This window comes from Methanolobus sediminis (genome assembly GCF_031312595.1).
GTDB classification, from domain to species: Archaea; Halobacteriota; Methanosarcinia; order Methanosarcinales; family Methanosarcinaceae; genus Methanolobus; species Methanolobus sediminis.
The window spans coordinates 2,191,517-2,422,202 of sequence record NZ_CP133592.1 but is presented as its reverse complement, the minus strand read 5'-3'; the positions used below and the strand labels follow the sequence as shown (position 1 = coordinate 2,422,202).

At 40.6% G+C, this 230,686-nt stretch carries 223 protein-coding genes, 7 tRNA genes, 3 rRNA genes and 1 pseudogene (2 of these 234 cut by a window edge); 97 read left to right on the top strand and 137 right to left on the bottom strand.

The annotated features are described in order from the left end of the window. Positions 1 to 881, bottom strand: partial view of a 60S ribosomal export protein NMD3 gene (locus RE474_RS12075; RefSeq protein WP_309310610.1) — the 5' portion only. 169 nt of this gene lie to the left of the window's left edge; only the first 881 of its 1,050 coding nucleotides appear in the window; it begins with the start codon at positions 879 to 881; the stop codon falls past the left edge of the window. A 100-nt stretch (positions 882 to 981) separates the two neighbouring features. Then, positions 982 to 2,043, bottom strand: coding sequence for a DUF362 domain-containing protein (locus tag RE474_RS12070; protein ID WP_309310609.1), 1,062 nt, complete (start codon positions 2,041 to 2,043; stop codon positions 982 to 984). A gap of 336 nt (positions 2,044 to 2,379) precedes the next feature. Here RE474_RS12070 and RE474_RS12065 point away from each other — a divergent pair, with 336 nt between their 5' ends. The 3 genes from RE474_RS12065 to RE474_RS12055 are packed head-to-tail and all read left to right on the top strand — an operon-like array spanning position 2,380 to position 2,937. Continuing rightward, a complete protein-coding gene (locus RE474_RS12065; protein WP_309310608.1) occupies positions 2,380 to 2,550 on the top strand; it encodes a hypothetical protein in 171 nt (56 codons plus the stop codon). Between the two features lie 49 nt (positions 2,551 to 2,599). Next, positions 2,600 to 2,767, top strand: coding sequence for a hypothetical protein (locus RE474_RS12060; RefSeq protein ID WP_309310607.1), 168 nt, complete (start codon positions 2,600 to 2,602; stop codon positions 2,765 to 2,767). After that, positions 2,758 to 2,937, top strand: coding sequence for a hypothetical protein (locus RE474_RS12055; RefSeq protein ID WP_309310606.1), 180 nt, complete (start codon positions 2,758 to 2,760; stop codon positions 2,935 to 2,937). Before RE474_RS12060 ends, RE474_RS12055 begins: the two co-directional genes overlap by 10 nt. A 41-nt stretch (positions 2,938 to 2,978) precedes the next feature. On the opposite strand, the gene RE474_RS12050 is transcribed toward RE474_RS12055, so the two are convergent. The 7 genes from RE474_RS12050 to cdhA form a co-directional block, all read right to left on the bottom strand. Further along, the gene (locus RE474_RS12050) at positions 2,979 to 3,326 is read right to left on the bottom strand and encodes a hypothetical protein (protein WP_309310605.1); all 348 of its coding nucleotides are present in this window, start codon (positions 3,324 to 3,326) and stop codon (positions 2,979 to 2,981) included. A 155-nt stretch (positions 3,327 to 3,481) separates the two neighbouring features. Further along, the gene (acsC, locus tag RE474_RS12045) at positions 3,482 to 4,891 is read right to left on the bottom strand and encodes an acetyl-CoA decarbonylase/synthase complex subunit gamma (RefSeq protein WP_309310604.1); all 1,410 of its coding nucleotides are present in this window, start codon (positions 4,889 to 4,891) and stop codon (positions 3,482 to 3,484) included. A 3-nt stretch (positions 4,892 to 4,894) separates the two neighbouring features. Then, positions 4,895 to 6,220 (bottom strand): CO dehydrogenase/acetyl-CoA synthase subunit delta, encoded by a 1,326-nt coding sequence (cdhD, locus tag RE474_RS12040; RefSeq protein ID WP_309310602.1) that lies wholly within the window; start codon positions 6,218 to 6,220, stop codon positions 4,895 to 4,897. A gap of 26 nt (positions 6,221 to 6,246) precedes the next feature. Beyond that, positions 6,247 to 6,999, bottom strand: coding sequence for an ATP-binding protein (locus tag RE474_RS12035; RefSeq protein ID WP_309310601.1), 753 nt, complete (start codon positions 6,997 to 6,999; stop codon positions 6,247 to 6,249). A gap of 12 nt (positions 7,000 to 7,011) precedes the next feature. After that, entirely contained in the window at positions 7,012 to 8,424 is a 1,413-nt protein-coding gene (cdhC, locus tag RE474_RS12030) for a CO dehydrogenase/CO-methylating acetyl-CoA synthase complex subunit beta (protein WP_309310600.1), read from the bottom strand. A gap of 28 nt (positions 8,425 to 8,452) precedes the next feature. Beyond that, positions 8,453 to 8,965 carry a CO dehydrogenase/acetyl-CoA synthase complex subunit epsilon gene (gene cdhB / locus RE474_RS12025; protein WP_309310599.1) on the bottom strand — a complete coding sequence of 171 codons (513 nt, stop codon included), beginning with the start codon at positions 8,963 to 8,965 and terminating at the stop codon, positions 8,453 to 8,455. Beyond that, positions 8,966 to 11,377, bottom strand: coding sequence for a CO dehydrogenase/acetyl-CoA synthase complex subunit alpha (gene cdhA / locus RE474_RS12020; RefSeq protein ID WP_309310598.1), 2,412 nt, complete (start codon positions 11,375 to 11,377; stop codon positions 8,966 to 8,968). 393 nt (positions 11,378 to 11,770) lie between these two features. On the opposite strand from cdhA, the gene RE474_RS12015 reads away from it, so the two are divergent. The 3 genes from RE474_RS12015 to RE474_RS12005 all read left to right on the top strand — a co-directional run bounded on the left by RE474_RS12015 (position 11,771) and on the right by RE474_RS12005 (position 13,904). After that, complete coding sequence (locus RE474_RS12015; RefSeq protein WP_309312253.1) at positions 11,771 to 12,655, top strand: rhomboid family intramembrane serine protease; 885 nt, start codon at positions 11,771 to 11,773, stop codon at positions 12,653 to 12,655. A 5-nt stretch (positions 12,656 to 12,660) separates the two neighbouring features. Then, positions 12,661 to 13,074 carry a hypothetical protein gene (locus RE474_RS12010; RefSeq protein WP_309310597.1) on the top strand — a complete coding sequence of 138 codons (414 nt, stop codon included), beginning with the start codon at positions 12,661 to 12,663 and terminating at the stop codon, positions 13,072 to 13,074. 230 nt (positions 13,075 to 13,304) lie between these two features. Beyond that, positions 13,305 to 13,904: a TIGR00288 family NYN domain-containing protein gene (locus tag RE474_RS12005; protein WP_309310596.1), complete on the top strand. Its 600-nt coding sequence runs from the start codon at positions 13,305 to 13,307 to the stop codon at positions 13,902 to 13,904. A 6-nt stretch (positions 13,905 to 13,910) separates the two neighbouring features. Here RE474_RS12005 and RE474_RS12000 read toward each other — a convergent pair whose 3' ends face one another. From RE474_RS12000 to RE474_RS11975, 6 genes are all read right to left on the bottom strand, one after another. After that, positions 13,911 to 15,083 (bottom strand): homocitrate synthase family protein, encoded by a 1,173-nt coding sequence (locus tag RE474_RS12000; RefSeq protein ID WP_309310595.1) that lies wholly within the window; start codon positions 15,081 to 15,083, stop codon positions 13,911 to 13,913. A 194-nt stretch (positions 15,084 to 15,277) separates the two neighbouring features. After that, the gene (locus RE474_RS11995) at positions 15,278 to 16,111 is read right to left on the bottom strand and encodes an NAD(+)/NADH kinase (protein WP_309310594.1); all 834 of its coding nucleotides are present in this window, start codon (positions 16,109 to 16,111) and stop codon (positions 15,278 to 15,280) included. After that, on the bottom strand, positions 16,098 to 16,925 hold the full coding sequence (locus RE474_RS11990; protein ID WP_309310593.1) for a bifunctional fructose-bisphosphatase/inositol-phosphate phosphatase: 828 nt from the start codon (positions 16,923 to 16,925) through the stop codon (positions 16,098 to 16,100). Before RE474_RS11990 ends, RE474_RS11995 begins: the two co-directional genes overlap by 14 nt. 34 nt (positions 16,926 to 16,959) lie before the next feature. Next, positions 16,960 to 17,967 carry a type II glyceraldehyde-3-phosphate dehydrogenase gene (locus RE474_RS11985; RefSeq protein ID WP_309310592.1) on the bottom strand — a complete coding sequence of 336 codons (1,008 nt, stop codon included), beginning with the start codon at positions 17,965 to 17,967 and terminating at the stop codon, positions 16,960 to 16,962. 112 nt (positions 17,968 to 18,079) lie between these two features. Next, entirely contained in the window at positions 18,080 to 18,265 is a 186-nt protein-coding gene (locus RE474_RS11980; RefSeq protein ID WP_091710831.1) for a CooT family nickel-binding protein, read from the bottom strand. 20 nt (positions 18,266 to 18,285) lie between these two features. Continuing rightward, positions 18,286 to 19,161, bottom strand: a complete 876-nt coding sequence (locus RE474_RS11975) for a damage-control phosphatase ARMT1 family protein (protein WP_309310591.1) — start codon at positions 19,159 to 19,161, stop codon at positions 18,286 to 18,288. A gap of 129 nt (positions 19,162 to 19,290) precedes the next feature. On the opposite strand from RE474_RS11975, the gene RE474_RS11970 reads away from it, so the two are divergent. The 10 genes from RE474_RS11970 (at position 19,291) to RE474_RS11925 (ending at position 27,335) form a co-directional block, all read left to right on the top strand. Continuing rightward, positions 19,291 to 19,848: a VIT1/CCC1 transporter family protein gene (locus RE474_RS11970; RefSeq protein WP_309310590.1), complete on the top strand. Its 558-nt coding sequence runs from the start codon at positions 19,291 to 19,293 to the stop codon at positions 19,846 to 19,848. Between the two features lie 118 nt (positions 19,849 to 19,966). Continuing rightward, positions 19,967 to 20,911: a calcium/sodium antiporter gene (locus tag RE474_RS11965; protein WP_309310589.1), complete on the top strand. Its 945-nt coding sequence runs from the start codon at positions 19,967 to 19,969 to the stop codon at positions 20,909 to 20,911. Positions 20,912 to 20,993: 82 nt separating this feature from the next. Further along, complete coding sequence (locus tag RE474_RS11960; RefSeq protein ID WP_309310588.1) at positions 20,994 to 21,455, top strand: hypothetical protein; 462 nt, start codon at positions 20,994 to 20,996, stop codon at positions 21,453 to 21,455. A 141-nt stretch (positions 21,456 to 21,596) separates the two neighbouring features. Beyond that, a complete protein-coding gene (locus tag RE474_RS11955; protein WP_309310587.1) occupies positions 21,597 to 22,154 on the top strand; it encodes a CBS domain-containing protein in 558 nt (185 codons plus the stop codon). A gap of 32 nt (positions 22,155 to 22,186) precedes the next feature. Further along, on the top strand, positions 22,187 to 22,903 hold the full coding sequence (locus RE474_RS11950) for a M50 family metallopeptidase (RefSeq protein ID WP_309310586.1): 717 nt from the start codon (positions 22,187 to 22,189) through the stop codon (positions 22,901 to 22,903). Between the two features lie 299 nt (positions 22,904 to 23,202). Continuing rightward, positions 23,203 to 23,742 carry a hypothetical protein gene (locus RE474_RS11945; RefSeq protein ID WP_309310585.1) on the top strand — a complete coding sequence of 180 codons (540 nt, stop codon included), beginning with the start codon at positions 23,203 to 23,205 and terminating at the stop codon, positions 23,740 to 23,742. Between the two features lie 272 nt (positions 23,743 to 24,014). After that, the gene (locus RE474_RS11940; RefSeq protein ID WP_309310584.1) at positions 24,015 to 25,163 is read left to right on the top strand and encodes a pyridoxal-phosphate-dependent aminotransferase family protein; all 1,149 of its coding nucleotides are present in this window, start codon (positions 24,015 to 24,017) and stop codon (positions 25,161 to 25,163) included. A gap of 30 nt (positions 25,164 to 25,193) precedes the next feature. Next, on the top strand, positions 25,194 to 25,658 hold the full coding sequence (gene ribC / locus RE474_RS11935; protein WP_309310583.1) for a riboflavin synthase: 465 nt from the start codon (positions 25,194 to 25,196) through the stop codon (positions 25,656 to 25,658). A 62-nt stretch (positions 25,659 to 25,720) separates the two neighbouring features. Then, positions 25,721 to 26,125 carry a 6,7-dimethyl-8-ribityllumazine synthase gene (ribH, locus tag RE474_RS11930; protein ID WP_309310582.1) on the top strand — a complete coding sequence of 135 codons (405 nt, stop codon included), beginning with the start codon at positions 25,721 to 25,723 and terminating at the stop codon, positions 26,123 to 26,125. A gap of 67 nt (positions 26,126 to 26,192) precedes the next feature. After that, positions 26,193 to 27,335: a pyridoxal phosphate-dependent aminotransferase gene (locus RE474_RS11925; protein ID WP_309310581.1), complete on the top strand. Its 1,143-nt coding sequence runs from the start codon at positions 26,193 to 26,195 to the stop codon at positions 27,333 to 27,335. Positions 27,336 to 27,381: 46 nt separating this feature from the next. Here RE474_RS11925 and RE474_RS11920 read toward each other — a convergent pair whose 3' ends face one another. The 5 genes from RE474_RS11920 to RE474_RS11900 form a co-directional block, all read right to left on the bottom strand. Next, the gene (locus RE474_RS11920; protein ID WP_309310580.1) at positions 27,382 to 27,837 is read right to left on the bottom strand and encodes an FAD synthase family protein; all 456 of its coding nucleotides are present in this window, start codon (positions 27,835 to 27,837) and stop codon (positions 27,382 to 27,384) included. A 60-nt stretch (positions 27,838 to 27,897) separates the two neighbouring features. Further along, positions 27,898 to 28,032: a hypothetical protein gene (locus RE474_RS11915; protein ID WP_309310579.1), complete on the bottom strand. Its 135-nt coding sequence runs from the start codon at positions 28,030 to 28,032 to the stop codon at positions 27,898 to 27,900. Between the two features lie 55 nt (positions 28,033 to 28,087). Next, positions 28,088 to 28,324: a cytochrome b5 domain-containing protein gene (locus tag RE474_RS11910; RefSeq protein WP_309310578.1), complete on the bottom strand. Its 237-nt coding sequence runs from the start codon at positions 28,322 to 28,324 to the stop codon at positions 28,088 to 28,090. Positions 28,325 to 28,411: 87 nt separating this feature from the next. Beyond that, complete coding sequence (gene msrA, locus RE474_RS11905) at positions 28,412 to 28,990, bottom strand: peptide-methionine (S)-S-oxide reductase MsrA (protein WP_309310577.1); 579 nt, start codon at positions 28,988 to 28,990, stop codon at positions 28,412 to 28,414. 48 nt (positions 28,991 to 29,038) lie between these two features. Further along, complete coding sequence (locus RE474_RS11900) at positions 29,039 to 29,842, bottom strand: DUF1638 domain-containing protein (protein WP_309310576.1); 804 nt, start codon at positions 29,840 to 29,842, stop codon at positions 29,039 to 29,041. 348 nt (positions 29,843 to 30,190) lie between these two features. Between RE474_RS11900 and RE474_RS11895 the strand changes: the two genes are divergently transcribed. Next, positions 30,191 to 30,688 carry a GNAT family N-acetyltransferase gene (locus RE474_RS11895; RefSeq protein WP_309310575.1) on the top strand — a complete coding sequence of 166 codons (498 nt, stop codon included), beginning with the start codon at positions 30,191 to 30,193 and terminating at the stop codon, positions 30,686 to 30,688. Positions 30,689 to 30,831: 143 nt separating this feature from the next. Here the strand turns inward: RE474_RS11895 and RE474_RS11890 are convergent, their stop codons facing one another. Next, a complete protein-coding gene (locus tag RE474_RS11890; protein ID WP_309310574.1) occupies positions 30,832 to 31,122 on the bottom strand; it encodes a hypothetical protein in 291 nt (96 codons plus the stop codon). 393 nt (positions 31,123 to 31,515) lie between these two features. Then, positions 31,516 to 32,058, bottom strand: a complete 543-nt coding sequence (locus RE474_RS11885; RefSeq protein WP_309310573.1) for a pyruvoyl-dependent arginine decarboxylase — start codon at positions 32,056 to 32,058, stop codon at positions 31,516 to 31,518. Positions 32,059 to 32,373: 315 nt separating this feature from the next. Here RE474_RS11885 and RE474_RS11880 point away from each other — a divergent pair, with 315 nt between their 5' ends. Beyond that, positions 32,374 to 35,178, top strand: a complete 2,805-nt coding sequence (locus tag RE474_RS11880) for a DEAD/DEAH box helicase (protein ID WP_309310572.1) — start codon at positions 32,374 to 32,376, stop codon at positions 35,176 to 35,178. A gap of 354 nt (positions 35,179 to 35,532) precedes the next feature. Here RE474_RS11880 and RE474_RS11875 read toward each other — a convergent pair whose 3' ends face one another. Beyond that, positions 35,533 to 35,958 carry an FKBP-type peptidyl-prolyl cis-trans isomerase gene (locus tag RE474_RS11875; protein ID WP_091710811.1) on the bottom strand — a complete coding sequence of 142 codons (426 nt, stop codon included), beginning with the start codon at positions 35,956 to 35,958 and terminating at the stop codon, positions 35,533 to 35,535. A gap of 175 nt (positions 35,959 to 36,133) precedes the next feature. Here RE474_RS11875 and RE474_RS11870 point away from each other — a divergent pair, with 175 nt between their 5' ends. From RE474_RS11870 to RE474_RS11835, 8 genes are all read left to right on the top strand, one after another. After that, a complete protein-coding gene (locus tag RE474_RS11870; RefSeq protein WP_309310571.1) occupies positions 36,134 to 36,790 on the top strand; it encodes a LysE family transporter in 657 nt (218 codons plus the stop codon). A gap of 41 nt (positions 36,791 to 36,831) precedes the next feature. Then, entirely contained in the window at positions 36,832 to 37,068 is a 237-nt protein-coding gene (locus RE474_RS11865) for a transposase (RefSeq protein WP_438861578.1), read from the top strand. Between the two features lie 104 nt (positions 37,069 to 37,172). Then, entirely contained in the window at positions 37,173 to 39,998 is a 2,826-nt protein-coding gene (locus tag RE474_RS11860) for a DUF3458 domain-containing protein (RefSeq protein WP_309310570.1), read from the top strand. A gap of 469 nt (positions 39,999 to 40,467) precedes the next feature. Continuing rightward, on the top strand, positions 40,468 to 42,114 hold the full coding sequence (locus tag RE474_RS11855) for an ABC transporter substrate-binding protein (RefSeq protein WP_309310569.1): 1,647 nt from the start codon (positions 40,468 to 40,470) through the stop codon (positions 42,112 to 42,114). Beyond that, complete coding sequence (locus RE474_RS11850; protein ID WP_309310568.1) at positions 42,092 to 42,946, top strand: class I SAM-dependent methyltransferase; 855 nt, start codon at positions 42,092 to 42,094, stop codon at positions 42,944 to 42,946. Before RE474_RS11855 ends, RE474_RS11850 begins: the two co-directional genes overlap by 23 nt. Before the next feature lie 14 nt (positions 42,947 to 42,960). Next, positions 42,961 to 43,944: an ABC transporter permease gene (locus RE474_RS11845; protein WP_309310567.1), complete on the top strand. Its 984-nt coding sequence runs from the start codon at positions 42,961 to 42,963 to the stop codon at positions 43,942 to 43,944. Next, complete coding sequence (locus tag RE474_RS11840; protein ID WP_309310566.1) at positions 43,941 to 44,870, top strand: ABC transporter permease; 930 nt, start codon at positions 43,941 to 43,943, stop codon at positions 44,868 to 44,870. Before RE474_RS11845 ends, RE474_RS11840 begins: the two co-directional genes overlap by 4 nt. Before the next feature lie 2 nt (positions 44,871 to 44,872). After that, on the top strand, positions 44,873 to 46,579 hold the full coding sequence (locus RE474_RS11835; RefSeq protein WP_309310565.1) for a dipeptide ABC transporter ATP-binding protein: 1,707 nt from the start codon (positions 44,873 to 44,875) through the stop codon (positions 46,577 to 46,579). 125 nt (positions 46,580 to 46,704) lie between these two features. Here RE474_RS11835 and RE474_RS11830 read toward each other — a convergent pair whose 3' ends face one another. From RE474_RS11830 to RE474_RS11800, 7 genes are all read right to left on the bottom strand, one after another. Further along, entirely contained in the window at positions 46,705 to 47,346 is a 642-nt protein-coding gene (locus RE474_RS11830) for an FmdE family protein (protein ID WP_309310564.1), read from the bottom strand. Positions 47,347 to 47,799: 453 nt separating this feature from the next. Next, positions 47,800 to 49,473, bottom strand: a complete 1,674-nt coding sequence (locus tag RE474_RS11825; RefSeq protein WP_309310563.1) for an acetate--CoA ligase — start codon at positions 49,471 to 49,473, stop codon at positions 47,800 to 47,802. A gap of 48 nt (positions 49,474 to 49,521) precedes the next feature. Further along, complete coding sequence (locus RE474_RS11820) at positions 49,522 to 50,235, bottom strand: acetate--CoA ligase family protein (protein ID WP_309310562.1); 714 nt, start codon at positions 50,233 to 50,235, stop codon at positions 49,522 to 49,524. Beyond that, entirely contained in the window at positions 50,226 to 51,629 is a 1,404-nt protein-coding gene (locus RE474_RS11815) for an acetate--CoA ligase family protein (RefSeq protein ID WP_309310561.1), read from the bottom strand. Before RE474_RS11815 ends, RE474_RS11820 begins: the two co-directional genes overlap by 10 nt. Beyond that, the gene (locus RE474_RS11810) at positions 51,595 to 52,512 is read right to left on the bottom strand and encodes a thiamine pyrophosphate-dependent enzyme (protein WP_309310560.1); all 918 of its coding nucleotides are present in this window, start codon (positions 52,510 to 52,512) and stop codon (positions 51,595 to 51,597) included. Before RE474_RS11810 ends, RE474_RS11815 begins: the two co-directional genes overlap by 35 nt. A 2-nt stretch (positions 52,513 to 52,514) precedes the next feature. After that, positions 52,515 to 53,732: a pyruvate ferredoxin oxidoreductase gene (porA, locus tag RE474_RS11805; protein ID WP_309310559.1), complete on the bottom strand. Its 1,218-nt coding sequence runs from the start codon at positions 53,730 to 53,732 to the stop codon at positions 52,515 to 52,517. Further along, complete coding sequence (locus tag RE474_RS11800) at positions 53,729 to 54,643, bottom strand: 2-oxoacid:acceptor oxidoreductase family protein (protein WP_309310558.1); 915 nt, start codon at positions 54,641 to 54,643, stop codon at positions 53,729 to 53,731. Before RE474_RS11800 ends, porA begins: the two co-directional genes overlap by 4 nt. A 180-nt stretch (positions 54,644 to 54,823) precedes the next feature. On the opposite strand from RE474_RS11800, the gene RE474_RS11795 reads away from it, so the two are divergent. Both RE474_RS11795 and RE474_RS11790 read left to right on the top strand, forming a co-directional pair. After that, positions 54,824 to 55,957 (top strand): Glu/Leu/Phe/Val family dehydrogenase, encoded by a 1,134-nt coding sequence (locus RE474_RS11795; protein ID WP_309310557.1) that lies wholly within the window; start codon positions 54,824 to 54,826, stop codon positions 55,955 to 55,957. Between the two features lie 205 nt (positions 55,958 to 56,162). Continuing rightward, positions 56,163 to 56,444 carry a DUF3303 domain-containing protein gene (locus tag RE474_RS11790; protein ID WP_309310556.1) on the top strand — a complete coding sequence of 94 codons (282 nt, stop codon included), beginning with the start codon at positions 56,163 to 56,165 and terminating at the stop codon, positions 56,442 to 56,444. A gap of 268 nt (positions 56,445 to 56,712) precedes the next feature. Here the strand turns inward: RE474_RS11790 and mtaA are convergent, their stop codons facing one another. From mtaA to RE474_RS11745, 9 genes are all read right to left on the bottom strand, one after another. After that, positions 56,713 to 57,759 (bottom strand): methylcobamide:CoM methyltransferase MtaA, encoded by a 1,047-nt coding sequence (gene mtaA / locus RE474_RS11785; RefSeq protein ID WP_309310555.1) that lies wholly within the window; start codon positions 57,757 to 57,759, stop codon positions 56,713 to 56,715. Positions 57,760 to 57,812: 53 nt separating this feature from the next. Next, positions 57,813 to 58,127, bottom strand: coding sequence for a DUF6951 family protein (locus RE474_RS11780; RefSeq protein WP_309310554.1), 315 nt, complete (start codon positions 58,125 to 58,127; stop codon positions 57,813 to 57,815). Then, the gene (locus RE474_RS11775) at positions 58,124 to 59,794 is read right to left on the bottom strand and encodes a methylamine methyltransferase corrinoid protein reductive activase (RefSeq protein ID WP_309310553.1); all 1,671 of its coding nucleotides are present in this window, start codon (positions 59,792 to 59,794) and stop codon (positions 58,124 to 58,126) included. The genes RE474_RS11780 and RE474_RS11775 overlap by 4 nt, the downstream gene beginning before the upstream one ends. 250 nt (positions 59,795 to 60,044) lie before the next feature. Continuing rightward, on the bottom strand, positions 60,045 to 61,157 hold the full coding sequence (locus tag RE474_RS11770; RefSeq protein WP_309310552.1) for a uroporphyrinogen decarboxylase family protein: 1,113 nt from the start codon (positions 61,155 to 61,157) through the stop codon (positions 60,045 to 60,047). Positions 61,158 to 61,169: 12 nt separating this feature from the next. Continuing rightward, positions 61,170 to 62,777 (bottom strand): TCP-1/cpn60 chaperonin family protein, encoded by a 1,608-nt coding sequence (locus RE474_RS11765; protein ID WP_309310551.1) that lies wholly within the window; start codon positions 62,775 to 62,777, stop codon positions 61,170 to 61,172. Beyond that, on the bottom strand, positions 62,774 to 64,708 hold the full coding sequence (locus RE474_RS11760; protein ID WP_309310550.1) for a hydantoinase/oxoprolinase family protein: 1,935 nt from the start codon (positions 64,706 to 64,708) through the stop codon (positions 62,774 to 62,776). Before RE474_RS11760 ends, RE474_RS11765 begins: the two co-directional genes overlap by 4 nt. A 180-nt stretch (positions 64,709 to 64,888) precedes the next feature. After that, a complete protein-coding gene (locus tag RE474_RS11755) occupies positions 64,889 to 66,793 on the bottom strand; it encodes a methyltransferase cognate corrinoid protein (RefSeq protein ID WP_309310549.1) in 1,905 nt (634 codons plus the stop codon). 346 nt (positions 66,794 to 67,139) lie between these two features. Then, positions 67,140 to 67,925 carry a helix-turn-helix transcriptional regulator gene (locus RE474_RS11750; RefSeq protein ID WP_309310548.1) on the bottom strand — a complete coding sequence of 262 codons (786 nt, stop codon included), beginning with the start codon at positions 67,923 to 67,925 and terminating at the stop codon, positions 67,140 to 67,142. After that, positions 67,922 to 70,474, bottom strand: a complete 2,553-nt coding sequence (locus RE474_RS11745) for a sensor histidine kinase (RefSeq protein ID WP_309310547.1) — start codon at positions 70,472 to 70,474, stop codon at positions 67,922 to 67,924. Before RE474_RS11745 ends, RE474_RS11750 begins: the two co-directional genes overlap by 4 nt. A 360-nt stretch (positions 70,475 to 70,834) precedes the next feature. Between RE474_RS11745 and RE474_RS11740 the strand changes: the two genes are divergently transcribed. Continuing rightward, positions 70,835 to 71,014, top strand: coding sequence for a hypothetical protein (locus RE474_RS11740; protein WP_309310546.1), 180 nt, complete (start codon positions 70,835 to 70,837; stop codon positions 71,012 to 71,014). 16 nt (positions 71,015 to 71,030) lie between these two features. Here the strand turns inward: RE474_RS11740 and RE474_RS11735 are convergent, their stop codons facing one another. From RE474_RS11735 to dph5, 20 genes and pseudogenes are all read right to left on the bottom strand, one after another. Next, complete coding sequence (locus RE474_RS11735) at positions 71,031 to 71,690, bottom strand: Med9 domain-containing protein (RefSeq protein ID WP_309310545.1); 660 nt, start codon at positions 71,688 to 71,690, stop codon at positions 71,031 to 71,033. 490 nt (positions 71,691 to 72,180) lie between these two features. Continuing rightward, positions 72,181 to 72,479, bottom strand: a pseudogene (locus tag RE474_RS11730) (winged helix-turn-helix transcriptional regulator). A 148-nt stretch (positions 72,480 to 72,627) separates the two neighbouring features. Next, positions 72,628 to 72,749: ribosomal RNA gene (gene rrf, locus RE474_RS11725) — 5S ribosomal RNA — on the bottom strand. Positions 72,750 to 72,776: 27 nt separating this feature from the next. Continuing rightward, positions 72,777 to 72,848: transfer RNA gene (locus tag RE474_RS11720), tRNA-Cys, on the bottom strand. 97 nt (positions 72,849 to 72,945) lie between these two features. After that, positions 72,946 to 75,871 (bottom strand): 23S ribosomal RNA (locus tag RE474_RS11715). Between the two features lie 121 nt (positions 75,872 to 75,992). After that, a tRNA-Ala gene (locus RE474_RS11710) sits at positions 75,993 to 76,065 on the bottom strand. Between the two features lie 101 nt (positions 76,066 to 76,166). Then, positions 76,167 to 77,640 (bottom strand): 16S ribosomal RNA (locus RE474_RS11705). The 16S, 23S and 5S rRNA genes sit together here with 2 tRNA genes alongside, the layout of an rRNA operon. A 722-nt stretch (positions 77,641 to 78,362) precedes the next feature. After that, positions 78,363 to 78,437: transfer RNA gene (locus RE474_RS11700), tRNA-Ile, on the bottom strand. A 20-nt stretch (positions 78,438 to 78,457) separates the two neighbouring features. Beyond that, a tRNA-Asn gene (locus RE474_RS11695) sits at positions 78,458 to 78,530 on the bottom strand. A gap of 293 nt (positions 78,531 to 78,823) precedes the next feature. Continuing rightward, positions 78,824 to 79,840 (bottom strand): AmmeMemoRadiSam system radical SAM enzyme, encoded by a 1,017-nt coding sequence (gene amrS, locus RE474_RS11690; RefSeq protein WP_309310544.1) that lies wholly within the window; start codon positions 79,838 to 79,840, stop codon positions 78,824 to 78,826. 134 nt (positions 79,841 to 79,974) lie between these two features. Beyond that, complete coding sequence (locus tag RE474_RS11685; protein WP_309310543.1) at positions 79,975 to 80,904, bottom strand: DUF7289 family protein; 930 nt, start codon at positions 80,902 to 80,904, stop codon at positions 79,975 to 79,977. Next, positions 80,897 to 82,309 carry a LamG-like jellyroll fold domain-containing protein gene (locus tag RE474_RS11680; protein ID WP_309310542.1) on the bottom strand — a complete coding sequence of 471 codons (1,413 nt, stop codon included), beginning with the start codon at positions 82,307 to 82,309 and terminating at the stop codon, positions 80,897 to 80,899. The genes RE474_RS11685 and RE474_RS11680 overlap by 8 nt, the downstream gene beginning before the upstream one ends. Positions 82,310 to 82,319: 10 nt before the next feature. Beyond that, entirely contained in the window at positions 82,320 to 84,266 is a 1,947-nt protein-coding gene (locus RE474_RS11675) for a type II secretion system F family protein (protein ID WP_309310541.1), read from the bottom strand. 11 nt (positions 84,267 to 84,277) lie between these two features. Continuing rightward, complete coding sequence (locus RE474_RS11670) at positions 84,278 to 85,969, bottom strand: type II/IV secretion system ATPase subunit (RefSeq protein ID WP_309310540.1); 1,692 nt, start codon at positions 85,967 to 85,969, stop codon at positions 84,278 to 84,280. Positions 85,970 to 86,054: 85 nt separating this feature from the next. After that, positions 86,055 to 86,867 (bottom strand): hypothetical protein, encoded by an 813-nt coding sequence (locus RE474_RS11665; protein ID WP_309310539.1) that lies wholly within the window; start codon positions 86,865 to 86,867, stop codon positions 86,055 to 86,057. Positions 86,868 to 86,988: 121 nt separating this feature from the next. Beyond that, positions 86,989 to 87,888, bottom strand: coding sequence for a carbohydrate kinase family protein (locus RE474_RS11660; protein ID WP_309310538.1), 900 nt, complete (start codon positions 87,886 to 87,888; stop codon positions 86,989 to 86,991). A 9-nt stretch (positions 87,889 to 87,897) separates the two neighbouring features. Continuing rightward, the gene (locus tag RE474_RS11655; protein WP_309310537.1) at positions 87,898 to 88,239 is read right to left on the bottom strand and encodes a DUF555 domain-containing protein; all 342 of its coding nucleotides are present in this window, start codon (positions 88,237 to 88,239) and stop codon (positions 87,898 to 87,900) included. Between the two features lie 43 nt (positions 88,240 to 88,282). Next, complete coding sequence (locus RE474_RS11650) at positions 88,283 to 88,564, bottom strand: DUF357 domain-containing protein (RefSeq protein WP_154809160.1); 282 nt, start codon at positions 88,562 to 88,564, stop codon at positions 88,283 to 88,285. Between the two features lie 34 nt (positions 88,565 to 88,598). Continuing rightward, positions 88,599 to 90,362 (bottom strand): ATP-binding protein, encoded by a 1,764-nt coding sequence (locus RE474_RS11645; protein ID WP_309310536.1) that lies wholly within the window; start codon positions 90,360 to 90,362, stop codon positions 88,599 to 88,601. A 62-nt stretch (positions 90,363 to 90,424) separates the two neighbouring features. Next, positions 90,425 to 91,228, bottom strand: a complete 804-nt coding sequence (gene dph5, locus RE474_RS11640) for a diphthine synthase (protein ID WP_309310535.1) — start codon at positions 91,226 to 91,228, stop codon at positions 90,425 to 90,427. A gap of 226 nt (positions 91,229 to 91,454) precedes the next feature. On the opposite strand from dph5, the gene thsA reads away from it, so the two are divergent. Beyond that, entirely contained in the window at positions 91,455 to 93,083 is a 1,629-nt protein-coding gene (thsA, locus tag RE474_RS11635; protein ID WP_309310534.1) for a thermosome subunit alpha, read from the top strand. Between the two features lie 857 nt (positions 93,084 to 93,940). On the opposite strand, the gene RE474_RS11630 is transcribed toward thsA, so the two are convergent. Beyond that, the gene (locus RE474_RS11630; RefSeq protein ID WP_309310533.1) at positions 93,941 to 94,537 is read right to left on the bottom strand and encodes a DUF2119 domain-containing protein; all 597 of its coding nucleotides are present in this window, start codon (positions 94,535 to 94,537) and stop codon (positions 93,941 to 93,943) included. 57 nt (positions 94,538 to 94,594) lie between these two features. Beyond that, a complete protein-coding gene (locus RE474_RS11625; protein ID WP_309310532.1) occupies positions 94,595 to 95,254 on the bottom strand; it encodes an SAM-dependent methyltransferase in 660 nt (219 codons plus the stop codon). 94 nt (positions 95,255 to 95,348) lie between these two features. Here RE474_RS11625 and RE474_RS11620 point away from each other — a divergent pair, with 94 nt between their 5' ends. Both RE474_RS11620 and RE474_RS11615 read left to right on the top strand, forming a co-directional pair. Beyond that, positions 95,349 to 96,269 carry a bile acid:sodium symporter family protein gene (locus RE474_RS11620; protein WP_309310531.1) on the top strand — a complete coding sequence of 307 codons (921 nt, stop codon included), beginning with the start codon at positions 95,349 to 95,351 and terminating at the stop codon, positions 96,267 to 96,269. A 36-nt stretch (positions 96,270 to 96,305) separates the two neighbouring features. After that, the gene (locus tag RE474_RS11615) at positions 96,306 to 96,977 is read left to right on the top strand and encodes an HAD family hydrolase (protein ID WP_309310530.1); all 672 of its coding nucleotides are present in this window, start codon (positions 96,306 to 96,308) and stop codon (positions 96,975 to 96,977) included. On the opposite strand, the gene RE474_RS11610 is transcribed toward RE474_RS11615, so the two are convergent. The 13 genes from RE474_RS11610 to RE474_RS11550 all read right to left on the bottom strand — a co-directional run bounded on the left by RE474_RS11610 (position 96,950) and on the right by RE474_RS11550 (position 106,420). Further along, positions 96,950 to 98,050: an NADH:flavin oxidoreductase gene (locus tag RE474_RS11610; protein WP_309310529.1), complete on the bottom strand. Its 1,101-nt coding sequence runs from the start codon at positions 98,048 to 98,050 to the stop codon at positions 96,950 to 96,952. The genes RE474_RS11615 and RE474_RS11610 overlap by 28 nt on opposite strands. Before the next feature lie 397 nt (positions 98,051 to 98,447). Continuing rightward, entirely contained in the window at positions 98,448 to 99,149 is a 702-nt protein-coding gene (locus RE474_RS11605) for a cytochrome c biogenesis protein (RefSeq protein ID WP_309310528.1), read from the bottom strand. Between the two features lie 95 nt (positions 99,150 to 99,244). Continuing rightward, on the bottom strand, positions 99,245 to 99,589 hold the full coding sequence (locus RE474_RS11600) for a hypothetical protein (RefSeq protein ID WP_309310527.1): 345 nt from the start codon (positions 99,587 to 99,589) through the stop codon (positions 99,245 to 99,247). A 21-nt stretch (positions 99,590 to 99,610) separates the two neighbouring features. Then, positions 99,611 to 99,799, bottom strand: a complete 189-nt coding sequence (locus RE474_RS11595; protein ID WP_309310526.1) for a hypothetical protein — start codon at positions 99,797 to 99,799, stop codon at positions 99,611 to 99,613. Positions 99,800 to 99,997: 198 nt separating this feature from the next. Beyond that, positions 99,998 to 100,423 carry a GNAT family N-acetyltransferase gene (locus RE474_RS11590; RefSeq protein WP_309310525.1) on the bottom strand — a complete coding sequence of 142 codons (426 nt, stop codon included), beginning with the start codon at positions 100,421 to 100,423 and terminating at the stop codon, positions 99,998 to 100,000. A 129-nt stretch (positions 100,424 to 100,552) separates the two neighbouring features. Further along, positions 100,553 to 101,227, bottom strand: a complete 675-nt coding sequence (locus RE474_RS11585; RefSeq protein WP_309310524.1) for a heme exporter protein CcmB — start codon at positions 101,225 to 101,227, stop codon at positions 100,553 to 100,555. Between the two features lie 18 nt (positions 101,228 to 101,245). After that, on the bottom strand, positions 101,246 to 102,001 hold the full coding sequence (locus RE474_RS11580; protein WP_309310523.1) for an ABC transporter ATP-binding protein: 756 nt from the start codon (positions 101,999 to 102,001) through the stop codon (positions 101,246 to 101,248). Positions 102,002 to 102,112: 111 nt separating this feature from the next. After that, a complete protein-coding gene (locus RE474_RS11575; protein WP_309310522.1) occupies positions 102,113 to 102,775 on the bottom strand; it encodes a molybdopterin-dependent oxidoreductase in 663 nt (220 codons plus the stop codon). Positions 102,776 to 102,789: 14 nt separating this feature from the next. Beyond that, positions 102,790 to 103,083, bottom strand: a complete 294-nt coding sequence (locus RE474_RS11570) for a hypothetical protein (RefSeq protein ID WP_309310521.1) — start codon at positions 103,081 to 103,083, stop codon at positions 102,790 to 102,792. A gap of 290 nt (positions 103,084 to 103,373) precedes the next feature. Beyond that, positions 103,374 to 103,763 (bottom strand): hypothetical protein, encoded by a 390-nt coding sequence (locus RE474_RS11565; protein WP_309310520.1) that lies wholly within the window; start codon positions 103,761 to 103,763, stop codon positions 103,374 to 103,376. Between the two features lie 85 nt (positions 103,764 to 103,848). Next, entirely contained in the window at positions 103,849 to 104,955 is a 1,107-nt protein-coding gene (locus tag RE474_RS11560) for a metal-dependent hydrolase (RefSeq protein ID WP_309310519.1), read from the bottom strand. A gap of 110 nt (positions 104,956 to 105,065) precedes the next feature. Further along, entirely contained in the window at positions 105,066 to 105,494 is a 429-nt protein-coding gene (locus RE474_RS11555) for a hypothetical protein (protein WP_309310518.1), read from the bottom strand. Between the two features lie 116 nt (positions 105,495 to 105,610). Further along, positions 105,611 to 106,420, bottom strand: coding sequence for an FTR1 family iron permease (locus RE474_RS11550; protein ID WP_309310517.1), 810 nt, complete (start codon positions 106,418 to 106,420; stop codon positions 105,611 to 105,613). A 180-nt stretch (positions 106,421 to 106,600) separates the two neighbouring features. On the opposite strand from RE474_RS11550, the gene RE474_RS11545 reads away from it, so the two are divergent. Further along, positions 106,601 to 107,200, top strand: coding sequence for a class I SAM-dependent methyltransferase (locus tag RE474_RS11545; RefSeq protein ID WP_309310516.1), 600 nt, complete (start codon positions 106,601 to 106,603; stop codon positions 107,198 to 107,200). Position 107,201: 1 nt separating this feature from the next. Here the strand turns inward: RE474_RS11545 and RE474_RS11540 are convergent, their stop codons facing one another. The 3 genes from RE474_RS11540 to RE474_RS11530 form a co-directional block, all read right to left on the bottom strand. Then, positions 107,202 to 107,495 (bottom strand): ArsR/SmtB family transcription factor, encoded by a 294-nt coding sequence (locus RE474_RS11540; RefSeq protein WP_309310515.1) that lies wholly within the window; start codon positions 107,493 to 107,495, stop codon positions 107,202 to 107,204. 55 nt (positions 107,496 to 107,550) lie between these two features. Continuing rightward, entirely contained in the window at positions 107,551 to 107,763 is a 213-nt protein-coding gene (locus RE474_RS11535; RefSeq protein ID WP_309310514.1) for a hypothetical protein, read from the bottom strand. A gap of 107 nt (positions 107,764 to 107,870) precedes the next feature. Then, positions 107,871 to 108,374 (bottom strand): PepSY domain-containing protein, encoded by a 504-nt coding sequence (locus RE474_RS11530; RefSeq protein WP_309310513.1) that lies wholly within the window; start codon positions 108,372 to 108,374, stop codon positions 107,871 to 107,873. A 382-nt stretch (positions 108,375 to 108,756) separates the two neighbouring features. On the opposite strand from RE474_RS11530, the gene RE474_RS11525 reads away from it, so the two are divergent. Continuing rightward, positions 108,757 to 109,905, top strand: a complete 1,149-nt coding sequence (locus RE474_RS11525) for a cytochrome-c peroxidase (protein WP_309310512.1) — start codon at positions 108,757 to 108,759, stop codon at positions 109,903 to 109,905. Positions 109,906 to 109,982: 77 nt separating this feature from the next. Here RE474_RS11525 and RE474_RS11520 read toward each other — a convergent pair whose 3' ends face one another. After that, positions 109,983 to 110,666, bottom strand: a complete 684-nt coding sequence (locus RE474_RS11520; RefSeq protein WP_309310511.1) for a hypothetical protein — start codon at positions 110,664 to 110,666, stop codon at positions 109,983 to 109,985. A gap of 128 nt (positions 110,667 to 110,794) precedes the next feature. On the opposite strand from RE474_RS11520, the gene RE474_RS11515 reads away from it, so the two are divergent. Beyond that, positions 110,795 to 111,112, top strand: a complete 318-nt coding sequence (locus tag RE474_RS11515) for a hypothetical protein (RefSeq protein ID WP_309310510.1) — start codon at positions 110,795 to 110,797, stop codon at positions 111,110 to 111,112. A gap of 49 nt (positions 111,113 to 111,161) precedes the next feature. Here the strand turns inward: RE474_RS11515 and ala are convergent, their stop codons facing one another. Next, positions 111,162 to 112,142, bottom strand: coding sequence for an alanine dehydrogenase (ala, locus tag RE474_RS11510; protein ID WP_309310509.1), 981 nt, complete (start codon positions 112,140 to 112,142; stop codon positions 111,162 to 111,164). Between the two features lie 158 nt (positions 112,143 to 112,300). On the opposite strand from ala, the gene RE474_RS11505 reads away from it, so the two are divergent. Continuing rightward, positions 112,301 to 113,518: a tyrosine-type recombinase/integrase gene (locus RE474_RS11505; RefSeq protein WP_309310508.1), complete on the top strand. Its 1,218-nt coding sequence runs from the start codon at positions 112,301 to 112,303 to the stop codon at positions 113,516 to 113,518. A gap of 99 nt (positions 113,519 to 113,617) precedes the next feature. On the opposite strand, the gene RE474_RS11500 is transcribed toward RE474_RS11505, so the two are convergent. The 3 genes from RE474_RS11500 to RE474_RS11490 all read right to left on the bottom strand — a co-directional run bounded on the left by RE474_RS11500 (position 113,618) and on the right by RE474_RS11490 (position 115,933). Next, positions 113,618 to 115,504, bottom strand: a complete 1,887-nt coding sequence (locus tag RE474_RS11500; RefSeq protein WP_309310507.1) for a DUF927 domain-containing protein — start codon at positions 115,502 to 115,504, stop codon at positions 113,618 to 113,620. Between the two features lie 124 nt (positions 115,505 to 115,628). After that, the gene (locus RE474_RS11495; RefSeq protein ID WP_309310506.1) at positions 115,629 to 115,790 is read right to left on the bottom strand and encodes a hypothetical protein; all 162 of its coding nucleotides are present in this window, start codon (positions 115,788 to 115,790) and stop codon (positions 115,629 to 115,631) included. Positions 115,791 to 115,792: 2 nt separating this feature from the next. Next, on the bottom strand, positions 115,793 to 115,933 hold the full coding sequence (locus RE474_RS11490) for a hypothetical protein (RefSeq protein WP_309310505.1): 141 nt from the start codon (positions 115,931 to 115,933) through the stop codon (positions 115,793 to 115,795). Positions 115,934 to 116,951: 1,018 nt separating this feature from the next. Here RE474_RS11490 and RE474_RS11485 point away from each other — a divergent pair. From RE474_RS11485 to RE474_RS11465, 5 genes are all read left to right on the top strand, one after another. Next, positions 116,952 to 117,761, top strand: coding sequence for a hypothetical protein (locus RE474_RS11485; RefSeq protein WP_309310504.1), 810 nt, complete (start codon positions 116,952 to 116,954; stop codon positions 117,759 to 117,761). 34 nt (positions 117,762 to 117,795) lie between these two features. Then, the gene (locus RE474_RS11480) at positions 117,796 to 118,482 is read left to right on the top strand and encodes a hypothetical protein (protein ID WP_309310503.1); all 687 of its coding nucleotides are present in this window, start codon (positions 117,796 to 117,798) and stop codon (positions 118,480 to 118,482) included. Between the two features lie 136 nt (positions 118,483 to 118,618). Continuing rightward, a complete protein-coding gene (locus RE474_RS11475) occupies positions 118,619 to 119,095 on the top strand; it encodes a hypothetical protein (RefSeq protein ID WP_309310502.1) in 477 nt (158 codons plus the stop codon). 161 nt (positions 119,096 to 119,256) lie between these two features. Then, complete coding sequence (locus tag RE474_RS11470) at positions 119,257 to 119,526, top strand: hypothetical protein (protein ID WP_309310501.1); 270 nt, start codon at positions 119,257 to 119,259, stop codon at positions 119,524 to 119,526. Between the two features lie 36 nt (positions 119,527 to 119,562). Then, entirely contained in the window at positions 119,563 to 120,078 is a 516-nt protein-coding gene (locus tag RE474_RS11465; protein WP_309310500.1) for a hypothetical protein, read from the top strand. Between the two features lie 190 nt (positions 120,079 to 120,268). Here RE474_RS11465 and RE474_RS11460 read toward each other — a convergent pair whose 3' ends face one another. Both RE474_RS11460 and RE474_RS11455 read right to left on the bottom strand, forming a co-directional pair. Further along, on the bottom strand, positions 120,269 to 120,556 hold the full coding sequence (locus RE474_RS11460; RefSeq protein ID WP_309310499.1) for a hypothetical protein: 288 nt from the start codon (positions 120,554 to 120,556) through the stop codon (positions 120,269 to 120,271). After that, complete coding sequence (locus RE474_RS11455) at positions 120,553 to 121,284, bottom strand: SPFH domain-containing protein (RefSeq protein ID WP_309310498.1); 732 nt, start codon at positions 121,282 to 121,284, stop codon at positions 120,553 to 120,555. Before RE474_RS11455 ends, RE474_RS11460 begins: the two co-directional genes overlap by 4 nt. Before the next feature lie 280 nt (positions 121,285 to 121,564). Here RE474_RS11455 and RE474_RS11450 point away from each other — a divergent pair, with 280 nt between their 5' ends. The 4 genes from RE474_RS11450 (at position 121,565) to RE474_RS11435 (ending at position 124,967) form a co-directional block, all read left to right on the top strand. Further along, positions 121,565 to 121,837 carry a hypothetical protein gene (locus RE474_RS11450; RefSeq protein ID WP_309310497.1) on the top strand — a complete coding sequence of 91 codons (273 nt, stop codon included), beginning with the start codon at positions 121,565 to 121,567 and terminating at the stop codon, positions 121,835 to 121,837. A 126-nt stretch (positions 121,838 to 121,963) separates the two neighbouring features. Further along, complete coding sequence (locus RE474_RS11445) at positions 121,964 to 122,245, top strand: hypothetical protein (RefSeq protein ID WP_309310496.1); 282 nt, start codon at positions 121,964 to 121,966, stop codon at positions 122,243 to 122,245. 566 nt (positions 122,246 to 122,811) lie between these two features. Beyond that, positions 122,812 to 123,249, top strand: a complete 438-nt coding sequence (locus RE474_RS11440) for a hypothetical protein (protein WP_309310495.1) — start codon at positions 122,812 to 122,814, stop codon at positions 123,247 to 123,249. A gap of 443 nt (positions 123,250 to 123,692) precedes the next feature. Further along, positions 123,693 to 124,967 carry a DNA adenine methylase gene (locus RE474_RS11435; RefSeq protein WP_309310494.1) on the top strand — a complete coding sequence of 425 codons (1,275 nt, stop codon included), beginning with the start codon at positions 123,693 to 123,695 and terminating at the stop codon, positions 124,965 to 124,967. A gap of 61 nt (positions 124,968 to 125,028) precedes the next feature. Here RE474_RS11435 and RE474_RS11430 read toward each other — a convergent pair whose 3' ends face one another. The 3 genes from RE474_RS11430 to RE474_RS11420 all read right to left on the bottom strand — a co-directional run bounded on the left by RE474_RS11430 (position 125,029) and on the right by RE474_RS11420 (position 127,711). Beyond that, positions 125,029 to 125,691: a BglII/BstYI family type II restriction endonuclease gene (locus RE474_RS11430; RefSeq protein ID WP_309310493.1), complete on the bottom strand. Its 663-nt coding sequence runs from the start codon at positions 125,689 to 125,691 to the stop codon at positions 125,029 to 125,031. A gap of 294 nt (positions 125,692 to 125,985) precedes the next feature. Continuing rightward, the gene (locus RE474_RS11425) at positions 125,986 to 126,777 is read right to left on the bottom strand and encodes a phosphoribosyltransferase-like protein (RefSeq protein WP_309310492.1); all 792 of its coding nucleotides are present in this window, start codon (positions 126,775 to 126,777) and stop codon (positions 125,986 to 125,988) included. 1 nt (position 126,778) lies between these two features. Continuing rightward, a complete protein-coding gene (locus RE474_RS11420) occupies positions 126,779 to 127,711 on the bottom strand; it encodes a ParB/RepB/Spo0J family partition protein (protein ID WP_309310491.1) in 933 nt (310 codons plus the stop codon). Positions 127,712 to 128,046: 335 nt separating this feature from the next. Here RE474_RS11420 and RE474_RS11415 point away from each other — a divergent pair, with 335 nt between their 5' ends. The 4 genes from RE474_RS11415 to RE474_RS11400 all read left to right on the top strand — a co-directional run bounded on the left by RE474_RS11415 (position 128,047) and on the right by RE474_RS11400 (position 131,100). Further along, the gene (locus RE474_RS11415) at positions 128,047 to 128,256 is read left to right on the top strand and encodes a hypothetical protein (protein ID WP_309310490.1); all 210 of its coding nucleotides are present in this window, start codon (positions 128,047 to 128,049) and stop codon (positions 128,254 to 128,256) included. A 1-nt stretch (position 128,257) separates the two neighbouring features. Then, positions 128,258 to 128,617, top strand: a complete 360-nt coding sequence (locus RE474_RS11410) for a hypothetical protein (protein WP_309310489.1) — start codon at positions 128,258 to 128,260, stop codon at positions 128,615 to 128,617. Between the two features lie 801 nt (positions 128,618 to 129,418). Further along, positions 129,419 to 130,327, top strand: a complete 909-nt coding sequence (locus tag RE474_RS11405; RefSeq protein WP_309310488.1) for a hypothetical protein — start codon at positions 129,419 to 129,421, stop codon at positions 130,325 to 130,327. Between the two features lie 296 nt (positions 130,328 to 130,623). After that, positions 130,624 to 131,100: a hypothetical protein gene (locus RE474_RS11400; protein ID WP_309310487.1), complete on the top strand. Its 477-nt coding sequence runs from the start codon at positions 130,624 to 130,626 to the stop codon at positions 131,098 to 131,100. A 99-nt stretch (positions 131,101 to 131,199) separates the two neighbouring features. Here the strand turns inward: RE474_RS11400 and RE474_RS11395 are convergent, their stop codons facing one another. Together RE474_RS11395 and RE474_RS11390 are read right to left on the bottom strand one after the other, a co-directional pair. Then, on the bottom strand, positions 131,200 to 134,100 hold the full coding sequence (locus tag RE474_RS11395; RefSeq protein ID WP_309310486.1) for a PAS domain S-box protein: 2,901 nt from the start codon (positions 134,098 to 134,100) through the stop codon (positions 131,200 to 131,202). Between the two features lie 33 nt (positions 134,101 to 134,133). Beyond that, positions 134,134 to 134,505, bottom strand: coding sequence for a response regulator (locus RE474_RS11390; protein ID WP_309310485.1), 372 nt, complete (start codon positions 134,503 to 134,505; stop codon positions 134,134 to 134,136). Positions 134,506 to 134,822: 317 nt separating this feature from the next. Between RE474_RS11390 and RE474_RS11385 the strand changes: the two genes are divergently transcribed. Then, positions 134,823 to 136,013: a nucleotidyl transferase family protein gene (locus RE474_RS11385; protein WP_309310484.1), complete on the top strand. Its 1,191-nt coding sequence runs from the start codon at positions 134,823 to 134,825 to the stop codon at positions 136,011 to 136,013. Here the strand turns inward: RE474_RS11385 and RE474_RS11380 are convergent. From RE474_RS11380 to RE474_RS11370, 3 genes are all read right to left on the bottom strand, one after another. Beyond that, a complete protein-coding gene (locus RE474_RS11380; protein ID WP_309310483.1) occupies positions 136,006 to 136,413 on the bottom strand; it encodes a hypothetical protein in 408 nt (135 codons plus the stop codon). The genes RE474_RS11385 and RE474_RS11380 overlap by 8 nt on opposite strands. A 127-nt stretch (positions 136,414 to 136,540) precedes the next feature. After that, entirely contained in the window at positions 136,541 to 136,849 is a 309-nt protein-coding gene (locus RE474_RS11375; protein WP_309310482.1) for a hypothetical protein, read from the bottom strand. A gap of 366 nt (positions 136,850 to 137,215) precedes the next feature. Beyond that, positions 137,216 to 137,743, bottom strand: coding sequence for a DUF6141 family protein (locus RE474_RS11370; protein WP_309310481.1), 528 nt, complete (start codon positions 137,741 to 137,743; stop codon positions 137,216 to 137,218). Between the two features lie 64 nt (positions 137,744 to 137,807). Between RE474_RS11370 and cutA the strand changes: the two genes are divergently transcribed. Beyond that, positions 137,808 to 138,119, top strand: coding sequence for a divalent-cation tolerance protein CutA (cutA, locus tag RE474_RS11365; RefSeq protein WP_309310480.1), 312 nt, complete (start codon positions 137,808 to 137,810; stop codon positions 138,117 to 138,119). Between the two features lie 76 nt (positions 138,120 to 138,195). Here the strand turns inward: cutA and RE474_RS11360 are convergent, their stop codons facing one another. Then, positions 138,196 to 139,287, bottom strand: coding sequence for a mechanosensitive ion channel family protein (locus tag RE474_RS11360; RefSeq protein ID WP_309310479.1), 1,092 nt, complete (start codon positions 139,285 to 139,287; stop codon positions 138,196 to 138,198). A gap of 111 nt (positions 139,288 to 139,398) precedes the next feature. Here RE474_RS11360 and RE474_RS11355 point away from each other — a divergent pair, with 111 nt between their 5' ends. Beyond that, positions 139,399 to 140,094 carry a tetratricopeptide repeat protein gene (locus tag RE474_RS11355; protein ID WP_309310478.1) on the top strand — a complete coding sequence of 232 codons (696 nt, stop codon included), beginning with the start codon at positions 139,399 to 139,401 and terminating at the stop codon, positions 140,092 to 140,094. Positions 140,095 to 140,150: 56 nt separating this feature from the next. Here the strand turns inward: RE474_RS11355 and RE474_RS11350 are convergent, their stop codons facing one another. The 4 genes from RE474_RS11350 to RE474_RS11335 form a co-directional block, all read right to left on the bottom strand. Further along, positions 140,151 to 141,260 carry a DNA topoisomerase IV subunit A gene (locus tag RE474_RS11350; RefSeq protein ID WP_309310477.1) on the bottom strand — a complete coding sequence of 370 codons (1,110 nt, stop codon included), beginning with the start codon at positions 141,258 to 141,260 and terminating at the stop codon, positions 140,151 to 140,153. 4 nt (positions 141,261 to 141,264) lie between these two features. After that, positions 141,265 to 143,127 carry a DNA topoisomerase VI subunit B gene (locus RE474_RS11345; RefSeq protein ID WP_309310476.1) on the bottom strand — a complete coding sequence of 621 codons (1,863 nt, stop codon included), beginning with the start codon at positions 143,125 to 143,127 and terminating at the stop codon, positions 141,265 to 141,267. A gap of 175 nt (positions 143,128 to 143,302) precedes the next feature. Next, positions 143,303 to 143,536, bottom strand: coding sequence for an Lrp/AsnC ligand binding domain-containing protein (locus RE474_RS11340; RefSeq protein WP_309310475.1), 234 nt, complete (start codon positions 143,534 to 143,536; stop codon positions 143,303 to 143,305). Between the two features lie 821 nt (positions 143,537 to 144,357). Then, positions 144,358 to 145,866: a replication factor C large subunit gene (locus RE474_RS11335; protein ID WP_309310474.1), complete on the bottom strand. Its 1,509-nt coding sequence runs from the start codon at positions 145,864 to 145,866 to the stop codon at positions 144,358 to 144,360. A gap of 87 nt (positions 145,867 to 145,953) precedes the next feature. Here RE474_RS11335 and mtxX point away from each other — a divergent pair, with 87 nt between their 5' ends. The 3 genes from mtxX to RE474_RS11320 all read left to right on the top strand — a co-directional run bounded on the left by mtxX (position 145,954) and on the right by RE474_RS11320 (position 149,479). Beyond that, positions 145,954 to 146,808 carry a methanogenesis marker protein Mmp4/MtxX gene (mtxX, locus tag RE474_RS11330; protein ID WP_309312252.1) on the top strand — a complete coding sequence of 285 codons (855 nt, stop codon included), beginning with the start codon at positions 145,954 to 145,956 and terminating at the stop codon, positions 146,806 to 146,808. A gap of 92 nt (positions 146,809 to 146,900) precedes the next feature. Further along, positions 146,901 to 147,674, top strand: coding sequence for a thymidylate synthase (locus RE474_RS11325; protein WP_309310473.1), 774 nt, complete (start codon positions 146,901 to 146,903; stop codon positions 147,672 to 147,674). A gap of 221 nt (positions 147,675 to 147,895) precedes the next feature. Next, positions 147,896 to 149,479 carry a hypothetical protein gene (locus tag RE474_RS11320; RefSeq protein ID WP_309310472.1) on the top strand — a complete coding sequence of 528 codons (1,584 nt, stop codon included), beginning with the start codon at positions 147,896 to 147,898 and terminating at the stop codon, positions 149,477 to 149,479. A gap of 25 nt (positions 149,480 to 149,504) precedes the next feature. Here RE474_RS11320 and RE474_RS11315 read toward each other — a convergent pair whose 3' ends face one another. Both RE474_RS11315 and ilvD read right to left on the bottom strand, forming a co-directional pair. Next, positions 149,505 to 149,681, bottom strand: coding sequence for a hypothetical protein (locus RE474_RS11315; protein WP_309310471.1), 177 nt, complete (start codon positions 149,679 to 149,681; stop codon positions 149,505 to 149,507). Between the two features lie 121 nt (positions 149,682 to 149,802). Next, positions 149,803 to 151,464, bottom strand: a complete 1,662-nt coding sequence (ilvD, locus tag RE474_RS11310; RefSeq protein WP_309310470.1) for a dihydroxy-acid dehydratase — start codon at positions 151,462 to 151,464, stop codon at positions 149,803 to 149,805. Positions 151,465 to 152,188: 724 nt separating this feature from the next. Here ilvD and RE474_RS11305 point away from each other — a divergent pair. Next, the gene (locus RE474_RS11305; protein WP_309310469.1) at positions 152,189 to 153,865 is read left to right on the top strand and encodes a radical SAM protein; all 1,677 of its coding nucleotides are present in this window, start codon (positions 152,189 to 152,191) and stop codon (positions 153,863 to 153,865) included. Positions 153,866 to 153,868: 3 nt separating this feature from the next. Here RE474_RS11305 and RE474_RS11300 read toward each other — a convergent pair whose 3' ends face one another. The 4 genes from RE474_RS11300 to RE474_RS11285 form a co-directional block, all read right to left on the bottom strand. Continuing rightward, positions 153,869 to 154,897 (bottom strand): lysylphosphatidylglycerol synthase transmembrane domain-containing protein, encoded by a 1,029-nt coding sequence (locus RE474_RS11300; RefSeq protein ID WP_309310468.1) that lies wholly within the window; start codon positions 154,895 to 154,897, stop codon positions 153,869 to 153,871. Positions 154,898 to 154,974: 77 nt separating this feature from the next. Beyond that, on the bottom strand, positions 154,975 to 156,126 hold the full coding sequence (locus RE474_RS11295) for a nucleotidyltransferase family protein (RefSeq protein WP_309310467.1): 1,152 nt from the start codon (positions 156,124 to 156,126) through the stop codon (positions 154,975 to 154,977). 69 nt (positions 156,127 to 156,195) lie between these two features. Then, a complete protein-coding gene (locus RE474_RS11290; protein WP_309310466.1) occupies positions 156,196 to 156,576 on the bottom strand; it encodes an OB-fold nucleic acid binding domain-containing protein in 381 nt (126 codons plus the stop codon). Between the two features lie 12 nt (positions 156,577 to 156,588). Next, the gene (locus tag RE474_RS11285) at positions 156,589 to 157,143 is read right to left on the bottom strand and encodes an FKBP-type peptidyl-prolyl cis-trans isomerase (RefSeq protein WP_309310465.1); all 555 of its coding nucleotides are present in this window, start codon (positions 157,141 to 157,143) and stop codon (positions 156,589 to 156,591) included. Positions 157,144 to 157,411: 268 nt separating this feature from the next. Here RE474_RS11285 and RE474_RS11280 point away from each other — a divergent pair, with 268 nt between their 5' ends. Next, entirely contained in the window at positions 157,412 to 158,239 is an 828-nt protein-coding gene (locus RE474_RS11280; protein ID WP_309310464.1) for a flagellin, read from the top strand. Positions 158,240 to 158,895: 656 nt separating this feature from the next. Here the strand turns inward: RE474_RS11280 and RE474_RS11275 are convergent. Then, a tRNA-Ala gene (locus RE474_RS11275) sits at positions 158,896 to 158,967 on the bottom strand. Between the two features lie 179 nt (positions 158,968 to 159,146). Between RE474_RS11275 and RE474_RS11270 the strand changes: the two genes are divergently transcribed. The 5 genes from RE474_RS11270 to RE474_RS11250 all read left to right on the top strand — a co-directional run bounded on the left by RE474_RS11270 (position 159,147) and on the right by RE474_RS11250 (position 162,439). Next, a tRNA-Ile gene (locus RE474_RS11270) sits at positions 159,147 to 159,223 on the top strand. 396 nt (positions 159,224 to 159,619) lie between these two features. Next, complete coding sequence (mreA, locus tag RE474_RS11265; RefSeq protein WP_309310463.1) at positions 159,620 to 159,994, top strand: MreA family transcriptional regulator; 375 nt, start codon at positions 159,620 to 159,622, stop codon at positions 159,992 to 159,994. Positions 159,995 to 160,158: 164 nt separating this feature from the next. Continuing rightward, positions 160,159 to 161,400, top strand: coding sequence for a 3-isopropylmalate dehydratase large subunit (locus RE474_RS11260; protein WP_309310462.1), 1,242 nt, complete (start codon positions 160,159 to 160,161; stop codon positions 161,398 to 161,400). A 39-nt stretch (positions 161,401 to 161,439) separates the two neighbouring features. Continuing rightward, positions 161,440 to 161,643 (top strand): DUF8180 domain-containing protein, encoded by a 204-nt coding sequence (locus RE474_RS11255; RefSeq protein ID WP_309310461.1) that lies wholly within the window; start codon positions 161,440 to 161,442, stop codon positions 161,641 to 161,643. 13 nt (positions 161,644 to 161,656) lie between these two features. After that, positions 161,657 to 162,439: a cohesin domain-containing protein gene (locus RE474_RS11250; RefSeq protein WP_309310460.1), complete on the top strand. Its 783-nt coding sequence runs from the start codon at positions 161,657 to 161,659 to the stop codon at positions 162,437 to 162,439. An 84-nt stretch (positions 162,440 to 162,523) separates the two neighbouring features. Here the strand turns inward: RE474_RS11250 and hmgA are convergent, their stop codons facing one another. Continuing rightward, positions 162,524 to 163,768 carry a hydroxymethylglutaryl-CoA reductase (NADPH) gene (hmgA, locus tag RE474_RS11245; RefSeq protein ID WP_309310459.1) on the bottom strand — a complete coding sequence of 415 codons (1,245 nt, stop codon included), beginning with the start codon at positions 163,766 to 163,768 and terminating at the stop codon, positions 162,524 to 162,526. A 306-nt stretch (positions 163,769 to 164,074) separates the two neighbouring features. Here hmgA and RE474_RS11240 point away from each other — a divergent pair, with 306 nt between their 5' ends. Beyond that, on the top strand, positions 164,075 to 164,803 hold the full coding sequence (locus RE474_RS11240) for an RAD55 family ATPase (protein WP_309310458.1): 729 nt from the start codon (positions 164,075 to 164,077) through the stop codon (positions 164,801 to 164,803). A 136-nt stretch (positions 164,804 to 164,939) separates the two neighbouring features. Here the strand turns inward: RE474_RS11240 and RE474_RS11235 are convergent, their stop codons facing one another. After that, the gene (locus RE474_RS11235) at positions 164,940 to 165,647 is read right to left on the bottom strand and encodes a DUF5591 domain-containing protein (RefSeq protein ID WP_309310457.1); all 708 of its coding nucleotides are present in this window, start codon (positions 165,645 to 165,647) and stop codon (positions 164,940 to 164,942) included. A 123-nt stretch (positions 165,648 to 165,770) separates the two neighbouring features. Between RE474_RS11235 and RE474_RS11230 the strand changes: the two genes are divergently transcribed. Together RE474_RS11230 and RE474_RS11225 are read left to right on the top strand one after the other, a co-directional pair. Further along, a complete protein-coding gene (locus RE474_RS11230; protein ID WP_091709730.1) occupies positions 165,771 to 166,142 on the top strand; it encodes a helix-turn-helix domain-containing protein in 372 nt (123 codons plus the stop codon). A gap of 168 nt (positions 166,143 to 166,310) precedes the next feature. Beyond that, on the top strand, positions 166,311 to 168,017 hold the full coding sequence (locus RE474_RS11225; protein WP_309310456.1) for a sensor histidine kinase: 1,707 nt from the start codon (positions 166,311 to 166,313) through the stop codon (positions 168,015 to 168,017). Here RE474_RS11225 and RE474_RS11220 read toward each other — a convergent pair. The 4 genes from RE474_RS11220 to RE474_RS11205 form a co-directional block, all read right to left on the bottom strand. Further along, complete coding sequence (locus RE474_RS11220; RefSeq protein WP_309310455.1) at positions 167,986 to 169,578, bottom strand: PAS domain-containing sensor histidine kinase; 1,593 nt, start codon at positions 169,576 to 169,578, stop codon at positions 167,986 to 167,988. The two genes, RE474_RS11225 and RE474_RS11220, sit on opposite strands and share 32 nt — an antisense overlap. 388 nt (positions 169,579 to 169,966) lie before the next feature. Then, positions 169,967 to 170,716 (bottom strand): ABC transporter permease, encoded by a 750-nt coding sequence (locus RE474_RS11215; RefSeq protein ID WP_309310454.1) that lies wholly within the window; start codon positions 170,714 to 170,716, stop codon positions 169,967 to 169,969. Between the two features lie 2 nt (positions 170,717 to 170,718). Beyond that, positions 170,719 to 171,705, bottom strand: a complete 987-nt coding sequence (locus RE474_RS11210; RefSeq protein ID WP_309310453.1) for an ATP-binding cassette domain-containing protein — start codon at positions 171,703 to 171,705, stop codon at positions 170,719 to 170,721. A gap of 3 nt (positions 171,706 to 171,708) precedes the next feature. Then, positions 171,709 to 172,320, bottom strand: a complete 612-nt coding sequence (locus tag RE474_RS11205) for a TetR/AcrR family transcriptional regulator (protein WP_309310452.1) — start codon at positions 172,318 to 172,320, stop codon at positions 171,709 to 171,711. Positions 172,321 to 172,444: 124 nt separating this feature from the next. Between RE474_RS11205 and RE474_RS11200 the strand changes: the two genes are divergently transcribed. Further along, entirely contained in the window at positions 172,445 to 172,744 is a 300-nt protein-coding gene (locus tag RE474_RS11200; RefSeq protein WP_309310451.1) for a carboxymuconolactone decarboxylase family protein, read from the top strand. A gap of 126 nt (positions 172,745 to 172,870) precedes the next feature. Here the strand turns inward: RE474_RS11200 and RE474_RS11195 are convergent, their stop codons facing one another. After that, the gene (locus RE474_RS11195) at positions 172,871 to 173,356 is read right to left on the bottom strand and encodes a TspO/MBR family protein (RefSeq protein ID WP_309310450.1); all 486 of its coding nucleotides are present in this window, start codon (positions 173,354 to 173,356) and stop codon (positions 172,871 to 172,873) included. Positions 173,357 to 173,494: 138 nt separating this feature from the next. Further along, entirely contained in the window at positions 173,495 to 174,325 is an 831-nt protein-coding gene (locus RE474_RS11190; protein WP_309310449.1) for a YihY/virulence factor BrkB family protein, read from the bottom strand. Between the two features lie 123 nt (positions 174,326 to 174,448). Here RE474_RS11190 and RE474_RS11185 point away from each other — a divergent pair, with 123 nt between their 5' ends. Together RE474_RS11185 and RE474_RS11180 are read left to right on the top strand one after the other, a co-directional pair. Beyond that, complete coding sequence (locus RE474_RS11185) at positions 174,449 to 175,489, top strand: AI-2E family transporter (RefSeq protein ID WP_309310448.1); 1,041 nt, start codon at positions 174,449 to 174,451, stop codon at positions 175,487 to 175,489. Between the two features lie 143 nt (positions 175,490 to 175,632). Continuing rightward, complete coding sequence (locus tag RE474_RS11180; protein ID WP_309310447.1) at positions 175,633 to 176,340, top strand: cobalamin B12-binding domain-containing protein; 708 nt, start codon at positions 175,633 to 175,635, stop codon at positions 176,338 to 176,340. 557 nt (positions 176,341 to 176,897) lie between these two features. Here the strand turns inward: RE474_RS11180 and RE474_RS11175 are convergent. Next, on the bottom strand, positions 176,898 to 177,731 hold the full coding sequence (locus tag RE474_RS11175; protein ID WP_309310446.1) for a TrmB family transcriptional regulator: 834 nt from the start codon (positions 177,729 to 177,731) through the stop codon (positions 176,898 to 176,900). 186 nt (positions 177,732 to 177,917) lie between these two features. Between RE474_RS11175 and RE474_RS11170 the strand changes: the two genes are divergently transcribed. Continuing rightward, positions 177,918 to 178,664 (top strand): class I SAM-dependent methyltransferase, encoded by a 747-nt coding sequence (locus tag RE474_RS11170; protein ID WP_309310445.1) that lies wholly within the window; start codon positions 177,918 to 177,920, stop codon positions 178,662 to 178,664. 138 nt (positions 178,665 to 178,802) lie between these two features. Here RE474_RS11170 and RE474_RS11165 read toward each other — a convergent pair whose 3' ends face one another. From RE474_RS11165 to RE474_RS11150, 4 genes are all read right to left on the bottom strand, one after another. Continuing rightward, positions 178,803 to 179,318 (bottom strand): GNAT family N-acetyltransferase, encoded by a 516-nt coding sequence (locus tag RE474_RS11165; protein ID WP_309310444.1) that lies wholly within the window; start codon positions 179,316 to 179,318, stop codon positions 178,803 to 178,805. A gap of 477 nt (positions 179,319 to 179,795) precedes the next feature. Further along, positions 179,796 to 180,971, bottom strand: coding sequence for an aminotransferase class I/II-fold pyridoxal phosphate-dependent enzyme (locus RE474_RS11160; protein WP_309310443.1), 1,176 nt, complete (start codon positions 180,969 to 180,971; stop codon positions 179,796 to 179,798). A gap of 36 nt (positions 180,972 to 181,007) precedes the next feature. Beyond that, positions 181,008 to 181,499, bottom strand: coding sequence for an Lrp/AsnC family transcriptional regulator (locus RE474_RS11155; protein ID WP_309312251.1), 492 nt, complete (start codon positions 181,497 to 181,499; stop codon positions 181,008 to 181,010). 61 nt (positions 181,500 to 181,560) lie between these two features. Beyond that, a complete protein-coding gene (locus RE474_RS11150; protein ID WP_309310442.1) occupies positions 181,561 to 181,935 on the bottom strand; it encodes a 30S ribosomal protein S8e in 375 nt (124 codons plus the stop codon). Positions 181,936 to 182,170: 235 nt separating this feature from the next. Between RE474_RS11150 and RE474_RS11145 the strand changes: the two genes are divergently transcribed. Further along, complete coding sequence (locus RE474_RS11145; RefSeq protein WP_309310441.1) at positions 182,171 to 183,091, top strand: ribonuclease Z; 921 nt, start codon at positions 182,171 to 182,173, stop codon at positions 183,089 to 183,091. 48 nt (positions 183,092 to 183,139) lie between these two features. Here the strand turns inward: RE474_RS11145 and RE474_RS11140 are convergent, their stop codons facing one another. Together RE474_RS11140 and RE474_RS11135 are read right to left on the bottom strand one after the other, a co-directional pair. After that, entirely contained in the window at positions 183,140 to 183,412 is a 273-nt protein-coding gene (locus tag RE474_RS11140) for a hypothetical protein (protein ID WP_309310440.1), read from the bottom strand. Positions 183,413 to 183,471: 59 nt separating this feature from the next. Next, positions 183,472 to 184,599: an AAA family ATPase gene (locus RE474_RS11135; protein ID WP_309310439.1), complete on the bottom strand. Its 1,128-nt coding sequence runs from the start codon at positions 184,597 to 184,599 to the stop codon at positions 183,472 to 183,474. Positions 184,600 to 184,822: 223 nt separating this feature from the next. Here RE474_RS11135 and RE474_RS11130 point away from each other — a divergent pair, with 223 nt between their 5' ends. The 3 genes from RE474_RS11130 to RE474_RS11120 all read left to right on the top strand — a co-directional run bounded on the left by RE474_RS11130 (position 184,823) and on the right by RE474_RS11120 (position 188,197). After that, positions 184,823 to 187,162: a sensor histidine kinase gene (locus RE474_RS11130; protein ID WP_309310438.1), complete on the top strand. Its 2,340-nt coding sequence runs from the start codon at positions 184,823 to 184,825 to the stop codon at positions 187,160 to 187,162. Positions 187,163 to 187,222: 60 nt separating this feature from the next. Next, entirely contained in the window at positions 187,223 to 188,002 is a 780-nt protein-coding gene (locus RE474_RS11125) for a sulfide-dependent adenosine diphosphate thiazole synthase (protein ID WP_309310437.1), read from the top strand. Positions 188,003 to 188,122: 120 nt separating this feature from the next. Next, positions 188,123 to 188,197, top strand: a tRNA-His gene (locus tag RE474_RS11120). 431 nt (positions 188,198 to 188,628) lie between these two features. Here the strand turns inward: RE474_RS11120 and purF are convergent. The 3 genes from purF to RE474_RS11105 form a co-directional block, all read right to left on the bottom strand. After that, a complete protein-coding gene (gene purF, locus RE474_RS11115; protein WP_309310436.1) occupies positions 188,629 to 190,044 on the bottom strand; it encodes an amidophosphoribosyltransferase in 1,416 nt (471 codons plus the stop codon). Positions 190,045 to 190,067: 23 nt separating this feature from the next. Continuing rightward, positions 190,068 to 190,238 carry a 50S ribosomal protein L37e gene (locus RE474_RS11110; RefSeq protein ID WP_309310435.1) on the bottom strand — a complete coding sequence of 57 codons (171 nt, stop codon included), beginning with the start codon at positions 190,236 to 190,238 and terminating at the stop codon, positions 190,068 to 190,070. Between the two features lie 118 nt (positions 190,239 to 190,356). Beyond that, positions 190,357 to 190,575 (bottom strand): LSm family protein, encoded by a 219-nt coding sequence (locus RE474_RS11105; protein WP_023844185.1) that lies wholly within the window; start codon positions 190,573 to 190,575, stop codon positions 190,357 to 190,359. Between the two features lie 281 nt (positions 190,576 to 190,856). Here RE474_RS11105 and thiD point away from each other — a divergent pair, with 281 nt between their 5' ends. From thiD to RE474_RS11055, 10 genes are all read left to right on the top strand, one after another. Further along, a complete protein-coding gene (gene thiD / locus RE474_RS11100) occupies positions 190,857 to 192,191 on the top strand; it encodes a bifunctional hydroxymethylpyrimidine kinase/phosphomethylpyrimidine kinase (RefSeq protein WP_309310434.1) in 1,335 nt (444 codons plus the stop codon). A 78-nt stretch (positions 192,192 to 192,269) separates the two neighbouring features. Then, positions 192,270 to 193,565: a DEAD/DEAH box helicase gene (locus RE474_RS11095; RefSeq protein WP_309310433.1), complete on the top strand. Its 1,296-nt coding sequence runs from the start codon at positions 192,270 to 192,272 to the stop codon at positions 193,563 to 193,565. Positions 193,566 to 193,616: 51 nt separating this feature from the next. Then, the gene (gene trmY / locus RE474_RS11090) at positions 193,617 to 194,213 is read left to right on the top strand and encodes a tRNA (pseudouridine(54)-N(1))-methyltransferase TrmY (RefSeq protein ID WP_309310432.1); all 597 of its coding nucleotides are present in this window, start codon (positions 193,617 to 193,619) and stop codon (positions 194,211 to 194,213) included. An 81-nt stretch (positions 194,214 to 194,294) separates the two neighbouring features. After that, positions 194,295 to 195,587, top strand: coding sequence for a tRNA pseudouridine(54/55) synthase Pus10 (locus RE474_RS11085; protein WP_309310431.1), 1,293 nt, complete (start codon positions 194,295 to 194,297; stop codon positions 195,585 to 195,587). 66 nt (positions 195,588 to 195,653) lie between these two features. After that, positions 195,654 to 195,947 carry a 50S ribosomal protein L21e gene (locus RE474_RS11080; protein WP_309310429.1) on the top strand — a complete coding sequence of 98 codons (294 nt, stop codon included), beginning with the start codon at positions 195,654 to 195,656 and terminating at the stop codon, positions 195,945 to 195,947. Between the two features lie 163 nt (positions 195,948 to 196,110). After that, complete coding sequence (locus tag RE474_RS11075; protein ID WP_309310428.1) at positions 196,111 to 196,464, top strand: RNA polymerase Rpb4 family protein; 354 nt, start codon at positions 196,111 to 196,113, stop codon at positions 196,462 to 196,464. Between the two features lie 83 nt (positions 196,465 to 196,547). Then, positions 196,548 to 197,144, top strand: a complete 597-nt coding sequence (locus RE474_RS11070) for a DUF655 domain-containing protein (protein ID WP_309310427.1) — start codon at positions 196,548 to 196,550, stop codon at positions 197,142 to 197,144. 14 nt (positions 197,145 to 197,158) lie between these two features. After that, entirely contained in the window at positions 197,159 to 197,968 is an 810-nt protein-coding gene (gene rsmA / locus RE474_RS11065; protein WP_309310426.1) for a 16S rRNA (adenine(1518)-N(6)/adenine(1519)-N(6))-dimethyltransferase RsmA, read from the top strand. A 9-nt stretch (positions 197,969 to 197,977) separates the two neighbouring features. Then, complete coding sequence (locus RE474_RS11060; protein ID WP_309310425.1) at positions 197,978 to 198,577, top strand: HemK2/MTQ2 family protein methyltransferase; 600 nt, start codon at positions 197,978 to 197,980, stop codon at positions 198,575 to 198,577. Positions 198,578 to 198,781: 204 nt separating this feature from the next. Beyond that, positions 198,782 to 201,355 carry a PAS domain S-box protein gene (locus RE474_RS11055; protein ID WP_309310424.1) on the top strand — a complete coding sequence of 858 codons (2,574 nt, stop codon included), beginning with the start codon at positions 198,782 to 198,784 and terminating at the stop codon, positions 201,353 to 201,355. 8 nt (positions 201,356 to 201,363) lie between these two features. Here the strand turns inward: RE474_RS11055 and RE474_RS11050 are convergent, their stop codons facing one another. Together RE474_RS11050 and RE474_RS11045 are read right to left on the bottom strand one after the other, a co-directional pair. Beyond that, positions 201,364 to 202,218, bottom strand: a complete 855-nt coding sequence (locus tag RE474_RS11050; protein WP_309310423.1) for a 2-oxoacid:ferredoxin oxidoreductase subunit beta — start codon at positions 202,216 to 202,218, stop codon at positions 201,364 to 201,366. Further along, positions 202,219 to 203,946 carry a 2-oxoacid:acceptor oxidoreductase subunit alpha gene (locus tag RE474_RS11045; protein ID WP_309310422.1) on the bottom strand — a complete coding sequence of 576 codons (1,728 nt, stop codon included), beginning with the start codon at positions 203,944 to 203,946 and terminating at the stop codon, positions 202,219 to 202,221. 371 nt (positions 203,947 to 204,317) lie between these two features. Between RE474_RS11045 and RE474_RS11040 the strand changes: the two genes are divergently transcribed. Further along, positions 204,318 to 205,115, top strand: a complete 798-nt coding sequence (locus RE474_RS11040) for an RAD55 family ATPase (protein ID WP_309310421.1) — start codon at positions 204,318 to 204,320, stop codon at positions 205,113 to 205,115. A gap of 205 nt (positions 205,116 to 205,320) precedes the next feature. Next, complete coding sequence (locus tag RE474_RS11035) at positions 205,321 to 206,133, top strand: methanogen output domain 1-containing protein (RefSeq protein ID WP_309310420.1); 813 nt, start codon at positions 205,321 to 205,323, stop codon at positions 206,131 to 206,133. On the opposite strand, the gene RE474_RS11030 is transcribed toward RE474_RS11035, so the two are convergent. From RE474_RS11030 to RE474_RS11015, 4 genes are all read right to left on the bottom strand, one after another. Next, the gene (locus RE474_RS11030; protein WP_309310419.1) at positions 206,130 to 206,516 is read right to left on the bottom strand and encodes a 5-(carboxyamino)imidazole ribonucleotide mutase; all 387 of its coding nucleotides are present in this window, start codon (positions 206,514 to 206,516) and stop codon (positions 206,130 to 206,132) included. The genes RE474_RS11035 and RE474_RS11030 overlap by 4 nt on opposite strands. A 9-nt stretch (positions 206,517 to 206,525) precedes the next feature. Next, the gene (locus RE474_RS11025; RefSeq protein WP_309310418.1) at positions 206,526 to 206,813 is read right to left on the bottom strand and encodes a chorismate mutase; all 288 of its coding nucleotides are present in this window, start codon (positions 206,811 to 206,813) and stop codon (positions 206,526 to 206,528) included. Between the two features lie 102 nt (positions 206,814 to 206,915). Then, complete coding sequence (locus RE474_RS11020; RefSeq protein ID WP_309310417.1) at positions 206,916 to 207,797, bottom strand: shikimate kinase; 882 nt, start codon at positions 207,795 to 207,797, stop codon at positions 206,916 to 206,918. Positions 207,798 to 207,942: 145 nt separating this feature from the next. Next, positions 207,943 to 208,518 carry a hypothetical protein gene (locus RE474_RS11015; protein WP_309310416.1) on the bottom strand — a complete coding sequence of 192 codons (576 nt, stop codon included), beginning with the start codon at positions 208,516 to 208,518 and terminating at the stop codon, positions 207,943 to 207,945. A 557-nt stretch (positions 208,519 to 209,075) separates the two neighbouring features. On the opposite strand from RE474_RS11015, the gene RE474_RS11010 reads away from it, so the two are divergent. From RE474_RS11010 to RE474_RS10965, 10 genes are all read left to right on the top strand, one after another. After that, on the top strand, positions 209,076 to 210,095 hold the full coding sequence (locus RE474_RS11010) for a 4Fe-4S binding protein (RefSeq protein WP_309310414.1): 1,020 nt from the start codon (positions 209,076 to 209,078) through the stop codon (positions 210,093 to 210,095). 2 nt (positions 210,096 to 210,097) lie between these two features. Further along, on the top strand, positions 210,098 to 211,852 hold the full coding sequence (locus RE474_RS11005; RefSeq protein ID WP_309310413.1) for a formylmethanofuran dehydrogenase subunit A: 1,755 nt from the start codon (positions 210,098 to 210,100) through the stop codon (positions 211,850 to 211,852). 5 nt (positions 211,853 to 211,857) lie between these two features. Beyond that, complete coding sequence (locus RE474_RS11000) at positions 211,858 to 212,667, top strand: formylmethanofuran dehydrogenase subunit C (protein ID WP_309310412.1); 810 nt, start codon at positions 211,858 to 211,860, stop codon at positions 212,665 to 212,667. An 11-nt stretch (positions 212,668 to 212,678) separates the two neighbouring features. Continuing rightward, the gene (locus RE474_RS10995) at positions 212,679 to 213,068 is read left to right on the top strand and encodes a molybdopterin dinucleotide binding domain-containing protein (RefSeq protein ID WP_309310411.1); all 390 of its coding nucleotides are present in this window, start codon (positions 212,679 to 212,681) and stop codon (positions 213,066 to 213,068) included. A gap of 1 nt (position 213,069) precedes the next feature. Then, the gene (locus tag RE474_RS10990) at positions 213,070 to 214,383 is read left to right on the top strand and encodes a formylmethanofuran dehydrogenase subunit B (protein WP_309310410.1); all 1,314 of its coding nucleotides are present in this window, start codon (positions 213,070 to 213,072) and stop codon (positions 214,381 to 214,383) included. After that, on the top strand, positions 214,380 to 215,204 hold the full coding sequence (fdhD, locus tag RE474_RS10985) for a formate dehydrogenase accessory sulfurtransferase FdhD (protein WP_309310409.1): 825 nt from the start codon (positions 214,380 to 214,382) through the stop codon (positions 215,202 to 215,204). Before RE474_RS10990 ends, fdhD begins: the two co-directional genes overlap by 4 nt. 131 nt (positions 215,205 to 215,335) lie before the next feature. Next, positions 215,336 to 215,731, top strand: coding sequence for a sirohydrochlorin nickelochelatase (gene cfbA, locus RE474_RS10980; RefSeq protein WP_309310408.1), 396 nt, complete (start codon positions 215,336 to 215,338; stop codon positions 215,729 to 215,731). 151 nt (positions 215,732 to 215,882) lie between these two features. Further along, the gene (locus RE474_RS10975; protein WP_309310407.1) at positions 215,883 to 216,581 is read left to right on the top strand and encodes a DUF169 domain-containing protein; all 699 of its coding nucleotides are present in this window, start codon (positions 215,883 to 215,885) and stop codon (positions 216,579 to 216,581) included. Positions 216,582 to 216,686: 105 nt separating this feature from the next. After that, positions 216,687 to 217,259, top strand: coding sequence for a DUF1847 domain-containing protein (locus tag RE474_RS10970; protein WP_309310406.1), 573 nt, complete (start codon positions 216,687 to 216,689; stop codon positions 217,257 to 217,259). Positions 217,260 to 217,268: 9 nt separating this feature from the next. Beyond that, the gene (locus RE474_RS10965) at positions 217,269 to 217,940 is read left to right on the top strand and encodes an MBL fold metallo-hydrolase (protein WP_309310405.1); all 672 of its coding nucleotides are present in this window, start codon (positions 217,269 to 217,271) and stop codon (positions 217,938 to 217,940) included. Between the two features lie 62 nt (positions 217,941 to 218,002). Here RE474_RS10965 and RE474_RS10960 read toward each other — a convergent pair whose 3' ends face one another. From RE474_RS10960 to RE474_RS10925, 8 genes are all read right to left on the bottom strand, one after another. After that, complete coding sequence (locus RE474_RS10960) at positions 218,003 to 218,698, bottom strand: DUF169 domain-containing protein (RefSeq protein ID WP_309310404.1); 696 nt, start codon at positions 218,696 to 218,698, stop codon at positions 218,003 to 218,005. Between the two features lie 174 nt (positions 218,699 to 218,872). Next, positions 218,873 to 220,021, bottom strand: coding sequence for an AI-2E family transporter (locus RE474_RS10955; RefSeq protein WP_309310403.1), 1,149 nt, complete (start codon positions 220,019 to 220,021; stop codon positions 218,873 to 218,875). 21 nt (positions 220,022 to 220,042) lie between these two features. Next, positions 220,043 to 221,368: a PGF-pre-PGF domain-containing protein gene (locus RE474_RS10950; RefSeq protein WP_309310402.1), complete on the bottom strand. Its 1,326-nt coding sequence runs from the start codon at positions 221,366 to 221,368 to the stop codon at positions 220,043 to 220,045. Between the two features lie 10 nt (positions 221,369 to 221,378). Further along, the gene (locus RE474_RS10945) at positions 221,379 to 222,176 is read right to left on the bottom strand and encodes a TrmB family transcriptional regulator (RefSeq protein ID WP_309310401.1); all 798 of its coding nucleotides are present in this window, start codon (positions 222,174 to 222,176) and stop codon (positions 221,379 to 221,381) included. Positions 222,177 to 222,210: 34 nt separating this feature from the next. Next, positions 222,211 to 223,314: a COG1361 S-layer family protein gene (locus RE474_RS10940; RefSeq protein WP_309310400.1), complete on the bottom strand. Its 1,104-nt coding sequence runs from the start codon at positions 223,312 to 223,314 to the stop codon at positions 222,211 to 222,213. Positions 223,315 to 223,325: 11 nt separating this feature from the next. Further along, on the bottom strand, positions 223,326 to 224,381 hold the full coding sequence (locus tag RE474_RS10935; RefSeq protein ID WP_309310399.1) for a COG1361 S-layer family protein: 1,056 nt from the start codon (positions 224,379 to 224,381) through the stop codon (positions 223,326 to 223,328). Positions 224,382 to 224,415: 34 nt separating this feature from the next. Then, on the bottom strand, positions 224,416 to 226,743 hold the full coding sequence (locus tag RE474_RS10930) for a hydrophobe/amphiphile efflux-3 (HAE3) family transporter (RefSeq protein WP_309312250.1): 2,328 nt from the start codon (positions 226,741 to 226,743) through the stop codon (positions 224,416 to 224,418). Positions 226,744 to 227,336: 593 nt separating this feature from the next. Then, a complete protein-coding gene (locus RE474_RS10925; RefSeq protein ID WP_309310398.1) occupies positions 227,337 to 227,537 on the bottom strand; it encodes a hypothetical protein in 201 nt (66 codons plus the stop codon). Positions 227,538 to 227,709: 172 nt separating this feature from the next. On the opposite strand from RE474_RS10925, the gene RE474_RS10920 reads away from it, so the two are divergent. Next, positions 227,710 to 228,561 (top strand): TrmB family transcriptional regulator, encoded by an 852-nt coding sequence (locus tag RE474_RS10920; protein WP_309310397.1) that lies wholly within the window; start codon positions 227,710 to 227,712, stop codon positions 228,559 to 228,561. Between the two features lie 206 nt (positions 228,562 to 228,767). Next, entirely contained in the window at positions 228,768 to 230,423 is a 1,656-nt protein-coding gene (locus RE474_RS10915) for a hypothetical protein (protein WP_309310396.1), read from the top strand. A 76-nt stretch (positions 230,424 to 230,499) separates the two neighbouring features. Here RE474_RS10915 and clpB read toward each other — a convergent pair whose 3' ends face one another. Beyond that, positions 230,500 to 230,686 carry the 3' end of an ATP-dependent chaperone ClpB gene (clpB, locus tag RE474_RS10910; RefSeq protein ID WP_309310395.1) on the bottom strand. It continues 2,429 nt past the right edge of the window, so the window shows 187 of its 2,616 coding nt (coding positions 2,430–2,616); its start codon lies off the right edge, out of view; it ends in the stop codon at positions 230,500 to 230,502.

Sequence of the window (230,686 nt, the reverse complement as noted above, 5' to 3'; positions counted from 1 at the left end):
GGAAGGTCCTTTCTCTTTGAAATTAGTGTTGCTCCCTGCAGCTCATCAGGAGTAGTTGTAAAACGAGCTCCGGTCTCAACATCCATTCCGGTCACATTTTTAGAGAACTTCCTTATCTCGATGATCTTTCCCTTGTATTCAATAATATCATGTGGCATAAATTCAGGAAGCCTCAGGGAGAAGGTTATACGATACACATCCTTTCCATCTTTTCTTCCCTGCAAAGAAGCAGACTCGGTGAAGCTGCCACCAAGACGGGAATTTATTTCCTTGCAGATATGCCTTGCAGCATTGGAAGAACCGACATAAAGATCAGTCCCTTCCTTGATCTCCAGTGAACTGGATATGAAAGCAAGCCTGTCGCCTTTATTTACAAGCCTTTCAAGAACAGTGTTAGCTATATTGATGCATTCCTGTTTCTCATCATCACCCGGAATACGATTGGTTGCACGAATCTGAATGATAGCCTCAAAGTATCCACCGGATATGCGGCTGCACATATCACAGGATTCGCGAAGAACACGAACCTCTGTTTCAAGTTCCTGATGGAAACTCTCATCAAGTAACAAGGCATCGACTTCAATATGCACCTTATACATGTAAGGCGTAAGTGCCCTTGGCTCAATATATATCTCTATGTCCTCTGCCATCTCATGCACAAAGAGAGCATCCTCTGCTGTATGAATGACTATCTCTTCAAGACTTCCCTGATCCACCCATTTGTTCTTTACGTTACGAGCACCGCAGGTAGGACATAGCTTTGCATGAAGCACAGGCGCTATTTCAGCAAGAGTGAAGTTCTCCAGAAAACACTCCTTGCATTTTCCCTGAAACAGTTTTGTCGTCGGTTTTCCGCATTTGGGACATACGGTATTGTTCATCGGCTCTGATACCATGCTTAATTAGATATTGTTTTCGCTTAGATATATTTCTGTTCTTGCAGATTTCCGGTGAAGCTCTGCTTCTATGGCCTGAGTTAATTCATTTGCGCACCAAGTAGTATTTCATGCTTCCTGCACCTATCTTCTCAGCATATTCCAGATGAATCATAGGGTCTATTCCCCATACGTTGTTGACACAGCTTCCTCCGTCATGCTTCATTCTTTCATTAACAAGATCAAGGCTGGCCTTATCAAGAGCAACCGGATCCTTAGATGCAGTAATTCCAACATCACCAGCAAACACTGGAGATGAGAAGTTAAAACAGTCACAACCCGGAGTGAGATCAAATATCCAGTTTATGTATCCTATCTTATCGGGAAGGAGCTTTACGGGGCCATAAGCCGCCTCACCAAGTCTTGCCTGCATCTTCACCGGGAAATCTGCTGGAGGGACTATTGCACCAAAGTTGCAACTTTCAAGGCATGAAAGTTCACCACGGCACTGGTCGTAATTAACACTGGCTTTGTCGTCATTTACAGAAACTGCATCCCATGGACATGCTTGTACACATTTTCCGCATCCTACACATTTACCAACATCAATAGCCGGACTGGCTACTTTATGCACCACGGTTTTCCCGGCTTTGTCCAGACATCCCATTCCAAGATTTTTTACTGCTGCACCAAAACCTGATGCAGGATGTCCTTTACAATGAGATATCACTATCATTGAATCTGCATTTGCTATCGCAGATGCAACTGTGATACTGTCAAGTACCTCCCCGCCGATGTCAACTGAAACAGAGTCATCTCCCCGAAGACCATCTGCACAGATAAAGGGAGCACCCATAGTACCCATAGTGAAGCCGTTGGTGGCTGCCGTATATAGAAGGTCTGCAGCATTGAATCTTTTACTGGTGTAAAGTACGGTAGAATCAGTGACAAAGGGGATACCACCTGCTTCTTTAACAAGGTCTACCACCGTTTTAACTATCACAGGACGAGTGTAGGTTGTGTTCCCCAGTTCTCCGGGATGTATTTTGATGGCAACGATATCGCCTTCGGAAACTGGCGATATTGACGGGAAAAGGTCAGTTATCTGATCGATCTGGGTATTCATCGGACCGATATCCTCTGCGGCTTTGAAAAAGACTTGACTCATGAATAATTCTCCAGTATAGGATTTGCGATCTCACTATTTATACATAATTCAATTCTGTAAAAAGACCAGTTCTTTTATATATAATAATAAATAATAATAAATATATTAAACAAGTGTTGGCGCAGGAATGAGAAATTGCCCCGTGACAGACGTAACACAAAGTGAAAATAATCCTTAAAAACGCAATTCATCGATCATAGAATATGTTTACAACAGAATATGCCCCAAACATATGAGCCTATATAGATATCACATATATACATAGATTATATGCATCTTGTATATATCAATGCATGGAGTATTATAGCTTGAGAAGAGAAAAAAGGAGAGAATATAATGAAAAATATTAAAAAGTGTACGGACATGTATGTAAGTAATGCAAATATCACAACTGGTGCATCTGAAACCAGTCTCAAGCTGATAAAAAACGGCCAGTTTAGAAACAATATGGATGAAGATGATATAGATTTTGCACGTTTCATGATAGGTGGAATGGGTGCGAAATAAAGGCAGACATATCGGCCTATAATTGCCAATTTTAAGCGTGGGAGAAACAATGAAACAAGAAGAGAACCTGTGTTGTGAATTTTGCAATACCGAACTTAAAAGACAGCTGATAGGATCGAATGTATTCTACTACTGTAAGGATTGCGGAAGGATTACTTCCGCAAAAGATCTTGTTACGATCAGAATAAACGATGACGGAGTGAAAGCATGTGTATGATAGAAGAACTTGGGTATTCTGAAGAAAACAAAAAAATCTACTGTACAAGCTGCATTATTTTCCAGAAAACAGGAAAATGTGAATTCCTGAATTATCTTGAATCTAAAATTACTGCAGATATTAACAAGGAATATTTCCAGGAAATATTGATCGACGATTGCGGTTTTTAATTGCAGTTTTTAATTCCAGATTAAACTGCAGTCAATTTATATTATTCTATAAACCAGTCTACGTAAGCAAGCAGCTCTTTTTTATCCCAGTTATCCAGCTTGTGAGGACTATCTTTGCGGGTTCCGCCAAAGACATCTGCTTTTTGGTTATCATCAAGAACATGAACTTTATATTGTCCTTCCTCACAATCACGTATAAAGTAACCAGAACTTATTGACTCTGATTTTTTCCACATGCTTATTTTAGAATAATCCCACAAACAGTTTGCCCATTCTGCCATCTTTTCAATGTGCTCATCTTTCACATCCTCAATGTCACCCATAATGACACAATGCATCCCGTTACGTGTAAGTTCAATGCTGTTGTGAGTTCTTACAATCAAGTCCATTTTATCCCAGATAAAACGACATACAAATAATATAATAATTTTTTGTTCAGAAACCATCATTTAAAATAAAATCAAAATAGCGAAATAATAAGCAAAAAAGTGAAGAAAAGATGCTATGCAAAAATTATAGCATCTTAATTTTTAGATATATAGTATTATTTCTTCTGTGGTGGCCAGTTCTTTTCCATCCAGCCAGGGATCCTACCGGAGTCTGCAGGACCTACCATCACATTAGCACCTGTTGCGTCTTCCACATCACCCTGCAGACGTGCTGCAAGTCCCGGGATGATGACAGTGTTGTGGCTTGTGTCCTTCTTAAGGTCAAAGCCTGAATCCTCGATTCCCTTCTTGATCTTCTCGGCGGTAAGCTGTCCACCGGCTACTGCGGCCTCTACACCGATACCATCGGTATCGATTGCCCAGAGGAAACAGTCGATCTTGTTGGATGCAATATCACTCTCTACTGTGTAGTAAGTAAGAGCGAAGTTGGTTGTGACCAGAACCGGTGAATCTGCAGTTGGCTCTCCTACCTTGTACATTCCAGGATCTACTGTAACCGGCTTTCTTGGGTCAGTGTAGATCGTGTCACGGATGTGCAGTTCAGGCAGCATTGCATATGGTTCTGTGCTGTGAAGGATCATTATGTCACCGTACTTGATGGTGAATACTGAAGCAACCACTGTTTCCCAGTAAGATGCACTTACAGGATCATCGTGTGCCATCCATGCTGTAAATGGAACTGCCATAATTGGGTAAGCGATCTCGCGGTCACCGTCAATTCCAGCTCTGCGTACCTTGAGGAAGTTTGTAAGGGTCTGTTTGAGCTGCTTGCCGGTTGGGAATGTTCCCGGATCGAGTACAAGTTTCTCGGTACCCATTTCTGCAAAGGTCTTTGCCAGTGTCTTGAGCATGTCAAGATCATTTGGTGCAAAGAGTGTTACAGGTACATCGTACTCAAGTGCAAGTTCCCCGACTTCTTTCCAGTTGTCCTTGTTTGCTGCGTAGAGCAGTGGGTTTCTTCCCTTGGATGCCTCAAGACCAGCCTTTAAGACTGCAGGGTCGAATGAACAGAGAATGATTGGCAGGTCTGTTGTCTCAACGACCTTCTTGACTGCTGCTGCAAACTTTGCAGGGTCCTTGGATGTGCAGCGTACTGCAACCATGTCGACGGTGAGGAAGTTTCCTACATAGAACTTCTTGAAGTCCTGGATGTACTTTACCCTCTCAACGAGGTCTTTCTCATCCATGCTATCGGTTACATCGTATGCGTATGCTGTCTGGTTGAAGAATGTAAGTTTGTGCCTGTAGAGAACATCATCTCCACCGATCTTTACGATCTTGTCACCGACACCGATCTCGACTTCCCTTATCTCAGGAGCAAGGAGTGCATCGAGCTCTTCATACTTCTTCTTGAATTTTGCTTCAAGGATTGGCTTACAGTCGGTCAGTTTGTGTGACCTGTCAATAAGGTGTGCTGCAAAGGCCATACATGTAGCTTCACCACATTCACCACAGTTGGTGGCTGGCAGGAATTTGTAAGCTTCGAGTGGACTGTTAATTTTCATTTATCACACCTCCGCTCCGATCCAGTTGGTGATGTCTATCTCTTCGGACTCGATGGAGCCGTAGAGTGTCTGTGTGATCTCTTTGAGCACCTGTACGGATGTTGGGTGCATCATCATGAACATATCGTTACCTGCAAGTGAAAGTGCAAGACCTGTGACAATCTCCCAGATAGGTCCACGGTATTCCCTTGGTCCCCAGTCAGAGTCCTGGTTGAGTGGTGATGAGACCATCCATGCCTCACGGGCACCCCATGCATTGGTGGTACCGGATGACATCGGGAATGTCAGTTCATCGTCGCCCATAAGACCTGCAAGCCTTATACGCTCCATGTTGGTGTAAGCGTAGTCAAGACCGTAACCAAGTGCTGCTGTGGTTGGGTCCATTACAATTCTGTCCCTTGGGACATTACACTGCTTCATAAGCTTCCTGTTAAGCTCTTTCTGAGCGTTGATCTCAAGCTGTGTCCAGGAAAGGACATTGTGTCCGTAGTCCATTGCTGCCTTTGCAATTCTCTCGTAGTCAAGGTTCAGACTTGCGGATGCAAGGAGTACTCTCTCTCCTTCTGCAACTTCTGCTGCCTTCTCGAGAACTTCAGGATCCTTCTCAGGGTTACCTGAACCACCGATAACGATTGGTACGTCAACTGCCTGGAGTACATCCTCGACAACCTTTGCTGCTTCCTTTGCAGGGGTGTCGTTGATGAGCGGGTCAGTTGAGATAAGGTGAATTGTTACCATATCAGCGTTAAAGTCACGCACGACCTTCTTTGCCCACTCGGCAGGGTCGTTGATAACATCCTCGTAATTGCCCTTGACTGCCTTTGCCATACCTATCGGCATGTCGAAAACGTCCATTGTGACGTAGTTCCTGTGTGGCATTTCGGCATCGAAGTAATATGGAAGTGCGTTCTCTCCACCAATGGTCACGGTGCTCTTTCTTGAACCACCGTCACCTGATGTTGCACCAAGTGTTACTTCCTGGATCGGGTTCTTCCAGTTGTCTACCTTTGAAACCTCGAATTTGGAGGCAAGGAGTTCCTGGATCTTTGGAGATGCTGGAAGTGCCTGTGGCTGTGGTGCTTCTGCCATTCCGAAAGCAGATGCGAACAACTGTTCAGCAGGGAATCCAAGTATTCTTCCAATGTTTGCCATATGAAGGGAGATCTGTGATATCTCACTTCCGATCGCATAGGCAAGTGCTGGATTGAGTCCGCCACCGCCTGTTATATTAAGCTCAATGTCACCTTCAATGGTCACACCTTCAAGTGATTCCACATTGAGGTCCTGCAACATATCACTGAGCTGTGATAATTTCATTTTCTTTGTCATGTGCATTCCACCTTATGATATATTTGTTACAAACCAAGTTTCTGAGCGATCTTCTCTATTTCCTGTACTGCAACAGAATCGTCAGGAAGATCAAATAAAGGTTCTCCCGCGAGATCTCTTTCCACTATCATCTCATCCACGGGAACCATTCCTATTAGTTCAAGACCGAGTTCTTCAGCAGTACTGGAGATCCTCTCACGGTTTGCATCTGTGACCTTGTTTGCAATAACATAGATGTTGGAAACATCTGTTTCCAGCTCGTCCACAAGTTCCCGGATACGCTCAGCGGTCCTGAGACCCCTGCGTGACCCGTCTGTGACGACGATAAGATCATCCACGTTCCTGAAGATCTTCCTGCTGAAATGTTCCAGACCGGCTTCGGCATCGATGATAAGAATATCGTAATTGCTTACGAGCTTGTTCATGATACCACGAAGCAGGTTGTTTACATAGCAGTAACATCCTGAACCTTCAGGCCTTCCCATGACCAGCAGGTCATATCCCGGCATCTCTTCAAGGACCTCATAGAGTTTTCCTTCTAAAATGGATTCCTTGTTGACATCAGGAGGAAGATTGTCACGTTCATCGTGCATGAATTCTTTTATGTCACCAATGGTCTTGCTGGGTTCACAACCCAGGGTTTCCGGAAGATTGGTATCAGGGTCCGCATCAACGGCAAGGACAATCTTGTCACCCTTAGTAAGGTAACGGATGAGAAGACTGGTCGTTGCCGTCTTCCCTGTTCCGCCTTTACCTGTCACTGCAATTATCTTAGCCACAGAAGACCTCTCTTAGTCCTGTTTCTTAATGATCACTTTTTCGATGCTTACCTTTGCATTCTTAAGGATGATCTTGACACCGCCGGATCCACCGCCGCTCATCATTGGCATGGATGGCATGAAGTTTGTTGGCATCTGCATCATTTGCGGTGCAAAGCCAGCCTGTGGAGCTGCTTCAGTTGCCTCTTCCTCTTCTGGTGCTTCCTCTTCTTCCTCTACCCATCTCTCAAGGATTGGGTGGTTCTTGTCCTTAAGGAAAGTTCTGAGACTCTCGACATCTGCTGCTTCCTCTTCGGTTGCGATCTTGTCACGGATAGCCTCTGGGATGTCGGCCATTACCTTGTCCTTAAGCATCTTTGGCATCCATACAACTCTGTCCCAGCCACCATCAGATTCGATGAACTTTGGTGAACGGAAATAGTTGACACCAATTCCAAGGAAACCTACTACCTGCTTACCTCCACCGGTCTGTCCTGCCATGGTTGAGAACTGAAGTCCGTTTGGAGCTGTGCCTGCGAAGTCCCTGTCTACCCATCCGATACCGTCTACTTCAGGGATGTAGAAACCTACTACCTCGAAACATCCACAGGATGTGTGTGGGTACTCAAAGAATGAGTGGAGCTTTATACGATCATATTCACCGCTTGAAAGCCTCTTTGCTGCTTCATTGACACCGGTGTATTCTCCGGATGCTGCATCAATTACATCGCCTTTTGGAATTGCGAACTGAGGACCTTCAGGGTCTACCTTTGCAGCTGCCCTGCCGTCGAACCAGTTGATCGCACCACAAAGTGAGATCCTGTCCGGTGTAACGACACAAACATTGGTTGGAGCGAATGATGCACAAAGGGTACATCCGTAGAATGTGTCAACATCCTCATCGTGAAGGTCACGGGTCCTTTCGTCCCTTGCCTTGTAGACCGCTCTTGCGTTGTCGATCTCCTTGTCGATCTCAGCTTCATCTGTGATGTAGATAGCCTCTACAGCCTCTATAAATGGAAGCTCGTTCTTAAAGAGCATCATTATAGCCTTTGCAACTGGCTCGAATGAGGTCATGCCCTTTGCAACAGCATCCTTGCTTACCCTCATCCAGACGTCGTCTCTCTGGTTAAGGTGCATGAAACCCTGTATGTAGTTCTGGAATTCGTGGTTCCTTCTTTCAACGATTGACTCGAGGTCAGCTTCTACAAGCTCTCCTGCGATCTTGTAGACCATTGCAAGAGGATACCTTGAACCTTCTTCCATGTCTGAAAGGTCTGGACCGATGAGAGTGAACTTGTTGTCCTCTACTTCGCTCATCTCTGCTGCCCTTACAAGTTCAAATCCTTTGGATTTTGGGCCACCGAGTTCCACATACATACCGTCTTTTCTAATCCTCTCTCCTTCAAACATAGGAGATATTTCAAAAGGGAATTCATCTGCCATGATTAGTTCTCCGTATTGTCACCAAAAATTAAATATTCTCAATTAATTCGTCAAGCGCCTCAAGGTGTACCTCTGGTTTCAGGTTTCCAAAGGACAATGTAGCGTTCTGCATGAAATGTCTCTCAATTGCAAGGTTCTTCAAGTCAGTGAAGTTCTTAAGACCTGCAAGCACCTGGTCAAGATAGTACTTCTTGTGTCCCAGGAAAATAACTGTGTCGTATGGACCCTGTCCGTCAAGACCGCCCCAGTTCTTATCTCCAAGGAAGTGACCAAGTGAGTGAACATTGATGTATTTTGCACCGATATCCTTGTCAATCAGTGCAGTGATGGAGTGTCCGGTAGCAGCTACCGGAATACCCTTCTTTGCAATTGCAACAACTTTCTCAATAAGCTGTCCATTGTCCACGATCTCAGATCCTACAACAAGGAGAGGTCTCTTTGCCTTGGCAATCATTTTACCTGCCACATTAGGATTGACAGGTTTTGCCATTTTTCGTCCCCAGGTTGCGTATATCTGGGTGTTTTTGGTTGTGTCTACCATTTAGCATTCCCCCTTGCAGAGTCTCTTGACATTTGTTGGCTGGGATGAAACATCTGATTTCATTGTTGGTCCTGAAAGAATCTTCTTGCGCTTCCAGTCAATCTCCCATCCGTGTTCTGCTTCAAGTATCTTAAGAAGCTCTTCACGCTTTGCAAGTGGGAGGTCGGTCTCTGTCCTTACGAACTTGTACCAGTCCTCTGGCATGTGACCGAGGTATTTCTGGCTGAGTTCCATGTAGTGAGTAAGTTTGATCATCCTACCCATATTGTTATCGGATGGACGGATACAGTTCTTTGCAAGCATCGGGAAGAGTTCTTCAATGGATTCTGCGGTTGTGAGCAGGAATTCCGGTGATGCGGGAATTGGCATTTCAGAGCCGTCCCTTGCATCATATACCTTCCATGACTCCTCATCATATGGCTTGCCGATGAGTGCTCTTCTGTATTTGGAACCATGTGGTCCTACCACTACAGGGATACCAAGCCTGTTACAACCGGAACCGATTGCGATTGCCTTCTGGGAGTATGCACCCCATGCTACACCAACAGCACCGATACGGTTTGTGATATAGTCAGCAATTTCCTCGTAGTTACCTGTAACATTCCTCTGAGCAAAGATCGCAGCTACTTTGATAGCTGTTCCTGTGATGTGTGAGTTTGAAACACATGAACCTACGTTGATAAGATTACCGGCAAGGAACTTTGCAGGATACTTCTCATAAAGTGTCTCACCATCTTCATTCTTGTACATACCAAGATCCATTGCGGAACATCCTGACATGACGACGATGTAATTTCTCTTGAGCATCTCGTCCGCGACCTTGTACAGGTCTTCTGTACCGTTAGGATAGTTGGAACATCCTACCATTGCAATAATACCGGGTGTTGTTCCCAGTACAAGGTTGACACCTTCTTCACGGATCTCAGGGTCGCTGATCTGTCCTCTTCCGGCCCGCATAAGACCTTTTTCTTCACTTATAAGCTTGCGAGATGCCTGCTCGATCATATTGAGGACAGGAATATCCTTCGGACATGCCTGATCACATCTGCCACAGCCGATACACAGGTCATGCAGGTACTCAAACTTGCTGAAGTCATTTTCTACTCCTGCTCTCATGGCTTCCATTATCGGAAGGTTTGCAGGGCAGTCCATTTCACATGCGCCACACTGAACACATTTTGCTGAGAGTTCCTGAAGCTCTTCATCACTTGGAAGTGCCTTGATACCAATTTCATCGCGTATCTTTGCCATCTTAATAGCAAGTTCCGGAGCTACTTCCCCGAGAGTATCAAAGTTAAGAATAAGTGCTCCAGGTTCCTTAAAGCTGGAAAGATCTTCTATGATATCCGCTGCACTATCATTTGATCTGTTGCGCAGGCCATACATGATCTTTTCGTTAGTAGTAATTACAGGAATTGAAAGCTTCTTAGCTTCATCAAGGACATCTGCCCTGACACACTGCTCATCAACAACGATAACATCCGGAACACCGGACCTGATCATCTTGAGTTCCTTTGCGAGAGTACCAACAACTTTTGCCTGAGGTTTCTGACCCTGATCGGTCTGATAACGTGTCATATCGATGGCAGTACAACAAAGACCTCCAAGCTCGATCTTGTCTTCAAGATCGTGGTCATGTATATAATCCATAATGTAGGTTACACCCGCTACATTATGACCAATTACAAGAAGCACAGGCTTGCTTGCATCTATGCATCCCATTCCAATCTCTACAAGAGGAGCCTCTGGATCTGACTTTGGCATCCCGAGACATGATACCTGAGCGAGGTCAGATACTTCCATACCTACGTGGTCAAGCATACCGCCGTGAAGGACTTTTGACTCAAAGTCAATTGCTGCTCCTTCCTGTCCTGCATGAATTGTAGCTAGAAGCTGGTTGATCTGTTCTTCAACATAATCCATTGCTTCTTCAAGATCACCAAGTGTTTCCGGCTTTATGCCTGTTACGAGCTGAATATTTGGTGCCACCAGGTTGGAAGGTCCAACATCTATTGGTTTGTCTTCACCGTAAAGCTCTATAAGGTGGTGAAGTATGTGACGTCCGTGCCCAGAGTGAGCTGCAGCACCGGTTATTACCCTCAGAAGAGTTTCACGTGCCTGATGGGCCTCCATATTGATACCACAGGCACCTTCCTTGTTACCTGTAAGATCACATTTACCAAAGGTACAGTAACAACACTGGTCACATACTGGTGTGTAAACTGGCTGGTAACGGGACAGAAGTGTGTAGTCCCAGTCTCTCAGACCGGAGATGCCAGGCTTTGGAGTTGGACCTACCTCAACTCCTTCTTCTTTTGCCTTTTTCTCAATGGCACCTACGATCTTGCCGATTGTGATCTGAACATTTTCCAAATCATCAATGGAAAAGTGCCCAGTTTCTAAGTCGCTCATGTTTGTTTTGTCCTCCTTTTGCAGATGTTGAAGTGCTACGAAAAAACACTAGATTATTATGCATTATTACTAATTTGCTAATTCGTAATATTTTTGAAACTGTAGTGTAGGATGTTCTAATAACACTATCCCCTATAAAAAAGTTTCCTGAATCTATCATGATTATTTGTGACCATTTATCCAATGTTTCACATCAGAAGCCTGGTCAAAAAGGTATATACGTACATATGAGTAATAAGTGACAACAATACACGATTTTAACATATAAGTGTTCCGATAACTGTCACGATTATTCTTGATATACGATACCATGTGATACCGTGTTTTTGAGGAAACGGTTTTATTTGATGTCGTTCTACCATAAAAGAGCATTTAAGAAGCATTAAAATCATGGTGAATTATTTGGACAAAAAATGCTGGATATGTGGCAAAGAAGAAGCTATTCCGTTTAAATGCCGTTTTTGTGGGAAAACGTTTTGTTCCAGACACAGGCTTCCGGAGCAGCATGCATGTGATGGCCTGGAGCAGATGAAAAAGGACGGCTACTTTAGTAGCGGAAATTCCGGATACGGAACAAATTCTACGGATGATATATTCAAAGACGCTTTAAAAGACACTGCAAAATATGCAGCCAAGAGTGCAGTCAAAGGTGTTGGAAACAACATAAAGTACTCCATGAAAAACAGCCCGGCAATGGCTATTATTTATTTATGCATATTCTCTTTTATACTTCAGATAATTCCTGGATATAAAGAATCAATGTGGTTAATTCCAAACCTACTATTTCAAGGGAAACATCTGTGGACTTTAGTAACTCATATGTTTGTTCATTCAGGTTTTACCCATCTTTTATTCAACATGCTTGTGTTATTCTTCTTCGGGCCTGAATTTGAAAGGAGAGCCGGCAAAAAAATATTCATATATGTTTATTTCACGGCGGGCTTAGTAGCTGCTATAGCATATTCAATAACAACATTCTCAAGCAATACACAATATGTGCCTGTTGTCGGAGCCAGTGGAGCAATTATGGGAATATTCGCAGCCCTTGCAATTATAGCACCGGATATCAGAGTATATGTATACTTCATCCCAATGCAGATCACACATGCATTGATACTGTTCATACTCTTAGATTTCTTCCTGCTCGGTTCAAATGATATGGTAGCCCATACAGCCCATCTAAGTGGAGCTCTTGTGGGAGTACTCATGGGAAGCAGGATAAAAAGAGCACAAATTCGATATAATTACGATAACATGAATTATAGATACAGAAGGTGAACGCTGTGGCTGCAGCCTCACACCTTGTCAAACTTTTCCCAAAGCCTGAAGAAGGCGAAGCAATACCAATTCAGTTTATTGACATACAGGAAAAACTGGCTGGATGGTCACCTGAACTTAAAAGGTCTGTCTATGTAGACGATTTTAAAGAAACTGATGGCTTAAAACGTGTGAGAGAAGTACACCTGCTGCGAGTTTACAACTGGCTTCTGGATGGTGAAAGTCTTATTGAACTTTCTGACATGGAAAAAGCCCGGTTTGAAGAAGTAATGGATATGTTTATAAAAGATGGCGGTGAAATTCTTTTCACAAGGAAAAGAATTGGTGGGAGGTTTGTAAACTACTTCATCCTTGGTGATGAAACCAGGTCACTATCAAGTATTAAAAAGCATTATCTTGCAGAGATTATGGATCATTGAATCCTTTTGCTGCAACAAAGCGGATAACATTTTAGTAAGCTATTAAATAGTGCCATTACAGAGGCATATCAGTAATTATTATATTCTATTAGATGTTATCCTAATTATTAACAGTTATAATATTTATCAATATTAGCCCAGTATATTATCAAAATTATCAAAAACTATCGGAAAACAACTTTCCGGTAATGATATATATTCATAATTATTCATAATTATAGTGAGGCATCATGGCCAATGTTAAAACAGGACTTAATTCAATAGTCAAATACCTTAGCACAAAAAAAGAAACAGGAAGGCGAAGTATTGGCCTTCTTGTCGACGGTCCTAACGTGCTGCGCAAGGAGTTCAACGTAAACCTGGAAGAGATCAGGGATGTACTGAAGGAATATGGCAATGTCAAGATAGGAAGAGTATTCCTGAACCAGTACGCATCTGATAAACTTGTAGAAGCCATCGAGAACAACGGATTCGAACCGATCATATGTTCAAGTGATGTGGATGTCAGACTTGCCGTGGAAGGAATGGAACTTGTCTATAATCCAACTATTGACACCATGGCACTGGTTACTAGGGACGCGGATTTCAAGCCGCTTCTGAACAAAGCCAATGAACATGGAAAAGAAACCATCATTTTTGGTGTCGAACCAGGATTTTCCACTGCCCTTAGAAACTCAGCTGACTATGTCATCTTACTGGAAAATGATGAAATGAACTATTACGACGATTCGCATTTTGAGGATGAAGATGACGACGATATTGAGTATCCTACCGACAATGATGTTGGCAAGAAAACTCACAGAAAAAAAGAAGCATTAATTGATTATTAATGCTTTTTACTGATTTTTAGTTTCATTTATCATAGCTTCCAGTCTGGAAGGAGAAATTCCGTGCTTGGTTTCTGTACAGTTCTTGATCCTGTCAAGAAGTACAGTAAGTTCCTCATTTGAAAGCGTATGACCCATCTCTTCCACAATACCTTTCAGGGCTTTCATACCTGTGTGTTTGCCTACGATAAGATGACGTTTTCCACCCACCATTTCAGGACTGAACAATTCATAGGTACGTGGTTCTTCAAGAATAGCACAGACATGAATACCAGATTCATGTGAAAATGCATGCTCACCTACGATTGCCTTGGTAACTGCAGGTTTAATACCAGAATATTCATTTACCATTTGTGATAGCTCGGTCAGTTTTGTAGTATCATACCTGTCAATTCCATACTGTACCCTGAGTGCAACCAGAACCTCTTCAAGTGAGGCGTTACCGGCACGCTCACCAATCGAATTTACAGTTGTATGAAGCTGTTTGGCACCTGCCTCTGCAGCAGCAAGAGTATTTGCTGTTGCCATTCCAAGATCATTGTGGCAGTGGATACAGATTGGAGTGTTTACAGTCTTTTTGATCTCACTTACAAGATAGTATGTGCTGCTTGGGTTCAGTATACCAATCGTATCTGCAATGCTCACATAGTCTACCTTGTATTCCTCGGCAGCCTTGAATGCCTTTTTAAGAACTTCAACGTCAGTTCTGGTACCGTCCTCTGCTGCAAATCTTACACCAACACCGTGGTCCTTTGCATACTGGACAGCCTCCATTGCAGCGGAGAACATCTCCTCACAACTTTTATGATATTTGTATTTCAGGTGCAGGTCTGACATTGCAATGAATATACTGACAAAATCAACATCACAGTCTACAGCAACTTCAACATCACTTACTCTTGACCTGGCAAGACAGCATGTTCTGGAATTAAGTCCCATATTAGCTATCTCTTTCACAACATCTTTTTCGGCAACAGATACCACAGGGAAACCTGCTTCGATAATATCAACGCCAACAGAGTCAAGCTTTGTAGCAAGGGCGATCTTTTCCTCCCTTGTAAAGACCACTCCCGGTGTCTGCTCACCGTCCCTGAGTGTCACATCACATATCTCAATATCAAGAGGTGGCAAATTCAAATAATCCATAAGCTTGTTTCTTGAGTAATCTTTATTTTCTGACATGCTTTTGACTCCATTGATTGATGGTCAATTTCCAGTTCCATTATATAACTGTTAGGTATTTTTAGATAATTTGAGGTTTTCCCACAAATGTTCAAGAGCAATGTTTATTTAGAAATTAGAAGGCAATTTTATGCTGATTTTATGTATTTTCAATTTCAAATCGGATCATATGAAAGGTTGCGCAAACTTGAACTTCATGATAACTTGCTCTGCACCTTTTCATAGAATCCGTGAATAGAGCTGCTCACAAACCTTGCAGGATTTTCAGCTCTTGTGACAGTAACAACATCATTCTCCACCATGTTGTAAGAATGCTGCCCATCAATTACAAGCGCAGCTTCCTTTTCAGGTATGGTCATTTCTACTTTGATGGTACTGTTGCCCGGCACTATCCATGGTCTTGCAGAAAGCTTGAAAGGAGCTATCGGTACAATGATCGAAGCATCCACACGCGGATCTACAATTGGTCCACCTGCACTCATTGCATATGCTGTTGAACCGGTAGGTGTTGCAACTACAATACCATCAGCCCTCATATCCTCTATTTCCGAATCATCAACTGCGATCCTGAAAGTGAGTATCTTTGCAGGTCTTGCAGTGATAAGAACAATCTCATTAGTAGCATCCTTTAATCGTTGACCATTCAAATGAACACTAAGGCGTGAACGTTCCGTGTAACTAAAACCTTTAAGAACATCAGCAATATCCTTTATGGCATCTTCAGGAGGGACATCCACCAGAAAACCAAGTGTGCCCATATTTATACCAAGGACCGGAATAGGATCATCCATCTTAGAAATATTGCGGAGCACTGTACCGTCCCCACCTACTGAAATGATGAGCTCTACACCAGCAGCCTGCATCTGGTCTACCGGAAGACAATTCTCTGTAATACCCAGATGTTGTCCGGTCTTCGGTGAAAAGAAGATTTCCACTTTTGAGTTGAACTCATCATATATCTTCCGGGCCATATCAAGAGCAGCCTGCTGATCGAATCTTGATACAATACCAATTTTACTTACCTTCATCTGTTATCCCTGTTGAAAGCTTTAAGATACTCTCATGTGCAAGTCCGTTGGATGCAATCACACAAACCCTGCTTAATAATTGGTTTTCTAACTTTAAAGAGTCACCGTCTCCATCAGTAACAATTCCACCGGCTTCCTCAATAATGAGCTTGCCAGCTGCAATATCAGTCATACGCATTGTACCCCTGACATCTACAAATGCATCGATTTTTCCTGCTGCAACATAACATAGATCCAGAGCCACACTTCCAAATGACCTGATCCTTCTTACATTCTCAGAAATTCCTGATGCAGCCACAGTGTTGCGTCTGTAACCATAAACACTGATGCAGAATTTATGAATATCCGAATTACCAGATGTTTTCAGTTTTGCACCATTAAAATAAGCTCCTTTACCATTTTCCGCATAAAACGTATCCCCGTTGGCAAGGTTCTGAACATATCCGAATATTATATCGTTAAGGTCAGTTGATGTTATGGCAAGTGAAACGCTATAAAATGGAATTCCCTGTACAGCATTATATGTGCCGTCTATCGGATCGATTATAATTGTCAGATCAGGAATCGCAGGAGAATTGCCTATAATCTTTTCTCCGGCCTCTTCACTGATAATTCTGAAAGGACTGCCTTCCTTTCCCAGAATTTCAAAAATAGCTTTTTCCGAAACGTCATCTATGAGTTTCGTAGGTGTGCCATCGGCACCGGTATAAAGGGTTTTGCCGGCCTCAGCTGTGCCGACAATATCCTTGATGGAGACATGCACTGCTTTTGCTATCCTTTCACTCAGTTCCAGGAATTCATTGTTCACGTGCATGTAAACATCTAACTAAAGTTTAGTAAGACTTAAATTAAAGTCCCATTGCCTTGTTGGTCTTTGCTATGGACTTTGCGCCGTCTTTCTCAAGCTCTGTCATTGCACGGATTGCATCGACATTCTCAGGGATTACGTCAGACTCCTGGTGGATTGCCTGGAAGAAATAGAGTTCTCCCTCATACATTGTGACGGAATCTTCCCATACGCAGTTCTCCCACATATCGCCTCTTGGACGTCCCATATCCTTTCCAAGTTCCATGATCTCGGCAGTGGAACCAATACCCTGACCGATCATTCTTATACGTGGCTGCTTTGCAAACAATGCCTTTACATCTTCAGTACTGCAGTCCTTTTCCATCTCGATGTTCAGGGTGTGCAGGTGCATAAGTGTTGTTGGCAGCTTTACAGCGGTTGATGCAATGTTGATGTGTGGGATTACAGACTTTACATCAGGACCGTGGTGTGAAGGGAGCTTGATAGGATTTGGAACAATAGCATTGATCGGACCGTTCTTTACATCATTTGGATCTGCAGACCTTCTCATGAGTGTTACTCTTACCTTCTTTACACCATATTCCTGATCAAGTGGATAGATAACTCTGCACAGACCTGTAGTGTTACAGGATACAACCCTAACGAAGTCCCTGCCAAGTGCTTCTTCGTAATTTGCTTCTGCATTGAATGAGCAGCCTGCAAGCTCGTGCTTTTCGCCGCCCTGCCAGATTGCCTTTACACCAGCTTTCTCGTAAAGTGCCTTGTTCTTTTCACCAATCCCTCCGGGGGTACAGTCAACAACGACATCTGCCTCTGCTATCATGTCATCGATTGAACCTGCAGCAGGGATTCCTGCACTCTTCATATCATCTACCCTGTCAGCTAAGGTGTAGACATTGTAACCCTTGTCGTGAGCAACGAAAGCCTCATAATTTGGTCTTGTCTTTGCAATACCTATTATTTCCATGTCGTCCTGCATGGTAACAGCATCAGCAACACGTTTACCAATTGTACCATATCCATTTATTGCAACTTTTACTTTTGACATATTAGTTCCTTCCTATCTTTTCGTCCTTAATTCGAATATTAGTAACTCAATAATTGTGAATGAAATCTGAAATCCACTTTAAAAGGTATAATGTCTTTTATATCTATTAAAATCATTTGTGAAGTATAGCTTCACCTGTTCCAAAGTTGATCTCTTTTACAGACCCTTTTACAGTCTCGCTCTCTCCGAATATACCATAAACTGTAACTGAATCCCCGTCAACGACAAGTCTTGTGACAGATTCCATTACTGTCTCACGGTTATCACCATCAACAAGGATGACCTTTAGCTCACACATACTTTTTCCCTCTTTACTGTTCACTCAAATAGACGGGCTACTGAACAGCCCTTTGGAGCCCCGATATCTTCTCCCACAGGGTCACACTTCACCTTTAGTAAATATGCTATTGGTCTATAATTCTCTTCTGACATGGTCTCATAGTTTGCCATTCCCTTGCTGATGATAAGTGAGGCATTATCAAATGCATCCTTAAGCTCCGCAGGAGCCTCCTGCAAGCGAACACCGATGGCATTGGATCCGGTTGTCAGAACGCGGTCAACTTTATCAGCAATTCCGAACTCTTCGATCTCTTCCATGGTCACATCGTTCAGTATTGGCGCACCCCTTACGACAAGGGTGATATTTCCTCCCATCTTTTTGATGATCTCAAAGACAAGAGTATCAATAAGTATTTCACCGCAGTTATCTGCAAGATAGACAACATTGCTGAGTTTGTCCAGCATTTTTTCGGTGTCATCGATGTCCAGACCCCTCTGGAAATGTTCCTTAAATGTTTCATCAAAAACATCGATCGGAACTTCAAGACCCATTACACCGTAATCAAAATAGTTACCTATGACGGCCGCAAGCACCGCACGCTTGAATGTTGCAACATCATCCCCATCACCGTTAAAAACATGGGAACGTATCACCGGCATGAAGCGGGATGCAGTTTTGCTGCTGAGCTCTTTCATGCTTTTATAAGGATCGTTGTCATCCAGGATCTCATAGGCTTTCCTGTGCATTGGGGTCGACAGTTCTGCCGCAGGCATTCCAGGTTCATAGAGTGAATTAAGCACATCTATTCCTCCAAGAATTGCTTTTTGTATCAGCTCTTCGTCATCAGTTGACAGTTCTGCTTCCTGGTGAACCCTGGAAAGCAGGCAATATGAACATCTTGGGTGAACTTTCATCGGACCATTCCTGTGTGAGTTGTCGGGTGTGTATTTTTATCATCTGCTATAAGCTTAACCTTGTTTAATATCCGAAAAAGAAAAAAACCTTTGTGTGTATCTATAACCTAATCAGGATTTTAGATAATTATGAACTACAAAAGTATTCCAAAATTTAAACGTTTCAAATTAAAAACCGAACACGGACGTTATATTATACTTGGCAGCATCGATGGCATACTGGCTATTCTGGGTGTTGTTATAGGTACATCACATGTGGCAAATGACCCGGCAATTGTCATTAATGCCGCACTTGGAGGAGCAGTTGCCCTGGCACTTACAAACGGAGTAGGATCGTATCTTGCTGAAAGTGCCGTTGAGTTCGGCAAACTGGCAGAACTGGAAAAACCACTACTAAGAAGCCTAAACAGGACAAAGATAGAGGAAGAAGCTAAAAAGAAAATATGGAGCGACTCCATATTTCACGGCGGAGCAAGTTTCTGTGGCTCATTGGTCCCGATACTCCCATTCCTGCTTCTGGACGAATACGCACTTGAGATAGCAGTCGTAATGAGTATAGCAGTCCTTTCAATACTTGGAGTATATTCAGGTAAACTTGCAAAGCAGAGTATGATCAAACATTCAGTGCGCATGGTCGGACTGGGCATAATGATCGTTGCAGCAGTCACTATACTTGGACTGGAGTAAAACAAATCTGAAGTAAATGATAGTGAAATTCTAGTGAAATTTACTATTTACTATTTTTTCTATTGTTTTTCAGTTTTTCACTCATGTTTAAATTACATGGACATATATAGAGAGCCTCATGCTTGAAACCGTTGCATTACTGCTTGTAAGCCTTATTATGATCACAAAAGGAGCAGACTGGTTTGTGGAGTCTGCCGTAATTATTTCCGAGAAAAGCGGCATCCCAAAAATCATAATAGGAGCCACCATTGTCAGCTTTGCAACCACTGCACCGGAATTTACGGTTTCAGCTATGGCAGCCTATCTTAACCATGTTGAAATGACAGTAGGAAACGCAGTTGGTTCTGCAATATGTAACATCGGACTTGTGCTTGGTGCAGTAATTGTTATCAAAGCAATACCTGTGGAACTTAATGGTTTCACACGCAAAGGAGGATTCATGCTTGGTTCTGCTTTGCTGCTGTTTGCTGTTTCATACGATGGAGTGGTAAGCTCATTTGACGGAATACTGCTGTTACTTGTGTTCATAGGATTCCTGTACTATAATTACCGCCTTCAGCGTGCTGTTTTTGACGGAAATGAGGAACTCAGGGAAAAAGTACCTTTAAGCCAGTTAAAGAAAGATATACTTCTTTTTATTGCAGGTGCATTACTTGTAGTAATAGGTAGCCGAATACTGGTTGATGCAGGTATAACCATTGCAGAATGGCTCGGTGTTCCTGAGATGATAATAGCCCTCACGCTTGTTGCACTTGGAACATCACTACCGGAACTCATCACAGCGGTCTCAGCCACCTTAAAAGGACATCAGGACATATCCATAGGAAACATACTTGGTGCAAATACAATGGATATTGCACTGATCCTTGGAGCATCCTCACAGATAAGACCACTGACAATATTACCTCAATCGCTGAATTATGATTTTCCTTTTATGATCGCATTAATGGTAATTCTTATAATCTTCGGCATCACAGGAAAGAAACTGGAAAAATGGGAAGGCGGAGTAATTCTTGGAGTATACATTGGATATGTAGTTGGCCTGTTCACACTTTATAACTAAAAACATACTAACAAATATAATGATCAATCGATACATTTAAATTATGACACTTAGCTACCTTCTATGAAAGAGGTGGCTTATTATGAATAGTAAATTTCTAATATTCATTATATTGTTGGTACTATCCCTTGCAGTATCTGGATGTAGCGATAAAGAAGAGACAATTACCATTCAGGATGACGAAGGTAATAATGTAGATATTACCTACACCGAAGGCTCAGAAGATGAAGTCTGTCCTGTAGGTTCAACGGTTACAATGAGCAATCCCAACACAGGAGAAAGCATGGTGATGGAAGTTATTGGCACTGAAGTCATTGACGGAATCGAAATGTGCTACATGGTTGCTGAAATAAATGCTGAAGATGAACAAGTATCCAGAATGGAGATGTATACTCCGATTAATGAGGATGACGAAAGCTTCATCATGACCTATTACGATGAGGACGGTAATGTTCTTTCTGAAATGAAATTCATGGACGGTAAGATGACCGTGACAGATGAGAACGGTGAGACTTTTGAAATGACTATGGGAATGGAAGAATAATCATTCCCCCACTTATTCCTTATTCTAATATATTTTATTTTTGTTATTCTATTCTTTGACGGTAACATTTTAATTTATTTTTTTACACATAACTGTTTCCTGAATTGATTTTATATATTATAATTACCATGAGTAATAACTATGCAATTACCGTCCCCAGATGAACTTAAGCAGAAGAGGATCGATCTCGGCCTGACACAAAGTGACCTTGCAAAACGCGCAGGTGTCAGCCAGCCACTTATTGCAAGAATCGAAGCAGGAGATGTAGATCCCAGGTTATCAACTCTCAGGAAGATCATTGATGTTTTCAATGATATCGAAAAAGAGGATATTTATCTCAGGGATATCATGAACAGAGAACTTATTTCCGTAGACCCTAACGAGAGTATAGATAAAGCTGTCAGTATCATGGAAAAATACAACATATCCCAGATACCAGTAATACAGGACGGAATTTCAGTTGGCAGTATATCAGAAAACATGATCGTCAGATCCATGTCTGACAAAAAAGCTTCAGAGGTTTCGCACATGAAGATAGGGGATATAATGGGGGATTCATTTCCAACACTCTCACCGGGCACTGATATCAAAACCGCATCTTACATGCTTGAAAAACATCCTGCTGTCCTTGTGCTGGAAAAAGGACATGTTGCAGGTGTTGTTACCAAATATGATATCCTGAAATTGCTGAGTGAATGATTCTGCTTAAGGACAGATTGCAGGGGAAATAAATGAATAAAGCTTACAGGATAGGAAAAATAATTGGTATACCCATCAAGATCGATATTTCATTCCTGATCGTACTGCCTTTATTCGCATGGTTTTTTTCTTCACAGACACAACCCTTTGGATTTGCAGGCATTCAATCTGAAATAATAAAATATACCCTTTCATTACTGACTGCAATTTTGCTCTTTGTATCCGTACTGGTACATGAACTTGCACACTCTTATTTCACTCTGAGATTCGGAGGAAGTATCAAGGAGATAAGACTTCATTTATTGGGAGGAGCTGCTGTTATGAAACAGGAAGTACATGAGCCATTAAAGGTAATTACAATCGTAGCTGCCGGACCTGTTTCAAGTATAATGATGGGTGTATTGCTTCTCTTTTTAGGTTCTACATTAAATCCGGTATCCCTCAAAGACGGAAATTCTTTGTTTCTGGTCGTTTTCATCCTCGGATATGTAAATCTCTTTCTGGGTATCTTTAATCTGGTACCGGCATTTCCAATGGATGGAGGAAGAATACTACGTGCTTTTCTGTCAATACATATGGATTATGTAAAAGCAACTGAAAAAGCTGTTTTAATCGGGAAGATATTTGCAGTGCTTATAGGCATTTTAGGTCTGTTCATTGATATATGGTTACTCTTGATCGCACTTTACATATACGGCAATGCAAGCAGAGAAGAACAGCTGGTAAAAATGATATATCGTAGATATTAGTGTTCTCGCAAAAGATTTTTAGTCATTATTTGGCTCTGTAGAAATCATTTTAATGTGAGTGATACAAACTTTACCCATTTTCATTTCCACAAAAACAACTATTAAGATAAAAATAAAGTAACCATACCCCAAAGGCAACACATTCCCATGCTGCTGTGCAGAATATTAGTATTTTAGATCATTACAGTTATACAAATAATTCTGCAGATGTACTAAGAAGAACCAGAAGAAAAATGAGAAAATACATACCACTAACACTATGTATCCTTCCATAATTAATTCAAGCAGGTGTGAACCTTATGGAAAATTCAAATAACATTCAAATCGCTTTAGAGATCATGATGAAAGCCCATAAAAACCAACTTGACAACGCTGGTAATCCCTACATCCTACATCCAATCGCTGTCATGATCAGACTTGAGAACGAAGGCAATTATCCTCATACAGCAGGACCAGGTTCCTCATGGATGGAATGTGCAAGAATCACAGCTCTCTGGCATGATATTGCAGAAGATACTCCCTGGTCAATTGAAAAACTTATGAATGAAGCCCATCTCGACCTTCCGGAAGAATCCCTGCATGATATTGAAACAAGTCTCCGGCTCTTAACCCACCTCCCAGACGTACCATATATGGACTACATCAATAACATTATTGCACATGCTCCTGAGTGTAATGGTATTCCTCTGTACATCAAAAAAGCCGATCTGGAACATAATACTCTTCCGTCAAGACTTGACTTTATGAAGCCTGAAGAAAAAGAAAGAAGATTCAACAAATACAATCCTGCCATAAAACTCATTACAGAAACAATAGAAGAATTCGAGAAATCATTCTAAAAAATTCTAATTCTCCTCATTTAGCTCATCCTGCTAAATTGTTTGTAAAGCGAATGTTTCTTATAAATTCAAAGATTCTATGATGTTATTTGCTGAATGGAAATTGACTGAAATATGCATATCCTTTTAGGAATCAGAAATTGAACTGGGAGTCCATAATAGGTTTATATAATAGGCTTGCATATCAGGCACAAGTTGCCACATGGACAACACGCCATAAGGCAAACAAAAGTTTCAGATTTCAATTACACTAACACTATCAGGAGATTAAAATGGATCTTGAAGATACACTTCTTATGATGCCAGGACCGGTTCCGGTCGCACCTCGCGTTCTCAGGGCAATGTCAAAACCTATGATAAACCACAGGGGAGCAGAGTTCTCAGCAATGTATGATGACTGCTGTGAGATTCTGGCAGATGTTTTTCAGACAAAGAATGATATTTTTATTATAAGCGGTTCAGGCAGTGCCGGTATGGAAGCTGCTGTGGGCTGCACAGTGGGAAAAGATGACGTGGTGGTAACTCTTGAGAACGGAAAGTTCGGAGAGAGATTCAAGAAAATAGCAGACAGGTATGGAAAAGTAAACCCACTGGAAAATGAATGGGGTTACTCATTTGACCTTGCAGAAGTAGAGAAGAAACTCGAAGAAGGTGCAAAGGCCGTCACACTTGTTCACAACGAGACCTCAGCAGGTATACAGAACCCTGCAAAAGAAATTGGAAAACTCGCAAAGAAGCATGATGCACTCTTTATCATGGACGGTGTCACAACCCTTGGTGGCGATGACGTAAAGGTCGACGAATGGGGAGTTGACATTGCAATTGTAGGTTCACAGAAATGCCTTGCAGCACCACCAGGACTTTCAATGGTATCTGTCAGTGAGCGTGCTTTTGAAGCAATGGACGAGAAAGGCGAACTTCCATATTACTTAGACCTTAAGGCATACAAGAAGAGCGGTGACAAGTCACAGACACCTTACACACCTGCAGTCCCTCTGTTCTTCGGACTTCAGGAGGCATTGCATATCGTAAAGGAAGAAGGCATGCCAGCAAGGATCAACCGTCATGCAACATGTGCTGAAGCTGTAAGGGCAGCTGTTGCTGCAATGGGCATTGAGATGCTTCCACAGCTCGATGAATTCAGCCAGTATTCTAACACTGTTTCAGCCATGAAAGCTCCTGAGGGAGTCACAGGCAATGACATCAAGAAAGATATGCTTGCGAGGGGAATCACCATCGCTGGCGGACAGGACCGCCTTAGTGGCAAAATCTTCAGGATCGGAAGCATGGGTAATGTCCAGCCAAAGGACATCATGCTGACAATACAGGAGCTTGAAGTCGTCCTTAAGAAGAGAGGAGTCATATCCGGACTCGGAGCGGGAGTAGAGGCTGCCAGCGAAGTGCTGGACTCACTTCTTTAAACATCCTTAGAACAATAATAAAGGTAAAACATGCCAACAATAGGAGTCGTTGACACTACATTTGCACGCTTCAATATGGGAAAAGCAGCCATAGATGAGATACAGCAGAATATGTCTGCAAAGATTATACGCAGGACTGTTCCTGGTGTCAAGGATCTTCCGGTTGCTGCTAAAAAGCTCATAGAGGAAGAGGGATGCGAGATAGTCATGGCTCTTGGCATGCCTGGCAGCAAAGAACAGGATAAGATCTGTGCCCACGAAGCATCCACCGGAATAATCCAGGCACAGCTTATGACAAACACCCATATCATAGAGGTCTTTGTCCATGAGGATGAAGCAAGGGACGAAAATGAACTTGTGTTCCTCATGGACCAGAGGTCAAGGGAACATGCACTCAATGTTGTTAAAATGCTGAGCAGACCTGAGAAAATGATTAAGGAAGCAGGCACCGGTCAGAGACAGGGCTTTGAAGATGTTGGCCCTGCAAGGATGTAATAACCGGACAGAAATCAACAGAAGATTATAATTAATTCAAATCTAAACTTTAAGTGATTATTATGACCATAAAATTGGGATTTGTAATAGCTGAATTTAACAGGGATCTTACATTCCAGATGGAAATGCTTGGTGAAGAGCATGCTAAGTTCCTCGGTGCAGAGGTTGTAGAAAAGATCCTGGTTCCGGGAGTATATGACATGCCACTGGCTATCAAGAAACTCTGCGAACGTGATGACATCGATGCTGTTGCCACCATGGGAATTGTTATCGAAGGTGCAACACAGCACGATGAGATCGTTGTGCAGCATGCAGCAAGAAAGATCACCGATCTCTCACTGGAATATAACAAGCCTGTAACACTGGGAATTGCAGGTCCGGGAATGACCAGAATGGAAGCACACGAGCGTGTGGATTACGGAAAGCGTGCTGTTGAAGCTGCTGTCAAGCTGGTACAGCGCTTGTAAGTATTAAACTACAAAATTATTAACTAAAATTTCAAAGTGCAAACTGAAAAATGGTTGTGTTAATTGCATGGCATCATCAAGATTAAAGAGGGTGGAAGAGTCAGCAACGATGAAAGCTGCAAATGCTGCCAACAAAATGAAAGAGGATGGTATCGATGTTATAAGTTTCACATTAGGTGAACCTGATTTTGATACTCCTAAACATATTTGTGATGCAGCAGCAGATGCGATGTACAGGGGGGAGACACACTATTCACCGGGAGCAGGAATTCCTGACTTGAAAAAAGCTATTGCTAATAAGCTTTGCACAGAGAATAAACTGGATGCAAAGGCTTCTGAAATAGTTGTCACACCTGGTGCAAAGCAGGCTATTTTTGAAATCATGATGTCAGTTCTTGACGATAATGATGAGGCAATACTCTTTGATCCTGCATGGGTTTCATACGACCCCGCCATAAAATTTGCAGGTGCAAACACAACATGGGTTCCAACTGATCCTGAAAATGGATTTAAGCCAGTTGATCTTGAAGAATACATAAATGAGAAAACAAAGCTCATTGTTGTCAATAGCCCTGGAAACCCAACTGGTGCTGTTTATGATAAACAGACACTTAAAAATATAGCTGATGTTGCCATTGACAATGACATCCTTGTACTTTCAGATGAGATCTATGAGAAGATAATCTATGACCAGGAACACGTCAGTATTGGTTCATTTGAAGGAATGCAGGACAGGACCATCACTGTTAACGGATTCTCAAAAGCCTACGCAATGACAGGCTGGAGACTTGGTTATGTTCATGCAAGACCGGACATCATTAAACCGATTATGAAGATACAGTCACATTCAGTCAGCAGTGCAACCACTTTTGTGCAATATGGAGGTATTGCAGCACTTGAAGGGCCACAGGACCCTGTAGCTGAAATGGTTGAAAGGTTCAAAATGAGAAGAGATATTCTTGTAGACGGCCTGAATGCAATTGGAATCAAATGCCAGAAACCAGGCGGTGCATTCTATGCATTTGCAGATGTCAGTGAGTACGCAGATGGAGATACCGTTGCTGAAAAACTCCTGCTGGATGCACACGTAGCAGTTACTCCGGGATCAGCATTTGGAGAAAGCGGGAAGAACTTCATCAGAATTTCCTACGCCACATCAATTGAGAGAATACAGGAAGGACTGGAAAGGATCAAGGCAGCACTTGTCTGATTCCTTTTTATCCACATTATTTTTAGTTTATTCAGGATTTTACAGATTATTCCTGATATCTTTCAAGCACTTTTTTTACGATTTTTGCACTACCACACAAAGAACACTCAAGTGAACTGTCTATTCTGACAACCTTGCAATCAAAGCCTCTGGAATGCAGATCATTCTCAAGCTGAGATGCATCAAAACCCTGGTCATATCCAAGTGCAATTATATCAGGCATTATCTGCATTATAGGATCAAAAATATCAGACTCGCTACCAAGAAGAGCATTATCTACTATTTTCAGAGAGCTGACCATTTCCAATCTCTGCTCATCTGTTATTATTGGTCTTGGTTTGTGTCTTATCATGGACTCTCTGGCGACAATAACGTAAAGTTCGTCACCAAGTTTTTTTGCTTCGCTCAGATAATGGATATGTCCCGGATGAAGCAGATCGAATGTTCCTGTTGCAAGTACTCGTACCAAAACATCACCTGTTATGCTGCCTCCTATAAACAAGCATCTTTTATAAAGATAGCTCCAGAGACATAGTATCTTGCAAAAATGACAAGTAAATATTTAGATATCTACCCTAAATTTCTCATATATGTATGGATATATATCGGATATATTATTAAGTTTTGTTAAAAATACCTTCAAATAGAAAGGTTCCATTAGAGTTGAAAGTGAACCTGATGCAGGTTCATCATTCATATTTGAATTACCTATTATAGCAGCTCTCAAGAATAAACTAGAAAGCGACTTATAATCACTCTTTGATCTTTCCAACAACCGGAAAACTGTCCAATGCATCTACTTCATGTGGAGCTTCCATATCCAGGGACTCGGTTAAATCGGTTCCTGCTTCATGTAAGCCCATGTGTTCTCCTGTTTCCCAGAACTCACTGGCACTTACATCATAGACCTGGCCTGCATAAACAACATAAACTTTCTCATTATCGATACCATTGTACCTGGCTACCTCTTCAAGTGTAAATTCCTGCATATCCTCACCACTCTAAAATAATCATTCAAATAAATAGACTTTTGGGTACTGTTTTCATTTATGATGCATACAAATACCAGGCTGAATTCAATATTTAAGTATGCAGCCACCTTCAGTACCGGTCTTTTCAAAATACTGCTGATGATATTCCTCTGCCCTGTAGAACGGACCTGCAGGCATTATCTGTGTTACTATGGGCTTTTTAAAACGATGTGATAGTTCGAGTTCTTTTTTAGAAGACATAGCTTTGTTCTTCTGCTCTTCATTATGATAGAATATAGCAGAACGATACTGAGTCCCTACATCCGGGCCCTGTTTATTAAGACTTGTAGGGTCGTGCAGTTCCCAGAAAAGCTCCAGTAATTTATCATATGAAACTATTGAAGGATCAAAGAGTAGCTCCACAGCCTCTGCATGCCCTGTATTGCCCATGCAGACTTCCTTATAGGTAGGATTTTCCTTGTTTCCACCTGTATAACCTACCTGTGTAAAATCAACGCCTTGCACTTTTCTGAATACTGCCTCAACACCCCAGAAACAACCTGCTGCAAAAGTCGCTTTTTCATAACCTTTGCTGAGTAATTCCTCTTTTAATAAGACCCCATCACGTAGTAAATTCTCTTGTGATAACGTCCCATCGCCAGGTAATTCCCCTTTTGATAACATCCTATCACCTATGAAAGGGTGAGATGTCATGAGCCATAAATGTTTCTATCAAGAGGATTTTCCAAGAAGCTCTTCTTTAATATCTGAATAACATTTCTCAAAAAGACTCTGTCCACCTTCAATCTCAAGGACCTCGAAATCAAATATCTCTGCGAACTCATCCACTTTTTCATCGAAATTCTCAGTATATGTGAGTCCTGTCTGAATCTTTGCAACCCGCTTGTATCCTGTCACTTCGTTGACCTTCTTAAGCATCTTTATAGTCTTTTCAGGTTTCTCAGGATCAACTCTCATAATCTCACGCCATGCATGAGCAAACATTGGTGTGAAAAGGAACGTACCATGTTCACTGAATTTTTTCAGCGTCGTCAGATACTCCTGACAACCTCCAAGAGTTGCACCGACACAATCATCCACAGTACGTACATTGTCCCTCAGTATCCTGACAGGACATGATCCTTCAAGATGAGCATAATCAGACTCTATCTTGTCAAATACATTCCCACATAAACCGTAGAACATCAGGATGCCATTTGAACATGTACTAAGTTCATCTATCAGCTTGTAGATCTCAGTTTTGAGGATCTTGGGAAACTCATGCAATGCGAGTTCAACTATATAGATCATTACTGTGTACTTTTCAGGATCGTTCCTGTACTTTTCAGTATCAGAACGGAGTTTTGCAGGTGACAGTAAACAAAATTCCAGATCTGCTTTTTTGAGTTTGAGGATAAAGTCTTCTTCCTGACCGTTACCAACTACGAGAATCTCATCTACAGAATTGTCATTTTCAAGTATGTGCACGATCTCATCCTGAAGGATCTTGCATGATAGTATTGTCAGTAATGGCATAATGTTCCCTACATGTTATTGATTATTCACTCTTTTGCCTGTACATATATACAAAACTCAGTACGAAAGCAACGATACCGGACGGAATTCCTACGAACAGTGAGAAAAAATCCTGTCCTGCAATGCCTGGGTTACCAGTATTGTAACCAGCACAAAAATGATAAGGCTGATTACCACTGTTTTTGCAACATGCATATTATTTATAATCCCCAATGTTTTCATGACTTTTTACAATGATCATCGCTTCACCGGTTTAATAAAAATACTAGTAACCTGATAGAATGAGAAGTTAACGCTTCCCGGACTTAAAATTTCATTGCTAAAAACAAACAGAAAGGAAATATGAGCATGCAACCTGAAAACACAACTTCTGTAACTGTGAGAGCAACAACGATAGAAGATGTCCCCCTTATTATGAAACTTGTAAAAGCACTGGCTGAATTTGAAGGACTGAGTGACCATGTGCTTGCAACTGAAGAGAGTCTCAAAGAAGGAATGTTTGGAAAGGACAAATATGCAGAAGCAATTGTTGCAGAGATTGACGGCAAAGCTGTCGGATTTATTGTATTCTTCCATAATTACTCTACATTTGTAGGAAGACCGGGACTTTACATTGAGGACATATTCGTCTATCCCGAATACCGTGGCAAAGGTGTAGGCAAAAAACTCATGGCGCATTGTGGTAAAATAGCAAAAGAAAGGAACTGTGGAAGACTGGAATGGAGCGTACTTGACTGGAACCCTGCCAGAAAATTCTATGAACACATGGGTGGTGAACACCAAAAAGAGTGGCTTCTGTACAGGCTGGATGAGAAAGGCATCAAAGAACTTGCCGAGAGAAAATAAGTAATTATATCGGCCCTGCGATAAAGGTGACAATTACAACGAAATGACCATACAAAAAGACAAAGATCTTTTTGAAAATGATCATCTATCCTGGCATTTCTGATATATCAGTTCCATGCCAGGTATGATCAAAATAAAATATATTATTCAGTTGCGGTGTCGTTTGCAGCTGTTTCTTCAGTAACGTTCTCTGCCACCATTTCTACATCTTCAGTGACGTTCTCTGCCGCCATTTCTACATCTTCAGTGACATTCTCTGCGACATCTGCGACATCTTCAGTAACGTTCTCTGCTGCATGTTCTGCATCTTCAGTGACATTCTCTGCAACGTCCTCTGAATCTGTTGCTGTATCTTCTGTTGTGTCTGCACATCCTGATACGGCTACAAGTCCGATCATCAGGAAAACCATAAGTATGCTTAAAAATTTCTTCATGTTACGTCTCCGATCACTACTACTAATCTATATATTCTATAGACGTCTACGGATAAACCATAAATTACTTAAGTTTTTCGATATGCAACGTTTCTTGATATCATATTTTTAAAGAAATAATATCTGTAGAAATGAAAAAATATTAACAATTCTATAGGATGGAAAATGATACAAAAACGGATTTGAAAAACAGCTGAACAGAGGGTTTCAAAGGCTTTGAAGATGCATAAATCATGCGTAAAGCCGTCTTTATAATGTATTTATAATAGGACAGAATATCGATGAAAAACTTGAGATGTATTCCAATGATGAGACTCAGACCATCTTGTAACTGCAAACAAAAAGAGAGAGTGGGGAACAATCATAGTAAAATGTAGTAAAAGGTGAATCCTTTCACTCAATAAATACCATGGCAGCGATAACAGTTGTCCATTTACCATCCTTGTCGCCATATGCGGTCTGGCAATAGTGCGTAGTGTCTATAATATGGCCACTTGCCTTGTAGACCTGTTCCCTTTCATGCCATGCACTATTTGAATCGAATTCGATTCCAAGAGTTGTTGCAAGCATTGTTGCTGCAATATCTTCGGCATATTCTCCGGCTGTTTCTTCATCCTCACCGAAAGAATGATGCTCGGAGATGTAACCATAATTATTTTCATTTACAGGAACTGCAGTGCCAACTGCCGCTGCTATAAGCCTGCATGGTTCATTTGTTTCATTACGTGCAAGAACACAATGTACGATCTCACCCGCAGGAAGATTTTTAATCCCTTCTTCACGAGATACTAATCTACAATTCGGAGGAAGTATGCTGGAAACGGTAACAAGATTATATTTCTGAATAAGCGCCTCGCGCAGTGCCAGTTCAAAAGATGCCAGTTTATCCTTATGAACACCCACACCTTTTGTCAAAAAGCATTTTTTTGGAACCATTTCAATCATCACTTAATCTATAGTTAACTTAAATTATACAGGAATTTATCGTTTCGAGATTTTAAATATAAACTTATATCATCAATCCACGACCATACTTGAAATTGTATCTTATTATAAGAAGATTATGAGTCCCTGAAAAACAATAATAAGAGGTTTTTTGCTTTTAAAAGTATTTTTGCATGGAATTGGGCGCTTCAGGATAAACAGAATACTTATTTCCAGTAAAATTCATACATTTTCCGGGATAGAAATAGATTCAGGTGTAATATATTAAAGGATGAACTCCTTAACAAAGCGCGGAGCAAGCTAAAAATGGATATTTCCCGGCTGATAGAAAAAATAAAATCATCAAGAAGGTATGAGGGACAAATTACACACATAGAAGATGTCCCCGCCAGAGATGCATCTTACAAAGAGCTGGAAATGAATCCATTAATAAGATATGCTTTGAATCAAAAAGGAATTCAGCAGTTATACGAACATCAGGCAGAAGCTGTTGAGAGGACAAGAAATCGGGAGAATATTGTCCTTTCCACCAGTACTGCAAGCGGAAAATCATTATGCTATATGCTCCCTGTTTTTGAAAGCATGTTGCAGGAACCACACGCAACTGCACTATACATATCACCCCTGAACGCTCTTGTGAACGATCAGCTTGATACTTTCAGGGAACTGAGCCAGACAATGACTTTGAATATCAAAATTGATCGTTTTGTAGGTTCAATGAGCAAAGCTGAAAAAGATGCTGTGAAGCATGGAAACACAAAAATAATATTCACAAACCCGGAAATGCTACACCTGAGCTTCCTGCAATGGAAACAGCAATGGAGGCAGTTTCTTTCCAATCTTAATTATATCATCATTGATGAAAGCCATTCATACAGTGGTGTCATGGGAAGTCATATGGCAAACCTCCTGAGAAGACTTAACCGCATATGTGAGAACTATGGTGCCAATCCTCTTTACATCTGCTGTACAGCTACAATTGGAAATCCGGTAGAACACAGCTCCACCCTGACTGGCAGGAAAATGACGCTTATCGACAACGACAGTTCGGGCCAGGGTGCACAGAAATTCATATTCTGGAACCCGCCTCTCTACTCAAATTCACGGAACTTCACCCAGAGAAAAGCCAGTTTCGGGGAAACTGTTGACCTTTTTACAACCTTTGTACAGAGCGACCTTCAGACAATTGTCTTTGCAAGGTCCAGACAGAAAGTTGAAAGAATGTACGTACAGGCCAGAAATACACTTGCAGAGAGAGGAGTTGATAAAACTATCAGCCCCTATCGTGGGGGCTATCATGGCAATGAACGTGAGGATATCGAAAAAGGACTTGCTTCCGGTGAAATCGAAGGAGTGATCTCAACCAACGCCCTTGAACTTGGAATTGACATCGGCGGGCTGGATGCCTGTATAATGGATGGTTTTCCCGGAACTATTATGAGTGCCAGGCAGCAGGCAGGAAGGGCAGGACGTGGAGGCAGGGAAAGCATAGTAACACTGGTAGCAGATTCCAATGCTCTTGACCAGTATTACATGAGAAATCCGGACGACTTTTTCAGGCGGGATTGTGAGGAAGCTGTCATAAATGTTTCAAACCGCTATATTCAGGCAGGTCATCTGCTCTGTGCAGCAAGAGAACTGCCACTAAAACCAGAAGACAAAGAGCATTTCGGACCGGAATTTGATACCATTGTTCAGGTTCTTGAAGAAGAAGGACTTCTGGAAGGAGAATTCGAGAAGCGTTCACGTGACCCGGCACCACACATGAAAATATCAATAAGGAATATTGAAAATGATAGTTATACCATAATCGATAAAACTACCGGAAAACCACTTGAAAAAGACATCGAAAGGCTAAGAGCGTACAGGGAAGCTTTTGAAGGTGCAGTCTACATCAACAAGGGCAAACCCTATTGTGTCACAAAACTTGACCACGATAAAAAAGAGATTCATGTGGAACAGGCAAGTGATGGTTACTATACCAGAGCCATGGTCGATTCGGATATTGTTGTCAGGGAAGTTGTTGAAACAAAAGACCTGTCCACATGTCCTGAAGTAAAAGTTGGTTTTGGTGATGTTGATGTCACACAACAGGTAACAGGTTACAGAAAGATCCAGCAAAGGTCAGATACTGAACTTGGTCAGCATTCGCTGGATATGCCACAGTTCAGTCTTGAGACAGAAGCCATATGGCTTGAACTTCCATATTCTTTTACCGAACTTGTAAATGAGCATGAATGCGACCTTGCCGGAGGAATTCATGCAATCGAGCACGCTATTATCGCAATGTACCCGTTGCATCTGTTAGCTGACAGAAATGATGTTGGCGGTGTTTCAACACCATCACATCCTGATATCTCAGGAAACAGCGGTATTTTTGTATATGACGGACATCCCGGCGGTGTTGGCTATGCTGAAAGTGGTTATGGAAGGATTTCTGAGATGCTTGAGGTCACACTGAAATCCATAGAGAGCTGTCCCTGTTATGATGGATGTCCATCCTGTATCCAGTCTCCAAAATGCGGGAACAACAACAATCCGCTCGATAAGGATGCTGCAATAATGATCCTGAGAAAGATGCTCGGCAAACCAGCATATATCCCTCAGAAGAAGAAAGTGGTAAAAAAGGTTGAAAGGCCGGTAAAGGATGAAACTTACGTACCTGTGCAGAGAGACCCAAAGGACAGACCATTTGACCATACTGCTGCACTGAACAGGGCAAGAAGAAAACTCAGGCAACGTGACCGTAAGAATGCTGATGAGTGGATCCAGGAAGGCATCAAGGCCGGAAAGGAAAAAGACCATGAACTTGCCTTTGAGTGTTTCTCGGCTGCCCTGCAACTCCAGCCTTCAAATGCAACGGCACTGATGAATAAAGGTATGACATGCCTGCGACTGGGACAGAACCAGATGGCTTTGACTATTTTCAACAAACTCATAAGCCGTGGATATGGAAAAAGTGTTGTATGGAAGCACAAGGGAATAGCTTTGCACCGTCTTGGTGATTTTGTGGGTGCAGTAGAGATGTTCGATGAAGCATTGAAAGAAAAGCCTGATGATGCTAAACTGAAAGAACTCAGGGAAAAGTCTGCTTCTAAAATTACAAAATAAAACAATATGCAATCTAAAAATAAAGTAACCATCCGCCGAAGGCGGCACATTCCTATGATACTATACAGAAGAGTATTCCTTAGATTATTGCATTTATGCTCCTAATAATACAGGAGTTCCAAAAAGAACATATTCAGAGTATTGCACAGATTTTTTTATTTCATCTTGTGGGAAAACGCCGGCTTCGCCGGACCCTTCGGGATTCATCAAGTTATTCATGATCTACGATAAATCATAAAAGCAGGATTTCTGCGGAACAAAATGAATCAATGAATCAATCAATGAATCAATAACCAGAGATAAAAAAGAATTGAACCCATAGATGAGTTCAATTTCAGACTAATTTGAGTAAGTTTATGCTTCAACAATTTTGATGCTGAAAGTAAGTGCCTTTCCAGCAAGAGGATGATTCATGTCAAGTGTGAGTGTCTCGTCTGTCACTTCACTTATTCTTGCAGGCATCTGCTGACCATCAGCAGTACCCACCACAATCGTCATACCTGCTGTTATCTCGGTGTCACACTGAAGCATGGATTTTGGAACTGTCTGTGTCATAGCAGGATTTGGTTCACCGTATGCATCTGCAGCTTCGATCCTGAATGTCTTCTCTTCCCCAACTTCCATTCCCTTAACAGCCTCATCAAAACCTGAAATGACCTGACCTGAACCTACGGTAAATTCCAGAGGTGCATCGTGGTTTTCAGAACTATCAAAAACAGTACCGTCATCAAGTGTGCCGGTATATGAAATTTTTATTGTATCTCCGTCTTTTATTGCCAAAAATATCAACTCAGTTTATAAAAATAAGTTAGCACTTTTAGTTCAAGGACGTGGGGACTTTACTTAGGTGTTTTGGTAATAACACCGAATAAAAAAGCAGAGAAGCAGTTGCTGGCCCTCCAAACCTGTTAAATATATAGTCTGTATTGTATATTAAAAATATCTGGCATTCAGGGTGATAATCATTATAGAACTGATACAGGCTTTTGTCCTTGGATTCACAGTTGGAATTTCCGCAGCCCTTATCCCGGGACCCATGATGTTCGCAACCATTAGCATATCCCTCAGGGAGGGGAGAAGAACAGGTCTGATGGTGTTCATTGGACACGCTCTGGTAGAATCAGCTCTTTTCCTGCTCATCTTTGCAGGAGCAGCATCTTTTCTGGGAGAAAGTGCAATGGCATATATCTCCGTGACCGGAGGGCTTATCATGATACTTTTCGGACTTGTACTGATAAAAAGCGCAAGAAAGGTGTCAACAATAGATATTTCCACATTATCAAATAAACAGGAACTGGCATCTAATCCCGTATCTGCCGGACTTATAACCTCTGCTTTGAACCCCTCACTTGTCATATGGTGGCTCACAGCAGGAAGTGCAATTCTCCTGCAGGAATACCTGATAGGCATCATGGCAGTTATTGCATTCATACTTGGCCACTGGATAGCAGACCTTGGATTCCTTATAGCAGTCTCAACATCCTCTTCCAGGGGTAAAGAGCTGTTCTCAGAAAAAACACATGAAAGGATACTGTATTTCTGTGGAGCTTTTATGGCGGTTTTTGGTCTGTGGTTCCTTGCCAATTACAATAACATGTCTGCATTTGTCTGATGAGAGATTGAGTCTATCTCAAAACTATAAATATTACTTCCATGGATGTTGTATGTGTTGATAGTAGCTTCATTGAAACAAAAAAAAGGGGAAGACCTACAAGACTTGAGTATGAGTCTTATAGGAAAAGAGGGACAATTGAACGATTCTTTGCATGGTTGAAAATAGGATTCAGGAAAATAGCAAGTAGATATGAAAGGCTTAATGTTGTTTTCAAAGGACTATTGGATATTGCATATTTTCTACTATGCTTGAAAAAGTTTCAAGAGGCGTTTTGAGATAGTTCGAACATATAAGTATTAAGCAAACCAAATTACGGGTCAATTTAATGATAGAAGATGATCATAACTGTTAATCTCCTGCAGTTTATAGAGGGAATTTTATGGAAAGAATATACAGATATTATCCTGAAGATTTTGGGGAACTGAATGTAAAAGTCATACATATGGACCTTGTTTTCGATGTTTTTGATGATCATACGAAGGTGACATCAGACCTTAAATTAAGTACACTGGACAAAACCATTGACAAACTCGAGCTGAACTGCAAGAAACTTGAGATACTGTCGGTAAGCTGCAGGGATTATGACATTGATCATGAATACAGGATAAAGGACGATATCCTTCTTATAAAATTCAGGAAAGCGGTACCTGAAAACACTGAGATTGTCATCAGTACTGAAACTATCTGCAGGCCAACGGATAACATACTGGAAGGTCTTTATTACGATGAAACTCCGGCAGGTGCTCCGCCACAACAGATTACCCAGTGCCAGCAGTGGGGATTCCAGAGGATTGTGCCATGTATCGACGACATGACCGCAAAGTGCACTTATACTACCACCATCATTGCTGATGAGAGATATACAAACCTCATCACCAACGGAGATATCATAACAGAAAGGCACTCTGTCGGAAACGGCAGGGACATGATAGTCTATGACAACTCTGTAACTCCAATGGCAACCTATCTTTTCTTCCTTGGTGTAGGCACATATGACACGTTCAAAAAAGAGTTTGAATACCCGGATGGCGATACCTTTGATCTGGAACTGCTTGTACCTCCTGGCTCTGACCCTGTAATTGCCGGAAGGTCACTTGATGTCCTTTACGATTCAATTATGTGGATGTATCTCTTCACAGGCCCTGAACAATACAACCAGCCTGAAAAGCGCAAAGAGATCATGGATATGGTCAAGGAGAGAGATCTTCTTAAAAACGAAGGAGAATCCAGCAAGAAACTGGAAAAGATCAGGGAAGAACTGAAAAAGGCAGTTACAACTATTAAACCCGGATACAGGTACACTGGTACTGTCTACAGGGAAATCGGAATGCAGAACTCCAATTTTGGCGGAATGGAAAACGTTGGAAATACCACGATCAGTACCAATCGTATAATGCCGTTCCCTGAGATGACAGACACTGCTTTTGAGTATCTCATGAGAGTTAAGGTGCATGAGTTTTACCACAACCTGAACGGCTCTGAGGTTACAGGATGGAGTCCTTTTGAGATATGGCTTAATGAAGCGGTTACCGTTCACATTGAAAGGATGTATCATGCATACCATTTTGGTGAGGAATACAGCCGTCTTGGCGAAGTGCTTACCCTTCTTGCACCGGGTTCCGGAACCTTTGCACTTGACAGGGGAGCAGCTTCAATGCCAATTATTCCGGATGGTTTCAATGACCCGGACGACCTCATCAGTTCAGTTACATACGTAAAAGCTCCTGAATTTGTGAATATGATACAGACCATGATGGGAAAGGAGACTTTTGTAAAAGCACTGGATTCCTACCACTGCAAGTTCAAACACTCAAATGCCACAAGCTGGGAATGGCTTGATGAGATGGAAAAGGCTTCCGGCATGGATATCAAGGATATGGCAAATATATGGCTGAAACAAACCCAATTCCCGGTACTTCATGTTAATTCTTCATACAGTGAAGGTGAAAGGAAATGCACTTTATCCTTTAAGCAGGAAGTTCCTGAAGGGAAATCCTTCTGGGAATTGCCAATATGTGCAGCCCTTGTGGATGAGAATGGTAATGACCTTGCGGAAGTCATGGAACGTATGAAAGCCGAGGAACAGGAAATTGTGATTGAAAATGTTGACAAACCTGCATTCCTGTCGCTGAACCGTAACTATTCATTCTTTGGAAAAATCGTCCATGATGCAACTATCGATGAATTGATACTACAGGCTAAAACTGACTCAGACCTCATTAACAGGTTCCTTGCATTTTACAGGATAGTGGATTCTGAAAAGATGAAACTTATCAAGGATAGCAACGCAGTGCCATCAGAAGAATTCACAGATTTGTTCCATGAACTCATTATGGACCTTGATCTGATGGAAAAGGCAGGTGCACAATTCCTGACGATCTTTGAATCCGTGGAAGATGATAAGTTCTCACACAGCTACCAGCTGCTATACGAGGTTAAACAGAAACTACTCAAAGCAATAGCAAGCAAACATGAAGAGAGCCTTATGTCATTATACGAGGCTTGTAATGCAAAGATAATTGATAGTTTTGATTACCTTGAAGAGCAGGTTCATGCTATTAAGTGCAGACAGGTTAAGAATAAATGCCTGTCCATTCTTTCAACACTGGATACTCCGGCTATTCATAAGATTATCAAAAAGCAGTTTGAAACTGCACAAAACGCCACTGATAAGTTAACCGCTTTCAGCCTTTACCTTGACAGTTCTGCATCGGATAAGATAGAGCTTATGCAGGATTACCAGAAAGAAGCTGAAAAGAATCCGGTCAGCTGGGAAGCTTACCTGAGAGTTATCGGAGGAAGTAGCGGTGACGATGTAACCGATCTGATTAGGCAGGTTGAAAAGTCAGAAACTTTCAGGATTGAGCAGGCAAATGACCAGAGAGCACTCTTTGCAAGTTTCGCATTTAACAGGAAGAAGTCTCTGCAAACTGAAAAGGGCAGAGAACTTCTAAATGAGATTATTCCAAAACTAGCTCCGGTGAATGAATATAATACTGTTACCATTCTCAATGTGCTTGGTAACATCGACAGGATGGAAGATGAATATCATGTACCACTTGTGGAAATGATGCTCGGTTTCCTGAACAAGCTCGACCCTGAAAACAATCCGAGCGTGTATAACAGGATAAGGAAGATATTGCTCAATACTCCAAATGCTGTAGCTAAGTATGAGGAAATTAACGGGAAAGTTGACCTGAGTTAAGTGATTCTTAAAGAAATATCTCAATTTACTTTTTCAGTATGACTTCAGGGCCTATATCCTGAAGTTTATTCTTTTTTGCAACCCTGCATGTAATTGTTTCAGTATTCAAAACGAGTACTTGGAAATCAGCTTAGAGTAGATTCTCCTGATATTTATTCTATTGAATCTTTTCTGATGGAAATGAAAGAACAATAACTTGTTCTCAAATAATCATTTCATCCCGAATAATAAACCGGATTTTAAATTTAGCACTGATTTTAACGCTGGTTTTCTATTATGAAAATGGAAAGTGTATGTAGGCTACTTGTAGAGATAATAAGACTATAAAAACTAATAAATTTGATTAATAACTATTGACGTAGAATTTAGTAATACTTTTATAGAATAATGTAATATCGACTTCCATTCATATATTCAATTCGAATTACAGTTGATATTTAGATATGTCACAAATACAAGGTGTTATGTAATGGATAAAAAAAGGTTGTTGGTATTATTTTCAGCATTCCTGATATCTCTGGTCTTAATGACAGCAGGTTGTGTTGACCAGAAAAGTACTCAAAACAGTATTACGACTGCAGGCACAGCTACTGTATCAGAGAAAGTGGATGTTGTTCGTTTGAGCGGTGGGGATTATGGTTATCCGCAGCCATTCTCTATCTATCCAAGAGGTCCGGGGTCATCAAAGGTTGGAATGATCTTCGACAGCCTGGTAGAAAGAGATGAGGTTGGTATCATTCCCTGGCTGGCTGAGAGTTGGGAAATAAATTCAGATGGAACAGAATATACATTCTATCTCCGTGAAGATGTAAGCTGGAATGACGGAGAGCCATTCACAGCTAATGACGTCAAATTTACTTTTGATTATGAGCAGGAATATGTGCCCATCTCAGGCGGAATGGAAACAGGTGTTGTAGACAGCGTTCAGGTAGTGGACAACAATACTGTCAAATTCATACTAACTCAACCGGTTTGCACATTCCTTTACAAGATGACCGGTTTTAAGATCATACCTCAGCACATATACAAAGATGTAACAGATCCTGCCAGTTTCCTTGATCCGGAAGCAGTTACAGGTACCGGACCTTTCCTTCTTGAAGAATACAACCTGGAACATGGAACGTACAGGTTTGTAACAAACGAGAACTTCTGGGGACCTGACACAGCAGTTGAAGCAGTTGAATTCATTCCAGTCAGTGATGAGTTAGTTTCTTTTGAACAGGGTGAGATCGATTTCACAAGTGTATCACCAGATACTCTTGACCGCTTTACTTCAGATTCTGATATCAGAGTTGTACAGCAGCCTGCTTTCTGGGGATACCAGTTCTACTTCAACATGAACAAATGTACAGAGCTTAATGAGAAAAAGATCAGACAGGCATTTGTTTATGCTATCGACCGCGAAGAACTTGTAGAAAAGATAGGAAGAGGTGCAGGAAAACCTGGTGAAATGGGCATACTTCCTGAAGATCACATATGGTACAATTCTGACCAAACAGCATATGAATACGATCCGGTAAAAGCCGGAGAATTGCTTGAAGAGGCCGGATGGACTGATACAGACGGTGACGGGATACGCGATAAGGATGGGGAAAAACTGTCATATGTATTGTCACTTGGAAGCAGTGAAGTCCGTATTGGAGAACTTATAAAAGAGAGACTCAGTGAAGTTGGGATCGATGTTCAGTTACAGGCTCTTGAAAGTAAATCCCGTGATGCAAACCTGAAAACCGGAGACTTTGAGCTTGCCATAAGCGGCTTTGGAGGCTGGGGTAAAGATGCAGATTATCTCCGTACAAGGTACTGTGATGAAACTTCAGAAACAAATAGTGTATCATCAGCTGCATCCGTTTTTGGTTATCACAACGACACCCTGAATGCTCTTGGAGCACAGGAATTACAGGAACTTGATGACGAGGAACGCAAAGAGATAGTCTACGAAATGCAGACCGTGCTTGCTGAGGACATACCTGCAATACCACTCTATTATACCACAAGCTATGATGCATGGCACATTTCAAAATATGACGGCTGGATAAATATGTACGACCATCATGCAAGAACTCACAGCATTCTTTCATATATACAGAGGGATGGAATTGCAGCAAAAAGATAATATCAGCAACCTTGTAGATTGCTGGAACAAAGCCTCCAGAAACGGATTGAATATTCTGGATGAAGGCAGGATGGCAGAAGTCTGGAACAAACGTTCTGTGAGCTATGCCAGAACTATGGAAAATGACAGAAGACATAAGAAAACCGACCAGATCCTTTCATTCCTTGATGAATGCGGCTTTAAGCCGGAAGGAGCAAAGGTTCTGGACATCGGATGCGGACCAGGAACCCTCTCCCTTCCTCTTTCAAGAATGGGAGCAGATGTGACCTCCCTTGACATATCTTCCGGAATGCTCGAAAGATTGAAAGATTCCGTAAAGGAGGAGGCGCTCCCAATAGACATCATTGAATGCTCTTGGTGGACAGCAGATATAGATGAGCTTGGATTCAGGAATGAGTTCGATCTTGTAATTGCCTCCATGACACCTGGAATAAGAGACGTTGAGAACTTCGAGCGAATGATGGCCTGCTCAAAGAAGTTCTGTTACTACAGCAACTTCCTGAGAAGAGAAGAGGATAAAGCATACCGTGATATCCGAAGCTCAATACTCGGTGAAAAGTCTGAGAACAACATGAATGGAATGAATTTCCCCTTCATGTACCTCTATCTCGCGGGCTACAGGCCGTCTGTCAAAATCAACCATGACGAATGGAAAGAGGAAGCAAGCTGGCAGGAAACTGCTGACCGTGCAATAGATTTCATAGGACGTGGCCGGGATTTTGATGATGAGACAAAACAAATGATTTTGGATTACTATCAAAACGCTGCGACTGATGGGATGTACCTTTCAGAGTCGGATGTGTACACCGGCATGATGGTCTGGGAAGTTTAAGGCAGGATGATCGTATGAAAAATGACAGGAATTCATTTGTTTTCAGGTTAGTGATAACCCTTTTTGTAATTCTTGTCATTAATTTCTTCCTTCCACGAATGATGCCTGGTGACCCTTTCGCCACAACTTCCGAAGATGATTCAGGAGATGAGGTCATTATAATGACAGAAGAACAGCGGTTGTATTACATGAGCTACTACGGACTGGACAAACCAGTTCATGAACAATTTCTGGTGTATCTGAAGAACCTGCTAAAGGCTGACCTTGGCAGAAGTATATACTACAAAATGCCGGTCAGTGATGTAATAATGCTGCATCTTCCATGGACCATGTTTGTTGTCCTTAGTTCTACATTTATCAGCACGGTTGCCGGCGTGATCCTTGGGACATTTTCGGCAAAGAACCGGAAAAAAGGAAGCGACAGGAGTATGATGACTGGCCTGATAGCTTTTGCTGAGATACCATCGTTTTTGCTTGGCCTGATACTACTTCTGATATTTAGCGTACATCTCAGATTATTCCCGCTTGCAGGTGCTATCACTCCCTTTGCACACTATAGCGGACCTTTGGAACAGCTATTGGATATATTATACCATGCCTGCCTGCCTGTTATGACACTATCTCTGGCACAACTTACCGGTGTCTACCTTCTAACGAGAAATACATTGATCACAGTTACCACAAAAGATTATATCAGGACTGCACGGGCCAAAGGTCTAGGAGAAAAGACCGTATGGACGAGACATGCACTCAGAAATGCACTGCTTCCGGTTGTGACAAGAGCAGGATTCATGATTGGTATCATGATGGGAGGGGTTGTGCTGGTGGAGAGCGTTTTTTCTTACCCTGGAATAGGAATGACTCTTCGAAGCGCTGTCGTGGGTCGTGATTATCCACTAATTCAGGGAATTCTTCTGGTTATTGCAGTTTCCATACTTATCTGCAACCTGCTGGTTGACAAAATATATAGTAAACTTGACCCGAGGGTTACGATATGATGAATAACATCAATGCCTCCGGATATGCCGGAATAATAGCTTATATTCAGGCTTTAAGTATTTACAGGATCAGTCTCAACCTGAATAATACGTTTTCTAAATTCAGCAAAGAAGGCAAGATCGGTGTCATTGGAATTCTTGTAATTATCCTGATGGCTCTTTTTGCCCCGGTGATAACACTTTACCCGCCACAGAAGATTACAGGTGATTCCCTGGAAGCACCGGGAACAGTTCATATTCTTGGAACCGATGAACTAGGAATGGATATCTGGTCACAGATATGCTATGGTGCAAGAATGAGCCTTACAATTGGCCTTGCAGTGGCATTCATTTCAGGTTTTGGTGGTGGAGCTCTCGGTGTGCTGGCCGGATACATCGGAGGACATGCCGATCAGGCACTTATGAGAATTATAGATGTTACAATGGCACTTCCAAGTTTTCCACTGCTTATTGTAATATCTGCTTTTCTCGGGCCGAGCATTCTTAATGTTATTCTAATACTCGTACTTTTCAGCTGGGCCAAACCTGCACGTATTGCGCGTTCTCAGACACTGGCAATAAAAAAGAACAGCTATATCATTGCTGCCTGTAACTACGGAGCAAGTCCATTTTACATTCTCCGAAAACATATCTTTCCGGAGGTTATGCCGGTACTGTTCGTGCTTGTCATCAGCATATCCTCACATGCGATCATAGCCGAAGCGGGACTTGCATTCCTGGGACTGGGAGATCCTACATCCAAGAGCTGGGGTATGATGCTTAACAGTGCAACCAACTTTAAATCCATATATTTTACACCTTACTGGCAATGGTGGCTGCTGCCCCCATTGTTCATGCTTGTTATCCTCCTGCTATGTCTTGCGTTCATAAGCAGGGACATGGAGAGAATACTTGATCCTAAATTAAAGATGAAGAAAGGGATTTGATCATGAGTCTGCTTAAAATCAATGATCTGAAATGTCATTATCAGGCCGAAAACCACACTGTAAAGGCAGTTGAAGGGGTTTCTTTAGAAATTGAAGAGGGAGAGATTCTCGGCATAGTGGGAGAATCCGGAAGTGGAAAAACTACCGTTGCACTTAGCATCATGGGACTTCTGCCTGAAAACACGGCTATTACAGGTGAAATAAAGTACAAAGAGAATGTACTCTCCTCTTTATCTGAAAACGAAATGGACAGATTGAGATGGAAGGATATTGCCATCGTTTTTCAGAACGGACTTGAAGTTCTCAATCCTGTTATGAAAGTCGGGGTACAGGTAATGGAACCTATGATGAAACACCTTGACATCAGCTCTGGAGAAGCACAGAGCAAATGTGAAGATCTTTTCAGAAATGTCCATCTTGACCCAAAATGGATGGATTCCTATCCGCATCAGCTTTCCGGTGGCATGAGGCAGAGAGTTCTCCTGGCAATGGCCCTGTCATGCAATCCTAAATTACTGATACTTGATGAGGTTACTTCCGCACTTGATGCATTTACCAGAAAGGAGATAAGGGATCTTCTGATCGAACTGCAGAAGAAGAACGCTTATACAATGTTGATGATATCACATGATATTACTTTTGTGTCTTCTGTGGCTTCAAGGGTAGCTGTCATGTATTTAGGAAAAGTTGTTGAGACTGGCCCGGTTAAAGATATTCTATTGTCACCCAGACACCCATATACAAGAGGACTTGTTCACTCAACTCCTGATATTTTCGTATATAAAGACCTCTGGGGAATCCCCGGTGATATTTCCATAGGAACTGAATTCAATGGTTGTCCTTTTTTCCCAAGATGTAATCAAAAGATTAAGATATGCAATGAAGCAACACCTTATCTGATTCCTGTTGACGGAGGAAGAGAAATTGCCTGCCACAGAGGAGGTGTTGCTGAGCTTCTGCAGGCTAAAGACCTGAATTTCAGTTATAGTCTCCCGGATGGACAATACCTGAAAGCAGTTGATAATGTTGATCTGGAAATTATGGAAGGAGAGGTGCTTGCAATTGTAGGACAGACAGGCTCTGGCAAATCCACTCTTGCACATATCCTTGCAAACGTGATCATGCCAGAGAGTGGAAACATATCATTTATGGGTGAGAACACATTCAAAGGGTGTTATGGAAACAAGCTCAATGGCATACAGATAGTTTTTCAAGACCCTTTCAATTCTACAAGCAACAGGTTCACTGTGCTCGATGCAATAAAGGAACCTCTTGATATCAATAAGATCGGAAGCAAAGAAGAACGTTTGGAAATGGCAAAAAACGTCCTTGAACTCGTTCATCTTCCGGCTACTGATGCTTTCCTCAGTAAATATTGCGGTGAACTTAGCGGTGGTCAGAGACAGAGAGTTGCACTTGCCAGAGCGATGGTTATGCAGCCAAAACTCCTTATTGCAGATGAGGTTACTTCGGCTCTGGATGTTTCGACATCTGCAAACGTAATGCGTCTTTTAAAGGGACTCCAGAACAGGAGAGGTTTTGCAATGATCTATATTTCACATGACCTTTCCATGACTTTGAAGATCGCTGACCGAATAGCAGTCATGAATCATGGAAGGATCGTTGAGATGGGCAATTCCCATGAAGTAATGCTTTCGCCTTCTGATGAATATACTAAAAGACTTGTTGATTCAAATATCCCTGTTTAAGGCCTTGATTAATAGGAGTGTAATAGCAACAATTACAGGGCTGACTAAAAAAGTTGGATTAGCAGCTATTGCAAACAAAAGTAATGATGTGAAAAAGGAAATTGATCTTTGAATCAATTTCAGCCTTACCATCCTCTATTATATTCCTCATAGCAGGGAATGCAAATATATTCACCATTCTGCACTCTTGCCCTTGATTCAGCCATCATTTCACCGCATTTGGAACACTTAAGAGAATTGAATATCCTTGCTTTTCCAGGAATCTCTACATCTACGAACTTCACTTCGAACATCTCGTCAACGGGAGTGTTTCGCATTGTTACGGAAATTCCGTCCATAGCTTTCCTGAACTCCTTCACCTCTTCCTCAGTTGCAGTGCCTGACATTACTTTAGGACGGAGTTCGCTGACCTTCGGATCGATATTGTCAATATTGAAACTTGCACGGAGGGCCACCCTTACAGCTTTTCCGCTGTCACGACAGATGAATGTGAATACCTGTTTTGCATGATCCTTGTAAATAAGGTTGCCTTTGCCTATTGTGCAGCCTGTCAATACCTGGACTGCATCTACTCCACAGGCATCGTTTTCCACGATGGTGACAAGTTCCTCGTCAATGTCTCTTTCTGTTTCCAGTTTTTCGATGCCAGCTTTTGCTGCGATGTAACCAATAGTAAGACCCGGACAGACGTGTCCGTGGAACTTTGCAGCATCTTCAAATGAAGCAACTTCTCTTGTTGTGCTTTCGGTAGAACAATCTGATGACATGATAATCACTAAGTCTAAACGCCAGTGTTACATTTAATACTTTTCGTGTTATTGAGCTTTACGTGACTATTATAATGACAGCTATGGCAGGATTTCAAATGTAATTTGTCATATTATACATGTGTAACACATTCTATTCATATTTAAGCAATTATTGTTATTTTATGATATATTCGTAATATTAATATATCAAGAATCTCTATTAAGAATCAGACAGGTCGAACACCTACAACAATAACTAGAAAGTTCTCCGAAATTTATTCTATATAACAAACTACGCGGTTCAAAGCGTGACTGCTGTGTTTGACCTGCCTGTCAATATTGGCCAATTATTGTACCAAGACCTTCCATTAAAATTGGCCAATCCTCCTATTCTAAAATTGATTAATTTTTAGAAGCAAAGTAAATTGGAGTTCGTAAATAGTTCTTTCACCGTCCCCCTAGATTTGCACTTCAATCCGGTCTCGCCCACATTCCCTTTTCCTTCAGCTTCTCGATCACATCTTTTTTCTTCTCGAATTCTAGGTTCCTGAGATCTTTACGTTTAATCTTACCACTAATGGTCTTTGGCAGCTCACTTATAAATTCGATATCACGAGGATACTTGTAAGGAGCAGTTATGTGTTTGACATGCTGCTGGATATCCCGGACAAGCTCCCCGGATGCCTCGTATCCTTCTTTTAAGACAACAAGGACCTTGACAACCTCACCTCTTAGCGGGTCGGGACTTGGGATCATAGCTGATTCCAGAACAGCCTCATGGGAATCCACAGCACTTTCAACCTCGAAAGGACCGATTCTGTATCCTGAACTTATACAGACATCATCCGACCTTGACTCGAACCATATGTATCCAGCTTCATCCATCATTGCAAGGTCTCCGGTCAGATACCAGTCACCTTTAAAGCATTCAGCCGTTTTTTCCGGCTGCTTGTAATACTCAGTAAAAAGCATAGGATGATCCCCTGCAACAGCGATTATTCCCCTCTGCCCAACCGGCAGTTCTTCTCCCGTATCTGGGTCCACAATTGCACCCCTGACTCCCGGTGTGAACCGACCCATAGAACCGGGCTTTATAATCATCCCCGGCAGAGTGCAGGCAACAACACAGGTTTCCGTTTGTCCATAACCTTCCCTAACAGATAATCCAAACTTTTCACCAAAGAACCGGACAATACCCGGTGTACAAGGTTCACCTGCAGTCAGGATGACCTTCAGCTCTTCCAGATTATACCTCTTATCCGCATCATCTATCGATGCCATAGACCGAAGTTCAGTTGCGGTCATACACGTCCTGTTAACCTTCCATTTATCAAGTAACTCGAACCATTTTTCCGGTTCGAACCTGCCGGAGTAATGGAAATTAGTGGCACCGGTATTCATTACCGTTCCAAATGGAGCCCAGTACCACTTTGCCCATCCCGGCTCCGTGGTAGCCCAGCATAGTTCGTTTGGTTGAGTGTTCCACCAGTAATGCCTGTTGAGCCTGTCGAAACAATACATTAGTGAATGGGTATGCAGCACACCTTTTGGTGCACCCGTTGTACCGGAAGTGTAGTTAATTGCCAGAGGGTCACTAGCCTTAAGTTCTTCAAGATCGAGACTTCCCGATGCCGAGTCCATTTCGAATCGATAATCTTTCCAGCCATCCCTTTCTCCTGAAAAGAAAAGCCTGATATCCGCAACCTTATCCTTTACAGCATCCACCTCAGCAGCCACCATTGCATCACTTGTAACAAGCGCCCTGATACCAGCATCCCGTATTCTGTATTCGATATCATCCCGCCTCAACATAACCGTGCCCGGAACAACAATGCCACCTATTGCCCATATGCCTATACTCACAACATAGACATCCACACTTCTGGGAAGCATGATCATAACCTTATCACCTTTATGGATTCCCGAATCCCGGAGGACATTTCCAAACCGCATTGCGTTGTCCCATACTTCCTGGTATGTGGCATTTTCAACTTTGCCATCCGGGTGCTCAATTATCGCCAGAATCCTTGTGCTGTCCTTTGCCCAGCCCCTGATAACGTCAACGAAATTATAGTCCGCCGGAATATCCCAGTTGAATTGATCTCTCTCCCTGTCATAATCGAATTCAGTTGTTTCTTTTCCCATTTCATACACCCCTTTTTACGAAAACAGCCTGTCTGAAAAGCCATCTCTTCATCTTTCTTCTAATTCTAATATCACTCTGGCATCCACTGCCATTACCCCATCTTCGTAAGCAAAAAGCGGATTTATTTCAATTTCCCGTATCTCTTTTATTTTCGTAATGATATCAGACACTTTCATAATTACAGACGCCAGCTGTTCCCGGTCTACTGGCTTTGAACCCCGGTATCCCGTAAGAAGTGGATAGCCTCTCAGATCCTCCATCATTGCCATGGATTCGCTTTTATCCAGGGGTGCAAGCCTGAAACTAACATCTTTCATCAGTTCCACCATGACACCTCCCGTACCGAACATCATCACCGGACCAAACTGAGGATCCCTTGTCCCACCAATAATCACCTCCACACCCACAGGAACGAATTCTTCCAGAAGGAAGCCTTCTATCCTTGCCTGTGGAGCATTTTTCTCAATATCCTTTTTCATACGGATAATGGCATTTCTTACATCATCCATATCCCCGAGGTCTGATATCACACCTCCCACCTCTGTTTTATGAAGAATATTCCTGGATACCACCTTAAGAATAAATGGAGGCTCGATGCTATCCACACTAATGTCTGGAAACTCCGATCCCTTTACGAGAACAGAACCGGGTACTGGGATATCCCATTGGCTGATCAGTGTCTTGGCCTCTGTTTCAAACAGGTGATCCCTGCCCTCATTCTGGGCATTATTGATGATACTGTCAACCACTTTCAGATCCATGGTCCTGCTCCTTTCGACATATTATCCCGCACTGTTCCCTTGCCAATCAGAACAGCCGCGGCTCTTACACCAGCCTCCGGAGTTGAGAATACCGGCATGCCCTTTTCCTCGAACAGCCTGTACTTATTCCTCGTGAACTCTCCACCGGGACTGCATATGAGCACTGGTTTATTGTACCTGTTTTGAACTTCAGATATCCCGTCAATTACCCTAGTTGAGAGTGCAGGTGCCCCCCAGAGCACCGTTACAATGGCAAGGTCATAACCGTTCAAGAAACCCTCTTCAAGAGCAGTGAAATAGTCATCATCTTTTGCACTGGCGGTCAGGTCTATGGGATTATCCGTTGCGGAGAATGCAGGAAGCTTTGAACTTAGACGCTTCTTTGAATCCTGTGAAAGTCTTCTGACATCCAGTCCGAGGTCCTCACAAGCATCTGCCATGCTTACCCCGATCCCGCCACCGTCTGTTATGATCAGTACTTTGTTGCCATCAACAATATTATATGCCTCCAGAACCCTGCAGGCATCCTTCAAATCCTCATATCCGTCAACCTCTATAATACCTGCCTTCCTGAAAGCAGCCCGGTATATCTCATATTTCCCACCCAGAGCTCCGGTATGTGATCTGGCGGCATGCATGCCCGCCTCACCTCTGCCGACCTTTATGGCAACAACAGGTTTCTTTGCAGCACACCTGGAAGCAGCTTCAACAAATTCCCTTCCGTTCTCCACCGATTCTATGTACAACAGAACATATCTGGTAGCCTCATCCTCTGCCAGCAGATCAAGACAATCTGCCTCGTCAACATCAACCTTATTCCCATAGCTCACTATCCTTGCGACACCTATGCCTTCCGTTGCCATCTCGTCCATAATCAGAACCGCAAAGGAACCGCTCTGGGTAAGTATCGACAATCCACCTTTTTTTGGCCTCTTCACCTGCTCCACGGGAACCAGAAAAGTATCTACTCCATAAATGGCATCATATATCCCCAGACAATTCGGCCCTATTATCCTGATACATTTTTCCTCAGCAATTCTTTTAAGTTCCTCTTCCAGAAGCTCCCCTTTTTCCACTTCCCTAAAACCTGAACTTATGATAATAGCTCCCCGGACGTTTTCAACCGGTCCTCCAAGGATTTCCATTACTTTTGATGCGGGAAGCACAAATATGGCTACATCTACCTGCTTCCCAATATCAGCGATAGAAGCGTAACATTTCATGCCGTCGATATGATCATATTTGGGATTCACCGGATAGATGGAACCATTATAACCTGTTCTTCTAAGGTTATCCAGTATCACGTGAGAAGCTTTCCCGGGAGTAGGCGATGCTCCGATAATGGCGATGGACTGCGGATCAAAGAAGAATCCCATACCTTTTCCAGTATTCATTCACCATCTCCTGGATCTTCCCCAGTGTTTCTTCATTCCTTACAGGTTTAAAGAGATGAGAGAACCTGCCCTGCTCTTTCAAGTAATCTTCAACCGGCTTGAATTTCTTAGGAACAACTGTGTGTTCCACCTCGCCCGAAATGGATTCCTTCAAAGCCCAGACTCCGGTATCAACTGCTAGTTTTGCAAGCTTGAATGTATGGGAAGGATCGGTAGACCATCCCGGCGGACATGGAATAAGAGAGATGAAGAGCTTTGGACCTTTGTACTGCTCTGCTTTTTTGAACTTGTTAGCCAAATCCACAGGATATGCCGGAGAGATCGTGGCAAGGTATGGAGGTTTATGGCTGTTCCATATCTCAAAGAGGTCCTTTTTTGCAAATTCCTTTCCTGCAGATGTTGTCTTGGTCCTTGATGCAAAAGGAGTTGAACCCGATTCCTGGAATCCTGTATTCCCGTATGCTTCATTGTCATAGCAGATATAGTAGAAATCAAGGTTACGATAGATAGCACCTGATGTGGATGAGAGTCCCATATCATAGGCAGAACCATCACCAGTCAACACCACCACTTTCAGATTTTCGTCCGGGTCTATTTTCCCCTTTTCGAGTAATATATCCAGAGCATCCCTCACACCCTGGGCTCCCGCAGGGGCACAGGCCATTGCCGTGTAGAGCCACGAACTCCTGAAAGGAGTAAAGGGATAGATGGAGAGCAGGGTGAAACATCCTGCAGCATTTACAATAACAACCTTCTCCCCCAGCATCTTCAAACAGTGCCTCAGGGTCAGAAGACCTCCACAACCGGCACATGCAGGAGTGCCGGAGAACATGTTCTCCTCAAGAGGAAGGTCCTTGATAGATTTGATCTGTTCTGTGATCATTCTTACACCCTTCCTGCAATCTCTTTCAGTTTTTGCATTTCTTCCCATTCATGCTGCGTATACAACAAGTGTGGAGTCTCAACTTCGGCTTCTTCTCCTTTGATCAGCTGATCAAAGATGAAAGCGAATTCCTCATGACTTATGTTCTTCCCACCCAGTCCTCCGATAAAGGACATCAGCAGTGGCCTATGTTTTTCATTATAAAGGCAGCTTGCAAGCTCGGAGAAAAGGATACCTCCCTTGCCTACACTGATATTCTGATCGACCACAGCCACTCTTTTCTTTCCCTTCAGGGCATTCCTGATGTCCTCCTCTGGAAATGGTCTCAGGAGTCTTGGCCTCAGAAGTCCGGCCTTTATTCCCTGTTCCCTGGCCCTGTTCACAGCAGCCTTTCCCAGAGTGGAGAATGAATTAATCATGACAAGTACGTATTCAGCATCATCCAGCCTGTACTGCTCGATAGTGTCATATTTACGACCAAATTCCTTTTCAAATTCCCTGCATGCTTCCTTATAGACACCCAGTGCCTGCTGACTTGCCAGATGCATCTGGTATTTGAAATAAGAATAATAGGCACCGCCAAGGACCGCCACTCCCTGAGCCATGGGCTGATCTGCCCTGAAAAATGCATGTGAGGGTTCGTAAGATGGGAGAAATCTTCTGACGCTGTCAATGTCCGGGACTTCCACCGGTTCTCTGGTAAAGGAAAGATAAAAGCCATCAAGATTTACCAGTGCAGGCAAGAGTACCTTTTCATCCTCTGCCACCCGGTATGCCATCAGGACGGAATCCAGAACTTCCTGACAGTTCTCGCAATGAATCTGCAGAAATCCTGTATCCCTTGCAGCAAGGATATCATTGTGGTCCGGACCCAGAGTAATAGGGGAAGACAGACCTCTGGCCACATTGATCATTACCAGTGGTACTCTCCATCCAGCCACGGTATAAAGCATTTCAAAACCATACATCAAACCCTGACTGGATGTTGCCGTAAAGACCCTAACACCCGTAGCCGATGCCGCTCCTGCGGCAGTGATCATCGAATGCTCAGAATCCAGAGTAACGAACCTGGTGCGCATATCCCCTTCCGATATCCAGTCGGAAAGGGTCTCGATTATCTCGGTCTGAGGAGTTATCGGAAAAGCCGGAATGTAATCCACCTCAGCTAACCGGGCTCCCCATGCTGCTGCAGTGTTACCGGTGAGCATCTCCTTCTTCATTCTCCAGTCACCTCCTCTTTATCGGGAACGGAATCCATGATAGCTTTGATACCTTTTTTAGGACATTCCTCTGCACAGATCATACAGCCTTTGCAATGATCATAATCCGGAGATGGGAACCCCTGTTCATTCAATGAGATACAACCCTCAGGACATCTTGATACACAGATCATACACTTGTTGCAGACATCGTAGTCCCAGAATGGCTTGTAAATTCTCCAGTTACCTGTCTGTTTCAAAAGACTGTTAGCAGTTGCTTTTATTGAAGGACTTGAGATACTTGCGGGTTCAAAAGGAATGGTTACAACAGTACTCTGTTTATGGTCAGTTTCAATTGCCTTCATATCTACAGTTTCCAGTGAGTTGAAACAATACAGTGCTGCCTCTATGTTCTTTTCCAACAGCTTCCAATCTGTTATGATACCGGATAATTCCTTCTCCACGGCATTCTTAAGAGAATCTTCTCCAATTCCGATGATCTTTGAAGCTACAGCTCCTGCAAGGGTACTGATGATAGAACTTCCCACAATATCAAGAGCAATCTTTGTTATGTCCTGAGTTATTACCCGGCCATCAATATCATACTCAGCCTTTAACTGTGCAGGACTATCAGGAGTATTGATGAATACCACTCCATTCTTCTTTAATCCTGAAAGAGGTGCAGCCTGCGGGTCAGACAGAATGGTCTGGTCCATTACTATAATGACATCAGGATCAGAGATCACCCCTCTCTCCATAATCACTTCTCTGGATATCCGTGTGAAGGAACTGATAGGAGCGCCTCTCCTTTCTGCCCCGTACAATGGGAAATCCTGAACCTGACAGCCTTCCATAAATGCCGCAGTCCCGAGTATCCGACTGGCAACCTTCGCTCCCTGGCCGCCCCTTCCATGAAATCTCAATTTGAGCATTAGCTCCCCCATTTTAATTTATGCATGACTATAGTATAAACGTACTGCTTCCCTCAACAAACAAGGAATAGAATAGATGAAGGCTTGATACTTCTCGGATAGGTTCCCATCTGCAAAAGTAATTTTAATGTGTATGGACATAATTAGATATGGAGTTAATTATATTAAAGGGGGGTTTTGATGGAAGGTATTTTTAGATTTGCAGATGAACTCGGACCGGCAAAGATTATTCATGTTTATGAGCCGTCGGTTGGTCTAAAAGCTGTCCTGGTAGTTGATAATGTAGCTGTAGGTCCTTCTATCGGTGGTGTACGCATGGCACCGGATGTAAGCACCGAGGAATGTTTCAGACTGGCCCGTGCCATGACCCTTAAAAATGCGGTTGCCGGATTACCACATGGTGGTGGAAAAGCGGTGATCTACGGTGACCCTAAAATGCCCCAGGAAAATAAAGAGAAACTTATTCGGGCCCTGGCATCTTCCTTACGTGAGGTACAGGAGTATATATTTGGTCCTGACATGGGTACCGATGAACGGTGTATGGCCTGTGTGCATGACGAGATTGGAAGGGCGGTAGGACTCCCCCGTGAAATAGGTGGTATTCCCCTTGACGAGATAGGAGCTACTGGATGGGGAATGAGCCATGCAGCTGATGTTGCACTCGAGTACTGTGATTTTGAGATGGAAGGCGCAAGAATGGTCATCCAGGGCTTTGGTGCAGTGGGAAAACATGCAGCTTGTTTCCTCGCCGAAAAAGGAGCTGTGCTGATAGGAGTAGCTGATTCCAGAGGAACGGCCTACAAACCTGAAGGATTTGATATCGCTAAATTGATCAATTTAAAGAAGAACGGCATGAGCGTGGTGGATTATCCAGGCGCTGAAGTCAGGGACCCTGAATCTATTATTGATATCGAGTGTGAGATATGGATTCCTGCGGCTAGGCCTGATATCATTCATGAGGATAATGTACATCGTCTTAACACAAAGCTGGTGATCGAAGGTGCTAACATCCCCATTACCCATGAAGCTGAAAAATATCTTCACGAAAAAGGAGTTTTATGCATTCCGGATTTTATTGCCAATGCAGGGGGAGTAATCTGTGCAGCCATGGAATATCAGGGAGCATGTGAAGCAGCTGCATTCCAGACAATAGAAGATAAACTGCGATGCAATACCAGAGAAATACTGGAGGGAGTGGCTTGCAGCGGAATGATTCCAAGAGATGTTGCAATGGAAATTGCAGTAAAGAGAATTAAAAAGGCTATGTCATACAGAAGATGGTCTCTTTTTTCCTCAGCTCCGCGATTTGTCTGACACATACTAAGCTGGAAGAAAGACTAAAATTTCCAGTCTTATTTTTTTTGTCAGAAGCAATCATTGCTTCAAAAAATAAATAACCAAAAGAGATATGAATTTAAAAAACCGATTTTTATATGTGTAGAATTTTTTGAGCTATGCACGTTAATCGGAATCGAATATTGAGTGAACAAAATACAACTTAACAGGGAGTGAGGAATAAATGTTGTTCATGGACATAATCACGTGGGATCCAAAGGATACCGAGGAAGTACTGAGCCGTTTTGAAAAGTGGGAATACCCCCCGGGCATTGAAGTTGTCAGTGAATGGGATGACCTGTCCACATGCCGTCACATAGTGGTCTATGATGCCAAAGACTCAGAAGCATATCTTGCTGCCACTTTCCCCTGGAGGGATATCTGCTATTTCGATAGTTTTCCAGTGATGGAGACAAATGCCTGTATGAAATGTCTGGCTGATATATGGAGCGAAATGCCCGTATGAAACGTCTGACAATGATAACGAATTGAACCTTAGCATCAAATGGCTTAACATGGTTTGGTCTTAAATGCCCTGTTAAACCAACGATCCTTCTTTTTATCTATACAGTAGCTTAAGCAGTGAAAGAACCCGATGAGATTTTGGTGAAACTTTGAGTTTTTTGACGTGTATCTTTTAGTTCTCGTTGGTCTCTGTGATGGAATATTTTATTTTTTGAGATTGTTGAATTGACCGACTAACTTTTTCCTGTTTTTTGTCCAATTTTGTTACACTAGATATTCCTTGCATCAACAATAGCAAGAAGATTTTCCAAAGGTGTCTCTGGAACCAGGCCACATCCGGGAGCAAGTATATCGATATCTGCATCCAGGCATCTGAAAGCCTCTTTTTTGACATCAGCCGGTGTTTTTCTGTACAGAGTATCTGCAGTTGAAATATTTCCGATCACCGCCGTATTCTTACTGTGTGCACTATCTATCACATATTCCAGATCCTTTACATTCTCTTCGACACTTATAGCACTAAAGCCACATTCAAGAATATCTGGAATTATACTATCCACCTCTCCACATATGTGAAGTATACTATGACCTTTTATGCTTTCATTGAATCTGGTCAGCGCAGGTTTTACAATTCTCCTGAACGCATCAGGACCCATCATCTCTGGAGAGGATAATGCATCTGCAACCACCAATGCATCCGCACCTGAAAGAAAATAGGCATTGGCACAGATTATACATGCATCGATACATTTTTCGACGATGCTCTTTGCAATTTCAGGTTTCTTAATAGTCAATTTTAAAAATGGTTTTATACCACAAAGATGAGAAGAAAGGTCAGCAGCCCCTTCAATACCTGCAACAATAGGTACCTGTAATCCCTTATCATTTTTGAGAAGGGATATTGCTTCCATTACAACAGGTATTCTTCCTCTTTTCAGCAAATCAACTGGTACATCGAAATCTTCAGGTTCTTTCTCAAAAGGATGAGTTATTATTGATGGTGTCCTTGCTTTTGTGCCGATATCAATTTGACATCCGAGTGCCTCGCCGACAACCGTCACATCAAATGGAATGCGTATGACCTCAAACTTTGCAACCGTGTGTAACGAAGAAGCAAGTTTTGCCATTTTTTCCGCATTCCTGTCTGCTTCAGGCCTGCTAACCCCTGAAATATCCATCAAATCAAGTATTGCTGATGTGGTGACTGTACCTGCAAGCGGAAAGTCAACCTTTTTTCTATCAAGTATATCCTGGAATTTCTTTAAAATATCTGATTCAGTTTCACTAATATAATACCTTCCTTTTAAACCTAGCATGTTCAGGATAGCTATATCCTAAATAATATTCTTCATCTTAACAAAGAAATATGTCATAGGAATTCGATGCTGATACTTCCTGCATCTTTGGCAAGTGTACCCGACATGAAACCCGATTCTATACAACAGACATGCATCACTGCACAGGGTACAAGGCATGTAGCAGTACATCTTGCCTCTTTGGCCTTTTCCATAACAATATTATCTTTTATATCGAAAAGATCCATCATGTCGACTTCCAGATGAGACATCTTTTTGATTTTCTCACATGGAGTATCAATATCGACAATTATCTTTTGACCATCCTTTTTTCCCCTGATTATATGGGTGAAACCACATATCCTGGAATTGACCTTTACCTCTGTCATTGATATCCTCCTGCAGCCTGTGCTGCAAGAACCGAAAGTGGTCTATCAGCTATGAGCTTTATTTCCTTGTAGTCAAGGGCATGTACCGGACACATACTCACACATCTTCTGCATGCAGTCCCAAGGCACTTAAGAGTATCATACTCTGCAAGGAAGCGACCGTCTACTTCCTGTATGGATATCGCATTCTCAGGACATTCTTTTTCACATCTGTGGCACATTACACATCCTACTGCCAGTTCTTCAAGAGTAAAACCTATGTCCTCTACCACTTCTACCTGGCCTGTACCGTCCTCACTGATATCTTTCAGGACCTTTTTCTCAAGCACAGGATCATCAACGGGAGCAGGCAGCTCAGGCAATTTAGACATTTTCATAAACTTCCTGTACATCTCCATAGACATGCCCTCTGTCCAGTATCCCAGTTCACAGGCATAGAGCTTCTTGAAGGTTTCACTGGTAGCCATCATAAGATGGTCAGCCTTTATGTTTCCTGCCAATTCGATCAGTTGATCAAGCTTCACCTTTTCAAGAACTATGTCTCTTGCAAGGGATAGAGATGTGTTCCCGAATTGCACTATTTTCTTTGTAAAATCCGGGCATGAGCCTATATTTCTTGCTTTGACAGAGTCTACATAGGTTCCAGAAGCACCGCTCATATACATGGTCTCAAGATCTTCATAGGCGATCCCGGATTCATGTATCAGGGTCAGTTGAGCAGCCCTTATGGCACCTATGGCCTTGCCAGCCTCTTTGATATCTTCTTCTGATACCTCGATACCTTCACCAAGTTTGATCTTACCGTACTTTAGTTTAGGTGGACTGATTATGATTCCTGTTTCAATCGCAAGGGACAATATGGAAATAAGCCCTGTTCCTGTAATACCAGTCGGTACTACATCCGACCTCACAAGTATTGTTCCGCTTACCGGGTCTATGAGATGACCTTTTACAACATCCATGAACTCATTCAGTACAGATATTCTCCAGAATCCATCTTCCAGATCAACATCCGTGATAGCTCCCGGAGCTGCAAGCATTCCACAACTTATACCCTGCCCTTCTATAGCAGGTCCGGCTGCAGCACTTCCTGTTATTATTCTGTTACCTACCTTTATGGCCATCTCAGCATTCGTTCCATAATCTGTAACAAGAGTTGGCACTTCCTGTTCTAGAAAATCCGTCTCCACCATCATGGCAAGCGCATCAGCCCCTATCTCATGCTCAATGGCAGGCGGGACAATGATCTCACAGTTCTCAAGGTATATATTTCCATGAAATATTTCCATGGCCGGGAATATCCTTGCATCGCGGTGTACGTCTTCTATACCCAGTCTTTTTTGCATATTTCTCCCTGCATAGGCCAGATCTCGTATCTCCGCATTCTGAAAAAGAGAAAGCTGTATCGGATTACCACAGACAGCCATCTTTGATATCTGTGATGGATCTACATCGAATCCCTCGATCATTTTCTCGACAGCATCTATGATGATACCATGTGCCACATCTTCTCCAATGGATATGGCAAAATCAAGATGATCGGTTACATTCCCACCTGGCAACGGATGTTTCATTGTCATTGAGGTCTTGACAACTTCTTTTGTTTCCAGATCAATCAATTGCGCCCTAAAGCCGCTAGTTCCCACATCTAGTGCTATTCCATACATATTATTACCTCCGTAATGGTGACTTGTGATCAAAATGAAGTTTCAATAGATGATCTTGAATAGAGCCTCGTTGACCAGCGTTTGAAAACTGATCACGACCCTCCTTCATCAGTAAATATTGTGTCATTAAATCTATATTACATAACTCAGAGTCATATATTGTTGGTATTAATATTATCTGTGTGCATGATTTCATTAATGTCTTTGATTTAATTAAAGAGGCTGATGTGATTATTGTTAACTTTTCAATTTATGTGGATGCAATCACTGATTTCCAAAGAAGTTCCATCTCTTCCGAAGGTGTATTCAGTGGTATCTCACATCCAGTGGATAGTATGAACCCCTTATCGGGGGCTGCATCCATACAATTCTTTACTTCAACTGCGATATAGCCAATCTTTCCTGAACTGAATGCATAGGGATTGATATTTCCCATCAGGCATATTCCTGAATCTGTGAAATCCTTGAAATCCATGAAACAATATCTTTCACTGCAACCAATGTGTTTATGATTGTGGAGTTTCAGGCAATCGACTCCATACTTCTTATCGAGCGCTTCCACATTCCCAAAGAAGAAATTCAAAGCATTGGGTTCAAGAGCTTTTTCAAGTTCATAGAATGCATGATTTGCACAGTTATGTGATATCACATAACCGCCGCTATCCTGTATGTGTGAATATAATCTCCTGGAATAATCAAAACCAAATTCCTTTGCCATTTCCAGGCTGAAAAGGTCCGAAGTGCTGCCACCATTCTCAATAAATGCACCATCAGCTCCTGCATCAAGCATAATGTCTGAAAAGGTGATGCAAATATCAGTGAGAACATCAAGCAGTGCATGGAAATTATCCGGATCCTTCATCATTTCAATGTACATCCTGCTCCCGTCCATTAACTGGGAAGCAAGCATGAGGGGTGTGAGGAGAGCACCGTTTATAAAAACCTCATCTCCAAGCTCTTTTTTGAGGATGGATATGGACTCTGTAATGGTCTTTACCCTTTCTGAGCGCTCTATAGAAACCGGATCTATATTCTCATATTCTTTTGCAGATTTTAAAGGATATTCTGCTATCGAAGGATAAGAATTGCGCTTAATGTTTACTTTAGCTCCAAGAGCTTCTGCTTCCACAAGCAAGCATCCCCATGGGGACATTACATTGTCATGGTGATACATTTCCCTTGCCAATATTTGTGCTCTGGCAATCCCTTTTGAGGAATAGTAAACATCCTCCATGCTTGCATTCATCCGGTCAAGTACCGCATTACCTGCCCCGAACCACAAATAACCCAGTGGTACCCTGTCCACTTCTTTTAATTCAAGGGCGTTGATAAAACGTTCCTTCGAGGTCATTTCATCAGGCATTTTATCTCCTCATTACTTTTTCAATACGATCCTATCAATTCTCAACATATTGCTTACAGCTTCGGTGGCCGCGATAACAGCCATTTGTTTAATGCTGAAAGAATCATACACAGGAGGATTATTGGCAATTATATCCCGGCTAAGGCCGATCCTGCTATCAACCCCTTTCTTATAGGAATTGAGCATTTTTGTCATCGCATCGACTTCATTGAGACCCACGTTTCGTGCGAGTGTTCTGGGAATTTCTTCAAGGGCGTTTGCATATTCGATAACAGCGAGTTGTTCTTTCCCTTCAATGGTGGAAGAATACTGCCTGAGCATCTGTGAGAGGACAAATTCAACATCTCCTCCTCCTCTGACGGCAAGAGGATTTTTCAGTATGAAGGCAGCATTGTTGACTGCGTCATCTACTGCTTCCTCGATCTTTTCAAGACCATACATGAAAGGCTCCCATATCATGATCGTGGATATCAGCTGATCACTGACAGAAAGGAAAAGGAAATGTTCATCGTTCCTTTTCTCTACCTTCGCCTCATCAGCAAAACCCAGATGATCAGGCATTATATCATCCCTGATGGAAAGAATGCTTGCACCTGTTGCCTTTGAGACCATCTCCATGTCCCTTATCTTTAGTTTCTGGAAAAGTAGAATACCATGTTTTGCAAGCGAGCCTTCAACAGATTCATCCACATCTCCTTCACAAAATACCAGATTAGCCCCTGAATCGATTATCTTCTGTGACATGAATCTCAGATTTCTTTCCTTTCCATGAAGTATAAGCTTTGGATCGGCCAGGTCATCTATTCTCAGATTGCGCTGGGAATTTATGATCTTGCTCTCAAATCTCACATTGCCATTGATCATAAGGACGCTTGCATTTTCCAGATGAAAAGGCATATCGGATCTTGCGGGTCTTTCATCCAGTACCATGCCTGAAATAGATTCTATAGAGGGTGACCCTACCTTTTTTATAACTTTTACATAGTCATTGAGATCTATGTGAGAATCACCATGGATATCCCGTATCTTAGAAAGTGTCTTAAGAACGATGTCAGCTATTATCCGGGCCTGATGCACTTCAATTCCCTTACCCAGGCTGGCATTCTCTATGACAGAATGCAGGTCCCTTTCAGAGCTGATACGAATACTCTCATAATTCAGGATATCATAGGTTTTGTTCAGGGCAAGCTGGTATCCTTTTATAATGGTTGTCGGATGCAGGCCGATATCCATAAGTTTAGCAGCATTCTCGATAAGGGATGCAGCAAGGATGACCGCGGTCTTTGTACCATCACCGCATACCCTGTCCATTGATACTGCAAGCTCTTTAAGGGAAGTGACCACCGGATGCAATACATCTATCTGTTCAATTATCGTCTTCCCGTCACTTGTCAGATAAACATCGTCTGTTGGACTGATTATTATCTTACTCTGTCCACGGGGTCCAAATGATGATACAAGGAGGTCCTTGATGTCCCTGGAAGCCTGTAGCATCTGGTATATCAGACTATCCTCTTCAACATCATCCTTTATCCCGATACGATTACGTACACTCTGACGCAATGCATCCATATTGTCCAATGCATGCATATTTTGTACATGCTCCAGTGAAGTGCTCATATTATCCTCCTTGGAGAGCCAACAGCAACTCCAACGATCTTTGTCTCAAGAGGTATTGTTCCAATGCTGCCTATGTTATTAGATTCAAGATCGAATCTGACATTGTCCATACTTAATCCGTAACCTGCCATATACTCTGAAACTGTGTTGTTGACAAGGGAATTTGCCATATCAAGAGCCTCCTGATAATCATCGAACATGTATCTTCCTTTTTCAGAGAACAGCAGATACTCCGAGCTGCCAGGTGCTTTGGGCCTTATCAGTACCTCTTCTTTGTAGACAACATTGCCGACAAGGGCTCCCACCGCATTACCAACATCATGATGCTTCGGGATTCTTATATCCGCATCAATGAAATATTTCATATCATTCACATATGCAGCTACAGGAGCACCCACCATTACCACCGGAGTCCTTATTGTGAATTTCATCAGTTCTGTGCCATTAAGTATTTTCTCCAGGTCGGCCTTCTTCACTTTATCTGCGCAGTGTGCAATGAGATTGAGTACAATGCCTCTGGCTACGTCTTCTTTGAGTCTGGCACAGAGATTGAAGGGTTCCATGGAAGCATATTCAGAAATGATCGAAGCTCCCAACATTGATGCGGTTGAATCCCATCTGGTATAGTCACCGATCACATGCAGAACATCTGTAGGGGTGAAACCCACCTGCCTTACATATCTTTTCTGAATGAGCCTTCTCAGGATACCTTCGAACATCAGAGGATGCTTATTTGTTCTTGAAGCGATATCTGCTATCGAAGAAGGTTCTTCTGTAATCGAATCGAATATTTCCATCTCTTCAATCTCCAGTTCGGATGCGTGAAGAGAATGGGACTTTGCTCCATTGGACATGAAGAATGTTGTTGGCTGGATGATGTCGTTCATTATGCGCCTGGAGGTTCTTTCAGCTTTCTGCAGTTTGCTTATTATGGACGGGAATTCGGCAGCGCAAAGACATAGAGGTATGACCCTGTTAGGTCCGATATACGTTCTTTCCTTCATCCATACATGACTGTCACCACCAATGGCAGAGGTATTCATCTTGATAGCCTTGACCATTGTATCCCAGTCGCCGACAACAGCACCGGAACTGCTGATAGCAGGCATACCATTCTGGATCATTGAAATATCCGTACTCGTGCCTCCCACATCAATGGTCAGGCAATCCTTGAGTCCTGTCAGATGTGCAGCTCCCAGCAGGCTTGCGGCAGGTCCGGAAAAAATGGATTCAACTGGTTTTTTCAGTGCCTCTTCTATCCTGACCAGCGATCCGTCACATCTCATCATCATCAGGACCGAATTGATGTTCTTCTCCTGCATTACAGACCGTACAGACTTGATAAACTCATCAATTACAGGGATCAACTGGGCATTGAGGAGTGCTGTCAAAGCCCTTTCATAGGCTCCAAGGTCCATGGAAAGTTCATGTCCGCAGACTACCGGAAGGTCTGTCATATCCTGAATGATCTCCTTTATAGTGAGTTCATGTTCAGGGTTGCGTACTCCAAAATACGATGATATAGCAAATGAAGAGACCTTATGCTGGTTCTTTGTTACAAATTCCTTTACATCTTTTAGGTCTCCAAGAGGTTCCACTTCATTTCCATCGGCATCATGCCTGCCTTCTATGGAAAGAATATGGTCTGTTGGAATCTTCCTGGATATATTATAGCCAATAAGTATGAGACCAGCCGGATACCCTTTGCCCTCCAGTGTGGTGTTGGTGGCAAGTGTGGTGGATACTGAAGTAAATCTTACATTAGGAAGATATTCGGCTTTGAGACCATCAATTGAATTTACTATGCCCTTGATCAGATCAGGGTAAGTAGTAAGCGATTTGTTTGAATCTATTATCGATCCATCTTCAAGATCCATTATTACGGCATCCGTATATGTGCCGCCAGTGTCTATGCCAAGCCCGAGATTCATTATTATCACCTTTTGTGTGGAGGATTTGCGGGAATTAATGTGGAGGCAGAGTGGCTTACCCCTCTGTGTATATTGTGGAGCAGAGCGGTTCGCCACACTGTGGATATAGACCTCATAAAATGATCTTCAGATCACGTATGAGTAAAAAAAGGAAAAGCAGGGGGAAGTGATTGTTCCTGCTTATCCGAATATCTGTTTCTGAAGGTCCGGACCCAGTTCCTTCACTGTGTCAACCATTGCCTTCACGGTCGTAAGAGGACCTCCTGGTGGGATCTCACAACCAGATGCCATTACATACTTGGATTGCAGTCCGCTCTCCTTGAGCACAGGAAGTACGCCCTGAAGCAGTTCCCTGGTATCATCCTTTACCTTCTGGACACCTGCAGGAGTATTATCCATGAACTCTACAGGATTGACCTCTCCCATCATACAACATTCATGACCGTACTTTGGAATAAGATCTGCATAATTCTGTGAACCCTTGCCCCTGAGCTTTGGATAGTATGCGTAGCTGTACAACTGAGTACCGAATTTGCTGATCTGGGTGTCAAAGTGTACTGCATCTGCACAGTTGTGTATTATGTAAGGCTGGTCGTATTTTTTGAAGATCGGCAGGTGCTGGTCGTATACGAACTTACCGTCGAACTTCCAGTAGTCCTCCTCACTCATGATCACATTGTTGGACCAGAGGTTATCGATACACAGCGCATTACAGGCACTTTCTTCAAAGAAGAGTTCAGATACCTGGCAGATGTAATCCGTACATTTCTGGACTGCCTCAAGTACTACATCAGGATGGGTCTTCATATCCATCAGGACACGGTCTGCACCCATGAGCTGAGTAAGGGTAAGAAGAGGACCTTCGTGGAATCCGACAAATGGAGTGTTGAGTTCCTTGTTAAGTTTCTCAGTAGCTGCCTTGGAAGCCATAATAAGCTCATAGGCACGGGTACCTTCCTTTACCTCAGGGACTTCTATCTGCTCGTATGCCTCAAGGTGTCCTTCGGATGAAGGTGTGTCATCTTCAGGGTACTTGATCTTACATCCGAAGTCTGATGATGTTGCAGAAAGGTCAATGAGTCCCACGAACATGTCAGTGTCCAGATATTTGGATCCAAGGTAAGCGCTTTCAACAAAAGCATTGATGTCAGTGGCATACTGCTTGTAGTTGACATCAGCAAATTTCCTCAAAACACCGCAAGCAAGAGGATATACAGGCAACCTGTCAACCTTCTTGTCGCCCATTGCTGCCAGTGTCCTGTCCATGTGGGTCATTTCTTCTTTCGTCTTGACAGCTACACTCTCGAAGTCTGCAATGATCTGCTTTGCAGTTTCCAGACCAACATCAGTCTTTCCTTTGACCTTCTTCTTAGCAAGGATCTCTCTGTACTTGACCTTACCAAGTGAGATCTTCTCCTCGCTCCATCTCTGCTCAGCAGGAGCAAGTTTGCTTACTGCATCCTTTGCCCATTCAGTAGCTGTCATGGAATCAGGATGTGTTGAGTCCGCACCAATCTGTTCTGCGAATTCAGGGGAAACAGGTGCTCCTCCTATCATGACTATGAGAGAATCTCTGGCACCTTCTTCCTGCAGCATCTCAATTACTTTTTCCATGTTGGTCATGGTAGTTGTCATCAAGGCACTCATGGAAACAAGGTCTGCTTTTTTCTCTTTAGCCACTTCTACGAATTTCTCTACCGGTACATCGTGCCCCAGGTCGACCATATCGAAGCCGGATGCAGAGAGCATTGTTTTTACAAGGTTCTTTCCGATGTCGTGTACATCTCCCTCGATGGTTCCTATTACACCAACGGAACGTTTTCCGTTGCCCTCTACTTTCATATGAGGAGTAAGGAGGTCCATACCTGCATACATGGCACTGGACGCGATGAGCAGGTGTGGTACAAAGGCTTCACCCTTTTCATACTTGTCACTTACAATGATCATTCCTTTTGCAAGCCCTTCCACAATTGCCTCATAAGGATCAACACCTTCATCAAGGGCCTTTTGTGCAAGTTCTTCTGCCAGGTCGTCGTCACCTTCGACCACAGCTTCCGCTAATTGGTTCAGAATTGCTGTCTTCATAATTTACCTCCAAAATTTAGGTCGTTTCCACAGTGAACCTTCATTTCTCACTGTTAACAAAGAACAGTATTTCACTTTCGATATATATCATAACCGCCGGTAATTTATTAATGATGTTAATATTATGAACTGGGCATCATTTTAAGCAGGACCATAATCCAATGAATGAAGTCCTTAGAATTAACGCCGTTAACCATTGAAATAAACAACAATTAGATTAATGGTTTTAATCAAATTAATGGCTTTGATCTGACGAACGCAAAAATAGAATATATCCATTCAAAGACTTCAGGATAAAACAAGTAAAATATAATCAGGGGAAACATCCCCTACATGAAAAAAGAATCTAGAGACCAGTCACTTCTTGTGCAGTCTGCCTGAAAAACTGATACATATCTTCTCCCCACTTCAATGCATCTGTTTCAAAGCTCATCATAGAATGATTGTGGAACATCCCGTTCTTATAGAACAGTGTCAATGAAAGAAATCTGTCTGTTACTACACTTGACGCAAAACCAATATCCTCTTTACATACAAAGAGTTCCGTATTTTCCATCCCGAGATAATCCTTCAATTGTTCAAAATACTCCGTTTCAAGTCTTTCAAATACAGACTCTGTTATTATGAGTGAGATCCGGACGCCTTTCCTGGCAAGTTCAATGTATTTATAGGGATAAGCAGGGCTGAATGAAGAAGAGATTTCCATGATATATTTTGACTGTATCAGATTATCGGTGAACTTCTTCGGCAATTCATACATACGATTGAGTTCCGGCTCAACAAGTTCACAGGAACCCAGTTCTTCTATGCTCTCAAGAAGATGTGCCGGAATACCCTTTACCCTATGATTTTCCCAGTATTGTTTATTGTCTTCAAAAACCATTAAGGTGTTTAACAGAGGGACCATTTTCTTTACAATAACTTCACCAAAACTGGAAAGCTGGTACTGATCATCCTCATAAAGTATTATACCCTGATCAATGAGGATCTTTATCTGGGTCATCATAGCACTGGACGTGACATTAAGTGTACTTTTGATCTCATCGATATTCATAGGTCTTTCTATCAGCAAAAGGAGAAGATCTTTTCTTTTGTCTGAGAGAAAAAGAGTACCTAACAAAGCCAATTTCATGCCATCATCTCACTTTTGATATTTTGCGTGGAATCTTCTTCCACAACCTCTATTGGAAGTCTTATGTGGAATGTTGTTCCTTTACCTTTTTCGCTTTCGATCCATATCTCGCCTTTATGTTCAAGGATTATGTCCTTGCAGATGTACAGACCTGATTCAAGTCCCTGATACATTCGACTCATTGAGTCCTCCATCTGGTAGAATTTCTGGAAGATATGCGGAATAAGATCTTTCTGTATACCTGGCCCCGTATCAGATATCTTCAAGTGCAGATGACTACTTTCTTCACTTAGATCTATGTTTATTCTTCCGCCTTCGGGAGTGAATTTGATAGCATTGTCTATAAGGATTATCAATGTTTGAGTCAGTTTGTCCTTATCAGATCTTATTGCCGGTAATCCCTCAGGTACATTAATTTCTAAATTAATTCCTTTCTCATCTATTAGTAATATAAGATTCATCAAGGCTTCAGATATTAGTTTATCCATATATGCACTGGAAAAAGTATATACGATCTTTCCAGCCTGCTCCTGACTCATATACAGAAGTGAATTTACCATACGTTTCAACCTTTCTGAGTTGAGTAATACGGAATCGATAGCTTTTGCCTGCTGATCATCAATAGCCATGACCATCTCATCATCAAAGATACCGCACTCTGAGTGTCCATAGCCATATACAGTTTCCAGCCTTTCTGTAATGAACTCGGTCTTCATCCTGTTGATGGACCTTAGTTCCTCATTTGCCATCTTTAGTTCATCAGAATATTGTTTTAAGGCATCTTCTATTTGTTTTCTTTGAATGAGACTCCACATGCCCTGCATCAATAAGGTAAGCTGGCGTACATCCGATTCATCATAATCTTCCGTTTTATTGCCAACACCTGCAACGGCAACTATGTGGTCACCATCAAATATCGGAATATTCATATGTCTGGTAAGTTCCACATGGTCCTCTGGGTATCCCTTTTTCATAGGACTTGGATGAGAGTAATCATTTGTGATTATAGGTCTGCGCTGCCTTATTGCTTCACCCCATAACCCAGTGGTCTTTATGGGATACACGAAACGTTTGTCTTTGATACCACATTCATTCATAGCACTTTTTGACCAGGAATGCATAATAAGAGCTGTTTCATCTGCATTCATGAACGCAAGGTATCCAAGCGTACTTTCAGTAAGCCTTACAGCTTCTTCCCTTGCAAAATCGGTGATCTCACTTAATGATGCACCTGTCATTCTATTTAGTTTAACAAGCGCTTCAAGCCTTTCCTCTTCAAGCCGGCGCTTTCTTTCGGCTCCTTTGCGCTCAGTAATGTCTCTGGCAACTGACAGGATGGTTTTCTTCCCATCATATATTATGAATCGAGCACTCACTTCCAGCGGTATTCTCCTGCCATCCTTGTGTATAGCCTCGGTCTCATATACCGCCCTTCCATCCTTTTCGATCTTCTTCATAAGTTTTGATACCTGACGCACATCTTTTGCTGGAATTATGTCGATAGGATAGGAATTTAACATCTCGTTCCTGCTGTAACCCAATGTATCTACTACAGCCTGGTTAACAGCAAGTGTTTTCCCGTCAAGTTCACTTATATAGATCTGATCGTTCACATTGTTGAGAATGATCTTAAGCTTTTGTTCCGATTCAATAGCATTATCCAATACTCTCTTTTTGCTTATTGCAATAGCTGCGAGATTGGCGTTTGCTTTTAGGATATCAATTTCTTCTTTTGTAGGCGTGTGTGGTTCACGGAAGTAGATTCCAAAAGTTCCAAATATCTCATTATTCGAACTTCTAATGGGTTCGCAACAACTAGCCCTAAGGCCTGCCTGGACTGCAACTTCCCTGAGATTGTCCCAGTATGGATGCTCCATTATGTCCTCTACAACAACCCTTTTCCCGGTGTAAACAGCAGTTGAACAGGAGCCTATACCTTCACCTATGGGCAGTCCTTCGATAGCTTTTTTGTAAAAATCCGGAAGATGAAGAGAAATAGCATGGACCAGATGTTTCTTTTCCTCATCCAGTAACATGACAATACTGATTGCTTCCGGTATAAGTCTTTTAGTTGATCTCACCAGACGCGTAAGAATCTCATTAAGAGTTTCACCCGACGCCAGGCCCTCAAGAATCTGATTGCGGCAATCTATTATTTTTTCAGAGAGTTTTCGCTGGCTTATATCAAGTATAATACCTTCATAATACTGAATATTACCACTCTCATCCCTCCGAATAATAGTCCTGTCGTCAACATACCGCGTTTCACCGGATGGCGTCAATATTCTATATTCCTGAACAAAATTATCAACACATGTCTCAGAGTATTCAGTAACCTCTCTGTGTACACGTTCAATGTCATCAGGATGGATTATATCTTCATACTTTAATCTGCCTGAAAGAAACTCTTCAGATGAATAACCAAACTGTTTGACATTCTCTGAAACAAATTCTACTGGCCACCTTTCTTCTGGCTTCCATATGAAAATTGTTACGGGACTGTCATTAACGACTTTTGCAATTTCCGAATTCACATCGAGTTGTGTCATTTACTACCATCATATAATTGAATCAACTAGCGCTTAAGCAAATCTTAGAAAAATATCAATTACTTAACGTATAATATATTAATGGTCAATGTCCCCTTTTGCATTCAATTGTGAGTAGAACTTCTGTCAATAGTTCATAAAAATGTCAGTATCTGCAAAAATCACAAAATATATACCAGATCATCCAGGTGGTATTAAATACAAGATTCAGTTTGAGTCCAGAAAATACAAAAATTATGATGTTGAAATAAAATTCAAAGAAGATTTTCTACAGAGCCGATTTTTGAACTCAATATTAGTTCGATTTTAGTTTTTATTGCTGCTCGAGCTTTTGATGTGAAAAGGTTCAGACGTTCATCAATGAGAAAAGCTGTCTATGATTTTATCCTTAATCTAACACCTAAAAGAGCAAGGGAACTTGGAATCAAGCATAGGAGCATGTTGGCTTATTTGAAGAAAAAAGCAAAGGAAGGGAAATTGAATTTTAAGCTTAGGAATGTGAAAAGGATAATTCAATATTTAGCGTTAATATTCACATAAAAATGAAAAGAAGTTATCACTTCTTTATCAACCAACCAAGAAGTCCTGTGCTCTGCTTCTCGACCTGTGCGAACGTTTGTAGTCTTGCCTGCTCAGCTTCCATGGTTGCTATCTGTTCCAGTAGCATTTCCTTGACTTCTGCATCCATCTCAGGGTCGCCTTCTATAAGCTGTTTCATTTCCTGTATCCTTTCCTGACTTTGGTTGACGCTTGCTTCAAGATCCTCTGCCGCGGCATAGTCGCCGCCAAACAATAGCCTGCTTACTGAACCCCTGCTGGCCATCCTGTCCTCTGCCTGTGTTGAGTTCTGTGCTGAGTTGTTGAACTCTCGTGCTATTGTGCTTATCTGCTGGCCATTTACGCCTGCAACTTCACTGAGGTCAAGCATGTTCTGGACTGCGTTCTGCACCTGGTTCCTGTATACGTTGCGTGCAGCATCGCCGGTTGCGCTGACGTTTGCCTGTGCCATTGACCTTGACCTGACACGCTCGATTGTCTGTGTCATTTCTGTGGTCCTTGTTGTTATTGCCTCTCCGTTTCCTGACCCGATCATCTCGTCATTTCCAAGAGTACCGTTTTTACTCTGGGATTTGTTTGTTGTATCGATCCCTGCCGCGAATGCAGCGCTGCTCAGTAGTGCGAATACAAAAAGTAGTGACAATATTTTCTTAATCATAGTTTTCACCTTTATAATATTAGAGAGTGTAAGCTTTATTTATAGATTACTTAAAATATTCAGATATTGGTAATATTGATATTCTTAAGGAACATCGCAAAAAGAATATTGAAAAAACCTTTAAAGAAAATAGTTCTCATCTTCTACACAACGAAGTTGTTAAAAATAGGTGTTTGAATTACAATAGTTCAAATACCTACTATCTTTTTTTACATATAGTATAATCTAATATCCTGACGTTGTGATACTAGCGTACAAAAAAACAGACTTACCTGTAACCCAAACTTGCTATGCAAATGCTTAGATTCGACAAAAGAAAAAATCCTATTGATATTATTCCGATTCATCATCTCGATTACGAAGATCATCATCTTGACAGGAGAAAGACTTATTCTTGGTGAAAGGATTACCCTAATAGAAATAGAATCAATTTATATAAAGAATTATCTAATGTTTTTAAGTAGGCCTAACCGGACTATCTAACAAAACTTTATAGTCCTGAATATCTAACATAACATTTCTGGCTCCACTCAGCCATTGACCGGGGAATCTTCCCCAGATCCTTACCTTTTTCTGTCAGCTGATATTCTATTTTACCGATACTGTGTTCTCAACATTTCTTTCGATTATTTCGTATAGGACAAGATCCCTGAGTTTTGAAGATAGCGTTTTTGAGCTTATTGGTTTAAGGGAATTTAGAAGATCATTTAATCGTAATGATTTACATGACAAATGGAACTGGAAGAGACTGCAGAACTTGTGATTGAAAAACTGAAAAGGAAGTATCATGATATTATTCACTTCCTTGATTTGATATACAGCATATTATCAGAAGAGTTATTCACTTAATGATGTTACTAAAAACAGTAAAATGCCAGCATTATTGCTCTTGAGTTGAGGTAAATTGTTAGAAAAATAGTAGAATCAAATGTGAGTGAGTTGGCAGCGATCCAGAGTTCCCGAAGACTCTCATACTTCAGTACAATAAGGAACGCTGGCGGGCTTATCTTCTGTGTTCGGGATGGGTACAGGAATTACCCCGCCGCTATGGCCGCCAAACTCACTCACGATGAACGATAAAGTTAAAGCCAAGATCCGGATTCGAACCGGAATGGAATCGCTCTGCAGGCGATTGCGTAGCCGCTCCGCCATCTTGGCAATGAGCGATACATGGATGGAACCATTGTATAAATACTTTATCAAAAAACCGTGTATACTCTCACACACATATCAGATTTCGCCTGGACAAAGCAAGACGGACAGGCACGGATTATTAGTAGCCGCGGACTGAACACCTCGTTGCCTTGGTGCGTACATCCCGACCCTATCAAACCGGTCTTTTACCGGGACCCTTAATGTAGTCTCTTTTCAAGTCAGATTTCGAGCTTAGATGCATTCAGCTCTTATTCCTTAGCGCGTAGCTGCTCAGCAGTGCCCTGTCGGACAACTGATACACCAGTGGCGCCGCTACTCTGTTCCTCTCGTACTAAAAGTAGCTTACCCTCAGACTACAGACACCTCTAGTAGATAGTAACCGACCTGTCTCACGACGGTCTAAACCCAGCTCACGATCTCCTTTAATAGGCGAACAACCTCACCCTTGGCCGCTGCTGCACGGCCAGGATGGAAAGAACCGACATCGAAGTAGCAAGCTGCCGGGTCGATATGTGCTCTTGCCGGCAACAACTCAATTATCCCCGGGGTAACTTTTCTGTCATTTTTGGCTCGCACCAAGCGAGCTCAAAAGTTCGCTAGAACCGACTTTCGTCTCGTCATCCACTACTGTGCTGAATAACGTCAGGCTGACTTATGCTCTTGCACTCTTCAGTGGGTTTCCGACCCACTTGAGTCAACCTTTGTGCGCCCTTGATATCTTTTCAAGGGCGTCCCGCCCCAGGCAAACTGCCCACCTATCGGGGTCCTCCTCTCGGAGTGAGGGTCGTAATCCTGGAAGGGTAGTGTCCCAATGGCGACTCCATCGATGCTGGCGCACCGACTTCGACGTCTCCTACCTACACTGTACATCCAAAATCACAACCCAACGACAGGCTGCAGTAAAGCTCCACGGGGTCTTCACTTCCCCCTAGAGGTCTCTAGACTGTGCACTAGAAAGTAAGCTTCACCGGACTCTGGCTAGGGACAGTAGAGCTCTCATTGATCCATTCATGCAAGTCGCCAATTAAGCGACAAGGTACTACGCTACCTTAAGAGGGTCATAGTTACCCCCGCTGTTTACAGGCCCTTCGTCCCGTTGAACCGGGGTTTCAGGTACCTGCACTGAGCAGGATTCAGAGATTGTACTAGCCCTTACGGGTTTGCAATCTCCTATGTTGATATTAGACAGTTAGAGCTCTCTTGTCACTGCGACCTGCTATCTTCATAGCAGGCACTCCTTCTCCCGAAGTTACGGAGCTAATTTGCCGAATTCCCTTAGCCAAATTATTCCGACACGCCTTAGCCTTTTCAGCTAGGGGCACCTGTGTCAGTTCTCGGTACGGACCCATGACTCCCTTTTCACGGGTTCCCGGGTGCAGCCAACTTTCGCCATTACAGATTCGCCCGCTTCTCGCCATTACGGCTCTCCACGGGATTCGCTGCTTAGACGGCGCGACGGCGCCGCTTGGCCTGCCCAAAAACGTTGGTTTCACTGTCATGAGGTACAGGAATATTAACCTGTTTCCCTTTTGGCGTACTCGAATTACGGTACGTCTTAGGACCGACTAACCCTCGGCTGACGATCATTGCCGAGGAAACCTAGCCCCTTCGGCGGATAGGATTCTCACCTATCTATGCTGTTACTATTACCAGGATTTTCGTTTCCGCACGGTCCACAGGACTTCACAGCCCTGCTTCTGCCCGAACGCAACGCCTTCCTACGAGATCACCTTACGGTGCTCCGTGGTATCGGTGGTCGACTTGAGCCCCGTCCATTTTCGGGGCCCCAAACCTCGACTGGTGGGCTGTTACGCACTCTTTAAAGGATAGCTGCTTCTAAGCTAACCTTCCAGCTGTCTAGGGCTTAGGACGCCCTTTAGTATTAACACTTAGTCGACACTTTGGGACCTTAACCACGGGCTGGGTTGTCTCCCTTACGGACTACAAGCTTACCCCAGTAGTCCGGACTCCAACCTTCTACGACGACGGTGAGTTTGGAGTTTGACAAGCGGCTGAGGAATTTCTTCCCCGGGACCACCAATCAGTGCTCTACTTCACCGACTATCTCCAGTTAGGTCATGCTACGACATGTTTCGGAAGGAACCAGCTGATGCCGGGTTAGATTAGCCTTTCACTCCGAGACGCAGGTCACACGAATGATTTGCAGATCAATACCGCTTGCGGTCCTCCACGTAGCTTTCGCCACGCTTCAACCTGCCCACGCCTAGATCACCCGGCTTCGGGTCGTATCCTAATGACTCCACGCACTTGTATACGTCGCTCCTCGTCTTACGACTGCGAGCATGTTGCTTTCGCTTCGGCTTCCTATTTAGAAGTTAGCCATCGCCATTTGAATACACTCCCTGGCCCGTTCTTCAAAACGTAAGATATGACATTGGCAATATTACCCGTACTGCAGCCTCGCGACTGTTTCCTTCGTAATAAAGATCCTTTAACGCCATATCGCTCTATCGCCTCCAGGTTTCAGGCACTTTTAACCTCCCTTCTTGGGGTACTTTTCAGTTTTCGGTCACCCTACTAGTTCGCTATCGGTCTCAAGGAGTATTTAGTTTTGGAAGTTGGTGCCTCCCAAATTCACGCGGGAATTCCGACCCACGCTACTCAGGTTATAATCCAGATCCTTTGGTTGTTGTTTACGTGACTATCACACTCTATGGTCTAACGTTCCAGAAAAGTTAAACTTCAACCAAGTGGGACCTTTAGAAAAAACCTACAACACCACATCTCCCACATGTTACCAGTGGGATTCAGTTTGAACTTTACCGTGTTCATTCGCCATTACTAACGGCATCTCTTCGATTTCTTTTCCTGCCCCTACTAAGATGCTTCAATTCGGGGCGTTCCCGATCATTGATGATCAACACACAAAATGTGTTAGGAAGACCCATTAGGAGATCCCGAGATCATAGGCTCCATGCACCTACCCCGGGCTTATCGCAGCTTGGCACGTCCCTCATCAGCTCTTGAGCCGAGCCATCCACCTGAAGGCATATTTACCAGAGTCCATCTCACTTTGTCCAGTGAGCGTCTGATATATGCATGCATATACACGATTTCATTGCAGCTGTTGTTGCTTCAGCCGCTTCATCCTTCCCCACAGACGTTACTCTGTAGGTGCACTAATAATGGACTTGCAGGGATTCGAACCCTGGGCCTTCGCCTTGCAAAGGCGACGATCTTCCAACTGATCTACAAGCCCATAGAAGATTCACTTATTGAATCTTGCCTTTTTTTCTTGAATCTGACAGTCTTTCGATTTCTGACCGGTAAGTGGTGATAGACGTTGTGCCTATCTTGCTTAGGAGGTGATCCAGCCGCAGATTCCCCTACGGCTACCTTGTTACGACTTAACCCCCCTTGCGAAATTTAGGTTCGAATACGGCACTAGTCCATACCCTCACCCATACCTCACTCGGGTGGTTTGACGGGCGGTGTGTGCAAGGAGCAGGGACGTATTCACCGCGCTATATTGAAACGCGATTACTACGGATTCCAGCTTCATGAGGGCGAGTTACAGCCCTCAATTCGAACTACGGGCGGGTTTATGAGATTACCAACCCTTTTCAGGGTAGGGACCCATTGTCCCGACCATTGTAGCCCGCGTGTAGCCCTGGAGATTCGGGGCATACTGACCTACCGTAGCCCGCACCTTCCTCCGGTTTAGCACCGGCGGTCCCCACAGAGTACCCATCATCCCGAAGGATATGCTGGCAACAGTGGGCACGGGTCTCGCTCGTTGCCTGACTTAACAGGATGCTTCACAGTACGAACTGACGACGGCCATGCACCTCCTCTCAGCGATTCAGGTAAGACCTTCAGCCTGACCTACATATTGCTGTCGCCCCAGGTGAGTTTTCCGGCGTTGAGTCCAATTAAACCGCAGGCTCCACCCGTTGTAGTGCTCCCCCGCCAATTCCTTTAAGTTTCAGCCTTGCGGCCGTACTTCCCAGGTGGCTCGCTTCACGGCTTCCCTGCGGCACCTGAAACGGTCGCACCGTCCCAGACACCTAGCGAGCATCGTTTACGGCTGGGACTACCCGGGTATCTAATCCGGTTCGTGCCCCCAGCTTTCGTCCCTCACCGTCGGACCCGTTCTGGTAAGACGCCTTCGCCACTGGTGGTCCCACAAGGATTACAAGATTTCACTCCTACCCCTGTAGTACCTCTTACCTCTCCCGGTCCCAAGTCTGACAGTATCCCCCAGAAGCCTAACAGTTGAGCTGTCAGATTTCCCGGAAGACTGATCAAACCGGCTACGGACCCTTTAGACCCAATAATAGTGGCCACCACTCGGGCCGCCGGTGTTACCGCGGCGGCTGGCACCGGTCTTGCCCGGCCCTTGCTAACACATGCTATTTATACATATGGACAGCCAACATAATATGCTGGCACTCAGTATCCCCTTATCGCGGTTTCCCGCATTGTAAAGTTTTCGCGCCTGCTGCGCCCCGTAGGGCCTGGATTCATGTCTCAGAATCCATCTCCGGGCTCTTGCTCTCACAACCCGTATCCGTCGTAGGCTAGTAGGTACACTACACCCACTACAACCTGATAGACCGCAGATTCATCCTAAGGCGCCGGAGCTTTGAATCACAGAACATTCCAGTATCTATGATTTATCAGGGATTATCACCAGTTTCCCGGAGTTATACCTGACCTTAGGGCAGATTATCCACGTGTTACTGAGCAGTACGCCATGTTCACGAAGAACATTTGACTCGCATGGCTTAGTCGAATACTGATAGCAGTGACCTCTGGCAGGATCAACCAGAATTGTTGATCACACACAAAGAATTGTTTATTTTTGGAAGTCATTTAGGAATCAGTCGGAAAGAACTCTCTTTGAGAGAAAATTTCCTATTTGCACATAAGTTTGGTTAATTCCTTAATTTGTTTGTAGTTATACACTACCGGTCAGAATTAACCGAACTGCCAAATCCAACGTCAGACTGAAAAAACTTCAGTCTCCACTTGTAAGGCGGTGATTGTAAGTGTTTTCGCGCGATTTGCGCGGACTCCTTCAAAGGTTACCATCGTATATAAGGCTTTCGAACACGGGGTTCGAAGCCAAAGGATGGACCTTTGGAACACATGTAATGTCCACTTATTGAGGAGATATCATCAAATATCTCCAAAAGGAGATACATGAAAGCCCTCCAAAACACCTCAGAGGGATTCTGTACATATCACACATAGTACATAAACCTAACCGATTAAATTAATTTTAATGTTCTGTCGAAATCCTCTAACATATGAGATAATCATAGTCGAAAATTACCAGATAATGTTGATTTGGTAGGTTTTCTGCAGAGCCAATAAAATATACCCTTATCAGGCAGTGCATATAAATCCAGACAGTGCACCGGCCTGACTTATCAAAATGCGTTTCGATTTAGTCTTTTTGAGTTGCACACAAAATAACCAAAAACGAATTAATTATTTAGCAGAATAAAGACTAAAAACGTAATTAGGATAGGACTATAATAAGTTTTTAAGTGGGCCTAACCGGATTCGAACCGGTGACCGCTCGGTTATGAGCCGAGCGCTCTAACCTGGCTAAGCTACAGGCCCAATACGAGAAAAGATTGAAGCGCCGCAAACAGGGCTCGAACCTGTGACATTCTGGTTAACAGCCAGACACTCTACCAACTGAGTTATTGCGGCTCTCAGCATGGCGCTCACGCGCGAATCCTTCTAATGCACATATTGTATTTAAACATTTTGATTGCACGGCTTTTTTGGCCCTATTCTGACCCAGTTTTAACCCTTTTTTACTCAATATTTATCCAAAAATTTTACTTCATCATTATGATGATTATAATATATTGTAGAAAATATATGTTCCAGTAGAGACGAAGGGGTGAAGGACAGTATTCGCTTAATAAACAGTAACACCGTAAAGTTACATATGCATTATTTTCAAATAGAATATTTTAGAGATAATGCCCGAACCTGCCCTAAGCATCAGACACAACACTGATCGGACTGCCGCAACGCGGGCAAGTCCGCCTGTCCGTCAGTCCATAAGACTCTACTCCAAACATTCCTCTTTTTATAAGCAATTCCCCACATTCCGGACAAAAAGTATGTTCGTGCTCATTTCCAGAGACATTGCCTACATAGACATATTTTATACCTTCTTCCCTTGCAATTGAATAAGCCATCTCCAGCGCCTCCAGAGGAGTGGAATGAATGTTCTGCAACTTATAATAAGGATGGAATCGCGTAAAATGAACAGGAGTATCTCCACCCAGATTCTCATAGATCCACTTAGACATTTCACGTATCTCGCTCTCAGAATCATTGAGAGTAGGAATAATCAGATTTACAACTTCCACATGCATTCCAAGCTCCCTTGCAAGTTTTGCAGACTCAAGAACCGGTGCAAGTTTTGCACTTGCGATATCCCTGTAGAAATCCTCAGTAAACGCCTTGATATCCACCCTGAAAGCATCAAGATACGGAGCTATTGTCTCCAAAGCTTCAGGAGTTATGTATCCGTTTGTAACGTAAACAGTACCAAGTCCCTCTTCCTTTGCAAGCTTGGCGCAATCATATGTATACTCAAACCATATTGTCGGCTCATTATAAGTCCATGCAATTGACCTTGCACCGGAAGCAACTGCTCTTCTTACAGCCGTTTCAGGACTTATCTCAATAGCATTTGCCTCATCTATGCTTATCTGTGAAATTGTCCAATTCTGACAATGCTTACACCTGAAATTACATCCGATAGTTCCCAGAGAATAAACCATCGTGCCCGGATAAAAATGATACAGGGGTTTTTTCTCAATAGGATCAAGAGCCTCACTTGAAACGACGTTATAGTTCAGCGTATAAAGAGTACCATCCCGATTCTCCCGCACGGCACAGAAACCACGTTTTCCAGGTGATATTCTGCACCTGTGGGCACATAGTTTACACCGGACTTTACCGTCGTCAAGTTTCTCATAGAGCATAGCTTCCTTTATCATCAGAATTCCCCATTTAAAGATTTGACTTCATTATTGATGAAACTAAGCATTGGTAAAAAAGAATGCAACAATCTTCTTTACAACAGATCGATATTTGCGTTGTTATCAGTTTGTAAACAGAAATACTACAGGCATTAGGACAAAAGGTTAAGCCTTGCATCAAAAAATGTCTTTGTCACATTGATCCTGATATCTTCACCGAAACTTCCTTCCAGGAAAAATACAACTGCTGTGTCATTAGAACTGACAGAGTATTCTGCCGCATCAATTCCTGCAGCATCAGCTAATGTTTCAAAATAACTTTCCCAGGACGCGGGATATGATGTCTGAATTGTCATTGTCATATCAGTAAACATGACACCATCCCAATAAAGAGAATCAGAACCATTTGTTCTGAAATTAACCTCCTCTATTGAATTACTACTGATAGCTTTTATGGGACCAATCAGATCAATTACATTAAATTCCACAGTAATATTACTGGAATTATCAGTCCTTCTGATATCCATCTGGGGACCAAGGCGCATCAATGAGTAACTCTCCTGTGCCAGAATGAGAGCTCCGCCCTCATAAACATATTTCTGGTCAACAAAATAATTATTATCAGACTTATAACTCACAGTTCCAAGACCACGTAGCAGAGAATCACTATTATAATCAATCCCCGGAGTAGTCCCCACAATACTGATTCCAAAATCATCCTCGTTTATTGCAAGCCTGCCACTGGATTTCCCGGGACTGAATATAGGTAATGATCCCCCGCCCATTTTGATAGGAACACTTACAGAAAGACTTGTGGAAGGATCAGTTCGGGTAAACCCTGAAAGAACATCAAGTTCATTTTTCATTCCGGACATATCATAAAAGACATCATCCATGTGTGACTGTTCAGCGGAGGTTTTCCATTCAGGAATATACTGGACATAAACAAGTGTGATCACAGATACCACTATACCAAATAGAAGGACAGCAGAGACAGCAGCAGAGATTGCCTGTTCACTGGCAAGGAACTCTCTTAAATCCGTATGCCGCCTCTGACAGGAAACGCTTTCTTTTTTACTCATGGGTCGTCCTCGCATAATAAGCAGCCATATCTGACTCGTCCAGTGTTACATTGTATATCTCTACCTCATCGAGATAACCATGGAAATAATAGTCATTGCTGCCATAGTTCTGCCTGCCCATCCAAAGATCATGATTATTGGGTACAAGTGAGAAGCCATTCATTGGACCTGATTCAACAAATGTAGCATCTTTATAGAATTTCACATCGCTTCCATCAACAACAACAGCTATCTGATACCAGGTATTTTTCTTAAGGCCCATTCCTGATGTTTCAACATAATGATAACCTGCATTTGTCCATTCAAACCTGAGCTCTCCGCCAGTAACAAAGAGATCAAAATTATCCTGATTATCCATTCCTTTACCAATCAAACAATAGGTCTGCTTTTTATCATCAATATTCAGCCAGAATACCAGACTCAGGTCCTGATCAAAATCAAGTGAGTCACTATCTGTAACAACAAGATAACCTGTACCATTAAAATACATAGCTGTCCCGTTTTTTGCGGTACTGGACCAGGATGCATTGTTGAGAGATGCGTCATTATCATCAATACTGTCATAGGCAGTTGATCCTGAGCCTTCATCGAACTTCCATCTTGATACAGGAAGAACAGATGACACAGGAACTGTAACGGTTACGCCTTGAGAGCTACTGTCTGTATTGCCGTCATCGTCGGTGACAGTAAGTGTTATTGTATAGTTTCCTGCTGAAGAATACTGGTGTGAAGTATTCTGATCTGTAGAAATCCCTCCGTCACCAAAGTTCCATGACCATCCTGCAACAGTTCCATCCGAATCTGAAGACTGATCAGTGAAGGTAACTGTTTGAACTGTGTCAGGGTTTGAAGGTAAATATGTGAAATCAGCTACAGGAGCATATTGTGTTGGCGTTACATTGCTTCCTGAACCTGAATCCATTTCTACTTCCTCTCCAAGAAGAGAAACACTTTCTATGACAGCATTTGCATTGGTCTGAATAAGTATCATACCAACATAATCATCCCCATTGATAGTCGTGTTCCAGAGAACATCAGTATCTATCACAATGGTCTGCCCAAGGTGCCAGCTACTGCTTCCAAGAATCTGTTCAAGCTGGGACGAGGAAATATCCCTGCGTGTGCCATTCAGATTAAGAACTAATTCCACGTTATTAAGGTCAATGTTCTCACCGCCTGAATGTCTCAGATAGATAGTGGATGAACTGACATCTACCCAGCCATCTATATCTGCATGTACAGCATCTTCTGACTCAAGATAAGAGAACACAAACACAGCTATTACTGAAAATGCAAGCACAGCTATAGCTGTCAAAAGAACCTCGCCGATTATTTCGGACACTGCATTTTCATCATGGAAAATCTTCATGATTTTTGATCTTACATTATCAAGCTGTGTTCCCATTGATTTCACCTCAGATAAAGAAGGTAAACAGCAGGTAAGCAATCGACATCATCATGATTGAATGCTTGTAACCTGAATGGATGTTGCCACTTCCCATTTTACCTGCAACAAGACCGGAACAGAATCCCTGTATCATAGCTGCATGGAAAAATAATAGAGTATATTTTTCAAGGTCAAAAGTTGTTGACAGGCTTAAACCTGAAATAGCACTTTCAGTTGACGCTGGCATTGCCGGCAGGAAATAAGCTGCCAGTATGTAAACAATGAACAGGAAAACCATGAAGGCAATGTAGATAATAAATACATATACAAACATCTCTGCATTGCGTTCTTTCTTTAACTGTCTCTGGATATCAGCATCATGAGCTGCAATTGTCAATACACTTTTAATGTCACTGGTAGCCTCGTTGGCCTTGATTATCAAATTGATGATACGCCTTGTCATTTCAGTGCGTATCCTGAATTCAAATTTCTTCAGTGCATCGTCAAGTTTTGTTCCCCACGAAATATCGTTGACAAGACGTGTGACCTCTGAATGTAGAATACCTATCTTAAACTGCATGCTCATGACAATAGCATCAACAAGATGAATTCCAGCCTCATTGATGCTTGCCAAGTTATTGAGAAAATCAGGTATGTGGTTTTCAATCTGATTCACACGATGGGTTCGTAACTCATCAAATATGACGTATGGAACCAATAGAATAATAAGTGCAATGAAAACCCGGTCGTCTAATATGCTTACTGTAAGAACATTATAACTGTTGATATAGATAATATTTGCAACGTTAATAGAATTATTGACTGTATGAAATAAATACACTAGTGAGACAGGAACTGTAATAAATAGAACATAAGAGGGATTACTTGCAAAAAGTGAAAACGGATGAATTATTTTGTCCATGAACTTTGCAATTCTGGCATATTTCTGCATCTTTTTCCTTTTGAGTTCTTCACCAGGTTCACCCTCTATTAATGCCACATGCGAAAAAACGTCCAGTTTCTTTTCCACAACGTAGAAATCATTGATCTTAGGATTATCATTTGTAAGTGAATTTAACAGAAGAAGGAAAATAACTGTTCCAATTGGAATTATCACATAAACTATAAGATTGAGAATACTGGCTGAACTTGAATTAACAAGTCCAAGGACTACAAGAATTGTAATCAGGAACAGCGGGCCTGCTACAAAAGCTGAGATATATACTTCTGCAAGTACACTAAGAGTTTCAAAGAAGATTTTCTGTTCTTTAGTAGCTGTGAGGCGATACTGGTCATTCTTAGCCTTAAGATACGAAGTAACATCACCACCACTGGTAACGATTGAAGTCATTCCATCCAGAAAGTCCTTGAATTTCTTGGAAGGAGTTCTCTGTCCCGCACGATCAAATGCCTGAAGCAGATCAGTTCCATAATATTCCATATCCTTTACAATATAACCAACTTCTTCTGCTGCAGCACCATACACGTAATAATTCTGTGCCAGTGATTTCATGATATCAATAAGATTCATTCCCCCACCGTGGCTCATTGCATACAGATATGCAGTTGTATGGGGAAGAGACTGATTGATGAGAGTACTTCTTACATTTGCCTGAATTTCAGGTATTGACATGAAAATATAGTATGTCAGCGATGAAGTGATTACTGAAAAAAGAACAGCTACTCCTATACTGATCAATAAATGGAAATTTGACCATATCCATGGAATTTCAGTGCCGACGCCTAACATATATGGTCTTACATTTCCAAGAAAATAATGCCCGGCAAGAAGGCCAATTAAACCTGCGAATACTGCCATGGCCAGTGAAAAGAAATACGTCTGGGCAATGTATTGTTCGATCAGCATACCCAAGCCGGCTTTACGTATCAGCAGGCGCTGATCCTCATAACGATCTATGTTTTTCCTTACATATTTTCCAAATATAAAGTGGGCAGCTGAGTCGATGATATCCATTCCAGAATCTCCTACATGTTCTGTTCTATCATTGTCTGCAGGGTGTCTGCTTCTATGGCTTCAATAACATCTTCTGGATTTGCATCGTAAGCCTGCACTACCAGGGATATACTAACATAATCCCTCATGTTCTTTTCAAGGAGATACGTGAGTATACGGACTCTTTTATCCAGTTCATCTGCGAGCCTGGTTCTGTCCCATCCCCTGGCAACCATAACCTTGTTCAGTGTGTACGAATCACCGGTCTTAATGAAAGTGTCACTAATAGGGTCCCAGCGGTAAAGTTCATTTATGCGTATGTAGCCGGTCTTGGCATCTATACCCGTAAATTCCACTAGACTCTGTGTCCTGCGAACTCTTTTGTTATTGACGAATGTCTGCACCTGTATACTCAGGATGTCAAGTGACTGAAGCATTACATGAGGAACATTAAGTGGAGGGCTGTCAAGCCTGTTGACAACGGTCTGCACATCTCCCGCATGCATTGTGGAATACGTAGCATGTCCTGTGGATATTGCCTGGAACAGAGTGAGAGCTTCCTCACCCCTGATCTCTCCCACAAGTATATACTCCGGCCTCTGTCTGAGGGCTGAACGCAGAAGATCATACATTGAGATCTCACCTGCAGTGTTTATGTTCAATGGTTTTCGCGTTACACCTGCTATCCAGTTATCGTGGTGTAGGGTGAGTTCTCTCGTATCTTCAATAGAGACAACCTTTGACAGGGGCGGGATGAAAAGTGAAACTGCATTGAGCAGAGATGTTTTTCCTGATGCGGTACCACCTGCAAATATGGCACAATCTCCATTCTCCATTGCAAGCCAGAAATAAGCCATCATTTCAATGTTGCAGGTATTGTAATTCACAAGATCGATAGGTGTGATAGGATCCCCACGGAATTTCCTGATAGTAAAAGAACTACCTCTTGTTGTGATCTCTTTTCCAAGGGTTGCCTGAAGGCGTGAACCGTCAGGAAGGGTTGCATCCACCATTGGTTCACCGACAGAGATGTGCTTACCGCTTTTCTGGCAGAGCTTTATTACAAGAGAATTAAGTTCCTCTTCACTGAAAGAAATGTTTGTCTTGATATTGCGGTACTTATTATGGTACATGAAAACCGGGATATCTATACCATCACATGAAATGTCCTCTATACCTGGGTCCAGCATCAATGAGTTAATACGGTCATGACCAAGGAAATTACGTTTCAGATAATAGAATATCTTATAGGCTGAAGATATTTCCAGACTTGCATGGTACCTGTTGAAAAGAGTGAGAGCATGTTCGATGAGTACAGTTTCCTTATTTCTCTCAGTGCTGACCCCTCCAAGACTGAGAATGTCCTGAAGGTCATCATATACTCTTTCAAGAAGGTCCTTTTCATATAAGGTGAGCACTGGCTCAACCACATGATAATAATAAATATTTCCTTTTTCCAATATAGCGATGAAGGAGTAAGGTTCGTTTACCCAGTAGCGCTCAATCTCTTGATAGCCATCAGGAACTTTAAATTTCATCAGAGGACCATGTCGCGTGGAATCATAATCCGGAAGCGTGGTGCGTGGATGCCTTACGGAATGAATTCCAGACTTGATATTAGCAATTAAAGCGGATAATCCGGAAAGTCCTTTGTTTTTTTTATGGACTTCTTCGTTTTCAACTGGAATTGTTTCTTCAATAATTAAATCCCGGGACACCATCATCGATTATTATATAATCGATAGTATATAAAAAGTCTTTGATTTTTATTTTTACAAATATATTGAAAAGAATTGTTTTTTCAAATATTCAAGCCATTGCAACAGCTACTTCCATAGGAGATTCCGAATTATTGATGAAATTGAAGTATAACTTCTCAGATGAACCCAGTTCTGCAGCTCTCGCTACGGTTGCTGAACGTTCAAAACTGTAATCTCCATCCAATGTCACAACATATCGATGCGTACCCAGAACTTCACTGATATCCGGAGATGCTATAATCTCACCCGGAGATATGGAATAATTCTCACTGAATATCAATGAGTTTGAAGGATCGAATATCTCAATAGAGATGTTATGCTCCAGACTATCTTCATTGCTTATCTCAAAAGTCAAAGGATCAATTGGATACTGTTCATGCCTTTGTTTCTCTTTCTCATAGTCGGTCATGTAGAGAACATAAATAATTTCATTTCCGACCAGTTCCCCTGTAAGTACTATATGATAGGAATGGGTTCCAAGGTCAACATAACAATGACATGTGTCCTCCCCACAGTAGAATTCAGCTTCATTGGCTGCAACTCCATTGGCATATCCACGGTAGTAACCATCTGCTTTGTCAGATTCAAAGATAATGATATTTACATCCTCATCCAGCAACCTGAGACTTAAATTACCACTGTCAAGCGCTTGCCTTAGCTTGTCAACATTCACTGTTACAGCTTTATATTCGTCCCAGTGCGCTTGAACATCTTCTTCAGCTATAGTATACTCTGCATCGTTGATGATTTCATCTTGAACTAGGAAATCTATGTATAAAAGTCCCAAAATTGCCAGAATGACCAATACAATTGCAATTAAGGAAAGAGGAATCTTTTTTGATGCTATTTTACTCCACTCCACATTAATATAATGTGAAATAGTATCTTTAATTTATTTAAAGATTGTCAAAATAAAATAACTATGTGCGGCTTTAATTAATAGACTGCTTAAAAATAAGAAAAGAAAATGAACTATCCTGCACTTAAGCCGGAAGTTCAAGTTTGCCGAAATTCTCTTCATAACGTGCCTTCATGACATCCCATGTCGGAAGGTCGGTCTGGCATCCGATGCTCTGAACAGCGAAAGAAGCAACTGTAGAACCGATCTTACCACATACTTCCAGCGGGTAGCCACGTGTGTATGCAAGAAGGAATCCGGCTCTGTAAGCGTCACCTGCACCGGTCGGGTCAAGTGCTTTCACGGTAACCACAGGTATTGTTACCTCTGTTCCTTTGTTGTAAATTTTACTGCCGCTTGCATCATAAGTAACAACCACGGTCTCGATCATGCTGAGAATATCATCCATTGATTTTCCGGTCATGTCACAGACACGCTGTATCTCGTGCTTGTTTGTAAAGAGAATGTTGGTGTTTTCAAGGATGCTTTCAAGGTTTTCCCTTGAATAAGTCACAAGGTCCTGTCCCGGATCGAAGGAAACGAACTTTGCTTTTTTAGCAATCCTTGCGTTGTATGTTGAATCTGATGTTGCAAGATGTACGAAATCAACTTCCGGAGGGTCAAGTTCCTTAAGCTTAATGGATGCTCCCCAGTGGAAATATGTACTCTGGTGATGCTCCTGGTCTGTAAAAACGAATGCTCTTGTGCTTTTCTCTTCAGGGAACCTGTAGAGAAGTGACAGGTCAACGCCGTACTTCTCAAATTCAGCCTCGTATCCTGAGGAAGCAAAATCTCCTCCGACTGCAGACATAAGCTGAGCATTTCCACCAAGTATTGCTATTGCAACTGCAATATTGGCAGCTCCGCCTCCATAGTACTGGTTGTAATCGATAATAGGATGGGATTCATTGTGGACTGCAATATTCTCAACATCAAAAAGAAGATCAATAGCTGCATGTCCTACAACAGTGATTGCCCGGTCCATATGAACACCTTATTCAAATTCCTCGACATCAACAACAGCAAGAGGAACATCCCTTAATGCACGACCAATAACTGATTTTGAAATTCTGGCTGCGTGCTCTGCGCTTTCTGCATCGAAAACTTTCATTTCAAGAACAAGACCTACAATTGCGGTGTTGGCAACAATAAAAACGCTGCTTAATGGCTCTTCACAGGAAGAACAGAATGTTGTTCCTATATCCACTTCCACGTAATCCAGTTTAGGATTCAGGCGTTTTCCTGCTTCAGAAATTGCAACTCCTATTGCATCATCTGCGGATTTTACGTCTCTAACCAACCAGGCGGCTTCAAGTGTAACATGATAATTTGACATTAGATCTCTCCGATTTATACTTCATTTCTTCTTCAATTTTAGTTCATATTGTAAACAACACGTCATCATCGACGTCAAACAGGCCAAGTCTTGCTCCTGCATCAAGCCATGCATGTCCGTAACTAAAACAGACCAGGGCATTGACAGGGTCATCAATTTCAATAAAATGAAGACCATCATTATAATATGAACTTGCCATATTGCGATAATCTCCGGCCACTGTATACATATGAGATTGCGGGATAGGGGCAACTTTAGCCTTTTCCAGAGCTTCTCTTAATAGTCGCTCATATCTCTTAACTTTTTCATTCAGGTCAGCTGCCATCTCGATCACCCTGTTCAACTGTGCTCATGGTTAATTATCTGTTCGCCCGGAAAAGCTTCTTGAACAACTTTCCCCCGCCATCTGACTCCTCGCCATTTGTGGCTTCTATTCTTGGAGGCCTTGAAGGTTGCCTCTTTGGAGGAGGTGTGAAATTTGTGTCCTGTCCCGGAGAATCGACTACCGGAATATCCAGAATATCGTGTTCATGTGCTTCTACTGTATTTGCAGCCGGCATTGGCCTGCGTACAGGAGTTGGAACTGACGGTTCATGACTTTGACTTGATACTAACTCTGGTGGTGGCGGAGTTACAGTCCTTGCGGCCTTGAGAACATTAACAGATTCACCACCATGCTTGGATTTCCTTATCCTTATATCAACAAGCACTGGTCTTTCAATCTCATTGCTCACAAGCATGGCAACACCCGGAGGCAGGCGCATAAGTTCTTCCTCAACATAGGATGTGACACCCTCCAAACCCTTGCTTATAGCCTTAAGGTCGTTAGGGTTTGTGACTTTCATTATAACCTGGGTTCCACACTGTGACAGCACATTCTTGTCGACCCTTGCAGGTCTCTGGGATATAACCATCATTCCAAGACCGAATTTACGACCCTCGGATGCAATCGTTCTGAGAATATCCGTACTGCTTGTCTTGCTGAAACCTTTTTCAGGTGCATAGTTGTGAGCTTCCTCAACAACAAGCATTCCGGGAGGTATCTGATTTAATTTGCGGGCCTCAAAAAGACTTGAACAAAGGCTTGCAACTATCATACTCTGCAGTTCAGGAGCAACACCCTTGAAGTCTATTACAGCAGCTTTTCCTTTCTGGAACAACTCTGTTATAGAAGTAGGATTTGGCGACAGGATATTTGTATCCCTTATCTGCTCAAGGACATTGATAACATTCCACTTTGCCTTGCTCTTGTCGTTACCAACCTCGAAAATAATATCCTCGATTGTGTATGTTTCCATCTCAGCACGCACTTTCTGGATTGCTTCGTACAATATACCAGTGTGTGTGGTCGAGAAATTATCAGGGAAAATTGAAGTCAGATCCTTTACTGTAAGGTTCATTCCATTAAGCCTGAAAAGCTCATCCGCATCAGGGTTTATTGTTTTGCTTGCAGGAGTATATACTTTAATACTGTTCCCGTAACCCTTTGGCTTGACACCAAAACGCCTGAAATCCTCTTCACTGCCTTCACCTTCTACTTTCAAAGATGAATACTCGCTATGAGGATCAAGAATAAGAAGCGGAATATTATGGTCAAGCAACTCTTCCAGCAGTACAGACGCAGTATATGACTTACCACTTCCTGTTTTTGCAAGGATACTGCAGTGTTTCTGCACAAGACTATTGACACTTAACTGTACTTTGATATTGGTACCTTCAAGCATACCGATACTCATTTCGTTGCCTGTCAGTCCGAGTACTGATCTTGTAAGTCCCTCGTCTGCCGCAAAAATCGGACTTCCCGGACTGAATGGAATAACAGGTGCACGAAGCATTCCGGTCTCATCCCTTGAACCGATAATTGTTACTTCAGCAACTATCTTGTCATCGCTTTTATCAGCACGCTGTCCCTTCATGGCTTCTTCGATGGAAAATGAATCACTGTATCGTTTGATGGCCATTACCTGACCAAGTACCCATGTGTGATCTTTCTCGTCCGATGACGCATCATGCCATACTTTGACGTATGCGCCCCTGTACACTTTGGAACTGTCAAAAACCATTACTTTGAACTCAAAGGTTCCTGTTTCTCCAAAAATAACGCCTACTGAACCTCTTACCATTTATCATCCCTCAAATTCATGGTCTTTGCTATTATGTTTATTATGTATTATTATATCTTTCCTCAGTCATCAAGCCCTTCAAGTATCTCAGACGGTGCACCTAATAAACCCACAAGGGCTTCTGCTTCGATAAAATGAAGGGATGCAGGAATAACCAGTATGTGAAGAGGCTCTCCGAAATCCTCATCTTTTAAGTCATGAGCATATCCTGCCTTAACAACAGGTGCTTCTGAACCTGCTCTGGCAATACCCACAACAATGGCATTCTCCATGATGCCTTCTCCTCTTTTTTCTTCTACCTGAAGAAGCAGGGAAAGTGCCTGGTTCACTGTCATGTAACCTTTGTCCTTATCGATGTCAAGGAAAACAAGGGTATGCATATTGTGCTCTTTGTTAAGCTTAATAGTATCATATGGAGTTTCAGATATTACTGTGACTCCACGACTGCTGGTATATGGATGGGGAATTGTTGATGCTTTTCCAAACCGATAGTTCTGGAGACATGAAAGACCACATATTGCAGAGGCTATGGATGAACCATGTATAAGTTTGGTCTCAATACCAAGGTTCTTTGCACGCAGTCTCAGGTCAACGTGGGTTGTGGAAACCATGGTGTCGCCTCCTGTGAGGAAAGCCACGTTCTTATCTTTAGCCTCGGCAAGCCAGTCCGGGGATATTTCCACGTCTTCTCTTAAAAGCAGGTTTACCTTTTTTCCATAAAGTGATTCCAGTTCTTCCAGCGAGCTACCCATCAGTCTTGATGTGTAGAATTCAGCAAATACCATATCAGCATTTTTTATAGCTTCAAGTCCTTTCAGGGAGATATCTTTCTCATCAAAAAGGCCAAGTCCTATGAAAGTGAGCATAGTCCGCAGATATGTCCTTATGGGATAAATGCTTTGAGAATGCACGGGATATTTAAATAACTGTAGATGTATGGCGATGTGCAACCAGAGGGGCAGCAGAGTGACAGGGGAAGGAAGAACAGACTCGCAATGTTTTTATAGAACCACATACAGTTAGTTTCACTCGTATATTATACTGACAAGTCATACTACTATAATTTATTTATACTATTGGAGGTCCGAAGTCATGGCAGGATATGGAAATCAACCAATATACATCGTTGATCCTAGTAAAGAGCGCACAACAGGTAAAGACGCATTATCAATGAACATCGCTTCTGCAAAAGCAGTTGCAAGTATTGTGAAAACAACCCTTGGTCCAAAAGGAATGGACAAGATGATGGTAAACATCATGGGCGATATAACCCTTACAAATGATGGTGCAACAATTCTTGAGGAAATGGAGATCGAGCACCCAACCGCAAGGATGATCGTCGAGGTTGCGAAGACACAGGAAAAGATGGCAGGTGATGGTACTACCAGCGCTGTTGTAATGACAGGTGCACTGCTTGATAAAGCACAGAAGCTCATAGAAACCGGTGTCCACCCGACAGTTCTTGTAAAAGGTTACGCAATGGCAACCCAAAAAGCCCTTGAGACACTCAATAACTACGCAGTTACCGTTGAGAAAATAGACAGGGATATGCTTGAGAAGATCGCACATACATCCATCACAGGAAAAGCATCTGAAATGGCAAGGGGTCACCTTGCACAGATCTGTGTTGATGCAATCTATGCTATCGAGAATGAAGGGAAAGTCAATGTTGACAAAGACATTGTAATGGCAAAGGAAGTCGGTGGAAATATTGATGATACAGAACTTATCAATGGTATATCCATCAGGAAAGAAGCACTTCACAATGAAATGCCACGCCGTATTGAGAATGCAAAGATAGCTCTTATTGATACTGACCTTGTGTTTGCAAAGACAAACACAAATTCTAAACTTCATGTTGACAGTGCTGAACAGCTTTTTGATTTCAAGGAGCAGGAGAAAGCAAACTTCAGGGCACTTATCCAGAAGATCATTGACACCGGAGCAAACGTTGTATTCTGTTCAAAGAAGATGGAAGATTATGCACTCCACTTTTTCAAGGAAGCTAACATGTATGCAACAAGACGTGTCAAGGATGAGGACATGGAAGTACTTTCATACTCTACCGGTGCAGCTCTTGTAAGGAATGTAAATGAAATCACAGCTGATGACCTTGGTTATGCAGAACTTGTCGAGCAGGAAGACGAGCATGAGGAGAAGACCTACATCAAGGGATTCAAGGATGCAAGAACCATGACGATCCTCATTAAAGGAGGTTCTGAGCATGTCACTGACAACATCGAGCGTGTCTTCGATGATGCACTCCATGTAGTCAAGTCAGTCTATGAGGACGGTACTATTGTTCCTGGTGGCGGTGCTTCAGAGATAGAGGTTGCACAGGCACTCAGGAAATACGCAGCAAGTGTCGAAGGCCGTGAACAGCTTGCAATCAGTGCATTCGCTGATGCAGTTGAAGAGCTTCCAAAAGCAATTGCTGAAAACTGTGGTTTTGACACAATTGACACTATTATCAATCTCCGTGCAAAACACGGAACTGTGAAGAATGCAGGTCTTGATGTGGAGACCGGAGATGTTATAGACATGCTGGAGAAAGGCATTGTCGACCCACTCAGAGTCAAGACACAGGCAATTAAATCCGCATCTGAAGCAGCAATTATCGTACTTCGTGTTGATGATATGCTCCGTGCAAGGGAACAGGCCATGATGGATGTCAAACCTGAGCACAACGTACACAACTACGATGCGACAGGTATGTTGTAAAGAGGTTTACCTCTTTTCATTCATACTTTTTCTGTTTTATTTTTTATCTGTTTTCGAGTTTTATACCTGTTTTAGATTCATTTGGAAATTCCTGTTCCTCATGTTTATCTTCCTGTTCCAGGAAAAAGAGAATGTAAACAGATTATTGGATCTATGATAAATCATATTAGAAATTATTAGAATATATGAATGACATGATTAATCATGACAAATAACGAAACGTATAAATACCATGTGAATATAGTATATCATGATAAATCATGACAGAACACTACTACAACAACAACATTAACCTCAGAAAGTTTGCAACTATGTTGATGGCTCTTACCGCTACAATGGTAGGATACTATTCCTTCATGGCATGATCACGAATCTGCCATGAAGATCTTTTAATTATGTTTTTCCTCTAAACTAATTAGTTGATTTTTGATATAGAATTAATGAACTCATTTTATTGTTATCACATTTATTCTCTGGAAAAACATAATAGATTACAATTGTAAGTTGCTTTTCCGGCTTTTTTAGATAACCTGTTCACAGGTATTTTAATAGAGTCAAAGATTTTTTGCAGAGCTAAGGTAGGCTCTTACACATTTGGAAATGATTAATCATGATGAATTGGCAAAATGTATATATACAATAGATTACTTGTATGTCATGATAAATCATGACAGAACACTACTACAACAACAACATTGATCTTAGTAAGTTTGCCGGAATGATGACCGCCCTTGCAGCTGCAACGATGGTATACTTTTCACTCATGGCATGATCAGGAATCTGCCATGAGAAACTTTTGATTATCCTTTTCCTCCTGCACCAATGTTCCATTCTTTTTAATTTTTTATTATAATCTATTAAAGTTCATCATCTGAAAGACCATAGAATTTCTTATAATCATCAATTGCTTTTCTTGCCTGTTCAGGATACTTTTCAAGCATACAGTTAAGGAACTCATCCCTTGTAGTGAACTCTTTCATCCTGTTAATTATCTTTCTTGCATATTCTTTTGAGGCTGGGTTCTCTTTCTGAATCTCAAAAGTAAGGCATAGTGCATCCTGCGGGAAATATTTCCTGCGAATGTATGGTGCCACAGAACCCAGAAGCACATCGTGGTCAAGTCTGCTAAAAGCCGGCACACCGATGCGTTTTAGCCTGTTTGCACCCGTAAGATCCTCAAGATTCTCTGCAGAATATGAATGAATCTCAATGTAGACATCCGGTTCAAGCTCCTCCACGGCTTCTATGATAGGAATACCAATATCTGAAAAATACCTGTCATCCAGTGTTGAAATGTAGTTACCATTATTCACAAGAGGGATAACTGCAAGAGTACCTTGTTGCGGAGCTTCTATATTTTCAAGGATGTCGGAGGTGTCTTTCCATTCATCACCATGCAGACCTGCCACAAATAGTCTGACGGGTTTTCCTTGTCCAAGTATCCTGTATGACATGCTTATCCCGCATATTTCTTGTGATTGTATTTCCCGGACATCATGCCCACTTGCGCATTAAGCGGTTTTCTGCGCAATTATGTAGATCTCCTGCCTGTCCGAATCCAGTACATCAAGTATTTTTACACCCAATGATTCAACTTTCGCAATTATAGGTTTACTGTTCTTCTCTTTTCCCATTTTGATGACCTGAAGCAATTTACCATTGTCCCTTAGCAGCGGTAACACTCTTTCAAGGGCTGCCAGTGAATCCATTGGTTCAAGCGTCATATCGCTGAGGATCACATCCACCGGCTCCGGTGACATCTCATTCAGAGGAATCCGGAACACATCACCGAACATCACGGAGACATTTTCCTTTTCACTGACAACTTTGCCAAGTTCAGTATCAAAATCCCTGCTGAATTCCACACCTTTTACAGATGAAGCGATCTCAGATGCCATCATCAGAAATCCTCCCGCACTGGAACCCAGATCAAGCACATGGTCTCCGGGAGATATCAAACCTGTTGCATCCTGTATTCTTTTGAGCTTGAAGTAACCTCTTGGCATATCAAGTCCTTCATCCACATCGACCACAGAATCCGCGCTGATATCTTTTGAGGGCTTTTTGACAACGATGTCATCAACCCTGACACTTCCGTTAAGTATGGCAGTCTTGGCCCGTCCTCGTGACTTAAAGAATCCTGTTTCAACAAGATATGCGTCCAGTCTCATGGTTCAATTAATAAGGAAACGTACTATTTATATTATCAGTTCCAGACTATATTAGAAAGTTTTACTCAGAGATGCGGTTCTCATGAACAATACGATGATAAATAAATTCACCTCCCTCTTCCCTGTATGGGCCATTCTGCTCTCAGTTGTAGCCTTTGTTTATCCTTCCCTCTTCTCATCATATAAGAATGCAATAACCCCGCTTCTGGGTGTTGTGATGTTCGGTATGGGTATCACCCTTTCTGCAAATGATTTCCTGCTGGTGCTCAAAAGACCAAAGGTCATTGTTATCGGAACCTCACTGCAGTATATCCTGATGCCACTTATCGCATTCATCCTGTCTTACGCACTGAACCTGCCCCTTGAGATCATGGCAGGAATGGTGCTTCTCGGAGCATGCCCCGGTGGAACTGCATCAAACGTGATCTGTTATCTCGCAAAAGGAGATGTAGCACTGTCCATCACACTCACATTGGTATCAACACTGCTTGCTTTCATCCTGACGCCTGCACTCACCTGGCTTTACATAGGACAGGCAGTGCCCGTAGAAGTTGGAAGCATGATGCTGAGCATCGTAAAAATAGTACTCGTGCCCGTGGCACTGGGAATTATCCTGAACACGTTCTTTGACAAACACATCGAACGCTTCAGGCATGCTTTTCCTGCATTATCAGTTGCTACAATCGTTTTCATCATTGCCATAATAATCGCCCTGAACAAAGAAAGTATCCTCGTTGCCGGAAAACTGGTGATAGTTGCAGTAATCCTTCACAATGGATTCGGGCTTGCCAGTGGATACCTGCTTTCAAAGACACTGGGACTTGACGAGAAGGATGCAAGGACAATCGCAATCGAGGTTGGAATGCAGAATTCCGGATTGAGCGTTGCACTTGCTGTGAAGTATTTCTCTGCACTTGCGGCTCTGCCGGGTGCTTTGTTTAGTATATGGCATAATATTATGGGTTCTGCTCTTGCTGCATACTGGTCATCTGACAATGACAAAACAGGTTTATAGAATGCAAACTGATGCATCCTCCACAATGGTGATGATTTGCTAAAAGCTGTAATATTCGATATGGATGGCGTGCTGGTTGATTCGATGTCATATCATGCAGAAGCTGTCCAGCACATATTCGATGAGATAGGAGTTGAGATGGATAAACAGGACATCTTCGAGAGAGAAGGTGAGAGGACTGTGGACATTGTGGAATTCCTGCTTAAGAAAGGAGCAGGAGATGCATCCATATTTGACATATCGGATATCGTTGAGAGATATATTGCAGAATTTAACAGGATAGCAGAGATTAGAGTATTCGATGGGATGCAGGGATGTCTACTTGACCTTAAAGGCAGGTTCGACCTTGCAGTAGTCTCAGGTTCTGACAGGCCGATAGTTCATGATATTATCAATTCACAATATCCCGGAATATTCAGTGTAATGGTCACCGCAGATGATGTAGAACATGGGAAACCGGAGCCTGACCCATATCTTAAAGCTATTGAAATGCTTGGCATCTCCGGTGCTGAAGCCATTGTGATAGAGAATGCTCCTATGGGAGTTGAGTCTGCCAAAAAAGCAGGCTTGTGTTGTCTGGCAGTACCTACATATCTTGATGCTGAAAAATTCCATCAGGCAGATATGGTTATTGAGAACCACACCCGCCTTGTAGAATTCCTGAATGAACTGGAACCCTCTTATGACTGTTCGCGGTCAAAATTGTAATTGCACTTTATACCGCTTTCATCGGAACACAGGTTGCATGATACACATTTTGCGACCTCTGTCTCTCCATTTTTAATCTTTGCCACCAGATCAGGTTCACAAATGAGAGGTCTGCAAAGAGATACCATATCGGCATATTCTCCATCAAGCATCTGTTCCATTACAGCCTTTGAGCGTATTCCGCCTACAACCATAACAGGAACATCCACTGCTTCCTTTATCATTTTAGAATAATCCCTGTAATATGCTTCTGCATCAGCATTATTGATCTTTGTTCTGAACATCTGCTGCCCTGCTTCAACAATTCCACCACTGACCTCTATTGCACAGACACCGTTTGAAGCAAGGATCTTTGCTATCTCAACGCATTCCGGTGCATCAAGAACATTCTTTGTGCCTTCGGGGAAACCATCGGTTGCATTGAGCTTGACAAGTATCGGGAACTCATCACCTATCATCTCGTGTATCCTGTTGATTATGTCAAGGATGATCTGCGTCCTTTTCTCAGTGGAACCTCCCCACCTGTCCTTTCGCCTGTTTGTGTATGGGGAAATAAAATTGCTGAGCAGGAAACCATGTGCTGCATGTAACTGAACTCCGTCAAAACCGGCTTCCTTTGCCCTTCTTGCAGCGTTGGCGAAGTCCTCGATTGTCTGAAGCACTTCTTCCTCTGTCATTTCCTCAGGAGTCATGCCATTCCTTTTATTGGTCACAGCAGATGGTGCGAGAACTATCGGATACTCTGCACTCATCATGGTCTGTCTGCCACCGTGAACTATCTGGATAACGATCTTGCTTCCGTGTTCATGTACTCTTGAGATAATCTTCCTGTAAGGTCCTATGAACTTATCATCATAGATTCCCTGCTGGAGATTGTCACTCTTCCCGTTGGGATTCACGTATGTATATCCGGTGATTATGAGCCCGACTTCTCCACGTGCAAGCTCTTCATACATGTCACCAATCCTGTCGGTTGGCGTGCCATCAGGCTCTGCCATCCACTCATGTGTGGCAGAACGTGCAAAACGATTGGGTACTTCCATATTCCCCAGCATAATAGGTTCGAACAACATGCAAGAGTATTGATAGCAGGAACTTATATGCTTTTCTTAAATCGGCTCTGTAGAAATCTTGCCATTAAAATTAAAGGCAAACAGCAAATCGATTTCTCGCATACATGAATAACTGGATTTAAACCGAAGGGTCCGGCGAAGCCGGTGTTTTCCCACAAAACAAAATAGAATAATCTGCACAATAATTTGGAATCCTTTCTTCGCCAGAACTTCTGTAATATTCTATACAAATACAATGATCTTCAGATAAATATCAATTAAGCAGAAAAGGAGTGTGCCGCTTTTGGCGGATGGTTACTTTATTTTTAGAATGCCAATTGTTTTTGTGGAAATAAAAAAGCAAAGACTGTATCACTCACATTAACAGGATTTCTACAGAGCCCTTAAATCAGAAATGCTAGTACTTCATTTCTTCAAGCTCTTCCTTCAATGCTTCATTGTTGATCCTATAAACAAGCATTGAAGCAAATAACAACGCAAATGCAAGCATATTAACGGCAAGTGTCAACTGAAGTGAAGTTCCTTCAAGTCCACCGCCACTGCTTCCATATGAAGAACTGCCGAACATCAGTGGATGAGCTGAACGCCACAGTCTGATTGACAGGAAACTAAGCGGAACAGAGATGAAACCTACAATTCCGAATACAGCCGCAAGACGAGCTCTTTTTTCAGGTTCCTCAAGTGCCTGACGAAGCATCAGGTAGGCAAGATAAACAAGGAACAGTGCAAGTGAGGTTGTGAGCCTCGGCTCCCATATCCAGTACCAGCCCCATGTTGCTTTTGCCCAGATGGAACCTGTGACAAGCACAAGGAATGCAAATACCACGCCTACCTCTGCGGCAGAATGAGCAACGATGTCCCATTTACTGCTGTTTCCTTTCAGGTGCATTATACTGGCTAAGAAAACAACTGTGAACGCAAGATATGATACCATGGCTATTGGCAGGTGGAAATAAAATATCTTAAAACTGCTGTCAAGTATCTCACCGGCATTGCCTTTCATCTGGGGCACATAGAAAAATATCATCCAGATGGCAATTAGCATAACAGGAGCCGTGATGATTGCAAGTATCCTTTCTTTTTTCCTGTCAATGAGCATGATTGTTCTTCTGCCTAATTAAAACTCCTTGTTTAAATGCTTTTCATACATCAAACATGAGGAACGTAATTATTGAAGATTCCCGGAATAACTTGTTATGAACTTTCAATCCTTATGCCCTTTGACTCAACAGCTTTGATAAAAGCCTCAGTATCTTCTACACTAAAACCAATTCGGGTACTTTGAGTTGCCATCTGAATAAAGAATATAAGATCTCTCTTTGGCCTGCCCCAGTCCAGAGGGAACCAGGTCATTAGATTTCCGGAGCCCCAAATTCTCCATTTCCCGGTAGTTAAAGTTGATTGCCTTTTCTCCATCCTGAGTATGTCCTGAAACTTCACAAACTTTGCCTGTCCTAATGGAAAATAGTATTTCTTAAGACAAATGCCTTTATCGTCTACGTCTACGAGTTTATCGGAATATATCAGATCGTTTTGCATTTTTCACCCAATGTAATTCATCTACTGGTACTTATTAAAATCATATTTAGCAGCAACTTCTGACTTTTCCTCTGGTGGAAGTGAAGTAAAATACTTTTTCCAGCCGGGACAAAAATTGATGTGCCAGCGCCAGAATCGTCCGACAAATGACTTCGGCTTTTCATCATATTTTAGTCTCAATTTGCAGTTTGCACAATTGCTTTCAGCCATAAACACACTCCTCCCTGAATTATAGCTTATTATTAAAAGGAGATATTATATCCATTAATTTATATCCGTAACGTTTGAACTGCCCGGCAATCGCTTATAGCAGTTAGGACTGTGTATAAACCGGCGCATGTGACTGACTGCCGGAGTGATTCGTTATGAGTTTTTGACTCATTTCTAATAAGAGCAACTCATTAATTACTATTCGATGAACCCTTTTTCGATACATTCATCAGTATTTGCCATAATTGCCATGGCTGTTTTCATTTTTCGGAATCCGAATTTTTTGTAAAAAGGTTCTTTGCCAGGATTTGCATAAAGCATGATAACATCAACACCGGAATTTTGAACAAGGTATTCTACTATTTTACCCCCTATTCCTTTGTTTTGATATTCAGGCAATATCGCAACATCGTAAATAGCTGTACGCCATACTCCATCAGATAAAGCCCGCCCTGTTCCAACAAGCTTTTCGCCATCGAAAGCAAATACTTTTATCATGCTATTTTTAAAAGCTATTTCTAATTTTTCCGGATCACGTTTCTTTCCAAGAGGAGCAAGCTCAAGAACACGAGCTAGTTCCACCCATGATATGTTCTCTGTGTCACTTGTTAAACGAATATCCATTGCTTAATCCTTCCTTATTCTTACATTGAAAATATCTGTCTGCCGGAGTGAGTCACTATGAGATTTTTTCGATTTCAAGTCATTCAGTATCAATTATGCAGAGCTATTATGATCGAATAGCATCATATCTTAATCCATCACAGTATATTCGAACACAAGCTGCCCCACAACGAAGAATATCAGGTCATACACAATAAGCAACCTGAGTTCTGAAGAAATACCACCAATACCACCATCTGTGAGTATCGTTCCTGTTGCCATAACAGCAGGAATTATCACAGGAATTATTAACGGCAGCAACAGCACTGGAAGCATGATTTCCCTTGCTCTTGTACTTGCTGAAAGTGCTGAAAGCAGGGTGCCCACACTGACAAAACCGAATGTTCCCAGGAAAATTACAAGTGCAAGTCCTGGGATGCCACTGATGTTGTAGTTGAACAAAACTATGAAGAGTGGTATTGTTAGCAATTCTACAATGAACATCAGGACAGCATTTGATATTGTTTTTCCGGTGTAGATCGAGCTCCTGTCAATTGGTGAGAGTTTCAGTCCTTCAAGACAACCATTCTCCATTTCACCTGCGAATGAACGTGAAAGTCCTAAGGTGCCTGCAAAAGTGAAAGCCACCCATAGAACACCGGGAGCAAGCTTTCCTACAAGTTCGGTCTGACTGAGAACATCACCGAATGAGATGCTAAAGATAACTATGACGATAAGCGAGAAGATGAGCATGGAATTGAGCATCTGTTTTGTACGGAACTCCGACCTGAGATCCTTTGCTGCAATGTAGAGGCTTTTCTTCATAATCTCACCACAGGCAGGTTAAACATTACTTATTCCCTCTGCATCGGTATCCTTTTCCACTATGGAAAGATACTGTTCCTTAAATTCATCCACGCTTTCAATTTCAGTTTTTAGTTTATCAAACCGTATTTCTCCCCTATCCATTATGAGCATGCGGTCACAGAGTTCAAAAGCACGCTCTATGTTGTGGGTTATCATTATCCTTGTAACATCAGAATCTCCGGTGCTCATGAGCACACGCTCGAAATTAGCAGCCGCATGCTGGTCAAGCCCGGTATATGGCTCATCCATGAACAAAATCTCAGGCTGGTGCAGCAATGCTCTTGCAATTGAAAGCCTTTGTTTCATTCCTCTTGAAAATGAACCGGCACGCTCATCGGAACGCTGAAGGAGATTTACACTTTTTAGCATGGAATCGACCCTTTCATCAATGTTATTGTTCTCAATTCCATACATACGTGCGAAAAAAACAAGGTTCTCCCTTGCTGTCAACTCATCGTAAAGATAAGTTTCATGAGAAATTGCACCAATCATACCCCTTATCTTTTCAGGATGCTTTTTGGCATCAATTCCATTAACAAGAACACTTCCTCTGGAAGGATTGATAATAGTGGACATTATCTTAAGAAGAGTGGTTTTTCCGGCTCCGTTTGGTCCGAACACAGCAACAAACTCACCTTTTTTGATATCAAGGTTGATATTGTTCAATGCTTTCCTTCGCCCGAAGCTCTTTGAAAGACCAGTGATAGAGATGATACTGTCCATTGGAGCCATTAGAGCTATATTTACGGCTTATATAGATTAACGTTTTGTCCTGAAGTGCTTATTTCAAGACAAATCTCAGGAAAAAAGAAAAAACACCACTGATTTTCAGAGTTATTTCCTCTAAAATGCAGGCCCTCCAACATCAGCATTGTTGTTGAAACCCACACTTTCCCAGTATCCCTTGTAAGGTTCATTGATAACTTCAATTGCAGTTATCCATTTTGCCCACTTGTAACCATACTTATCCTCAGCCACAAGCTGCAGAGGGAATCCCCTGTCAGCTGGCAGGGTTATGTCATTTAACTTGTACGCAAGCATGATGTCATTGTCCACAAGATAATCCAGCTCAAGAGATGTGGAATATCCATCTGCGCAATAGAATATCACCGTTGTTGCACTGCTGTTGACACCAGTATCATTGAACAGCGTGTTCAGGGTGACACCGGTCCATTTTGCATCAAATCCCCAACCTTCAACACAATCCAGACGAACGAACCTTGAAACAGAAGGATAGGCAAGCAACTGGTTGTAGCTCAGGTTTACAGGCTTGTCGACCAGACCATAAATTCTGAGCTCGTATGTTTCCTGATCAATATACTGAGTACCTTTGATACCGTTATTGCGTTGCTCGGATATTGGAGTAAGTTGCTTTCCTTCAAAGACAGTAGCTTCACCGGAAGTATTGACATCCTGCTTTGAGTCTTCAGTGCATCCGCTGGCTGAAACAAGAATCAACGCTACTATGCAGTAAATTAGGACGCGATATTTCCTGAGTTGAACCATATACTCACCTCAGTTCAAATGCAGTCAAGAAGTTCAATTCCTCTGCCTGTCAGGGAATATTTATCCTCGATTATGTTGAGAAACTCACCATTAATAAGGAACTCTGTGTGATACTTGAACACTTTCTCATCAAGCTCAGTACTTTCCAGAAGCTCACTCTTTGTGGCTCCGAATGCACCGATTGCCCTGATAAGCTGACGCCTTACAGGATGTGAAGCTGCCTTGTGAGCAAGTTCATGTTCCGCCTTTACCCTTTCCCTTTCAGAAGGCTGCACATCAAGCAAATCATCAAGATCATCATCCAGCATTTCTTCCTCCTCCTCATTTTCAGTATATATGTATAATGTAAAAAGTGTTGTGCTGAAAATGAATTAATGAAGTTTCAGATCAAAATCATAAATTGGATAATTAGAAAAGAACGTAGACGATAATTAGAATAGAAATAATTGATCTAAAAGAATCCTGATGCTTGCTTTCATATTCCTTGAATATTTAGGTGAATATAAATGCTGGCTTGTTGAAAGCAAACAATTTTGTTATGCAAGAGGATGCATTTTATCTGAGGGGATATTTGGTGCCAGCATTTATATTAATGTGATTAAGCCACTGCTTTTTCTGCATGGTAAACATGTTTAATCTCCATTTCAGATGCTTTTTGTGACTCTTTTGCGACGATTCCCGGGTCAGCAGGCAGGAATATAAGATTTCCATTCTGGTATCTCATTGGAGATCCGATTGCCTTGTAATATTCGTTCTTAAGGCTCTGTATTGCCGCTACCACGGTTTCGTTATCATACTTCGAATTGCCAAGGTTTGCAAATGCTACGCCAAGCAACAAATTATTTGCATGCAAAGCTAGGTGCAAATGCCATGTGTCCTTGTCAACGAACTCATGAATTTTAATATCCATAACCAAATTGCTCTCATTTTCCCTCAAACTTACAATCTCCTTGTAATTGATTGCAATCACTACATTGCATGAACTCATATAAAAGCAGTTTGTTATTATATTTAGAATGATGTGCATGAATAAAATTAGCATGTACTTAATACGGAACATCATGTCCACAGAATCACTCAAACATGCCTTTGGGCATTGGTTCACTATAGTGGACATCCCTTTTCACATAAACTTCATAATTTTCAGTAGCAGTATCGAATACAAATACGTATTCGGTTTTAAAGTATGCCCAATATTTTGCAAAAGGATTGCGGGCATCGCTAAGTACTACTGTGACATTGGAACCATAAGTAGACACATTATAAACCGGATAATCCACCTCACCCGGAAGACTGGAATTGTATAGGAATTGTGCCATTTGTATGTACGGATCAGAAGAACCATTGTCACAATAACATTTATCCACAAATTCTTCTTTTTCCACACCAGACCAGTAACTGAAAGTTAATATCCTGTATGTGGTATCATTAAACTCATAAGCTGAGAGAAAAATCCCCGGTAATATAGGGTAAGAATCCTGATAGCTAATTTCGTGACCTTCGGTTCTTTCAATATCTGATAGTAAAACTGCTTTTGCCAGCGGATTGAAAGCACACCATATAACAAATATTATCAATAGTTTCCTGTAGAGTGATCTGTGTTCACCTTTTGAAATTCCGGTAAGCCAGCTACCATTGCCCTGAAAAAGTGCACGTATGTGACCATTTACCTGTGAAGAGGTATTATTCCCATTAAGGACACCACTATTTTTGTTTTCGCGGACACGGCTTGCCAGAATATAGAACAGCGGTACAAAAGAAATAACTGTGACCAACGGATCAAAGAAATCAATTGCGCCTATTGTTGACGCTTCTTTTATTAAAGGAAAAAACGGCCTCATTTTCCAGCTTGTTACATAATCCAGATAAATATGGCTGAATATGGCAGCACCTGAAGCAATCGTAAGCATACGGTCTCTTTCCCTATACCATATATAGAGAGTTACGATCAAAGCAAAAATGAGTGAATGCATGAACTCTCTGTGACCCATCATATAATAGAGAGCATTATACATCTGGTGATCAAGGTGTCCGTCTATTGCAAGGAACAGCGCATTTAATATGAAATCCAGATCAGGCAGTATTGCCATGAAAGCAACGATCTTGATCTGTCTGCTATTAAATCCTGCAACTGATGCTATCAGTAACCCGATTCCCAGATGGGACAGTGTGTTTACCATCCTGTCATCATCACCCAATATAAAAGATATAACTATTTCTTTTTATATTTTTGCAGGATGCTGTATTATGAGATTCAGAAAAAATCAAAGTGACATTGACAAGCATTCGTTTAATATTGACCCAGGGCTTTAGCCACAAATCTGTGAAAACCATGAATACTTGCACCGCTTCCAAGATACATCATGGGACACTTTCCAGTGATCACATTTAGATTGGGATAATACTCCAGATGGTTGACATCGCATGTATCAGTCTTCCAGTGAACCCAGAAATCAACAATTCCCTTTTCAGCCAGCTTTTCAATTATCCGGGCAGGCTCACGTTTTGTAATACCTATCACCACATTTTTTACACTAGCAGAAACCTCTGATATATCCTGAATTGAACCTTCTATTGATTTATCAGAATAATCAAGCACTGTGAATGATTTGCCTCTTTTTCTGAGCTCATCGATTGTCCACTTCATGGCAGGCTTTGTACCGTCTGTAATAATCAGGAAATTATCTCTTTCCCAGAATTCTTCCTGCTTTGTAAGCATGCTATCCTTCCTCTTTTTACTTCCTTCAGGAAGTTAATATCTCATGATATAAGAGTTCTTTTGCAAAAACAGAAAGGCTATGCCACTGAAACATTGTAAAAAAAATAAAATTAGTTTCAGACAGCAATTGCTGCTGAAACATCTCTGCGAGGGAGATTCAAACCGATTCCCACTGCAATGTAGTAACCTGCATATGAAAGAACTTCTAGCAATGAGGGATTGCCATTGTATCCAAGCAATGATTTCATTACTGATCCAACAACTCCCTTTTCATCAAGTATGTGGTTTATATCCCATACATGTTCAACTACTATTGGGATGACACCGCCTTCCTGAAGTTCATGTACACCATGTGCAGTAAGTCCGGCTGCAAAGAGTATCAGAAATATGCTGGTTATTCTGAAGAATTTGTGGATTTCAGTATGAGAAGAATATTTGAACACGGCATAGGCAACAACCAGGGATACCGCAATTCCCAGCAATCCTCCATAAAGTACTGAAGTATTATCCGTATTCATTGCTGCTGCCCCAAGGAACAATACAGTCTCAATACCTTCCCTGAATACAGAAATAAATACCAGAGCAAGTATACCGTACTTCTTATTACTGTCAACTTTTTGAATGATAGAAGAACTTACATTCTTGCTTTCCTTTGCCATCCATATAATCATTGATGTGAGAATGATGGCTGCAAAAAGCATGACAAAACCTTCGAATATTTCCTCGTTACGTCCTTCAAATTGGATCGCAAGGATGTTGAATGCCACAGCTGCAACAATACTTGCTATGACACCAAGTCCTGCACCGGTGAATACGTGGTGTTTAAGTTGTTCTCTTTTTGTTTGTGTCAGGTAAGCAAGTATAATTCCTACAATGAGAAATGCTTCCAGCCCTTCTCTAAATGTTATCATAAAACTTGTAAACATAAATTTAGTCTCCGTTTTTAATATTAGGCTGAGCTAAAATAAGTAGACATGGTATAAATAGGTTAGCACATAGACAATATTTAGCATACATTCATATCAATCACTCATCAAATAAATGACATAAATGAGATTTATTACACCAGCATAGATGTTTAAATAAAGAAAAACAAAAGAAATAGTATGTCAATTATCTCCAAATATAACCGTGCATCCTATGTTTTTGACACAATGGAAATTCCTATGGAGCACATGTGGTTCAGTAAATGGAGAAAGGATATATTGTCAGGACTATCCGGCAAAGTGCTGGATGTAGGTATTGGAACAGGAAAAAACATACCCCATTATCCTGATGAATGTGAGATTGTCGGAGTTGATATTAGCAACAAAATGCTTTCTCATGCGAGGGAAAAAGCTGCTCATAAGGATAACATTTCCCTTTTCCAGATGGATGCTGAAAACCTGGGATTTAAGGATAACAGCTTTGATTATGTGATCACGACTTTTGTCCTGTGTTCAATACCTGACCCAATTGCTGCACTGAAAGAAATGAAACGTGTATGCAAATCTGATGGTCTGATCATTAATCTGGAGCATATGAAAAGTGACAACAGGATTATTGCTTTCATTGAAGACCTCTTCAATCCGCTTATAGTTGCAATTACAGGTGTGAATATAAACAGGGAAACTGTGGAGAATGTAAAAAAGGCAGGTCTTAATGTTATTGATGTCAAAAATAAAGCCCTGATAGATGTTTTCAGATTAATAAGATCTAAACCCTGAATCAATCAAATATTTCATCCAGATCTTCAAGACAAATATCAACATTGAATTCTTTCAGTTTGTAGAATTTCTTTGCACGATTATCGTTATCCTCAAGCCTCAGATCACTTTCAACAAATCCTGCTTTTTCCAGTCTTTTCAAATGCAACTGGACAACCTGGCGTGAGATATCTAAATCCTTGGCCAGATCATATATATATCTCTCTCTTTCTGAGAGGAGATACAAAAGTTTTAATCTTACAGGATGCGAAATAGCCTCTCCGATAGTTATTATTTGCTGAAGTGTTTTTGTCATCTGAGAACCTGCTTACTTAGTTCTGTAATGTTAAATTAGAGCATAGATAATTGATCTAAATCTCATCAAGTTTTTCTTTGATGTCCTGAACCAACTTCTTTACGTCTTCCACATCTTTTTCAACCCTTGCCAGACGATCATTGTTTTCAGAGCTTCCGGAATTGGACTTATTAAGAACTGCAACCACTACCCATACAATGGCAATGATGATCAGTATGTTCAAAAGAAGACCCCATATACCATAGCCATACATGCTGCTGCCCATCATTTAATTTTCACCTTTAAAAATTATATTTTTAACAAAGAGTATATGGAAAGAAAAGTATTACTACTTTTTGGCCTTCCACACTCGTTTATTGATATGACAGGCATAAATCAGTATCTATAGCCACAGCCACCATAGCCACTATATCCGCTTCCACGCATTCCACGTCCGCCCTGGTAATACTGACCCTGATATGTGGAATCTGTATAGAAGTCTTCTATGACATCGCCGGTGTATGCATCTATACGACCCTGCTTTACGGTATCATCTTCACTGTAGGTAAATACCCACCATCTGCCCATCTGATATACATCTGATTCGGATATCGTCTGGCCTGTTGCATCTTCTGCGATCGCGATAGCATCATTGACATTGTCTACTGCAATATCAACTGTTGCTCCATCAGTTGCATATGCTCCGTATACCGGACAATCTGCATATCCATACCCGTTCATATATCCGTTAGCATATCCGACACATTGTCCTGCCCACCTATACATATGTCCAAAGAAAGTAGCATCATCAGTTTCATCTGTTGCTGCACTTGCCATTCCAATCCCTGCAATTGCTGCAATGAGCATACCAGCAAGGAGTATTGTTGTAATTTTTCTCATTTTTTACACCTTCCTGCATTGCAGGAATTTATTATCCTGCATATGTAGTCTTGACACTTCATATGTATGATAGAGTTTTATTTAAAGCTTGTGTTGAACATCTGAAAAAGAGCTTTTTTCAGCAGTCATGACCAACTAAATGTTAGAGAGAACACGTTGATTTAAAAAAATAAAAGATAGTGACGATAAAACTGCAAAGTATTCTTTTTTTCAGATACAGCTAGCAAAAGTATATATAAAGAGAATCTAAGAGTATTATATTAGAGAAATCAGTATCATGCTGGAGAAACAGTTCAAAATAACCTGATGTGGATGTCAGATGGTTCCTTTCACTTTGACTGGAAACTTTCTCAACATATCTGATTTTTATAAGGGTGGGAAAATGAATAAAAGAACATTATTGATAGCGCTAGCTTTATTTTTATTTACGATTGCAGTCCATAATGCTCTGGCAGAAGAGCAAGAGTTTACAAAACAGGAAGAGTTGGGAAGATTACTATATTTTGATGAGAGCCTTTCCACACCAGAAGGACAGTCCTGTGCCAGTTGTCACGACCCCGGTGCAGGATTTGCAGACCCGGATAGTTACCTTCCGGTATCTGAAGGTGTACTTCCTAACAGATTTGGCAACAGGAACAGTCCGTCTGCAGCCTATGCTGCATATAGTCCGGAATTTTACTATGATTCTGAAGAGGAATTGTACATTGGGGGACAGTTCTGGGACGGACGTGCACCAACTCTCGAAGAACAGGCAAAAGGACCATTCCTGAACCCTCTTGAGATGAACAACCCCAATAAAGAGGTAGTCATAGTCAAGATCAACAAGTCAGATTATGCAGGTCTTTTTGAAGAGGTTACAGGGGTAGATCTCGAAAACCTTTCCGAAGAAAATGTTGAACTTGCCTACAACGAGATGGCAAATGCCATTGCGGCATTTGAGAGAACATCAGAACTAAATCAGTTCTCCTCAAAGTATGATCTGTTTGTGGCTAAAGAAATCAAACTCGATAAGATAGAAAGAGAAGGCCTTAAACTCTTTAATGAAAAAGCCATGTGTGCAGAGTGCCATCCAAGTGCACCTGATGATGGTCTTAATCCAGACCATGCACTGTTCACGGATTACACCTATGATAACCTAGGAACCCCAAAGAATCCGGATAATCCATTCTATGACCTTCCTACAAGCTTCAATCCAGATGGCGAAGGCTTCATCGACTATGGCCTTGGAGGTTTCCTCAAGATGGCCGGTTATGAGAACTGGGAATCCGAAAATGGTAAAGTGAAAGTACCTACCCTAAGAAACATTGCTGTCACTGCACCTTACATGCACAACGGTGTATTCGAGAACCTTACAGAGGTTGTGAACTTCTATAACACAAGGGATGTTGCAGACTGGCCTGCACCTGAAGTTGCTGAAAATATCAATCAGGATGAACTAGGCGACCTTGGATTGACAGAAGAAGAAATTGCAGCAATTGTTGCTTTCATGGAAACCCTGACAGATGGATATGACCCGGAGAGTCAGGAATAAGATACAAAATAAACGTTAGCAATAGACATTATTGGTGCGTGTCCTATACACGCATCTTTTTTATTCGATCCGAAATACTATTTTTCCCGTTCTATATACCAGCCCACAAGAGGTGGTATCCAGCAAAGGTTGGCTGCGATTGCTTCCAGAGCTGTGAAGGTCTGTGTGGTAGGACTGAATCCGAGAAAACGTGCACTTAAAAGACCCATGGGAACAATTAATATAACACCAAGACTTGCAAGCATAACCGGATGATGAATATATCTGTTAAAAGCTTCATCCCATGACCCTTCTTTTCTTTTCAAGAAGAACATGCCTGATATGTTAGCTCCTATCTGATCACTGAGAGCATAGAAATAAGGTATGTAGAATCCTTCAATGCCGTAGACATCAACCCCTGCAAGCCGACTTCCAAGATCAATTACCCAGGGAATAGCAATACCAAAAAGTTTACCCCATCCATAAGCTTCTGCCATTGTCTGACTACTGGGTTTGAAATGCTGGCGTATGGAATAGATTCCTTCAAATATACTTTCTCCTTCACCTGCCAGGGTCCTTACCAGCCATTGTCCTACAGGACTTCGCTGGTAACCATATACATCCAGAAGTACCCCTGCAATCAAACCCACAACATATCCGGGAAGTGTATATTTAATAAGTTCTGAGAAATTTTCAGTTTCGAATTCCTCTTCATTATCTTCTTCTGTTTCTTCAATTTCCTCCACAATAGTCATATTTTGTTTTTTGTATAAGTATTCCATGCATCCGAAAATCTGAAGAAATACAAAAAAATATAAATGTAAATAATTAGCATAGTGGATAAATTATTTTATAAATGATGATTTGCATATATCTTTTGATAAAAAGTAAACTCCGTAGATGAAAAATTATGAATGAAGAAGAAACAATAGAAGCCTATGCAGTCACAGACTCTAATATAATCTACAGAATATCATATTTTTGGGGGATTCCGATAATAATAGTATTTGGATGGCTTAAAAACAAATATGTGAGTATCTTTTCAGTTGAACATGATGCACACAGGCTTGTTGTACTATATTATGGCATCTGCCCTGTAGTAAGAAATGACAGACTCCGTATTGCCGGTTCAATAGAATATGGAGGAAATATAGGTATCAATGGAAAAGTGATGATAGCCTATAAGATCGAGAACCTTTCTACAGGAGACACGTATGAAAAAGTCTAAGAAAGGAAAAAGCAGAGAATGCCACTTTCCATCCTACAATCAACAGTAATCAGAACAACTTCATCTTTTTCCCGATACCCAGCTCCACAGCTTTTGTATAAACAATATTTGCAGTCACAAGATCCTGCACTGCAAGCCCCGTAGAATCAAATATAGTAATATCCTCATCAGAAAGACGACCTTTTTTTACTCCTGCGACCACTTCGCCAAGTTCGGCATAGATATCTGATTCAGAGATAATTCCCTGGGACAGCGGTACATTCACCTCTCCTGAATGGGATGCCTGGACAATATCATCAACAATTATCCTTGCCTTTTTCATAACTGAAGATTCCAGTTCCTGCTTACCCATGGCATCGGCACCGATGGCATTAATATGTGTACCTTCACGAAGCCACTCTGACTTTACAACCGGCTCCCTCAATGGAGTAGTAGTTACAAGGACATCACAGTCGCATACATCCCTGATGCTCTCTTTTCTTGTAAAGTCACAGCTGACCACTTTCTGCATATCCTTTTCAAAGGATTCACAATGAGCAGCATTTCTGCAACTGATCTTTACTTCCTCGATATCCATAACTTCTGACAATGCCAGCAGTTGGGTTCTGGCCTGGCCGCCTGTGCCAACCATTCCGACCACACGTGAATCTTTGCGTGCAAGGTATTTTGCAGCAACTCCACCTGCGGCACCGGTCCTCATGTCAGTCACATGCGTACCATCCATGATAGCAAGAGGTGCACCGGTTTCCGTAGAGTTGAGAACTATCACGGCCATAACGGTAGGAAGACCTCTTTCGCGGTTATCCGGGTGAACGTTGACTATTTTAACACCTGCAATGTCCTTTTCTTCCATAAACGATGGCATGGTGCGCAGATCACCATTGTGCTTATCAAAATAAAGATATGATTTAGGAGGCATCTGTACCTTTTTAAGGCCATGCTCCCTGAATCCGGTCTCCACAGCAGACAGGGTAAGAGGCATATCGATTACACTTCGAACATCAGACTGGTCAAGCCACAGAACATCCATTTCCACAACACTCCTTCTATTATAATATATAAAATATATTCGTATGATAGGATAAAACCCTGTTCATCCGTTTTAATGAATATATATTATATATTATAATGTTAGTTAATTACATAACATATATATCCTTTAAAGGTAATATAGAACTTGTGAAAGATATGTCATATGTAGTTGAATTAAAGAACGCAAGAGCTCGTTTGAAGAGATTAGGTACAGAATATACAATCACATCCACAGGTAGATTTGTTCCTATTTTAACAACAGATTCTAACATTGAAATAGCTGATGGATACATAAACTACTTAGTACGACAAGGGGAAGATGTGATTAAGAAAACTTCAATCTGCAATATGATAGATAGTATGGTTTTTCTTTTGACCAATACAGATTTTGAATTAAGTTCGATATCTGAATCAGACATTGATGATTATTTAACAATGCTTGAAACATATATTAGCAATAGAGGAAAACCATTATCAGAAAAATCAAAAGCAACTCGTAAGATGCATTTACGTGATTTTTTGAAATATATGAAAAAGGATGAACTTCTTAGTATGTTAAAGGTCAGAAATCCAAGGAGTCAAAGGAAGCTACCTGAAAACCTGCTAACTATAGAAGATGTTTATACATTAATTGAACATGAAAGCACAGCAAGAGATAGAGCCTTCATTGCTACCCTTTATGAATCAGGAGCAAGAATCGGAGAAATAATGTCTTGTTTGATATATCATGTTGAGTTTGATAGTGAAGGTCTTGCACATATTCAATTCCCATCAGGCAAAACAGGTTCAAGAAGAGTTAAACTTGTTATGGCAGCAAGTTATCTGCGCCAATGGATTGATGCACATCCTTTGAAAGATGACCCGAATGCAGCATTATGGGTAAGTTTGGATAAAAATATCAAGCCAATAAAGAAACAAGCAATGAGTGACAAAATAAAACGTGTTGCAAAGAAAGCAGGAATCAAGAAACCTGTAAATCCTCATCATTTCCGACACTCAAGGGCGACCCATTTAGCAAATCATCTAACTGAACAACAAATGAAGCAGCATTTAGGTTGGACTCCTGGTTCAAATATGCCTGAAATTTATGTTCATCTATCAGGAAGAGATACAGATAATGCAATAGATGCAATGTATGGAATCAAGAAGCTTGAAGAACAAGTTGACCCATCAAAACCTGTAAGATGTCCGAGATGTAAGGAATATAATAAAAAAGATAAAAAGCATCGGTTCTGTATAAAATGTGGCTATGGGCTTGACGAGAAAGCACAACAGGAGAAGGACAATACTATTGATGAAATGATATCAATAATATTGAAAAGCCCAGAGATACATGAGCTATATGAACGTAAGAAAGCAGAACTAAAACAGTAATTTTTTTTACCGTTCTTCCTATCGTACATCGCCTACATTCAATTTTCTATGCCGCAGTGGTATAATGTATTATTTTAAAAAAGAAATGTGTATGGCGGATTACCATACAGATTTGCGACCTATTCTTTCTATTATATCTGAATCTGTTAATTCCAATACCTGTTTGAACTTTTCCTCTTGTATGCTAATCACTCTTTGTGGTGTCTTCTTACTTTGGTTTTTAATGTAATGTGACACATTTCTCGCACCTGATGGATCATCTTTTGGTTGTCCTGTTTTTCTATCCTTTATGCTGCCAACGGTTAAAATCCCGTAATTCTTCCAATAGTCAATAACATAGCTTGGATTGAAACCTTCTCGTTCTAAGAATTTATCCAACTCGGACTTATTAAAATCAATATGCATAATACCTTTTGGATTTCCATACCAACCATAAACAATATCAGGAGCTTTATCTGAAACCGTAACCCATGTTCTGATGTCGGCTATACTCATCTCATTTATAAAATGACCTGAATGAGAAGACATCCAATCATAAACTCTTTCAAGTGCTACAATTGCTTGGTCTTTAATTGGATTGTTCAATACAACCTCTTCATAAATCTGATTGACAATTTCCAAATGGTTTACAGGTTCGATACCTATTTCCTGATAAACTTCTTCAAGCAACTTACCCGCAACTGCAATTGCTGCAAAATAATCAATCAAACGATTATTGATATCATTGTCCATTACTTCAAACTGGGATTTATATTCCCGAAACCAAACATTAAGTTCAGCTTTGTGCTTGAATACTTTCCTAAGGAATGGTTCAATAATATGACCATAGTTGTTTACGTTTGTAGCTTTAGACTCATCAACAATATCCTTGATGCCTGATTGACCAATTCCACCTTTAAGTGTAATGACCCTTGCATACTGTCCTGTATTTCCTGCATAATTGATAAGCGACTTCTCGCCTGTTGTCAATCCAACGCATTTCCATGATTTAGTTTCCCTTAATCCACCATCCTTCCTAGCACGACCCTTTTCGGTTTCATTTGCAATGGTGTAAATGATATTTTGTGCTGTTTTTTCTGATGTATTGGTTGTTTCATCATAATACAAAGGCAGTCCTGAAAACATCTTTGCATTTTCTTCAACTGAAGCTACTGTGCTTTCACCCTTATGTTTCAATGCTTTTGGATTTCCAATCTGACTGATTGCTGCATCATCTTCTGTTGTCTTTCCTGTACTTGAACCGCCTGTTGAGTCTACTAAAAATGATGAAACATTAAGAGGTTCCAACAATGGTGCCGTCATTGCTGCGTAGCAAACAAACCTTGGTTTTGGAAAAGCTAATAACCTCTTATTGCCTGCTACCCATTCTTCCACTGTACCTTTTGCACTAAGTTTTTCTTCAAGGCTGCTATCGGTTAAGAAGACTTCTTTGTCAACACCACTTTCACAAATCATTCTTGTACCGAAGACAAAACAGGTATTGTCATGTTTCCATCCATTAGAACTTGCAACTATGCCTTGTACTAATGTGTTCGATGCATCATTGACAGTATAGCATTTTCTAAAATACTTGGTTACTCTTGCAGCATCTTTCTCATCTGTAACGAATCCTTGGCTTACAAGATGTTCAAATATACCTTTCTTGGTGAATATTTCCTTCTGCTTTATCCAATAGTGCAACCAATTACGACCATCATGAAATGTTACCTTCAAATAACGTTCATTGTCATCAAGCCCAAGACTTCTACCTGTTATCATGCAAGCACTATCACAGATTTGATAACCTATTGGTATTCCAACTGCATTAAGGACAGGATTATCATTTTCATCTAATCGGATTTCTTTCACACAACGATCTTTTACTTCATAACCGCGAGGAATGTAGAAATCGGTATTGAAGAATGTTTCAGGAATTTCAAATGTGCCATCAATAAGAATCCTCCCTTCCATGTCACCATCAAAATTAATATCATCTTTAGTTATCATGATATTCCCTCTTGATACGGGAATCAATCAGGAACCATTACTTACATTAGGATTCAATTGATTTATTAACTGGGTTTGTCAATTGAATCAGGAGGTTCCTGATTTTTCCTCGTTTCTTCTTTTTTTAGTTGTCCACCTGCTTACCTGCAAAATACTGTTCAACAATATTAGATACAAAAGCACTTCTGGGAATAACTCCACGTTCTTCATCAATCCTGTCATATGTGGTAGGCGTAAAAGAAATGCACATTTGTTTTTTGTTATCATACCTAGCTTGCCTACCCATTCTTACACCCCTGCTGAAATTTCCAAAAATGTCTCAGCAAGTGCCTTTTCTGTTGGGCTACCTGTTGCTGCAAGTGACTCTAATACATCTTTACGGTCTGCAACCAATGTGGTTACTGTCTGATTAATATCGGTTTGATTCAAGTTCTCACGACCTGAATCATAAAAAATAGCGTATCTGTGAAGGCTTTAAAAGATTTTAAAACGGTTTTCAATGCTCGGAAATCATCTAAAAAACGACGACTCTTCATCTGCCCGGTGTCTGTTATCTTTTTATGATTCTTATTTACTTTCAATACTTATATTCATTTTCCAAGTATATAACCTTATGGAGAGTTTGAAGGAACCATATACCTTCATTTTGGAAATCCACGAATATGATTGTTTTTTTGATGAAAAGAAGTAGTCATAAATGATGATAATGATAAGATGTGCATATTTGTAATGTTATTTTACATAATTTCAGCGTGATTTATCCCAGATTTCATAATTTCCCAAGATTTCATAATTTTGCGAATCACGATTAGGCTCCATAAAACCGAATAATAATTATGTAATTATGTAATTATGTATTATACGTATATGTATAGGGTTCTTTTTTTCTACATACGAATGTATTAATATATATAAGAAGGAAATATAATTTGTGCTATTTCATGACATGTATATAGTTAGTTTCTCAAAAATCAATAATTTCATAATTCATGGCGATACATACTGTTTTTCTACATAATTGGGTTCATAATTTCATAATTCATGGCTCTTAATACTTATTTTACACATATCATTTAACTAAAAAAACCATAATTTCAAATAAAAACATGGCACCTAATACTTATTATGTAGTTAATAATTTGTATATTAGATAATGATTATAGTTTGATTGAGAGTTTGAAGGAATGATATGTAGAGATGGTGTTTATTCGATCTTAATCATATTCATTAACTCTTCTGCAATTATTATTCTAACATCAACAAATAAAACAATAAATGTATGAGATAAACTGCATATGACTTTTAAGTAAAAATGGAGATGACCTTTTTATTTGTCCACTTTATTTTGCTCAGTGGGCATTATTGTAGTTCCATATGAATGGTCATATACATGGGAAACACGACAATACTAATTATCGTTAAGTACTATAAAAATAATTAAATATGTATGAGTGGAATGACTATTACAAAAAAACCATTGAATGTTACATTTACATTTCTTGCATTTGCAGACATACTTGGATATACAGGATTATTAAAAAAATGTTCAAATAATCCCATTGAAGCTAATGATGAGCTAAACAAAATTTATGAGGCACTGCATGAAGGGCTAGAATACCTAAAAACACCTGATGAAAAAGGTATTATTAAAATTTTCACTGATAATTTGTTACTGAAATATCCTAATACTAAAAAATTAGAAGATATAGAAGCAAATGATTGTATAGAACTTTTTGAGCTTCTTAGCTATTATCAACTTAGCTTGGCACTTAAAGGATATTTTGTAAGAGGAGCAGTTGCAGTAGGTTATACATATGTTGATGAAGAAATTGCTTTTGGCTATCCAATTGTTGAAGCACATAACCTTGAAAGTGAAACCGCAATAAACCCTCGAATTATTATAAGTACAAAAGTCTATAAGTTAGTTCGGTTTTTTGCTGATCATTGGACTACAAAAGGAGACGTATATACTCACTTCTTATTAAAAGACAAAGATGGTCATTATTTCATAAATTATCTTGCTATTTTGTACTATAACCGCGATGAAACTAATCTACCAAAGGTTTTGGAATATCTAAAGTCCCATAAAACAAATGTGGAAAAGGAATTGAAATCCCCTCATTCTTATGATGTTATATCCAAATATGAATGGGTAGCTAATTACCATGACTTTTTTTGTCAAACTTACTACCCAGAAGATGAAACGCTGTTAATCAACTATGAAAACAAATCAGAATTTGAATTTTTTAGGATTTAAGGTAATGTGATTAACTATTATTGGATGCGATAAATTGTCAATAACCAAAAACGACACCAATAACTACGATAGGCATTTGGATTTCGGAGCAATATATAAGGAATGCAATGAATTCTATAAAGATTACAGTGCATTCAGTAAGTTCAATGAAGAAGACAAAGAACGTTTCTTTGCCGATAACTTAAAGGTGTTTTCGAGGTACCTCTATTTAGTAGATTCTCTAGGAAATAATGACCTAATGGATATGAAAATTATCTATACACTATTTGGTGTAGCTTATGAATATCTTCTCAAAATATGTGCCTTAAAGATTAATTGGGATGAATATCTTGAATCCTACAAATCAATATATGGTAATCGAAATTATAAATTCGTCAAAGAATATGTACTAAATGACTTGGAGGACAAATTAACTCAAGAACAATATGAACGTTCGGAAGCTATTATGGGGTTTGTTCAGCTTCAGAGAAATCATTTTGTCCATAGTCCATTCAAGGGAAGGGATCATTATGGTGTTACAAAACAGATTTATGAACTTATGGCAGTCCTAGTTGTTGTCTACAAATTAAAATTGCCAAAAGAAACTGTTGATACAATAAATGCAAATCTCAATAAACATAAAGTCCTTTCAGCAATGGATTTTGATGATGTTGAATTTAAAGATTATGTAGACTGTTTGGATGACTATGCTGTTGATGTCCCGCTTTTTATTGATTGGTAATATCTTTTTGTCAGCATTCTTTTCTCACAAATCAAGTAACAGAAATAATTGTACAGTAACTTAGATTATCATCTAATTTCTACCAAGGTTACAGTAATTATATTATATACTGCATTACTATACTAATTTGAGATATATGAGTTCTGACAATATTCCAACAGATGAAGAAGTAGATGGATATGAAGATTATATTGAGGAATGTATAGACCAACAACATCGAAAAGAAGAAGAATTAATAGAAAAATACGAAAACGAATTGCATCGGGAATTTTTTAGAGATACTTTGATAATAAATCGTGCTCATGTAGGATGGACTCCAAAGGAAGAACCTGTTGAGGAAGAAACTAAAAAGCATGAAATTAAATCACGTGACAAAATAAATGGTCAAACAATTCTTGATTATCCTGATTCTGCTTTCACAGATGCTTTTAAAGGTACTGAATATCGAACAACAAGTGAAATTGTTGAGATAGTTGGCTGTACACCCGAACTTGCTCGTTTAAGACTTGATAATTTGACGAAGAATAAGGAAGATAGAAAAAGAAAGATTAAAGAACTATTCAAAGACAATGGTAACCCATTCAAGCCAAGAAGATGGCAATTAATAGAGTAGTAATTTTCGTTATCAATCACCATTTCCGATTATATTTTCATTATCATTCACCGTTTCTTATTTTTTTTCTATAATCAAAAACAAAAATCGTCCTATAAGTACTCACGAGTAGTAGTAGAGAATAGATGCGCGCACCTGATTATAACAAAAGGTGAAAAACTATGATAGAAAGTGATAATAAGCTTCTTCATTTACTTAAAAAACTTGAACTTAAAGCACACTTAGCAAGTGATGGGGAATTTAAATTCTTCACTGTAGATGAAGCACACGAAGCATTAAGCGAAGAATTCTTCGTTTTCGATATAGATGAAGCATACAAAGCAATAGGTGGTAAAGGGGATTTAAAAGAATTAATCCAAAAAACGTTGGCATTGAGACAAGAAAACCCTGAAAACTATCATGTTTCAGCAAATTTTAGCTTATTAACATGAGCTAACAGAGATTTAAATAAATTGAGGTGAATATAAGTGATAAATGAAGAAAGAGCCGAAGGCATAGATGATGAAAGCATCGCTCATAAATTGCCAGAGTGGCCACAACCATCAGTCAAGAAAAGTAATGATAGTACGCCTATAAGCATCGACAATGAGACTAAGACTGAAAGCAGTGTCATTGAACCGAAAGATTTTCAGGCACTTATTATGGAAAAGATGGAATCTGAAAACTTGAGTTTCCCAGAAGCAAGAGAACAAGTGCTCAAAGAAAGGAAAATTGATGCTGTAAGCTCCCCTATTGAAATCAATTTAGAGAAGGAAATTCAGACATTGGCTTTTAAACACTATGACCAAACTACTGGGAAGTTCGGATGGAATTATCCTATAGACTTTAAAAGGAAGTTAGAATTCCAATATCCGAATGTCAATTTCAGTCTTCGTGAAATTGAAAGAACCTGCAGTTTGCTGCAATATAAGTTTATTCTATGTGGCAGAAAATATGAAGAGGGCATGAAATACGTCTTTGAACGGAAAAATCTGAAGGTATAGGTCAACTAACCAACCCTATTATACCTTTTTTCTTTTTTAATCCGTCACAAGAGATTGTGCTGAGACTTCATCAGGGCACTATCCGACCACTTGAAGAGATTTTCCATCAAAGTAAGGTCTATTCTTTGTAGTGATCTTCAGGTCAGAAAAAGAGGAATAAAAGATTGGAAATGATATGTTCAGGATATTATCATTCCGTTTTATCAGTGTGCCATAAGTCCGTTACTCTTGTGAAAAGAATAATCCCTTCAATAATGCCGATGGCAATAAACAGCCATGCAAAATACTGATTTGCATAAGTCATTGTTTGGGTGACAACTCCACCAAAAAGAGTTATTCCGCATATCATGTAAAATATCATTGATGCAAAGCCTGTCAGGATATCTGTATAGTTTTCATCATCCTCGACATACCAATTATAGCCCATACTCAGAATTCCCAGAGCTAACATTGTAGCCCACATTTCCCAGGGAATCATGCAAGCACCTCGATTGCATCATTATCATCAAATAGCTTGTTTCTTTCCATAACAATAGCATTGGCTTTTGCCTGCGCTTTCAACCATATTACGTTATGATACAGAACACTACGCTCCGCAACTAACTCGTTTTCCACTTCTTTCAAGTACTTCCATCGTGCTTTTGCTTCTAAGGATTTTGTTGCTCTGTATTCTTTGTATGCCGCTCTGCTTTCACTTTGAATATAATTGAGCTGATTTCTGATTAATTTCAACTCTTTTTCCTGCTTTTCTAAAGAAACGTTGCTATAATGTTTTTTGATTTTAGCTTCTTTTTCAGCAATTGCTTCTCTCTCAGCTTGCTTTTCTGCTTCTTTTTCAGCATCCTTTTGAGCTTTCCTTTCCTGCAATGTTTCTGCCTTCAACTTATCAAAATTATCTCGATAAATGGTACTGTACTTGGTTCTTAGTTCACGAACTTTGCCTTTGCGAATCTGTCGTCTTGATTGAATTCTTTTATGAGCTGATACAGTCCTAATATCATTTTCTTTTTTGACCTTGATACTGCTATACTTACTTTTCTCAAGAATTGTGTCTTCAATATCTTTTATCTGCTTTTCAATTTTATTGATTTCTGAGAATATTTTGGCTTTTTCTCCGTATTTTGGTTTGGCACTAAGAAGACCATACATTTTAGTTTCAAGTCCATCAAGATACTTGACTCGTTCCTCAAAATCAATATCATTCAAACTTGTATTCGATACCATAAACACTCTTATAAAAGTTTTAGGACATGTAAACTCGGTAGATTTCCTGTAATCGAAAATGATAATGTTTAAACTGTTAATATATCATTTTAAAACAGTATATAAACGTATTAAAGTTTTACACTTTTGTTAACTCCTGTTTGTTCAAAACTCTCCATAGCTCTTTATATACCGAATCAGATATGATTTTTTAGAAAGTAACATTTGGTGTTACTAAAATAGGAATGATTCATAAATGATGGATATTGCAGCAGTAAAGAGAATGACCAAAAAGGTCGAAGCAAAGATGGACGAGCAGGAACCTGGAGATGCAGCAGAAGTAACAACAATTATTATAAGAGTAGCTTGTATTCTGATTATTGGCGTTGTTATCCTCAATGGGGTAGTAAGTTCAGCAAGTCTTGATGAAACAGATGCATTCTATAACCTGTCTCAGAGTGTTATTGGAAATATCGAGAGTTGCTACACACTTGCGGCACTTATGATTTTGGCCCTCGGAGCTAGCGCGATTATGAGATATATGGGATTCCTCTAATCTCATAACATTTTTTATGATTGTATAATTATTTTTACTTATTTTTTGCTATATTATTATTTTTTAGCTTATAGCATCAAGCGAAAAGAAAATAACACTAATTGAATGGACGGATATACATTATGAATGGAAAGATATGGCAGATGGAATGCAAGAACAGTAAAGGAGAGTATTAATATGAACGTATCAGGCGGTGCAGTGTTGATAGTATCCCTTGCGATCCTCATTTTTGTAGGAATGTATTCTATTGGTGGCACATATGCAGGAACAGGAATTAACGAATCTGATGCTGCGTATCACTCCATGGAAGGCTCAAGAGCTGTACTATCACCCATATTTACATTATTTGGTTATTCAATCATGGGTATTGGTGCATTCCTCACAATAAGGGCGTTTAATCTAAACTAACTAAAAATACATGTCCTAAGAACAGGAATTTTTAATTGTGAGATAGAGAAGGATTGGATTGTGGCAGATATTATTGCTTCCAAAAATTAGGTTTATTGCCACAATCCAATGATGAGATGCGCATTTCCATCAGAAAAACGAAAAGGTGAAGGTTACCATTCCCTTCATCTACCTCTTAAAAAATAAAGGGTAAGGGCTTAAATCACTTCCACCCTTACCCTTGCTTCAATATCATTTTCCTATTTTCCTATCAAGTACATCCTCTGTAACAGGATTTCTATAATAACGAATATCAATATATCAGGCTACTTTTTACAATCCGTTACATGAGATTACAATGAGTCAGATTTGATGTTGCACTAAAAATGCCATAACTATGAAATGAATATGCGTAAGTTTGGTGAAACATTTAGTTTTACCAAATCTACGAGGTCAAATTAACTGTTTTGACTATCAATATTGGGTCTTAGTTTTGGTATTACATTTTAGAAATTTGGTATTTCTTGGTTCTACCAAGAATAAGACCATCAAAATTTTAATGTCCCGTCCTTCACAATTTTTTAATTATGAAGGCCACGGGTGTTTATCATAAACATAATTATTTGAAGTATCAAATTTTTGATGAAATGATTAATAATCATTTTCCAAGATATGCATCTCCAAACGAGATAGCAGAAATGATAGGTCTTGAACCTGAAAAAGTAAGAGATGGTCTTAAACGTTATCTTAGATATGGATATGTAGGCAGAAGAAGAGGTAAATGTCCTATTATGCATAAAACAATGTGGAAATATAGAGTTACGATGTTAGGCATCGAGACATACATAAAACTTCATGGTCTTTATGTTCAAGGTAGGGAACTTAACCTTAGGAAGAGAGAAAGAGGGAAAGTTCCACAAAAAATAGATTCCTATACAGGTTTGACAAGAGCAGGATATGAAAGAATGATATCAGAAGGCAATGATATGGATAATATTTCTGTTGATTGTGCTGAAATCTGCTAATACGTTAATTATGAATATTTTTATTTTTTGTTGGGAGTATTTACCCTTGCCTCTTCTTGTGCGGAAGATTTGATAATTTTCTAAGTCTATCTTATCTTTCTTCCTCTCATTCTTCTCATGCGCAAATCATTCTGTTGATGAGTGATAGCATTGCCTTTATTCCTTCTATCGCAGTGGCTAATATTATTACAAAGAATACATAAGGAATGTCCTGAATACACTCATTTGGTGATAAACAATAACAAGCGAAGCATAATATCAGAAGTTTTTAATATTTATTAGTTATTTGATGAATAGATAAAAACAACAATCGATTCTTCCCTTTAGCCAGCGCATATTTTAACTATATGATCATGCAATAAGCGGTAAATGAAAAGTACGTATTAATATAAATAGTGGAATAAAAATGAACAAACATCATCTTTTCTGTAAGGAATAATTTCATGCAAAATACAAAAACATTAATTGACGACAAGAATAAGGAACAAAAAGGAGGTTCCGATTTTAATTCAATCCCAAAAGATGGACATTTCGTAAATAATGATTTCCCGTCTTTTATTAAATATATGGGGTCTAAAACTAAAATACTTGATTTTGTTGTAGATGGAATTAATGAAATTTACAATGGAGGAGGAATATGCGATCTTTTTTCAGGCTCATGTAGCATAGCTGGCAGCTTAGGGCACAGTGTGAAAATATATTCAAATGATATCCAAGCATATTCCGAATCAATAGCACATGCATATCTGACTTCATGGAAAAAAGAAGAATCATTCATATCTGGGCAGGAAATTATAACCAAAGCTGAAAAGATTGTTCAAAAGAATTTGAGCCATTTGCCTGAAGGTCTGTCATATGACGATATAAAAGGTGGGCTTAAAGAGTTTAACTTAGTAGAAGAGGCAAATCAATCATTGATTGATGTTTCTTTTGATTTTGATTGGCACCTTTTTACTAAATATTATTCAGGAACATGGTGGAGTTCATATCAGTGTCTGTGGATTGATGCGATCAGAGAAATTGCGGAAACCCAAAAATCAGAACCTCATTATCATCTAATTATCTCTTCTCTTATGCATGCAATGGCATATTGTAGTCAGGGGACAGGGCACTATGCACAATACAGGGATGCAAAAACTGAATCTTCAATGAAAGATATCTCAAATTATAGACAGAAAAAAATAGCTGATTTCTTCCTTAGGAAATATGATAGTGTTTCTTCAGAGCTTTTGACAATCCCTCCTGAATTTGATCATGAAATTACGACTATGGATTTCAGAGAAAGGCTGGCAACTCTACCTAAATGTACTGTGTATGCTGATCCTCCTTATTGTTTTGTCCATTATAGTCGCTTTTACCATGCTTTAGAAACTCTTGTACTCTATGATTACCCGGATTTGCAGTTTAAAGGTGGCAGCGTTGTGAAGGGAAGATATAGGGATGATAGGCATCAGTCACCTTTCTGTATTCGAACTAAGGTATTAGATGCTTTCAAAGACCTGTTTACAGGTATAACTTTAAGCAGCAGCAATTTAGTTCTAAGCTACAGTAATACTGGGATGATCTCTCTTGAGTGTATATTAAAAACTGCAGAAAGTATCATGAGCGGTTATCACATAGAAATAAGAGAGTTAAATCACAAGCACATGACAATGGGAAGAAAAAATGATCGAGATCGGGATGTTAAGGAGTATACCCTTCTAGCGTGGAAGGAATGAGTGGACAAAAAGGAAGTTATTGAACAAATTCCTATTTGCACCTTCCTTTTTGATAACTCTATTATGAATTATCTACATCCGAAGCCCTTATTACACAAGGAGATTTGATTCCTATAATAAGTAAAGGGCATCCTCCTTGCCTTCTAGCTTTCACTCTAGGTAGAAGTTTTCCCATTTGTGTTGTTGAAGCACCGTATTTCTTCATTATTTCTAAATCATGAAATATATCATTTAACTCTACACTTCTTGTCAGTATTATTCCACATGAAATAATTCCGTTTTCATGAAAAGCTCTAAAAGCAGATAAATCTCTATCAAAAGTTTGATCTTTTGAATTCCATTCTACATCAAAAGCTACTTTATTTTTCAAATGATCAATATTATATCCAACCATATAGTCCTTAATAATGAACTGTTCTTCCTCTTTTGAATTTCTTTTTTTTTGTCTGACAACCAAATCGGCGCTTAGCTTTGTTTCTTGCCATTGTCGAGGAGTTAAAAAGTTCGCGATTTTTTTAGGAATATCTGATTCGTTTCCTCCACCTTTAATAATTTCACTTTCGTATATAACGAAGTCATTTAAAAGATGACATATTTCATCCCATTCTTGCGGATAAGCTTGGGTCAATATCTCAATAGCTGAGCCATAATTATGAATTTCATACTTTTCTTGTAGTGCTGGAAACTTTTCAATTGTTTCTGTTGGAAGTGAATTCGGTTTCATAAAATTCCTCAAGCCTCTTGTTTCTTTCTTCTGTAGAGGCAATTATTCTGTATGTCCCAAGACTATATAATCTTCATCTAAGCAATATGAAAGTAATGTATAATGATAATGAGAGAATCCTTTGTCAGAACTATGGACTAAGAAGTATCTGTACAATAGGTCTGTGACTTCCCTTGCTGCATATACTTGCCAATAATTGTCACAAGATCATTATACTCTAAGACAAGATTACCATTGGTAATAAAGCAAGAGAATATGGGGGTTTAAACCAACATCACACTCTAATGGAAGGAATTAGTATTTTCGTGGTAATAAAGCGTACCACTTTTTCTTGTTTCCTAAATCATCTTCATATGGATAATTTTCTTTCCATATTAGTGGCATGGTATTGTTTGGGATAGCATAGTGAAAACATAGAAGTAAACCCTTATCGAAATCTACTTTGCCTTTCAAGTAATTGTTGATGATTCCTATTTTTTCTTTTTCAGTCTCTTCAAAAATTATGCATTTATCACTGTAAAACTGATGTTCTTCTTCACAGAGAGTCTCACCACAGATTACATTGAAATTTGTACTATTAACAACAGCTTCGATTCCATTTGGAGTGCCAAACAAACAAATTAAATATGATTCATGATGTGAAGTTAAAATTAAATTTAGTTGGTCTTCAATATAGTCGCAAGATTGCTTTCCTGTACCAATTAAATCATCTAAAAATATTATAGTACTGTCGGTTGGTTTTTCAGGGATTTGCCAAGAGTCAATTATTTTATCATCATATCCATCAACTGCATGTCGAAATTCATATAGAATCAAATCTCCACTTTTACCCCTACATCCAAAGCTAGTTATGAAAGTGTTGGGGTGTTGGAAAATTGCTTGGTTTTGTTCTACTAAATCCCTCAAAATAGTCCTTATATCGCGAGAGGAGATAATTCTTAGATTTTCAATTATTTTTATGATTGTTTCTTTTTCGAGGTCTAATTGATCTAGTTGATCAGCCCAATTTTGAACTGAATTATCTCTATAACTACTACACTCTCGTAACTTGCTTTCATATATAGAAAAATCTTCTGTAGAAGTCATTTTAATCAATTTCTTCAAGAATGTTTTCTACTTGGTCATGCAAGGCTTTTATTTGGTTAACAAAGTAATAATCACTAATTAAGTCAGGATTTATGTCTTTAAGATTATTAATTAAATAGCTAGTATATTTTAGTATATTTTGTCTAACTTTATCATTTTCAACTTCAGTAGACATAAATATATCTAATTCACAATCACTATTATTAATGAACATTTCTATTTTATCAATAAATTCTTCAAAATTATTTGATTTTTCATAGTAAGCCATTGATTTTCGGATCTCTCTAAAATCTTTAACATCTACAATATGACCATCTAAGAATTTATCGATCATTTTATCGACTAATCGTTCTGTACCTTCCGAAAAATAGAATTTAGATTCGTGGCTTAATCTCTTTGCAATTGGATGTAACTCTATGAAAAAGTCTGTCGAAATTTTAGCTCCTTTTTCCATCAAGTAATTTCTATATTTGTGTGGGAACCACAGTAGTATCCTACATCTTCGGATTGTACTTCGGTTAACACCCGTAAACTCGTGCAAAGTCCGTTCATTATCCGTTCCTAACTCTCGGATAATCATTTCAAGTTTCAAAGCAGTTGGGAACAAAGCCCATTCCTTACGAAAATGATGAATATTGAACATGTACAATATGTTTTGTGTCACTCCTTCGGGCTCATCAATAATATTCACTGGGATTTCTTCCATTGAAAGTTCTTGAGCACATCTCCACCTTCTTTCACCATCAAGTAGAATATACCTTTCAGGAGGAGTACCTTTTCTATTTTCATATACTGTTAATGGAACTAAGATACCCACTTTTTCAATTGATTTTCTTAATTCAGATAATGCTCCCTCTTCAAATACTAATCTAGGATTGTGAGGATTAGGTGCGATGTCAGTAACTTTTACAGTTTGCAGTGTTTTGTTTTCCATAAAATCATCTGCTTAAATATTTTATTAATATGAGATTACTTAAAAAATAAATCGTTATCACTCTAAATAAAGTTAACTAACGTTTCAAAAAAGAACTTCAACCGTATTTTTATGAAAGCGAGTTTTACATATTGTTAGTAAACATTGTGTTTTTGATTACTACTTCCCCTTCCAATAACTACACAAAGGATTTGATTTGAACCTCGCATACATCCTCTACGTTATTTAGCCCCATCAGCCAATATCATTACCTTATCGTATCAATCACACAGTAGAGCTTTTCTCACACAGTTTACATGAGGAATGTCCCGAATAATTCTTTTCGGTGATAATCAATGACAACCGAAGTAGAGTTTCAGAAGTTTCTTGAAAAAGCAATATGGGAAAAGACTTGGGAAGATGAAGAGGACGAGGATGCAGAAATACAATCATTCCAAGTTCTAACGTTTGAAGATGCAGGTATGCTAACTACAGATAAGGGTCTTGTTGTTATTGCTCCTGACAGGACAACATTTACAGTTACCATTCAAAGGAATACGTGGTAACATGGATGATATTTTTGGTGAGCCGATTTACACCTACACATCTGAACAGGCAGCAGATGATGGAGTCCTTTTTGATATCATTCAAGTAAATCCTGAATGGGCAAAGGGCTTGTTTAGATATGTGACAATGAACCTGATGGAGCATGGCTACCTAAATGATAAAGAGGTCAATATTTCCAACCTAATGGACTTACTTGTTCAATCAACTCTTATCATTAAAAATGCATCAAATGGCTTCAAGGACAAACCTGATACATTTTATTCAGGAGATATAGAACTACCCCGTGGGCAGAAACAGAAAGTCTTCATCTCAATGAACGAATATCAGAAATATACAATTATGCTGCCTGAAGACTACTAATTTTTTTTCATTTTTTCTTGTTCTAATAATTCACGTAGATTTCTTCTTGCAATTTTTTTAGCATTTTCTTTATCAACATACCAACTACTTTGATTCAACTCCTTTTTAAAACCACATCCAGGATAAGGACAACTCCAATTGTATAAACCAAAAAAGTTTTTGTTTTGACATAATTCAGTTTTACATTTTGGACATAATGGCGGAAGTTTAATATCAATATCATCAATAAGCTCAAGTTCATCTTTAGTAGGTATACGGCCTGTTTTTGGGATACGTGTAATCCAAAGAACACCATTATATGGAAATGGTGGGAATTCTTTCCAACCATAACGAGGACTACCCCCTATAATAGAAGGAGCATATTGGTAATCTCGCTTGTTTTTCTTATGGTTATAAATGAACCAAACTACTACAATAAAAACAATTATTTTGTAGTATATTGAAGGTATTTGCCCAATAAAAGAAGGGACATCACCACTAAAACTAATTGATACAGAACTTTTTAGATATTGAAATGCACTATCAAATACTAAAGTAAGAATGTATCCGAGTAAAGAACTTATTAAAAGTTGAGTAACATCATCTTTATTAATGCAAACCCCTTTCCATCAAAACATTGTAACTCGTTTTAATGAGTTTAACAAAAATAAATAGTTTATGATAAGAGTCATATAAGAAGGAAAGTTCACAATTATGCTACCTGAAGATTACAAATTTTTTCTTTTTTTCATTGCCTGACCTTGATATAAGGTATGTAATTCATACATATTATATATTATAAGAAATCTAATATAATATATAATGGAACAGAATCCAATTGACATATCAGGAAAAGATATATCCGGTCTTGTAAACACAGGAGAACAATTACTGGAACTGCTGGATGAGATGTCTGCAAATAACGAGCACGAATACCAGAAAAATCGTAATATTTTCACATCGGAATATGGAAAATGGTATGCAAACTGCCTTTCACTAATTAGAAGTGTAGCACCTGATAAAGCGACCAGATTTGAAAGCCTGTATCATACTAACAAACGTTCAGGAATGAATGAATATACCTACACTGTGCAGGATTTTATTCATGGCATCTATTTTAAGGACAAGTCAAAAAGCTACACAGATGCTATAATCTCAAAAAGAGTGAAAGAACAGATGTCAATTTTACAGGCATCAGTAGTTAGAAACAGTGATTTTACATTTGAAATGGAACAGTTTGTCAAAATAAACCCGATAAATGGACTGGATTCTTCATCTATTGTTAAGCAGAACAAATTGATAGATATTGATTTTATTGATGATCACTACAATTCTATCCGCACGGAAATAAATACCTGTTTTAAACAGGGATTTTACATGGCAAGCCTTGAGCTATCAAAAAGACTCATAAATAGCCTTCTGGTAGACCTTATAAGAAGTAATTTTCCACTTGCAGGCGAAGGTCACAGGTCACTTTACTATGATTATCTGAAGGAGGACTTCAGGGATACGGAAGAATTGTTAAAAGAACTCTCTGAGAAAAACCACGACTTCAATATAAACCCTGAAGCTTTCTATTATTTGATAGAGCTTATCAGTCCGATGGAACCTAAGAAAAAACCGGAATCCCATAGTTTCGGAGATATCCCTAAAAGAGAAGATATTCAGAATCTTAGAATTGAAGAAGCAATTGAACTTATCATCGAAATAATCGACTTTATCAAGAAATAGATCATACATTTTATTTACGAATAACTATGCAAAAGGACAAATTATCGGTCAAGGAACTGCAGTTATCCTTTGCTTCTTTTAAGAAAGGCAAAGAAGAAGAACTCGCCAGACACGTGAACAGCTTCTTTCAGTAAGGAAAACGCTTTTACTTTTACATTGTCCATCTGCAAAAATACCTGACACTTTAGCCTTATTTTAAACTCATTTTAATTGATACTAACTTCAAACCGGTTCGCAGTTTAGGCAACTGTTTTATCTGTTTAAATTCATTAGAGTTATGGGGGAGTGAGGAATCTATGAAAAGTAACAACACATTTGTAGGGATAATAGTACTATTTACGATTATACTGGTTACGATTGCCACTTTTTCACTGGGATGTGCTGAACCACCAGTAAACCCTGATAATGAATCAGTTCCTACTGAAGAAAACAACAGTGACTATGTTTACGGAGATGCAAACGTAGAAAGCATACAGATACTGACACTTGAATCGTTCCCTGTTAAGATACAGGTAACTGCAACGGGATATCTGCCGGATGGCTGTACAGCCATAAATGAGAAAAATGTCTCATATGATGAAGAAACAAAGAGCTTTACAGTTCATATCACAACCATAAGACCTGCAGATGCAATGTGCACCGAAGCATTGGTAGCATTTGAAGAAACTGTTGCTCTTGACGTATACGGTCTTGAAAAAGGCAGCTATACAGTGGATGTAAATGGTGTGACTGATAAATTCGAACTTCAGGTTGACAATATTCTACAAGGATGAGTGTTCAAGCTCATTCCTTTTCTGCTTTTGCTGAAAAATGTTCCACGTTCCTGATACACGAAAGATATTGCAGATGCCTGAACAATGTCTTCTGACAATTCATCTGCAATTACTCTGGGCATTAAGATCTTTGTCTTTAAGATTCAGAGGAACACTGATATAGAACGTAGAGCCTTTGCCCGGTTCACTCTCAACCTCAATTGAACCACCATGCAGTTCAAGAAGATTCTTTACAAGAGCAAGACCTAGACCGGTACCTTCATACTTACGGTTACTGGATGAATCAAGTTGCACAAACGGCTGGAAGAGTTTTACCTGATCCTCTTTGGATATACCTATACCATTATCGTGAATACCTACCAGAAGCATCTGGTCTTTCATTGAAATATCAACATGGATCTCACCGTTTTCAGGAGTGAATTTTATTGCATTACCTATAAGATTGTACAATGTCTGTTTCAGTTTACCCCTGTCTGCATTTATGAAAATACTTCTTGGTTCCATGTTGAATTCAAGCAGAATATCCTTTTTCGATGAAAGTGGTTTCATCATGAGATGGATATCAGATATCAGATCTGAGAAATCAAATATCTCATAGAAAAGTTCCATCTTTCCGGCTTCTATCTTTGAAATATCCAGAATATCATCAATTAGATCCAGCAGGTGTTTTCCGCTATGGGATATATTTGCCATGAATTTATTCTGCTTGTCATTAAGTTCACCGAAGCTTCCGTCAAGCAATAGATCAGAGAAACCTATTACTGAATTAAGGGGCGTACGCAACTCATGGCTCATTGTGGCAAGGAACTCACTCTTAGTCCTGTTTGCAGCTTCAGCATGAATCTTTGCATCAAGGAGTGCTTTTTCGGTATTCTTGATCTCAGTAATATCAACAAAGCTTTCAATGAAAAGTTCACGGCCATATAGATTGACCGTTTCCACAGATTTCAGAATTTGGACCTTCGTGCCATCAGAACGTACAACTACACGTTCAGATTTATCAATGAAATGACCCAGATCGGTAATAGGACAACTTCCAACCTCTGCAGGACAAATGATATGATGACATATACGGCCGATTAAATCTTCTTTTTTGTAATTTACAATTTCCAGAGCAGTCGTATTGACATCTACTATTTCATGAGTATTGGCATCAATAACAACAACGCCACAATTGATATTGTCTATAATAAGACTCAATCTTTCCTGGTTTTCATGTTCCAGTCTTTCAATTTGTTTTCTTTCAGTGACATCACGGATTATAAGCTGAACAGTTGAATCTGTTTCATCCACAAGCGTAGCAGTTACTTCAGCATCGATCAGTTTTCCATTTGCTTTTTTGATCTGGACCTCAGCTTTACTAAAACCATTAATTATTGAATCACTTATAAGAGAATACAATAGTTCCCGTTGATTGTCACTTACCAGATCATTTAATCCTATAGCAATTATATCATGGTCAGGTACACATGTAAACACACATGCTTTGTCATTAAGATCCTGTATTATTCCATCTTTTACGATGAAAATTGGATCATTAGAGTGTTCAAAGATTGATCTGTATCTGCGTTCTTTCTCACGGAGAAGATTTTCAGCCTTTTTATTTTCAGTAATATCCCTGAAACTAAGAATTTGACCGATAACTTTGTCTTTAGCTAACAAAGGAAATGTAGAAATCTCAAAGTAAGTGCCATCTGTATATTGTGCGACGATAACATTGCTTACTCTTGTCATATGATATTTGTGTAGTATGGAAATGAGAAAATCATAATTGACAATTTTATCTTTCATGTGTTCAAATAACTTTAGGCCATCTTTTTCAACAAGAATATGTTCAGGAATATCCCATAAATCAATTAACCTGGATTTGAAATGAGTCATTTTATAATTCTCATCTATAACAATAACTCCATCTGATACAGAATCTATTATAGAAGAGAGAAGACTTTCTCTTGCACTAAGAGTATCAGCCAGATGATCTATACTTGAAGCCAGCGATGATATTTCGTCATTTCCCGGAACATCTGTGCTTTCATATGAGGAAAGATCAGTCTCTGCTGCATCCACATTTTTCTTCAGGATGGATAACCTGGAAAGTATGCCGTTTTCAAGGAATACAGTTCCTGCAGTTCCATAAAGAATACCGGCAAAAACAATTACATATAAAATATATGTAAATGTTTCCTTTGCTTTCTGATATATTGTACGGGGACTCGATACCTCAAGAAGTAAGGCAGGTTTTCCATAGATATCATTGATTACAGTGTATCCAAGAACAGTATTTTCGCTAATAGGCTCAATATGGATATGTTCTGGATCGTTAGTTGCTAATTGTACTTTATTTAACAGGTCATCATCCACACTGTAAACTTGAAGAAGACGATAATTTAATGGAGTGCCATGTACGTCTGAAAATAAATTAGCTATACTCCCGGTAAAGTAAGAACCTATGATCAAGGTTCCATTTGAACTAAAATTATCCCGAGGATCCTGAATCATATGGGATGCAACTATGAGAGGTCCGGCTGGTAATATTATTACACCTGAAAAAGTATTGTCACTGGATGAAGATAACAATAAAGGGTTTTCATCATCGAGAATGGAAAGAAATTCAGCAGGAACTGGAATTTCTGTGTTGGATCTATAATCATAACCCTTTTTATAAACAATATCATTAGAACTATCAAGAACTATGACAAAATTAAGATTATTTTCTTTCTGTTTATCATACACTAAACTCCAAAGACTGTAGTTAAATTCATTGTTTGATAACAGTTCATTAATATCAGGACTGGAACCCATATTCCGGGCTGTTACTTCAAGACCGGAAATCGAATAATCAAAGTAATCGATAGCCTCATCTATATCATCAGTAACATCCTGACGTTCAAGGTCTTTAAAATTATGGAAAATGATAGACCCTGAACTTAGATACAAGGTTAAAATCAGGAAGAAAAGCGTCAAACTGAAAACTAACAATGTCTTTGAGCGTAATTTCATGGCTCAACCTCAAACTCTTACGCAAAACGAGGATCAGTTTGAAGTTTCAAGGTGATATCGGATCTTTTCCTTAAAACTGTGGATATCTATTGGTTTGGAAATGTAATCAATGCATCCGGCAGCAATGAAACGCTCATCGTCACCGCGCATGGAATGAGCTGTCAATGCAATTACCGGAATGTCTTTTGTAGCTTCGTCTTCCTTTAATCGTGAAAGAACCTCTAGTCCGTCCATTTTAGGTAACTGGATATCCAGAAGAATCAGGTTAAACTTTTTTTCTTTCACCTTATCCAGAGCTATGAACCCGTCCTCTGCAGGAGTAACCTTATATCCGTAGGACTCCAGCAGATCCACAGTGAGTTCCATATTCACAGGATTATCCTCAATTACAAGTATGTCGCACATTTTTTCCTCAAGATATTTAGATCCCGTTTTCCTTTTGACCTTAAAACACCATCAATATTCAGGAAGAATATTGAAATGTAGTTATGATACTGACACAGGTAATATATAATAAATCTATAATAATAATGATGTTATTTAGTTGGTTACTCTATAAAAGCGTATCGCACACCAATATTCACTGCTGACATTTTCAAAATGTAGAACAGATGCTTATAAAATACAATAGAACTTAATGAAGAGAAATTAATCAGCAATGACCGAATTCATATATAACACATAATTCTTATCCGGGTTAAGTACTAAAAGAGGCATACTGAATGAAAGATAAAATTATGGATATACACCGTTCACCTTTCAGGATAGTGCTGGCAATAACCGGTGGGGGAACGGAAGCTATCGGGGAACTTCTACGTCATGGCAGTGGATCGGATACTCTTCTTGAAGCTATTGTCCCCTATAGTAAGGAATCATTACAGGACTTGATAGGAAAAGAACCGGATATGTATGCTTCTGCTGAAACTGCAAAGGATATGGCAATGTCAGCTTATCGCCGCGCATTGTTACTGGATTCCAGAACTGAAACGCCAGAACCATTGGATCTGATTGGAATTGGCGTTACATGTAAACTTGCAAAACAAGGATATGAGCGTGAAGGCAGGCAACATGAGATTTATTTTGCAAGTCAGTCATACTACAAAACTACTGTATCAGGTGTTACGTTCAAAGAGAAAGGAAGCAGGGAAGAACAGGAAAGCATTGCCTCAAATTTCATATTAGACAGAATAGCATCCCTGTGTGAACCAGAAAAATGTGCAAAACATAGTATCCGGGAAAATGATACCGGAGAGAAAACACTTATTATTGAAAAGGAAGTTGAAGCCGATAATGAAACTTCAGAGCTGCTTTTAAGGACACTGGAAAGCATTAATTTCGGAAAGAATGTTCCACGAAAAGTGAATCTTAAAATAAGTTCCAACAAACCAGGCATCATTATGTCAGGTTCTTTTAACCCGTGCCATAAGAATCATATTGAAATGGCAATGATAGCTTCTGAAAAATATGGTATGCCCGTAGACTTTGAAATATCCCTTGCCAATGTTGACAAGCCTCCTATTGACTACATATCCCTGAAAGAAAGAGTGGATTCTGTAAGGGTTTGTATGCAGGATATGAGAGAAGGTACGGCAGGAAATATATATCTCAGTAACTCTCCGCTTTTTGTAGACAAAGCTGTCCTGTTTCCGGGTTCAGTTTTTTTGATCGGAACAGATACCCTTAACAGACTCTTTAATATCAATTATTATAGAGAGGGAGAAGACATGCAGAGTCTCATCGATCACTTCAGGAAATACAATACCAGATTTTTGGTTTTCAGGAGAAAGGATGCGGAAATATGCAGTGAGATAGATATCCCGAATATCTGTGAGATAGTCTCATGTGATTGTTACGCTGATGATGGCACCTCTTCTTCAAAGATAAGAAATAAAAGAAAATGTAGTTTCAGATAATCCTGCAGGCATCGTATATGGAAGGACAGCCCCTCATATCATTTGTCTTTATGATATCTGCATTCACTGCATTTGCAAGTTTATGAACGATTCTCTTTGCTTTTGCCACACATTCAGCATCCATATCATCCCACTTACCAGATGATATATTGTCAAGTGTTTCCTTCAACATTAAAAGTTCATCTTTTGATACACATTTATCACTGGTCACACAATAGTCACTTTCTTCACTCAGGTTCTTTAGATTACAGAGTAGGTCATCCAGCTTGGAGCTTGTAAGCTCTTCGCTAAACCTGTGTTCAGACGGAATTACATTTTCTCTCAGATAATGAACTTCCGCAAGGAACAGGAAGCGGTCACACTCGTAGAACCAATCCCTTACATCATATAGTATATTCATACCCACACTATAAGTGATTTGACTTCTATGATATAAAACACTATGGAGTAAAAAATGTATAAAAGTTACAAGATTATTGGCAACGCGTGCACAACCGAATCAAACTCTGAAAAAGAGTTTTTGAATATTACAAGACTTCACTATTCACCTGAAAATATGAACAACAGAGTTTTCCGTCACTGTAACTGAGCATGCTTATCCGTTCCCTCGCCATCAGATCAAAGAGCTTTTCTATACCAGGCGGATAAGAACCCATTGGATTTGAAGGTACAAGAGGTTCACCATCAACCATTTCCACATAATACAAGTCCGAACTGAAATTCCGGATAAAACTGATATCATAGGCAATGAAAACGGCAATAGTATCCTCCATTGAGGCAGGCGGAATGAACTGTTCCATATCCTGTTCGGTCAGTTCTATGAGTGTATTATCCATAAAGGATGAATTAACCATATGCAATAAAAGGAATTTGTTGCAGCTAGTGCAAAAAACGTGTATTCGGCAAGAATAATCTGAAAGTTACAATTTAAATGTTACAATAAAAAAATTACTGATTGCAACTATATGTTCTGTTGTATATTTCAAATTTGAAATATCAAACACCATATGTATGAAATGAACAATATGAACAAATATAAAAAGAATACACAGAATTAGTCATAAATTGTAAGCCATACGCACGTATGAACATGTAAGCCGAAATGACCAAGAGTATGAATATGTAATCATACATCTTATGCTCCACACATGGCAGTCACACCATCCGTATTACAAAATAATACACGTATGAAAAAAATGAAATCAATAGTTGCTGCGATTGCGGCTTTGTTCTATGGACATTTTCAAAACATCGGCTTCCCGTGATCCCACCAGAAGTTTTTTTCCATTTTTAAATTCAAGCAGTATACCCTTGTTACCGCTTATACTATAGGCTTTGCCGTTGCGACCATATCTTATACCCCAACCACCATAATCCCTCAAGGGCCTATAGCGCACAGCCTCAGCAGATATTATGTCATTAATAGGATAATGCCTGAAGGAAAGGTGAATAGGAAAGAACTTCACGTAAAGACCGCTGTTGCGCACAACAACCACCAGACGAATAGACAGCATGAATATCGGGAAAATAAGTCCCATACCAATCAGAATTGCTATCATCCCTTCATCTGACACAGGATTACTGCCAAAAGGATGGCCATATATAAGCTGTTCTATAGCGCCATACCATGTCAGTCCGGTAGTCACAAGCAACAGTACCAGTAACCATATTTGCCTGAATTTCTGGACTTCACGGAAAATGATAGAGTCTGCTGAATCATCGTAAGTCATCAACAAAAATAAGAAACTGAAAATATATAATCATTGTTAATATTATGACTGTGAGGTAAATAATATGTATTCTATCGTGTACACCACAACTTCAAGTAAAGAAGAAGCCAGTAAAATTGGCAGAGAACTTGTGGAGAATAAACTTGCCGCCTGTGTCAATATACATGCCATTGATTCTGTGTATTCATGGGATGGAAATATAGAGGAAGATAAGGAATTTGCACTCTCCGCAAAGACCACAACATCAAGAGTGCAGGAAATAACCGATCATATCAGAAAAGTGCATAGCTACGAACTGCCAGCAATCGTTTCCTGGAAAATAACCGGGGAAAAAGAATATCTGAAATGGATATCTGAGAACGTGAAATCAGATTAAAGAGAAAATGAAACAAAAAACAGAATAAAATGAATCAATGCAGAAAGCCTGCATCAATTCAAAAAACCAAATTCCCTTATTCCGGCTTCTGCTGGATAATAGTCCTGACAGGGAACGGAATTTCGATACCTTCTTTCTCAAACTCAGCATTGATCTTTGTGTTGACTTCGTTTATTACAGTAAACTTCTCACCAGGATTGGTTACCCACATTATAATAGCAAAGTCCAGACTGAAATCGCCATGATTATCAAACCTGACATAAGGTACCGGATCATCCAGTACAAAATTGACACTTTTTGCAATATCAGTAAGAATTCCCCTAACTTTCTCCACGTCTGAACCATAAGCAACACCAATTGTTACCTTGACCATCATTGATTCTTCAGGAGAAGTGTAATTGGTGACTTTACTGTTGGCAATTATGCTGTTAGGGATTACTATCATGTTGTTATAAAGATTCTTGATCCGGGTACTGCGAATACCTACTTCCTGAACAATACCTATTTCACCATCATCGATCTCTATCCTATCCCCTGGCTTGAAAGGCTGATCGAAGTAAATTGAAATACCACCAAATAACTGGGATATAGTATCCTGTGCAGCAAAAGCAACTGCCAGACCTACGATACCTGCTGAAGCAAAAAGAGGGAGAATATCCGCATCCCATACACCTTTCAATATCGCGAGAATACCAAAGAATACAAGGAGCACGTCAACTATGTTCTTGAAAAGAGGTAGTAACTCATCATCCATTTTTGTATCGGTTTTCCTGACAAGATGAGAAAGTACATGCTTGAAAAGGATCTTATTGATCTTAAGGAGGGCAAATATCCACAGAATACTCAGACATGTTAGAAGAAGCCCCATGATAATTTCTATAGCAGCATTTCCAGGGAACACTATTTCTGCAGCTATGAAAGCTCCCACAAATGCAACCGTATAGAATATGGGCTTTTTAAGTGCATCAACAATTAGGTCGTCACAGTCATAACGTGTCTTTGCAGCATAATGCATGAAGACTTTTTCAAATAAAATATCTGCAATAAAAGCCAGTACAACCGACGCAACGATCACGATTGTTGCAGCCACAATATCCGAAGCGAAAGCTCCTGATTGGGACTGCACAAACTGATTGATATAAACAGGAATTGTATTGTTCAGAAACATGCTGCTTGGTTTGAATAAAACGTATATAAACTTTTTTAAACAAATAACAGGTTTAGAGAGTGGAAAAACTGGTAAGAAGAATAATATAGGGAACTGCAGATATTGCGGGCAATGAAAGAACGGAATTCGGATGTTGCAGTTGTGTGGGTAAATAAAGGGCTTAATGAGCAGGACCCTGAAAAAAAGCTTCATTATTTTGACCTGGCACTTGAGCTTGACCCGAACAACCCAGTGGCTCTCAACAACAAGGGCATGCTACTGTATAAGAAAGGAAAACTTCACGAAGCTATAGAGTGTTATGATAAAATACTCAAACAGTACAACATGTCCAGACATCTTCCTGCCCTTTATAACAAAGCCCTGGCATTAAAGAAAATGGAACGCTTTGAGGCTGCACTTACTTTTATGAACAGGGCACTGAAACAGCAACCGGATAGTGAGAAGATCAAACTGCATGTAGAAAACCTTACACGCATTGTTGAAGGGAAAGAAGAAATAAAGCCTCGTGTAGAAACCCGGATACCTATAGAAAAACTTGCTGTCAATCAGGTCTACACCCAATGGGAACCGCCAGCAGTAAGCACACTGCTTGCTTATGAGATGAAATGCAGTCAAAAAGATATCAAATACTACAAAGGCTTTGGTGAAGACCTTGTTAAAGAGAAGATAATTCAGGACAAGCTCAACCGGAGAGTATACTGCTGCGGAACATGCCAATTCCATAAAAAAGAGCTGTGCCAGCATAAAGATACAAAAGCAATGTTGATTTCTCAGAATGCCATATGCAGGAACTTCAGGCCAGAATAAGACCGAATGATAAAAAATAAGCAAAAAAATAAATAAAAAAGAAAGTGAAAAGGTTATCAGAGGATACCCAAATCAGTCAGACGCTCCGGAAGATACCTGTCCGTCACGAAATCAAGACCTTTTCCTGCAAAGGCCTGCTGTTCGGCTTTTTTGTTAATTTCAAGCTGGAGGGTTATTTGCTCTTTCCAGTAATCGCTGGCAAACCTTGGATCTGTAAGTTCACTTCGCAGGGCTGCAACGTCTTTGTCCGTGAGTTTATCAGTAGATAATTCATACTCCACAATATCAGAAGGCTGAACACCAATGAACTGGGCACCCGGTGTTGCCATATGCTCTGAAAGGTGGGCACTTTTAATTGCACCATATGCCACTGATGCAAAGATACGATATGACCATGGGTCACCGTCAGTAAAGACCACTACAGGAATATTCATTTCTTCATTCATTCTCTTGATGATACGGCGTGTGGAACGTGCAGGCTGACCTTTCAGGTGCACAAGAATAGCATCATTTCTTTCGTCAAAACCATTCTCGATAAGCCTTGCATACATACCACCAGTCTCAACTGCAATGATGAATTTTGCATCTGTGTCAAGGAATTCGATATTCTCAACGTTGAACGGGATCTGGTAACCACTTTCTCCTATATCCTCCTGGCAATGGATTACACGGTCACCACGTTTAGTTTCTTCACGCAGGCGTATGGGACCGAACATCGTTGCGCCGTCCTCTTCAGGGCGCATGTGGAAATATTCCCTCTGAAGACCGGAAATGATCTCAAGATCTTCAATTAGCCTGTCACTTTCAGGCTGTTCACGGAACTTTGCTATATCCCAGTTCTCTGAGATATAATACAGCTCTCTTAAAGTAGACCCCCTGTTCTGCCCGAGATGATTCTTTACAAGGAAATCTATTACATGAGATGTTTTCAATAACTGGAAAGCACCTTTTACAGTCTTTGCACTTCTTTCGGTTTCCCGGTCACCATATACCCATACATCACTGTCCTCACTGTACTCTATGTTGGCTTTTGTACGACTGGGAAGAGATACATTGGGAACTACCTCATCAATGAACTGGTCATACAGTTCACCTGCAAGACCGAGCAAACGCCCGCTTGCAATCTCATCATGTTCTTTTTTCTGCGGAGAAATATTATCTGCCATTTATTTACCCCCTGATAGCTTTTGCACCGGTAACAAGTTCTTCATCAAGACCCTCCACTATCAAAGTGGGTAATTTTGCAATTTCCGCTTCACTGAGTGTTGCTACAGAGTAATTGAGAACCTTGGAGGAGCTCGGAGGAATACTTAATTTCCATATGTAATCAAAATCACTACCCATGCTTATCACCTTGGGTTCCGGTACTGCATTTTCAATTTCAAATGGTACCATGTCATGTACATTGAAATCCTGTTTTTTGCTGGTGTAATTCTTAGCCCTGATGGAGATCTTTGCACCCCCATTGCCATCAGATTCTACAATTCGGTCTACCAGAAGATTACCCATAACCTTTGCAACTACAGGATTTATGTCAGGAACATCCCTTTCAAGAGTTTCGGCAAGTTTACTGGCCATCTTTGGCAGCACTTTTGTGATGATGATCTCCTTCTCACGTCTCTTTTTGAGATTATCACGCTTATTGAGATACCTGTTTAACTTCCTGGAAACTTCTTTGATGGCAAGTTCTATCTCATCTTTAATTTCAGGTATTTCTGCAACCGCGTCCTTTGATTCTGATGTGAACGGAACATTAGTTGATGCTACATGAACCAGGATAACCACAGGACCTGTTGGAAGTCCGCCACCTGGCTGATTCAATCCATACTGTTTCCACTTAACAGACTCTATTGCATGAGTGATAACACATCCTCCCTGCTGATACAGAAGAGGGACCCTGTTGGCAAAACGCATGATGTCTACACGATCATCTTTCTGGAGTTCACCACCAAAGGCAATTCCAACTTCAACAATGAAAGGATTACCTGAAAATACAGATGCAGCTCTAGTTGTTGTGGCGATGAAATCAACACTGAACTCCTTCTCAAGTCCCTTATAGATAAGATCTTCACCGATAGGTGAAAGACAATCCGTAGGAGGAGCCATTATCTTTACCTTTGAGAACGCATCCAGAAGCTTACGGGACTGTTCCCTTGTCATTTCATGAGGATCCAGATCAGGATCAAGACCTGAGGCCTTGCATATTTCTTCAGCGGCAAGGTGACCGATCTTTGAGAAAGAGTAACGCAGGAATGGTGAAAGTTTCTGTCTTTCAGTGTACCTCAGCATTTTCATGAGAGTACCAAGCTCAATTCCATGAGGATGCGGTAAAATCTCTTTTGCAGGGACAGGAAGTTTGTCTGTTGCTCTTTCAAATGTCTCCTGGTTCCCATCAGGTTCGATAAGGGTGATTCTTGCATGAGGATTCACGATAGCTGTGGCTTTCAGATACTCATAGATAGACTGGCGCCTTCCTTTTACATAAGAAGCTTCCATTTCCATTTCAATGCGAGTACCATGCGGCCTGTCCCAGTCCACCACATCATCCTTAATAATCTCAGGCTCGTTGGTGCTGGTATTTATCATCAGTTCGTAATAGTGAGCAGGTTTCCCATGACCTATCTTGGATATGATCTTTGTGTGATGACCGGATGTCAGTTGTGAATAAAGTACAGATGCTGATATACCTATACCTTGCTGACCACGGCTCTGCTTGAGAGCATGGAACCTTGAACCATAGAGGAGTTTTGCAAAGACCTTCGGAATTTGTTCCTTAATGATACCAGGCCCGTTGTCTTCTACGATGATTACTACGTTGTCTTTGCCCGAGCGTTCTATGTGAAGAAAAATATCAGGGAGAATCTCTGATTCCTCACATGCATCAAGAGAGTTATCCACTGCTTCCTTGACCGTTGTTATAAGACTGCGTGGGGCTGAGTCAAATCCCAGTATTTGCCGGTTCTTTTCAAAGAACTCTGCAACGCTTATTGATTTCTGGTTTTTGGCAAGTTCTTCTGCAATTGGATTATCCATAAAAGTATCTTCCTCGTCCGTTGTTGGCCACTATCCCTTGTGACCAGAAAACAATAACCGGGAATATATAAAAATGTTTTTTAAGGATCACGGATATGTATTTTCCGAGATCCATTTTTAGAGCAGACTTTACAATTTGCACTGACAAAATTCAAAATTAGATAGAGGGAGAGACCTATTTCAGCTCTGCGCCAACTATTGTCTGGGTAGCAGTGACTGAATCGGTTTCACGTATCAGATCAACTATGCTGTTTAGACTTCCAAGATCATCAACCTCAATGATCACAACAAAGTCATATTCTCCAAAAACGTGATATATGTCCTTAATACCTTCTATTCTGTTGAGTTCGTTAAAAGCTGCTCTTTCACTACCAGGCAGTACATTAACCATAGTTACGCCGATTACCATCTTTTTTACCTCATGGTTATTTATCTAACTAAGACTAGAAGTAGGATGCAAAGTATTTAGACGTTTTCAATAATTCATTTGAGACTCAAATAAGCAGTAAAAATGGAAAAGGTATCTCACAATCGTTAGCCGTTTATCGAAAAACACCTCATAATAATGATGAGTATGTGGACAAAATATATATACCAAGAACATCATACTAATGGTTGATGAGCGGGTTATCCTCTTTTTGACAATAACCCCCACTCCCCAACCCGCTCATACTCCACTCCGCTTTTTAAATACAAAAATAAAGAACCAGATAGCTAAAGCTGTTTTTGCATTTATTAATTAACTATAAACCAATTGATGAATAATTATGACTATAAGGGGTATGAAAAATCACACACGATACTACCTAAGATATATAAAAATAACAGGCACTTTTTTCTATTTATGTTGCGCAATTCATACCAAATAATACAACAATCTAAATAAAAGAATATAATGAGATTCAACTTATAACATCCCCCTATTTAAAGACAAACGTTGCAAATAGATAATTCTATAAAGCCAGAGTAAATCCAAAAGCTCAGGAACAAGAAGACATAAGAAGAACAAGAAGAAGCAAATAAATCGAATCTGGCAACATTACACAAAAGTAAATAGCATTCACTATACATAAATTAAAATCCATAAAATATAGTATACGAATAAAAATAGATGATGCATAATATATAATAAATAATCGATTATTTATCCTGCATATTGCATTGCAAATTATAGTGATGTTGATTTTTTAAGACGGCACAAAGTAACACTGAATTCCCAACCCTGACAAATCAGAAATCAAATAATGTTTTTTGTGGTTTTGCTGCAACTTCCTTTTTAGCAGGTGCTGCCCCGTCATTATTCTTAGCAGAATCCTTTCCAAAAGCGGAATCTAATGAAGTACTGTTTGAAGCTGGCAGTTTATCAAAACTAAGTTGAGAAGGATCTTTCTTTGGTGCAGCCTTTTCAACAAAAAATACAGGTTCTTCCGCGGAAACAAATGCCTGGCGCCGTTTCTGCGCATCATCATAGACCGCCTGAAGTTTTTTGGTCACTTTCTTTGCCCCTGCCATGTGAAGCACCTCATCCATATCAAGACCAAGAATAGCTACTATATCAGCAGCATATTCATCTTCCTGAATAAGGCGTGAATACATACCTGCTACCTCAAGACGGGAATAACGCATTGATTCATTACAATGTGAGCCTATCTTTACAGCAATGTTGTTCCTCATATCTCGCCGGGAACGCATCTGCCCCATCTTACGCCAGAGAGAAGGTGGCTGGTATTTTACAAAGCCCCCACGCATACGAGATTTGGAAACTACAGTTCCGCCAGTCATAAGCATGCCTGCATAACGCCACATGCGATAGTTCTGGCGCCTGCGCACACGTCCGAGGAAGCGGTCTGAGCGGGAAAGATAAGAATAAGCATGGACTATATCAGAAGTCAAGGCTTCCTCACCTTTGCCAGTATACTGGTATGGAAGATTTTCATCGACCCAGTGAATGAGATCCTCGGGAGTTTCATCAAGATTGTAGGTCGCTTCCAGGGCAGATGAAACATCCTTGCCTTTGAATATCCTCCCAACCACTTTGAATATAGATTCTTTATTATCGCGTTCAGAGGTGGAGATATCCTCAATATTGATCTCAGTACGACCCATTGCAATAGCCTGGAGATCATTTACAGCACTTCTGAAATCACCATCAGCAGATTCTGCAATCTTCTCTATAACACCCACGCCGCACATAACACCTTCCTGTACTGCGATCTTTTTTAGTGCCGGGACCATAGAGCGGGACTGCACCGAACCAAATTTGAGCTCAATACATAAAGAACGTACAGTAGATGAAAGTCCGTAAATATCATTAGCTATCAAAACAATAGGCTGACTTGCTTTCTTGATAACATCGACTATGGCACGTGCACCGCCACGGTCACTATTACCATGGAGATTATCAGCTTCATCAAGGATTATGAGCCTCTTATCAGACGTGCCAGTAAGGGTTTTCATTGTGGACGCGGAGCCTGCAACTTTTTCAATAACTCCTGCAGTCCTCTGGTCACTGGCATTCAGCTCAATGACCTCCCAGTTCATATCTCTGGCAAGCGCATGTGCAGATGATGTTTTACCTATACCTGCCTGACCGTGCAGTATTACTGCCCTTTTTTCAGGAATGCCATATTCCCATTGATCACCCCAGTTCCTGAGATCATCTATCACTTTCTTGTGGCCAACTACATCGCCCAGTGAGACTGGCCTGTACTTCTCTGCCCATTCCATCTGCACAGTCATGTTATTACCCAATATTCAGGAAAAGTAATTAATGTTTGCACCACTTTGTTGTTCTGATTGATATTATTGATGGTAGAGGTATCATCCATGGGATCGAATAGTACGGAAAATCTCCTGGGCCTTATAGAAAAAAGGGCATTGCAGAACAGGGCGAGAGTTGCCATAGGAGTACGCAACCCAAGTCCCAAGATGCTGAAAAGTGCCAGGGATGCACATGTAGCGGGATATGCGCATGTGATGCTGGTAGGTAACAAAAAAGAAATTGAAGAGATAGGTACAGACCTTGAGATAATAGGAACGAACGATCCCGAAAGAACCCTTGGAGACCTGCTCAAGTCCAGATACGTGGATGCTGCAGTCAGAGGAACAGCAGGAGCTTCCCAAACACTATCACACCTCAAGAAAATACTAAATCAGGAAAGCCTTCACAGAATCGCATTACTTCAGACAAATGAAGGTACACCTTTTTTCATTGCACCTGTAGGAATTGATGAAGGAAATGAACTGGCAGACAAGATCGAATTCATCAAGCTTGGTGTTGAATACATCAGAAGGTTTAACATTGAACCAGTTGTGGGAATCCTCTCAGGAGGAAGACTTGGTGACCTTGGACGTAACATCCGCGTTGACCAGACACTCGCTGAAGGAGACTTCATTGTAAACAGGATAAGGGAACAGGGAATTGATGCCAAGCATTATACCATCCTTATTGAAGATGCAATAAAGGAAGCAAATTTCATACTTGCCCCTGATGGAATCTCAGGAAACCTGATATTCAGAACTCTTGTATTCCTTGGAGGAGGATACGGGTTCGGAGCACCGATACTGATAGATGATTATGTATTTGTTGACACATCCAGAGTAGGAGGTCATTACACCAAGGCAATAATGCTTGCCAGTGCCCTGGTTGGTAAACAAGAGATAAATGCCGACGGACAATGACACAATAATTTATACAGGATGCATACAATCTAATTTATTAAATTCATTTTATCCATAGGAATGGTATTGCGACAATTAATGATGCATAGGGAATGAGCGATATGGAAGCTGTACTGATAAAAGGAAAAACAATCGCTTCTGCCTGGTCTCAACTTATCCACGAGATCTACGAGAAGGGAGAGGAGCATAAGCCGGACTATAAGACTATGACAAAGAGAGTTCATGCCACCATATATATTGAGGACGTGAACAACAATCAGGTTAGCCCTGCCGTACCCTTTGGAGAGAATCTTATAGCTAAATACAAGGAAGAACTTACTGAAGAATATGCAGACTGGTATAATTCCCTTGAAGATGATGATAAAAGAAAATTCGATTACTGTTATGCAAAACAGCTGTTCAGGTACGGGCAGGCCGCATATGACAGTGTAAATGCAAATGTAAAGAACCTGCGCCCCGGATCAAGAAGACATGTGGGTGTACTCTGGGAAAATGAAGTGCACATCCCTAAATTTGAAGATCAGCCCTGCTGGATCGCCTACAAGCTGGAACAATTGAATGATACACAAGTAAGAATATACCTGCTCTACAGATCATGGGACGCTTTCGGAGGATTCCCTGCAAATATACCTGCAATTGTAGAAGGATTTAAAAAGGTATTCAGAGAAAATGAACTGGATTATGAGATTGAATCACTTATCGCAACAGGATGGGACACTCATATCTATGACGCTGACTTACAGGCAGTGGAAAAAATATTCAAGACAAATGAATTATGCCCATTATGCAAATGCATAGCTCCAAAGCATTCATTCATTCAGACCACTAAAGGCAAGGCTTGCCCGGAATGTAAGAAATCCATGTGATATTACATTCATATTCTTTTTTAGTATTCACACAGCCTGTACTTTTCAAAGACTCATATAATGCATTAGTGTAACGTCTTTTGCAATCATTTTCACATATTAATCATACACAATAAGCAACAATCATATTTTTTAAAATATAAATTAGTTAATTATATATGTATGAATTATGCATACATTAATGTGATTCCACTAATCAGACCTTCAAGGAGAAATGTACCATGAAAAGACTTACTATCAGCATGTCCGATGAGCTTTTTGACAAACTGGACGTAATTGAAAATAAAAGCCTGTTCATCAGAAAGCTCATAGAAAGAGAACTCGAGGCTGTGGATAATTTCTCTTCTGAAGAAGTAATCCCATGGAGCGAAGGTTTCAGCATTCTCAAAAAAGATGTGGATATCATATTCAACCGTCTTGAAGAAATGGAAAACAAACTGGCAGGAGTAAATACTGCACATGAAAATGAGCCTTTGATGCAGGAGTCTTTAAGCCCTATGGCACAGAAAACTCCCGAACAAATACCAGCACCACAGGAAAATATTACACAGAATACTGACAGTAATGAAAATCCAGCATTTATTGAGCAAGTGCCAACTGAGAATTTTAGCACCCCTTACATTAGTGAAGCACAAATTCCAGAGCTAACTGTACCCACAAATATCCAGGAAGTTGTTGAAACTGCGCCTCCGGTTGAAACCATTGCGCAGGAATTCATACCAAAGGAAATTGCCATCACAGAAGAACAAATCACCCTGGATGAAAATACAGTGCTAGTTGAAAATAACGAGGAAATATCTAATCCCACTTTTTCAATTGAAATGGAAAATGCAGTAAATATTGAGACTCCGCACGAACATAAACTCTCTGAACTTGTTGCAGAAAAGATCCATAAGGAGATCGAAGAGGAAAAAAAGGATTTAAAAGAACCAGAAATCTCCCCATTCATGCATTCTGAGCGAGAGACGGCACAGTTTGATTTCCAGATGCCGGAATTTAAACCACCGGAACAGCAAATGCCACAAACAGAATTCCAGATGCCGGAATTTAAACCACCGGAACAGCAAATGCCACAAACAGAATTCCAGATGCCGGAATTCAAACCACCGGAACAGCAAATGCCACAAACAGAATTCCAGATGCCGGAATTCAAACCACCGGAACAGCAAATGCCACAAACAGAATTCCAGATGCCGGAATTTAAACCACCGGAACAGCAAATGCCACAAACTGAATTCCAGATGCCGGAATTTAAACCACCGGAACAGCAAATGCCACAAACAGAATTCCAGATGCCGGAATTTAAACCACCGGAACAGCAAATGCCACAAACAGAATTCCAGATGCCGGAATTTAAACCACCGGAACAGCAGAAGGAACAAACAGTATTTGCGATTCCGGAATTGCAAACATCAGATGTAGTACCATTCCCATCTGAAAATGATGGCGTCATGATGCCGAAAATGAAACCACCTGAAATGGCACCTGCAACTGGAAAGATGCCACCGTTTTATGAAGGAACAGAACCCATTCCGGAAATGCAAAGTGTTGCTCCTCAGATGAAGCCACCTGTTGTACAAAATAATGTAAACCCTACACAAGGACCAAAAACTGACAAACTTGAAACAAATATCCTAATGTACATGCCGCGAGGGGCGAAAGTTAAGAAAGAGATTATTAAAAGTTTAGTATCACGCCAGTTCAGCCAGGAAGATATTGACAAGAAAATACAAGAACTGGTTGCAAGAGAGATACTCATACTCAAACAGGAAAATGGTGTTGAACAGCTCCACAGGTTGAAATAAAACTAGTGACACCTGAATGAGAACATCAGATTATTCCTGACCTTTCGGAAGACATTTCTGAAAAGATTATCCCGGATGAGCATTGTTTGCAAACATTACGAGAGTGATCAAAACAACCATTGCAAACAAGCCTGCCGCATAGACTACATGTATTCAGATAGGATACAGAACCACATATAGCACAAATACCCACTCTATCCATTAAAGAATAGTCATGTCATTCTAAATAAAAAACCGTCGGTCACGTATAAAAGAGAAAGAAAGAACAGACATGATGATATCTGCTCCGAAATGTTTGTAATACCAAAAATATTCAAAAGGCACTATTCTATAATAGCACCTTTGTTTGCAGAACTGACAAATTTCCTGTATCTTGCGAGATAACCGGTAACCTTCTTTTCCAATGGTACAAAGGTCTTCCTGCGTTCTGCAAGCTCTTCTTCAGATACTTTCAGATCAAGCTTTCTTGCAGGAATGTCTATCTCTATTATGTCGCCTTCTTTTACAAGACCAATTGGACCACCTTCCTGTGCTTCAGGAGAGATGTGACCGATACATGGACCCCTGGTTCCACCGGAGAAACGACCGTCTGTAACAAGAGCAACCTTGTCGATAAGCCCCATACCTGCGATCGCAGAAGTTGGAGAGAGCATCTCACGCATTCCAGGACCACCTTTTGGACCTTCATAACGTATAACCACAACATCTCCGGCAACGATCTTCTTTGCAAGGATGGCAGCCATTGCATCTTCCTCACTGTCAAATACCCTTGCAGGACCACTGTGCTTTAGCATCTTAGGGTCAACTGCTGCCTGTTTGACAACTGATCCGTCAGGTGCAAGACTTCCTTTCAGTATGGCAATTCCACCTTCCTTGTGTATTGGAGATTCCATTGTACCTACAATCCTTGCATTGAGTTTCGGATTTACGATGACCAGATCTTTAAGGTTTTCACCAACGGTCTTGCCATTAACTGTATTTTCATCAAGATTAAGACTAGACTGGAGCCTCGACATAATTGCCTGGACACCGCCTGCCCTCTCAAAGTCAAGCATATAATTTTCTCCGCCTGGTTTGAGAGAGATGAGATGAGGAGTGCTTCTGCTAAGCCTGTCAAAGACATCAAGAGTTAGTTCAAGTCCAAAAGCATGAGCAATTGCAGGTAGATGAAGGGTAGTATTTGTACTGCCGCCAATTGCCATATCTACCATTATGGCATTCTCAAATGATTTTAGCGTGACAACACTACGAGGATTGAGACCTTCGTTGACCATAGAAACAATACGTTCACCGGATTCTTTTGCAAGTCTTATTTTCTTTGCGTCTGCGGCATGGGCAGTACCACACCCAGGCAGACTCATACCAAGTGCCTCTGTCATGCAGGCCATTGTGTTTGCAGTGTACATTCCAGCGCATGAACCGGCACCACTACAGGAGCAATCTTCAAGAAGCTTCAGTTTTTCCTCAGATACCCGCTCTGACTGGCATTCTCCGACCCCTTCAAATACAGAGATCAAGTCTCTTGGCTCGTCGTCAACATAACCAGGGATCATTGGACCGCCGGTAACTACAATAGCAGGGATGTCAAGGCTTCCTGCTGCCATAAGATGACCGGGAGTTATTTTGTCACATGCTGTTATCATAACCATACCATCAAGCTGGTGACCCTGAAGGACAAGCTCTATGGAATCTTCGATTGCCTCACGGCTTGGAAGAGAATACTTCATTCCTTCATGACCCATGGCAATTCCGTCACAGATACCAATGGTATGGAATTCAAATGGGACACCGCCGGCACTTCTGATACCTGCCTTTACAGCCTCTGCAACCTTGTCAAGGTGAATGTGACCAGGGATAAGCTCATTCCTGGAGTTCACAACTGCAATGAACGGCTTTTTCATTTCAGAATCTGTTACACCGGTTGCCTTCAAAAGAGAACGGTGAGGCGCACGTTCGAGTCCTTTCTTTGTCTTGTCACTTCTCATTGGAAAAACCTCGTGTGCTGCATTTGCAGCATGCTTACAACTAATATAGGTAATGGAAAAAGGAATATATAAGAAGTATGTGCCACGCAAGATATTCCAATACATTGGAAATGCATTTAGGTAAATTCAATAACAAACACTACACCCCATATTGTCAATAATACCAGAGCATAACAATCCACATTTTGCACGCATTTCCCGAATATTACATATTCCTACGAGTAGGAACTATTTTCAGGAAATACTGAACAATCGTATTTGTATGATTTGTTATGACAAGTTATAATGAGACATGTATGAAAATTAACCGTCGAAGAATCCAGTATGGATACAGAGAATGCACCATAAATTAATCATCTATTCAAACTAATCCGGTTCTGTCGATAATGCTCATGTCATAATTAACGCTAAAAACCTGACATAACAGATGGAATTCAACAACAAAAGAAGTAATTGAAAAGTAATTTGCTATATCAATTTCGCCCATACCGTCTGATTAAATAGTCTTTAAGGCATATACGCAAACATAGTAAACACTGATTGTACACAGTGCATATCATTTCAAAAAACGATATCAATCGTGCATTTCGGATGTCATCTCACTACAACAAGTACAACACAAAATACACTATGAGATATATATAATAAATAAGCAATTATTAAAAGTAAATACTATAGCATATATGATTAACTAAAACAGGCCAGTAAAAACAAGAAGAGAAGCATGAAAGCAGTAATAATTGACGGATACGTAGACGAACCAGCGTGTTTCGGAGTGCCACCTTACATATCCCCTTACATAAGGTACATAGCAGGCGCTTTAAGAGAAAAAGGACTACAGGAAGAGAACATATCTTATTTTACAATTGACAGTCTGCGCAAAGATATCACAGAGGCACCAAGACTCATAAATCGAGCAGACATAGTCATAGTTCTTGCTGGTATGACTGTCCCTGGAAAATACCTGCGTTCAACACCTATCAACATAGGAGAAATAGAAAGTATATTCAGTGCCACCAACGGGACAAAAATACTTGGAGGACCCATTCGACTTGGATTCTCCCTGGAAGGTGGAAAAAAAGCTGAATGTGATATTATAAGCAACACCGATGCATGCATTTCCAGTAAAGACATCGAAGCTTTTGTATTTGATACCACGGGAGACAATGCACAGTCACCTGACGACTATAATCATAGGTTCAGATCCATTGAAGAAATAGGAAGATGGAGTACAAAAGGCAGCTTTATTATCAAAAAACATCCGGATTACCCAAACGTGATGTGCGAGATAGAGACTTACAGAGGCTGTGGACGTAAGCAGCACTGTTCATTCTGCACAGAACCATCATACGGAAGTTCAGATTACCGACCTGTTAAAGACGTAGTATCCGAAGTTGCAGAACTCTACAAGCATGGTGCAAGGTTTTTCAGGGTAGGGAGACAGCCCGATATTTTAAGTTATCATGCAAAGGACAAAGGAGGAGAAATACCTGAACCTGACCCACAGGTCATACTTTCCCTGTATAGAGGAATCAGAGATGTTGCGCCAGACCTTAAAGTCCTTCACATGGACAATGCAAATCCGGGAACAATTGCAACCTACCCGGAACTTAGCAGGGAGATTTTCAAAACCATTGTAAAATATCATACATCAGGAGACGTGGCTGCCCTTGGAATGGAAAGTGCGGATCCTGAAGTTGTCAGAGCTAACGGTCTCAAGGCAATGCCTGATGAGATATTTGAAGCTATCAAAATCATAAATGAAGTTGGAAGAGTCCGGGGAGTAAACGGAATGCCTGAACTTCTTCCGGGAATCAATATTGTTCACGGACTTATGGGCGAATCCAAAAAGACATTTGAGCTAAACTTTGAGTTTCTCAAAAAAGTGCTTGATGAAGACTTGCTGCTTCGCAGGATAAATATCCGCCAGGTAATGGCATTTCCGGGCACCCGCATGTACGGGAATGATGAACTTGTAAGAAAACACAAGCAGCTATTTCTGAAATATAAGGAAATGATACGAAAGGACATCGATATGCCAATGCTGAAAAAGATAATTCCTGCAGGCACTGTGTTAAAGGATGTGATGTGCGAAGTAAATAGTGAAAGGATTTGTTTTGGAAGACAAATGGGATCATATCCTCTTCTTGTAGGAATTCCTGCAAACCAGAAACTTGGAGAATACATTGATGTTACAGTAACAAGGCATGGACATCGATCCATTACAGGAGTAACATACCCACTGAATATCAATACCGCCCCCATGTCGCTTATACAGGAACTCCCCGGAATAGGAAAAAAGCAGGCCAGCCTCATTAATAAGGAAGTGCCTTTTAAAGATGCAAACGATTTTGCCGAAAGGACAGGTAAAAAAGAAATACTTCCATACATCAGCTTTTAAAGCTTATTTCAGGAAATTCTTGATAAAATCAGTATCCTTCAATATCCTGAAACTGACAAAACCGCCTACGAAGAGATTCATATAGAAAGTGAAAGCCCTCCAGGCAATAACCGCTATTCCAAGTAATGATGATGGAATAAAAAGGGAAAAAGCAGTTGTTCCTGCAAATTCGGCAACCCCACTTGAACCAGGAGTTGCAGGTATGATAAGCAGAACCATGACAATAACCTGTGCTGCAAAGACAATAAATGGATCGGGATGCTGGTTCAGGCCAAGTAATATCACATACAGCATTGAAAAATCTACAAACCAGAAAGCCATCGTCTGGAATATTCCAATAGCAAGTCCAAGTCTACCTTCATTGAGTAATATCGAAATGCTGTCATGGAAATGTTCAAACTCGGAGTCAACCCTTAAGATTACTTTTTCCAACGCGGAATCCGTTTTCTTTCCAAGAAGAGGAGCCAGTTTTCTTACAATAAGATAAACTACTTTTTTAGTGGGCTCTGGTTTCCATACTGCATACAATGTAAGAAATAGTATGAATATGAGTACAAGTTCTGCAAAGATGAACATAGCATCAAAATAAGAGTCTTTGAGAACACCACGTATGACATAGATAGAAAGAGGTGCTAAAACCAGAATAAATATACCGTCTAGTATCCTTTCCCCAAGAACAACTGCTGTTGCCCTTCCCAGAGGCATATTTTCTTCATGGAGAAGATGTATCCTCAAAGGTTCCCCGCCCAAAGAAGAAGGCGTGATAGATGCTGCCAATGTACTTGATGTAACTATTTCACAAGCCTTCGCATAGCTAATATCAAAACCCAATGCCTTACAAAGAGAACGTGTACGCATACCCCATACAACATAACTAAGAGCATGCACACATGCAGCTGCAAGGATATAACCAGGTTTTATTTGCATGAGTGAAGACAGGGTGTTAGAATCAAAAGTATATATCACAACTATCAAACCTGATACAAGGCTTATTAGTAATGATACCAGAATCCATTTTTCAATTTTGTTCATGACCCCAACCTGCATATATGTGTGTGAATATAATTACATAAACTCACAATAAGATTATAGTTACAATCAAGTAAAATTCACTCACCAAGCATATCTTCTTTTACTTTAGTTCCTTCAGAGATAGACATTTTTGGCCAGATCCTTACGTTAGAGTGAACTGTAACATCATCTCCTATATTGACTTCGGGACCAATCACCGTCCCATTTTCAAGACTACAATTATTACCAACTTTAGTAGCATTGTCTATGGTAGAGCCGGAAACATTGGAATTCCGACCAATACTAATGTCATTGAAAATATAAGATGACAATATCCTTGTATCGTTATTTATCGTACAGTTAGAACCTATAGTAGTGTAGGGACCTATAAGAACATTATCACCAATTGTAGTGTTCCCGCCAATGACCACAGGACCAACAATAGCAGAATTGGAGCCTACAGTCACATTATGACCAAAGGATACCGGACCCTTTATACGGGCATCCAGTGTCCTGAAATGACCTTCTATGGTAGTGCCGGGGAGCGATTCCAGCATCCAGCGCTGTGCCTGCCTGTAAGCTTGAGGACTTCCAACATCAGTCCACCTACCCCTTGCAAGAAGACCATTGATCTTCCTTTTTTTTGCGAGGATATCAGGGAACAGATCCTTTGCAAAATCATATTGTTTTCCTTCGGGAATCCAGTCAAATATTTCCGGATCGCATACATATATGCCCGTACTTGCAAGATTACTGAATATTTCACCAGGACCTGGTTTTTCGAGGAAACGCCTGATCCTGTTGTTTACATCCATATCCGCAATACCGAATTCACGAGGATCATCGATAGATAAGAGGCCGATTGTGACCAGAGCATCAGTCATCTCGTGGAACCTGTACATCTCCCTTAGATTCAGGTTAAGTACATGATCGCCACCAAGAACTATGAAAGGACTATCACGAAGATATTCCTCTGCATTCTTAACGCCTCCGGCAGTTCCCAGTTTTTTATTCTCATATACATAATCGATATGAACTCCGAATATCCTCCCATCCCCCAGCTGTTCTTCAATTTTTTCAGCCATGTACCCAAGAGTGATAACAATATCATTGAAACCTTCCTTTGAAAGGTGCTCTATAAGATGTACAACTGACGGCTTGTTAAGAATAGGAATACTTGGTTTTGGCCGGGCAAATGTTAAGGGACGAAGCCTTGTCCCCTCACCACCACACATAATACAGGCTTTCATATTTTGTATGAGTGCATTTTTTACATATATTTCTAGCGGAGTATGAAACTAAAGAGAATATGGAGATAATTAAAGAACAGTTACGTCACCACTGTTATCGACCACAACCTCAAGTTCACCTTCGTATTCAGATACCGTTCCAAATATCAGCACCCGGTCATTTACATTAACCATTGAATCGACATCTTTGGAACCGCTGGCTGACGGTATAAAAACTTTAACGATACCTGAACCAGAATCTACATCCATTAGCAGATGGTCACCTGAATAAGTAAAGCGTTTTGTAAGAATATCACCTTCAAGCCTTACATCATCCCCTGGAAGGGAAGATGAACTAAAGGATTTAATATCATCTGCAGGGTTTCCAGAATAAAAAAAAGTATATGCAATGGCCAGAGAAAAAAGGGCCATGCATAGAAGAATAACTACAATCTTTTCTTCTTTTTCCATACTCAGACCATATCAGGCAGCTTCAGGATTGTTTATAGAAACAAGTTCTATGTCAAAGACAAGAGTTTTACCGGCAAGGCGACTATTAAAATCAACTGTCACATTCGTTTCATTGATATCCACGATAAGACCCGGATAACCCTGAACATATATTGTTTCCCCTACAACAGGAGTCATATTTGCTGCTTCAAAGTCTTCAACTTTGTATGCTATAAAACGATCATCCCTTACCTCACCGTAAGCCTCATCGGGCGGAATTGTAACAGTCTTATTTTCACCAACTTTCATACCAATGACAGCATTATCGAAACCTTCTATCATTTGACCGTAGCCTGCCACAAATGATAATGGTTTGTATTCCCTAGCAGAATTGTAAATTCCATTCATCTGAGCAACATCTGCAATCGAAGTGTCGAATACAGTTCCATTTTCAAGCATACCTGTGTAATTTACAGAAACATTATCTCCTATTTGCACTACCCGGGAGTTATCAGAATTACCAGACTCTGTACAGCCACTAACCAGCAGCATACATGTCAAAAGTAAAAAAAAGAATATTTTTTTCACATTATCACCAATTTAGTCAATTAATACATTTCATAACACTAGAAGCAGACGTCATTACCCACATCAAGAATTATTTCGACGGATATACAAGAGTAGAAGTTTTGCTATATAAGGCTACTGAAAAAAATTGATTTAACTATTTTGCTGTTAGTTAGTGTATTTAGGATTGTAAATTGTTAAGAAAAGATTAATATATAAAACATTACAATAATTATTGTGCAATTGTTGCCAGTAATACAACTCATAAATCAATCCACCGGTGAACCTGATGCGACAAAGACCTACATCTAAAAAGTTTATTTCACACACAAATGCTCAAATTGGAATTGGCACCCTTATCATATTTATTGCAATGGTCCTCGTTGCAGCTGTTGCCGCGGCAGTGATGATAACAACTTCCGGAGTTTTACAACAGGAAGCACAGCATACAGGAAAAGAAGCAACTAAAGAAGTCTCATCGAACCTTATGATACAGAAAGTAGAAGGGTTCAGATCAAAGAATAGGTCTACAGATATGGCAAATACTGTAGATCTTCTAAAAATAACCCTTGGATTGAGAGCTGCAAGCGAACCTGTTGATCTTTCAGCCGTTGTGATAAGTATTACAGATGGATACCGGACAAATAACGTGATCTATGCAGGGAACAAGAATAGCCTTGCCCCACGTGCGGACTTTGATGGGAATATGTCAGGTTTCAGTTCGGACAGTGATGTAAACCTTTTCAAACTCGTGACTGAAAACACCACTATAGGAAATGCAGAAATAAATGTAACCTATACAAATGCAAAATACTATTTTACAGTTGACACCATTAGAGACGAAGATGAATCATTCTCACAGAACTCCCCGGTTATTACAACAGGAGATTTTGTCGTAATTTATGTAGCCACGACATCACCTACTTCAGCCAGTACAGGATACACAACACTGAATGGAATGAATGCCACATCATCACTGCAATCTTCGGGCCTCACACTTGAACCACGTGCCACTATTAACATGGCAATAACACCAGAAGCAGGTGCGTCAACAAATGCAGACTTCATCCTCCCTACAACATTTGGAAGCTACGAAGCAGTGCAACTCTATCCATGACGAGAGATACTTTTTCGGAGCAGAAGTTTGAAAATAGTGTGATATACGGACGGGCTTATACTCCAAAACCGTATAAGCCACTTGAGCCTTTTTTTAGACCTCTTCGGAGAGGAGCCTTGCAAGGAGCAGCTAGCCTAAAAATTACAAGAAAATTATCAAGAAGCTCATGAGATGAATGCATGACGATGAGCAACTTAAATGGATAAGAGAAACTTAAACTCAACAGGTCTTGGTCTTACCCTACAACCTTCTGATCTACTCACACAGGGCGAATTTGACAGCCTCTTAGATGCATGTGACCATTCCAGGGATTTGAGCTACCATAGCTGCTATGCCAGACTCAGCTATGCGCGTAAGTACTCTTGCGCCTGCGAGATAAGAAATCGTAGATTTCAACCAATATGAAGGAAATAATCTACATCACCAAATTCTTTGGCCCTGCCTATGATTCAAATCTCCTAGCCATACCAATCTTGTAAAATCCTTGCCGAACTACGAGAGATAAAAGGAACATTAAAAGCCCAACCCCATAAAGTTGATGTTATGGCAGCGTTGCTAAATCATATCTTTTTGACATACAGCAAGGTGCGAATCCTACGGATTAAAACACAACAAATCATAACACTAAAAAAAGCACGCTATTAAAAATATTTTAGTGGACTGGTCGGGAATTGAACCCGAGGCCTCTACCATGCCAAGGTAGCGATCTTCCCCTGATCTACCAGCCCGGAATATCATGTGTTAGAACACATTATCTCTCATAAAGCTAACGCTATAAAATTACAACGAACAGACTCATTCTAAAAAAATTCTTTTGATTTTTCGATTCCGAGCGAAACGTTAAAGTATTTGGATGCGTATTTGGAGTGTCGCGTGATGAAGGCGACACACGAAACACAGGCAAATTGGGCCCGTAGCTTAGCTAGGTGGAGCGCACGGCTGATAACCGTGAGGCCCTGAGTTCGAATCTCAGCGGGCCCACCAATCAAACCTGTAACCTTTTTTGATTAGCTTTTAGATGCTAATACTATATGAGTTATAATCATAATCGTTAATTTAGTAATTCAGCTTATTATCCACACTACCCACACATTCTTCAGCCATTTCTTTTCATAACTACGTCAGATATTTTGATTCTGAATATCTTATTGCCGATAATATATCATCAAAAATAGATGTTATAGACTTACTATTTTAATATAAAAAATATTAATATATAATAACTACTTATAATAGTGGTGAGTGTAAACAATCTTTCAGGATACAGGCAGGATCAAAACACACTATACCAAAATTCCAAAAACATACACGCCTGTAAGAAAAATCCTGAAAGTACGAATCCGAACAAAACGAAATGATTCATATAATCGGTGATTTACAATGAGAGAGAAAAAACCAAGTGGCATGAGTGAAAAAGAGTACGAGATTGTAGAATTGCTCAGAAAATTAGATATAAACAGACCTGTAGCCCTTACTCTTGCCTGCCTCTCCAGTGGAGACGAAATAACCTCCCGTGAAATAGAAAAGAATTCCAACCTCAGACAGCCTGAAGTCAGTATTGCAATGAGATACCTTAAAGACAATAATTGGGTGGACATTCGGGAAGAAAAGAAAACAGAAGGAAAAGGCAGACCGGTAAAACTGTACAGACTTGTCACGCCACTGGAAGATATTGTGCAGAGCATTGAGCAGAGAGTTCTCCTTGAAAGCAGATCCGTACTCAATAATATTGAAAAGCTGAAAAGACTCGCATAATCTTTTGATTTAAACATATTTGCTGCTTTATGCAGCAAAAACTATTTTTTACAGATAGAGCATATCATCAATTATTAATTTGCTTCTATCGAAGATTTTAAGTTAATAAGGTAGTGTATCATCGTTGTTACGCTAATTTGCAATTGTATAATGGAGTTAATCTTTTGAGCACTATAAGTGAGAAAATCTTTAGCCGTGCATCCGGTAAGAATGCGAAAGCAAATGACTTTGTAATCGCAGATGTGGATTTTGCCATGGCACATGACGGCACAAGCGTCCTTGCAGTAAAATCATTCAAGGAAATGGAAGAAGAAAAAGTGTGGAACCCGGATAAGATAATTATTCCTTTTGACCACCTGACACCTGCAAATACAGACATCACTGCTGCACTTCACCATGAGATCCGCGAATGGATTAAAGAGCAGAAGATAAGTAATTTCTACGACGTTGGAGAGGGAATATGCCACCAGTTACTCCCTGAGAATGGATTTGCCCTCCCCGGTAAACTTGTAGTGGGCGCAGATTCGCATTCATGTACATATGGCGCATTCGGAGCTTTTGGAACCGGCGTCGGTGCCACAGATATGTCAGAGATATTTGCTTCAGGAAAACTCTGGTTCAAGGTCCCTGAAAGCATAAAGATAACAGCTGACGGCAATTTCAAGGAAGGTGTTTATGCAAAGGACCTCATACTTAAGATAATAGGCACACTAGGTGTTGCAGGTGCAACCTACAAAGCTGCTGAATTCTATGGAACTGCAATTGATTCCATGTCCATGTCAGGCCGTATGACACTCAGTAATATGGCTATTGAAATGGGTGGAAAAGCAGGAATAGTGCCACCGGATAAAACAACATTTGATTTCCTTGATGGTATCGCAGCGGAAGAATATGAACCAGTTTATGCGGACGCAGATGCCACATACTCAAGTGAATACACCTTTGATGTGAATGAGCTTGAGCCACAGATCGCATCTCCGCATCAGGTCGACAATGTTCATGACATATCTGACATCAAGCCGACAAAACTTGACCAGGCATTCATAGGCACCTGTACAAACGGAAGGCTGGAAGACCTTGAGGTCGCCGCATCCATACTTAAAGGGGAAAAGGTTGCCATACGCACACTTATTGTACCTGCGTCCCGCAATGTGTTGATAGAAGCTGTCAGAAAAGGCATAGTTGAGACACTGCTGGAAGCAGGAGCTGTTATTGGCTCACCAGGATGCGGACCATGCCTTGGAGGTCATATGGGAGTTATTGGTAAAGGAGAGACCTGTATTTCCACAGCTAACAGGAACTTCAAGGGAAGAATGGGTGTAGGAGGCTTCATTTACCTGGCATCCCCGGCAACTGCTGCGGCATCTGCCCTTACCGGTGAGATTACTGATCCGCGCGAAATCTGATATCTTATTAACGCGTAAATTAAGAGTGGAGTTAGCAAAATGGAACTTGATAAGGCAAAACTTGAGCACCTGATGGGACACTGGATAGAACATAATGACAGCCATAGTAAAAGTTTCAACGAATGGGCTGAGAAAATCGAAGCTGCAGGATATGCATATATAGCTGAAGATGTCAGAAATGCTGCTAAGAAAATGGATGAATGTTCTGTTTTGCTTGAAAAAGCCAGACAGAAGCTTGAATAAGCAGGATGTGTTAATGACAGGTAAATTTCTCACTTTCTTCACAAGCATTATAATGGTGGTATGTATTTTGTGCCTTAGTGGAACTGCAAGTGCCTCCACCAGTGTAAGCGTACTTCCATCAGTTGAAACTGTAGCTCCGGGAGAGGAGTTCGCACTGAACATATACGTCAAACCTGACACCCAGGTTGCAGGTATCCAGTTTGATCTGGAATTTGACAGTTCACTTGTAACTATCAAAAGTATTGAAGAAGGGGATTTTTTCTCAAGTACAGGCTCTCCTGTGATGTTCAACCCCGGAACTTTCGATAACGACGGGGGAACTGCAACTCAGATCTATGGAACTCTTATTATGGGAGATGGAACATCAGAAGAAGGCACATTCTGTAGTATAGCAATGAAAGCTTCCGAAGAAACTGGAACCTCTCAAATCAGAATTGAAAATATAGTCGTTGGAGATGACAAAGGTGATGAGCTGGATGCAGTCACCTATGATGCAATGGTAAGCATCAGCGATGAAATCGATACTACTAACAAAGACAACGGCGATGGTACTGATTTGAAGATTGTTGTCAGACAGGATGAAAATACAGACTCACCAGCCAATGAACAAATTACTCCTGCTGCTGAAGAGGAAACCACACTTCAGAGTGTACAGGATACCACAGACAATACAGATGCGCAGGAAACGGCGTCTGCTCCTGAGACGACAAGCAGCACCTCAAATATCAGTATACTTGCAGTTGCAGCAATAGCATTTTTGGCTCTGGCATATGTCCTTGACAGAAAAAGAAAGTAAGTTCGCAAAAATAAGTAAAGAAAGGGAAATAAGTCCCTTTTAGCTTTTTTTAAGCTGGTTGCGTTTAAAGTAAAAGCTCTGAACTTATCTTCCAAGTTCAGCATGGGCTTTTGCAAGATGACCTGCGGCCTGTGCACCTACAAGTGATATCTCACCTGCCAGCACAGCAGAAGCAATAATCTCTGCAAGCTTTTTAGCGTTAGAACCCGGAGGAGTGCCTGACCCATTAGCACCAAGAAGTCTCAGGCATTCATGCTGAGGTCCAAGATTAGTGCCGCCTCCTACAGTACCTATGGCCATTGCAGGGAGAGTTACTGAACAGTAAATATCGCCATATTTTGTCAGTTCCATGGTTGTTATGGCACTGCTGCCTTCTACCACATGAGCCGGATCCTGTCCACATGCAATATACATTGCAGCTATGATGTTTGCAGCATGAGCATTATAACCCAGAGAACCTGCACGTGCAGAACCAAGAAGGTTCTTGCGGTAATTTACCTCTACCATGATCTCGGGTTTGCATTTCAGACGTTTCTCAACAAGTTCCGCAGGTATTGTCACATCTGCAACAACAGTCTTTCCCCTTCCAAGAATATTGTTTATTGCCGCAGGTTTCTTGTCAACACACATATTTCCCGAAAGTGAGATTGGAATTGCACCGAACTCATCTTCTATCAGACTGAGAACTGCATCTGTGGCAATAGTTACCATATTCATACCCATGGCATCTTTCGTGTCATAGGAAAAACGGGCATATACCGAATTACCGGTCACAAATGGCTTTACATCCACTAACTCACCAAAGCGAGTTGTTTCAGATGCCTTTGCTTTCATTCGAGTTAAAACCTCAGGGTCCTGTAGCCAATCTGCAAATTCCTTTGCCCTGATAACATTCTCCAGCCTGAACACCGGAGCACGGGTCATAACATCCTGGAACACCCTGACATTTGCACCACCGGAAATGGTAATGACAGAACATCCCCTGTTCACACTGGCAATCAGTGCACCTTCAGTGGTTGCAAGAGGCAGGTGGAACTCATCATTAGCAAATTCCCCGTTCACTTTAAGAGGACCTGCTACACCCAGAGGCACCTGGATAACGCCTATCATGTTCTCTACATTCTTTTTTGTTGCATTCTCAACATCAATTGAGAAATTCTGTATATGATCAAAATTAAATCCTGATACTTCCTCAAGAGCAAATCTTCTGATCATAACAGCCGTTTCCTTGTCAGTAAGGCTGTCAAGCTTATGATAAGAAATCTCGCCGGAAATTACTCCTGCAAGTAACTCTTTTTTTTCCCTGTTCAAATCCATTCTTGATGTCATATATAAACTCCAGTGAATTAAACAAACAGCATCCCATTACGTTTTTTATAAATGTGAACTTGGCATCAATAATACAAATAGTTCACGCCCTGTACTTTTCGGCATCTGATGAAGATTTAAGTCCCAAGTTCCCAAGAAATAAAATTAAATACGTGATTTTTTATATTAGGATAACATAATAAACGATATTCTAAAAAGTAAGGATAATAATCAATAAGTCCTATCATTAAAGGACTTACTCATTAACAGAATATGTTTGGGATATGACTATTAGAAATTGATCAGAGAGATATAAAGAGTGGTAATATGACAGATGCCGATCCATCAGAAAGAGTGAATTCCGGTATTTCCGGACTGGATGAAATGTTACGTGGAGGATTCTTTAAAGGAACTGCAAATGTCGTATCAGGTGATTCTGGTACAGGTAAAACGATATTTGGAACACAGTTCATTGTAGAGGGAGCAAAGAATGGTGAAAAGGTAATGTGTATCATCACCTCTGAAGAATCAAAATCTATTGTAAAAGAAATGAAAACATCTTTTGGATGGAATCTTGAAGAATATGTTGAACAAGGTCTTTTGACCTTTGTAGACATCACCGATCCAAGTCTTCGCCTCCAGAAGAGTGTTGAAATAGCTCCATCTGAGCTTATTAAAAGCTTTAAGAAACTTGTTGAAAGCAAGATAGAAGATATACAGCCAACACGTATCTTCATAGACTCCGTGGAAGCACTGTTCCTGGCAATTGAGTCAAATTACAAACTCAGAACACTCATTGACGACGTGTTTAGCGTTTTCCGTAAACACAATGTTACCTCTGTAATAACTGTAGGTTCAATGTTCGGGCTTGATGAAATGGTAGAATACGGTGCAGATTCTGTTATAAAACTTGGACGTATTATGGCAGGAAATAACCTTCAGCGTTCTATCTACGTCATGAAGATGAGGGGATCAGGCACCATTAATGAAGTCCGTGTACTCAGTATCTCAGACAGTGGCATGTCAGTGCTTGCCCAGTCACCATACCTTGAATAAGTGGCATTTGCATTTTTGCCACTTTTTATCTGTTCTTTTGTAGATTTCAACTAAATATTTGCATTTATCTAATAGTCTAATACAGCCTGTTGACTCGATAAAAGTATTTTAGTTAGGAAACTAAAAATATCAGCAATCAGATGATATACCAGTCGTTATCATTTACACTAGTATTTTCTTCTTCTTCTTCTTCTGAGCTTTTTGATTCGGAACAATCCTGAGATAACTCTTTTCCCATAGATGCTGCAATTGCATCTGAGAAATCCTGAAGATAGCTTGTCTGGTTAAGACTACCGTAAATGAATGTCTTGCCTGGCTGAACATGTGAGTTAATGGTTTCTTCTTTAGGAACAATGGTCACTTCAACACCGGATATCTCAACCGCAAGTTCCATTGCCTTTCTGAAGTCACCTATACAATAAGCGATCCGATGCTTGTAGTTGTCCCGGGTCTTCTCAAGATACTCTGCCAGTCTCTGGCTTTCCATCTTGATAAAATCCCTTTTTATTTTGGCAACATTGCATTTACCGAGCATGAACTGATAATCCATGAAAGGATATTCAGTGTCAAGCTCACGCGGAGTTATGCCGCATGTCCCGAATACCACAACATGTACTTTTTCAGGATCCAGCGTCCCGAATATCACTTTATCGAATATCTTGTGAGAAGGACTTTCATGATAAGGCTTCTTTTTTGCACAGGGAACAAATATGCAAAAGTCCCTTACCGGTGGTTTATACTCGGTTAGTATCCACTCATTGGCACGTATCATATCAGGATGATATATTATTTCATCAGTATCCAGTGGAAGACTGGAACGTTCATCTTCAGGTATTATTGTCAAGCAGAGAGAAAATCTGGCAAACTATATATATAATTGACGCAATCTCTATTCGGTTTTGTGCAAACTGTACAACAGTACCGACACAGTGTTTAGAATAAAAATTACAAATAGATGAGGAAAAACATGGCAAGTTCTATACCTGAAATGCTGAGAGCAGAATGTAAATGCGAAGATATGGCAAAGTGTGTTCTCGGTCTGAAAGAGCTTGACATCAGCACCTACAAAGCACTTCTGGAAAACGGCCCCATGACCGCAGAAAAACTCGGGGAACTTCTTGGTCGTGAGCGTAGTACGGCATATCGTTCACTACAAAACCTGATATCAGCCGGTCTTGTTTACAGGGAAACAAAGTCCATATCCATTGGCGGATACTACTATGAATATGTGGGAATCGAACCTGTTGTTGTAAAAGAGATGATCCGCAAGAACATAGACCAATGGTACAAGAAAATGAATGACCTTATCGAGAATTTCGATAAGGAACTGCTTTCCTGATTCTGCCAGGATATTTTAAACCACAGTTAGAAGATATACTTGAGTTTTTACTTTAATTTAAGAGTTAATAACTATATAATATCAGAACATATGTAACTGTTACACATTGTGTTATGTATTGAAGTTGAACACAAACTTGCAATTAATATTCTCTTGCGGTGCGGAATCATGAGAGATGCAGATAAAAGCAAAGAGCAGTTAATTCAAGAACTACAAGAACTTAGAGATAAGTACGAGGGCACTTTTGATGAACATGGGTCCTCATATGGCACTAGAAATGAGAGAATAAATAATAATCTCATTGAAAGTGAAGAGAATTACAGGCAGGTGGTCTCATCTATATCAAGCATCATCTGGAAAGCAGATGTTGATAAAGGTGAATTTACAAATGTATACATATCCCCGGTTGCCGATGATATTCTTGGACTTGAAGCCGGCACGATTTACAATAACTGGGAGACATTTCTTTCTTTTATCCATCCTGATGACGCTGCTACTATATATGGAAAGATAATAAACGGCATCAAGAATAATATTTTAAAAATAAATGTTGAATTCAGGGCTAAAAAAGCAGATGAAACAAAACTATGGTTCTATTGCACCTGCTCCATATTAAAAAACAATGGCACAGCACAGATTTTTGGAAATGCCGTTGACATCACTGAGCACAAAAGAATAGAACAGGAATTGAAGAATAAGAGAAATGAGCTTACCCAGATAGTAAACAATTTCCCTGTTCCTATGTTCGTTATAAACAAGGAACATGAAGTCACCTATTGGAATAAAGCATGTGAAAAGGCGACTGCCATATCCGCCGAAACAATGATCGGTACTAAAGACCCATGGCTGGCATTCTACCCAAAAAAAAGGCAAGTCATGGCTGACATGATCGTCGACAACAACATCGAAAGTATCATGGATTTCTATGAGGAAAAAAACCTTAAAAACTCATTCATTGAGAAAGGATATGAAGCTGAAGATTTCTTTCCGCTTTTGAGCAAATGGTTATATTTCACCGCTGCCCCCCTTAAAGATATAGAAGGAAACACGATCGGAGCTATTGAGACTTTACAGGATAAAACCATCGAAAAGCAAGCAGAGGATGCACTGATAGCTGCCAAGATGCTTGCAGAGAACGCCTCGCGCACAAAAAGTGAGTTCCTGTCCAATGTGAGCCATGAACTCAGGACACCCCTTAGTCTTATTTTAGGATATTCTGACCTGTTGCTTGAAGAAAATAAATTAATGGACGAACAACAGGTGAAGTTTGCAGGGATAATAAAATCGGGTGGTTCAATGCTTCTCGAGATGATAAATTCCCTGATATACATTGCAGAGATCGAAGATGGTAAAATGGAACTAGAGATAAGTGATTTCTCCCTGCCTGATATGGTCTATGACATCCAGAAGGTTGCAAGATCCATAGCAATTAAAAAGAACATAAAACTTGATTTTACACTTGATCCCGACATAAGGACGATCTATGCCGATAAATCCAAACTGAAGATCACATTCCATCATTTGATTACAAATGCTATTAAATTCACACCAGAGCATGGGAGGATATGGGTCGATATAAGGCATAATCATGGAAATGCCTTATTTATTGATGTGAAAGATAACGGAATCGGAATATCCGATAATGACAAAGTTAAACTCTTTGATACTTTTGTCCAGGTTGATGGTTCCCCGACCCGCAGATATGGAGGTAGCGGACTTGGCCTTGCCCTTGTGAAGAAACTGGTAGAGATCCACAAAGGAAGCATCTGGCTTGAAAGTGAACCTGGAAAGGGCAGCACTTTCCATCTGGTAATTCCTGCACAGAATGAGATAATAAAACGAACTAATGCGTTACTACATCCGACGGTAATCTGAAAGAAAATGTACTACCCTTACCTAGCTCACTTTCTACAAAAACATCTCCGCCATGCATTTCAACAAACCTTTTTACAAGTGAGAGACCAAGGCCTGTTCCGTCATATTTCCTTGAGATGGTGGAATCGATCTGCTGGAACGGCATGAAAAGTTTCTCAATATTATCCGGTGAAATACCAATGCCATTATCCACTACTGAAAATTCAGCCATACCACCATTAAGACATGCTTTCAATGTTACATGACCACTATCATGAGTAAACTTTACAGCATTGCTTGCAAGATTGAACAGTATCTGCTTAAAACGAATTTTATCGGCTGTAAGAGATAATGTTTCCGGATCAATGGAAGTATGGAGTTTGATAGCTTTTTTTCTTGCAAATGGAGAAACTATGTTAAGGACATTGCCAAATATCTCATCCACATAGAAATCCTCATAATGTAATTCCATTTTCCCCGATTCTATCTTTGAAATGTCAAGAATATCATTGATAAGCTTTAACAAATGTTTTCCACTGTGGGATATATGACCAAGAGACCTTTTCTGCTGCGCATTGAGATCACCATATGATTCTTCCAGCAAAAGATCAGAATAACCGATAACAGCATTTAATGGTGTACGCAGCTCATGACTCATGGTTGCAAGGAATTCACTCTTTGTTCTGTTAGCCTCTTCGGCCATGATCTTGGAATTGATAATAGCCTCTTCAGCAGCTTTACTTTCAGAAATATCCTGGAAATTTTCAAGGATGAACTGATTTCCTTCAATAAGTATTCTTTTTGAGTTTTTAAGAATTGGAGTCTTGGTACCATTCTTGCATTTTATGGCGGTATCCATTCCCTGAAAACCTTCAAGACCATCCACCCATATAGGACATTTTTTAGATAATGAACCTTTAGGACAGACAATATCACATAGTTGCCCTATTAATTCCTCTCTTTTATAACCTGTAATCTCACAGGTTCGATGGTTCACTTCTTCAATAATGTAATCCTTCCCGATGATAAGAGTGCCACCTGGCATATTTTCATAAAGTATCTTAAAGCGCTCTTCTATTTCCTTAAGAGTTTTCTCTGCCTTTTTACGTTCACTTATGTCATCAAGATAAAGAATAACCTTACTTTCGGCATCAAGATGTACATAAGTAGTAGATGCAATAAAACTCCTGCTGGAAACAGTGCCATCTGCCAAAAGAATATCCATATTTCCTTCAAGATGATGATGATCTTTGCCTGTCCTGAAAGTATCGACCACAATATTACGGATGTTGCACAGTGAACATTCAGAGGTCTTGCCACATCCATTGCCACGAACAGAGTTCACACATAAGAGTACCTCTCCGCCAAGTATACCCGGTACTGATCCCGGATCACGTCCTACAAGATCTGAACCTGCCTTGTTTATCTTTTCAATACGAAAATCTTTCCCGATAATCAGAACAGTATTAGGCGCATACTCAAAGACAGCATTTGTTATCTTTTTGATATCCAAAACGTCAGAGTTTTCACTGGATTTTCCAAGAGGATCATCCCCAGAAACATTAACATTTTCTAAATCCATAATTTATCCCTGTTCAAAGTTATTCCAGATGAATAAAAATCACCATTCATATGAGCCACCAGATTTATGTTCATCTTTTCAGGACAGACCTATACCAAGCAGTCCTATATAATCCTCAAAATGAGAAGACTTTTCTTTTTCAGATACAAACAGCACATAAGTCTTACTATTTTTCATATGTGCTTTAGAAATTATTTTATAAAAACATTGCTATTTTATGCCGATTGTTGACCAAAAATAAAGGTTTGAAGAAAATGAATTTCCAGACATTGTTTGAACAATTAAAAAAATGAGAAAGATCATTATTAATTAGTATTTATTATTATATTAATTGTATAACAACCTCTGGTTTACAATTATCAGTCAACCAGAACATCAATAATTCAAATCATATACTGATCTTCCTGAACATGTAAGAACCCACTATAACCATAAGTATTGTGAACCCTGAGAGGATACCAAAACTTGCAGCAGGATCGATCTGAGATGTTCCAAGCAGGCCGTACCTTATACCTTCTACACCGTATGTAAGAGGATCCAGCAATGTAAGTGACCTTACCCATTCCGGCAGGCTGTCTATTGGGAAAAGAGCGCCTGACAAACCAAATATAGGGAATATCACAAAGTTCATAATAAGCTGGAACCCGTGCATATCATCCATTCTTGAAGCAATGGCAATTCCAAATGCTGTGAATGCCAGCCCAATAAGTGTCATGAAGATTATCGCCACGAAAAATCCTGGAATATTGTTTATCTCCAAACCCATGAAAAGTGAGAGTCCAAGAATGATAAGTCCCTGAATAACGGCTGTTGTAGCTCCTCCTACGGTCTGGCCAAGCATTATTTCAAATCTTGACACAGGTGCCACCAGAGTCTCTTTCAGGAAACCGAACTGTTTGTCCCATATTATCTGTATGCCTGCAAAGACGGATGTGAAAAGAACGCTCATGGAGATGATACCGGGCATGATAAATCCAATGTAACCCTGCTCCATACCAGGCATTACAACAACTGAATTAAGCCCGAAACCAAGCACTAAAAAGAGGAACAATGGCATTCCAAGACTGCCTATGAGCCTGCTTTTTGAACGGATGTAACGCTTTACGCTCCTTAACCATATAGTGTAAACGATATCCATTTTTATCTCCTCCCTGCCTTTCGTATCATTCGCATCTTATCTTTAGAATTGGCTTCTTCTTCCCTGATGGTTCTGCCTGTAAAGTGCAGGAAAACATCTTCAAGTGTTGGTTTGTTAATGGAAAGAGATTTGATTTCAATATTGTTTGCAGATGCAATATTGACTATGTGAGCAACATGTTTTTCAGCATTCTGTATCCCTATGGTTATAGAGGAATCGTGGAGCTCAATGTTTTTGATCTCGGGCATGGATTTTATTGCTGAATAAAGATCATCCCTTTCAGGAGAAATTATAGTGATCACATCACCTCCAATATCATTCTTGAGATTTTCAGAAGTATCAAGGGCAATGATCTTACCTTTGTCAATTATAGCTATTCGATGACAAAGCTTGTCTGCTTCATCCATGTAATGAGTTGTCAGGATTATTGAGATACCTTTTTCCTTGTTCAGTTTGTCAATGTAATCCCATAGGTGGTTCCTTGTCTGCGGGTCAAGGCCAAGGGTCGGCTCATCAAGGAAAAGTACCTGCGGCTCGTGCATGAGACCACGTGCTATCTCAAGACGACGGCGCATACCACCGGAGTATGTTTTCACAAGGTTATCCTTCTTATCGTAAAGCTCCACAAGTTTCAGGAGCTCAGTGATCTTTTTTTGTCTTGTATTTTTAGGAATACGGTAAAGTCTTCCATGGAAATCCATGTTCTCGTAAGCTGTAAGCTCCTCATCCAGACTCTGGTCCTGGAAAACTATCCCTATGGATTTCCTGACATTGTCCTGATTCTTCTGAATGTCAAAACCATTCACTGAAGCTTTTCCCGAACTTGGAGGAAGCATTGTTGAAAGCATGGACATTGTTGTGGTCTTTCCGGCTCCGTTGGGACCGAGCAGACCAAATACCTCACCTTTTTTTATGCTGAAAGACAGGTTATCTACGGCGGTGAAATCACCGAATTTCCGTACCAGGTTTTCAACTTCAATTGCATACATTTTTCATACACCAATACCTTCGAATATGATATCGATCTTTGCTGACATATCCTTTGAAAATGAATAATCGTCCTCCGAATGCAACCAGGTCATAAGGGAATGGAAGTAGACTGCATGGAGTGTCTGTGCTACCAGTTTAGGATCTATGTCAGACTTTATTTCTCCTTTTTGCATGCCTTCAATTGTAAGATCAGCCAGCATGCCAATAAAGAGTTCCTGTTTCTTTTTCCTGTGATCTCCATGCGACAGACTGTGACCTGAAGACATTAAGAGTCTTCTCTGCTCAAAGAACAGCAACCTTAGAAGTTCCCTGTCCTTTTCGTAGTACTCTGCCACATGAATCAGAAAGTTCTCTATCTTTTCCCTTACAGGAATTTCACGGGCCATCTGATCCTGCATTATATTGATAATGAATTCTTCCCTCTGTTCTCTGAAATATGAGAGAAGCGACTCTTTTGTCGGAAAATAATTGAAAAAAGTACCTTTTGCAATACCGGCTTCCTTTGTGATCTCATCAACCGTTGTGCCTTCGAATCCTTTTTCTTTGAACAGGCGGCTTGATGTTTCAAATATCCTGTCCCGGGTTTCTTTTTTCTTTTGTTCTCGCAGAGACATGCAACCTCATTTACGGATATTAAAATGACCGTAGTCATAAATGACCCCAGTCATATTTAAGCGTTGTGAATACCAGAAAGTAGATAAAAGACTTTTCTTAGAATATGTAACTGGAGTGAACAAGATGAATGAACACCCATTGAAAATAATACAGGATAAAGACAACGATTTTTTCAAAATAATTGAAGCAAGTGGGGAGAATGCACTCTCTGAGGGCAGCATACCAATTAAATACAAGTTCCTCATTGCACTGGCACTTGATGCGGACCATGGTGCCGAGAACGGAGTGAAGGTGCTTGCAATGCAGGCTATGGAAGCCGGTGCAACAAAAGAAGAGATAATGGAAGCAGTACGTATTGCAAACTACATAGGGGGTATTGGAAGTGTTTACACCGCGGCTAATGCCCTGAGAGAAATACTATAGACCGAGATTTACAAAAGGAGGAGTTTTTTAATAACCCCTCCTAATTTACTTAACAAATCTTAAACTCACTTTTTTTCAGTTCAGGCGAAGCAAAATTCAATTATTATCATAACTCTGGCGATTTGCTCAGGGATTCAGAACCATGATCCCATAGTTGAGATAAGCTGCGAAGGATACCCAGAGAATGTAAGGTACAAGCAATAATCCCGCAGGTTTTGAGATGCGGTAGAACTGAATAATATTCACAACGATCAAAATCCAGAGTAATATTATTCCTGCAAGCCCCAGTTGCGGTGAACGCAGCCCAAAGAACAGGTAAGACCACAGGAAATTAAAGAATAATTGGACAATGAAGATTGACATTGCTGTTTTTATATACGGAACAGACCTTCCTTTTTGCCAGACAATATAAAGTGAAATTCCCATTAGCAGATAAAGAAGAGTCCAAACAATTGAAAAACTCCAGTTTGGAGGAATAAGGGCAGGTTTTTGAAGATATGCATACCAGGTCGGAATTGCTCTTACGGTGAAAAATCCACCTGATATGCCCGGTATCTGGCAGATGACTATTGAAATTATCAATTGCTTCCAATTTACATTTGAAACATTCATTTTTGAAGCACTCCAACATACAGGTAATATTGAAGAACACTTATAATTATGCATCAAGCAGAAGAAAAGACATACGTTTAATCATATCACAAACGTATGATTACTCATACACTTCATACATCACAATCATACACTGACTTACAAAACCTTACCCCGCATATGAGAATCATAATCAGCATACACTCCCATGAATACTATCATGAAAGTTACTATGATGGAGGACATGTATATCCACAGGAGAACTACAAGTATTGAACCAATGGTCCCGTAAACCGTTGTTATGCTGCTGTAGGACAGATAGATGCCTATTACATATTTTCCCAGCGTCAATAACAATACCGTAAGCAATGAGCCCATAAACACATATTTGATATCCATGGTTGCATCTGGGAGTATTCTGAAAAGGTACATGAAAAGAAGGATAAGAGTAAGGAAGTTTATACCAAAGCTTGCATATTGGATCGAATTTACCGATACTGAAAATGCTGCCTGTAAGGCATCAGATATAACAAAGAATATCATCTCGAACAGAGTGCTCACTGACACTATTATACCAAATGCAAGAGCTCCGATCAAAGCAGATAACCTTGTATGGAAAAACTGATGTAGCCAATGTTTATTTGACGGAGTAAGGCCCCACATTTTGTTAATCAGTTTTTTTATCTGAAAAAAGATATTACCTGCACTCCATAGATATATCAGAAAACTGAATACGATTCCAAAGTTACTGGGGCTGCTCACAGAAAGTTGAGTAAAGAGGGTATTTAATGCTTCTATTGCAACATCACCTGCAAAAACTGATACATCTGTCAGGATGGCTGCTTGAAGTAATTGTTGTTTCAGGAAGATACTTCCAATAAATAATGTGAAAAGGAGCAACGAGGGAATACCTATAAGTGCATGGAAAGAAAGGGATGCACTATTTGTGATCCCATCCTCTTTCGTCCACCTGTCCAGCGTCGTTTTCATTATATCTTCAAATGGAGATAGCATCTGTAAGAATATTTATTCTATAGAATATATTAGTTGTCAGAAGAGAATAATATACATGAATAATAGTCTTAAATAGCAGAAAAAAGAATGTAGAAAGTAATGAACAATACAAGTAAGATGCTTCAGGCACTACTAATGCTTTCCATACTTGCAGCAGTTCTTGTATATGCATTATATCCTTACATAAACGCATTTTTCGGTGCATTTATCCTGTACGTTGTTTTTAAACCTTTATACACGTACCTTGTTACAAAACAGAAGATAAACAAAAGTGTGGCTGCTTTTACGATAATTCTTCTTACTATTGTCCTTATAATGATACCCCTGTATTTCCTGATGACTATAATTATAATCCAGATACAGAGTATGCTTTTTGATACGGACACTTTACTGACCCAGGTTTCAAATATCAATACCTATATAAGTCAAGTTCATTTATCCAGCCTGCCAATTGAGATAGATCTGCAGGCAAAACTGGCAGAGATAGTGACAGCAGCAGCAAACTATTTCAGCATATTACTTTTAAATGCAGTCCAAAGCCTTGGACAGAGGGTTATAGAATTTATTATTATGTATTTCCTGCTCTATTACCTGTTTGTTGGCGCAAATTCAACTTGTTCTGTAAAACTTACAAATGCAATACCTTTCAGCAGAGAGAACACAGCATTATTACAAAAGGAATTTACAAATATTGTCAATGCAACACTTATAAGTTCAGGAATTATTGCTGTTGTACAGGGCGGATTGCTCACTCTTACATTCCTGCTGCTTGGAGTTTCCGGAGCATTCCTCTGGGGATTTGTGGCTATGTTATTATCATTCCTGCCTGTTGTAGGAGCCACGATGATATGGATTCCTGCAGTCATTATTCAGATAGCTCAACATGACTATTTTACAGCCGTAGGGATATTCATCGGAGGAATTATTCTCAGTTCGGTTGATAATTTCCTGAGGCCGATAATACAGGACAAAGTTGGAAGGATCCATCCACTGGAATCACTCATCGGAGTTATCATTGGCCTCAATCTATTCGGTCTTCTGGGAATTTTTATCGGGCCTTTGCTGATATCATACGTTGCCCTTATGGCAAAAATGTTCAATGAAGAGTACCTGTCTGAAAATAAGACAGATACAGATTAAACGACATTTTACAGAGATTGATGTTATTTTTACAATCATAACAGCGGTTATTTTTATATAGAACCTTTACGGAATACAATTGCTGATTTCCGAGAAAATCAAATAGAAAATTGAAAACAAGTATTGTATTCTGAAGTGATCCTGTGCTACCTACAAAAGAATTCCTTGACAGAGCAATAGAAGCAACCTTAGACCTTAATGTCGATGAAGCATGTGAAATTGCATATGAAGCATTGGAACTTGGAATTGATACTCAATATCTTTTAGAGCATGGTTTTCATGCTGCACTCTCGTTGATGAAGGGTCTGTTTGATGAAGGAAGGATTTATCTTCCACATATGATAGTTGCTGCAGAAGCAGTGGAAGCAGCCACCACTGTTTTGATGCCGGCATCTAAAAAGAACTCGCTGATAAAATCTAAAGGTATTGTGCTTCTTGGCACCATAGAAGGCGATATACACTCCATTGGCAAGGACATAGTTGCAACATCTCTTCAAATAGATGGCTATGAGGTAATTGATCTTGGTGTGGATGTGCCTATAGAAACCTTTGTGGAGGAAGCTATAAAGGTTCATCCGGATGTGATTGCAACATCTGCCCTGATGACCATCACTATGACTAATCAGCTAACACTTGAGGAGAGTCTCAAGGAAGCAGGCATCAGGGATAAGTTGAAGACAATGGTTGGAGGAACACCTGTCACCTCCGAATGGGCCAAGGAAATTGGTGCTGACATATACGGGGACAATGCATCCGATGCGGTCAGAAAGGTAAATTCTCTTATGTGGCCTGAAAAAGAAGAAGCATTGGCCATCAACAAAAAGAACTGTTCTGAGAATGTTTGCTACTGATTACCAATATAACCTGATAAAGTTTATTTTTTGTAAAGTAACCAGAAATTGCAGAAAATTGATGTTTAATAGCCGAAGAGTCAGAACGCAGGCAAAAATGAAAGCGTTTTTGAGAGAGATGATGTTAGGGAATGCAGAGGGAATCTGCCTGCGTTCTGTTATTTTAAGACGTTTTTTACGTTTTTCTCTTCAGCGTTTTCCGATGAACACATCGTACCACCTATGGTCAGCAAAGTCCTGGTCAAAGAGGATTTGTGGCCTCATACCATAGTATGAAATAGTTATATATAAATATATCTACATTGTAGTGTATTATGAGACTCATCATTATGAGATTTGATGTTTAGAGAGAAGGTACGTAGAGATTGCAAATATTACAATTTTAGCTATATATTCCCTCGAAACAGATGAGAAAACACAGAAGACACCCGCTGGTTCAAAGCATTTGAGTCCGATCCTGTTCAGGCTGCCTATTATGAGATAGTGGCAGCGTTTGTAATATTCAATGAGATTACAAACCAGCAGGCATCAATAAGAAGCTCATAACCTGAAACTGTTTATGTGAAATCAAATCGCTTTCCCTTAGTCCAGAGGTCGTCGAATTTAGCCTTGAAACGCTTTGTATATGACTCATCATGAATTTGTGTCATACCGAGACTGGTACCCGTGTTGATCTGATCTTCAATATCTAAAAAGAGAGTCTTTGAATCAAAGATTACGAAATCATGCTTTGTTTCCAGAATTCTTATTTCCATGAATTTCTGTAAATTACTTTTGACCGATTCGTTTTCTATTGAATTAATAAGTTCTTTTATTGACGGTAACAGTTGAGAGTAGGAATCTATAATTTTAACATGAATGCCACGTTGTGCCAAACTTAAGTAAGCCTTGCTGAATACTGACATTGAATCATCATATTGTTCTGATACTCCTGGCTTATACTTAGTGGGAGTAACAACACATATTTCATGCTCAATATCCTCAAAAAAGGAATTAACTGTCTCTTTTAGTTCATCATCATAAAACTTGTCGGGCCAGAATATTGTTTCAACATGCTTTGGAGAATCGTCATTGGAAAGTTGCCGTTCAATTTCAGCAAATGCTTCCCGGAGTAGTTTGAGCTCATTGAGTGCTTCTTCTTCTTTTATTTGATACATAACTTCAAAAGCAATTTTCGTATCAACAGTCCTGTATTTTCGTGGTCTTGAAGGTTTTATATCCACAAGGCCATACTTGTTTAAATCACTCAAAATCTCATAGATCTTTCCAATGGGAACTCGTGATAATTGTGATAATTTACTTGCTTCCAGCTCCCCTTTTTTCAAAAGCGTCCAGTAAACGGTTCTTTCATATTTGTTTAAACCGATATTTGCAAGTAACTTTTCATCCATCTTTTCACTACTTTTTAGTTTATCGTAAAGTAAAATTGTTATCTATTCTGCGAGGTATTAAGAATCACTGCTTGAACATATAAATTTGTAAGTATCAATGTACGTATCAATTCAATTATCAAAAAATCATATTGACTTTATTACATAGTTATACAAGCTAAATAAATGGTGAATATAGGTGCAAAAATGGAATCAGCAATTTTTGAGATATTTGATGGGTTACCCAGACAGGGCCCGGGTAGTAATGAATGTACTGAAAAAGCATTTAATATGCTTTCTTCTCTTCCCGCAGGTACTAAGATCCTTGATATTGGATGTGGTGTAGGTATGCAGACAATACACCTTGCGAAGATCTGCAAGGACTGTTATATCACTGCAACTGATATTTACCAGCCTTTTCTGGATAAACTTATGGAAAATGCAGCTAAAGAAGGCCTTGATGACAGGATCAGTACAGTTTGTGCTTCCATGGATGACCTGCCTTTTGAAGCAGGAGAATTCGACGTGATCTGGGCAGAAGGCTCCATCTTTATCCTTGGCTTTGAAAAGGGGATCAGCTACTGGAAACAGTTCCTTAAAAGTGGTGGCTATATGGCAGTGACGGAGAACACATGGTTCACAAACGAACCTTCTGAGGAAGTTGTTGAATTCTGGCAGGAAATATATCCCGGAATAATGAACATACCTGACACTGAAAAAGTTATCACGGCAGCAGGATATGATGTCATTGATAACTTTAAACTGCCAGTTTCTGCCTGGTACGAGTTTTATGATAATCTGGAAAAAAGAGTTGATGAGATCAGTGATAACTACAAAGGAAACACTGAGGCAGAAATGATACTTGAGTTTAACAGAAAAGAGATTAAACTCTTCAGAGAACGCCCGGATGAATATGGTTATGCATTCTACATTTTTCAGAAGAACAAACTCTAATAGCGTATACTTAAACTTATGAAGAAATAAATTGAATTATGGCCGAAGTGATAATACCTATTAATAAAAAATGTTTGAAAAATAGTAATCCGACAGTGATTACTATCTTTATAACTTAATTTGCCGACACATTCCGAATTACATATACTGATCTACCAATATTTTCATTCTTTGTTCTGAAACATCGTCTTTCATTAAAGCAAAAAGTAATCGGTCATGCCATTTGCCATCATTTAACCAATATTTTCTTTGTCGTCCTTCTGACTGTAAACCTGCTTTGATCATTGTTTTTTCAGACCCTATGTTTCCTTCTGCACAATCCCCGGTAATCCTGAATGCATCGATTACATCAAATGCATAATATACCAAAAACTCACAAGCAGCATATCCATATCCTTTTCTCCATTGGCTATCATCAATCTGGTATCCAATAAGGTAATTTCCGTTCGTGAATTCTATTGGAATCAATGCGCATTGCCCTATAAAAGTGTCTGTATCTTTTCCCCTGATGGCGAATACATGAAAATCCGGAATTTTATCATCCTTTAAGGAATCATCTATTGAACTTATCAATGGCAAAAAATACGCCATCGTAACTTCTTCTGTATTCGGTCCGAAAAACAAATATTTGCATACACTCTGTTTTGAAAGCATTGAGGCTATATCTTTTAAATCTGCTTATGCACAATAACTAAAAACAATATTGTTCCTGTTCCATTTTAGCTTCATTTATGCCCTCCAATTTAAAAACGATTCAATGTTCAGGATATTTTATAATTTGGTTATTGTCCTCACTTTCATTGATTTATTTAAATATGATAGAACCACATAATATGTACGCATATACCTTCCTCATATTCCTAGCCTTTTCCTGATATGAGTATTCATAGTAAATATTTTATCAGCTTCAGCATTCTTCTTCATGTAGTGGAGTCTACATTAGAGAATCTCATCTTTTTTTATTGGACACGCCTGAAAAAAACGGAGTTTATAGAGCACATAGATTACATGCCATCGTACAAATTATTTCTTATCACAATTCAACTAAGATTATTGTGATGCATCTAGAGATGATTAGAAAATCAGCTTCATGCGACCTAAAAAAGATAAAAAATCAAAGTACCCTCGCTTTCACAGCCCATTAACAAACGCTTCAATCCTTTCCAGAGCCTTCTCTATCTCGTCTTTGGAAGTTGCATAGGAGCATCTGAGGAAACCTGTGCCGGCTTCACCGAAGACATTGCCCGGGATTGTAACGACTCTCTTCTCGTTCATGAGGCGCTCGGCAAACTCCTCGGAGCTCAGGCCTGTGCTTTCGACTGACGGGAATACGTAGAATGCACCCTTTGGTTCAAAGCATTTAAGTCCGATACGGTTCAAGCCACTTACTATGAGATGGCGACGACGGTCATAGTCACGGACCATTTTCTCCATTTCGTGGTGACCGTTCTTGAGGGCTTCGATAGCGCCTATTTGAGCGGTGATTGGAGCACAGAGCATTGAATACTGGTGAATCAGCATCATGGCACTGATAATCTTTGGGGATGCCATTGCGTATGCCATTCTGAAACCGGTCATTGCATATGCCTTGGAAAAACCGTTCAGCAGGATTGTCCTCTCACGCATACCCTCAAGGGAGGAAAAACATGTGTGTCCACCATTATAGGTCAGGCAATCATAGACCTCATCAGATATCACCATAATATCGTGCTCGCACACAACATCAGCAATAGCCTCAAGGTCAGCTTTGCCCATGGTGGCACCCGTTGGGTTATTCGGATAATTGATAATTACTGCTTTGGTCTTTGGAGTGATAGCTGCTTCGAGTTCTTCAGCTGTAAGCTTGAAATTATTCTCAAGCTTTGTTGAGACAATTACAGGAACACCGCCTGCAAACATCACTGAAGGAACGTATGCAACATATGAAGGCTGTACAACAATGATCTCGTCACCGGGATTGGTGATAGCACGTATAGCCACATCAAGAGCTTCACTTACACCGGAAGTTACAAGAATCTCTGTATTCGGGTTGTAATTGACCCCATACTTTGCAGCATAATAATCTGCCAGTTCTTCACGAAGCTCAATGAGACCGTAATTTGAAGTATATGAGGTTTCACCACATTCAAGTGAGTGGATGCACGCCTCTCTTATGTGCCAGGGAGTCACATAATCCGGCTCACCTACACCAAGGGAAATAACATCTTCCAGACCTGATGCAAGATCAAAGTAGCGACGAATGCCTGAAGGAGGCACCTTGTTCATAACATCAGCTACAAATTTAGAAGGGGTGCATGCTTTTCTCATATATTATACATCCTGTAAATGTGACCCAGCTATTAATTATGGAGTCACCGGTAAACGTGAAACATGATCCTGCTCGTGGAGGATAACACCATCCTCTTTATAGGTTTTCAGGACAAAGTGAGTTGTTGTATGCTGTACCTGTTCAAGAGTAGAGATCTTCTCGGCAACGAAAAAAGCAACTTCCTTCATTGTCTTGCCAGATACTGTAAGTGAAAGATCGTATTGTCCGGAAAGAAGTCTCACAGAACGGACTTCAGGGAACCTGTACAAACGCTCAACAAGAGGCAGGTAACCTATTGATCTTTCAAGACTGACCTCAAGCTCGATTATTGCATAAACATTCTCATCGCCTGCAAGATCCCAGTCAATGACAGTCTTATATTTGCGGATAACTCCGCTTTCTTCAAGCTCTTTTACTATATTATCAACTTCATCTATAGTAAGTCCTGCAAGGGTCGCAATTTCTTCATGACTTATTTTTGCATCCTCTTCAAGACATTCCAGAACATGACGTGTTTTATTATCCATCATTTATTTAGCAACCCCATAAAACCAGACAATCAAATTAAAAAGAAAAAAGAATGCCCGATTACTCGAGCAATACCGCGTTCACAACACCATCCTGACCTGGACGGCTTGTGATCTTTGCACTACCAAGAGGGGTCTTGATAACTGAGCCCTTTGTAAGGATGTTACGCCTGACGTAGTGCTCGTTTGCAGTATTACCGGTAACGGTTTCGATGGTAGTCTTCTGGGTCTTACCCTGTGCATCTGTTACGTTTGCAACGTTGCACTGGAGAAGCCTTACCTTTCTGTTTCCGCCTCTTGTGGAAACATTCTTTCTCTTTACTTCATTGATGTGAGTGTCAGCAGATTCGCGACCAAGCTCGAACTTTCTTTTGCTGCGAGCGGATTTGACTTTAGCACCTGTGTAGGTTCTTCTAGATCTACCTTGCCATTTCATGATATATCCTCTTATGATTGTTATATAAGTATGAATTGAATTAACCTTGTAACTCGGATTAAATCTGGTATGATTTATGGACGTTCCTTTAATAATAAGATGCTATATGAACTTTACGAGTGATGAAGTACATGTACTTCCTTGCTACAGGAACAGCAAAAGTGGAAAGGCGAATCATCTTTCCCATTGTCTTTCATAGACAATTCATAAATAAGTCCAGCGCTTATATCAATGTATGCTTCGCGTAACATTTCTAGGAACAGGAGGGTCCCTTCCAACCCCGGAACGCAATCCATCGGCCATCATGATCAATCGTGAAGGCGAGCTTATGCTTTTTGATTGCGGAGAAGGGGCACAACAACAGATGATGCGGGCCAAAACGGGGATGAAAGCACTATCATCCATATTCATAACTCATTTTCATGCCGACCACATGCTTGGAATTCCCGGCCTCATACAGACAATGTCCTTTCACGGAAGAACAGAACCGCTTAAAATATACGGCCCTCACTGGATTCATGAATTTGCAAGGATACTCAGCTCCCTTGGATACTACAAACTGAAATTCGAGATAGATGCCATTGACCTGTCACCGGGAGATGTAGTTAAAAGAGATGAATACTCCATCGTAGCACTCAAAACCGAACACAGTATTCCAAGCCTTGGATATGCACTGGTTGAGAATATGCGTCCCGGCAAATTCGACCGTCAGAAAGCCATTGAACTTGGAGTTCCACCCGGGCCTCTTTTTTCAAAACTCCACAAAGGAGAATCCGTGGAAATTGATGGAAAGATCATACACTCTGAAGATGTAGTGGGAGAAATGCGGCCCGGAAGAAAAATTGTCTATACAGGCGATACACGTCCCTGCAAAGCAATACTTGAAGCCAGTAAGGACGCAGATCTTCTAATTCATGACTCAACACTTGCCAGTGACCAGCAGGAATGGGCCATTGAGTCCATGCATTCAACTTCAGAAGAAGCAGCAGCCCTTGCAGAAGAAGCTAATGTCCTGAAACTTGTACTTACACACATAAGTTCCAGGTATTCTGATAATCCTGCACAGTTGCTTGAAGAAGCTAAAAAGATATTTGAGAATGTGATCGTCGCCGAGGACCTTATGGAACTTGACGTACCCTATCGGGACAAGGCCTAAACACGATACACATAAAACAAAGATTAAAAAGTGAGAACTTGATCTGTTTTAAAGGAAGGTCCAGTCGAGTCTCTTATCCTTGGAATCGTAAAGTGAGACTTCCATTGATATTTCCATATCTTCGAGATCATATGGAAGGCGTTTGACACCTATATATAGAATATCGCCGGGCATATAATCAAACCCTTCAGGTTTGACCTTACCGAAATACACACGACCGCCAGACTCTACTTCTTCAACAGTGACTCCTTTCCACATAAGTGTGTCAATCACATTGACTATGACACATTCAAAGCGATCAGATTCATTTACCTCAGACATAGCTCTCCGATATATTTTCAGGTTTTAAAAAGATAATCCTAGGAACAGCCATCTTCGTATCAGATATACATCCTGTCAGCGTTTGGTGGCGTTGGAAGATTTTTGAGCTTTTTCACAGAAGCATACAGGTCATCCTGAGTTACGTAGTCCCGATCATCGATTATAACATTGTGAAGAGCCGTCTTCAACACCTTACTTACAAGATCCCTTCCGGAAAGTCCTTCTGTCATCTTTGCAATTGCAGAAAGATCAAGATCCTTCACAGGCAAAGGAAATGTCTTGACATTGGATTCCAGAATCGAAAGACGTTCCTTCTCATCCGGCAATGTAAACTCGATCTCTTCCTCAAATCTGCTTCGCACAGCAGGATCAATAGTATCTGTGCGGTTGGTAGCACCTATGGTACAAACACCTTCGCGCTCAACGATACCGTCCATCTCGGTCAAGAGAGCATTCACTATCTCTGCAACATCGCCACGCAGTTCCTGATGTCTGCGATCAAGTGCAATGGCATCAAGCTCGTCTATGAAAATGATACATGGAGCCATTTCCTGAGCACGATCATACAACTGGTGGATCTGCCTGGCACCTTCACCTACAAATTCACCGATAAGTTCCGTTGCCTTTACAGGAAGAATAGGAACATGAGCTTTATTTGCAAGTGCCTTTGCAAGCATAGTCTTTCCGGTACCAGAAGGACCGTAAAAAAGTACATTTCTTGGTGCCCATTTACCAAACTTCTCGGGCGCTTCCAGAAAACGTTCAATTAATTTGCATTTCTTGCGTGCACTCTGCTGTCCAATTACATCATCAAAAGTAACATCACTTCTGAACTCAACAGCAGGAGTGCTGCTAATCACAGTTTCATTCACAATTATATGCGTATTCTGACCTATGACAGAGCCAGGTGGTTCGACATCAGTTACTTTGTATGCAAAATCAGGAAACATCCTGCGGTCAAAGAGATAATCACCTTTGTGCGCCGTGTAACCTTTCCACTGCTCTCGTGCATAATGTTCAAAAACTCCTGAGTCTGTGATTTCAGGATATTCATCGAGCACACTGGTCATCGGATAACCGGCAGGCTCCAGGATGAGAAAATCAGCCGTACTTTCACCAGGTTCTGAATTTGATTCTCTGCTGGATTTGGTAGTGGTTTTCTGAGCAGTCCTTACTATATGTATCATCTCTTTTATTTTCTAATACTAATTGATTTGAGAAAGCTATTAAAGCTAACCCTTAAACCTATTTTAAGGTTCAAAAGTGAGTTATCACATTTAACAGATTGGAATTCCATTACATATTGCAATCCTGAATTTAAAAGGCACGGTTAAATCAACTCTATTAAATTTTGAGATGAATATAAGAACGAATATTAAATATAGTAATTAATACTATAATATTAAAATAATGATAAATGAACGTACACTGAAAAATGTAAAGATCACCAGTGTCGTAAACACGGTTCTGATCCTGATAATCAGCATATTTGGACTTGTATTAGTTGCACCATTCCTTATTTCAAAAGACACGAATTCCCTGATTGTCAGCTTAGCTTTGATAATGTCCACATTCATAATAATTATCTATGCAAATAAACAGATAGAGAAGAAGAATATGGAACTGGAGATGAAAATAACTGAACTGGACGAAATGCATAAAAAGCTGAATGAGAAGCATAAAGGGCTGGAATATCTTGTATCTCGTAACACAAATATTGAAAACATGATATCTTCATTGATTTCCATGTTCATTAAACCGGGGAACATAGAAGGAACCCTGGATGAAATTTTAAAGAAGACAGCATCTTTCTGTGATGCAGATTATTGCTACCTTTTTTTGTTCAAAGAAAACGGTGAACCTTACATGTCACATACCTGGAAAAGCCAGGGAAAAACTGAAAAGAAAAGTGTTTTTGAATCGAACCCTTACTCCAAATTTCCATGGATAGAAAAAAAGATTGTTCAAAAGCAGATAATACACATCTCAAAAGAAGAACATCTTCTGACCGCGGCTGACAAAGAAAGAAATATCATCTTATCGGATGGAATCCAGTCATTGATGCTAGTTCCGGTAGAGTCCAAATCAAAATGTATCGGATTTATCAGCATCGAAAGCACATCATGTAAAAGCGATTGTAACCCTGATAATATCCAGACATTGAAAGTTTTGTCTGAGATCATGAGTACAGCACTCAATCACAAATCATTCCTCAATGATCTAGGACTTTTTAAAGACCTTATTGACAGGTCCAATGATTTCATTTTTATTATAGATGTAGAAAAGAACCGTATTCTTGATGCAAATGAAACTGCGTGCAAAGAGCTTGGATATACCATAGAAGAGCTTACAGACATGGAAGAAAAGGATCTTAGTTCACTTTTTGAAGATACATTCTGGAAAAGTGATCTTCGAGACCTTGCAGGAGACAGATATCTGCAACCAGGTCAGACACTCACCAAAAAAGATGGAACAATAATACCAGCTGAGATGAATATCACTTTTGTAACTCATGACCACCATAATTACGCCCTTGCTGTCGTGCGTGACATTGCAGCACGTCTGGATATGGAAAGCAGACTTGCAAAGACAAAACAGGTAATGGAACTTGCCATGGAAGGTGCTGATCTTGGAATGTGGGACTGGAACCTCAGAACTGATGAGGTCATGTATAATGAACGCTGGGCAGAAATGATCGGATATGATGTCAAGAATATCGAAAAGAACATAGAAAGCTGGAAAAAACTGATACATCCCGATGATCTGGAAATTGTGAATGATACTATACATGACCATATTAACCGTGAAACACCGTTCTTTGAAGCAGAATTCCGCATGAAGAACAGTAAAGACAGATGGCAGTGGATACTTGCCAGAGGCAAGGTCACTGAATGGGACAAGAATAAGGAACCTTTCAGGTTTACCGGTACTACAATGGATCTTAATGAGAGAAAGAAAGTAGAGGAAGAACTCCGACACTCCAATGAACTCAAAGACCTGTTCACTGATATTATGCGCCATGACCTTCTCAATCCTGCAGGAAACATCAGAGGATTTTCAGAAGTGCTCTGTGAAATGGAAGATGACCCTGAAAAATCAAAGATAATAGATAGTGTGCAGCGCAGTACTAACAAACTTATAGACATGATAGAAACGGCTGCTAAGTTTGCAAAGCTTGAAGCAACAGAAGAACTTGAATTAGAAGGAATTGACATTATGCCAAGTCTGCGAAATGTTATCGAGCAGTTCGAACAACAGCTGTGTGATAAGAACATGAATCTCCATATTCGTGCAGATGGAAGCTATCCGGCTATGCTCAACCCTATTGTTGAGGAAATTTTTGCCAATTACATATCCAATGCTATCAAATACAGCCCTGAAAATACAGAGATCGACATTGATGTTATTGACCAGAACTATACATGGATGGTAACTGTGACAGATTCAGGAGAAGGAATCTCTGATGATGCAAAACCACTGATATTTGATCGTTTTAAGAGAGTGAACAAGAGCGGAGTAAAAGGAACCGGCCTAGGACTTGCTATTGTCAAGAAAATAGCTGAACTTCTTGGCGGGTCAGTTGGTGTTGAGAATAATCCGGAAGGAAATGGTAGCATGTTCTGGGTAAAACTCAGGAAGTACCATGGAACGCTGAGTGATGATACATCATCCATAATAGGCATTGAAGCAACCATTGCAGCAGAAACTATTCAAAATACAAAAACTGAGATTCGCCCTATGTTGCATTAAGTTTAAGGAAGATAATAACAATCAGAAGCCCTTGATATCTAAATATCATGAGGAAATAAGATGGAACTTGATGAACTGATCATAACAAGGGCTATAGTTGATGAATTTTCAAAGGTTTTTCTTGATTACACAGATGTTGATGTGGCACTTGTAGGTGGAGGACCGGCAAACCTTGTAGCTGCTAAATATCTTGCAGAAGCAGGTCTTAAAACAGTACTGTTTGAGAAGAAACTATCAATCGGCGGAGGCATGTGGGGAGGCGGAATGATGTTCCCACGTATAGTTGTCCAGGAAGATGCAAAACATATCCTTGATGACTTTGATATTAATTACCACGAATATGAAGAAGGATACTATGTTGCAAGCTCTGTGGAGTCTGTCGCCAAACTTATTTGCGGAGCCACTGAAGCAGGCGCAGAGATATTCAACCTAATTGATGTGGAAGATGTAATGATACGTGAAAACGACGCAGTATGCGGACTTGTCATTAACTGGGGACCTGTATCCATGGCAAGACTTCACGTGGACCCTCTTGCAATTAAGGCAAAAGTTGTTATTGACGGAACCGGGCATGATGCAGGAATCTGCAATACTGTTCTCAGAAAGATACCTGGTGCAGAGATAGGTTCAGGAATTCCGGGAGAGAAACCAATGTGGGCTGACATTGGAGAACGCGCCCTGATGGATACCACAAAAGAAGTATATCCTGGATTGATTGTTGCAGGAATGGCAGCAAATGCAGTTGCAGGCGCACCTAGAATGGGGCCAGTCTTCGGTGGAATGATGCTCTCCGGCAAAAAAGCTGCTGAAATTGCAATTGAAAAACTGAAAAACAAATAAAAAGCGATTTCATATATAAGCAAACCCGCCTGAGGACACTGTTTAATATGGTTCCAAAGGAAAAGGTTTATGTAAGAAACGGACATCTATAGGGTGCTTTCAAGTAAAGCACCTACTCATGCCGGGGTAGGGTAGCGGTTATCCTGTAGCCCTGTGGAGGCTACGATTCGAGTTCGATTCTCGATCCCGGCCCCATTTTTCATATTGTTTTTGATCTAATCTTAGTATAGATTTTATCCAGGATTTAAATCTCTGTTTTTGCACCAATGATTACTATAAGAATTAAAGATAGATAACTAAAAGAAGTTACGTTTTTCGAAATAGAACAGAATGCCGTATTTACCACCACGCCATTATGACTGTATAAGAAGATAACCCCATCCCGCTACAAGGGGTGGTACATCCTTGTAGAATCTGAGAAGACAGACTCACTTTTACGTTATGTATTGATATTATATAATAGTATATATTTCAGGAGATATTATTATAATACTGCGATTATACAATGTATTAAAAAATATATGGTTCCGGAGTTTGGTATTTGAAATGTATCATTTTTTCGGAAATTCAATCAAAAAATAAAAGAAAAATAATCAAATGAAAATGATAGATACAAAAAATAAAAGTTAAAACTCATTCAGCTTTAACTGCCTTCTTTGACACATTTTTTCACCGGGAATCTCTACTGGGTAAGCACCTGTAAGACAACCAATACATAGATTATCCCGATCTATTCCTATAGATTCTACCAGACCATCAATACTGAGATAACCAAGTGAATCAGCATTTATTACTGCTTCAACACCCTGAATGGTCTTGTGAGCTGCTATCAGCTCTTCTCTGGAAGCCATGTCTATTCCCAGATAACATGGAGCAATGATCGGAGGACTACCTATACGTGCGTGAACTTCTGTAGCACCGGCATTGCGCACCATATCAATGATACGGCGTGAAGTGGTACCTCTTACTACACTATCATCAATAAGAACCACTTTTTTGCCTTTGATATTCTGATTGATAGTATTCATTTTCAGGCGTACTGCAGTTTCACGCATTGCCTGGCCTGGAAGAATGAAAGTTCGACCAATATAGCGGTTTTTCATCAAACTTTCTTCATAATCGATCTTAGATCCTTTTGCATAACCTATAGCGGAGGTTATACCTGAATCCGGAACAGGAGACACCATATCTGCATCCACAGGATGCTCAAGAGCAAGCTTTTCACCTATTCTTTCACGGACCTTATAAACAAGCTGCCCATCTATGATAGAATCAGGACGTGCAAAATAAACATATTCAAAAACACAGTGAGCACAATATTTCTCTTCAAAGAGCCGATGTGATTCAACTTCACCATCACGGAAAATAAGAAGCTCTCCGGGTTCCACATCCCTGATAAGCTTACCGTTCAGCGTATCAATAGCCACACTTTCTGAAGCAACCACATAACCGGAATCAATAGTACCAAAACACAAAGGCTTGAATCCCATCGGATCCCTTACAGCCATGAGCATGTCATCTATCAATATGGTAAGTGAATACGACCCGTTGAGTTGCTTCATAACATTACGTATAGCATCAACAGGATCATGCTTCAAAAGTTCCTTTACCAGAAGATGAGCCAGTACCTCAGTGTCAGAACTAGCGACGAATACATGACCTTCTGCCTCAAGCTGGTCACGCAGGTCACGACTATTGACAAGATTACCATTGTGTGCAAGAGCTACATTGCCACTCTTATATTTTACAATAAAAGGCTGGCAATTCTCTATACGTGAGTCACCGGATGTAGAATAGCGAACGTGGCCGATGCCCACATTGCCTTTAAGACCAACAAGTTCATCCTTGTTGAAAACCTCAGGCACAAGACCCATACCCTTTAAGGTATGAGGCTCCTTGCCATCATGGACAGTTACTCCTGCGGACTCCTGACCACGATGCTGCAGAGCATATAGAGCATAATAGATACGAAGCGCGGAGGGGACTGGATGTGGTTCTTCATCGAACTGTACAATACCGACAACACCGCATTCTTCGCGCATTTATATCCCTAGTCTAAAAAGACTCAATACTTGCACTTTGCCTGCCACTTGTAGCTTCTCATGCGTGAGCTCTTTCCAAAGCCACATGATGTACACTGTTTTGTGTGAATGTTAAGTGAAACACTACCGCAGCGCCTGCATTTTAAGTGTGTGCGCTTTTGTCTTTTACCCATTGAGGGAGTACCTTTTGACATTTATAATCACCTTTGATATGAAATTCCTTAATTGATTAATAATAATTTTGAAGCCTATGAATTACAGCTTGGAGGTTACCCTTGATATTGCTAGTAGTTCTTATAGGTTACGTTCATTTCAGGGAGACACGTAAACTACGTTGTCACCTCTGATTACAACACTACCCAGTTTTCTGACAATTTCTCCTTCCTTAAGTTCCTCTGCATCATCAAGTACAAGGTTCATATGTACGTCATATCCCTGGAGTTTTCCACGGAATTCCCTTGCGCCTTTAAGTCTCACAATTACAGGTGTGTTCAAAGCATCGTTCAATATATCAAGAGGTCTGTTTCCCATTTTAGTCGCCTCAGTTAAATAAATCCAAATAAATTCTACACTTAAACTTGTAGCTAATATCTAGCTTGTAAATTTGTTTATTTACATATACATATTGCGATGCTCAATGTTGCGTATGCTGTATATAAAACTATCGAGATTAACAGTTTTCAGATATCCAGAAGACTGCAGAACTATGAAAATGATTCGCAAAGATATATAGGTTCAATTGACCAACTGTTATATAAGCGACAAGGCATTTAAGAGCTCCGTCACACGTCAAAGAAGAGATGAGGGATTAAATGAGCAAAATACCAGTCATACTTTCCATAGCAGGTTCGGATTCCGGCGGAGGTGCAGGAATTGAAGCAGACATCAAGACAATAGCTTCACTTGGACTCCATCCGGCATGTGCCATCACATCAGTTACCGCCCAGAACACACTGGGAGTCAGAAGTGCCTATGATCTCCCCTGCAATGTAATTATAGAACAGGTCGATGCAGTCTGCGAAGACATGGATATTACATGGGCAAAATCCGGTATGCTTTCCTCATCAGAGATCACATCAACTGTTGCAGAGATGGTTAAAAAACACAACCTGAAAATTGTGGTAGATCCTGTAATGGCAGCAGAGGCCGGCGGTGACCTCCTGCGCAAAGAAGCCGTGCAAACCCTCAGAGATGAGCTCTTACCTGTTGCAGAGGTTGTAACTCCGAACATCAACGAGGCAAACACACTTGCAGAAATGCAGATAGAGACTGTAGAAGATGCAAAACTTGCCGCAAAAGTGATCAGTAAAACCGGAGTCAAATTTGTCATTGTCACCGGAGGACACCTGGACGCATCAGATGTAATATATGACTCCTGTAATGACAGGTATTTTACAATCAAGGGGACTTTTGTAAAAGGCGGCACCCACGGCTCAGGATGTACTTATTCATCTTCCCTTGCATCTTACCTCGCTAAAGGATATAGCATCGAAGAAGCTGCAAGAATGGCAAAGGATTTTGTTGTTGAAGGTATCAAAGGAAGCGTACCTGTCGGCAAAGGTGTCGGACCGGTTAACCAGCTTGCATGGCTCCTGACCAATGTAGAACAATGCACAACGATCAATAATGTAAGGGAAGGAGTACAAATTTTAAAGGAAGCAAATTCCTTTGCAAAGCTCATACCTGAAGTTGGATGTAATATTGCAATGGCACTCCCTGATGCGCAAAGTCCGGCTGATGTAGTGGCCGTAACTGGCCGGATCGTTAAACTCAAAGATAGTACCCATGTTGTCGGCGATATTGAATTTGATGCAAGCAGTCATGTAGCCAGAATAATACTGTCAGCTATGAAATTTGATCCGGCTTACAGGGCGGCAATGAATATCAAATATTCAGAAACTATCCTTGATATTTGCAGAGACATGAGACTTACGATTTCATCCTTTTCAAGAGAAAATGAACCTTCTGATACACATACAATGGACTGGGGAACATCTTTTGCCATTGAGACTTTCAAATCCGTACCGGACATAATATATGACAAAGGCGGAGTCGGAAAGGAAGCCATGATAAGAATTATGGGACAAAATGCCGTTGATGTGGCCGAAACTGCCAGAAAGATAGCTGAACAGTATCAGAAGTCATGATACTAGATAATAATTATACTTGCCCGGAACATACTGTACAGAAGTAAATTCACAGGCATCTACAAGAGTGAAGATAAAATGGAAGCAGAATTTTTCAAAGGCCTTTACCTGTCAAAGGAAATAAGGAAAAGTATCCGTGAAATGGGTTTCAGGAAAGCAACAGAGATCCAGGAGAAATGTATCCCTGCAATAATGGATGGTAAAGATGTTATTGGCCATGCACAGACAGGAACCGGCAAGACTGCAGCCTTTGGCATACCTCTTATGGAAATGCTTGAGCCAGACAAGAGAAAAACTCAGGCACTTGTACTTTGTCCGACAAGAGAACTTGCGATACAGGTAGCTGAAGAACTGGGGAAACTTGCAAAATACATCCAGGAAATGCAAATTTTGCCTGTTTACGGCGGAGCCGCAATGGAGTCACAGGCAAATGGCCTGAAAAATGGTGCACAGATTGTTGTGGGGACACCCGGAAGAATAATTGACCACCTGGAAAGAGAAAACTTCCATACAGACGATATTGGAATTGTCGTGCTTGATGAAGCAGATGAAATGCTTAATATGGGTTTCAGGGACGATATAGAGAGAATACTTAACAGCACACCGACAGACAGGCAGACACTTCTTTTCTCAGCAACAATGCCGGAACCAATACTAAAACTGACAGAGATGTATCAGAATAATCCCGTACATATTAAAGTTGTACAGGAAAAAATGACAGTTCCCCAGGTGAAACAATATTATTTTGAAGTGAAGGACAACGCAAAACCGGAATCCCTTAGAAGACTTCTGGAAGCTGAGAACATCAAATCAGCGCTTGTCTTTTGTAATACCAAGAAAGAAGTTGACAAACTTGTCATCAAGCTGCGCTCCAGAGGATATCCTGCAGATGCACTCCACGGAGATGTCAAACAAAATAAGAGAGAGCAGCGCATGAACAAATTCAGGGATGAGGACATAGGCATCCTTATTGCCACTGATGTTGCTGCAAGGGGCATCGATGTCGATAATATTGAAGTGGTCTTTAATTATGACCTGCCGCATGACCCTGAAATATACGTACACCGGATAGGAAGGACAGCACGTGCCGGCAGACCCGGACTTGCATATAGCTTTGTAACTACAAAAGAAAAGGCAAAACTGGAAACCATAGAAGGGACCACTAATACTGCCATTGATAAAAGGGAACTTCCAAGCAACCGTGACATAGAGGATATAAAAGAGAACAGGGTTGCAGATGAGATTAAAATGCTTATCAGGCGTGGTAAGCTTGATAAATATGATGATTTCGTTGCTGGCATAGCATCCGACGATATGGATTATCGCCAGATAGCAGCAGCCCTTGCAAAGATGCTGCTGAAAGGCGAGAACTGATCCATACTACAAACAGGAATTCAAATAATCAATTATAACTGAGGAAATTCAATGAAAGATTTTGTGATAATAGGACATAAAGCAATGACAAGCGGAGATTTCTCCTTAAACGACCTTCCAGGCTCTGCCGGAAGAATGGACATTCTCTGCAGATGTGTCAATTCAGCCCTTTTCCTTTCACACGGAATGAGGCGTGATGTGAATGTCCACCTTGTGCTTCAGGGAGAACCGGACCCTGCTAAAATAGTCAGGTTCAATGGTGAGAAACTTAAATACCTCAATCCTGATGAGAGAAGCAGTGGCTCCCTTATCAAGAAAGCATTGGAAAAAGATGCAATTGAGTATGAGATACAGTCTACTCCGGGAGTATTTATACGTCGTGCAGGACTGGAAGAGCTGCTCAAAGAATTCAATGAGGCAGGCAGGGATATTTATTACCTTAGAGAAGATGGCGAGGATATCAGGGAATACTCCGAACTTAACGCTGATGCTGTGTTTGTCCTTGGTGACCACATGGGAGTTACCGAAGAGGAAGAGGAAATGATAGATAAGGTTGCAAAATGCACCCTTAACATAGGACCCATTTCCCTGCACTCAGACCATTGCATGATAATCATCCACAATGAACTTGACAGGAAAGAAGCATAAATAGTCAAAAAAGGTTATATTACATAGTACCTATTTCATCAAACCCTAAATCTTCCATATAATATACTACAAAGTGATCCAATGAGCATACTTGAAACCGCTAAGAAAATAATTGAAGAAGGCCCCATCTGCGACCATTGTATGGGCAGGCAGTTCGCCAAATTATCCACTGGCCTTACCAATGTTGAAAGAGGACAGGCTATAAAGCTGGCCCTGGCTATGGAAGGCGATGCAATGTTCAAGGAATCAGGTGATGATTCCCTTCTTGAAGAACTGGCAAAGAGCAGCAAATATGCCAGAAAAACATTGAAGATAGAAGGTGAGGATGAGAAATGCTGGGTATGCCTGGGGATTTTCGAAAACCTTGACTTGTGGGCAGACAGAGCGGTGGAAAGCATCGGAGACAGGGAGTATTCAACAATCCTGGTTGGTACAAAGGTCAGCGGGCTCATTGGGGAAAACGAGGAAATACTCTGGAGCGAATGCGGCGTTACACAGGCCGAGCAGTTCAAGACTGAAATGAACCGTGAGGTCGGCAAGCTTATTTCCGCACGCATCGGCAAAGAAGTGGAATTTGAGAGGCCGGATCTTGTTATAACCCTTGATATCGCGGAAGAAAGGACAAGTGTGCAGGTTAAATCACTCTACATACAGGGAAGATACAGGAAACTTGTCAGAGGAATTCCACAGACAAGATGGCCATGCAGAAACTGTGGCGGCAGGGGATGCGAGCAATGTGACAACACCGGCAAACAATATCCTGAATCAGTGGATGAACTCATAGGCAAGGAACTTATTGAGATGACAGAAGCAATGGATTCTAAGTTCCATGGTGCCGGCAGGGAAGATATCGATGCGCTTATGCTTGGTACCGGAAGACCATTTGTAGTAGAAGCCGTTAGTCCGAAAATACGCAGTATAGATGTCTGGGAACTTGAAAAGAGGATTAACGAGTTTGCAGATGGGAAAGTTGAAGTTGAAGGGCTTAAAATTGTAGAGAAGGCAGTAATTGAGACCCTGAAATCCTCAAAGGCGGATAAAGTTTATAACCTTAAAGTTACATTCAAAGAGCCTGTTTCCACGGACAAACTGGAAGATGCTATAAATTCACTTATCGGAGTGCAGATACATCAGAGGACTCCGCAGAGAGTGGCCCATAGAAGAGCGGATCTTGTCAGGAAACGATATGTTCACAACATGAAGCTCGTTGAGAAAACAGAGGAATTCGCTATCATTGAAGTGCATTGTGATGGCGGTCTGTATGTCAAGGAACTTACATCAGGAGATGATGGAAGAACAGAACCGAGTCTTACAGGACTTCTGGGCATTCAGGCAAAGGTTGATGAACTCAACGTCATTAAAGTAGACATATAAATGAGCCATAAGGACTCACATACAATTCATATATTAAAATCATATTTTCAATGGAGGAAAATAATCATGGCAACATCACACGGTGAAAAACACTGCACAAGATACAAGTTAAAGAAGACCTCAAGAGAAAGAGGACTTTCACCAGTAAGCAAGGCAATTCAGGAATTCGACTGCGGTCAGATGGTCCACATCGACATCGACCCAAGCGTACAGAAGGGAATGCCACATGCAAGGTTCCAGGGAAAGACAGGAAAAGTTCTCGGACAGCGCGGACGTGCCTACATCCTGCAGATAAGGGACGGAAACGCAATGAAGGAACTTATATCCCTTCCACAGCACCTTAAACCACAGAAATACTAAATTCATAGAAAATTCAGGCATTGTACCTGGATTACCTTTATTTATCGTTAGATGTATCTTTACTGCATATATTTAGCGATAATATTTTATCCCTGGATTTAATCTTGTAATCATATGCCATTCCAATGTGGCCTAATCTAACTAATGCATAGAGTGTATATCAATGATAGTAAAAGAAGTTCTTAGTGAAGAGTTGTTGACCCTGTCTGAAGTAAAGGGTATGCTGCACGAGATTATGGAAGAACGCCTCAACAATGAGGAAGAGTTGGGCTATGAACTACGCAAAGCTATCAACCATGCAGAGATGTTCTCAAAGACAACACCGGAAAAAGCAAGGGATCTTGTAAATAAACTTCTTGAACTGGAAAAAATGAAACCTGAGATTGCAATCAGAATTGCAGATATCATGCCACAGTCAAGAGATGAGCTCAGATCACTTTACGCAAAGGAAAGATTCACACTTACAGAAGAAGAACTCGATGAAATGCTAAACCTTGTTGAAGAAGCAATGGATTAGATTTATATTCGATACACCCCTTTTTTTACATCGAGAGAAGTTGCAGCAGTAGCAGCAGGTATGCCACAGGAGGGAATGAATATATGCAAGCAAGGGGAAAACCACCTGAGAAAGAAGAGTACGCATGGATTTTAGATTATCTTCCATATGGAAGCGCCGACGATAAACGCCCTTCATATCAAAAGAAACCTCTTGTCCAGGCAGTCGGAGAAAACCATTTCGTTCTGATGGAGCTTGTGCCAAAGGAAGGAAGAGTACCTGACATACAGTCAAGAGTTTACATAGGTGATGGTGACAGGGATCTTATTGACCATGTAAAGCACCGTATCACATATACAGATCTAAGCCACGGAGCTCAGCTTGAGTTGCCGTACATTCTGGAAATGACCATTAAACACCACGAGGACAGGTTTGTACAGTTCTTTAACGATGCACATCCAATCACAAACAGGCTACATATGCTTGAATTACTTCCAGGAATAGGGAAGAAACTTATGTGGGCCATTATAGATGAAAGGAAGAAAGGAACTTTTAAGACCCTTGCTGAACTGCATGAAAGAGTGGGAGGAGTTCATTCCCCTGAGAAGGTCATTGTGAACAGGATAATAGAAGAGCTGAAAGATGAAAATATCAAATACAGGCTTTTCACAACCCCTTCACGCCGTCCACGCACTCATTAAAAGGTGTTCGTTCCTTGGTTTATGAGATACTCAGAAAATATGGCATCCGTGGTGGATACCATGACCAGCATTTTTTGATCGACGAAAGAATCCTTGACAGGATTGTCGATGCCGCAGACATACAACCTCATGAGACCATACTGGAGATCGGTGCAGGTATCGGAAATCTCACTGAAAGACTTATGGCAAAAGCCGGGCATGTCATTGCAATCGAAAGAGACCCTGAGCTTGTTTATGTACTAAAGGACCGTTTTGGCGAGCCTGAGAATTTCACACTCATACAAGGAGATGTGCTTGACGTTGATTTCCCGCCTTTTGACAAAGTTGTTGCTAATCTTCCTTACTCAATATCATCTGAAATAACATTCAAGCTGTTCAAATACGATTTTAAACTGGCAATCCTGATGTACCAATATGAATTTGCACAGAGACTGGTATCCCATGCCAATTCAAAGGATTACAGCCGCCTGTCGGTCAATGCACACTATTTTGCAGACACTTCAATGATAATGAAGATACCAAGAGGAGCATTCTCACCCCCTCCTGAAGTGCTCTCTGCTGTTGTGGAAATAAAACCACGTCCTGCTCATTTTGAAGTCCTGGACGAGAAATATTTCCTTGATTTTGTCACTGCAGTTTTCGGACAGAGACGAAAGAAGATGAGAAATTCCATTCTCAGAAACAAGCAGCTTCTGGGTATTGACGATATGAAGGAATTCATTAATGAATTACCACAGGAATTGCTTGACAAAAGACCGGAAAATCTTGAACCGGAACAATTCGCAGAACTTGCAAATATAATGTTCAGACATAAACAGAAATAACATTTATCCATGGTTACGATTGAACACAGAAATGCAAAGGTAAAGTTAGCCGAGCAGGTTTATGAACCCGCCGAAGATTCATATTTACTTGCAGATACTGCTCTTGAACTTGTCAAAGACGGAATGAACGTCCTGGAAATTGGAACAGGAACTGGTTTTGTATCTGCAGTCCTGAAAGCCAATAGAAATATCATCCTTACAGCCACTGAGATAAGTCCTATTGCAGCAAAATGTGCGAAGTCTAACGGAATAAACGTGATAAGAACGGACATGTTTGCCGGTCTGAAAGGGAAAAAACAATTTGACGTTGTGATATTCAACCCCCCTTATCTTCCTACGGCCGAAGATGAAAAAGTACCAGGATGGCTGAACTATGCCTTTGACGGTGGTGTTGACGGACGCAATGATATAGAACCTTTTATGCAGCAGGTCAGCAACTACCTCAAACCTTATGGATTCATTCTTATGCTGGTCTCATCACTTACAGGCATAGATGAAGTGATTGAAGAAATGGAAGAATACTCATTCAAAGCACAGGTTATTTCCAGCGAAAAATGCTCTTTTGAAAAGCTGGTAGTTATCATGGCAACTACAGCTACTGCCGAATAAAATATCAGCATATATTTGTATCGTTTAGTATTATATAATATGTTTACATAAAATACCATCATGATTTCTCTCTTGAAATTGTCCACAGCAAGGGAATAACTGGTAAAAATGATTAAAGTGATAATTCTCAACTTTACAGATAAAAGTCATGGTCGGCTTAAAGGAGAACTAAAGGAAATACCCTGTGAGTTTTCCATATGTAACATGAATAATGGTAAGCCGGAAATTCCTGTATCGGGAAATGACTTCGTATTCATTACCAGAGTTGAGAACAATGATCTAAAATATGCAAAAGAAGCAATAGAAATAGCATCTGCCAGCAATTCACCTGTTCTTTTCATAATATCAAACCCTGATGAACACTTCTTTGAAACTATTGAGGATAAAGAAAATGTATGGTATATTAAAGAACCATACTCAAAAGTCGAACTCAAACATGCACTTGACCATCTTGATTCCCTGATTGAAAAAAAAGAGGATCTGTTCCGCTTAATCACAGAAAATGTAAATGATGCTATTTTTGTAATGGATATGAAAGGGAACTTTTCCTATTTCAGCCCCTCCATCGAAAAGATCTCAGGCTTTACACAGGAAGAAGCCCTTAAGAAGAATCTTTCTGAATGGATAACAAAAGAATCATATGATTATTGTGTCGACATGATCACATATTTTGCCACGGAATTGGGCAAAGGCATCGTAAATGGGCCGCCTATTTTCGAAATAGAGATTATTTGTAAAAACTCTGAAATTATATGGGCAGAACTTACTGTCAATCCTATAGTCGATGATAAACTGAATTTTAAGCATTTTATAGGAGTTATCCGCGACATCAATTCCAGAAAAAGAGCAGAAGAACGCTTCAGAATAGCTGCACAATGTGTTAGTGACCTGATATATGAGTGGGATATGAAAACTGACCATGTTGAATGGTTTGGCGATATTGATGAACACCTCGGCTATGAGCCAGGAGAGATCAAAGAAACACTTGATTCATGGTCTGAGCATGTTCACCCTGATGATCTCTCCAGAGTAATGGAGAGAATTAATAAGTACCGCATAAACGGGAATGTCTTTGATACAGAGTACAGGATGATAACCAGAGATGGACAGACCAAATACTGGACCGAGTATGGCCTTCCGGTTTATGACAGAGATAACAGAAAAATCCTAAGAACCATTGGCGTCTGCTCCGATATTACTGAACGAAAAGAAACAGAGAATGCTTTGAAAAAGAGCGAAGAAATGTTCAGGCTCATAGCAGAGAATGCCAATGACGTAATCTGGATGATGAATACTAATGGAGAGCTCCTGTACATCAGCCCTTCTGTAGAGAAACTAAGAGGTTATACACCTGAAGAAATATCCAGACTGCCTATTGAAAAAAGAGTCGCAAATGAATCCGGTGTTCAGGTAATGAAAAACTGGAATAATTTTACCCGGAAATTCAAAAAAGGAGCTAACATACATACTCCCAGAATAGTAGAAGTTGAGCAGCCATGCAAAGATGGATCTACAGTCTGGACTGAAATACACATCAATCCAATACTTGATGGTGAAGGCAATTTCAGATATTTCCTTGGAATTACCCGTGATATAAGTGAACGTCGGAAAAATGAGCAGGAACTTATAAAACAAAAAAATATGCTTGACAGTATTTTCAATCTTGCTCCAATACCCATGGTACTGCTTAATGAAGAAGCAGTTGTAGAGAATATGAATAATGCTTGTGTAGAAGTTTTACAGCGGAAAAAGAAAGACCTGGTCGGGTTAAAAGCCGGATATGTGTTCAACTGCATAAATTCAGTAAAAGGAGAAGGTTGTGGAACTAATAAAGAATGCATCAAATGTATATTTAAGGATTCAGCCATTGAGACATTCCTAACTAAAAAAAATATACATAAAAGAGAAGGTAAAACTACCATCCTTACCCCGAATGGGAAAGCCATTGAACTTAATGTACTGATTTCAACTGCGTATATAGATCTGCCAGATGAACCTAAAATAGTTGTCAGTGTGGAAGACATAACTACGAGAAAAAAAGCAGAAGAAGAAACCATACGTTCAAAAATAGAAGCAGAACAGGCAAACCGTACAAAAAGTGAGTTTCTGGCAACAATGAGTCATGAACTCAGAACACCACTCAATGCAATTATAGGTTATTCCCAGATGCTTCAAGATAGTGATTTCGGAAGTATGAACGAGAAACAGCAACGTTTCGCAAACCACATATCTACAAGCGGAAAGCATCTTCTAGAACTCATTAATGATATTCTCGACCTTTCAAAAGTGGAAGCTGGAAAAATGGATCTTCACATGGAAACATTTGACGTGAACGATGTTCTCAAAAATGTTTACAACATAATTGATCCTCTTGCTGTAAAGAAAAACATAGAGCTCAATTTTGAAATTAACCAGGACATCTCCATATATGCTGATAAAATCAGGTTTAAGCAGATACTCTACAACCTTATGAGCAATGCAATCAAATTCACACCAAACGGCGGGCATGTTACAGCAGACATTAGTGCAAATGAAAACTTTTTGAAAATATCAGTCAGTGATGATGGAATAGGAATTTCCCAGGAAGAGCAGAAAAAACTCTTTACACCATTCTATCAGGCAGATTCATCCACAGCGAGAAAATATCAGGGTACCGGCCTTGGTCTGTCTATTGTAAAAAAAATAGTGGAACTCCATGGAGGTACCATTTCCATGGAAAGTGAACCTGGAAATGGAAGCACATTTACCTTTACATTACCCCTAAAAAAAGAAGAATAAAGAACGGCTCATATGAAGCCGTCCATAAGCTCATTCACTTTTTCTGTTGCTGGAGGGTTTTTGTAAAGCGGACCTGATTTAAGGACATCCAGATAGTCCTCAAAACTTGGTTTTTCATTTACATAGAAAACACCAAGAGGGATCTTTTCTCCCCATTCCATAGACCTTTCGAATGCTTTCACACGGTCATCCAGTTCATAACCAGTATCATCCATTTCGTAAACCCTTTCAGAATACCACTTGAAAGTGTTCAGTTTATTGAAGGATACGCATGGCTGAAGCACATCAACAAGTGAAAGACCTTTGTGTGAAATGGCTTTTTCGATCAGGGATGTTAAATGTGAGACTTTTCCGGCATATCCACGAGCCACAAAAGAACAATCCAGAGATATTGCCATTGACAATGGATTCAACGGCATATTGAATACACCATGAGTCTGCACTTTTGTCTTCATACCGATCTCACTTGTTGGTGATGCCTGACCTTTTGTCAACCCATATATCTGATTGTCATGAACGATCATGGTTATATCCGGATTTCTCCTGACTGTGTGCAGGAAATGATTACCGCCTTCACCATAACAATCACCATCACCTGTCACTGCAATGACAGTCAGCTCATGGTTGGCTATCTTGGCACCTGTTGCAGGCGGCAGTGAACGGCCATGAAGTCCGTTGAAACCATTACAATTGAGGTAATGAGGGGTTTTGCTTGACTGGCCGATTCCTGATGCCACAAGTACTTCATGTGGCGAACGTCCCAGATTTACAAGTGCCTGCTTAATAGCTTTCAGGATTCCAAAATTACCACAGCTCGGGCACCACGCAGTTTCAAAGTTACCGTAATCCTCTATGCTGACCATTCAGATCACCTCCTTTTCCTTAAGGGCAGCAATTATGAACTCAGGACTGAAAGGTTTACCATCATATCGAAGAATAGTTTCAGTTAGTTTCACATCAGTCTCCAGCTTGAGATGATGAGCGAACTGGCCCGTTGAATTATTTTCAACACATACCGTCTTTTTCGCCTTTGAGAACAGTTTCCTTGTTGCTTCCACTGGCAGGGGATGAATATGTGTGAAATGAACAAGATTTACAGACTTGCCCTGAGCTTTTAGAATATCTACCACCTCGGCAAGTGGACCATAGGTCGAACCCCAGCCAACGAGGGATATTGCAGCATCCAAATCACCATATATCTTTGCAACAGATATCTCATCACGAAGGAGTTCCAGTTTCTTCATGCGCTTGTCATTCATCTTTATGCGGTTTTCAGCATCCTCGCAGATGTGTCCGAACTCATCATGCTCGTCACTGTCTGACAGGACAAGCACACCTTCCTGCCCCGGAAGAGCACGCGGAGAGATTCCAAGAGGTGTTATTTTATAGCGTTTGTAGTCTTCTTTTTTGGTCCTCAATTCCGAATCTGAAAGAAGGTGGCGTTCTACGGTGATTTTAGAAGGATCGAACCTTTTGCAGGTGAAAAGCGAATCTGCAAGATACTGGTCACTCAACACAAAAACAGGAATCTGATACTTGTCAGCAATATTGAAGGCTTCTGCAGTCAGATAGAAACACTCTTCAGGAGTTCCGGGTGCAAGTATACATCTTGGGAATTCACCCTGGGCAGCGGTCAGGACGAACTGGAGATCACCCTGCTCTGTCATAGTTGGAAGACCTGTTGCGGGACCCGGACGCTGACACAGGAAAATAACAGCCGGAGTTTCGGTCATGCCTGCAAGTCCAAGAGCCTCGGTCATAAGAGCAAATCCTCCTCCTGAAGTGGTGGTCATGGAACGAGCTCCTGCATAAGAAGCTCCAAGTACCATGTTCAATGCAGCAATTTCATCTTCTGCCTGCTCTACAACAACATTGAACTTATCAGCATTTGCTGCTACATAAGTCATCACGCCTGTTGAAGGAGTCATAGGGTAAGCAGCAAGGAACTGTACTCCTGCGGCAAGGGCACCAAGACCCACTGCTTCATTACCACTTATGAGCATCAGCTTTTCCTTTTCTCCGGATTCATTAACACTGAACTTGCATCCACCGGGATAATTCGTCTTCACATAATCATAACCTGCCCTTGCAGCATTGATATTTTTCTGTATGATCTCTTCACCTTTTTTCTTAAAAGAAGCTTTCAGTATTCCCTCAAGATTAGACATATCAAGACACAGAAGACCGATCACAGCGCCCATGGAAACCGAATTGGAATATATCTTGTCACCGCAAACTTCCTTTGCTATCTCCAGCATGGGAACATGGAATATAGATTCCGATGAACTGTTAACCTTTACGACATCGGCATCAACTACCACAACACCATCACTTAGTTCGGAGAGGTGCCTGTCAATTGATTCGGAATCCAGCGCAAGAAGTAGATCCACATTCTCATTCATTGCAGCAATTGGAGAATCACTAATGCGTATTTTGAATGTGTTGTGTCCGCCACGTACCCTGGAAAAATAGTACTGCGTTGCAAAAATATGGAATCCACTTTTCTTTAGTGTCTTGGCAAGAGCTATGCCGGTGGTCTGAAGGCCCTGTCCGGCTGCACCCCCTACTTTGATATTGAGATCTATGGTCACAATTATCCCCTTTTACAATTTATATTAGATTTGGAAGTGATAATGAAAATCCCTTCACCAGAGATTTTTATGTATCACTTGCAACCGAAATATGTTCTAAACACTAATTGGAAAACTGCTTATTTATACAGTTTGTTCTATCCAATCCCATCTTATTTTCGAGGTTACTATATAAAAGCATTCGCAAAAAACTGTATATAGCCATTCAGAAATTCGCTTGTTAATCACCATTTATACATTTACAATGTGACATCAGTTTGTTAGAAAAAAATAGCTACTGAAGTCTTTCGAGAATATATTTATATAATATATTATCATTATAATATATAATTCGTTGAAAGTAGATAATCATACAGTCTGGCGTGATATATATGGAAAGAATGCCTACGGGAATAGCAAACCTTGACAAAAAAATAAGTGGCGGTTATCCGAAAGGTAAAGGAATTCTTATCACAGGGGTTCCTGGTGCCGGGAAAACCATATTTGGACTACATTTTCTGCATAAATCATGCATGGACGGTAAAAAGTGTATAATGATTGCAACCGAAGAGACTCCAGAAGACATACTGGAGCAGGCTGCAATACTTGGTCTTGGTTTAGAATCTTTTATTGAGAAAGGGCAGCTTGTTATTAAGCAGGTCATTGAGTTCCGAACCAGATCTATTGCCAGGGAAGCTCACCTTATTGATGATTTCAGCGATACAGAGATCGAGATAATTGAAGAAACGCATCTTGACAGGCATATCAGGCCTGACCGGGAAGACTTCAACATTGAAGAGATCGACCTTATAGACCTTGTGAGGTTGATACCTGAAGGCACAGATGTGGCCGTCATTGACAACATAGGTGTCCTTGCATTTGGCTTTAAACCAAAGGAATTCAGAGATAAGTTTGATACCGTCAACCGGATGCTTGCAAAGCAGAAGACAACAACTCTCTACATCATGGATGAAGCCGCATATGAGATGACACATAAGATAGCAGATTATTCTACTTACGGTGCTGTCAAACTTATGGTCAAAGAGAATCCATATACAGGTAATAACGAACGTTTCCTGAGCATTCCAAAGATGCGGAGCACAAAAATATCCCTGGATATTACGATATTTGATATAACTTCTGCCGGAATAAGTCTGAAAGGCTCAAAGGCTAAACTTGTTGAGCTCTGATATGACCTCTTTTTGAAAATAGCCGATGGCATCTTCAGCAAATATTTCAGGAACCATACCTGAAAACCCATTAGATATTTATAATAAAAAATTAAATATATAATTTAACTATAAACTAGTTCATACTACCAGAGAAAACGCACCAGGAGACCTTACTATTACTCTTACCGATAATCCAAAAATACTCATCGTTGACGATGAGATCATGAACATAGAGTTGCTCAAGGCATATCTTGATGATGCTTACTCAGTGATATCAGCCACAAATGGCAGAGATGCACTGGACCTAGTGCCAACGGAAAAACCCGATGTCATCCTCCTTGATGTCATGATGCCTGACCTTAACGGATATCAAGTATGTGAAGCATTGAAAAGTGATCCTGAAACCCAGTTCATCCCTGTGATAATGGTAACTGCACTTTCCGGCAGAGATGACTGGATAGCAGGCATTGAGGCAGGTGCGGATGAGTTCCTCACAAAGCCAGTGAACAAGATGGAACTTCTAACACGTATCACTTCATTACTAAAATTGAAAAAGATGCATTATGACCTGCTTGAAGAAAGAGATAAACTCAATCTGCAGAACAAGATCAGATCTGTGCTTACGCAGATAATCCCTACCTTACTTCGCACACTTCCTGCAGAGCAGAAAAGTGTTGTCATACACCAGATGATCGACATGGTGGTGGAAGCCATTCTTGAGAATACAGACCCGGAAGAACGTGGGGACAGACATGAAGGAATAGGAGAGATCTGCTGCAATATCATCAACCAGCTGGGTGCTAATTTTGATGACGAGCCAGGAGAAAATGAAAACACAGTATTCCTTATCAAAGGACACGTGTGCCCATGGGGTAAAGAAGAAGCTCAACTCAACCCTATATTATGTACTCTTTCAAGAGGAATATTCTCAAGGATAATTGATATATACGGACAGGATCTTGAGGTCGATGTGCTCGAAACCATGGGAAATGGAGACGAACAGTGTTTATTCCAGTTAAATAAAATAGAATATTAGATCAGATCCAATATTCTTATTGCCAGATGGGCGGCGTTTGCACCGTTATCGACACCAACACTTGCCACAGGTACGCCAGGCGGCATCTGCGCTGTTGAAAGCAAGGCATCAAGACCCATCATTTTTGAACTCACAGGAACACCAATAACCGGTTTCTTTGTCTTTGAAGCAATGACACCTGGAAGTGCTGCTGATAATCCTGCTATGGCTATGTATACTTTTGAATCGCATTGAGAAATGTACTCATCCAGTTTGTCCGGGTTGCGGTGAGCGGAAATTACCTGAACATCGTATGAATAATCTGTACCGTCAAGCACTCCTGTCACTCTGTTTGCCACAGAACGATCGGATTCAGAACCCATTATTATTGCAATATCAACCATTGTATTCTCCTAAGGAAGATTACCTTCGCCTCTCAGCTCGTGCTGGCGCTCTATGTTCATCCTTATCAATATATCGAATATCTCTTTTACAGCAGAAACATCAAGATTCAATTCGATCGCAGCATCTGCTGCACGATCCATAACTACTGTGTTCTGGGTTGGATCGTTAATATTGATCTTATCATGCTTCTTGGCCTCAAGTACCTTAGCAGCCATACCTACCCGCTTATGAATAAGCTGCATGATCTCGCTATCAATCTGTTCTATTTCTGTACGTACTTCTTTGATAGTGGACATGTATACCCCGCATGTAAAAATATCTATTTATTACTACAATTTAAGAATGTGATTTTTGATCTGATATTGTTATTTATTGCTGTTTAGTGATACGTATTTGAGCTATGCTGTTTCATGGCATGCTCCTTTATGAGCACCACTATTATTTACTTTTGTCCTTATCACGTTTCCGCTGACATTGTAATCTTTCCAGGCATCTTCAAGCATACCTGCCTGTTCATCGTTTACAAGTGCAACAAATGAAGGACCGGTTCCTGAAAGTGTTACTCCTTCAACGCCTATTTCAAGGGCACGCATCAGGAATTCCGTGTCAAAACCAAGGGCACCGCAGTAAAGAAAACCATTAAGAGTCATAGCCTTTTCAAAATTGCCTTCCATTGAAAGGTCAAATGCCATATCTACCCAGGGAGCTATCATCCTTGAACGGTCTACATTGGTACCTGAACTGAATGATTTCCTGTCAGGTGCAAATATCAGTACCTCATACTCGTGCTCTGTCCTTTTCAAAAGCTCCATAGCCTTGTTGTCGGTTACTACAAAACCACCGTAAAAAGAAGCACATGCATCGTCAAGAGCACCGGTAATTGTCACTTTTGAGTCAAGAGCAGCCCTTACACCCATTTTAACAGTTTCAAAAGGATCAAGTTCTTCACCAATAGCATCAAGTGTTGCAAGGATAGAAGCATTTGCTGCTGCACTGCTACTCTTCAGGCCGCTTGCAAGAGGAACTTCTGACCTCGTTGTAACGGTTCCACCCATCTCAATTCCAAAATGTTCAAGCACATAGGATACCGATCTTTCAATAAGCTGTGTGTCTGCATCAGGCATTCCATGAATAGTACCACTAACAGAACCGGCCTCATCCGTAAGTTCCACATCGGCAAATGTTTTCAGATCGATACCAAAAGCCGCACCTTTCCATGTGGCTATTGCGTTGATTACCGTACCTGCACCGAGTGCATAAGCACTTCCTTTTGCTACCATTATGTGATCCCTGTTAACTTTTAAAATCCAGGATGCAGAATTGAATGTTACAACTCTGCGAAACCCTATATTTTACCCATACCAGTACTGTAAACTATTAAAGAATAATGTTTACAGAAATGAAAACAGAAATACCACACTAGACTTATGAATTTGCCTTTGGTGACAGGATCGTAGCTTTCAATCTGTTATAGTATACTTTATGCATTTCTTCCAGTTTCTGAGAATCGGCTTCTATACGAGATTCTCTTTTTTTTGCCGAACTGGAAAGGCTTTCATCAAGTTCCTCTTTCAAATAAGCAGTATTGGTATCATCTTCTGACAATAATTCCAGAGCGAATTTACGGTTGTGGAAATCGATTCCTTCTTTCTGTAGAAGTCTCCCGCATGAAGTAGAGTACATCAATACACCATTAGAGACCGGTCCATAGAACTTTATTTTTTCACACGTCTCATTTTTGAGATGTTGCGGGGACTTGTAAACATTATCATCCTGAAGTGTGACAAGCACATTGAAACCTTTACTTTTCTTAAGTCCTGGAGGGATTGTCTCCGGATACAGCAGTCTTGGTTTCACACCCATGTGCTTAAGATCCGACACCAGCTCAGATGAGCTGGAATCATCTACAACAATGATGTGCTCTATTGTCTTATCCTCAGCCAGTATTCTGGCAATTTCTTTTTCGTATTCCATGCAACCTATTATACTCATTAAAGGCACATTACCATCTCCTCACAAATGAGGGTATCACAAAAATATTGCAAAAACGATCAATGATCGATCATGTAAACTAAAAGCAAAAAATTTCGCAGATCAAATATTATACCCCATATACTATGGGATAATTAGTAGTATATAAAACCTACGAGAAATATGGATTCTATTAAAATATTTAGTATGAATGTTGGCCAATAGCAGGGACAGTCGAAAAATACAAACGATAACAACGGATACAAACGATACTTTTATAACAAATACGCGTCACTATATTTTACAATTCTCGACCCAATGGGCTGAGACTTAAGTAAAGTGACACGATCATTGAGAATCAAGATTGTTAGCGAGTATTTCCGGAAGGCTCTTTGCCCGATGTAATGCTTGTTGAAAAAGGCGTATTCATGCCCGCAAACACAAAAAGTGCTTGATTGAGAAATGTTCTTTAGTGGCCTCAGTAATACTGATATCTGCATTCTTTTTTCTGCAGAACCGCTGCAATCTTTCACAAGACATGACCTGGAAGCATTTGTACTTATAGGCAGGATTACGGAGAAGATCAAATGAACGAAGTAGTGTTTGGAGTAAAAGACGACAAGCAACTTGAATACACTCCTGAGAAGTGTATCGGTTGTGGAACGTGCGTTATGGCATGTCCTAAGGGTTCATTAGTTATCGGTTCAGTAGGAGCCGTGGCCAGAGGACTTATCGACAAAGATTTCCTTGAGAACCAGACAGAGCTCTGCATTGTTTGCGGAATCTGTGCAAAGACATGCCCTACAGGTGCACTCGAACTGAAACAGGCCGGAGAGTCTGTAAATGATAATGCTTACATAAGCGTTGCACTTAAGGACACAACAGTCAATGACAACTGTGTACACTGCGGACTCTGTGAACAGATCTGTCCTCAGGGTTGCATTGAGGTCAAACAGTGGCTTTCCAACGATGGAACTGCCAGTGTTGACGGTGAAACTACTATTGACACAGAATGTTGCATACACTGTGGATGGTGTGCATCTGTTTGTCCTGCTGAAGCAATCAGTGTTGAAAAACCATTTGAAGGAACATGGTTCAGAGATGAGAATGTCTGTACCGCATGCCGCAGCTGTGTAGACACATGCCCATGTAATGCACTGTTCAACCCTGACTGGGAATCTGGAGAAAGAGTTGATAAAGTTGCACAGCGTGCTGATGCATGTATCTATTGTGGTGCATGTGACATGGCATGTCCTGTCGACGCTATTACTGTTACTAAGACAGCAATCATTCCAGAAGTAGACAAGAAGACACTTCTTGAGAAGAAACTGCTGAATGCTGAAATGAAGAGACCTACACTTACATCAACTCTTATTATCGATGAAGCTTCATGTCTTGGATGCGGAAACTGTGTAATTGTCTGTCCTGTAAACGCAACTGATGAAGAAGTCGGAGCAGGCTACCTGAACGAAGTAGATGCCAAGAAGGTTCTTGAAGTCAGGAACGGTGTGGCAAAGGTCGTAAACCAGGACCTCTGTGGTTCAGATGGTGCATGTGCTATGATCTGCCCGGTAGGTGCCATTACACTTGAGAAAAGGGAGGTTTAAAAATGGCAGGAACTATTGCAATCAAGAACGGTTACGTTTATGACCCGCTCAACGACATTAACGGCGAAATGATGGACATCTTCATCAAAGACGGAAAGGTTGTCACAGAACTTTCCGGCGCTGACATGAAAGATGTAAAGGAAATTGATGCAAAGGGCAAGACTGTCATGCCTGGTGGTGTTGACTCCCACTCCCACGTAGCAGGAGCAAAGGTCAACGTAGGTAGGATGATGAGGCCTGAGGACCACTACAAATTCTACCAGAAGAAAACACCGCTTACCCACTCTGGCTGTGGATACAGTGTACCATCCGTTTACCTTGGTGGATACGAGTACTCCAAGATGGGATACACAACTGTTTTTGAGGCAGCTGTCCCACCAATGGAAGCGCGCCACACACATGAGGAAATGCGCTCAACCCCTATGCTCGACATGGGTGGATACCTTGTACTGGGTAACAACTGGTTCCTTATGAGATACCTCAAAGAAGGAGATATCGACAAGGCAGCAGCATACGTCTCATGGATGATGAGAACCCACAAGACCTATGGTATAAAATGTGTCAACCCTGCCGGTGTAGAGAACTGGGGATGGGGAGAGAACATTGGAGCTCTTGACCAGGCTAACATCCACTTCGAGGTCACACCTGAAGAGATTATCAAGGGACTCACAGAGCTCAATGAGAAGCTCGGAATCCCAATGCCTGTTCACCTTCACGCAAACAACCTTGGTCACCCAGGATGCTGGGAGATCACAAGAGACTCACTCAAGATACCAAAGAACGTCAAGGCAAAGCCAAACATGGACGTTGAGTGGGCAGAGACAAAGAAGAATGCTAAGAGACACGAATCTGTTTACCTTACACACTGCCAGTTCAATGCTTTCGGCGGTACCTCATGGAGAGACTTCGAATCTGGTGTAAAAGGAATTACTGATTACGTCAACAGCAACGACCATATTGTGTTTGACAGTGGATGTGTACCATTTGGTGACGCAACTGTCATGACCGGTGACGGTCCTGCAATCCATGATCTTTACGTACTCACTGGCCACAAATGGTCTAACACAGATGTGGAGTGTGAGTGTGGATCTGGTGTACTTCCATTTGAATACTTTAAGAGTAACCCTGTACACAGTGTACAGTGGGCAATGGGTCTTGAAACTCTCCTATACGTCAAGGACGCATGGAAGACTATCATGACAACCGACAGTCCAAACGGTGGACCATTCATTAAATACCCACTGGTAATTGCATGGCTTATGTCTAACAAGGCAAGGCAGGATACATTTGCAGAATGTCACAAGTGGGCACAGGACAGAACCGACCTCGGTGCAGAGACAAGGGAAATGGATCTCTTTGAGATCGCAACCATCACCCGTGCAAATCCTGCAAGAACAATCGGTATGTCATACAGGAAGGGTACACTTGGTGTCGGTGCTGACGGTGACGTCGCAATTTATGACATTGATCCAAAGAAGCTTGAAGTTGCTGACTATGAGAGCATCATAAGAGGATTCGAGAACACTGCATACACCATCAAGGCTGGAGAAGTTGTCTCTCAGATGGGTGAAATCGTAGCAATCCCGGAGAAAAACACATTCTACTCTGACATTGCAACCGACGCAGATGACGAGAAGAGCATGCTTCAGGATGTCAAGAAGTGGTTCAAGTACTACACACTTGGTTTCGACAGATACCCAACACCTGAGAAGTACCTGGCAAACCCAACACCTATCCAGGTCAATGCGGAGAAGTGATTTTAATGGCAGACGTAATACTTAAACCAACAGGAAATTTCGACCTTACCGTAGAGGCAGAGGTTGTCACACCTGACAACTTTGCTGGTAAAAGTGCCGATGAGATTGGAAAATTACTCGTCTGGCAGGGCCCAACAGAGTACCCACTTACAGACTTCTTTTCAGTAGAAGGCAATGGTGGAAGCTCAGCAGAAGATACAACTATCATCTTTGATGGTGATGTCTCAAGAGTAAAACGCATAGGTCAGGAAATGACAGCAGGCAAGATCCTCGTGAAGGGCAGTGCAGGAATGCACGTTGGCTCTGGAATGATGGGCGGCGAAATTGTTGTCGAAGGCGATGCGGACTCATGGGCAGGAATGGAAATGAAAGGCGGTTCCATCCACATTAAAGGAAACACAAAGGACCACGTCGGTTGTGCATACCGTGGTAGCTGGAAAGGAATGTCCGGCGGACGCATCACAATTGACGGAAATGCTGTCAGCCAGGTAGGCGGTGGCCTTACCGGTGGACAGATCGTCATTGGCGGCAGTGTAAAACACTTCTGCGGAATACGCATCAGTGGCGGCCTTATTGTCGTAAAAGGAAACGCTGTCAGAACCGTTGGAGCAGAGATGACCGGTGGTACCATTGTTATCGGTGGTTGCATTGAGAGATTCACACCAGGATTTACAATGGAAGGTGTTGAATCAGACCTTAAATTCGATGACATCGAGTGCCCTGGAGAATACAAGAAGTTTGCAGGTGACTACGCAATTCCACAGAAAGGAAAAGGCGTATTATACGTTTCCTGTGACAACAACGAGTGTCTGTGAGGTGTTTAATCATGGAAGCATTACTCAATACAGGTAGTACCATCGATGAAGGAAGACTTGCAAAAGGCGGAAGCAAGTATACCGATGACTACACAAAGGAATGTGCAGTCTGCTGGATGTGTGCAGAAGACTTTACATCCCTCGGCTGTCCTGAAAAAGTGGCAGTCATATCAAGAGATAGAAAATACTCAGTTGCAGTTAAGACTAAAGTAACTGAAGCAATGAGATCAGGTCAGGTATTCATACCAAGGTCCATCTGGGCAAACGTAGTTGTTGAACCTGACACATTCTCAACAGGTTCACCACGTTATAAGGGAGCTCCTGTTTTTGTTGAACCTACCGACGACGAAATCCTCAGTGCAGAGGAACTTGTCATAAAAATGTACATGGGAGGAAAATAAAATGGTCTATAAGAACATTATCTGTCCTGTTTGCGGAGGTTCATGTGACGACGTTCAGGTGAATCTCGATAAAGAGAACGGCACAATAGATGTCCAGAATGCATGTAAAATGGGTTCTGCCAAGTTCAAGGAAGTTGTAAGCCACCACAGACTCCTTAAACCAACCATCAGGGAAAATGGTAAGGTAAAGGACGTAAGCTGGGATGAAGCACTTGAAATGGCAGCAGATATTCTTGTAAATGCAAAGAAGCCATTCTTCTTCCTTGGAAGTGAGACATCCTGTGAAGCACAGGAAGTAGGACTTCACATTGCTGAATACCTTGGTGGAATAGCAGACTCTAACGCAACTATCTGCCACGGACCAACAGTTATGGGTATCCAGGAATCCGGTATGGTCGGAGCTACAGCCGGTCAGGCAAAGAACAGAGCCGACATGATCGTGTACTGGGGTGTCAATGCACTGGAATCCATGCCAAGACACATGTCAAGGTACGGTGTATTCCCAAGAGGATACTGGACAAAGAGAGGAAGATTTGACAGGACAATGGTCACAGTGGACCCAAGGGTAACCCCTACAGCCGCTGCATCAGACCTGCACCTTCAGCTTAACCCTAACTCCGACTACGAGCTTCTCAGCGCACTGTTCACAATCCTGAATGGCAAAGAGCCACACCCATCTGTTGAAGAGATCACAGGAATCCCAATTTCAGTGATGAAACAGACAGTTGAGATGATGAAGGAATCAAACTTCGTAGCTATCTACGTTGGTCTTGGTGTTTCATCCTCATACGGAAAGCACAGGAACATTGAGATCGCACTGAACTTCGTCAAGGAAATGAACAACTACACCAAGTGTAACATCGGTGCTCTCAGAGGTCACTGTAACGTAGCAGGATTCAACCAGCTTGCATCCTACCTCTACGGTTACCCATTCGGTCTTGACTTCACAAAGGGATACCCAAGGTACAACCCTGGAGAGACAACCTGTGTGGACCTGCTCAGGGAAAAGGACGTTGACGCTGCATTCGTTATGTGTGCAGACCTGATGGACCATATTCCTGCAGACAGTGCACAGTATCTCGCAGATATCCCAATGATCTGCCTTGATATTGCACCATGTCCATCAACCACTGCAGCAGATGTCGTTCTGCCTGGTGTAATTGATGCTATGGAATGTGATGGTACATTCTACAGGCTGGACAATGTGCCTGTATACTTCGAGCCATTCACAGATTCCCCATTCTCTGAAACAAAGAGCAATGAGGACACCCTTAAGCAGCTCTTTGCAAAGGTAAAGGCTAAAAAGGAAGCATGAGTGAGCACTGGTACTCAGAAAGGAACAGGAAGACTGAAGTCTTCTTCAAAGGCGAGGAAACGATTTCCTCTCCCTTTTATGTCCCAATAGAGTGCCTGGAAATCACTGAGAACAGTAAACAACACATTACTGTGGACGTTATTGTTGAGGAAAAGTTTGAGCTTTTCGTGAATAACGTTCACATAACTACTTTTTTTGCAAGCCCCTGCGAACTTGAGGAGCTGGCATTGGGATTTCTGGTCTGCGAGGGGTTCATTGAACCTGATACACCGGTTGATTCAATAAAGATTGAAGAAAAATCTATTTTCTGTGAAATTGAAATTAACACTCCTGAGCTGGAGGAACTAACACATCTTGAAAGATGCGGGACAACATCATACCGCAAAGATGTTATCAAACACATTAAGTCAGATACAAAATTCAGCACCGAAGCAATTGCTCATGCCGTCAGCCAATTAAAAGAACTTGGAAGAGCATGGCACAGTACCGGCGGTGCACACACATCTATTATCTACAACAACCAGGGAGAAGTGCTCTATTTCTGCGAGGACGTTGGCAGAGCATGCTCAGTGGACAAGGTTGTGGGTAAAGCTCTGATGAATGGAACTGATCTTTCAGAATGCGGTCTTGCCACTACTGGCAGGCTGGCATCTACCATGGTTTCAAAGGCTATGAATGCAGGCATACCTCTTATTTCAAGTAAAGGTGCCACTGTACGAGAATCAGTTGAACTGGCTGATAAGGCAGGGATGACGCTGGTAGCTTTTGTGAGAGGGAAGAATCTGTATGTTTATGCAGGTGAAGAGAGAATCAGGATATAATAATTAGCTTCTTCACACTGCTATCCTAATGCAAACAAAAACCATTATATCTCATTAACACCCTACTACCCCTGCAACGTAACACAAATACTGTTGAGAATATTACTTTATATAATAAAGAAGGTTACATTATGAGCGAAAAAATAGGAATTTTGGCTATTGGACACGGCAGCAGATTACCATACAACAACCAGGTAGTAACCGAGATCGCAGATATGATTGCAGAGAACCACCCAGAGTACATCGTAAAGGCAGGATTCATGGAGAACAGCGAACCTACCGTAGAAGAGGCACTCATGTCATTTGAAGGTACAGGTGTAACAACCATCGCTGCAGCACCAGTATTCCTTGCATCAGGCATCCACATTACAGAAGATATCCCTGCAATCCTTAAACTGGACCCTGAGACTAACGAAGGTGAACTTGAACTTGACGGAAACAAGGTAAAGATCGTCTACGCAAAGCCTCTTGGAAGTGACAAGCTCATCGCAGAACTTATCTTCAAGAGAGCACAGGAAGTCCTTTAAACTGTGTCAATTACACAGTCACCTTTTTTTCTTTTTATTTACTCATACAATTTCCAGCTTCTTATCAAATCCTATTGTAACTGGAATCGAAACCAGTAAATAACCAGCTTACTAAAATATTATTAATAAGAGTTTATGAGGAGTTGGAAACATGGACAATGCCGAGATATCAGATAAACTTGTAAAGCTCCTTGGCCTCAGGTATGAACCGGTTGCTGTAAAAGTAATAAGGAAAGGCGAAAAGATTCCGGAAGGATTCAGTGAACCTGAGAAAAACATCCGACACTGCCAGTCAATAATGAGGGCAAGGAAAGGAGAATCTTTTGTAATTCCCGCAGACAAACATGCGTGTATGGTTGGAGCCTCAAGTCTTGGACTTGTGCCACTGCCTCCTAAAGTAAAGGAAGGGGAATTCCATGCGAATCTTGGAATGTTTGATTGTTCCGATGCTGCAGCGAACATGATATGTCAACGCTCAGCATTTGAAGAAGAGAGTACCATTGCTACAGTAGTCGGACCTTTGAAGGACTTCAAAACAGAACCAGATGTAGTTTTACTAATTGACCTTCCTGAAACGCTATACTGGCTTATCCCTGCAGCTACATTTTTTGAAGGTGGAAGGCAGGCATTCAGTACTGCAGCATTCCAGGCAACATGTGTTGATTCCACTATAATACCAATTACCAGTGGTAAAATGAATATGAGCCTTGGTTGCTATGGATGCCGTCGATCAACAGACATCCAGAATGATGAAATGATAGCAGGAATTCCTTATAAGAATCTGGAAAAGATGATAGAAGCTCTCGAAAAAATAAGCGATGGTCCAATGCAAAAGGCAAGACAGAAGTGAAAAAATAAGTTCTGAACAAAAGCTTATGCCACCATATATTTTAACTCATATGAGAGAATATACCCTCATACATGACCTGATTTCAGGTCACCAGGTGGTCTCTGAATGAAATGCGCGTATTGCGATGATAAAATGTGCCGGGAAGGCAAGGATTGTGCAGGCATAACCGACGATATCAGTTATGAAGGGAACGAGCTTGAATCTATGAAAATTTCTGCTGCCATTGAAGCCCGATACTATATGCAGAAAACAAGGCTTGAAGAAATAATCCTGTATGCGCAGGAGATGGGCTACAAAAAACTCGGGCTTGCTTTCTGTGTTGGCATGGAAAAGGAAGCAGAGATCATAGAAAAAATCCTGGAAAAGCATTTTGATGTATTTTCCGTATGCTGCAAAGTTTCAGCAATCAGCAAAGAAGAGTATGAACTTGAAAAATTATACCCTGAATCCTTTGACCCGACATGCAACCCCATAGGCCAGGCAATGATACTTGAAAAGAAAGCCACAGAACTCAATATCATTATCGGCCTTTGCATAGGACATGACATAGTTTTCACACAGCATTCAGCAGCGCCGGTAACCACATTTATTGTAAAGGATCGTGTGCTTGCACATAATCCTGCAGGAGCCATTTACTCAGGATACTACCTGAAGAAAGTGTTTGGAATTACAGACTGAGGTTCCGGTATGAAACTTACAATTGTCTATGATAATGATGCAGGAGAAGGTCTGAAATGTGGCTGGGGATTTGCCTGCCTGATAGAAACCGAATCAAACAATATACTGTTTGATACCGGCTGGGACGGACACCTGCTTCTTGAAAACATGGAAAAATTAGCAATTGACCCGCAGAACATTGATACACTTGTACTCTCCCATCAACATTGGGACCACATTGGAGGAGTTACAACTTTCCTTAACATAAATCCGGATGTTGACGTGTATGTCCCATCCGGATTTTCCCCACGCCTTAAAAAGGAGATCACCTCGCGGATAAAAAGGAAACTGTACGGGGTAGCTTCCCCACAGGAAATCTGCGATAAAATTTACACAACTGGTGAATTAGAAAAAAAAGGCACCGGCATAAAAGAACACTCCCTGATCCTGGAATGCGATTCCGGAAATTACGTCCTCACAGGTTGTGCCCATCCTGGACTGCTCTTAATTTTGGAAGCTGCATCTTCTTTTGGTAAAATGGACGGAATAATCGGAGGGTTGCATGATAGTCAGGAATATGGCTCATTCAAAGATATGCAACTTATCGGAGCAGGACATTGTACATCCCATAAGGATGTTATAAGAAAAATGTATCCTGAAAAGTTCCGGAAAATATTTGCCGGATATTCAATCGAGCTTTGAAATTAAATAAGAAAAAGTAAAAAAGTATCCAGTACCCAAAAGTACTGAACATTTGTTTTTGATTAACAGGCGTATGTGCCAAACATGGCCTTTGCAGATTCTACAAGAGCAGGCAACATGTCTACAGGTACGCTCATGATCATTTCCTCATCCTGGATCTCAGTGTACTTTCTGCTGCCACTGCAACCGATAGTAACACCAGCCTCACCTGTAAGATATGGATATGAAACACCGTCTGCACAGACACTCTGTTTACCGGCAAATCCTGCATTCACACGTCCGCCATTCTTCTGGAGCAGGGCCTGTGAAAGCTCCATAACTATCCTTGGCTTTGCAATGACAAGGATAACATCAGGCATGAAAGTTGCCTTCTCAAGAGGAGCATAGAGTACAGCCTTGATGGAATTTGCCTCCACCATTGGAACTCTGTCCATAGTTGCTTTTGCAGCTTCAAGAGATGCAAAGTGATTGAGGTTATAATAGACCTCGCCGGACTTGAGCTTTGGACTCATCTCTGTAAGTCCCATTACGGATGCGCCACCCTTGCACATCTGGTCATCAAGTGTTGAATAGAACTGGGTACCAAGCCTTCTTACGTTGTCGACCATCTGACAGTGCCTGGTTGTCTCACCGATATGTGGAATGTCAGCAGGGATCTCCTCATCGGTTCCTACAAGATGCACGGCAACCGGAGACGTGGTCATTTGAAGTACTTCTTTGAGTTCGTTACCATATTTCTGGATATCTTCGTTGTTCATAGGGAATCTCCTGTAAAGAAAAAGATCTATTTTTCGGATGTGCACTTATTACGCACAACTGGTATATCAAGCTTACCATTTGAAGCGAAAAATCGCTTGACAGAGGCATGAATATTTAACGCCCGTGAACATCTTCAAAAAAATATTATGCATTAGTATTAACAAAAAACATAATCAAGCATCATACTCATCCGGATATATCTTTCTCAGTTCATTGTAAAACTCAGTCAACACCACTTTATAAATAATATACACAGGTATTGCAAGTATCATACCCAGAGCACCAAGCATATCCGCGAATATGAGAGTCAGCAGAATACTTAACAACGGATTCACATTCACTTTACCTGAGATCATATACGGAATAAGATAGAGGTTGTCCACAAGCTGGGCAATCACAACTGTTATTATCGCATAAAGTGCAGTTGTCGGGCTTACAATAAAAGCTATTATTATAGCAGGAATCGCACCAATCACAGGACCAATGTAAGGTACTATATTAAGCAAACCTGCAAGTACACCTAAAAAGAACCATCCGTTGATTCCGGCAAGATAAAAACCGACACAGCAGATAAGTCCTACAATAACACTTTCAAGAATCTTTGCAGAGAAATAATCCCGGAGCCGTTTTCCAATATCCAGCATTGAAGAGGATACACAATCCTGATATTTTACCGGGAAAAAACTAACGATCTCAGAAGCTATTACGTTCTTCTTTGAAAAATAGAGACGGAACATCATTGGTATTATCAGCAGGCCGGTGAATACAAAATACGATAACCTTGAAATCAATGAAGAGAAGAAACTGAAGATATAATCTCCAATTGACTGCATGTCCGTACTGGATACCAGGGGACCTGCAGCCATATTTCCATTGGCAGCTGCACTCATGTTTCCACTCACATTCCCAGAAGGAGCACCTGATGGAGCTTCGCCAACTATTGGACCCATATTAGCATTATTTTGTGAAGAAAGGAGATAACCATAAGTAGAAAAGATACTTGAAATACCTGTTTCATACTCCTCCTGAGAATTTACAAGAGAATTCATGTCTGACAACTGCCCTATCATTAATAGAGATACCAGCAATACGCCAATTACAATAAGAGATACAGCATAGATTCTCCTTGCCCAGAGAGACTTATGACCAAAATGCCGGTTAAACTCTATAAGAATACTATCAGTCAGGAGTACAAGTATACTTCCTATTATCAGAACGATGAATATATCCTCAAAGTGAAACAGCACAACAAAGAAAATTGTAAGGAATAAGGATACTATGAGCATTATGCTCCATACCTTAGAATTAGTTGTCAGTGCCACATTTATTCTCCCTGTAAAATGTTAAGTATTTACAGGATTTCTTTTTATAAATAATTCTTTCATGGATCTAAGTACGGAATCAAATGCATTTTCTGAATTAGAAGCATCCTCTTCTTTTTTGGGATCAGGATCAGCACCTGAAGAAGTCTTAGAAGAATCACTGCCCATATCGATAACTACCACATCATCCTCTGAACTTCCGTTCACCTTTCCGGTTATTGCAAAATTGCCAAAGCAAGTAGTTGTTGAAACAAAAGTGATGTTTGAATTAGAATTATCCGATGAATTTGAGCCTTCCAGAATCTTTACAGGGAAAGTTTTCCAGCCGTAGCTGCTAAACAGATTCAGACGTACAGAATCAGCATCAATATCGTTATCATCAAGCCACTGCTGACTGACGTTAAAAAAAATACGAGTATTACTTATCTTGTTATCAAGACCTGTCCTGTCAGGGTTGATATTCACATAACAGTAAACCTCATCATCCGGGTCTTCTGACACAAATGAAGAATGATTCTTCAATACCTCAAGTGACATACGTACATACCCTGCGTTGACAGATGAAGTGAACTCAAGAGAGCTTATAGGATTACTCACTTCATTGAATGTAAACTTAGTAAGTACATTTTTATTGAGTATCTGCATGCTTACTTCTTTCACAAGAATATTCTTGTAATCCTCACCGGAAGAAACAGAACCTGATGAACTACTACCTCCGCTTCCACCAGAGATAATCTGAGATGGGGTTGGAGTGGCTACCCAATACCACTGGTTTTCGATGCTCCCATTAGGATTTGAAATATAGGCAACAATACTATAATTTCCAGTTCCTGAGACATCAGGAATATAACTGCTGTTGTAAATACCAGTATAACTTGCTACCTCATCATCATCGACATACCAGACAACATCAGATTCTTCACTTACATTTGCCCTGAAAACAGGTTCTCGGTCAAGTCTTGAACTTATAACCATTTCATCTGGTGAAAATGAAATATTGAATGCAGGAGCGACAGTTACAGTCCATATTTTACTCGATACATCAGTTGAACCTGATACAACTGCTGTTAAATTATAAGTTCCAGCTTCTGCTTCAGAGAATGAATAGGATGAAGAAGTGGATGAAAAACTCTGTTTTACAATTACATTATTCAGTAACCACATAATATTGGAAGAATCCTCTGTTGATACTGAAAATTCAAGTGAGCCAGTAGTTGATACATAATTTGATTGTGCAACTGGATCAAATGTAACACTATAAACTGCAGATGCAGGAATAATTGCCAATATCATAAAAACAGCGGAAATTATAAGCTGAACCTTAATATTGCGTTTAGTGAGTAACAAGATTAAAACCTCATATCACATATTTTTCAGAGATTTCCCATTTAGCGCTTAAAAGATGGGAAATTACAGAAGAGAATTCTGCACCATTAGTCCATACTGCAGACAGATCGGCATCTCCATCTCCATCTTTCAGTATATCAACAAGCATTTCAGAATTATCAACAACAATAACAAAACTCTTCATTTTTGAATCGGCTTCTTCAATGGAGTTTACACGTACAGTTGCCAGGGGAACCAGATTCTTGATCTTCTTTGCTTCATCCTCACAGGAACTTATGACCCTTACACTAATGCCTTCTTCACCGGCTTTCCTGTTCATGACACCTATTATAGTAGTATAATCTTTTTTGAGGGATGCATGGTTTTCTGCAATTGTCCTGAAAGGTGTTGATGAAGCCAATATAAGAATGTCCTTTTTTGCAGCTTCCATCATCTGGATTACTTTAGAAGTAACATTTCTAACACCATTGATGTTCCAGATAAGTTCTTCAGTTGTTTCTGTTGTAGATTCACCATATATATCATTTAGTTTTTCAAAGGCAATATCACATTCCTCTGAATAATCGTTCTTTAACTTGGCCATGGCATCCTCGGGCGGAATACACCTGTAACGCATTGGTTTTGTATTCTGGAATTCGATTATTCCTCGTTTTTCCAGTTTTTTCAAAGCACCATAAATTGCTGAATTCGGAACCCCGGAATCATCATGCAACGTTGAAACTGTTGCATTCTCATTCCTGACAAGAGCCACGTAAACCTTTGCTTCATAAGAAGTAAAACCAAGATTCTGAAGAGATGTGAAAATCATAAATATTGCCCCCGATTATAAAAAGAGAAGAAGATCAGTTATCTTCTTCTTTTTTCACAAGGAATTTCTTAGCACCAATTGCAGCCACAACTACAACGATAAGCACTACAACAATACCTACATACGCTCCTGAGCCAGAACCTGATGATCCTACTGGCAGAACTTCTGTTGTGATCTTCACAGTATCAGAAGTCTGGCTGTGACCATCCATATCTTCGTATTTGACTTCACTGTTGATCGCATATGTCTTTGCAACACCGGTCTCGTCTACCTTAAGCTTAAAGATAGCTTCTGCAGACTCCCCAGGTTCAAGTGAACCTATGAATGACTGGTCATCGGTTGTGCTGAAAGGATCGTCTGCACTTATTCTTACAGTTGCGTCCTTGACAGCCTCTTCGCCAACATTCTTGTAGATCACATGGATTATGCCTTCTTCACCAAGAACAAGTTCACCAGTGACGTTTGTAATTTCAAAGTCGGCCTCTTCATCAACAATGACACTCACCTGATCCATCTGCTGGCCTACTGCATACCAGAGACCAACTTCCATATTAGTGATACCAAGATCAGTTTCATTGTCACCGTTGATCTGGACATTTTCCTGATAACCGTAGTAGAGAGTCAGGTTAAGTGGATATTCACCGGCTGGTGCATTCTTTGAAATCTCAATATTGAACTCAAGCGGCTCAGATGTCTGTTCACCTGATGAAAGGGTTCCTGCTTCCTGCGGACCGGACTTTACCCTTACATTAGGATCATCGGAAGTAAGGATCGCAACAATACCGATTGCTGTTGTTCTCTGTGCTTCATATCCCATTTCGGTCTGCTGGATCTTCTGATCCAGTTCTGATAACGGGTCATTATCCTCTTCGGACTTAAAACCTGTAATGACACCTTTGTTCATCAGGTTGACCTTAAGAGTGACATCGTCGCCTCTTGAATATTCATTATCTCCTACCAGGGTGGCAGATACATCCGGACCACCATAAACTGTGTAATAGTTCTCATCAAAATTGAAGAAATCAGGAAGTTCCAGATCCATTGTGGACATGGTATCAGCACTTGCAGGCATTATAAAGAGCAAGCTGAGGATCAATGATACTGAAACCACCGTTTTAAAGTTAATATTTTTAATCATAAGAATTCCTCTTAATTGTTATCAGACGCGTTTTTCCTTTTATTTTTAACAACCAATACAATTATTATCACAAAAATGCCAGCAAGGGCCAATCCTGTTACATTAAGTTCTCTTTCAGGTTCCTCAAGCGGCAGACTTACTTTCATACTTGTTGAGAAAGCATCGTCACCATCTTCATCGATGTATTTGATCTCACTGTCAATACCATAGCTCTTTGCGAGTGTACCAACATCAGAAGTGATTGTGAAAGTAGCTGTTCTGCTTTCACCGGGCTCCATTGTACCAAGAGCACGAGTTGAACGTTCAGAACTTAGAGGCTTCATTGCAACTATCCTTGCAATAGCATCTTCAGCAGTAAGTTCACCAGTGTTGGTGTATGTTACATTCACAACACTTGTACCGCCTGATACCAGAGTACCTGTAATATTCGTTACTTCGAACTTTGCTGCAGGTTTAACAATAATAGGTATCTGAAGAGTCGTTTCCACATTCGTGTAAATACTTGTGTGGTCAAGATCCGGCTCACCGAGGATTATAGATTCACCTGCAGTCATCCTTACCTCACTCTGATATTCATAGCTCAGAGGTAATTCCAGTATATACACACCTGCCGGAATATCCTCTGACAGGGTTACAGTGAATTCCATTGGATCATCAGGTAAAACCCCGGGATATAATTCATCCAGAGTGTGACTGTTTGTTTCAGGATCGATATCTATCATATCCGTTGGAGAAACAAGACTTGCCTTGATACCATATGCAGTTGTCCTCATGGTTTCATACTGCAATTCATCAAGTGAAAGCTGATGCTCTGTTTCTGAAGTACCTACACTCTTGTCTGCCTTGAAACCATATATCACACCACGATTTGCAAGGACAACTTCAATAGTTGCAGTTTCTCCCCTATCGAATTCTGTATCACCAAGCACGGAAGCCGAAATTGAAGGCTCACCGTAAGAGTTGTAGAAATTATTTGTATATTCATAAGTAGGAGGCAAGTATTCTTTTGCGGCCACAGAAGGTACTGAAGCTACAAAAGCAATAGAAAGCAGAATACATACCACCATAAGACTAGTATATTTTTTAAAACCACTTATATTACTATATCTCACATTCATTGGTAATTGCCTCCTGAATGCTTTTTAAAATATTACTTCCGCCTGAACCGGACTTATTGTGTGATTCTAGGAAGTGTCTCCTTTTTTCCCTGTATTTATCCAGTGAAACTATGATAGGAGGGAAAATTACAAACGTTGCAAGTAGTGCGAGTATTACATCCATTACCGTGATTACTCCGAAATTACTGGTAATTGAGAATGGTGAAGCTATAAGCGCACAGAAACCAAAAACAGTGGTTGCACCGGATGTTACAATAGCTTTTCCAATCTTGACACTTGCTTCCTGCATTGCTGCTTCCGGATCTGCACCTTTGTCCCTTTCTTCAAAATAACGCTCCATCATAAGGATCGCATATTCCGAACCAACACCAAGGATCAATGCACCCAGTGTTGCAGTCATTGGAGTATATTCCATTCCTGTATAGTACATGAGTCCGCCAGACCAGCCCACAACCACAACCATGGTCAGAACAGGTGTGAGAGCTTTGAGCATATCTCTATAGATTACCAGCAGACCTCCAAATACCAGCACGATACCAAGCATTGTCATGAAGACCCTGCCTGAGGTCAGAGCAGATATTACCGCAACATAAACCATAGAGTGACCGGTTATTGTTACATGTACACCGGGTGGCGGAGCCATCCATTTAAGATCCTCTTCCACAATATTTGAAAGAGCTTCGACTCCTTCAAGACCAAGCTCACTCATTGCATTGCCAATGTTAAAGTTAAGCATGGTTATTGAATTTCCATTTAGGTAAGCATCTCTCTGAGTGTCAGAAAGCTGATCATAAATAGCCTGTATTTCTTCAGAACTATCCGGGATCTCACCGGAATTTGCTGCTTTTACAATATCTACGATACTCGAAGCTTCCTGTATGTGACTTCTGCCAGCAACTTCATGTTCAGAGAATTCATCGATCCATTCCAGAAGTTCCGGATCAGCATTATCATCCGTCTTTATGATAAGATTTAGCTGATCATCTCCTCCAAGTATCTCACCCATATGTGCGAGATCAAGAAGAGCGGGCATATCCTGTGGAACAAAAGTTTCAGTATCTGTTTGAATACCTACAAGATTATCTGCATAAAGACCACCAATACACAGTAAACCTGCAATTGACAATATAAGGACCGGGTTTCTCATAGAAAATGTAGAAATTCCCTTCAAAGCCTTTTCAAGGAAGTCCGGCTCATGTTCTTCATTAATAATGGCATGAGCATGAGTTTCATGGTGTGCTGTTTTCTTTTTCAGACCAAGTCTGGCAAGTATATTCTTCTTGGAAAGCTTGTCGAAACCATAGATCACTGTGACACCCAGGAACAAGGATGCAATGAAGCACATAACAATACCTATCATCAGAAGCTTCCCGAAATCCTGGATCATTGGAACTGTGGATGTGAACAATGAGAAGAATCCAAGAGCTGTGATAATAAGTGCGATCAATACTGCCGGACCGGTGTGCTTTATAGTATCAATAACAGCCTCTTCATCAGATTCACCACGTGCGAGTTCTTCTTCTATCCTATTATGGAACTGAATGGCATAATCAATACCAAGTCCGATAAGAACAGGGAATGCAGACATTGATACCATTGACATTGGGATATCAAGGAAACCCATTGCACCGAAGGTGAATATTATACCTACCAATACAATTGGAAGTGGAAGTAGTCTCCATCTGACATGTTTGAACACCAGATATAGTACCACTATCATCAGAAGAACAGACAATCCCAGCAATAGTCCCATACTTGAGTTCATCTCATCATTCATTGCAATCATGAATGCTGGCTCACCTGTGACAATAACATTATAATCAGCAGGGAAATTTGCAAGCTCAATTGAAGTCTCAGTTTCCCTGAGAATGTCCTCCTGAGTTGAATCCGATGCAGTACCTTCCATGACAACAGACATTATAGCATGCGTGTCATCAGGCATAAGAGCACTTGGCATTGATGAAGCAATTATCCCATCGATCGTTTCCGGGTCATCCGGAATCACACTTCTGCCAGTCATCTGATAATTTACTTCTTTAAGAACAGTCGAGGGAGAAGTTACTTCCACCACACCTGGTATGTTCTGAACAGAAAGATAAGCCCTGTCAAGAGCTTTTAAAAGCTCAGGGTCCGTAACATCACTACCTTCAACCATTACCACAATGGACTCAGTACCAAAAAGATTCAGGTATAGATGGTCATAATTCTGATACAGTTTTGAGCTTTTATCAACAAACGTATCCGTACCAGATGCCATACCAATTAACTGAGCACCCTGAAAAGAGATGATTATCAGAAGCAGTGCGATCATAATTATTGGAATTGTATTGTCTTCTATGAAAACACCCAGTTTTTGAAAGATGTTTTTTATGATAAACACTCCTTGTGATTTATTATTAATACAAAAAAACTCTGCGCGAGTTGTTTTAACATGACGATAAATATCCAGTTTACTATATAAGGATTTTACCCTGTAATAAACTAGTGAAAAGTGTATTGAGTAACAATTTTCCGAAACAGCATATTGATTGACCTATTTTTAGAACAAATAAAGAACAGGGTTGAGACATCCTGCAAAGGATGCCTCGTTGGGGGTTGGATAGGGTGGTACTAACATACACGCATTGCATGTTGTTGATGGTACACAAAAATATGTACAGCATTATTAGTAAATAAACCTTGCGATAAATAGACAGAATAGATTTTTTACATACTAGTTCAGAGCATAGAAAAACATACTTGTATAATAGAAATATAACTATAACATATACAGGAGAGTGTTTTATAAAACATACAAATGCTTGATAAAAAGACTTTAGGATGATTTTAACTTTGTATATACTGATCAATATATAAGACTTTCACTCTGGAAAAAACATATAATAAGTTATATTGAAACAATATTCACCTCTGATTGTTGTAAAAATGCCTGGAAGAAACTTTAAAATCCGACTCATAATGCTTATCTTCCATTAATGAATTCAAATCAATCTTGTTTTCATGAATCCAGTTGTTATCAAGACATTTAACAGAAATCTCTTCAATATGAGATTTTAATATATCAACTGAAGACATCTTAGGAAATACATCTAATTTTTGTTTCATTTTGAAACACCTTGCAAAGTAATTGAATGCTACAAATACCTGACTATATATCGTCGAGTATGACTACGAGCGCATGGAATATAAATCTTACCAGGAAAAACATCTTTATAGTTGTTTTAATAAAGAAACTGTAATATACAACTTTTGAACTAGAATAATAAAACGTGATAACATGGACAATGAAGGATCATTAAGAGATCTTGGGCTTACAAAATACGAAGCCTCTGCATACTCAACATTGCTAAAAGAAGGAGTTACCGGAGCACAGGAATTGTCACGAAAATCTGACATACCTGTTGGAAAGATTTATGAAGTTCTTTCAAACCTGAACAATATGGGACTGGTTGAATTCCAGAGGTCAAGACCCCGTAAATACAGAGCAGTTAAACCATCTATTGCCTTGAACAACCTTTACACCAAAAAAGAAGAGGAAACAAAGAATGAACTGGAGAACTTCAAACTGAAAGTATCGGAACTTGAATCCAAATTCTGCGATATGACCCAACCTGAACATACGGAACTTCAGTTCTGGGCCACCTCCATTGGTGAAGAGGACATCATTAAAAACATCAAGAATATGCTTGATGAAGTTGAAACCGAGATATTGCATGTAAAACCGGCAAAAATGTCAAAGTTAATTTGTAAAGATAAAACTATTGAACCCAGCACATTTATGCCTACCGTTGTTGACGAATTTGTCAAAGCTGCAAAAAAAGGAATTAAGATTAAAATTATTTTCCCGGAAGAGATGTTTACATATTTATTAAAAAACCGGTTTGAACATATCAAAGATCCACTTGATAAAGAAATGATCAAAAAGAACATCGATGCAAAGGCTTTAGATTGTGATTATGATTTCAGACTTATTGATGAATATATAACACACATACCAATTCCTGACCCCTTAATTCCTGATAAAATATTTGGCGAACTAAAAGTGTACGATAAAGAATATGCGGCAAAACTGAAAGATAAATTTGAAGAACTCTGGGTAAAGGGAAAAAAAGTGAGTTTTAATTTCTGAATACTTTTTGAAAAATATCTGCCATATTAATATACCATCCAATATAGGTAAAGCATATATTATATCCCATACATAAAATTAACAGAGTCCTGATTTTTCGGAGTGGAAACAGGATATTTGTGGGTTTACTCTTTGTAAAATAGTGGTGCATGTAAACTGAGTCATCACTTCGGAAGGATATCAGGGAGAGGACAGGAGGAATAGATATGGCATGGTATGACGTGGTATTAGGAGTAGCAACGGGTGGATTATACACAGCTGGAAAGGCTATCTACCAGGCAGGAAACGCAGCGGATGATATTGGAGGAGCAGCTGAAGAAGCAGGTATGGCGATTGCAGTCATCGGTTCGACCATACAGGCTGTAGGCGAGCAGTTGAATTCAACATTGAAAGAGGCAGAAGAGCTTCTTACCATCCAGAGACTGACACCAAGAAGTGAAGCTGATCTCTGGGACGAGGAAAAAGCAAGACTTGATTCGTTGAGACAGGAAAAAACACGTCTTGAGAACAAGCTCAAAGAGAAAGGAGTCAGTAATACAGGCAACTTTGATTTTAATTTCTGGGACATAATATCCAATCTCAGTGATGTAATGGAAAAATTCCAGCTTATGGCAAAGCTTGCCAGCGTGAATCAGGAAATTCACGACATATTCTATCAGGAACCAGGAGTTCTTACCACAGGCATCTATAACGCCAAGGAAACTCTTGAAAGATTCAACACTATCGAACAACCAATGATCGAGGACATACTTGCATCTCTTGATGACAATCTGGATGTGAGTGAAGAAGTCCTTCAAGAAGTTAAGAAACTCTTTGTCACCAAGAAGAAAGTTCCTGTTTCAATAGCTGAACTCAGTCCATCAATCAGGGACCAGCTGGATATGATCCAGATTGACAAACTCTACTATCAGGGACTCATCTCAAGGAAAGATACGGTAACTGCACAACTGGGGGAAATCGTAAAAGTACATCCGGTAAACAAGTTTGAGATAGCTGCAGGCAAGATCAGCGTTCCGAAAGATAACATCTATGCAAGCAGCGTACTTGACGATGTCATCAGTGCTGCAAACATTGTTGATACAATAAACATTGCCGATTCAATAAAAGACAACATCAGTGTTGCAGATGTTGTTGATAAAGACATAACTGTAAGTGAAAGTGTCGGAAGAACAGAGATTGCAAGAGACAATATAAGAACTGTTGACGCAAGTATAAATGAAAGAACTGTAAGAAGCCTTTCAAGTTCACAACCAACAATAAGAGCAACTGCAGCTAGCAATGTCGAAACTGCAAGTACAACCGCAAGTTCAGCTGTGGCAAAGAAAGCAACAGCAAGCATATCTGCAGCAAACGTTGCCAGACTTGCAACCTCCATCAAGAAATCACCCGGCAATTCAATGTCCATGATACAGCCTTACGGTGCAAAGATATCAGCATCACTGAGTACAAAATTTGATGGATACCAGCGCAATTACGACCTGATGAAGGCACAGAAAGCGTTCTATTTCAGACAATCGCTCAAAATGGAGAAGAAATATGAACTCCTTTCAAACAAGTGGGTCGAGGAACCGGGAATCATTCCAAAGACACTGGATGAACTTCACGGAGTACTGGAAAATGTCAGGACAGAGGAACAGCCTCGCATCGACCTGCTGCTTGATAATGTCAACGCGACCATAGAGGAAGCTAAAGGAACCGTGGAGAAAGCCAATGACACCATGGACTCAGTGAAGAATGCACTGTCAATACTTGACTTTGACACTAAATACCTGAAACTGGGTGGAATGGTTATTGGAGGACTGATAGTACTTGACCTGTTTGTTGGATTTATAGTGCTCATTAGAATGGCACTTGGATTTTAAGATATTAAATAAGATTAAAAAAGTGATTTACCGGTTGCTTAATTGCAACCGGAAACTGTTTTTGTGACTTTTGTCTTTATTCCGCAGACCGAACATCCACAGTAAGCTCTGCACCATTGCTGTCAACGACCACTGTTGAACCTTCCGGCACGTCGCCTGCAACAATGAGTTTTGCAATCCTTGTCTCGACCTCGTTCTGAATGACTCTCTTAAGTGGCCTTGCACCAAAGGTTTCACTGTATCCTGCCTTTGACAGATATGCC

Excerpts from the sequence above, each read along its gene's own strand:
- RE474_RS12070 (WP_309310609.1), bottom strand. The coding sequence starts at position 2,043 with ATGAGTCAAGTCTTTTTCAAAGCCGCAGAGGATATCGGTCCGATGAAT.
- cdhD (WP_309310602.1), bottom strand. The coding sequence starts at position 6,220 with ATGACAAAGAAAATGAAATTATCACAGCTCAGTGATATGTTGCAGGAC.
- RE474_RS11440 (WP_309310495.1), top strand. The coding sequence starts at position 122,812 with ATGAAGGCCACGGGTGTTTATCATAAACATAATTATTTGAAGTATCAA.
- RE474_RS11095 (WP_309310433.1), top strand. The coding sequence starts at position 192,270 with ATGGAAGCAGAATTTTTCAAAGGCCTTTACCTGTCAAAGGAAATAAGG.
- RE474_RS11395 (WP_309310486.1), bottom strand. The coding sequence starts at position 134,100 with ATGAAATTACGCTCAAAGACATTGTTAGTTTTCAGTTTGACGCTTTTC.
- RE474_RS12060 (WP_309310607.1), top strand. The coding sequence starts at position 2,600 with ATGAAACAAGAAGAGAACCTGTGTTGTGAATTTTGCAATACCGAACTT.
- RE474_RS11430 (WP_309310493.1), bottom strand. The coding sequence starts at position 125,691 with ATGAAACCGAATTCACTTCCAACAGAAACAATTGAAAAGTTTCCAGCA.
- RE474_RS11835 (WP_309310565.1), top strand. The coding sequence starts at position 44,873 with ATGAGTCTGCTTAAAATCAATGATCTGAAATGTCATTATCAGGCCGAA.
- RE474_RS11750 (WP_309310548.1), bottom strand. The coding sequence starts at position 67,925 with ATGAAATTGGCTTTGTTAGGTACTCTTTTTCTCTCAGACAAAAGAAAA.
- RE474_RS11550 (WP_309310517.1), bottom strand. The coding sequence starts at position 106,420 with ATGTTTACAAGTTTTATGATAACATTTAGAGAAGGGCTGGAAGCATTT.
- RE474_RS11125 (WP_309310437.1), top strand. The coding sequence starts at position 187,223 with ATGGAACTTGATGAACTGATCATAACAAGGGCTATAGTTGATGAATTT.
- RE474_RS12065 (WP_309310608.1), top strand. The coding sequence starts at position 2,380 with ATGAAAAATATTAAAAAGTGTACGGACATGTATGTAAGTAATGCAAAT.
- RE474_RS12055 (WP_309310606.1), top strand. The coding sequence starts at position 2,758 with ATGTGTATGATAGAAGAACTTGGGTATTCTGAAGAAAACAAAAAAATC.
- RE474_RS11545 (WP_309310516.1), top strand. The coding sequence starts at position 106,601 with ATGTCAATTATCTCCAAATATAACCGTGCATCCTATGTTTTTGACACA.
- RE474_RS11385 (WP_309310484.1), top strand. The coding sequence starts at position 134,823 with ATGAAAGATAAAATTATGGATATACACCGTTCACCTTTCAGGATAGTG.
- RE474_RS11605 (WP_309310528.1), bottom strand. The coding sequence starts at position 99,149 with ATGCTCATTGACAGGAAAAAAGAAAGGATACTTGCAATCATCACGGCT.
- RE474_RS11145 (WP_309310441.1), top strand. The coding sequence starts at position 182,171 with ATGCTTCGCGTAACATTTCTAGGAACAGGAGGGTCCCTTCCAACCCCG.
- RE474_RS11910 (WP_309310578.1), bottom strand. The coding sequence starts at position 28,324 with ATGCAGGAATTTACACTTGAAGAGGTAGCCAGGTACAATGGTATCGAT.
- RE474_RS11165 (WP_309310444.1), bottom strand. The coding sequence starts at position 179,318 with ATGCTTTCAAAACAGAGTGTATGCAAATATTTGTTTTTCGGACCGAAT.
- RE474_RS11765 (WP_309310551.1), bottom strand. The coding sequence starts at position 62,777 with ATGAGCACTTCACTGGAGCATGTACAAAATATGCATGCATTGGACAAT.
- acsC (WP_309310604.1), bottom strand. The coding sequence starts at position 4,891 with ATGAAAATTAACAGTCCACTCGAAGCTTACAAATTCCTGCCAGCCACC.
- RE474_RS11210 (WP_309310453.1), bottom strand. The coding sequence starts at position 171,705 with ATGTATGCAATTGAAGTTGAAAACCTGGTACGGAAATTCGGTGATTTC.
- RE474_RS11745 (WP_309310547.1), bottom strand. The coding sequence starts at position 70,474 with ATGACACAACTCGATGTGAATTCGGAAATTGCAAAAGTCGTTAATGAC.
- RE474_RS11080 (WP_309310429.1), top strand. The coding sequence starts at position 195,654 with ATGGCAACATCACACGGTGAAAAACACTGCACAAGATACAAGTTAAAG.
- RE474_RS11950 (WP_309310586.1), top strand. The coding sequence starts at position 22,187 with ATGAATAAAGCTTACAGGATAGGAAAAATAATTGGTATACCCATCAAG.
- RE474_RS11865 (WP_438861578.1), top strand. The coding sequence starts at position 36,832 with ATGGATGTTGTATGTGTTGATAGTAGCTTCATTGAAACAAAAAAAAGG.
- RE474_RS11350 (WP_309310477.1), bottom strand. The coding sequence starts at position 141,260 with ATGGCAGATAATATTTCTCCGCAGAAAAAAGAACATGATGAGATTGCA.
- RE474_RS11965 (WP_309310589.1), top strand. The coding sequence starts at position 19,967 with ATGCTTGAAACCGTTGCATTACTGCTTGTAAGCCTTATTATGATCACA.
- cfbA (WP_309310408.1), top strand. The coding sequence starts at position 215,336 with ATGAGCGAAAAAATAGGAATTTTGGCTATTGGACACGGCAGCAGATTA.
- purF (WP_309310436.1), bottom strand. The coding sequence starts at position 190,044 with ATGCGCGAAGAATGCGGTGTTGTCGGTATTGTACAGTTCGATGAAGAA.
- RE474_RS11610 (WP_309310529.1), bottom strand. The coding sequence starts at position 98,050 with ATGTTGTTCGAACCTATTATGCTGGGGAATATGGAAGTACCCAATCGT.
- RE474_RS11315 (WP_309310471.1), bottom strand. The coding sequence starts at position 149,681 with ATGGATAGAGTGGGTATTTGTGCTATATGTGGTTCTGTATCCTATCTG.
- RE474_RS11995 (WP_309310594.1), bottom strand. The coding sequence starts at position 16,111 with ATGAAGGTAAGTAAAATTGGTATTGTATCAAGATTCGATCAGCAGGCT.
- ilvD (WP_309310470.1), bottom strand. The coding sequence starts at position 151,464 with ATGAGAAGTGACAAGACAAAGAAAGGACTCGAACGTGCGCCTCACCGT.
- RE474_RS10935 (WP_309310399.1), bottom strand. The coding sequence starts at position 224,381 with ATGGTGGTATGTATTCTGCTTTCTATTGCTTTTGTAGCTTCAGTACCT.
- RE474_RS11600 (WP_309310527.1), bottom strand. The coding sequence starts at position 99,589 with ATGCAAAACGATCTGATATATTCCGATAAACTCGTAGACGTAGACGAT.
- RE474_RS11305 (WP_309310469.1), top strand. The coding sequence starts at position 152,189 with ATGAAAGCAGTAATAATTGACGGATACGTAGACGAACCAGCGTGTTTC.
- RE474_RS11795 (WP_309310557.1), top strand. The coding sequence starts at position 54,824 with ATGGAAGGTATTTTTAGATTTGCAGATGAACTCGGACCGGCAAAGATT.
- RE474_RS11685 (WP_309310543.1), bottom strand. The coding sequence starts at position 80,904 with ATGAGTAAAAAAGAAAGCGTTTCCTGTCAGAGGCGGCATACGGATTTA.
- RE474_RS11515 (WP_309310510.1), top strand. The coding sequence starts at position 110,795 with ATGAATGAAGAAGAAACAATAGAAGCCTATGCAGTCACAGACTCTAAT.
- trmY (WP_309310432.1), top strand. The coding sequence starts at position 193,617 with ATGAAAGATTTTGTGATAATAGGACATAAAGCAATGACAAGCGGAGAT.
- RE474_RS11130 (WP_309310438.1), top strand. The coding sequence starts at position 184,823 with ATGATAAATGAACGTACACTGAAAAATGTAAAGATCACCAGTGTCGTA.
- RE474_RS11010 (WP_309310414.1), top strand. The coding sequence starts at position 209,076 with ATGAACGAAGTAGTGTTTGGAGTAAAAGACGACAAGCAACTTGAATAC.
- RE474_RS11595 (WP_309310526.1), bottom strand. The coding sequence starts at position 99,799 with ATGGCTGAAAGCAATTGTGCAAACTGCAAATTGAGACTAAAATATGAT.
- RE474_RS11345 (WP_309310476.1), bottom strand. The coding sequence starts at position 143,127 with ATGGATAATCCAATTGCAGAAGAACTTGCCAAAAACCAGAAATCAATA.
- RE474_RS11810 (WP_309310560.1), bottom strand. The coding sequence starts at position 52,512 with ATGATCACAGAACAGATCAAATCTATCAAGGACCTTCCTCTTGAGGAG.
- RE474_RS11475 (WP_309310502.1), top strand. The coding sequence starts at position 118,619 with ATGAGTTCTGACAATATTCCAACAGATGAAGAAGTAGATGGATATGAA.
- RE474_RS11030 (WP_309310419.1), bottom strand. The coding sequence starts at position 206,516 with ATGGTTGATATTGCAATAATAATGGGTTCTGAATCCGATCGTTCTGTG.
- RE474_RS11960 (WP_309310588.1), top strand. The coding sequence starts at position 20,994 with ATGAATAGTAAATTTCTAATATTCATTATATTGTTGGTACTATCCCTT.
- RE474_RS11445 (WP_309310496.1), top strand. The coding sequence starts at position 121,964 with ATGGAAAGATATGGCAGATGGAATGCAAGAACAGTAAAGGAGAGTATT.
- RE474_RS11300 (WP_309310468.1), bottom strand. The coding sequence starts at position 154,897 with ATGAACAAAATTGAAAAATGGATTCTGGTATCATTACTAATAAGCCTT.
- RE474_RS11655 (WP_309310537.1), bottom strand. The coding sequence starts at position 88,239 with ATGTCAAATTATCATGTTACACTTGAAGCCGCCTGGTTGGTTAGAGAC.
- RE474_RS11380 (WP_309310483.1), bottom strand. The coding sequence starts at position 136,413 with ATGAATATACTATATGATGTAAGGGATTGGTTCTACGAGTGTGACCGC.
- RE474_RS11535 (WP_309310514.1), bottom strand. The coding sequence starts at position 107,763 with ATGATGGGCAGCAGCATGTATGGCTATGGTATATGGGGTCTTCTTTTG.
- RE474_RS10995 (WP_309310411.1), top strand. The coding sequence starts at position 212,679 with ATGGAAGCATTACTCAATACAGGTAGTACCATCGATGAAGGAAGACTT.
- RE474_RS11815 (WP_309310561.1), bottom strand. The coding sequence starts at position 51,629 with ATGAATACTGGAAAAGGTATGGGATTCTTCTTTGATCCGCAGTCCATC.
- RE474_RS11405 (WP_309310488.1), top strand. The coding sequence starts at position 129,419 with ATGGAACAGAATCCAATTGACATATCAGGAAAAGATATATCCGGTCTT.
- RE474_RS11990 (WP_309310593.1), bottom strand. The coding sequence starts at position 16,925 with ATGCACGTGAACAATGAATTCCTGGAACTGAGTGAAAGGATAGCAAAA.
- RE474_RS11110 (WP_309310435.1), bottom strand. The coding sequence starts at position 190,238 with ATGTCAAAAGGTACTCCCTCAATGGGTAAAAGACAAAAGCGCACACAC.
- RE474_RS11570 (WP_309310521.1), bottom strand. The coding sequence starts at position 103,083 with ATGCTGGATGATGATCTTGATGATTTGCTTGATGTGCAGCCTTCTGAA.
- RE474_RS10965 (WP_309310405.1), top strand. The coding sequence starts at position 217,269 with ATGAAACTTACAATTGTCTATGATAATGATGCAGGAGAAGGTCTGAAA.
- RE474_RS10970 (WP_309310406.1), top strand. The coding sequence starts at position 216,687 with ATGAAATGCGCGTATTGCGATGATAAAATGTGCCGGGAAGGCAAGGAT.
- RE474_RS11670 (WP_309310540.1), bottom strand. The coding sequence starts at position 85,969 with ATGATGGTGTCCCGGGATTTAATTATTGAAGAAACAATTCCAGTTGAA.
- RE474_RS11425 (WP_309310492.1), bottom strand. The coding sequence starts at position 126,777 with ATGACTTCTACAGAAGATTTTTCTATATATGAAAGCAAGTTACGAGAG.
- ala (WP_309310509.1), bottom strand. The coding sequence starts at position 112,142 with ATGGATGTTCTGTGGCTTGACCAGTCTGATGTTCGAAGTGTAATCGAT.
- RE474_RS11530 (WP_309310513.1), bottom strand. The coding sequence starts at position 108,374 with ATGAGAAAAATTACAACAATACTCCTTGCTGGTATGCTCATTGCAGCA.
- RE474_RS10925 (WP_309310398.1), bottom strand. The coding sequence starts at position 227,537 with ATGAAACAAAAATTAGATGTATTTCCTAAGATGTCTTCAGTTGATATA.
- RE474_RS11650 (WP_154809160.1), bottom strand. The coding sequence starts at position 88,564 with ATGGCAGCTGACCTGAATGAAAAAGTTAAGAGATATGAGCGACTATTA.
- RE474_RS11020 (WP_309310417.1), bottom strand. The coding sequence starts at position 207,797 with ATGGTAGCAAAAGGAAGTGCTTATGCACTCGGTGCAGGTACGGTAATC.
- RE474_RS11560 (WP_309310519.1), bottom strand. The coding sequence starts at position 104,955 with ATGGTAAACACACTGTCCCATCTGGGAATCGGGTTACTGATAGCATCA.
- dph5 (WP_309310535.1), bottom strand. The coding sequence starts at position 91,228 with ATGCTCACTTTCATAGGACTTGGCCTTTTTGATGAGAAAGATATCTCC.
- RE474_RS11625 (WP_309310532.1), bottom strand. The coding sequence starts at position 95,254 with ATGAGACTGGACGCATATCTTGTTGAAACAGGATTCTTTAAGTCACGA.
- RE474_RS11985 (WP_309310592.1), bottom strand. The coding sequence starts at position 17,967 with ATGTCAAAAGTAAAAGTTGCAATAAATGGATATGGTACAATTGGTAAA.
- thiD (WP_309310434.1), top strand. The coding sequence starts at position 190,857 with ATGAGCAAAATACCAGTCATACTTTCCATAGCAGGTTCGGATTCCGGC.
- ribH (WP_309310582.1), top strand. The coding sequence starts at position 25,721 with ATGACCATAAAATTGGGATTTGTAATAGCTGAATTTAACAGGGATCTT.
- RE474_RS11135 (WP_309310439.1), bottom strand. The coding sequence starts at position 184,599 with ATGATACATATAGTAAGGACTGCTCAGAAAACCACTACCAAATCCAGC.
- RE474_RS11850 (WP_309310568.1), top strand. The coding sequence starts at position 42,092 with ATGGAATTGCAGCAAAAAGATAATATCAGCAACCTTGTAGATTGCTGG.
- thsA (WP_309310534.1), top strand. The coding sequence starts at position 91,455 with ATGGCAGGATATGGAAATCAACCAATATACATCGTTGATCCTAGTAAA.
- RE474_RS12050 (WP_309310605.1), bottom strand. The coding sequence starts at position 3,326 with ATGGACTTGATTGTAAGAACTCACAACAGCATTGAACTTACACGTAAC.
- RE474_RS11520 (WP_309310511.1), bottom strand. The coding sequence starts at position 110,666 with ATGGAATACTTATACAAAAAACAAAATATGACTATTGTGGAGGAAATT.
- RE474_RS11780 (WP_309310554.1), bottom strand. The coding sequence starts at position 58,127 with ATGACAGAGGTAAAGGTCAATTCCAGGATATGTGGTTTCACCCATATA.
- RE474_RS11335 (WP_309310474.1), bottom strand. The coding sequence starts at position 145,866 with ATGACTGTGCAGATGGAATGGGCAGAGAAGTACAGGCCAGTCTCACTG.
- cdhC (WP_309310600.1), bottom strand. The coding sequence starts at position 8,424 with ATGGCAGATGAATTCCCTTTTGAAATATCTCCTATGTTTGAAGGAGAG.
- RE474_RS11620 (WP_309310531.1), top strand. The coding sequence starts at position 95,349 with ATGATAAATAAATTCACCTCCCTCTTCCCTGTATGGGCCATTCTGCTC.
- RE474_RS11195 (WP_309310450.1), bottom strand. The coding sequence starts at position 173,356 with ATGAATGTTTCAAATGTAAATTGGAAGCAATTGATAATTTCAATAGTC.
- RE474_RS10990 (WP_309310410.1), top strand. The coding sequence starts at position 213,070 with ATGGTCTATAAGAACATTATCTGTCCTGTTTGCGGAGGTTCATGTGAC.
- RE474_RS12005 (WP_309310596.1), top strand. The coding sequence starts at position 13,305 with ATGGCCAATGTTAAAACAGGACTTAATTCAATAGTCAAATACCTTAGC.
- RE474_RS11250 (WP_309310460.1), top strand. The coding sequence starts at position 161,657 with ATGACAGGTAAATTTCTCACTTTCTTCACAAGCATTATAATGGTGGTA.
- RE474_RS11980 (WP_091710831.1), bottom strand. The coding sequence starts at position 18,265 with ATGTGTGAGCTAAAGGTCATCCTTGTTGATGGTGATAACCGTGAGACA.
- RE474_RS11915 (WP_309310579.1), bottom strand. The coding sequence starts at position 28,032 with ATGAATGATGAACCTGCATCAGGTTCACTTTCAACTCTAATGGAACCT.
- RE474_RS11225 (WP_309310456.1), top strand. The coding sequence starts at position 166,311 with ATGAGAGATGCAGATAAAAGCAAAGAGCAGTTAATTCAAGAACTACAA.
- RE474_RS11900 (WP_309310576.1), bottom strand. The coding sequence starts at position 29,842 with ATGCCATTACTGACAATACTATCATGCAAGATCCTTCAGGATGAGATC.
- RE474_RS11800 (WP_309310558.1), bottom strand. The coding sequence starts at position 54,643 with ATGCTCAAATTGAGATTTCATGGAAGGGGCGGCCAGGGAGCGAAGGTT.
- amrS (WP_309310544.1), bottom strand. The coding sequence starts at position 79,840 with ATGATAAAGGAAGCTATGCTCTATGAGAAACTTGACGACGGTAAAGTC.
- RE474_RS11325 (WP_309310473.1), top strand. The coding sequence starts at position 146,901 with ATGAGCGATATGGAAGCTGTACTGATAAAAGGAAAAACAATCGCTTCT.
- RE474_RS11070 (WP_309310427.1), top strand. The coding sequence starts at position 196,548 with ATGCAAGCAAGGGGAAAACCACCTGAGAAAGAAGAGTACGCATGGATT.
- RE474_RS11775 (WP_309310553.1), bottom strand. The coding sequence starts at position 59,794 with ATGTATGGAATAGCACTAGATGTGGGAACTAGCGGCTTTAGGGCGCAA.
- RE474_RS11975 (WP_309310591.1), bottom strand. The coding sequence starts at position 19,161 with ATGAAAGTTCACCCAAGATGTTCATATTGCCTGCTTTCCAGGGTTCAC.
- RE474_RS10940 (WP_309310400.1), bottom strand. The coding sequence starts at position 223,314 with ATGATTAAAAATATTAACTTTAAAACGGTGGTTTCAGTATCATTGATC.
- RE474_RS11085 (WP_309310431.1), top strand. The coding sequence starts at position 194,295 with ATGAGCATACTTGAAACCGCTAAGAAAATAATTGAAGAAGGCCCCATC.
- RE474_RS11925 (WP_309310581.1), top strand. The coding sequence starts at position 26,193 with ATGGCATCATCAAGATTAAAGAGGGTGGAAGAGTCAGCAACGATGAAA.
- RE474_RS11540 (WP_309310515.1), bottom strand. The coding sequence starts at position 107,495 with ATGACAAAAACACTTCAGCAAATAATAACTATCGGAGAGGCTATTTCG.
- RE474_RS11590 (WP_309310525.1), bottom strand. The coding sequence starts at position 100,423 with ATGGATATTCGTTTAACAAGTGACACAGAGAACATATCATGGGTGGAA.
- RE474_RS11230 (WP_091709730.1), top strand. The coding sequence starts at position 165,771 with ATGGCAAGTTCTATACCTGAAATGCTGAGAGCAGAATGTAAATGCGAA.
- RE474_RS11420 (WP_309310491.1), bottom strand. The coding sequence starts at position 127,711 with ATGGAAAACAAAACACTGCAAACTGTAAAAGTTACTGACATCGCACCT.
- cdhA (WP_309310598.1), bottom strand. The coding sequence starts at position 11,377 with ATGAGCGACTTAGAAACTGGGCACTTTTCCATTGATGATTTGGAAAAT.
- RE474_RS11005 (WP_309310413.1), top strand. The coding sequence starts at position 210,098 with ATGGCAGGAACTATTGCAATCAAGAACGGTTACGTTTATGACCCGCTC.
- RE474_RS11000 (WP_309310412.1), top strand. The coding sequence starts at position 211,858 with ATGGCAGACGTAATACTTAAACCAACAGGAAATTTCGACCTTACCGTA.
- RE474_RS11450 (WP_309310497.1), top strand. The coding sequence starts at position 121,565 with ATGACCAAAAAGGTCGAAGCAAAGATGGACGAGCAGGAACCTGGAGAT.
- RE474_RS11025 (WP_309310418.1), bottom strand. The coding sequence starts at position 206,813 with ATGTCCACTATCAAAGAAGTACGTACAGAAATAGAACAGATTGATAGC.
- RE474_RS12000 (WP_309310595.1), bottom strand. The coding sequence starts at position 15,083 with ATGTCAGAAAATAAAGATTACTCAAGAAACAAGCTTATGGATTATTTG.
- RE474_RS11035 (WP_309310420.1), top strand. The coding sequence starts at position 205,321 with ATGAACATAGAGTTGCTCAAGGCATATCTTGATGATGCTTACTCAGTG.
- RE474_RS11660 (WP_309310538.1), bottom strand. The coding sequence starts at position 87,888 with ATGGACCGGGCAATCACTGTTGTAGGACATGCAGCTATTGATCTTCTT.
- RE474_RS11740 (WP_309310546.1), top strand. The coding sequence starts at position 70,835 with ATGAGAAAAGCTGTCTATGATTTTATCCTTAATCTAACACCTAAAAGA.
- RE474_RS11485 (WP_309310504.1), top strand. The coding sequence starts at position 116,952 with ATGAGTGGAATGACTATTACAAAAAAACCATTGAATGTTACATTTACA.
- RE474_RS11970 (WP_309310590.1), top strand. The coding sequence starts at position 19,291 with ATGAACTACAAAAGTATTCCAAAATTTAAACGTTTCAAATTAAAAACC.
- mtxX (WP_309312252.1), top strand. The coding sequence starts at position 145,954 with ATGGGATCGAATAGTACGGAAAATCTCCTGGGCCTTATAGAAAAAAGG.
- RE474_RS11105 (WP_023844185.1), bottom strand. The coding sequence starts at position 190,575 with ATGGGAAACAGACCTCTTGATATATTGAACGATGCTTTGAACACACCT.
- RE474_RS11790 (WP_309310556.1), top strand. The coding sequence starts at position 56,163 with ATGTTGTTCATGGACATAATCACGTGGGATCCAAAGGATACCGAGGAA.
- RE474_RS11175 (WP_309310446.1), bottom strand. The coding sequence starts at position 177,731 with ATGGATGAAAAGTTACTTGCAAATATCGGTTTAAACAAATATGAAAGA.
- RE474_RS11955 (WP_309310587.1), top strand. The coding sequence starts at position 21,597 with ATGCAATTACCGTCCCCAGATGAACTTAAGCAGAAGAGGATCGATCTC.
- RE474_RS11410 (WP_309310489.1), top strand. The coding sequence starts at position 128,258 with ATGGATGATATTTTTGGTGAGCCGATTTACACCTACACATCTGAACAG.
- RE474_RS11050 (WP_309310423.1), bottom strand. The coding sequence starts at position 202,218 with ATGGTCAGCATAGAGGATTACGGTAACTTTGAAACTGCGTGGTGCCCG.
- RE474_RS11220 (WP_309310455.1), bottom strand. The coding sequence starts at position 169,578 with ATGGATTTAGAAAATGTTAATGTTTCTGGGGATGATCCTCTTGGAAAA.
- RE474_RS10915 (WP_309310396.1), top strand. The coding sequence starts at position 228,768 with ATGGCATGGTATGACGTGGTATTAGGAGTAGCAACGGGTGGATTATAC.
- fdhD (WP_309310409.1), top strand. The coding sequence starts at position 214,380 with ATGAGTGAGCACTGGTACTCAGAAAGGAACAGGAAGACTGAAGTCTTC.
- RE474_RS11830 (WP_309310564.1), bottom strand. The coding sequence starts at position 47,346 with ATGTCATCAGATTGTTCTACCGAAAGCACAACAAGAGAAGTTGCTTCA.
- RE474_RS11575 (WP_309310522.1), bottom strand. The coding sequence starts at position 102,775 with ATGGTTCAACTCAGGAAATATCGCGTCCTAATTTACTGCATAGTAGCG.
- RE474_RS11140 (WP_309310440.1), bottom strand. The coding sequence starts at position 183,412 with ATGTCTGAGGTAAATGAATCTGATCGCTTTGAATGTGTCATAGTCAAT.
- RE474_RS11040 (WP_309310421.1), top strand. The coding sequence starts at position 204,318 with ATGGAAAGAATGCCTACGGGAATAGCAAACCTTGACAAAAAAATAAGT.
- RE474_RS11675 (WP_309310541.1), bottom strand. The coding sequence starts at position 84,266 with ATGGATATCATCGACTCAGCTGCCCACTTTATATTTGGAAAATATGTA.
- RE474_RS11770 (WP_309310552.1), bottom strand. The coding sequence starts at position 61,157 with ATGCCTGATGAAATGACCTCGAAGGAACGTTTTATCAACGCCCTTGAA.
- RE474_RS11680 (WP_309310542.1), bottom strand. The coding sequence starts at position 82,309 with ATGGGAACACAGCTTGATAATGTAAGATCAAAAATCATGAAGATTTTC.
- RE474_RS11150 (WP_309310442.1), bottom strand. The coding sequence starts at position 181,935 with ATGAAATGGCAAGGTAGATCTAGAAGAACCTACACAGGTGCTAAAGTC.
- RE474_RS11840 (WP_309310566.1), top strand. The coding sequence starts at position 43,941 with ATGATGAATAACATCAATGCCTCCGGATATGCCGGAATAATAGCTTAT.
- RE474_RS11580 (WP_309310523.1), bottom strand. The coding sequence starts at position 102,001 with ATGGCTCCAATGGACAGTATCATCTCTATCACTGGTCTTTCAAAGAGC.
- RE474_RS11205 (WP_309310452.1), bottom strand. The coding sequence starts at position 172,320 with ATGTCTCTGCGAGAACAAAAGAAAAAAGAAACCCGGGACAGGATATTT.
- RE474_RS11760 (WP_309310550.1), bottom strand. The coding sequence starts at position 64,708 with ATGAATCTCGGGCTTGGCATAGACACTGGCGGCACATATACGGATGCC.
- cutA (WP_309310480.1), top strand. The coding sequence starts at position 137,808 with ATGTATTCTATCGTGTACACCACAACTTCAAGTAAAGAAGAAGCCAGT.
- RE474_RS11320 (WP_309310472.1), top strand. The coding sequence starts at position 147,896 with ATGAAAAGACTTACTATCAGCATGTCCGATGAGCTTTTTGACAAACTG.
- RE474_RS11735 (WP_309310545.1), bottom strand. The coding sequence starts at position 71,690 with ATGATTAAGAAAATATTGTCACTACTTTTTGTATTCGCACTACTGAGC.
- RE474_RS11360 (WP_309310479.1), bottom strand. The coding sequence starts at position 139,287 with ATGTTTCTGAACAATACAATTCCTGTTTATATCAATCAGTTTGTGCAG.
- RE474_RS10930 (WP_309312250.1), bottom strand. The coding sequence starts at position 226,743 with ATGATCGCACTGCTTCTGATAATCATCTCTTTTCAGGGTGCTCAGTTA.
- RE474_RS11215 (WP_309310454.1), bottom strand. The coding sequence starts at position 170,716 with ATGGATATCGTTTACACTATATGGTTAAGGAGCGTAAAGCGTTACATC.
- RE474_RS11525 (WP_309310512.1), top strand. The coding sequence starts at position 108,757 with ATGAATAAAAGAACATTATTGATAGCGCTAGCTTTATTTTTATTTACG.
- RE474_RS11755 (WP_309310549.1), bottom strand. The coding sequence starts at position 66,793 with ATGAAGACAGCAATTCTGAACCAATTAGCGGAAGCTGTGGTCGAAGGT.
- RE474_RS11945 (WP_309310585.1), top strand. The coding sequence starts at position 23,203 with ATGGAAAATTCAAATAACATTCAAATCGCTTTAGAGATCATGATGAAA.
- RE474_RS11060 (WP_309310425.1), top strand. The coding sequence starts at position 197,978 with ATGGTTACGATTGAACACAGAAATGCAAAGGTAAAGTTAGCCGAGCAG.
- RE474_RS11280 (WP_309310464.1), top strand. The coding sequence starts at position 157,412 with ATGCGACAAAGACCTACATCTAAAAAGTTTATTTCACACACAAATGCT.
- RE474_RS11820 (WP_309310562.1), bottom strand. The coding sequence starts at position 50,235 with ATGGATCTGAAAGTGGTTGACAGTATCATCAATAATGCCCAGAATGAG.
- msrA (WP_309310577.1), bottom strand. The coding sequence starts at position 28,990 with ATGTTATCAAAAGGGGAATTACCTGGCGATGGGACGTTATCACAAGAG.
- RE474_RS11435 (WP_309310494.1), top strand. The coding sequence starts at position 123,693 with ATGCAAAATACAAAAACATTAATTGACGACAAGAATAAGGAACAAAAA.
- RE474_RS10920 (WP_309310397.1), top strand. The coding sequence starts at position 227,710 with ATGGACAATGAAGGATCATTAAGAGATCTTGGGCTTACAAAATACGAA.
- RE474_RS11190 (WP_309310449.1), bottom strand. The coding sequence starts at position 174,325 with ATGAAAACGACGCTGGACAGGTGGACGAAAGAGGATGGGATCACAAAT.
- cdhB (WP_309310599.1), bottom strand. The coding sequence starts at position 8,965 with ATGGTAGACACAACCAAAAACACCCAGATATACGCAACCTGGGGACGA.
- RE474_RS11375 (WP_309310482.1), bottom strand. The coding sequence starts at position 136,849 with ATGGATAATACACTCATAGAACTGACCGAACAGGATATGGAACAGTTC.
- RE474_RS11500 (WP_309310507.1), bottom strand. The coding sequence starts at position 115,504 with ATGATAACTAAAGATGATATTAATTTTGATGGTGACATGGAAGGGAGG.
- RE474_RS11585 (WP_309310524.1), bottom strand. The coding sequence starts at position 101,227 with ATGAAGAAAAGCCTCTACATTGCAGCAAAGGATCTCAGGTCGGAGTTC.
- RE474_RS11240 (WP_309310458.1), top strand. The coding sequence starts at position 164,075 with ATGACAGATGCCGATCCATCAGAAAGAGTGAATTCCGGTATTTCCGGA.
- RE474_RS10975 (WP_309310407.1), top strand. The coding sequence starts at position 215,883 with ATGGACAATGCCGAGATATCAGATAAACTTGTAAAGCTCCTTGGCCTC.
- RE474_RS11845 (WP_309310567.1), top strand. The coding sequence starts at position 42,961 with ATGAAAAATGACAGGAATTCATTTGTTTTCAGGTTAGTGATAACCCTT.
- RE474_RS11460 (WP_309310499.1), bottom strand. The coding sequence starts at position 120,556 with ATGATTCCCTGGGAAATGTGGGCTACAATGTTAGCTCTGGGAATTCTG.
- RE474_RS11075 (WP_309310428.1), top strand. The coding sequence starts at position 196,111 with ATGATAGTAAAAGAAGTTCTTAGTGAAGAGTTGTTGACCCTGTCTGAA.
- mreA (WP_309310463.1), top strand. The coding sequence starts at position 159,620 with ATGAGAGAGAAAAAACCAAGTGGCATGAGTGAAAAAGAGTACGAGATT.
- RE474_RS11055 (WP_309310424.1), top strand. The coding sequence starts at position 198,782 with ATGAATAATGGTAAGCCGGAAATTCCTGTATCGGGAAATGACTTCGTA.
- RE474_RS11825 (WP_309310563.1), bottom strand. The coding sequence starts at position 49,473 with ATGGGAAAAGAAACAACTGAATTCGATTATGACAGGGAGAGAGATCAA.
- RE474_RS11200 (WP_309310451.1), top strand. The coding sequence starts at position 172,445 with ATGAATGAACACCCATTGAAAATAATACAGGATAAAGACAACGATTTT.
- ribC (WP_309310583.1), top strand. The coding sequence starts at position 25,194 with ATGCCAACAATAGGAGTCGTTGACACTACATTTGCACGCTTCAATATG.
- hmgA (WP_309310459.1), bottom strand. The coding sequence starts at position 163,768 with ATGACATCAAGAATGGATTTGAACAGGGAAAAAAAAGAGTTACTTGCA.
- RE474_RS11400 (WP_309310487.1), top strand. The coding sequence starts at position 130,624 with ATGAAAAGTAACAACACATTTGTAGGGATAATAGTACTATTTACGATT.
- RE474_RS11860 (WP_309310570.1), top strand. The coding sequence starts at position 37,173 with ATGGAAAGAATATACAGATATTATCCTGAAGATTTTGGGGAACTGAAT.
- RE474_RS11645 (WP_309310536.1), bottom strand. The coding sequence starts at position 90,362 with ATGGTAAGAGGTTCAGTAGGCGTTATTTTTGGAGAAACAGGAACCTTT.
- RE474_RS11505 (WP_309310508.1), top strand. The coding sequence starts at position 112,301 with ATGTCATATGTAGTTGAATTAAAGAACGCAAGAGCTCGTTTGAAGAGA.
- RE474_RS11855 (WP_309310569.1), top strand. The coding sequence starts at position 40,468 with ATGGATAAAAAAAGGTTGTTGGTATTATTTTCAGCATTCCTGATATCT.
- RE474_RS11155 (WP_309312251.1), bottom strand. The coding sequence starts at position 181,499 with ATGGATAATAAAACACGTCATGTTCTGGAATGTCTTGAAGAGGATGCA.
- RE474_RS11295 (WP_309310467.1), bottom strand. The coding sequence starts at position 156,126 with ATGAAAGCCTGTATTATGTGTGGTGGTGAGGGGACAAGGCTTCGTCCC.
- RE474_RS11185 (WP_309310448.1), top strand. The coding sequence starts at position 174,449 with ATGAACAATACAAGTAAGATGCTTCAGGCACTACTAATGCTTTCCATA.
- RE474_RS11895 (WP_309310575.1), top strand. The coding sequence starts at position 30,191 with ATGCAACCTGAAAACACAACTTCTGTAACTGTGAGAGCAACAACGATA.
- RE474_RS11340 (WP_309310475.1), bottom strand. The coding sequence starts at position 143,536 with ATGGTAATCGGCGTAACTATGGTTAATGTACTGCCTGGTAGTGAAAGA.
- RE474_RS11885 (WP_309310573.1), bottom strand. The coding sequence starts at position 32,058 with ATGGTTCCAAAAAAATGCTTTTTGACAAAAGGTGTGGGTGTTCATAAG.
- RE474_RS10960 (WP_309310404.1), bottom strand. The coding sequence starts at position 218,698 with ATGAACAACGAAGATATCCAGAAATATGGTAACGAACTCAAAGAAGTA.
- RE474_RS11160 (WP_309310443.1), bottom strand. The coding sequence starts at position 180,971 with ATGAGAAAAGCATGCACCCCTTCTAAATTTGTAGCTGATGTTATGAAC.
- RE474_RS11470 (WP_309310501.1), top strand. The coding sequence starts at position 119,257 with ATGATAGAAAGTGATAATAAGCTTCTTCATTTACTTAAAAAACTTGAA.
- RE474_RS11415 (WP_309310490.1), top strand. The coding sequence starts at position 128,047 with ATGACAACCGAAGTAGAGTTTCAGAAGTTTCTTGAAAAAGCAATATGG.
- porA (WP_309310559.1), bottom strand. The coding sequence starts at position 53,732 with ATGAAGAAGGAGATGCTCACCGGTAACACTGCAGCAGCATGGGGAGCC.
- RE474_RS11555 (WP_309310518.1), bottom strand. The coding sequence starts at position 105,494 with ATGCTTACAAAGCAGGAAGAATTCTGGGAAAGAGATAATTTCCTGATT.
- RE474_RS11630 (WP_309310533.1), bottom strand. The coding sequence starts at position 94,537 with ATGTCATACAGGATACTTGGACAAGGAAAACCCGTCAGACTATTTGTG.
- RE474_RS11355 (WP_309310478.1), top strand. The coding sequence starts at position 139,399 with ATGAAAGAACGGAATTCGGATGTTGCAGTTGTGTGGGTAAATAAAGGG.
- RE474_RS11290 (WP_309310466.1), bottom strand. The coding sequence starts at position 156,576 with ATGGAAAAAGAAGAAAAGATTGTAGTTATTCTTCTATGCATGGCCCTT.
- RE474_RS11390 (WP_309310485.1), bottom strand. The coding sequence starts at position 134,505 with ATGTGCGACATACTTGTAATTGAGGATAATCCTGTGAATATGGAACTC.
- RE474_RS11370 (WP_309310481.1), bottom strand. The coding sequence starts at position 137,743 with ATGACTTACGATGATTCAGCAGACTCTATCATTTTCCGTGAAGTCCAG.
- RE474_RS11565 (WP_309310520.1), bottom strand. The coding sequence starts at position 103,763 with ATGAGTTCATGCAATGTAGTGATTGCAATCAATTACAAGGAGATTGTA.
- mtaA (WP_309310555.1), bottom strand. The coding sequence starts at position 57,759 with ATGCTAGGTTTAAAAGGAAGGTATTATATTAGTGAAACTGAATCAGAT.
- RE474_RS11170 (WP_309310445.1), top strand. The coding sequence starts at position 177,918 with ATGGAATCAGCAATTTTTGAGATATTTGATGGGTTACCCAGACAGGGC.
- RE474_RS11940 (WP_309310584.1), top strand. The coding sequence starts at position 24,015 with ATGGATCTTGAAGATACACTTCTTATGATGCCAGGACCGGTTCCGGTC.
- RE474_RS11890 (WP_309310574.1), bottom strand. The coding sequence starts at position 31,122 with ATGAAGAAATTTTTAAGCATACTTATGGTTTTCCTGATGATCGGACTT.
- RE474_RS10945 (WP_309310401.1), bottom strand. The coding sequence starts at position 222,176 with ATGATTTTCACATCTCTTCAGAATCTTGGTTTTACTTCTTATGAAGCA.
- RE474_RS11880 (WP_309310572.1), top strand. The coding sequence starts at position 32,374 with ATGGATATTTCCCGGCTGATAGAAAAAATAAAATCATCAAGAAGGTAT.
- RE474_RS11495 (WP_309310506.1), bottom strand. The coding sequence starts at position 115,790 with ATGGGTAGGCAAGCTAGGTATGATAACAAAAAACAAATGTGCATTTCT.
- RE474_RS11255 (WP_309310461.1), top strand. The coding sequence starts at position 161,440 with ATGGAACTTGATAAGGCAAAACTTGAGCACCTGATGGGACACTGGATA.